Raw genomic sequence first — 171,216 nt, 5'->3', positions numbered from 1 at the left:
TCACTAGTGCACCCTCTTCCGTGCGGGCCCCTGGATGGGGCTTGTGGTAGGAACTAGGCGGAAGTCGGGGTGACGGCTTGGGCTGGTCGCCCTTTGTGGGCCTTCATGACACTGCCGCCCCCGGCTTCCCCGGAACCGTGAAGCGATGACAAAGGGACGCGCGATCGAGCGCCGGTTAGTGACCACTCTGCTGTCGGTTCCCTTGCCTCCGTCTGGCTCCTGCCCTGGACTACACGCAGGAAGGCGACCCGGTTGTCGCAGCAGGATGGGCCACTGTTCTTCGTGGGGATCGACTGGGCGGGGGCTGAGCATGCCGTGTGCGTGCTCGACCACACCGGCAAGAAGATCGCCGCGTTCACCATCGATCACACCGCCGCCGGTTTCGGCCGGCTGGCCGCCAGGCTGGGCAGCCTCGGCCCGGCCGAGCAGATCCCGGTGGCGATCGAGCGCCCGGACGGGCGCCTGGTGGACGCGCTGCTGGAGGCCGGTCACCCGGTGCTGCCGGTCAAACCGAACGCGATCAAGACCTGGCGCGAGGCCGAAGTCCTCTCCGGCGCCAAATCCGACCCCGGCGACGCACACGTGATCGCCGACTACCTGCGAGTGCGGATCCACCGGCTGCGCCCCGCCGCACCGTTGTCCAGTCACACCAAGGCACTGCGCACCGTTGTGCGTACCCGTAGTGATCTTGTCGAGGCCCGTATAGCGGCGACCAACCAGCTCGCCGCATTGCTGGACGCGCACTGGCCAGGCGCCAAGGCCATCTTCGCCAACATCGAGTCCGCGATCGCCCTGGCGTTCCTGACCCGCTATCCCACCGCCGTCTCGGCGGCCTCGTTGACCGAGAAGCAGCTGGCCGCGTTCTGCGCCAAACAAGGCTATTCGGGCAGGAAACCCGCCGCCGTCCTGCTGGCCCGGCTGCGCTCTGCCCCGGCCGGCACGCTCGATCCCGTGGTGTCCACAGGAGTCCAGGACGCCGTGCTCGCCCAGGTCGGCATGCTTACCGCGCTCAATACCGCGATCAAGGCCCTGGACCGCTCCATTGCCGAGAAGATGGACACCCACCCCGACGGCAAGGTCTTCCGATCCTTTCCCCGTGCGGGCACCATCAACGCCGCCCAGATCCTGGCCGAATGGGGCGATTCCCGCGCCGCGTTCGACCACCCCGACGCCATCGCCGCACTGGCCGGGATCACGCCCGTCACCAAAGTCTCCGGCAAACAACGCGGCGTGTCCTTCCGCTGGGCCTGCAACAAACGCCTGCGCCTGGCCATCACCACCTTCGCCGACAACAGCCGCCACTCCAGCCCCTGGGCCGCCGACATCTACAACCGAGCACGCGCCTCCGGCAAGGACCACCCCCACGCCACCCGCATCCTGGCCCGAGCCTGGATCCGTGTCCTCTGGCGCTGCTGGCAAAACCACACGCCCTACGACCCGGCCCTGCACGGCGGCGCCCAACACCGGATGAAACAGCCGACCGCAGCCTGACTTTGATCTTGAGGTTGACACAAGGGGTGTCATGACACCTCCTTCTGAGGGCGGCCTGGACGGAGGACCGTGCAACCGGCGAGTGGGTCCTGGCGGCTGGATCGCGCGCTCCCGGCGAGCGGCGAATTCATGGCCGGGTTGCTGTTTCTCGACGGCTGCGGAACCGCGCGAGCATGCGTCGGAACAGCTGGCGTTTCGGCCGTCGCCAGAGTCGAGCGTTTGGGTCGACGTACTCGTCGATGAGCCAGACGCCCAGTTCCCTGGCCTTGCGCAGACATGCCGCACGCTGGGCCGTGACGCTGTGGTCGGTCTCGGCCCGTCCGAGCGAGGCCACGCGCGTGTAGATCACCGCGCGGGTGGTGGGCGCAGGGGCATCCGACGGCTGGAGTTCGTTGTCCGAGTTGGCGTAGTCGGTGGTCATGACACCTCGTTACGAGTCGGTCTGGATGGGGATGTGCTGGTCGGCGCAGTGGGCCCCGGCGGGATTTGCAGTTACCCGGCGAGCGGTGACTCGTCGGCGGATTGCTGGTCGTGGCGACGACGGTCGCGACGATCTGCGAGTGCGCCGGTCTGCTCGATCTCCGCGACGGCACTCACCACGCGTACGAGGAAGAGGCCGTGCGCGGTCTCCGTGTCGAGGGCGGGATCAGCGGCCGAGACGACCCGCACGCCTCGGGACGTCAGCTCGTTGAGCACGAAGGCGAGGTGCTGCGTCTTGCGGGAAAGGCTGTACAGGTGGTTGACGACGAGCACGTCGATGACTCCGGATCGGGCTGCCGCCAATACCCGTTGCAGCCCAGGACGCTTCAGCGTGCCGCCTGATGCGTAGTCGCTGCTGCGGAGAGCGATGTGCCAACCGGGTTGGGCCGCGACGTAGGTCTGCAGGTGATCGCTTTCGCGGAGCGTGGGCCACCGCGGGTAGAGGCCGACGCGTACCAGCCGTCGAGTCCGTGGGTGTGCGGCCCGACGGCTGCGGGGATCGCAAGTGGCAGGCGGCATTGTGGTGAACCTTCCTTTCGAGTCATTGGCGAGTGGCTTCGATCCGCTGGGTTCGTTGCGCGAACGCGAACGCGCGACGTCATGCCGCGTCGCGGCGGTGATCGGGGTGGCTGGCGTCTGAGGTGCCTGGCTCGGCGGGCAGTGTTTGCTCGCTGGCTTCGGCCTGCGCCAGGTCTGCCGCGAGGCTGGCGACCACCCGCGCGAGCTTGCGCATGTCGGGGGGATCGCGGCGGACACCGCGCACCACCACGTTGCGCACAGCTCTGCTCGCGCCAACGCGCCGTCGGGGTTGCCTGCTCGGCGCGTTGACGGGGCTTCCCTGCTGCTCCTGGTCGGCCGGAGCAGGAACGTCGGCGCAGTTGTTGTCGGCCTGATCGGGGTTGCGAGGTTGAGCGCACATGAGCGCCCCCTTCGTGCCCGTGAAGCCCGCGGCTGGCGGAGGTTCACAGGGCTGCTGGTCGGCGACAGGAACCGTCGACACAGCGGGCACTCCCAGCTGCCGACACCTGCGGTCGCCGATCCGCGCGAAGCGGGTTTCGCGGCGATGCGGGCACGCACCATGACGTGCGTTGAATGAGCTGGGACCGCCAAAGCTGTCACGACCAACGGGCCTCTACTCCCCGCATGCGTCTGTGTGGGGCCGGCGCTCGTGGCCGTGTTGGACTCTTGCCGTTCGGTAGGACTGTGTGCCTTGCCGAACTGGTGCTGGGTCACCTCGTCAGCACGAGGTGGGCGGTCGACGCGAGTCCAGAAGATCGCTACCGGCGCTGACCGCGAACGGCGGCGCGTCGGCATGGCGATGAACGTGATGGGTGCCGAAGCACCTCCTCTCTGTTGAACCGGGGACAGGTGCGCCATTCAACTAAGGTAACACCTGAATAGATCTAGTGCAGCCTGTGTATCTCAAGTGTCATCTGTGCATGGGTGTGTGTCTGCTGAACACGCCGAACGTGCGGCGGCCGGCTTCGGTCGCCATCGGGGACACTGAGCGTCGGTTGGCGACGGCGCGAAGCGCCTCGGAGCGACGGGGACGGGACGGCAGCGGGTGCAGATCGAGTGGCGGCTGCGGAAAGTCATGGCCTCCCGCGACGTCTGGACGGCGACCCAGCTGCGCGAACTCCTCATCCAACGCGCCGGGTTCGAACTGTCCCTCCAGTCGGTTGACGTGCTGATCAAGAAGCAGCCGGTCCAGGTGAAAGTGGCGACCTTGCAGGCGCTGTGCACGACGCTGCGGTGCACGCCCAACGAGCTGTTCGGAATCGACACGCCACGCGATGTCTCGCTCGTCGAACCGGACACCACGGAGTCCCGCGGCGAGCAGTGAGCCCGCGGCGGCGAATGCGGCGACGGCCATCACGCGGCCCTCCCCAATACCTGCGGGGGACACGCTGTCCGCAAACAGTCCTGCCGAACCAACGTGGTTCGAATCAGCCGATACCAGCTGAGCGCGAAGCGCAGACAGTCCGCCGGGGACTCCGAAGATGAGGAAGTGGTGTGCGTGCGCGGCTGGCTGGATGCCAGCATGGTGGCCATGACGAAGCGTGCGATGTCCAAGGAGGGCGAGGAAGAAGCTCGACGGCTGGTGGAGTCGGTGCGCGGCGTGCCGGTAACCCCTTGGGACGAAGGTGGTGGTCGCGGCTCCAGGTACGACTTCAACATCGGCAAGGACGGCGCGCTGGAGGTAACCAGCCTGGCTGATGAAGGCGCGGAGGTCGTGTTGAGGCGTGCCAGCCGCGCAACGACATCGAGGCCCTCGTCTCGGTTGACCAGGACCTGGCTGGTGATGGTCGACATGCCGAACAACTTCGGACTGACGAGCGGAACACCGAGTTCCGCGGGCTGGCTGACCGGATCGAAGACCAACTCGTGGAGATGGAGCGCCGGGGCGAGTCGGAGATGAGTCGTTGGTCTTCTCGTGTCCAGGGCCTCTGTGATGATCCGTCGTGCCCGTTTCACGGCCTGGCGCGGTTGAGGGTGGTCTCGGCAACCGCGTTCGACGTGAAGGGCCTGCGTCCGCCGGAGATCTTCATGTCTCTGGCTCACGGGCAGGTGTGCCATGGCCCCAACGATCTGCCGGAAGCGATCGAGCAATGCCTGGCGGACAAGCCGGACAACTGGCGAAAGCTCCAAGTACCCGGCAAGGCTGATCGGCAGGTCTTCTTCTGGGCCCGGCAGAGTCGGTGGAGTGCGCTGCGCGCGTTGCGGATGGACGAGTTGCCCAGCCGTGCCCCGGACGTGGAGAAGTACGGGATCACCGGTGTGTGGGCGGGCATCCTCGGGCGGTGGGACAAGGCACTGTTTTGGTCGGTGACCACCGACTGGGTTCGCGTGCAGATAGATGAGAACGCTGAGTCGGCGTAAGGCGACGGCGAGGGTCCACCGACGGGAGGTCATGCCGCGCTCGGCGGGGAGTCGGCCGAGTCCGCCGCGCCGGACGGACCTTCAGCAGCGCCGGGCTGGGCGCGGTGGAAGGTGCGCTCGTCGACGAGTGGCTCGTGCACCTTCGGCGCCGAGGTGACCCATTGCTCGATGGGCGCCGGGCGGCCGGCGACGGTGCGAGCCCAGACCTGGCGCCCGGTGTACTTGACGTTGGTGACAACCCGCCGGACCCCCTTGGCGGTCCAGCGCCCGTTGGGCACAGGGGCGGGGTACTGGTGGGGGTCGCTGTTGAGTCGTGCGGCGATGACGGCGAACGTCATGCCGTGGTCGGCGCGCCAGGTGAAGATCTGTTTGACGACGGCGGCGGTCTGCCAGTCCGGGACGAGGACCGCGCGTAGTTTGCTGTGTCCGCTGGGGTCGGTGACCCGGATGCGCAGGGCTCGGTAGCCGTAGGGCGGCGGCCCGATTTGGTAGCCGGCGCGGACGAGTTCGACCATCGCCTGACGGGCGCGGCGGGTGGTCTCGGCGTGGTGCGCGGCGAGTGGGGCCCACTGGATTCGGTTGCCGCGGGCATCGACCAATACGTCGTCATCGGACTGGTCATCCGCTCGTGCTTCGGGGTCGACGGCGGTTGCACCCGACTGACTTGTCCACAGGTTTGTCCACAGGTGGGCCCACCATGGTGGACGGGTCTCGGCCACCGGTGTGCCGGTGCAATGGTGGTATGCGGCGGCGCGAAGCGCGGTGCGCTTGCGGCGGAACTCGGGGTGCCAGCCGCACTCGCGGCAGTACAGGCGGGTGGTCATGCCGCTCGCCTCCAGCCGGGGTACTCGGCGCCGTTGACGGCGGGCCGGATGACCTCGTCCTCGGTCGGCCACGGGGTGCCGGCTGCCGCGGCGGCGGCGAGTTCGGCGTCGTGGGCGAGTTGGAAGACGAGCACCTCGTGGTGCGCGGTGAGCGCGGCCAGCGTACCGGCGGCGCGGGTTCGGGCGGCGGCGCGGCGCTCGGCCAGTGAGGCGCGGGTGACCAGTCGGTTGCCGCGCAGTCCGGCGGTTAGTGCGATGCACCGCTCGACCGGGGACAGCCCGGCCGAGGTCGCGGCGGCGATGAGCGGGGTGGTCAGGTCGACCAGCGCGCCGTCCGGGTTCCGCAGGGGTCGCGTCACGATGGCGACGTGTCCGCCGGAGCGCAGCAGCGGCTCGCAGTAGAGCAGTGTCGTGGCGAGGTCGGCGAGGGCGGACTCGACCGGGTCGCGGTCCGGACCGTTCGCGCGGTCCGGCGCGGTGCGCAGGGTGGTCAGGACGAGTCCGACTCGCCCGATCAACCCGGCGGCCCGGACGGTCGCGAGCACCTTCGGTCGGGCGTCGAGGACCGAGCCGTCGCGCCACGCGCCCGCGGTCTTAGCGGCGGTGACGTTGGCGCGAGCGAGCGTCCACCACCGGGTGCGGGAGGTGAGTCCGAGCGCGTGACGGCCGGCGCGCAGTGCCTCAACGAGGACGGTGCCGGCGCCGCAGTCCGGGTCGAGAACGAGGTCGCCGGGACGGGTGTAGGTGGCGATCGCGTGGGCGGCGACGGCGGGCGGAATCCGGTCGATGTCGGTCTCGGTGCCGGACACACAGCCGGCGTCGCGCAGCTGCGCGAGCGGGTCGCGCTGGCCGGTGGGCCAGACCGACAGCGGCGGCATCGGCGGCTCCTCCCCCGGCGGCAGGGGGAGCGGCCAAGGCGACGTGGGGCGGTCAGTCATCGGAGGTCTCCTCCCCGTCGGCGGCGTCGGTCAGGGCCGGCTGGCGGGTGAACACCAAGAGGTCGTCATGCACCTGGGTGTGCCGAGCGGGCGTCGCGAGCGGGCGCGCTGGCCCCTGCGGTCGGGGGTGCGGGGCCGGGGTCGCGACCGCGAGGGCGCCGTCGCGGACGGGGACGCGCAGCAGGGCGATGCGATCGAGGTAGTGCAGTCCGGCGTGCTGCGCGGCGCGCACCAACGAGCCGGCGGGGTCGGTGAGCCGATCACGGGACCGGTCACTGTGAGTGATGACGGCGAGGGTGCCGGTCGGGGTGAGCAGACCGGCCCAGTCGGCCGGACGGAACCAGTCGAGGGTGCGCGGGTCGGCCGCGGTGATGACGAGGTCGTAGCGGTCCGGACCCGCGCCGGTCGCGGTCGAGTCCGGTCCGGGACGGCGGTGTGTCGACGGCCCGGCGGGCTGGTCGGTGGTCGGACTGTCGGTGCGCGGTCGGGGTCCGGACTCGGACTCGACCGACGCGTCAGCGGAGTGTTCGTCTACCGGGTCGGGGTGCGCGACTGCGGTCTGGGTTTGGACGCCGCGGCCGAGTCGGACCACCGTCCAGCCCGCTTCGTGTAGTCCGGCGTACGGGCCGGGCCGGGACTGGTTGCGGCCCCCGGTTGGCGACCACGACGAGGGTGGGGCGAGGTAGGGCGCGGGGTCGAGCAGGAGCACCCGCTGGCCGGGCTGGGTGTAGGTGGTGACGAGCTTGATGACCGCGGTCAGCAGCCAGTTGGCGAGCAGTCCGGTGCCCTCGCGGAGGTCGTCTTGCGCGCACGGCCAGACGGTGCTCGGCCGAGCGGGACGCCGGTGGCGCAGGTTGAGGCGCAGGGTGCGCAGGCGCGGTGTTCGCCGCCTGTGCGGTAGCGGGATCGGGACGGTCGGGGGGTCGGTCGGGCTGTGCTCCTGGGAGCCGTCTCCCGGTGAGTCGTGGCCGTGTGTCGGGGTCATCGCGGGTCTCCTCCGACGGATGGGTGCCGTGCGTTCTGACGCCCCTTAACTCCGTATTTCGACCCCGTTTTGGACACGTCCCGCCAAATTTCTTTGCACCGCCCACTCGGGCTAAGCGCGACTCGACGCGATTCGGACAGTTCTGCCAAAGCCGTGACTGAGGAACCGCTTGTCCGGTCATCCCGCGCCGCCGCGAACCGCTTCCTGGACCAGTCGCGGCCAGATTTTTCAAGATCTTTCCGGCGGTGCGATGTGGATCTCGCCGCTGGTCCGCATCGGAGCCCTTCGTGACTACTAGCGCCGTACTAGCGAGCGACTATAACCCCAGCTCAACGGCTACTAGAGTTGATCAACGATCGTAGTTGACCAAGCCCATTTTTGATCTTGGATCGACGCGTTCGCGAGGCGAAATAGTAGTTCGCTAGTAGCCCCGGAACGGTTTGCTAGTTGGCGCCTAGTAATGGCGTGGTATTTCCGTGGTATCGGTCGTGGCTTCCTGACGGCGTTGTTGTTCGCATCGACGCCGTGGGAGTCACGACATGGCAGCACAATCCGTTTTTCGTCGCCGTGGCGACGAGGCTGTCCCGAACTCGTTGGATATCGCGCGGGACACGTTTACCTGGCTGGTGACCGGGCCGCACCCGGTGTCGCTGAACGGCCGGCTCTTCCCCGGCCTGCCCGACCGGCACATCCCGCTGGACGAGGTCCGCGACCGGCTGCTGGCGCGCCGGTGCCCGCAGGCGACGCGGGACGCGGTGTGGGCGCATCTGGTGCTGCGCTCCCGTACTGAAGGAGCGACCTGGACGGTCGCCGCGGTCGGGGTCGCACTGCCCGCGCTGACCTCGGTCGCGGCCACCCTGTCCGATCGGTTCGCCGGCGATCCGGCCGATGTTCACGCCGAGGTGTTGCGCGGCTTCCTGACCGCGTTGTCGACCATCGATCTGCGTCCGCCGCGGATCATGCTGCGACTGCGGTGGGCCGCCTACCGGTCCGGCTACGACGCGCTCGCCGAGGCGCTGGCGGGTCCGACTCCAGTCGCGCCGGGCTTCCGATCCACCCCGCCACACACGCCGTGGGGACACCCGGATCTAGTCCTCGCTCGCGCGGTCGCGGACGGAGTCCTGACCCAGACCGAGGCCGCACTCATCGGGGCGACCCGGTTGGAAGAGGTGTCCGTCGCGGACTGGGCTGCGGCGCACCAGACCGGCGAGTGGGCGGTCTACAAGACGCGCAAACGCGCCGAGCTCCGGCTCGCCGCGTACCTGCGCGACGGTGCCGCCGAGACCGATCCGACCGACCCGCTGACCGACCAGGTAGCCACCGCGTTGGCCCTCGCGCGCCCGGTCTCGCCGGTCCGCGACTTGCCGCTGTCGTCACTGTCCGTGTCCGTCGCTGACGCGGAATCGGGGCAGAAAGTTCAGGGTCGCGTGTCCAAAACGGACGCGAAATCCGGAGTTCAGGGCTGCGGGACACACCCGCGCTCAGCCCGACCTTCGGAGGTGCCCCAATGCGCCTGATCGATCGATTCTTCCCCGCCGCGAGCGGACCGCGCAGCGCCCGCCTCGACGGCAATCCGCAGCCGCCAGCCGAGGCCCCAGCGTCGAGCACGCCGGACCATGTCACCGGCAGCGAGTCGACCAGTGCTCCGATCATTACGCCGGAGGACTGGACCCCGGTCCGCCCCCGCCGCTGGTCGCACGTGGTGCTGATCGTCGAGCTGGCGATCCTCGCGCTGTTGGCGTCGGCGTCGGCGGCGCACGCCGACACGATGGTCGTCGCCCTCGCGGACTCGGTGACCACGGTCCTGAACAACGTCCGCAACTGGATCATGGGCATCTTGGCCGGTCTGGCCACGGTGTTCCTGTCCATCGGCGGCGTCCGCTACGTGATGGGCGGCGGCGACCCCGGCGAGGTCGAGAAGGCCAAGACCGCGTTCAAGTCCGCCGGGTGGGGCTACGGCCTTGCGGCGCTCGCGCCGCTGGTCGTGGAGATCCTCAAAGGGATCGTGGGGGCCTGACCGATGGCCGTCAGCACCCCGCCCACGGTTCGCCCGTACCGCCGGTCCGGCGGCCCGGTCGCGACCGCTGCCGCCGGACGAATCGACGGGGACCGAGCGATGCTCTCCCCGGTCTCCGACGCCAGCGCCGACCGGCCGCCGGCTGGTCGGCCGCGGCGCTGGCGCGCGGGCTGGATGCTGGCGCTGAGCATCGTCGTGCTCCTGGTCGGCGTCCTCGCGGTCAGCGCGTGGGCCTCGCCCACTGCGCCGCAGCAGCCCCCGCCGCAACCACCGTTGCCGATCCCGACGGTGGATCCGTGCACGCCGGGTTCGCCGCTGCCGGTCTGCCAACTGCCCGCGCCGACCACTACCAAGCCGCTGCCCACCGCGCCGCTGCCACTCCCGACCGGGGTGCCCGCGCCGACGACATGCAGCTTCCCCGGCCAGGTCGGCTGCACCTCGTCCACGCCGACCACGACGCCGAGCCAGCCGTGCACGGGTGAGGACTGCATCCCGCAGCCGACCACGCCACCACCGAGCACTGGTCCGCAGCAGCCGGGCACGGGCAGCGGCGAGGGCGACTCGGACTGTGGGATCACGGACATCGGGGCCTGCATCACCGAGGCCATCAACGGCGCGTTCCGCAGCATCGTCGACGCCGCGCTCTCGCCGATCCTGGAGCTGATCGGGCACACCGCGCTGTCCACGCCGACGATCAGCGACCTGCCCGGCATCGGCGAGTTGTGGAACAACTCCTGGGAGCTCGTGGTCGCCGCCTACGGCCTGCTCATCCTCCTCGGCGGCATCCTCGTGATGGGCCACGAGAGCGTCCAGGCGCGCTACTCGATCAAGGAGATCGGGCCGAGGATCCCGATCGCGTTCATCGCCTCGGCGCTGTCGCTGTTCTTCACCGACAAGCTCATCCGACTGGCCAACGGCCTGACCCTGGGCATCCTCGGCGACGGAGTCAACGCGCCCTCACTGGGCAACACCCTCAAGGACGCCGTCGCCGGCATCCAGACCGGCGGACTGTTCATCATCCTGGTCGGCCTGGTGCTCGTCGTGGTCGGCCTGGGCCTGCTGGTCGTCTACGTGGTCCGGATCGTCATCACCCTCGTCTTGATCATCTCTGGCCCCCTGTTCCTGATGTTCCACGCGCTGCCACACACCGACCCGCTGGCTCGCTGGTGGTGGAAGGCGATCACCGCGACGCTGGCGATCCAGGTCGCTCAGGCCCTGGTGCTGATCACCGCGGTACGTACGTTCCTGTCCGGCGGCGTGAATCTGTTCGGCTCGACGCTGTCCGCGCTCGGCACGCTGGTCGCCGCGATCGCCCTGTTCTTCATCCTGTTCAAGATCCCGTTCTGGCTGTTGAAGGCGGTCAAGGTCAGCAACGGCCGCTCGTTCCTCGGCGGTCTGGCCCGCGCCTACATCGCGGCGAAGACCTTCGGCATGGTCGCCGGGAAGACCGGCGCGCTCGGCAAGGTCGGCGGCGCCGTCGGTGCGAAGAGCGGCGGGGGCGGTGGCGGCGGTGGGGGCCGCGGTGGCGGTGGGTCGGCGGACCCGCCGTGGCCCGCGCAGCCACGCCTCGCGCCCACCCCGGAGATGGTCAACAAGCGGCTCAAGGCGGCCCATGACGCCGAGCGCGCCCGCGCGGCCCGCCGGTCGCGGCTGCCGTCGCAGGCGCCGCAGTTCCTGCAGCCCTCACCTCAAGACACCACTCACGACCCCGCCGTCACCCCGGCGAACCAGGGACCAGCCATGCCTCCTGAGTTCAGTTCCGCACCCACGCCCGCCACGCCGATCTCACCGCCGCGGCGGGGACCTCGGCCCGGATCGGCGCCGCAGTTCCAAGCCGCTGGAGGGCCACGTCGACGCGGCGCCACCCCACCGCCGGCCCGCCCGATCCGCACCGCGTCGGTGCCCCCGCAGTTGCAGTTCCGGCCCGCCACGCCACCCGCGCCGGAGCCGTCGTCGCCACCCAGGTCGGCGTCCGCTCCTGCCGCGCCGGTGTTCCGGCAAGCCCAGCCCAAGCCGCGCATCGGGGACGCCTACCGGCGTACCCAATCGGTTCCGCCGCCGGTGTTCCGCGCACCGAAACCCGCCCCAGGAGGTGAAGGGAAATGAGTCAGCCGGTAAGGATTCCCGCCGACGTCGATCGCGAGGACCGCGTCATCGGTCCGCTGACCGCGCGGCAGCTGCTCATCCTCGCCGTCACCGGGATCGTGCTGTACGGGGCGTACACGCTCACCCGCGAGTTCGTGCCGCTGGTGGCGTTCCTCATCGTCGCCATCCCGATCGGGGTGACCGCCGCGTTCCTCGCGCTCGGGCAGCGCGACGGCATTCCCCTCGACCGGTTGGTGCTGGCCGCGCTGCGGCAGCGGTTGAGCCCGCAGCACCGGGTGGCCGCGCCGGAAGGCATCCGGCCCGTCCCCGAGTGGCTGGGCAGCCAGGTCGCGAACACCAGCAGCACGGGCCGCGCCAAGCGGAAGGACAGCGCGGGCGGCGCGGATGCCGCGGCATCGACGGTCTCGCCGGCCGCGCTGCGGCTACCCGCCGAAGCGGTCACCGACACCGGTGTCATCGACCTCGGCAAGGACGGCGTCGCCGTGGTCGCGGTCTGCTCCACGATCAACTTCGGGCTGCGCACTCCGGCCGAGCAGGAGTCCCTCGTCGCCTCCTTCGGGCGCTACCTGCACAGCTTGACGGCACCGGTGCAGGTGCTGGTGCGGGCGGAACGGCTGGACCTATCCGGGCAGATCGCCGAGCTCCGCGACCAGGCCGGCGGTCTGCCGCACCCGGCGCTGGAACGGGCGGCGCGCGAGCACGCCGAGTACCTCGACCAGCTCGGCCGCGCCACCGATCTGTTGCGCCGTCAGGTGCTGCTGATCCTGCGTGAGCCGCTGCTGACCACGGGGCCAGCCGACGGGCTCGGCGGCGCCTCACCGCTGGCCGCGTTGACGGCGAAACGCCGGGCCGCCAAGCAGGCCGCCTTGGTCGACGACGCCACCCGGCGCGCGGCCGAAGCCCGGCTGGTCCGCCGGCTCGGCGAGGCGGTCGAGCTGCTCTCCCCGTCGGGGATCGTGGTCACCCCGCTGGACGCCGGACAGGCCACCGCGGTGCTCGCCGCAGCCTGCAACCCCGACAGCGTGATCCCGCCGAACTCCGGTCTCGCCGGCTCGGACGAAGTCATCACCACCGCCCCAGACGAGGGCTGGGACGCAGGTGCGTTCGGCCGCGCAGCGTTCCCTGCCGACGGCGAGTTCGGCGAGGCCGAGGACGCCTGGGACGACGGCCCTGACGACGGCTTCGACGACACCGCCGAGGACCCCGACGACTACGCCAACTCCGCGGGGAGGTACCGCCGATGAAGACCACAGCCAAGCGCCACGGCCGGAAGGCCCAGGCCATGCAGCCGCCGCTCGGGCGGGCCAGCGCGTTCACCCCGGACGCCATCTCCGTGCGCCCCCGCGCGCTGGAAGTCGGCGGCGAATGGGTCGCCAGCTTCGCCGTCGTCGGCTACCCGCGCGAGGTCCACCCCGGTTGGTTGCAGCCGCTGCTGACCTACCCCGGACGGGTCGACGTCTCGCTGCACATCGAGCCGATCGACCCGGTCACCGCCGCGAACAGGCTCAAGAAGCAGCTGTCGAAACTGGAGTCCGGCAGGCGGCACACGAGCGAGAAAGGACGGTTGATCGACCCGCACGTCGAAGCCGCCACCGAGGACGCCTACGACCTGTCCGCCCGAGTCGCTCGCGGCGAAGGCAAGCTCTACCGGCTCGGGCTGTACCTGACCGTGCACGCCCCCACCGAGGAAGCCCTCGGCGATGAGGTCGCGGCGATCCGGTCGCTGGCGGCGTCGCTGCTGCTGGACTGCAAACCGACCACGTACCGCAGCCTGCAGGGCTGGATCACCAGCCTGCCCATGGGCCTCGATCTGGTCGGCATGCGCAGGACGTTCGACACCAGTGCGCTGTCCGCGGCGTTCCCGTTCACCTCGCCCGACCTGCCGCCTCCGGACCCGACCTCGGTCGGTGCACCCAGCGGTGTGCTCTACGGCTTCAACGTCGGCAGCCAGGGCCTCGTGCATCACGACCGGTTCGCTCTGGACAACCACAACAGCGTGATCCTCGGCCGCTCCGGCGCGGGCAAGAGCTACCTGGTGAAGCTGGAGTTGCTGCGGTCGCTGTACCGCGGGATCGAGATCCACGTCATCGACCCCGAGGACGAATACGCCCGGCTGGCCGCCGCGGTCGGCGGGACGTACGTGCACCTCGGCGCCGAGCAGGTCCGGCTCAACCCGATGGACCTGCCGATCCACACCCGCCCGGACGGCCGGCGCACCGCGCCGCGCGACGCGCTCATCCGACGCAGTCTGTTCCTGCACACCGTGATCGCGGTACTGCTCGGCGCTGAGCTCGAAGCGACCGAACGGGCGGCGCTGGACCGGGCGATCACCGCGACCTATCAGCGCGCCGGGATCACCTCGGATCCGCGGACCTGGACCCGCCCGGCTCCGCTGCTGGCCGACCTCGCCGAGGTCCTTGCCGACGCCGGAGATCCCGCCGGGGTGGAGCTCGCGGCGCGGCTGCACCCGTACGTCACCGGCGCGTTCTCCGGCCTGTTCTCCGGCCCGACCTCGACACGCCCCGAAGGGCACCTGGTGGTGTTCTCGCTCCGCGATCTCGCCGACGAACTCAAGCCCATCGGCACGCTGCTCACCCTGGATGCGGTGTGGCGGCAGGTCTCCAACCCGGCCATCCGCAAGCCCAGGCTGGTCGTGGTCGATGAGGCGTGGTTGCTGATGAAGGAGCCCGCCGGTGCCGAGTTCTTGTTCCGGATGGCCAAGGCGAGCCGCAAGCAGTGGGCCGGCCTCACGGTCGCCACCCAGGACACCGCGGACGTGCTGGGTTCGGACCTCGGCAAAGCCGTCGTCGCGAACGCAGCCACGCAGATCCTGCTGCGGCAAGCCTCCCAGGCGATCGACGAGATCACCCGCACCTTCGACCTCTCGCTCGGCGAGCGCCAGTTCCTGCTCTCCGCCGACCGCGGCCAAGGTCTGCTCAGCACCGGGACGCAGCGGGTGGCGTTCCAGTCCATCGCCTCGCCGGTCGAGCACGAGTTGGTCACGTCCAACCCCGCGGAAATCGCCGGGTATTCCGACGCCTCGTCGGGAATCGAGAACTCCTTCGTCGAACTCGGCGCGGACGATACCGCAGGAATTGCGGACTCGTTCGACGACGGCGACGCGTCGCAGATCGAACTCGACGCCGCCTGACCGCCTCGCTCGCAAGCGCTAATCCGTTCACATCGAATCGCACCTAGGGGATACCCATGTCTACGTCATTGCCCATTTCCGCCACTGTTCGCCGGCCCGCTCGGCTGCTGACGCAAAACAGCGAGATGCGTCAGATCGGCGTGTGGAACTGGTCGCTGCCGGCCTGGGCCGGGCGACTGCCCGATGGTCGTACCTATAACACCTGTCTCAGCGCTGGAATCTGCGCTCAGGCGTGCTACGCGCGGCACGGCACCTACACCTGGCCGGTCGTCCGCGCCAAGCACCAGGCGAACCTGATGTACGTCCTCGACGATCTGGCCGGCTGGCAGGCCGCGATGGTCGCCGAACTCGGCGCGGCCAAGTTCTGCGGCGCGTGGATCAGAATTCACGACAGCGGTGATTTCTTTTCCGACTCCTATCTTCAGGCATGGCTGGATATTTGCCGGGTTCGACCTGACACGAATTTCTACGCCTACACCAAAGAGGTGTCCCGGTTCCGGACGCTGGTCGAGCCTGACCCGCCGCCGAATTTCCTGTGGGTCTACTCGTATGGCGGGACACAGGATGTCGCGCTGAATCCTGCCGTCGATCGGGTCGCGGATGTGTTTCCCGACGAGTCCGCGATCGCCGAGGCGGGCTGGGCCTCGCAGGAAGCCAGCGACCTGCTCGCGGTCCTGGGCCCGCGGCTGGTCGGTGTGCCGGCCAACCGCATTCCCACCTATCTCAAGCGGCTGGCCGGGCGCCGGTTCTCCGAGTGGCAAGCCGAGGTCGACGCCGACCGCGCCGCCCGCCGAGGCCGCCGGCACCTGCGGCTCGTCGTCGACAACACCCGTCCCGACCAGAGCCAGCAGCCCACGGCCGAGGCCAGCACGACGCAGGCCGACCAGCCACGCGCTGCGTGACCGCAGCTCGCGCCCGTCCCGTCGACCGCTTTGCGTGGGGAGGTTCCCGATGTCCTGGCCAACCACTGCCACACCCCTGTCCGCCCTCGTCCCTCCGCGGGTCGAGCAGGCCGCGGACGGGCTCGCGTCACCGGTCGGCGACTACCTGCGTGACCCGCTCGGCGCCTTCGAGAACGTGCTGGCGCACCTGCGCGACCTTGCCCTCACGTGGGGCCCGATCGTCGGGCCGGTGCTCGCGGTCGTCGTCACCGCCGCGGTCGTCGCGCGGCGCCGGTGGCGCCGCCGCTACCACCAGCGCCTGGCCACCGATGCCCGCCTGGTCACCGTGCTCGCGCCACCGACGGTCGACCCCACGGGCGCGATCACCGTGTGGTCCAACCTCGTCGGCTTGCTGCGTCCCGGTTGGCTGCGCCGCTTCGGCGGGCAGCCGCACCTGGCCTTCGAGCTGACGTTCACCGACGACGGTGTGCAGATCCGCCTGTGGGTGCCCGGCCTGGTGCCGCCCGGCATGGTCGAGCGCGCGATCGAGGCCGCCTGGCCCGGCGCGCACACCCGCACCACCCTCGCCAAGCCGCCGATCCCGACCACGGCGGCAGCGGGCCGGCGCGTCGAAGCGGCCGGCGGTGAACTGCGGTTGGCCCGCTCGGAGGCGCTGCCGATCCGCACCGAGCACCCGGCCGACCCGATCCGGGCGATGCTCGGCGCGCCGGTCGGGCTCGGCCCGCACGAGCGGGCTTGCGTGCAGATCCTCGCCCGCCCCGTCGCCGGCCACCGGGTGACCAAAGCCCGGCGCGCGGCGCGGCGGGTGCACGCGGGCGGGTCGGTCCACCTGGTCGGCCGGCTGCTCGACGCCATCACGCCGGGCAAGACCCCGAAGCGGTCGACCAGCACGCGGACACCGGGCCTGGATCGGCAGACCAGCCTGGAGTACGCCGCCCAGGACCGCGCGGTCGTGGAGAAGCTGCGGGCGAACCAGTTCGAGACCCGCATCCGCTACGCCGTGGCCACCACCGTGCCCGAGGACGTCACCTCGGGCGAGGTCCAGGCGGTGCGGGAGGTGCTGCGGGGCCGCGGGCACGCGATCGCCTCGGCGTTCGCCGCCTACTCCGAGCACAACTACTACCGCCGGGTTCGGATCCGCCGCGACCCGGTTGCCGTGTTGGCCGAACGCCGCCTGGGCAAGGGCGACCTGCTGTCGATCCCGGAGCTGGCCGCGATCGCGCACCTGCCGATCGACGAGTCCACACCCGGCCTGCAGCGGGCCGGCGCGAAAGCTGTGCCGCCCCCGCCGGGCATCGCCACGATCGGCGAGCAGATCAAGCCCCTGGGGCTGTCGGACTCCGGGCACTCTCGCCCGGTCGGCCTGCACGTCGCCGACGCCCGCCACCACCTGCACATCCTCGGCGCCACCGGCTCAGGCAAGTCCGAGCTGATGGCCCGGATGATCCTGGCCGACGCCGAGGCCGGCCGCGGTGTCGTCGTGGTCGACCCGAAGGGCGACCTGGTCAGCGACATCCTCATGCGCCTGCCCGAGGAACTGGGCGAGAAAGTCGTGCTGTTCGACGCCGACTCCCGAGCCCGCCCGCCGGTGCTCAACCCGTTGGAGGGAGCTGACAAGGCCCGCGCGGTCGACAACCTCGTCAGCATCTTCTCCCGGATCTACGCCTCCTCGTGGGGGCCGCGCACTGACGACATCCTCCGCGCCGGGCTGCTCACGCTGACCGCGATGCCCGGCACGCCGACCCTGGTCGACCTGCCCAAGCTGCTCACCGTGCCGGCGTTCCGGCAACGAGCCTGCGACCAGATCGACGACGAGGTCCTCAAGGGCTTCTGGTCCTGGTACGACGACCTGTCCGAAGCCAGCCGCGCACAAGTGATCGCGCCGCTGATGAACAAAATCCGCGGCTTCCTGCTGCGCCCGTTCGTCCGCGCCGCCATCGCCGGTGGAACGTCCACTATGGACATGGACGAGGTGCTCAACACCGGCGGGATCTGCCTGGTGCGCATCGCTCGCGACGCGCTGGGGATGGAAACCGCGCGATTGGTCGGCTCCATCGTCGTGGCCCGCACTTGGCAAGCGGCCACCCGCCGGGCCCGCGTCCCGCAGCGTCAACGCCGCGACTGTGGGCTGTACGTGGACGAGTGCCACAACTTCTTGAACTTGGCCTATCCGTTGGAGGACATGCTCGCCGAAGCCCGTGGTTACCGGCTCTCCATGGCGTTGGCGCACCAGTACCTCGGGCAGCTACCGAAGGAGCTCGAAGAGGGCATCAGCACCAACGCCCGCAGCAAGATCTTCTTCAACGCCAGCCCCGAGGACGCGAAACGACTCTCGCGGCACACCATGCCGCGGCTTTCTGATCACGACCTGTCCAACCTCGGCGTTTACCACGTCGCCGCCCGGCTCGTCCTGGGTGGCGAGGAAGCACCGCCGTTCACCGCGGTGACCGAGAAGCTTCCGCCCGCGATTCCCGGACGCGCCAAGGCGATCCGCAAAGCTGCCAGGGTCAACACGCGCCCGCCCGTCACCGACGCCGACGCCGCAACGCGCCACGCGGATCAGCCCACTGTGGACCCGCGCCGCGCGGCCTGACTCGCCGAATCCCGTTTTCCCGCAACGCATGCGGGCTCACTGACTGCGCACGTCCGCTCCGGTGATGCCCGCATGCGTTGCCCTTCGCCTTCCCCATTCCGGCCAACGCCTGGGAGGTGCCTACCCATGATCTCGAATCCCACGCCTCAGAGGGCATTGCGCGGGCACATGCCCCAGCGCCCCACACCACGGGCGGCCACCACCGGGGAGCACCATGCCCAGCTCGCCGGGCGGCTCACCCTCCGGGACCGGTGGCTGGCCCGGATGCTGAACGAACACAAGGTCTTCACCACCCAGCAGATCGTCGAGCTCTGCTACCCGACCATGCGCGCGGCCAACCACCGCCTGCTCGACCTGTTCAAGTGGCGCGTCGTCGACCGCTTCCAGCCGTTCGTCAGCTCCGGCACCGCCCCGATGCACTACGTGCTCGACATCGCCGGCTCCGTGGCGCTCGCCTACGAGGACGGTCTCGACCCCAAACAACTCGGCTATCGCCACGAAGACGCCATCGGCATCGCCCACTCCCTGCGACTCGCGCACACCGTGGGCGTCAACGGCTTCTTCACGAGCCTCGTCGCACTGAGCCGGGAGCCCGGTGCCCGCGGACGCCTGACCGCGTGGTGGTCCGAACTGCGCTGCGGCCGGCTCTTCGGCGACATGGTCCGCCCCGACGCCTACGGCCGCTGGCGCGAAGACGGCCACCAAATCGAGTTCTTCCTCGAATTCGACTTCGGCACCGAGGACCTCGGCAAGCTCGGCCGCAAGCTGCACGGCTACGAAAAGCTCGCCACCGCAACAGGAATCACCACACCCGTCCTGGTGTGGCTGCCCACCAACCGCCGCGAAACCACCGCGCGCAGGGCGCTCGCCGACGCACTGTCCCAGTTGGACCGGCCCGCGCTCGTGCCTGTAGCCACCAGCGCTGCAGATGTCGCGGGTGTGGCCAGCGAGAACGACCCCGCCGTCGCCCGGTGGCTGCCGATTACCGGCCCGGCGTCACGACGGCCGGGCCGGCTGCGGCTCGCCGAACTCGCCCAGCTCTGGCCCCACACAGACCCGCCCACCACGGCGCCGTCCTCGACCGCGGCCAAGGCCCAGCAGGCGTCCACGGAACTGGCCGCACCGGACCCACTTCCACCACCGCTCCCCACCAGCCGCTTCCGGAGGTGACCCATGAAGATCGCCGTTGCCGCTGTCGCGGCCATCATCGCCATCCCCATCCTCATCGGAGGTGTCGGCAAAGCCATCGTCAGTGCCCTGTTCGGCACCGGTGGCACCGAGCCGAGCCAGGCCGCGATCGCCGAGATCCCCAACGACTACCTGTCGCTCTACCGAGCCGCAGCCACCGTGTGCCCAGGGCTGGACTGGACAATCCTCGCCGCCATCGGCGACGCCGAATCCAAACACGGCCGCGGCTCCGGCGACGGCATCAAGGAAGGCGAGAACCACATGGGAGCCGGCGGCCCCATGCAGTTCCTGAAACCGACCTTCGACGGCGTCATCACACGCCACACGATCCCGCCCGGAGGCGCCAACCCACCGTCACGCTACAACCCACACGACGCCATCTACGCCGCCGCGTTCTACCTGTGCGATTCCGGAGCACAGAAAGACATCCGCAAGGCACTGTTCGCCTACAACCACTCCGAGGAGTACGTCAACGGCGTTCTGGCACAAGCAAAACGCTACGGCACCGCCACCGTCGGAACCGGCGACTGCAACAAGATCCAGGCACCCAACCCGGCCGCGATCATGGCGATCAACTTCGCCTGCGGCCAACTCGGCCTGCCCTACGTCTGGGGTGGCAACGGACCAGCCGGCGGACACGCCGGCTTCGACTGCTCCGGCCTCACCAAAGCCGCCTACAACGCCGCCGGCATCAACCTGCCCCGCACCGCGCAAACCCAGTACAACGCCGGTCCACTGGTGCCCGCCGGCCAACCGCTGCTCCCCGGCGACCTGGTCTTCTACGGAACACCCGGCAACGTCCACCACGTCGGCTTGTACATCGGCGCCGACAAGATGGTGCACGCCCCGACCTTCGGCCAGCCGGTCCAGGTCAGCAACTACCGCTGGAACGGGGACGACTATCTCGCGGCGAGCCGTCCTGCGGTCGATCCTTGGCTCTAGTGCGCCGGTACGGTGAGTTCGAGCGGAGCCGAGGGAGCCATGGAGCAGGAAACCGACCTGTCGTCAGAGGAGCTGGAAGCGCTAGGCGACTGGCGCGCCTTGCTGGAAGAAGTGGTCCGGCTTGACCACGAGTACCACCTCAGCGCAAACCTTCACCCAGACGACACACGGTCAGAGCGGGAAGCAGCACTGTTGGAACTGCTGCAGGCTCGTTTTCGTGGCTACCCGATCATCCAGCGCGCAACCGTCCAGAACTTGGATGGTACGTCGCACAAACAGCACGACATTGTGTTCGCAGATTCATAGGTGCCGCCGCATCGCGTCCTGCGAAACGGCAGAGCACTGATCGTCCCACGCAGCGTGCACGCAGCCATCGAGGTCAAGAGCACCTTGGATTCGAAGAGCCTGGTTGCCTCCCTGGATCACCTCGCCCAGCTCAAACGCGCTGCGCGGTGTGATGTCGAAGGCACGTTCCAGGTGATCATCGGGGATCGTGAGTTTCCGTATGTGCCGATCAGTGGTGGCGTTTTCGCCTACCACAGTGATCTGCGCTTGAGTCTCATTGCTGAGCGGATTCGTGACTGGGCCGGGCGAAACCCTCACGAACTGTGGCCCAACTTCGTCACGATCTTGAACCGAGGTCACCTTGGGTGGGTAGACCCTTCGAGTGGTGAGGTCCGCACAACGCCGCACCGGGACGACGTGCCGATGTGGTACGAGCCGACTGATCCCTGCGGTCCGCTCGTCGGACTCGTGTACACACTTGAAGGACTCAGCCGTTGGTGGCGCGCACCCGGTACGCCGTGGCTGCCTCTTCCAAGGCCGATCCCACGACGCACTGTGGGAATGAAGATTGGCCGCCCCGTCCGACCCGTCGGTGTGCCTGAACCCGAAGATTGCGACTGCCTGTGCGTTAACTGCCACCCTTACGGCCGCATGAGCTTCGAGCAGCAACGGCAGACTTGATCCGATCAGAGCGGCAGGGTGCTGTCGTATCAACTATTGCTGAAGACCAGACGAGGTTATTGGGCCTCGACGCTCTCTGCGGTCTGCAGAGATTGGTTTCTCGTTCTTTGAACTTGAAGTACATCGAGAAGCTGATTGCGGCAGCAACGAAACCGCTAAGTGCGGCAGCGCACCAAAGTAGCGGCGAGGAACCCGCCTGAGGGTCTGTCAAGAAGCTGGTGTAACTGATCTTGTCGGTTCTACTTCTTGTTCGTGGTCAGGCGTCCGGGGAAGGTGAGCTCGAAAGCGTTCAACGGCGCCTTCCAACGGGCGACCCAGCGTTTGCGCCCAGTGCCGGTGGGATCGAGGCTCATCAACGCTAGGTAGACGCACTTGAGCGCGGCGGCCTCGGTCGGGAAGTGGCCACGGGCCTTGACCGCCCGTCGGATCCGCGCGTTGATCGACTCGATGGCGTTCGTGGTACACACCACGGTGCGGATCTCGGCGTCGAACTGCAAAAACGGCACGAACTCCGCCCAGCTGTTCTCCCATAGCTTGATGATCGCCGGGTAGCGGGCCTCCCACTTGTCACCGAAGGCAGCCAGCGCGTCCAGTGCCGCCGACTCGCTGGGCGCGGTGTAGAGGGGCTTGAGGTCCTTCGCGATCGCCGCCCAGTCCCGCTTGGAGGCGTAGCGGAAGCTGTTGCGCAGGAGGTGGACGACGCAGGTCTGGGTGATCGCTTGCGGCCACACGGTTTCGATGGCCTCGGGCAGGCCCTTGAGTCCGTCGCACACGACGATACACACGTCGGCTGTGCCGCGGTTCTTGATCTCCGAGAGGACCCGCAGCCAGTACTTGGCTCCCTCGCCGTCGCCGTGTTCGCCAGCCCACAGCCCGAGGATGTCGCGGGTGCCCTCCACGGTGACGCCGAGCGCCAGATAGATCGGCCGGTTCGCGACGTTGCCCTCACGGATCTTGACATTCACACAGTCAATGAACACCACCGGATACACCGCATCCAGCGGCCGGTTCTGCCACTCGGCCATGCCGTCCATCACGCGGTCGGTGATGGTGGTGATGGTCTGCTTGGACACCTCGGCGTCGTACACCTCGGCCAGGTGCGCGGCGATCTCACCATGCGTGAGCCCCTTGGCGGACAACGAGATCACCAGATCATCCAGCCCGGTCAGCCGGCGCTGGCCCTTGCCCACCAGTTGCGGCTCGAAACTGCCGTCGCGATCCCGCGGGGTAGCGATCTCCACCGGGCCGGCCTCGGTCAGCACCTTCTTGCCGCGCCGGCCGTTGCGAGAGTTCCCGCCGTTGCGGCCGGCCGGGTCATGCTTGGAATAGCCGAGATGGTCGTCCATCTCGCCTTCCAACGCCGACTCCACCACCTTCTTGGTCAGCATCGCCAGCAGGCCGCCCTCACCGGTCAACTGCAGACCCTCGGCCCGCGCCCGATCCGCCAGCTGCTGCACCAGCTGATCGTCCACTCCATCCGCCATCGCCGGAGCCTTCGCCTCGCCGCCGTTGCCCGTCCCATCAGTCACAGATGTCTCCTTCACCTCAGGAGTTACACCAACGAAATTACAGTCCCCCGCCTAGTGCCGATGAGGCTGAGTCTGACGATGGAACTGGCGAGTGTGCTTAGCTGAATAGCAGTGTGGATCCGACGGTTCCGCCTGGCCGCGGATCTAAGGGTGTGGCTTTCGCCGGCCAAGCGGCGCACGTAGTCAGGCGTGGTATCGCCAAGTACACGGTCGAGTACGAGTCTCAGTTGTGCTGCCGCAACTTGCTCTTCCGCTGTACCGGGTGGCATGTCAGGTTCGGTTTCGCCTAGCACGCGCGCCGGAAAGGCGTCGAGGACCAAGTGCTCATCCCGCTGCGAGAGTTCAGAGAGGGCTAGGAGCTGTTTAAGAAGGGGCCCTGGTGTGTGGGTGTAGCGAGGTCTCCGGTAGATGGATCAACGACGAAGAAGATCAGCATCTATCCGGAGACCTCGGTGGGAAGCGTATCGGTGGGCGCGCGTAAAGACTTGACGGACCGGCAGTGGCAGGCGTTGCAGCGTGTGTTGCCGCCTCGACCCGTGGCAGGTCGTCGGCCGAAGTGGACGTGGCGTCAGTTGCTGGACGGGATCCGGTGGCGGGTACGAGTCGGTGCTCCCTGGCGGGACGTGCCGGAACGGTACGGGCACTGGCAGTCGATCTATCAGTTGTTCCGTCGCTGGCAACGGGAGGGCGTGTGGCCCTGGATTCTCACGATGCTGTGGGCATGGGCCGACCGGGCAGGGCTGATCGACTGGCAGGTGTCGGTGGATTCCACGATCAATCGGGCCCACCAGCACGCGTCCGGGGCCCGCCGCCGACCCGATGAGCAGGTCGAACCGCCCGGCGACGAGCCGGGCGACCACGCGCTCGGTCGGTCCCGGGGCGGGTTCACCACGAAGATCCACCTGGCCTGCGAACAAGGACGCAAACCGTTGTCACTGGTGATCACCGCCGGTCAACGCGGTGACAGCCCTCAGATGACCAGCGTGCTGGACGCGATCCGGGTGCCCCGGCCCGGACCTGGACGAGCGCGCACACGCCCACGGCGCGTGCTGGCCGACAAGGCCTACTCCTCCCGCTCGAACCGGGCCTACCTGCGCACACGCGGGATCGCGGCCACGATCCCGACCCCCAAAGATCAAACTGCCCACCGCCGCGCCCGCGGATCAGCCGGTGGCCGCCCACCCGCCTTCAACCCCCACCACTACCGGCAACGCCACGCCGTCGAATGCGGCATCAACCAGCTCAAACACCACCGCGCCATCGCCAGCCGCTACGACAAACTCGCCGTCCGCTACGAAGCCACCCTCCACGTCGCCACCATCGACATCTGGCTACGCAACCTCACCAAGACCAATTCCTAAACAGCTCCTAGCTGAGTGAGCACTCGGAGTCCAGCTGCGCGCTTGACCGCCGCCTCGTCGAGGGTCAACTCGGCCGCCCATGTGAAGCGACGCCACCACTCCTCGCGACGTGCGGGCGATCTCCCGCTGGATCGTCGCACGGTCGTTGCCTCGAACCGACAGCTTCACGCCGACGAACGCACCGATCGCCGCGACCAACGCTGTTGCGGTTTGCAGCCACAGATTCAAGGATGGCCTCCTTATCGGTCGCTGAACTTCGCCAGCTGTCGCAAGCCTCCTCGCGCTCAACGACGCCAGTCGACCGAGCAAGTGGCATGGCTACGCATGAAGGCGGGTGCCTCGATCCTGACCTGCGCGAGCCAGCATTGCGCAGACGATTATGCGACGCGGTCACGCGTCGGCGTTGTCGTCCTTGCCTTCAAGCAGCTTGTAGAGGTTGGTGCGGTCCATGCCGAGTTCGCGGGCGACCTGCGCCTTCGGGACGTTGTCTTCGATCGCCGCAGTCATGCGTTCGAACCGCGCGTCACGGGCCTTCTTGAGCTCTTCGAGCGTTGTGACTCGCTGGGCTTGTAGCGCCGCCTCTTGATCACGAATGCTCTGGAGCCGATCCTGGAGCTCCTTGACCTTGGCCGCACTCTCCCGGAGCAGCTCGAAGTGCTGTTCCTTGTCCACTTCCTTGCCTCTTTTCCGGGTCGTGTTGCCAAGCTGACCTAGCGACATGTTGTATCACACTGTAGACGGCAACAGTGATCTGTGACGCCACTTTGGCGACCGGCCTGCCCGGTGTGTATGCGGCGGGCGATGTGGCGCAAGGCGCGGCCGCCGCCCGCCACGCCCTCGACCCAGCGGCCGCACGCCCGCTGGTACCGGTGCCGTACTTCTGGTCCGACTGGTACGGCCACCGCATCCAGTTCGTCGGCACCCCACGCGCTGAGGAGGTCGTGGTCGCCGTGCCCGCTGAGGCGGGGTTCACCGCGCTGTACCGGCGCGGTGACCGGATCGTCGGCGCGTTCACCGTGGACCGGCCACGCGAGATCATGAAGTACCGGCGACGCGTCGCGGCCCGGGGCTCGTGGGCGGAAGCGGTCGCGTTCGCGGCCACCACGACCACAGCCGCCTAACATGGCGGCCATGGGCAGAACCCTCTCCACCTAACCGACGGTCGGCGGCCAGTACCGCCAGCCGATCATCGCTGCGGCGATCGAGCTGACGGCTCGCAGCGGCTGGTCAGCGGTTACCATGGCGCGGCTGGCCGACCACGTCGGTGTCAGCCGCCAGACCGTCTACAACGAGATCGGCTCCAAGGCCGCGCTGGCCGACGCCATGGTGGACCACCACCTCGACCAGTTCCTCGCCGTTGTCCGGGACGCCTTCGACCGCCACCCCACCGACCTCGTCGAAGCGATCCACGACGCAGTGCGCGACGTGCTGGACCTCGCCGCCGGCAACCTCCTGCTCCGTGCGATCGCCTCCGCCACCTACGGCGCGGACACCGAACTGCTCCCGCTGCTCACCACCCAGGCGAACACCTTGATCACCCGGACCACAGCGATGCTCACGCAGCGTGTGACGACCTACCAGCCCGACCTCACACACGAGCAGGTCAGCGTGGTGATCGATGTGATCGTCCGGACAGTCCTCAGCCACGTCATGCAACCCGCACAGTCCCCGGCCCATACTGCCGACCGCCTCGCCTGGCTGGCCGCCCGAGTGCTCGGCGGCCAACCCTCCCGGACCCGCACACCCCTACGCTACCGCTGACGACGGACCAGAGCCGGGGGCCAGACGCCGCGGTTAACCCGGCCAGTCGCGTTGTGTGCCATCGCACCAGCCGGTCACGGAGCATTCGGAGCTCGGGTGCGCTGTCGCGCTGAGCCGAAACGGGTTGGCGAGCGTGCGGGCGGGTCGTCGCTCACGTGTCCGCAGGACGCCGACCACTGGCCGCCGAAGCCCTGGCGGCTGCGGCTTCAGCGCACCTGGTCCCGGGGAACGTCGAGTTACAGCGTGCGGGCGATGATCTCCTTCATGATCTCGTTGGTGCCGCCGTAGATCTTCTGGACTCGCTGGTCGGTCCAGGCGCGGGCGATGCGGTACTCGCTCATGTACCCGTAGCCGCCGTGGAGTTGGAGACAGTTGTCGATCACCCGCATCGCTCGGTCGCTGCACCACCACTTGAGCATGGCTGCGGTGGCCACGTCCAGGCCGCCGTCGAGGTGCCGGCTGATGCAGTCGTCGAGGAACACCCGGCACACTCGGGCCTCGGTTGCGGCCTCGGCAAGGGTGAACTTGGTGTTCTGGAAGGAGAAGATCTGCCGGCCGAAGGCCTGCCGGGTTTTGGTGTAAGACAGTGTGTCTTCCAGCGCGGCTTCCAGGGCGGCGACCGAGGTGATGCCGATGAGCAGCCGTTCCTGCGGGAGTTGCTGCATCAGCTGGAGGAAGCCCTGACCCTCGGTGGTGCCGAGGAGGTTGGTGGCCGGGACGCGGACGTCGTCGAAGAACAACTCCGCGGTGTCCTGGCCGTGCAGGCCGACCTTGTCCAGTACCCGTCCGCGCCGGAATCCCGCGCGGTCGGTTTCCACCACGACCAGCGAAATGCCCTCCGCACCCAGGGTTGGATCGGTCTTGGCGACCACGATCACCACGTCGGCCTGGCCGCCGTTGGTGATGAAGGTCTTGGCGCCGTTGACCACATAGCCATCGCCGTCACGGATCGCTTTCGTCGCCACGTTTTGCAGGTCGGAGCCGGTTCCCGGTTCGGTCATGGCGATGGCGCCCACCCATTCGCCGGTGGCGAGTTTAGGCAGCCACGCCCGCTTCTGGTCCTCGGTGCCGTAGGCGAGCAGGTAGTGCGCCACGATCGCGTTGTGCAGCCCCACACCCCAGCAACTGTCGCCGCTGGCGGCCTGCTCTTCCAGCAGCACGGCCTCGTGCGCGAACGAACCACCACCTCCGCCGTACTCCTCCGGGATGGACAGGCACAGCAGCCCAATCTCTCCAGCCTTGGTCCACAGCTCCCGGTCGACGCTTTTCTGCTCGGCCCAGCGCTGCTGGTTCGGGGCCAGTTCTTTCCGGCAGAACTGACGGGCCAGATCACGGAACTCGTCAAGATCAGCGGTCGTCCACCGGCTGCGGTACTCGCTCATGGCATGCTCCTTCGCTGTTGCTCATTCCCCAACGGGTGCGGGCACGTGTGCTTGTCAGCGGTGTTCGGGCGGTCGGTTGAACATGGCCAGAACATCGGCGTCGGCGCCGTGTGGCGTGAAGTGTTCGCGGTCGACGACGAGAAACAGGGCTTCGGCGGTGAACCGGGTCACGTCGTCGTGGCCGGTACCGGTGGCTTCCAGGTGGAGCCGTCGGCCCTGGCGGCGCTGCAGGCGTGCGGTGATGCGGTGTGGCTGACCTAGCGGCACCGGTGCCAGATAGTTGACCGTCAACGTGCGGGTGACGGCGATCTCCTGCACAAGATAGAGCACGAAGCCGAACAGGTCGTCGCAGGCCGCGGAGATCGCGCCACCGTGTGCCAGGCCAGGGGCACCCCGGTGCCGGGCGTCGAAGGCCACGTCGGTGGCCACGGTGTCCCCGTCACGGTAGACCTTCAGATGCAGGCCGGCCGGGTTGTCCGGACCGCATCCCAGGCACTGGGAGTGGTGCGGCGGCAGCGAGATGAGGGAGGGGTCAGCCATCGCGTGTCGGTCCTTCGGAACTAGAGGCCAGCAAGGCAGTCGTGTGAGGGGTTGAGGTTGGGTTTCGCCGGGTGGCGGCGGCGAACTGGGTGGCGGCGACCTCGATGATGTCCTGGCGACTGACCGGCAACTCCCCGGCCAGCCAGGCCATGAGCAGTTCGGCGAGGCCACCGGTGAGCAAGAGGCCGGCGATCTGGTCATGGGGTGCCGAGAGCGCGTCGGCGCCGTGCAGGGCGTGGGCCTGCCTGGCGATCAGCTGGGCGAACTCCCGCAGCAGTTCGTGCCGCCGGGTGCGCAACGGGTCGGCGGCGGCGGATTCCAGCATGGCCACGCGGCCGATACGCGGATCACTTGTGAGCAGGTCGACGAACGCGCTGATCGCCGCTGTGGCTTTTCTGTGGGGATCACCATCGGTGGTAGCCAAAGCGTGCAGCGCGACGTCACGGATCTGAGACGCGATCCGATCCAGTACCGCCAGCAACAGCGCGTCACGGTCGGAGAAGCTCTCGTAGAAGTAGCGCTCGGTCAGACCCGCCCGCGAACAGACGGCCGTCATCGTGGTCTGCCGCCACCCCTGGGTGCCCAGCAGATCCAACCCGGCCTCCAACAACTGCTGGCGTCGATCGTCACGGCGCTGCTGGGCGCTGATCCCTCGATAGCTTCGCTTCGGCACCGACATAGCTGTCATCTTGACATAGCCTCCAGTCAGAATCATTCTGACTGTGACCTATGTCAGAAGTTCGAGCGGCGGCGGAGGCGATGCCGGTGCGACAGTCGAAGGATGGCCAGCTGGCCGCGGATGGCTCTGGTCACGTCGTGCGGTCCATGGCAGCTGACCGCTCGTCCGTGGCTGGGCCTGCGGACATCCCGGGGTTCGGCAAGGGACTATCCCTGGTGTGCACCGGCCGAGATGTGCACGAAGTGGCGGCGATGGCCGCGGACGCCGAACGAGCGGGGTTCGAGTCGGCGTGGGCGGCGGAGTTCTACGACCGCTCGGCCGTGGTCGCGGTGGCGGCGATGGCCGCGGTGACCGAGTCGATCACCCTGGGTACCGGGATCGCCTACGCGTTCGGGCGCAGCCCGCTGGTGCTGGCCACCGAGGCGCGGGATCTGGACGCGCTCTGCGGCGGCCGGCTGATCCTCGGACTGGGCACGGGCACGCGTCGCATGCAGCAGGACTGGCACAGCTTGTCCGGGGAACATTCCGCACCCCGGATTGAGGAGCTGGTGCCGTTGCTGCGCAGGTTGTCGCGGCTGGACGAGGGCCCGGTGCGGCACGAGGGCCGGTTCTACCGCTCACACGTGATCCCCACCGCGCCCGTGGCAACCCCCACGCGGCCGACGATGCCGGTGTATGTGGCCGGGGTGAACACGCGCATGGTGCGCGCCGCCGGGGCAGTGGCCGACGGACTGGTGGGCCATCCGCTGTTCACCCCGGAATACCTGCGCTACATCGTGCGGCCCGCGCTGCAGGCGGGCGTCGATCGCGCCGGACGCGCCGGGCCAGTGCCTGTGGCCGGGTATGTGATCTGCGCGGTGCATCCCGACGAACACCACGCCCGGCGGATGGCCGCCGCGCAGATCGCGTTCTACGCCTCGGTGAAAACCTACGACCCCATCCTCACCCTGCACGGCTTCACCGACGAGGCGCGCGCCATCCGGGCGGCGCGTCGCGCCGGTGACCTGGAGGCGATGGTGGACGCGGTGTCGGACGGGATGATCGACACGATCGCCGTGTCCGGCACACCTGAGCAGGTCCGCAGCCAATTCACCGCGCGATGGGCGGGACTGTACGAACGGACGCTGCTGTATCCGCCTTCCTTCGCCGGCCCGTCGGCCACCACCGCCGTGCTCGACGCCTTCGCCCCACTCGCCAGCACACCTACCAGATAAGGGAGAGCCGTCATGGTCCCCGTCATTGAACGTACCACCCAGGCGGCGCGGCAGCGCCTGTCCTCGGTACTGCTGGCACCCGCACCCCAGCCGTCGACCAGGCGTGGCGTCGGTTCAGCCGCCGCTGGCCCACCACTGACCTGGCCACCCCGCCCGCGGGCAGCGGACTGCGGCCGGTCCGCGGTGACTACGGCACCCCGGTGGTCGGGCATCTGCTCGACTACATCCGCTTCGGCACCGAGTTCGGCCGTGAACGCTACGACCGCTACGGCCCGGTCACCTGGATGGGCGCGTTCGGCACCCGCATCGCCGTGATCGCCGGTCCCGAGGCCACCCAGCGCGTGTTCACCAACGCCGACAAGGCCTTCTCCCAAGCCGGCTGGCGATTCCTCATCGACCGGTTCTTCCACCGCGGGCTGATGCTGCTCGACATCGACGAGCACAAGATGCACCGCCGCATCATGCAGCACGCCTTTACTCGCGACCGCCTCGCCGGCTGACACTCACCAGGTCAGCCCCTGCGTGCGCGCCACCATCCCCACCTGGCCGACCCAACGGCCGGTGCGGCTGTACTGGCTGCTCAAGCGCCTCACGCTGGACATCGCAACCCAGGTGTTCATGGGCGGCCGCGGCGGCACCACCGACACCGAACGGATCAACCAGGCGTTCGTCGCCACGGTCCGCGCCGCCAGCGCGCTGGTGCGCGCCCCGCTGCCCGGCACCCGCTGGCGCGCCGGCGTACGCGGCCGCAGGGTTCTCGAAGCCTACTTCGCCCAGCAGCTGCCCGCCGCCCGTGCCAGCAGCGGGGAGGACCTCCTCGCCGCGCTGTGCCAGGCCACCACCCCCGAAGGAGAGCACTTCAGCGATGACGACGTCATCAACCACATGATCTTTCTGATGATGGCGGCCCACGACACCGCCACCATCACCACCACCGCCTACTACCTCGCCACCCACCCCGACTGACAAGACCGAGCCCGGCAGGAATCCCTCGCCCTCGGCGACGCCCCCCTCGACATCGACGCCCTGGACACCCTCGACACCCTCGACCGGATCATCAACGAATCCCTCCGCTACTGGCTCCCGTGCCCCTCGTGATGCGCAAAACGGTCACCGACACCGACATCCTCGGCCACTACCTGCCCGCCGACACCCTCGTCGCCCTCGCCCCCGCCTCAACCACTTCGTGCCGGAATGCTGGACCGACCCGGACACCTTCGACCCCGATCGCTTCGCCCCCCACCGCCGCGAAAACCACAGTCATCGCTTCGCCTGGGTCCCCTTCGGCGGCGGCGTGCACAAATGCATCGGCATGCACTTCGGCACCCTCGTAGTCAAAACCATCCTGCACGAGATGCTCCGCACCACCCGCTGGACCATCTCCCACGGCTACCAGGCCCGCTGGGATAACACCTCACTTCCCGTACCCGCCGACGGGCTCCCCGTCCGCCTGCACCCCGTTGACCTGCCCGGGAAACACCAAGCCGACCCGGCCAAAGGCCTCGCCGCGGGCGTGTCCTACCGGCTGTGTAAGTGACGTGGCTCGACTCTGAACTGCGGAAGCGGTTCGGGAAGGGACCACGTGATGACGAATTCCGATTCAGCGCCGGCGGGCAGGGCTGCTCGACCGGCTGCGGAAGAGTCGTTGATCGACGGTGCGCTGGCTGATCAGCTGCTGGCGAAGGCCGAAGCCGAAGGGGTCGAATTGCTCGGCCCGGACGGCCTGCTGTCCCAGGTGACCAAGGCCGTGCTGGAGCGGGCCCTGGGCGAGGAGCTCACCGAGCACCTGGGCTACGAGAAGCACGACCCGGCCGGTCGCGGGTCTGGCAACTCCCGCAACGGCGCCACGGGGAAGAGGCTGCTGACCGAGGCCGGCGCGGTCGACCTGCAGGTGCCGCGAGACTGGCGGGGCAGCTTCGAACCGAAGATCGTGCGCAAGGGCCAGACCCGCCTGGACGGGTTCAACGACCTGGCCATCGGGATCGACTGCGAGGGCGCCAAGCAGGTGCTGGGCATGTGGGTGGGTGCCTCCACCGGTGAGTCGGCGAAGTTCTGGATGTCGGTGCTCGCGGAGTTGCGTAACCGCGGGGTGCGGGACGTGTGCATCCTGTGCTGCGACGGGCTATCCGGGCTGCCGGAAGCGGCGACCACCGTGTGGCCCCAGGTGACCGTGCAGTTGTGCGTGGTGCACCTGATCCGCGCCTCGCTGCGCTACGCGTCTCGCAAGTACTGGCCGGCGTTGGCCAAGGACCTCAAGGCGATCTACACCGCCAGCGACGAGGCCGCGGCCGCCGCCGCGCTGGAGGCCTTCGCCGAGCAGTGGGAGGCCCGCTACCCGGCGATCGTGCGGCTCTGGCGAACCCACTGGCAGGAGTTCACGCCATTCCTGGCGTTCCCGCCCGAGGTCAGGCGGGCGATCTATACGACGAATCTGATCGAGTCGCTCAATGCCCGACTGCGGAAGGTCACCCGCAACCGTGGCCAGTTCCCGTCCGAGCAGGCCGCGCTGAAGGTGCTCTACCTCGCCGTCCGCAACCTCGAGGACTACCGCACGCCGAACATCGGCATCCGAACATCGGGCTGGAAACAAGTACTGCAAGCGTTCACCATCTATTTCGAAGGGCGGATCCCCGCCCCATGACCGCCACGATCACTTACACAGGCGGCCGGACGCTCCCCGCCGAACCCAGGGCTCGAGGGTGTCGCGTGTACTTCCACCCACCGCAGCACTCCCGAGCCCTGTGGGGATGAGGTTTACGCTCGGCGGGTGAATTACATTACTTAAGGAGGTGGACATCACGACCGGCGACGCGAATCTGGTCACGGAGCGGGTCGCCGCGGTGGGTGCGGCACTCAACCGCCGGCTGAGCTCGCTTACGCTCGAGATCCGCAGCAGGCTGGCCAGCGACATCGAACCGCTGCGCGGAGACGAGCGTCTCGTGCAGCTACTCGGCGCCAGTGTCGAGGGCAACGTCGACAGTGCCCTGCACGTGCTGCAGCACGGCATCGACCTCGATCTGGTCGAGGCGCCGCCTGCGGCGACGGAGTATGCTCGGCGGCTTGCCCAGCACGGAGTAGCGGTGAACGCCTTGGCGCGTGCCTACCGTCTAGGTCACGACACATTCCTCCGGCATGGCCTGCAGGAACTCGACCGGCAGGGCGGCGAAGCGTCGCTACTCAGCGCGGCCGCGCGGCATCTTGTGGCGCTCACGTTCGGGTATATCGACCGGGTGACCGAGCAGGTGCTCGCGGTCTATGAGGACGAGCGCGAGCGCTGGCTGCAGGATCGCAACACTGTGCGGGCGGCGCGCATCCGGGAGCTGCTCGACGGGGAGCGCGTGGACATCGCCGCCGCCGAGGCGGCGCTCGGCTACCGGCTGGTGGGCTCGCGCCACCTCGCCGTCGTCGTGTGGGCGACCGGGTCGGTGCCGCCTGACGGCGCCATGTCGACTTTCGAGCGGTTCGCCCGGGAGCTGGCCGAGTGCCTCGGTTGCCGGGCGCTGCCGTTGTTCCTGCCGCACGATCAAGTCACCGCATGGGCGTGGCTGCAACTCGGTCGGGAGGCTCCGGACGTGGATACCATCCGCTCGACCATGTGCCCGAGCCATCCGGGGATCTCGGTCGCCGTTGGCGAACCCGGCACCGACGTGTGGGGCTTCCGCCGCACACACCTGCAGGCGCGCCAGGCACAGGCGGTTGCCGTGGCGGCGGGGGAGAGTGCACCGGTCGTCACGGCCTTCCGCGAGGTCGGCCCGATCGCGCTGATGTGCGCGGACCTACGCGCGACAAGGCACTGGGTCCAGGACACGCTCGGCAGGCTGGCCTTCGACGACGACCAGCACGCGCGGCTGCGCGAGACCCTGCGCGTCTTCCTCGCCACTGGGGGCAGTTACCAGTCTGCGGCAGCCATGCTGGCCCTGCATCGGAACTCGGTGTACTACCGGGTGCGCAAGGCCGAGGAGGAGCTCGGCAGGCCGATCGACGCCGACCAGCTGGACATCGAGATCGCCCTGAAGGCCTGCCACTGGCTCGGCACGAGCGTGCTCACCGAACAGGCTTGACAAGCCGCCACTCGTCCGGTGGCCGCCGGGCGGCCCGCCTCGTCGCGTTCGTGCGGTCCGCACGAACGTCCTGGGAAGATTCGTATGCCGTGCCCATGTGCGGCCAGGGGAAACGCTTCTACGGTTGCCCTCTACAGGATCACAACGTTGTGACTGAGGAGCGAAATGCATCTTGCGGTGCTGCCCGACTCGCGCGCAGCGCGGTCGCCCGAGGCCCTGTGTGTGTCCGACGATGACCTCTCGCTGAACAATTCGCAGTTCCTGGCGCACGTGCGGGCAGCCGCCGCGCTCCTGCGCGGGCGTGGCGTCGCTGCCGGTGACGTCGTTGCCGCCATGCTCCCGAACCGGGTCGAGTTCGTCATCGCATTGTTTTCCGCATGGCGGCTCGGAGCCACCGTGACGCCGATCAATCCGAACCTGACGCTCACCGAGGCGGAGTACCAGCTCGCTGACTCTGGAGCGAAGTTGCTGATCAGTGACATCCCAGGGATGCGAGTCGACACGATCGGCGCACGCGAGCTGTGTGCCGCCGCGGAACCCCGGGACGAGCCACCCGTGAGGCAGGAGAGCGAGGCGCTCGCGCTGCTGATCTACACGAGCGGAACTACCGGTAAGCCGAAAGGTGTCATGCTCGACCACGCCAATCTACAGGCGATGTGCGACATGGCGATCAAGGCCGTCGAGCTTTCGGAGGACGACCACAGCCTACTGATCCTACCGCTGTTCCACGTTAACGGGATCGTCGTGAGCATTCTGTCCCCGTTGCTGGTAGACGGCCGGTCGACCATCGCGGGGCGGTTCGACCCGGAGACCTTCTTCAGCCGGGTGGAACGGGTCCGGCCGACGTACTTCTCTGCGGTCCCGGCGATCTACGCGATGCTGTTGGCACGGCCGGAGGAGGAGCGACCAGACCTGTCTTCGATGCGGCTGGCGGTGTGCGGTGCCGCGCCGATGCCCGCGGCGCTCATCGAGCGGTTCGAGAACCGATTCGGCATCCCAGTCGTCGAGGGTTACGGCCTGTCCGAGGGCACATGTGCATCGACCATCAACCCGGTCGGCGGTATCCGCAAGCCTGGAACCGTTGGACTTCCTATTGAGGGCCAGGATGTCGCGATCATGGACCGCTCCGGGAACGTCCTCCCCAAGGGGGAGACGGGCGAGGTCGTGGTTCGCGGACCCAACGTCATGCGTGGCTACGTCAACCGACCGGATGACACCTCGAAGGCTATTGTGGACGGCTGGCTGCACACCGGGGACGTGGGCCGCTTCGACGAGGACGGGTACCTCGTGCTCGTCGACCGCATCAAGGACATGATCATCCGCGGTGGCGAGAACATCTACCCCAAAGAGATCGAGTCCGTCCTCTACGGGCACACCCAGGTCCTGGAGGCCGCCGTCGTGGGAACTCCACACCCGGTGCTCGGCGAGGTGCCGACAGCTTTCGTCGCTACCCGTCCGAACGCGACGGTCGACGTAGCCGAGCTGCACGAACACTGCCGTGCCGGGCTGTCCAAGTACAAGCTGCCCACCGAGATTCATCTGATCGACGCCTTGCCCAAGAACCCGGTCGGCAAGATCGACAAACCGCAACTGCGCGAGCGGCTCGCTGCCATGGCCAGCCGGCCCGCCTGACCGCGAGGAGGACCGACATGGGATTCATCAATCCAGTCCTGCCTGACGTCGACTACGGCGAGTGGCGCACGAAGACCCGCGCCGAGCGGATTAAGCCGATGGTGCAGCATTGGGGGGTCGCGGGGTTCGGTGCACCAGACGGCGTGTATCTGCTGTATATCGCGAAGATAATCGGCTACATCGCGGGCGGGTTGTTCTTCGCCTCGCTCACTCCGGGCATTGGGGCCTTTTGGGACTTCCCGGACTGGTGGGACGAGCCCGTGGTGTTCCAGAAGGTCGTCGTGTGGACACTCCTGTTCGAAGTGCTCGGCTTCGGCTGCGGGTTCGGGCCGCTGACCTTGCGATTCCTGCCACCGCTCGGCGCGTTTCTGCACTGGTTGCGACCGGGCACGATCCGGATGCCGCCGTGGCCGGGCAAGGTCCCGTTCACCAGCGGGTCCCGGCGTTCGGTTGTCGACGTGTTGCTCTATGCCGTAGTGCTGGCCGCCACGCTCTGGATCCTGTTGGCCCCGGCGAATCGCTCCGCGGGCGGGCTCGATGCGCAGGTCGGAATGATCGAGCCGAGCCGGTTTGTGCCGCTGCTGGTGCTGCTGCCGCTGCTCGGGTTGCGGGACAAGATGATCTTCCTCGCGGCGCGGTCCGAGGTTTACTTGTCCGCCGTCGTCGTGTTCCTGCTGCCTGGGATCGACATGATCGTGGCCGCGAAGCTCGTGCTGGTCGCGATCTGGTGGGGTGCGGCGACGTCCAAGCTCAACCGGCACTTCCCAAACGTCGTCGCTGTGATGCTGAGCAACACGCCGTTGGTGCGCAGTAAGGCGATCAAGCGCAGGCTGCACCGGGGATACCCGGAAGACCTCCGACCCGGTGCCGTCAGCCGATTCCTCGCGCACTTCGGTACCGCAGTCGAGTACCTGGTGCCGCTCGTCCTGTTCGTCTCCGACGGCGGTACGGTCACGCTGGTTGCAGCCGCGATCATGGTCGCGTTCCACCTGCTTATCCTCACCAGCATTCCGATGGGTGTGCCACTCGAGTGGAACGTATACATGATGTTCGGAATCGCGTTCCTGTTCGTGGACAAGGCGCAATACGGGCTCGCCGACATCAGCAACCCACTTCCGGTGGCGCTGGTGATATGCGCGCTGGCGGCCGGGGTCGTCCTCGGTAACCTTTTTCCGAACAAGATCTCCTTCCTGATCGGAATGCGCTACTACGCGGGCAACTGGGACACCTCGATGTGGTTGCTCAAGCCGAGCGCGGTGGCGAAGCTGGACACGCACGTCAAGAAGGCCGCGACGCTCCCGCGGAGGCAACTCGTAAAGCTCTACGGCGAGCGAGTGGCCGACCTGCTCGCACACAAGGGCTATACGTTCCGTGCCATGCACACGCACGGCAGGGCTCTGTTTGGGTTGATCCCGCGGGCGGCAGGACCTGAGCACGAGACGGGCTACGTTGTGATCGACGGGGAGTTCATCGCGGGGCCGATCCTGGGCTGGAACTTCGGCGATGGGCATCTGCACAACGAGCAGCTGGTCGCCGCGCTGCAGGAGCGATGCCACTTCGAGGAGGGCGAGGTGCGCGTCGTTGTCCTGGACGCGCAGCCGATCCAGCGGCAGCGGCAGCGCTACCGACTTGTCGACGCGGCTATCGGTGAGTTCGAGCGCGGCTATGTCGCCGTCTCCGATATGCTGGCCCGCCAGCCCTGGGACTGTGACATCCCAGCGCACATCACATGGTCGCGCGCGGCCGCGAATGCGGGATCGAACCCGCCCGCAAGCCAGGCGGCACGCCAAGATCCGAGGGCGGTATGACCGAGGCGATCGTGGTGGGGGCCGGCCCGAACGGTCTGGCCGCCGCGCTCGCCCTGGCTGGTGAGGGCATCGACGTGACCGTGCTGGAGGCCGCGGACCGGATTGGCGGCGGCACTCGCACGAGCGAGCTGACGGTGCCCGGCGTGCTGCACGACCACTGCTCCGCATTCCATCCCATGGGGCTGGGGTCGCCGTTTCTGCGCGGACTCAGCCTCGACCGGTACGGCGTCGCTTGGAGGTGGCCGGAGATCGAGGTAGCGCACCCACTGGATGGTGGCCGTGCCGGAGTGTTGCTGCGGTCGTTGGACGACACGGCGGCGCGCCTCGGCACCGACGGCGGGGCGTGGCGGCGGCTGTTCGGCCCGCTGGCCGAAGGGTTCGACGAGCTGGTCGAGGACGTCATGCGCCCGGTTGTCCATGTGCCCCGGCACCCGATTCGGCTCGCCCGGTTCGGGACGCGCGCACTGCTGCCCGCGGCTTGGACCGCTGGCCGCTGGGACGGTGCCGAGGCCAGGGCGCTGTTCGGCGGGGTCGCGGCACACGGTTTCCACCCGCTCGGCAGGCCGACTACGTCGGCGATCGGGTTGATGCTGATCGCGGCAGGGCACCGGTTCGGCTGGCCGGTCGCCGAGGGCGGCTCACGAGTGATTACCGATGCCATGGCGATGCTGCTAACGGACCTCGGTGGCAAGATCGAGACTGGGGTGCGCGTGGCCTCCCTGGCCGAGTTGCCGCGAGCGGATGCCGTTCTCCTCGACCTGGCGCCGAGGGGCGTCGTCGAGGTCGCGGGCGACCAGCTGCCCGCACGAGTGCGGCGGGCCTACGAGCGGTACCGCCACGGGCCCGGGGCGTTCAAGATCGATCTTGCGGTCGAGGGGGGGATCCCATGGGCGAACCCGGACTGCCGCCGGGCTGGGACCGTCCACGTCGGAGGGTCTTTCGAGGAGATGGCCGACGCCGAGAGCGACGTCGGCCGCGGGCGGATGCCGGTCCGCCCGTTCGTGCTCGTGGGGCAGCAATACCTCGCCGATCCAACCAGATCGGCCGGGGACGTGCATCCGGTCTGGGCGTACGCGCACGTACCGCACGGCTATTCGGGCGACGCGACCGAGTCGATCCTCGCTCAGATCGAACGGTTCGCACCAGGCCTGGGCGACCGGATCGTCGGCCGGTCGGTGACGGCCACGACCGCGTGGCCGACCTACAACGCCAACTACGTCGGTGGCGACATCATCACCGGTGAGAACACACCGCTGCAGGTCGCCTTTCGTCCCACAGTGGCGCTCGATCCTTACTACACCGGGATACCCGGCGTGTACATCTGCTCGGCGGCGACCCCGCCGGGTGGCGGCGTGCACGGGATGTGCGGCTATAACGCCGCACGCTCGGCGCTGCGGCGACTCAGTTGAGGCGGTTCGCGATACGTGCGAGCAACAAGATTTTGGAACAGTCCCCAGGCCAGTGACGGGGCCTTTGGTCTGGCACCCCAGGCGGGCTCTCCGTTTCGTTCGTTGGCCCGTTCGGACCAGTGTTGGCCCACACGTGCCGTGTGATCCACGGCATACTCTCACCGCGTTCGGGTCGTGCCTGCGGCGTCGAACGGGAACTGCGCAGCGCCGCGCGACAGAGAGGTTTGATCACATGGGTGTGACGTCGGTTCGCCGCCAGCATGCGGAGCGGACCCGCCGAAGCGGCTCCGGTCAAGGAGGAGCCGGGCAGCGAGCGCCTGGGGACGTCATCGACATGCCGCTCGCGGTACGTGGCGCGTCTACGGGATTCACCGTCCTGCTGCTGGGAAGTCTTGCGCATCCGCTCGTCGCCGCTTGGACTCCAGCATTGTCTCAGCTGTGGCTTCCACTCGTGGCATTGGTTGCTTTCGTGGTGGCGGCGCGCCGCGTCGGCAGGGCGCGCATTCCCATCGTGCACGGCGCGGTGGCCGCGATGAGCAGCTATTTACTGATGTTGCCGCTGGTGTTGCTCGGCCCCGCCGGCGGTGATCCGGCGCAGATCGCTCTGACGGTGGCGGCCTCGCTGATCACCGGAGCTGCCGTCGGCTTTCTGCAGGGCAGCCGAAGGTAGTCGGCTACCTCATGTGAGCCTCGCGTTCGTCGATCCTGTACGGGTTGACGGCCTGGCAAGCCCCCCGCCGCCGGGCAGCTCCGGCCATGTCTGCTGCCCAAGTCGTCAGCATCGGCACACGTCTGAATCATAGGAGCGGCTTTGACTTCCACCGACATCTCGGTGTCATCGCGGCGGCCGTCGCGCGAGCCCGAAGCCAAAACGCGCACACTTGGTGGTCTGGGTTCGTCGGTAGCGAAGCCGTTCGAGCAGGCCGGCGAGATGGTGCGGCTACTCGGTGTCGTTCTGTACTCGGCGATTCGCCACCCGATGGGCTACTGGGGCGAGGTCCGGGACCAGATGTTCCTCACGCTGAGGTTGTGCTCAATTCCGATGATCATTTCCACGATCGCATTCGGACTTGGCGCACCTGGCCTCCAAGGTGGCAACATCTTCTATCTGTTCGGCATTCCCGAGCGTCTGGGTTCGTTCTTCATCATGGCGAGCGTGCGCGAGTTCGCGCCGTGGATCAACGCGATGATCATCGCCGGAGTCATGGGCACCGCCATCACCGCCGACCTCGGTGCGCGCCGTATTCGGGAAGAGATCGACGCCATGGAAGTGCTCGGCGTCGATCCGATCCGGACGCTTGTGGTGCCTCGAGTTGTCGCGCTGACGCTCATCACGGGATTGATGGACATCGTGGCGTTGGTATTCGGCGTCGTCGGTGGATACATCGCGGCCGTCCCTATTCTCGAGGCGAATCCGAGCGCCTTCGTGGCGAGCTTTTTCGACAATGCGACAACGACCGATATCTGGGCGAGCGTGGTCAAGACGTCGCTGTTCGGCATGATCATAGGCGTCGTCTGCTGCTACAAGGGGATGAACCCGGGGAGCGGCCCCATCGGTGTCGGCAAGGCGGTGAACCAGGCGGTCGTCATCGCATTCGCGACCATCTGGATCGTCAATGCCGTGTTCACCGCGATCATCCTCGGTGTGAACCCGGACATGATTGTCTTCAAGTGATGAGGCGGTGGACCCTGTGAGTAGCGGAATGCCACGACCGACAGAGACCGGCACGCAGGCTGGCCGTTCACGAGCCCGTCCTCCGAAGCCGGCCGATGTCATCGTCTCCCCGGGCAGTATCGTCAAGTCCATCAAGGAGGCGGTGACGACCGGTGGTGACATCGCGCGGTTCTCCTGGCAGGTGGTTCGCGCGTTACCTGACTTGCGTCATTACCCGACCGAGGTGTTCCACCAATGTGGCGTGCTCATCCTGTCAAGCGGATTGATCATCTGGATGATGCAGTTCGTCATGGGATACGAGTGCGGCTTGGAGGGCAACTACACGCTGAAACAAATCGGCGCGCCGTTATACTCTGGTATTTTCAACGCCTGGTGTGGCATCCGCGAGATGGCGCCCTACATGTGGGGATACATCATCTCCGCGAAGGTCGGATGCGGCCTTGTAGCCGAAATCGGGTCCATGCGTATCTCGGACGAGATCGATGCGATGGAAGTCATGGGCGTGAAATCGCGCAGTTACCTGGTCGGAGCCAGGGTGGTCGCGGCGTGGCTCGCGCTTCCGTTTCTCTACATCGTCGGACTCGGCATCATGTACATCGGTGAGTATCTCACGACGGTGAAGATGCTGGGCGGGGTGTCCGAAGGCGGATACAGCTTCATTTTCTGGCTCTATCAAAATCCCGCCGATCTGCTGTATTCCCTTGTCAAAGTGATGGCGATGGGAACAGCCGTCGTGTTCGTGGGATGCTACTACGGCTACACGGCCAGTGGCGGGTCCGTCGGTGTGGGCCGAAGTACGGCGAAGTCCATGATGCTGAACATGGTGCTGGTGCATGTGATCGGAGTGCTGGGCACCCAACTGTTCTGGGGCCTCAGTCCCAACGCGCCGATCGCGAACTGATCTTGAGCCAGGTCCCTCTACGGCAAGGAGTTGACGATGTCCTTTGTGTCACCCTCGACGGCGACAGAGCCGACGACGCAACTTCCCCATGCGGGGAACCTGCCTGCCGGCGATCAGGTGCGTCGAGACGGCAACGGACAGCTGCGGCACTCGATGGAAGTGCGGAATGTCGTCAAGTCGTTCGGCAGCTTCCGGGTGATGAACGGAATGAGCATCGACTTCGTCGATGACGCGATCACGACCGTCCTGGGACCTTCAGGGACCGGCAAAAGCGTACTTTTGAAGCACCTCGTAGGACTGCTGGAGCCGGATGACGGAGAGATCGTCGTGTTCGGCAAGAACATCTGGCAAATCAGCGAGAAGGAACGCTACGACCTGCGCAAGAAGTTTGGCGTCCTGTTTCAGGACGGTGCACTTTTCGGATCGATGAATATTTATGACAACACCGCCTTCCCGCTGCGTAAGCACACCGATCTCGACGAGTCGGATATCGAGGAAATTGTGGTGAGTCGGCTCCAGGAGGTCGGGCTGGAGAAGGCAATGGCGAAACTACCCAGTGAGGTTTCGGGTGGGATGCGCAAGCGGGCCGGATTCGCGAGGGCGCTCGTGCTGGATCCCGAGGTCGTGCTGTTCGACGAACCGGATTCCGGTCTCGATCCGGTGCGTACCAGCCTGCTCAACGACCTCATCCTCAAAATGCACAACGAGCACAAGGGGACCTACCTTCTCGTCACGCATGACATTAGGACCGCGCGGAAGGTCAGTGACTATGTTGGCCTGATCTGGCAGGGACAGGTGGTGCATTACGGCGAGGCCGAGGAGGCATTCGCGTCCGAGGACCCGTTTGTCCGGCAGTTTCTCTCCGGAGATTCCGCTGGACCGTTGGGAATGGACTGACTCGATGCGACGCATCTTGGCTTTCGGCGTCGTCGCCGTCGTCGTTCTCGGAGTTGCTGGCTTCGTGCTGGGGAGGGACGACGGTTATCGAGTCGACGTCGTGCTCGCATCAGCCACCAACGTCGTCGAAGGCGGCTCAGTTCACGTCAAGGGTTTCGAGGCGGGCAGGGTAGAGAACATCGCGGTGCAGGACGGCAAGGCCCGGGTCACGTTGGCGATGAACAACGACCACGCTCCGCTGCACGACGGTGCGGTCGTGACCATCGAGTGGAAGGCGGCGCTGGGTGAACGTATCGTCGCCGTCGCGGACGGGCCCGCCGGGAACGCCGTCATCCCGGACGGAGGAATGATTCGAGGGGAAATGCCTACGCCGATGGAGGTCGACCAGGTCCTCGCGGCACTGGATGAGCCCACGCGAGAGCACCTGTCCTCCCTGATCCGGCGGCTTGACAAGTCCGTGGACGGCAACGAAGAGGACCTCCGTGACACGTTGCGGTCGGCGGGGCCGGCGCTGGAGGCCCTGGGTGAGGTTCTGCGGGCGGTCGGCAGTGACGGTCCGGCGATCAAGCAACTGATCACCCAACTGGATGGCATCGTGTCCACGCTCGTCAACCGCGAGCAGGCCATCCGCAATATCATCGAGCAGGTTTCGACCACGACCCGTCTCACCGCACAGCAAAAGCACGCGGTGGCGGAGGCGTTGGACAAACTTCCGGGCACGTTGGACACGGCGAAGACGACACTGGACCGGGTCCCTTCCGTCGCGGACAAGGCGGTTCCGCTGCTCGAGGATCTGAAACCCGCTACCGACAAGTTGCCGTCGGTGGCCCGGAACCTGAGGCCGGTGCTGGCTGACCTGCGCCCGCTCGTCGCGGAACTGCGGCCAACACTGGCGGTGGCGCGGGATCTGCTTCGCTACACCCCGGGGTTGCTGGACAGCGCTCATGGGGTACTGCCGGGCGCCAACTCACTAGTCGGGGACCTCACTCCCGCGTTGAGTTTTCTCCGGCCCTACACCCCGGAGATCGCCGGATGGGCCGCGAACTGGGGCTCCGCGAACGCCAACTATGACACCAACGGCCATTACGCCCGGATCTACGTTCAGGCCGGGCTCGGCAGCGTCAACGTCAATCCGGGCATCGTCCCCCCCGGCTACAAGAAGGACCTGACACCGGCGCCCGGTTCGCTGGTCGACCAGCCCTGGGTGGATGCCGCCGGAGGTGGAGTGCGATGAGCAAGCAGCCCAACCAGGTGCCTCGTCGGCTACCGCGTGGCCGGATTCTCGCCGTCGTCGCGGTGGCCGTGCTCGGGGTGACAGCGGGAACAGTCGGCATTGACCAGGAGAGCGAGCCGGGCCAGACCACGATCGTCGCGCGCTTCGCCGATGCGAGTCCTCTGCTGGTCGGCAACGAGGTGAAGGTCAGTGGCGTGAAGGTCGGCCAGGTGGCGGCGATGGATGTGCGGGGCGGCAAGGCCTCCGTGGTGCTGAGCCTGGAGAGCGAGGCCCTTCCCGTGCACACGGACGCCAGGGCCACCATCCGTCCAGTGAGCCTGCTCGGCGAGCGCTACGTCGAGCTGGATCGGGGAAGCCCCGACGCGCCGGTACTCGGCGATGGCGATGTCCTCCCGATGCGGCAAACCGGCGCGCAGGCCGACCTCGATGAGGTGCTCAACACGGTCGACGACCCCACCGGACGGTCGCTGGCCGCGCTGGTGACCATGCTCGGGGAAGGTATCCGTGGCAACGGCGGAAATGTCGACGCCACCATCCGGGCCCTCGAGTCGTCGATGAACGACACCACGGCCCTGTCCGGTGTCCTGCGGGACCAGAACCAGCTGCTCGGCAGCCTGGTGGACAAGCTGCAGCCTGTCGCGAGCGCTCTCGCCGCCGACCAGGGAGCCAACCTCGACCGGCTGGTCGCCTCGGCGCGAAAGCTCACCGCGGCCACCGCCACGAAACGGCGGGAACTGACCGAGACGTTGCGGCGTCTGCCAGAGACCCTCGCGACGGCCCGCGCGACGCTCGCCCAGCTCACCGGCACCGCCGCCGAGACCACGCCGACCCTCGCGGCGATCCGGCCCACCACCGACGACCTCGCCGCGATCAGCGCCGAAATCCAGCGCTTCGCCGACGCCGCCGATCCCGCCCTGGCGCACGCCAACCCCGTCCTCGAGCACGCTCAGCGCCTGCTGGACGAGGCCAGGCCGGTGGTGGACCAGCTTCGGCAGGCCGGTCCGGACCTGCGGTCGGCGGTGGGCGACCTGCGTCCGGTCGTCGGTGAACTGACCGCCAACCTCGGCAACGTGCTCGGCTTCATCCGTAACTGGGCACTGACCACCAACGGCCGGGATGGCATCTCACACTACTTCCGCGCGATGCTGGTCGTCAGTCCGGATCTGCTCGGCGCGGCCGTGCCCACGCCCAACGGCGCGCCACCCGCGCAGCAGCAAGGTCCGCCCTCCGAACGACCGCCGGAAACACCACCCCAGCCTGACCGTGCGCCGTTGCCCCTGCCGCAGGTACCCGGCCTTACCGGGGACGGCGGCATCCTCGGTGGGCTGCTCTCCACCGAACAGGACCCCAAGGCAGGTGTGACCGGGCTCGACCCACAGCAGGAGCAGGGACTCGTCCAGTTCCTCATCGGGGGAGGAAGTCGATGATGGCAAGCAACAGCAAGCGCCGCCGGCGTTCGGTGCTCACCGGAATCGTGGTGCTCGTGGTGTTCGTGGCCTCCGTTGGCGTCGCGATCACTGCGAACAAGGGCATACCCGGTCTGCCGCGCACCGTGGTGCGCGCCGAGTTCGTTGAGGTCGGAGGCTTGCGCAGCGGGGATGACGTGCGGATCAACGACGTGCGCGTCGGGCAGGTCGGCGAGATCACCCTGGTGGACGGCAAGCCAGTCGTCGAGCTGAGGTTCGATGGCCACCGGTCCATCTACCGCAACGCGACGGCCGTCACCGCATCGGTGGGGGCGCGCTCCGCGCTCGGCCAGAAGTACGTCGCCTTCAACCCCGGTTCACCACAAGCCGGCGCGGTCGACCCCGGGGAGGTCATCCCGGCCTCGGAAACGACCGGAGCCCAGGAACTGTCGGACCTGCTCGCCGTGCTGGACGAGCCCACCCGCAAGGCGCTGGGCTCGACGCTCCGGGAAACAGGCGGCGGTGTCGCAGGCCATACGCAGGACCTGCGAGACACGCTGGCCGCTCTGCCGACCGAGCTGCCCGACCTGGCGACCGTGTCGCGCGCGCTGACCACGGAGGGGGGTGCCGACCTTGTCCAGACACTGCAGGCCGTGGATCGCTTCAGCGGCCGCTTCCAGGGCCGGGAGCAGCAACTCAGCAACCTTGTGCGCCAGCTCGACACCACCCTACGCTCGGTCGCCGTCGACAACGCCAGGCCGGTGTCCGACGCGCTGACCAAGGCGCCGGACACGCTGACCAAGGTCCGCGGCAGCCTCGAGGCCCTGCGGCGGCCGCTGGCCGACACCGAGGCCGCCGCGGCGGCATTGCGGCCCGGAGCACAGGCGCTCGGCCAGGCAACCCCCGATGTGCGCGGCGTGCTGCGAGAAGGGATTCCGCCGTTGAACAAGGTGCCCGGTGTCGCGGGGCAGGCGATGCCCGCGGTGGACGGCCTGACCCGGACGTTCACCGATGCGCGCCCGGTGGCGCCGCGTATCCGGGAGGCGGTCGGCTCGGCGCAGCAACCCCTGGCCGTTCTGGCGCCCTACGCCCCGGAGATCTCGCTGTGGTTCACCCACGCCACCGACGCCCTGCATCAGGGTGACGCGGCTGGCCACTGGCTGCGCTTCTCACCGCCGGTCGGGACGAGCACCGCGACCGGCATCGTGCGGGGCCTGCGTGACCCGCTGACTGCGCGCAACCCGTACCCGGCACCCGGCGAGGCCGCACGAGACAAGAGCACACTGCTGGGACCGAGGTGACACAGATGGAATCGAATCCGCGGAAGAGGCTCGCACGGGCCCGGCGCTCCCCGTTCCGACTCGGCCTGGTCTTCATCGTCGTAGCGTTGGTGGTCGGCGTCGGCCTGTTCAACAAGGACCCCATTCTCACCACGTTGAAGCCGGGCACGACATTCGCGATCCACTTCGCCCGGGACTACCATCTTCGTCCCTACGTCACGGAGGTCAAGGTCGCCGGGGTCCCGGTCGGCAAGGTCACCGCCGTCGAACCGGGGTCCGACGGCTCCGCGCGAGTCGAGGTCAAGGTCGACGGCGACATTCCGGGCAAGCTCCGCTCCGCGCCGTCCGCGGTGATCCGCCCCGCCACACTCCTGGGTGGCAAGTACTACCTCGATCTCGTACCCGGAGGGCAGCCCGGGGACTTCGGCGGCACCATCCCGGTCGCGCGAACGGAGGTCCCAGTGGAGCTCGACAAGGTCACCCGGGCGTTGCCACCCGACACGCTGGAGTCCGCGACGTCGGCCGTTGATTCGCTGGATCGCACGTTGGACGAACGTGGCCGCGCCGCGCTGGACCGGCTCCTCGCCGATGCCCCAGGCACGTTGGACCCGGCGGCCACCGTACTCGACGCCGCCCGGGGCACGCGCCCGGCAACGGACCTCACTCACGTCGTGGGGGGCTTGGAGTCGACGGCGCGGACGCTGACCGAGCAGCCAGGGCAACTGGACGCCATCGTGCGTGACCTGGACACCCTGGGCACCGTGCTGGGGCGGCGCTCGGCCGACCTGGCGGACGCGCTCGCGACGTTGCCCCGGACCCTGGACTCGACGAACGCTGGGCTGCGCCGCCTGGACGGCACGCTGATCCGGCTGCGGGACACCGCTGACCCGGCGCGCCCCGTCGCGGCGGAACTCGACACCGCGCTGGCGCATGCCGATCCCGTACTGGCGAAGGCCCGCCCGTTGGTGACCGACCTGAAGAACCTGCTGGTCGATGCCAGGCCCGTCGTGGAGCGGCTGGTGCCCACCGCCCGCGACGCCACGCCCGTGCTCGACGACGTGCGTGGCCCGGTGCTGGACCGCCTCAACGGTCCGGTCAAAGCCACGGTCCTTTCGCCCTACCACGGCACCGGGCCCTACTCGGACACCGGCGGAGACAGGCCGCTGTACCAGGAGCTGGCGTACATGTTCGCCAATGTCGACCGGGCCTCCTCCATGACCGACGCCAACGGCGCCTCGATCGCGTTCCATCCTGGAGTCGCCCCAGGCACGCTCGCCGGCCTGCCGATCAGCCTGGAACAGCTGTTCCGCAACCTCACCGGCATCGGGAAGGGAGAGCCACGATGAGCGGCACACGGCACCGCCTGCGCAAGACGTGGCAGCGGGTGCGCAACGAGCCGCGCCTGGGACGCAACGTGCTCACGCTGGCCGTTCTGGTGGCCCTCGGCCTCGGCGCCGGCGGATACATCCTGAGTCAGCAGGGATCGGGGACCACGACCTGGCCGTGGCAGGATCAGTTCGTCTTCACAGCCGAGTTCGACAACGCGCCCGCCGTGAGCCCCGGCAACGGACAGGAGGTCCGCATCGCCGGTGTGCAGGTCGGGCAGATCGAGTCCGCTTCGGTCTCCGACGACGGCAAGGCGGAGCTGACACTCTCGATCGAACCCGGTCACACCGTCTACGACAACGCCCGGACGGTGCTGCGGCCCAAGAGCCCGATGAACGAGATGTACGTGGAGATCGATCCCGGTGGCCCGCCCGGCAAGCCGCTCGCCGAAGGGGACATGATCCCGGCAACGCAGTCGCAGCGGCCCATCCAAGCGGACGAGGTCCTCGCGCACCTCGACACGAATACCCGCAGCGCCCTGACCGCGCTGCTCACCGAGTCCGACACGGCACTGGCCCACGCGCCGGAGGCACTGCCGGGCGGGCTGTCCGCCACCGACCGCGTCGTGCGTGACCTCAAACCCGTCGTCGTCGAGCTGCAGACCCGCAAGGACAAGCTCGCGCAACTGGTCACCGCACTCGCTCAGGTGTCCAGCGCCGTCGGTGAGAACGACCAGCGCCTGGCCGAGCTCGCGAGGAACCTGCAGCACACGCTGGCCGCGGCCGGAGAGCAGAGTGACGCCATCGACGAGGCGCTCGCCCAGCTGCCCGACGTGACCGACGAGCTAGGCCGCGCCACCGGCAGCGTGCAGGCCCTGAGCGACCAGCTCGATCCGGTCCTGGACAGCCTGCGGCAGGCCTCCGGCACGCTCCCGGATTCCTTGCGCAGGCTGACCGCCACCGTCGATCGCGTCGGCGAGACCGTGGACGTGGCCAACCCGGTGGTGACCAAGGCCAGGCCCGTCGTCAACGACCTGCGGCCCCTGGTGACTGACGTCAACGCCCTCCTGCCCGACCTGCGGCACACCACCAGCCGGCTGGAGCCGATCACCGCCTCCCTGCTCCCCTATCTCAACGACCTGGGAGCCTTCGTGTACCAGACCAACTCGGTGACCAGCCTCCACGACGCCAATGGCGGCATCCTGCGTGGCCTGCTCCAGGTGACGCCCAGCACGTTGCCGCTCCCGGGCGCCGAGATCCTGTCCAGCCCGACACCACGCTAGGCGGTCGACCACCATGAGAATCTCGCATTCCGTGCTGCCGGCCATCCGGCTCACCGTCCTGATCGTCTTCGTCGCCGTGTGCGCCGTGATCTTCGGCTATCTCTGGGACAACTCGGGCGGGCGGCTTCCCTTCCAACGCTCGGCCTACCAGTTGTCGGCGAGCTTTCCCCGGGTGGCGAACCTGGTGCCCGGCGCGGACGTGATGGTCGCCGGCGTCCGGGTCGGCGAAGTCGCCGAGGTTCGCCCTGCCGGGGAGCGGGCACGCGTGACGATGGAACTGGACAACCAGTATCCGGTGCACGAAGGTGCCACGGTGCGGGTCCGGAACAAGACCCTGGTCGAGGAGACCTTCCTGGAGATCAGCGACGGTGACGGCGCGCCGGTGCCCAGCGGCGCCACCCTGCCGGACTCAGCCGGCCAGCCGCCGGTGCAGCTCAACGATGTTCTGGCCAGCCTCGACCAGCCCACCCGTGAGGCGCTGGCAAGCGCGGTGCGTTCCCTCGGCGGGGCGACGGAAGGCAGCCGCGAGAACATCTCCCGTGCGCTCACCGGCCTCGGCTACCTCGGCCGGGAGGGACAGGGCGCCCTGGCCGCGCTGTCCGCCCAGAGCGACGATCTGTCGAAACTCACGGGGAAGACGGCGACCCTGCTGGCCGCGCTCGACACCAGCCAAGGACAGATTGCCCGGCTGGTCGCCGACGCCGACACCCTGACTCGTACCACCGCCGACGGCGCCGGCCAGATCGAGGCGGTGCTCCGTCGACTACCACCGGTCCTGGACAGCGCGAGCGCCGCCACCGACGACCTGGACCGGCTCTCCACCAGCCTGGCACCCATCGCCCAGAACCTGCGTACGGCCGCCCCCGACCTCAGTGCCGCACTGCGGGAACTGCCGCGGACCTCCGCCGACCTGCGCGGCCTGCTGCCCTCCCTGGACGGCGTGCTGAACACCGCGCCGGACACCCTCACGAGGGTCCCCGCGGTGGCGGCCGACGCGCAGCGCCTGCTGCCGACCCTCGACGTGGCGCTCGCCGACGTCAACCCCATGCTGGCCTACTTGCGGCCCTACGGCCCCGATGTCGCCAGCATGTTCGCCAACATGGCACAGTCGATGGCACGGGGGGACACCAACGGCCGCTGGCTGCGGACGTTCCCGCCGGTCAACGAGCAGAGCGTCCGGGGCAACCCGCTCAACCTCAACCAGATCCCCCTGCTGGACAAGTACAACCCGTACCCCGCACCGGGGGAGGCGGCCAACCCGGGCCCGTTCGACGGCGAGTACCCCCGCGTGCAGCGTGATAACAAATGAGAAGGCCGCGTCCTCCACGCCTCCGGCTCCGACTGCCCATGCCTTGGGGTCGGCACTCCCATGCGCCAGCGGAGAAGCGGCGCCCCCGGTGGTCGCGGTACCGGACCAAACGCGGCGCCGTGACCATCCTGGGCGCCCTGCTCGTGGTCGCCTTCCTGATCGGCGGGCTGGCACAGGTGCGCCTGGAGACCAGTGTCGAGTCCTTCCTGCCACACGACGACCCCGCGCTGCAGGAGCTGCAGGCGGCGGCGTCCGACTTCGGCGGGGACCCCGTCGTGGTCCTGCTCGAGTCACGCCAGCCGGGTGAGCTGCTCGACCAGCAACATTTGCTGCCGCTGCTGCAGCTGGAGGGCCAGCTGTCACGCCTACCCGACGTCGCCGCCACCTACGGCCCCGCGACCACGCTCAACCAGATCGCCGGCCGGGTGCAGGACCTGCTCGCCGAGCTCGCGGGACGACGCGACGCCCTCCGCGCCCGAGGCGGAGACGCGACGGCGGCCGAGTTCGACGCCCGGTACGGGGCACTCCTGGTGCAAGGGCTTCCGGCTGGGCTGCCCACGTTGCGCAACCCCGGCTTCGTTGAGACGGTCCTCCACACACCGGACGGGCAACCCAAACCACAGTGGCGGTTCATGGTCCCGTCCGACCGGGCCGTCGCCGTGCTGATCCGGCCACGCGAGGGGCTGGACCAGGACGGCACCGACCGGCTCGTGCAGAGCGTCCGGAATGCCGTCTCGGCGGCCCGCGACACCGTGGGTGCCGAGCGTGCCATCGTTTCCGGCGTTCCCACGGTGACCTCGGATCTGGCCAGTCAGGTGCGCTGGGAAATCCCTGTGATCGGGGGGATCGCGGTGGTGGCGGTCGCCGCGTGCTTTCTGCTCATCCCCTGGACCCGGGGTGTGCGACGACGGCTCCTGCCCGTGGTGACGACCACCGTGGCGGTGGCGCTCACGGTCGCCACGTTCGGGTGGCTAGACCGGCCCCTGTCCCTGGGCGTGGTCGCCTTCCTTCCCGTGCTCTTGGGCATCGGCAGCTACTATCCAACCTACTTCGCGCAGCACGCCCGGCGTCGCGTCGTGCTGGTGGTCGCCAGCGCGACCGCGGCGGCATTCGCCACCCTGGCGCTGTCCCCGTTACCCCTCGTCCGGGACCTCGGCCTGACGCTGGCCTTCGGCGTTCTGCTCGCCGCCGCGCTGGGTATGGTGCTGGTGCGCGCGGTGTCACGGGCTGACGCTGAGCCTCGCGGCGACCGTCGGCCCGCTACCCGCACCGCTGCGTCCTGGCCGATCCGGGCTGCTGCCGCGCTGCTCGCCGTCGCGGTCGCGGCGACGGGCTGGGTCATGCTGCCGCAGTTGAGACTCGACAGCGACTTCCGCAACTTCGCCGCAGGGCTGGAAACCCTCGAGGACGCGCGTAAGGTGGAATCGGTCATCGGCTCCTCCGGTGAGGTGGCGGTGGTGTTGCGCGGCCCCGACGTGCTCGCACCCCAGGCCGTCAGCTGGTCCCACAGCGCTCAGAGCATGATCGTCGAACGGCACGGAGACCAGCTCCGGCCGGTCATCTCGCCCGCCACCCTGCTTCCCTTCCTCGGGTCGTCGCCGTCCGCCGCGCAGATCGAGGCCGCGACCCGGCTGCTGCCGCCGTACCTCACCGGCTCGGTGTTCCGCGACGACCGGCGGGCAGCTGTGCTCAGCTTCGGTGTGCGCATGGACGACCTCGACCAGCTGCGGACGCTGCGCGACGACGTCGCCAGGAACCTGCCACCGCCCCCGACGGGGTACCGGGTGGAGTTGACCGGCTTGCCGATGGCTGCGGTCCGCGGGCATGAACTTGTCTCCTCCGACCGTGTCATCACCAATGTGGCGGGGATCCTCGCCGCTGGGGGCGTGCTCCTGATCGGCCTGCGCCGCAGGAGCGACGCCGCGCGCGCCGTCGCCGCCGCCACCCTCGCAACCGGGGTCGGCCTCGCCGCCCTGTGGGTGGCACGGGTTCCGCTGACCCCGATCACCGCCGCGCTGGGTTCCCTGACAGCGGCCGTCGGGTGCGAGTTCACCGTGCTGCTCGCCGAAGCGGTGCGACGGGGCAACGCCGCGCTGCGCACCTCCGTGTTGCTGGCCACGGCGACATCGGCCGTCGGGTACGCGGTGCTCGCCGTGTCCCAGCTCGAGGCGGTCCGGGAGTTCGGTCTGCTGCTCGCCGCATCGGTGCTGCTCGCCCTCGGAGCCGCGGCGTGCGTCGTCTGGCTTACCGTGAAGCCCCTCCGGCGGAGCGATCGTCGCCCAGCGACCGCGACCACTCCGCCCGTATCCGTCACCACGCCAGGAGGTGGATCATGAAGCAGCGGCAGACATCCGACGTGACGGATGCCAAGGAACAGGATGCTGATACGCGTGAGAACGACGCAGAGCGTTCGGGCACGGACCGGGACACCCACGTCGCCGAGGATTGCTCGCCGGACCAGCGGCGAGAGCAAGGAACCCAGGGCACGGGTGGCCAAGACCGCGACATCGCCAACAACGACGACAGCGGTGCGGACGGCGTAGATGCCGAGCGGAACGCCGACGGTGAGCCGGGCGGCCTGCGCGGCCTCCTCAGGCGAATCAGGCTCCCGCGGACCCGGAAGGCGCGGACAGTCGCGGCCGTGACGCTGCTGCTCGCGGGCGGTGGCGCGGGCGGCTACCTCTGGTGGGTTGGTGAGCAACTGCCGGACGATGCCGCCTTCCGGATCGACGATCGTGTCGTCACCGTTGACGACCTAGGCGAAGTCACCGACACATGGCGTGCACTCTACGGTATCGAGCCACCGCAGGAGCCCGGCAGGCTGGACCGTTTCCGGCGCGACGCCGCCAAGGCCTATGCGGTGAGCCTGCTCCTCGACAGGGCGGCGCGGGACCACGGCATCGTGGTGGCGGACAAGGCGGCCCGGGACACGTTGAGCCGGTTCGTCACCCAGCAGTTCGGCGAAGGCACCCAAGGTCGCGACCAGTTCGTCCAGGCGCTGGGCAACGCGGGCACGTCGGAACGAGCCGTCCTGGACGAGGTGAAGAAGCAGTTGGCCATGGACCAGCTGTTCAACACGGTCACCAAGGACACACCGGAGGTCGGCGACCAGGAAATCCGTGAGGCATTCAGCAAACGAAAAGATCAGCTGGGGACTCCTGAGCGCCGGGAACTGGCCAACATCGTCGTTCGGACCAAAGACGAGGCAGACCGGATCGTTGCCGAACTCCGCAGCGGGGCATCGTTCGACACGCTTGCCCGACAGCGTAGTCTTGACAGCGCGACCCGAAGCGACGGTGGAAACCTTGGCACCGTGACCCGGGACCAGCTTCAGCCCGGCTACGCCAAGGCAGCCTTCGCCGCTGGGCGGGGTGAGCACTTCGGCCCTGTGCAGAACAAGTTCGGCTGGAACGTCGGTATGGTCACCGGAATCACCCCGGCCGAGCCCGCGAGGTTCGACCAGGTGCGCGACCCGCTGAAGCAGCAACTCGAACTGGAACGAAAGCTCCAAACCTGGCGCGACTGGCTGGCCGAGCGAATCCGCGACGCGGACATCCAGTACGCCGATGCCTACCTGCCCGCATCCCCGGACGCTCCGCCGAGCGTGCAGCCGGGTGAGCTCGGGGTTCCCCAAGGGCAGGAGCCAGCCGAACCCGGTCAGCCGCCCCGGCAAGGGGGTCCCCGGTGAGCACGGCGGGTCCCCTGCTCGTGCTGGCGGTACTACTCGTGTTGCTCGGCCGGTGGGGCTTGCGGAATGCCGACACGGCGGTACCTGCGGCGCTCGGTGCCCGGGAACGCGCCCGCCGCGCGCGGGTGCTGCGCCGGGGTGCGGTCGCCGCACAGGTGGTGGCGGCTGCCTTCGTCGTCCTGTCCGTTCTGGCCTTGTGGGGACCTTGATGCCGGCATGTCTCAGACGCCCGTATCCTTGGGCCGGTCGATCAGCCCATAGTATCCAGCCAGTCCCGCGGCTTCCGCGCGGCTCCCGACGTCGAGCTTGTGTAACAGGGCCGCGATCATGCGTTTGGCCGTACGCTCGGAGACCAGCATCCGTTCGGCGATTTCGATGGTCTCGGCGCCCCGCGCGAGCAAGCCCCACAGGCGCATCTCCTCGGTATCCAATCTCTGGAGAATCGTTTCCGGCGGGCGGCGGATGCCATCCAGCAGCGCGGTGAACAGATCTGGTTCGACGACTCGGAAACCGGCCGCGACGCTTAGTAATGGGGCGACGAGCGTGTCGGGGTCCGCGGACTTCGACAGGTAACCGTCGGCGCCCGCCAACAATGCCTCCTCCGCCAAACCCCGATCGGTGGTGCCCGACAGCGCCAAGATCCTGGTGTCCGGATGGCGCGACTTGATGTGCCGGACTGCCGCCACGCCGCCGATCGGCGGCATGGCGAGATCGACGATCGCCAGACCGGCGCCAGTCGAACCGACCAGCGCGGCCGCTTCCTCCGGCCGGCTGGTCGACCCTGCGACCGAGATACGATCGCCGACCCGGCTCTCCAGCAACAGAGCCAAGCCCTGTGTGAACAGATCGTGGTCGTCGACGATGACCACCACCAGCTTATCACCATCCATGGCCTAACCTTAATACGACTGTAACCAGTGGGGTTCAGATGCCAGACGACCACGTGGGCGCGACGCAGGTGCCCGCTACCGCGATGAGCTGGTGGCGAGCGCCTCGGTCACGCCGGTACCTGGCGGGGCAGCCGGATCCTGGCGACACGCTGCGTCCGGTCGGTTTGATCACCGTCTGGGTCCGGGTCGGCGTCGTGCTCTCAGCGGCGGTGCTCCTGCTGGTGGGGTCCAGCCCGTTCGTCCAGCACACGGCGGCGGCATGGTATCTCGTCGGCATCGCGACGGTCTACTCGACCGTCATGTTGGGACATCCCACCTGGGAGGTCGAGGGTCGAGTGCCGGCTGCGATCATCACCGTCCTGGACGCGGGGCTGGCGTCGGGGATCGTGGCGTCATCCGGCGGCGCGCAAAGCCCAGCGGTGTCTATCCTGTTTCTGGTCATCGTCGCCGCGGCTGCCCGACTGTCCTTTATCAGCACGCTGGGAGTGGCCCTGCTGCTCGGCGGCTGCTTCGTCACAATCGCGCTGACGGTGAACCCCACGAGCGGCCCAACCCACGATCGCCTCCTAGCCGGGGTGTGGTGGGCGCTGTACCTGCTCTTCACCGGTGCGCTCGCCTCGGGGCTCGTCTTGCTGAACGAGCACGCCGAACGCGCCCGCGGCCTAGCTCAGGCGGAGACCGCCGCCGCGCGCATCGTGGCCGACGAAGAGCGCGATCTCCGGACTCGCCTGACGGCCTCCTACGACGCGCAGCAGACTGGGCTGCGCGTGATCCTCCACGAGTTCCGCACACCTGTAACATCCTTGGATGCGCTGGTCCGTGATCTGTCGCGGGAGACCGGTGGCACGGCGCAGTCCGCCGACCCCCGCCTCGCTTTGTTGACCGCGCACGTCGAGCACCTGTCGGCCATGCTCAACGCGCTGGCCGACGTCGCAGCCAGCCGGCGACCAGCCTTCAGCACAGGGCACCTTCGGGTGGTGAACGTGCACGAATTCATACTCATGGCTGCTGACGCTGCTGGCCTGCCGCGTGAACGACTTCGATTGATCGTCTCGCCATCGAACGCCCACGCCCAACTTGATGCCCAGCTCGTCCGCAGGGTCGTCACAAACCTGCTGGAGAACGCATCCCGCCACGGCCGTGACCAGCCGGTCAGTGTCATCGCGAACCTTGACCAAGGCTCGCTGTCACTGGAGATCGCCGACCGAGGGCCGGGAATGCCCCTTGACCGCGCCGTCGAGCTCACCGCCAAGTTCGCGCAGGCCGGGCAGGAACGAGGCACCGCAGGTCTCGGCCTGTGGATCGTCGACCAGATCATCCAGGCGCTGAACGGCACGATCGACTTTCAGGAGGCCGCCGGAGGCGGGTTGGCCGTGCGCGTGACATTGCCCGTGCGGACGCTGGCTGGTCGCCCACCCACCCAGTCGCCTCACCCATAGGTCCGCACCACGAGCGCCAGGGGGTGGCGATGGTGCGCCCAGACCAACTGGGCCTCGACCGATCTTGCGCGGCCCACACTGTCCGTGGCCTTCATGGGCCACTCGCGGCACGGATGGCCCGTATTGCCGGGTGCGCATTCCCCATACGCTGGGGGAAGAAGCCCTTCAGAGTCGAAGGAGACGATGTCGATGAAGACCAAGGCCGCCGTCTTGTGGGGCCTCAACGAGAAGTGGCAGGTCGAAGAGATCGACCTCGACCCGCCGAACGAGGGTGAGGTCCAGGTCAAACTGGCCGCCAGCGGATTGTGTCATTCCGACGAGCACCTCGTCACCGGCGACATCCCGATCCCGTTCCCGGTCGTGGGTGGACATGAAGGCGCCGGCATCGTTGAGGCGGTGGGCGCGAACGTGACCGAGGTGGCCGAAGGCGATCCTGTTGTCTTGAGCTTTCTCCCGGCATGCGGCAAGTGCTCCTACTGCGCCCGTGGCATGACGAACCTCTGCGATCTGGGTGGCGCGGTGATCCTCGGGCCGCAGCTGGACGGCACCTACCGGTTCCATACTCGCGGCGAGGACGCGGGCCAGATGTGCCTGCTGGGTACCTTTTCCGAGCGCACGGTGGTGCCCGCCGCCTCGGTGGTGAAGATCGACGAAGGGTTTCCGCTGGAGAAGGCCGCCCTTGTCGGGTGTGGGGTCACGACCGGATTCGGTAGCGCCACCCGGGCCGGCGAAGTGCGTGCCGGCGACGTGGTCGTCGTGGTCGGGGCCGGTGGCATCGGTGTCAATGCCATCCAAGGAGCACGGGCCGCCGGCGCGCGTGCCATCGTCGCCGTTGATCCGGTCGAGTACAAACGTGCCAAGGCGGGCGAGTTCGGGGCCACGCACACGGCCGAGTCGATGGACGAAGCGTGGAACGTGGTCAGCGAGTTGACCCGCGGGCAGCTCGCTGACGTATGCGTGCTCACCACCGACGTCGCCGAGGGCTCCTACATCGAGCCCGCTTTGAGTCTGGTGGGCAAGCGTGGGCGTGTGATCGTCACCGCGATCGGCCATCCGGACGAGCACACGATGAGCGGCAACCTCTTCGAACTCACGCTCTACGAGAAGCAGATCCGGGGCGCGCTGTTCGGATCCTCGAATCCGCAGCATGACATTCCGCGACTGCTTGAGTTGTACAACCTCGGCCAACTCAAGCTCGACGAACTGGTGACCGCTGAGTATCAGCTGGAGGACATCAACCAGGGATACCAGGACATGCGTGACGGAAAGAACATCCGCGGAATGATCCGCTTCTGAAACTCCTAAGTCGACAGAAACAGTTATCGTCGCCAAGTTATTCCCGCCCTATCCGGCGTGTATTCGAATCGAGGATGTGACATGGCAATCGACCGCGTCATCCAGCACGGTAAGCGGAATGGGTATGGCAGCCTCTGTGAGGGCGGCCTACGCATGGAATCCTTCCCTATGCGGCTGTTCCGGAAGGGAAACAAGAAATTCTGGGACCCGGAAACGATCGACTTTTCGCAGGACGCCGCGGACTTCGCCGCGATGTCGCCGGACGAGAAGAAGTTGACCTGCATCCTTGCCTCACAGTTCATGGCCGGGGAGGAGTCGGTCGCTCAGGACCTCCAGCCGTTCATGGCGGCCATGGCGGCAGAGGGACGGCTGGCCGACGAGGCCTACCTCACCCAGTTCACCTTCGAAGAGGCCAAGCACATGCAGTCTTTCCGACTGTGGTTCGACGCCGTCGGGCTCGGCACGGACCTGCATGAGTACGTGGAGTACAGCCAGCCATACCAGACAATCTTCGCCGAGGAACTGCCCAAGTCCCTGTACGCCTTGGAGAAGGACCCGTCGCCCGCGGCGCAGGTGCGTGCCTCGATTACCTACAACCACGTCGTCGAGGGTTGTCTCGCCCTCACCGGCTACTTCGGATGGGCGAAGGTATGCGCGAGCAGGAACATCCTGCCGGGCATGCAGCAGCTCATCAAGTACATCGGCGACGACGAGCGCAGGCACATGGCGTGGGGTACCTTCACGTGCCGCCGTCACGTCGCCGCGGACGAGCGGACCTGGGAGGTCGTTGAGGAGCGGATGCAGGAACTAATCGAGCCAGCGATGAGTTTGATCGTGAAGCTGTTCGACCAGTTCGAAGCTGCGCGGGCCCCGTTCGGTATCGATCTCGACGAGATGACCGACTATGGCATGGACAAGATCAACCGTCGGCTGGAGTCGATCGAGGGGGCACGGGGCCGCCCCGTCGAGGAGATCGACGAGGACTACTCGCCTATGCAGCTTGAGGACACCTTCGCCGAGGAGGACGAGAAGGCCGTGGCGAAGTCGCTTGCGGCCGTGTCCTGAGCCGACGCGCTCCGAGCACTGTTCCGTGGAACTGTTCGTCCGGGGGCGGAGACCCGACCCGGGCGAACAGTTCGCGTCGGCAAGGTCACCAGAATCGAGGCAGCAAGAGATGGGCACAACAACCGCGCCAGCTGGCGAGGTCACCGTTGACGTGTTGTTCGTCGGCGCCGGGCCCGTGGGCTTGTTCGGTGCCTACTACGCGGGTTTTCGTGGGCTTACCACGGCGTTGGTGGATCCGCTACCGGAGGCCGGTGGTCAGGTACAGGCGATCTACCCCGAGAAGAACATCTACGACATCGCAGGCCTGCCCGCTGTTCAGGGGCAGCAGCTGATCCGCAACCTCCTCGAGCAGGCGAAACCGTTCGGCCCCCGATTCCTGTTGTCTCAGCAGGCGAGCGACATCCGGGAAGTTGCCGATGGCTGGCGGGTGACGACCTCCTCGGGTGTCGTCGTCAACACGAGAGCCGTGATCGTCACCTCCGGAGTGGGTTCGGTGACCCCGCGTCCGCTACCAGCAGGTGAGGAGCTTCTCGGGCGCGGGCTCTGCTACTTCGTCCCGCAGCTGGAGGTGTTCGACGGCAAGGATGTCGTCGTGGTGGGCGGTGGCGACTCGGCGCTGGACTGGGCACTGGCCGCGGTTCCGCGTGCCCGGTCGGTCACCCTCGTGCACCGTCGCAAGCAGTTCCGGGCGCACGAACATTCGGTCGCGCAGGTGAAGGACAGTCCGTGCCACCTGGTGCTCGACGCCACCGTTACCGCGGTTCGTGGTAACGACAGCGTGGAGAGCGTGGACGTCACTGTGCGCGGGGAGGACGGCGCGCGGGAGCTGAAGGCTCAGGTCGTGGTCGCCGCACTGGGTTTTCTGATGGACCTCGGCCCGATCGCCGGGTGGGGCCTTGAGATGGAGGGGCGGGCCATCCGCGTCGACACCCGGATGCGTACGAATCTGCCGCGCGTCTATGCCGCTGGGGACGCGGCGACCTTTCCGGGCAAGGTGAAATTGATCGCCGTCGGTTTCGGCGAGGTGGCGCTCGCCGTGAACAACGCTGCCGTCGAGTTGAATCCGGACGCGACTCTTGCTCCCGGGCATTCGAGTGATCTCGTGCCCGCGTCGGAACCGTTGGCGCCCGAGGGAAATTCTGCACAGCCGCGAAGCAAGGAGGTCGCAGGATGGCGTTCGTGATCGGCGAGCCGTGTGTCGACGTCAAGGACATGACGTGCATCGAGGAATGCCCGGTCGATTGCATCTACGAGGGCGAACGGATGCTGTACATCCACCCGACGGAATGCATCGACTGCGCGGCCTGCGAGCCGGTATGCCCAGTAGAGGCCATCCGTCCCGCACAACACGTTGACGAGGAATGGAAACCATTCCAGGAGTCGGCGCAGCAGGCGTTTACGGGGATCGGGTCACCGGGAGGATCGACCAAAGTGGATACCCCGATACCCGACACCGAGTTCGTGAAAACGCTCCCTCCCAAGGAGGACTAGTCAAGGTCGAAGGTGCGTCGCGATCGCGATGCCGCATCACGAGGAGTGAGTGTGGGCTCAACCGCTGTGGCTCAACGAGGAGCACGCAGCGCCGCCGATGACGGACAGGCCGGCGGTGATGTCGTGGACCTGTCCGCTGACAACTGGGTGCTTGTTCGTGCGGCTCAACGAGGAGACGCGTCGGCGTATGCCGTGCTGTACGACAGATTCGCGACCAGCGTTCACCGCTTTGCCCTATCCCGTGTCCGCGATCGGCACCTAGCCGAGGACGTCACCAGCGAGACGTTCGCGCGGGCGCTGCGGGCAATCAACTCGCTGGAGTACCGGGGACGAGATGCGGGCGCGTGGTTCCTCACCATCGCCCGCAATATCATCTTCGACCACACGAAGTCCGGGTCCGTGCGGCATGAGGTCACGGTCGACGAGCTTCCGGACGCCTCCGGTCACGAGACGCCGGAGGAGCTCGTCATTCTCGGGATCGCGCGAGCGGAACTGATCCGGTGCCTGGGATTACTCGCCGATGACCAGCGGACGTGTCTTGTGCTGCGGTTCTTCTGCGATCTTTCGGTCAACGAGACCGCGAGAATACTGGACCGCGAACCCGGTGCGGCGCGTGCTCTGCAGTATCGGGCGATTCGTCGTCTTGGCGAGTTGATTGGCGGATCTGCGGATGGGCGGCGTCGCGTGCAGCCGGCACCGTCCGGAGGAGAGAAAGGCAGTTGACGATGACAACAATGACCGTTGACGTTCCGGAATCCGTCCAGCGATTTCTCGGCAGGGCTTCGGACAGCATCGTGGTCGGTGCGGAGCAGCGAAGTGCGACCGGGAACGGCCAGATCACGACTCAGGACCCCGCGACCGGTGCGACGTTGACCAGCATTGCGGCCGGCGGGAAGCCCGACGTCGACGAGGCGGTCGCCTCGGCGCAGTCGGCCTTCGGAGAATGGCGAGCGATGAGCGCGGCAGCCCGCGGGCATGTTCTGCTCGACATCGCGACGATACTGGACGCCCATGCCGAGGAATTGGCGACGCTCGAAACCCTGGACAACGGAAAGCCGTTCACCGAGTCGATGTACGTCGACGTCGCGCTCGCGGCGCAGGTCTGGCGCTACTACGGTGGCTGGACGACGAAACTGACCGGGCAAACCGTGCCGGTCTCTCCTCCGGTCGGAGAGGCACTGGTTTATACTCGGCGGGAACCCCTCGGCGTCGTCGGCGCGATCGTGCCCTGGAATTTCCCGTTGCTCATCGCATCGTGGAAGGTGGCACCGGCGCTGGCGGCCGGAAACACCGTCGTCCTCAAGCCGTCCGAGTTCACCTCGTTGAGCGCCCTGCGGATGGTGGAGTTGGCACTCGAGGCTGGGCTGCCTCCCGGCGCGATGAACCTGGTCACCGGCTACGGGCCCGAGGCGGGACAGGCGCTGATCGATCACCCCGGCGTGGCCAAGATCTCGTTCACTGGTTCGACGGACACCGGCAGGCGCATCGTCACCGCGAGCGCGCCACACCTGAAGAAGCTGACGCTGGAACTGGGTGGGAAGTCGGCGAACATCGTCTTTCCGGACGCCGACCTTGCCGCCGCGGCACAAGGCGCGCTGACCGGGATCTTCATGAACCAAGGGCAGGTGTGCTGCGCCGGATCACGGCTGTTCGTGCATCGCGACGTTCACGACGAGCTGGTACAGGAGCTGGCTTCGGCGGCGAAAGCGATCCAACTGGGTCATGGACTGGCCGACGACACCGAGATGGGCCCGCTCATCTCGCCGAAACAGCTGGAGCGCGTGCAGGGGTATGTCGAGTCGGGGCTGCGCGAAGGCGCGACGCTGGTGTGCGGTGGTGACCGCCCGAATGGTGTACTGGCTAACGGCAATTTCCTGAGCCCGACCGTGTTCACCCAGGTCCGCGACGACATGTCCATCGCGGCTGAGGAAATCTTCGGGCCGGTGCTGTCGGTGCTGTCGTTTGACGACGAGAACGAGGCGGTTCGGCGTGCCAACGCGAGCGCCTACGGATTGGCCGCGGGCGTGTGGACCAACGACGTGAGGCGGGCCCACCGCGTCGCAGCGGAATTGGATGCGGGCACGGTATGGGTGAACATGTACAACATGATCGACCCCGCCGCGCCCTTCGGCGGTTTCAAGGCGTCCGGCTACGGACGCGATCTCGGCGAGGAAGCGTTGCTCGGCTACACACAGACGAAGTCTGTGTGGCTGAACCTCGACTGATCCCAAGAGCCAAGCAGAGGCTCACACCACAAGAAAGGAAATCGCAATGGGCGTGTTCAAGGACGAGGCGGAAGTTCACAAGTACATCGGAGGGGTCTTCGAGAAGGGGCTCGCCGATCCCAAGATCGGCCCAAAACTGTCGGGCTCAGGGGTGATCCTGCAGATCACGTACACCGATCCCGACGCGGTCGTCACGGTCGACATGCCGAACGGCAAAGTGTACGCGGGCGCCACCGATCTCAAGCCCGTTGTGGAACTGTTCATGACAGCCGACGACGGAAACCGGTTCTGGCTCGGCGAACTCAACCTCGCGACCGCGTTGGCGAAGGGCAAGGTCCGCGCTAAGGGACCGACTTCGAAGGTCCTGAAACTTGTGCCCGCCGCGAAGTCCCTGTTCCCGGCATATCGTGAGATGCTGGAAGCGGACGGTCGACAGGACCTGCTTTCGGCGTAACGGAGGTCACCATGCTCAGCACCATGCAGACAACACCGCTGACGGTGTCCTCGATCCTGCGGCACGTGGTGCAGAACCACGGCGATCGTGGAGTCCTCACGGCTACCGGTGACGGCGTCAGGCGGGTTTCCTACCGCGAACTGGGCGAGCGGTGTGGCAAGCTGGCGAACGCGTTGCGTCGCCTCGGTGTCGCCGACGACGACCGGGTCGCGACGTTCCAATGGAACAACCAGGAGCACCTGGAGGCCTATGCGGCGATCCCATCAATGGGCGCCGTGCTACACACCCTCAACATCCGGCTGTCGCCCGAACAGATTCGGTTCATCGCCACACACGCCGAAGACCGGGCGGTCATCGTTGACTCGTCGCTCATCCCACTGATGGCCAAGGTTCTCCCCAGCCTCGACACCGTGCGGTTCGTGCTCGTGACCGGAGAAGGTGACATCACCTCCTTGGCGGGATGCGGCAAGGAGGTGCTGCGTTACGAGGATGTGCTGGCTGGCGAGTCGTCCGAGTTTCCCTGGCTGGACGGTGACGAGAACGCGGCGGCGGCGATGTGCTACACCAGTGGCACGACCGGCGATCCCAAAGGCGTCGTGTACAGCCACCGGTCGATGTACCTACACTCGATGGCCGCGTGTTCCGGGAACGCATTCGGCATCGCGGAACCCGATCGAGTGCTTCCGGTGGTTCCGATGTTCCACGCCAACGCATGGGGCCTGCCTTACGCGGCGTTGATGGCTGGCGCGGACCTGCTGCTACCTGACCGATTCCTGCAAGCAGAACCTCTGGCGGACATCATCCAGGCGCAGCGCCCGACGCTTGCCGGCGCTGTGCCCACCATCTGGAATGACCTCTTGCATCATGTCGATCGAAACCCGGACATCGACCTCTCCTCGTTGCGCCTGGTCGCTTGCGGTGGTTCGGCGGTGCCGAGAGCGTTGATGGAGTCGTTCGAGCAGAGGTTCGGCGTCACGATCGTGCAGGCATGGGGCATGACCGAGACTTCGCCGCTTGGCGCAATCGCGACGCCCCCGGCCGCCGCCGAAGGGGAAGACCGAATGCGGTACCGGGCCACTCAAGGACGGCCAGTTTGCGGCGTCGAACTCAGGCTGGTGGACGACGACGACAGGGTGCTCCCGCGCGACGGCAAGGCGGTCGGCGAGTTGGAGGTGCGTGGTCCGTGGGTTACCGGGTCGTACTATCGTGTCGAAGCCGAGGACAGGTTCCACGACGGCTGGCTGCGAACCGGCGATGTCGGGAACATCAGCCCGGACGGGTTCCTCACCCTAACCGACCGGGCCAAGGACGTCATCAAGTCCGGTGGCGAGTGGATCTCCTCGGTTGAGCTGGAAAATCTGCTTATGGGCCATCCCGACGTCGTCGAGGCAGCGGTCATCGCCGTATCCGACCCCAAGTGGCAGGAGCGACCCCTTGCCGCCGTGGTGCTTCGAGACGGCACTGAGACGACTGCCGACCAGCTGCGGTCGTGGTTGGCCGACAAGGTTCCGAAGTGGTGGCTGCCGGAACGATGGGCATTCGTTGACCAGGTCCCGCGCACGAGCGTCGGCAAGTTCGACAAGAAGGCTCTACGCCGTATCCACTCGGATGGCAGGCTGGCGGTGAACGAAGTATACGAATAGCTTCGTTCGTCATCAGGAGCAGTGTCGATGGTTCCGGCTGCGGCTGGCGGAGCTCACCAACGATGAGGTGTGAGCTACCTGTCGGCATGTCACCGGGCATCGACCATGAGACCCCGACCGTGGCGCGAAGTAGCACCGAGGATTGATATCCAGTAGCGTCAACCCAAGCAGAGAGCCGAGTTACAGCCGCTCGCCCCGCACTGCCCGGGTGCGCCGCGCCGACATACGGAGGCGCGGCGCACGACCCTGGACCGCCCAGGTGTCCCCCACGACTGCGACACGTAACCCGACCTGAAGTATGACACGCGACAGCTCCTTCAGCGGGAACGGGGGCACAGCCACCGCTTGCTGGCTGCACCGCGATCTGCCAGGAGTGGCGCTCGACGTGGTGCGCGGTGTGGTCGCGTGGTGGTTGATCCGTCGAGCCGGTCCCGAGCGGACCAATAGTCATCGAACCAGTTCGCGACGTACCGGATGCCTTCGCTAATCCGTTCCTGGTTCCTGGCAACGCGGAATCCACATCAGACTCCCTTCCACGTCGGCGCGGAGTTCCGTAGCTGTCCCATGGCTTCACCGTCGCGTCGTACCGGGAACACGACGTGCCGTTCTCCGTCCAACGTCCGCACCCAGGTCGCTGTTCTCGGCCACCTCGGTGAGCGCGCGGACCGGGCTGACCGGTGCGTCGGTTCCGGCGAACAGCACGAGCCGGGTGTCCGGTCGCGGGTGGCGAATGTGCGGTGCAGCAGCGCGTGTAGCTCGTCGCCATGTCGCAGCTGGTTCCCCAGGCCTGGGAACCGCGTGTCGGCGAACGCAGGCTCGATGGTCGCGAGCACCGCGCGGGTCGGCGCCCAGAACCGCTCGTCGACGGCGCCGAGGGCGAGCCAGCGCCCCGTCGGCGGTCGCGGAGACATCGTTGGTGGGGTAGAGGTGGCGCCGGTCGTCCGCGCCGCGCTCCAGCGGTGGGCCGCCGCGCGCGGCGGCCCACGCGGTCATCACGTCGGTCATGCTCACGTCGAGGTGGCAGCCTAGGCTGGTATGGGGCCCGTTCGTACAGGGCCGACAAGATCGCGATGAGGCGAAGCACGACGAGCCGAGGTCGGCCATCGGCACGCCTCGGCGTGGTTCCTGGCTCCAGCGCCCGCTGAACGACAGTGTGCCGGATGCAGCGAGGTAGTTGATGTCGTGGCCGGGCAGTTGCTCGCCGCGGCTGCCGTAGCCGGAGATGGAGCGGTACACGATGCCGGGATTGATCTCGGCGACGCGTTCGTGCCGACGCCGAGCTCGTTCATCACGCCCGGTCGGAAGCCCTCGACGAGCACGTCGTGCTCCCGCGCCAAGTCGAGGAACTCGGCCTGGCCTGCCAGGGTCTTGAGGTCGATGACCACGCCGTGTTTGTTGCGGTTTGCCGCGGCGAATAGCTCACCGCGGATCAGCCGGCCGCCGTCCCTGCCCGGCGGCTCCACCTTGGTCACCTCGGCACCGAGGTCGCCGAGCACCTGCGCCGCCCACGGTCCCGGCAGCAGTTGGGATGCGCGTCGAACACTCGCACCCCGTCCAGTACGCCGCGCTTACCCATGCTTCTCCATAAGCACCACGCGGTTGACCAGTCCGGCCGCGGCCGCGGTAGGAGCCGGGAACCGTTCACCGAGCATCAGTAGTTCAGCCGCGCGGGTTGGGCCCAGACTGCGGGTGAGAAACCAGGCCAACCCGCCGTCGGGCGCCATCCCGCGTTGGGGGAACGGGGCCGCGGAGAAGGCGTCTTCGGCGGTGACGACGAGGTCACAGCAGCGCACCAGGCTCCAGGCGACGCCGACCGCGAAGCCCTCCACCGCGGCGATCGTGGGCATCGACAGGCGCGCCAGCCTGGTGAGGGCGCGGTCCCCGACAGACAACCTGGCGGATGGGGCGCCGATGCCTTCGCCTCGGGACGGGGAGGTTTCACGTCCCCGCCCGCCGAGAAACAGCCTGCGGCTCCGGTGAGCACCAGTGCGCGGATCGTGCTGTCCTCACTGACCTCCGACAGGGCCGCGTCCAGCTCCGCCCAGGTCTGCCAGCCGATCGCATGTTCCGCCGGCACCATTTGATCGACTAGCCCGAGACGCAACCCCTCTTCGGGGGTGACCGCCCTACCGGTGTAGAGCAACTCTAGCGTCGGGCCCTTACCGACGGCCTCTACCAGTCGCTGCGTGCCGCCCGCCCCGGGAAGCAGCCTCAACCGCACCTCGGGCAGGCCCAGCCGGGTCCCTTCGGCCACGAACCGCGGGTCGCAGGCCAGGGCCAGCTCCAGCCCGCCACCCACGGCCGGACCGTTGACCGCCGCGATCCTCGGCATCGGCAGCCGCTGCAAGTCGTCGAAACCGCGCTGGATCGCGCTGACGAACCTCGGAAACAATGAGTCATCGAGCCCGCGCAACATCTTGATGTCGGCGCCGGCGATGAACCTGGACCGGGTGCTGGTGATCACGACGGCACCGACGTCTCCCCGCCGCACAAGTGAGGTGGCCGCCCGGCTGAGCTGGTCCACGAGTTGCCGGTCGAGCGCGTTGGCGGGTGGCCGGTCGACAGTCAGGACCGCGACCGCCCGTTCGACCTTGACCCGAACGTAGCCGTTCTCCGTGGGCGTTCCCATCGTACTCACCGCCACGGGGAGAAGCCGGGGGCGCGCTTCTCCAGGAACGCCGATGCGCCCTCGGTCTGCTCACCCCAAGTCCAGAAGCCGGGGTTGACCTGGTCGAGGATCTTGAACCGGTCCTGCGCCTTGCGAACCGGTGCCAGGGAGTCGTCGAACGACTTCTTCACCAGCTTCAGTACCGTGGGGCTCAACGCCAGCAGTTCGTCGCACCAGCGCCGGACCTCGGTGTCGAGTTCATCCGCCGGTACGACCGAGTTGACCAAGCTCCACTGGAGAGCTTGCTGAGCGTCGTGGCGCCGACACAACATCCAGATCTCCTTGGCCCGTTTCATGCCGACGACGGACCAGAGGTGGCTGACGATCCATCCCTCGGCCGTGCTGGCCACGCGCGGCCCGTTCTGCCCGAACACTGACCGGTCCGAGGAGATCGTGAAGTCGCACATGTACGCCATGTAGTGTCCGCCCTGATCGCGTATCCGTCCACCCGGGCGATCACCGGTTTCAGGCAATCTCGCAACGCCTGGTACAGCCGTTCGCACCTCTCGTCGAAGGCGTCGGCTCCTGCCGCGGCGGAGATCGTCCGCGCGCTCTCGGTGGCGACGTCACCGCCGGCGGAGAAGGCTCGCTCTCCTGCGCCGGTCAACACGATCACGCCCACCTGGCCGTCCTCGGCGGCACGGGCGACCGCACGGTTCCACTGCGCATCTGCGTCCAGGGCGACGTCACGTTCGAGGGCTGACACACCGATCGCGCGAGCGTCGGCCGGCGCTCGCGCCATTCGCGCACCGCCGAACGACTCCACTGATCGTCCACTAAGGATCGCCATCGCGTCACGTTGATGAAGAGGTGACTCATGCACGCGTCAACCACCGAAATGCCGAATCTCGCCGCCTATGACGTCATCCTCGTCAACAGCAGCGGCGGCAAGGACTCACAAGCAATGCTCGACGAGGTCTGTACCCTCGCCGAGGCCGTGGGAGTCCTCGATCGCATCACCGTCCTGCACTGCGCGCTCGGTCACGTCGAGTGGCCCGGCACCAGCGAACTCGCCCGCAAACGAGCAAGGACTGCTCCTCGACCAAGTTCGTCGCCGCGGTCGCTGGCCTTCGGCCTCGGCTCGCTACTGCACTTCGGGCCAGAAGCGAGGCCCAGCAAGGAAACTCATTACGCAACTGGTCGCCGAGCTCGGCGATCTGGGCCGTCCGGGACTGTCCGAACAACGGTGGATCTGATCTTGGTCTGACACGCCGGGCGTGAGCTTGGCGGGAAGGATCGATCATGACCGAAACACTGGACCTCGTGACCGATGATGTGGATCAGCAGCGGCTGGCGGAGCAGCTGCTCGCGCAGGCCAAGGAACAGGGCGTCGACCTGGTGGGGCCGGACGGGCTGCTGAACCAACTGACGAAGAATGTGCTCGAAACCGCGCTGGACGCGGAGATGACCGAGCACCTGGGATACGACAAGCACGACCCGGCCGGCCGCGACAGCGGGAACTCCCGCAACGGCACCAGATCGAAAACGGTACTGACCGAGATCGGGCCGGTGGAGATCGAGGTGCCGCGCGACACCGACTCCTCGTTCGATCCGCAGATCGTGCGCAAGCGGCAACGCCGGTTGACCGGTGTCGATGAGATCGTGCTGTCGCTATCGGCGAAGGGCCTGACCACCGGTGAGATCGCCGCACACTTCGACGATGTCTACGGCGCGAAGGTTTCCAAAGACACCATCTCGCGGATCACCGACAAGGTCGTCGCGGAGATGACCGAGTGGGCAAACCGGCCACTGGACCGCGTGTATCCGGTGCTGTTCATCGACGCGATCCACGTCAAGATCCGCGACGGGCAGGTCACCAACCGGCCCATCTATGTCGCCATCGGCGTTACCGTCAACGGCGAACGTGACATCCTCGGCCTGTGGGCCGGAGACGGCGGCGAGGGCGCCAAGTTCTGGCTCAGCGTGTTGACCGAGATCAAGAACCGCGGCGTTGCCGATGTGTGCATCGCGGTCTGCGACGGGCTGAAAGGGCTGCCGGAGACCATCATCACGGTGTGGGAGCGGGCGGTCGTGCAGACGTGCGTCATCCACCTGATCCGCAACGTGCGCCGTGAGGCGCCTGTTATTTCGATCGGAGGTGAGAGACCTTCGACGCCGGGCCGTCGCAGCGGTTTGGTGAAGCTGAGGGCAGCCTGATCCGCGGAGTGGCGGGGAAGGGTGGAAGCGGCCCTGACAAAGCCGGGACGTGCCAGTACCGCCAGATGGTGCGGGCCCGGCGAGCGAGACGAGAAGGTGCACGTGAGAAACCAGCGGTGAAGCCTCGTTAGCAGGAACCGGCTCGAGCCTGGTGGATCTGGGCCGGGGCGTGGTGCGTGGTCCCCACTGTTTCGATGGGGCCTCCCGTCATGATCGAAGCCGTCGGTCGTGACAGTTCGGGATGAAGGTCTGCGGCGTAGTCCCGAGGGCCGCCGGGTATAGCTGGGCGCCTAACTCGTTGATCGGTAACAGGTGAACACGGGAACCGTCCCGGTCCTGCCTTGCGCGACCGTGTGTCCGATGCGGTGACGTGAGGCTGGGTCCGCTGCCGGCCGATCGGGCCGGGACGGGGCGGAGCCACCGTAGTAGTCCGAGGCCGGGAGAGCCGGTCACATGGCGAAGGGCGGCAGCGATGTGAGCGGGAAGGATGCTGTCATGCCGGAAGACGCACCGGTGAATATTGGTGCTCTGCTCGACCGCCCACTGGTGGTCCGGGAGCGGGTACTGGGGATTCAGACCAAACTGCACCGTTGGGCGACGGCCGACCGGGGCCGTCGCTTTGATGATCTGTTCAACCTCGTGGTGGACCCGGCGTTCCTCGTCATGGCGTGGACCCGAGTCCGGGAGAACAAGGGCGCCAAGACGGCCGGGATCGACGGGGCAACCGCGTGGTCGATCGAGAACAGCGAACGCGGCGTGGCCGGTTTCCTGACCGAACTGCGGTCCTCGGTGAAGAATCGTTCGTTCCGGCCAGCCCCGGTGCGCACCGCGCAGATCCCCAAGACGGGCGGCAAAATCCGCCGCCTGGGGATCCCAACGGTGCGCGACCGCGTCGTGCAGGCGTCCTTGAAACTGGTGTTGGAACCTATCCTGGAGGCCGATTTCGACCCGTGCAGCTACGGGTTCCGCCCGCAATGCCGATGCCAGGACGCCATCGAGGAGATCCGCTTTCACGCCGCACGCGGCTACGAGCAGGTCTTCGAGGTCGATATCGCCGCCTGCTTCGACGAAATCTCGCACCCGGCCCTGATGGACCGGCTGCGGACTCGTGTCGGAGACCGGCGTGTCCTGGCGCTGATCAAGGCGTTCCTGAAGGCGGGCCTGCTGGACGAGTTGCGTGACTTCCGGGACACCACCACCGGAACTCCTCAGGGCGGCATCCTCTCGCCGCTGCTGGCCAATCTCGCTTTGAGTGTTCTCGACGAGCATTTCCGCGCCCGGTGGGAGGCGATGGGCACCCAGATCCAACGCTGGCGAGCCACCCGGCGCGGGGCCGCGACCTACTGCCTGATCCGCTATGCGGACGACTTCGTGGTGATGGTCTTCGGCACCCGGCAGCACGCCGAGAACCTCTACGGGGAGATCGAAACGGTCCTGGACCAGGTCGGGTTGCGGCTGGCGCCCGACAAGACCCGGGTGACCGGCATCGACGAGGGCGTCGACTTTCTCGGGTTTCAAATCCAGCGACACCGGCAGAAAGGAAGCGACCGGCGGCTGATCTACACCTATCCGTCGAAGACGTCCCTGGCGACGATTCGACGCAAGGTCAGCGCAGCCACCGGCAGACAGACCACCAGCCTCCCCGCGGACAAGCTGTTCGTTCGTTTAGGACAGATAACCCGCGGCTGGGCCTTCTACTTCCGGCACGGCGCGTCCAGCCGGGCGTTCGGCGCTCTCGACCACCATCTGTGGTGGAGGGTCTGGCGCTGGCTGCGCAACAAGCATCCGAACCGGAACGCGCGGTGGATCATCCGCCGCTACTACGGCCCCGGCCAGTGGTGGCCCACCAGCAACGGCGTCCGGCTCTTCCAACCCGCAACGGTGAGCATCCAGCGTTACCGATTCCGGGGCGCGAAGATCCCGAACCTGTGGACGGCCCAGAAGGCATAACGGCACTCGCGGAGAGCCCGGTGCACGGAAACGGGCACGCCGGGTTCGGCGGGCGGCCCGCAAACGGACCGGTGGCAACACCGGCACCGCGCTGCGGGCCGACCCCACTCGTTCCGCTATGCCGGACGCCAACACCGGGATGCGATCGTGCGAGGTCTGAAGCCGATCTACACGGCGCCATCGGAGCAGGCGGCCACCGACCGGTTCGACGAGTTCGCGAAGCAGTGGCAGGACAAGTACCCGGCGATCGTGGCGTTGTGGCGCAACGCCTGGGCCGAGTTCGTGCCGTTCCTCGAATACGACGTCGAGATTCGCAAGGTCATCTGCACCACGAACGCGATCGAGTCGATCAACGCCCGCTACCGGCGGGCATCAAGGCCCGCGGTCATTTCCCCTCCGACGCCGCGGCGCTGAAGTGCCTGTACCTCGTCACCCGATCTCTAGACCCCACCGGCCGTGGCAAGGCACGATGGACGATGCGCTGGAAAGCGCCGTTAAACGCGTTCGCGATCACCTTCCCCGGACGCCTCGACCCGACCACCAACGAGAACCAAGATCAGATCCACCGTTCATCTGACAGACCCCTGATCTGCGCCGTGGTTCGCTGACCTGCTGGTTTGTCGCGTTGTCGGGTGGAATCTGTGCACTAAATCGCGGCTCTAGGGTTGCCGGGTGGCTTATGTCCGGACCGTGAAGACCGCCTCGGGGGCGCGTGCGGTGCAGATTGTGCACTCCTCCCATAAGGGCTCTCGCGACATCGAGCACATCAGCTCCGCCCACGACGATGTGGAGTTGGAGCTGTTGCGGACGGTCGCTCGCCAGCGGCTCGTCGCCGGGCAGGGCGAGCTCGACCTGGGGCTCGATGCGCCGCCGGAGGCGGGTGGTCCGTTGCCGATCACAGCCTCGCGGATGGGGCACTTGTGGGACGCGCTCTCGCTGGCCTACGAGGTCCTCGGGTTCGATGCCGCCGCCGACGGGGACGAGGTGTTCCGGCAACTGGTGCTGGCGCGCATTATCGAGCCGACCAGCAAGCTGGACTCGCTGCGGGTGCTGGAGGAGACGGGCATCGCGCCGGTGTCGTATCGGACCCTCAAGCGGCGCCTGCACGCCTATGCCGGCGAAGCGTGGCGGGAGCGGCTGGCGGCGCTGTGCGCCCATCATGTTGGTCTGGGGCCTGCGACGTTGCTGCTCTACGACGTGGCGACCCTGTACTTCGAGACCGACGCCGGGGACGGGTTCCGCGAGTCCGGGTTCTCCAAGGAACGCCGCCTGGAACCTCAAATCACCGTCGGGCTGCTGACCGACGCGACGGGGTTTCCGTTGATGGTCAACGCGTTCGAGGGTAACACGGCCGAGACCACCACCATGCTGCCTACGATCACGGCGTTCCTGGCCGCCCACCGCCTGACAGATGTGGTCATCGTCGCTGACGCCGGGATGATCTCCGAGAAGAACATGAAGGACATCGAGGCCGCAGGCCTGTCGTTCATCCTCGGGATGAAGATCCCCGAGATCCCCTACATCGTCGCCGAGTGGCGCAAGGCCCACCCGGACACCGAGATCGCCGACGGGCAAGTGTTCACCCAGCCGTGGCCGGCCGGGCCGACTGATAAGCGCAAGGACCAGGTGCGCTACTACCAGTACAAGCACGATCGAGCTCGGCGCACGCTCAAAGGCATCGACGAACAGGTCCGCAAAGCCGAGCAGGCCGTGGCCGGCAAGACCGCGATCAAGCGCAACCGATTCGTCAAGCTCACCGACGCCACCAAGACCGTCAACCGCGACCTCGACCTGGAGGCCAAGGCCCGGGCACTGGCCGGGATCAAAGGCTACGTCACCAACATCGAAGACCCCACGCCCGAGCAGGTCATCGGCGCCTACCACCAACCGTTTCAGATCGAGAAAAGCTTTCGCATGGCCAAATCGGACCTGGCCGCACGCCCGATCTTCCATCGCACCAGGGACTCGATCGAGGCGCACCTGACGATCGTGTTCGCCGCCCTGGCCGTCTCCCGCTGGATCGAGGACACAACCGGCTGGTCCATCAAGAAGTTCGTCAAGACCATCCGCCGCTACCGCACGCTCCATATCCAGGCCGGCGACTACGTGATCACGGCAGCCGACCCACTACCCGACAACATCCAGCACGTTCTCGAAGCGATCAAAGCCCGAGCCGCTACGCACTAAATTGGCCCAACTCGGGAAGCACTGCAACCCTCGCTGGCGAAGAGCTTTGGTCGCCGTTGCAACCTGTTTCGCAGACGTTTGGCCAGGGTTTCTGGTCAGCGGACCACGACGCCGTCTGTCACACCGGCGTACTTCTCCCGCAGCACGGTCTTGAGTAGTTTGCCGGTGGCGTTGCGCGGCAGGGCATCGACGAAGTGCACCTCGCGCGGGCACTTGAAGTGCGCCAGTCGTTCGCGGCACCAGGTGACGAGTTCTTCCGGGGCCGGGTCCCGCCCGGCCGCGGGGTCGGGTACGACGACGGCCACCACTCGCTCGCCCCATCGCGGATCGGGACCGCCGACCACTGCGGCGTCGGCGACCTTGGGGTGCTTGAACAACACCTGCTCGACCTCGATAGGATAGACGTTCTCACCACCGGAGATGATCATGTCTTTCTTCCGGTCGACCAGGGTGATGTAGCCTTCCTCGTCCATTCGCCCGAGATCACCGGTGTGGAACCAGCCGTTGCGGAAGGCCTCGGCGGTGGCCTCGGGGCGCATCCAGTAGCCAGCGAAGATGTTAGGACCGCGAAGGACCAGTTCGCCGACGGTGTTCGTCGGGACGTCCCGGTCGCCGTCATCGACGATGCGGGCTTCGACGTGCATCGCGACCCGCCCGATCGACCCGGCCTTGCTCCTCGCGTGGGCCGAGTCGAGTATGGAGACCAGCGGCGCGGTCTCGGTCATGCCGAAGCCCTCGATGAACGGGACGCCTCGCTCGTTGAGGAACTCGATCATGGGCAGTGGACATGGAGCTCCGCCTCCCATGGCCAGTTCCAGGGACGACAGGTCGTAGGAGCCGAAGTTCGGTACCTGAGTGATCGCGACCCACATCGCCGGCACCATGAACTGGACCGTTGCGCGGTGCTCGGCCATGGCCGTGAGCGTGCCGACCGGGTCGAAGTTGGGCAGGATCACGTTCGTGCCACCGACGTAGAGCAGCGGCAGTGAGTGCACGCCGAGTCCGCCGATGTGGAACATCGGGGCCACCGTGACCGTCACGTCGCGCGAGGAAAGCGGGTGCTCGGTGCCGAGCACGTTGATCGCGTTCCAGAGCAAGTTGTCGTGGGTGAGCATGGCCCCCTTGGGGCGTCCGGTGGTCCCGGAGGTGTACATCAACATGGCGGTGTCAGTTCCGGCGACGTCCGCCGCGGCGAAGTCCGCCGGCCCGCTGGCCAGCAGCTCGTCGTAGGCCAGGCCGTCTTCGTACCCGCCGTCGCCCACCTGGACCGTGTGGCGTACCCGCACGCCGGGTTCGGTCAGGGCGCCGCGCACGATGTCGGTGAACTGGCCGTTGAACACGAGCACGTCCGCGCCGGAATCGCCGAGAATGAAACCGACCTCCATGGCGGCCAACCGCACGTTGATCGGCACCATGATCGCGCCGAGTTTCGCGCAGGCCAGCAGCGTCTCGAGGAACTCCACCGAGTTGACCATCAACGCGGCGACCCGGTCGCCCCTGCGCACGCCGAGTCCGGCGAGCGCCGAGGCCAGCTGATCGGTCCGCCGGTCGGCGTCCGCGTAGGTGAAAGTGCGCTCGCCCGCAACGAAGGCTTTCGAGTCGCCTTGCAGAAAGGCGCGTTTGGTGACCCAGGCGCCGATTCCTCGGTTCATCGTGTGTCTCCGGTTGGTAGTCGCCCCGCGCGGTACCACGGCGCGGGGGCGAGATCGTGGGCAGGTCTGTTCATCGGTCATGTCTGGGCTGCCGGAACGGTTCGCGTCGGTCGGCGGGTCGCCACGATTTCGGAACGCCACACTCGGGGACCGACTCGTCGCCGCCGAAGGTCTGGATCGAGCATGGTCACCGGCCGGGCGGAGACCGCTGCCGGTTGGGCGCGGGCTTGCTGTCTCGGTCACGTCGAACACGACCCCGCACTAGTCGTTGCGGAAGTGGTCCCGGTACTGATCGCGCAGGACGTTCTTCTGGATCTTTCCGGTGGCGGTGCGGGGCATCTCGTCCACGAACACGACGGCCTTGGGCACCTTGAACCCGGGCAGTCGACTGCGGGCGGCGGCGAGCACGTCCTCCTCGCTTAGATCACTGCCTGGCTTGCGGGTCACGACCGCCGTGATCGCCTCCGACCACCGTTCGTGCGGCAGTCCGACCGCGACGACCTCCTGGATGCGGGGTTCGGCCTCGTAGAGTGCCTTCTCCACCTCGATGGAGGCGACGTTCTCCCCGCCGGTTTTGATGACGTCCTTCTTGCGGTCGGCGAACCACAGCAGTCCGTCCGCGTCGAACCGGCCGACGTCGCCGGAGTGGAACCAACCGTGGGCGAACGCCGCGGCCGTGGCTTCGGGGTTGCGCAGGTAGCCCTCCATGGCGTGTGGGCCACGGTAGACGATCTCGCCCGTTTCGCCCTGGGGGAGCAGGTGGCCGTCGTCGTCCATGATGCCGACCTGCACGTTGGGAACCGGTAGTCCGACCGAACCGGCGTGGGACAGCTGGTATTCGGGGGGAAAGACCGTGGTGATCGGGTTCATCTCGGTCTGGCCGAAGCCGAGGGCGAACTCACATCCGAACACCTCGATCGCCCGGCGAAGGTCGGTGTCGGGCATCGGTGCCATGGCGTAGATCGCCAAGCGCAGGCTGGAGAGATCGCGTTTGTCGATGTCGTCGTGGTCCATCATCGCCCGGTACATCATGGGCAGCGCGAAGATTTCGGTGAGGCGTTCGGACTCGATGGTGGCCAGCAACGCCGCCGGATCGAAGGTGCGCAGCAGTACCGCGGTTCCCCCCATGTAGAACAGGCCGGTGGTGAAGCCGTTGAGTTGCGCGGTGTGGAACAGCGGCATCATCACCCCGGCGCGCTCCCGTTCGCTGATGCCCAGAACCAGCGGGGCGTTCAGTGATTCGAGATAGACCGCGAGGTGGCTGCTCACCACACCCTTGGGGGCCGAGGTGGTGCCGCTGGTGTAGAGGTAGCTGACCGGGTCGCGATCCTCGACGAAACACTCCGGCTCCGCGTCGCCTTCCGCGCCAACGAAGTCGTCGAACTCGCGCCAGGACGCCGAGCCCGAGGCTTCCCACGCCGCACCGGTGCCGTGGGCAACGACCACGTCGGTCACGGCGCTGTCGTCGAGCTGGTCCAGCGCGGCCGACACCAGGCCGGCAAGCTGGCTTTCCACGACGACGCCCCGGGACCGGGAGTGATCGAGCACGTAGGCGGTCTCCCGTGGGCCCCAAGCAAGATTGACCGGCACACAGACGACACCGGTCTTGGCGCACGCGTAGTAGGTCAGCAGGAACTCCGTGCTGTTTCCGCTGACCAGGGCCAGCACCTCGCCGCGCCGGTATCCGTTCCGCAGCAGCGCGTTCGCCAGCCGGTTCACCGCCGCGTTGAACTCGCGATAGGACAGCCGTCGTGGCCCGTCCACGACCGCCTCGTGGTCGGGGCGCCGCCAGGCGGTGCGGGTGAGCATGTCGCCGACATTCACCCGGGTCACCAGATTCCGCTGGAGATCTTGCTCGGTCATCGATTGGCTCTCCTTCTCGACACGCTCCGCGACGCGGCGGACCGGATGGCTTGGCCGAGGTGGCGACTGACGTCCGCCAGTTGTGAATCGTTCGTTGGGTGAGGCCCGCGGCATCGTGGCCGCTCGTCGCGTGCCCACGAACTGTTCACCACACGCGTGCCGAGGTCGTCGGCTCGCCGGTGGTTCAGCCGCCCGGGCCCAGGGTGCGTGTGAGCGCCAGGACCGTCGACGGACGGCTGGTCGTGTGGGAGGCTCCAGGTCGCGCGCACGACGAGGCCGCCGGCGGTGACGGGTTCCCGTCGGTGCGCGGCGGGCGGGTGGTGCTGCCCGACCGTGACGTCCAGGTCGAGGTCCACGTTACCCATCGTTGCCCTCGTTTCGCCGTTGATAACCGGGCTGACATAGTTAAAGCTGAATTACTAGGATCCTACTGTTCGAGTGCCGCGTTGTGAAGCTGGTCGCATCGAGGCAGGCCTGGCCGAGATGGCCGGGCCGCGCGCACGGAGTGCTTCGCACCGTTGTTCAAGCTAGTGAATCGCGAGCGACGCTCAGCAAACGGATGTGGAGGCGAGAGGGACATGCAGACGCCGAGAGGGGCGGATGCCTCGAGCGAGAGGCGTCGGCGGTACACGACCGGGCGCCCCCGCACCCACGATGTCGCCGCGGCCGCCGATCGGCCTCACCGTCGAGGTCGGCCGCTGGCACGGGCGAGGCATGAGACGCCGCTGGATCTGACGTCCGGTCCCAGGGCAGTCGCCCGTCGCCGCGTATCCGTACCGGGACGGCCTGCGGTCGACCCGGCGGAGTCCGACAACGCGGGCGTGTCGGTCCGCCTGCACGCCGGCATGAATCCTCCGCGACCTCGCCGCCCGCTCCGCGACCCGTCACACGATCGACACAGTGATGGGGCATCGGCGATCGAGGTGAGCTACCCACAAAGTGGGCCAGTGGCTTGGTTGACCATCAACCGCCGGAAACCCCGCATCGTGTTGAACGAGGCAGGGCGCGGTTGGCCGTGTGCGGGCGTGTACAGGTTCGACGGTGATGCGAACGTGCTGGTGCTGGCCGGCGTGGGCGGCCGGGCAGTCCGCGCCGGTAGCAGCCGGAAGGAACTGGCCGATACCGCGCTTACCGTGCTACCACTTGACTTCGTGTCCCAGTACGGCGGCGACATCGAGGTGGCCACGCCGACGATCGCCGCCGGGCAACGTCGTCGCGAACCCTGGTGGGTTCGTGCTCGCGCAGTGCTGCGACCTGTGCGTGGCCGCCGACACCGCACGGTTCGCGGTCACCGGGGTCAAGGTGGTCAGGGGTACAAACCGTGGGTCGTGCCGCTGCCCCGCCTTGTTTCGCCGCGCATAGCCATGCGGCTTCTGCTCATCTGCGACCCAATTGACGCTGGCCGGGCATACCAGGTTGGACTGCTGAACGCGGTAGCGCCGTCACCCCGACTCGCGGAGAGCGGTGCAACGACCGGCCGAGCGCATCCTCGCGAACGCACCGCCGTCCGTGCTGGCCGCCAGGAGGAACTATGCGTCTGATGGCCGAGTCCCCGCTGGGACGCCTGCGCCACGGCGAGGCAGAGCTGGGAAGCCCGAGGCATCGCTGCCGGGACGCCCAGGAAGAACTCGTGGCCGTCGCGGCCAAGCCCGCTTCAAGAGGAGCGGGGCGCTGATGGGTGCCGCACCCTCGCCTGGGATGCGCGCTGTCGCATTCTCCTGTCTGGCCGCGTGGCGGGAACAAGTTCCCATCGCGACGGCGGCCAAGCAACGGGATGAAGGAAGGGGCTCCAAGTGAGCAGCGAGGCCGAGGCACCACTGCGGACCCGTGATCCCGCGCGCAAGGAACGCATCCTCGCCGCCGCCGCCGACCTGGTAGCCCGCCACGGCTACCACGCCGTGTCCATGGCCGACATCGGCGCCGTGGCCGGCATCACCGGCGCCGGCATCTACCGGCACTTCGACAGCAAGTCTGCCGTGCTGGTGGCGCTGTTCGACCGGGTGATCGACGGGCTGGTGCGTGAAGAGCAGGGCATCGTAGCTGGCACCGCCGACCTTCGGGAAACCCTGGACAAGTTGATTGCCGGCCAGGTCGAATTCGTGGTGCGCGATCGGGAACTGGCCCAGGTCTACCACAACGAGATCCATAATCTTCCCGAGGAAGACCGCCGCCGGCTACGCCGCAAGCAGCGGCTCTACCTCGAAGAGTGGGTACACGTCCTGATGGAGCTGCGCCCGGAACTCACCGATACCGAGGCCCGCACCATCGTGCACGCGGCCATCGGTGCTATCCAGTCGACGCTGTTCCACCGCGTCGGTCTCCCCGAACCGAGGCTGCGCGAACTGCTCGCCGAATGCGCCCGCTCGGTGCTCAACGGCGGCTGACCCCCGGACACAGGCCGTCCTGCGGCAAGCCTCCAGCACAACCAAACCATGGGTCCGGTTCGCCGTGGCCAGTGCGTGGCGCGGCCGCGGGTCGTGCGGTGGCCATGTCGGTCGGTGTCGCCCTCGGCTGGGAACCGGCGCTGGGCCTCCGGTGGCGAATTCGACGACGTACGCGGAGATGTCCACTCCGGACTCGATGCGGCTGGACGCTTGATTCCGTGAAGTTGGTGTTGACGGTCGAACGCAGTGCGGTCGCGTCGGTGGCGTTGGCCTGGCAGCGGGAGGTTTCCGCGGACCTGGACCGGGCCAACGCCGATGGTGGGGTCACCGCCATGGGGCCACGCCTAGAAGTGACTTGGCTGGTGCGTGGTTCCCGGACGGGCGAGCAGGTCGCGTCACGCGGTTTGAGACTACCGCGACCGTTGGCGCGGTAGCGGCAAGCAGGGAGTCGGAGACGAGGTGTGTCATCGGCTGGTCGTGACGTGACCGGGTAGCTGGTCGAGGTTGAAGACGAGGGTGGATCGGGCGGCCAGGCCGTGCTCGGTGTGGCAGTCGATCGCTAGCGTCGCCTGGCGGGGCTGCGCTGTGTCGTCGATGGAGAGCACGCGGCCGTCGGTGCGCAGGGTGTCGCCGGCGCAGACCGGCGCGATCATCTGCAGCCGCCTGCGCGCTAGCCAGGCGTCCGGGCCCGCCCAGGCCTTGCCGACGCGGTCGACGAAGCCGTGGAGAAACATGGTGTTGAGGTAGACGTCGCGGGCGCCCTGTTCTCGCGCGTAGGCGTGGTCGTGGTGGCCGCGGAAGAAGTCGCGGGTGGCCGCGGCGTCGAGCACGCACCGGGTGACTGTCACCGGCATCCGCACCTCGGGGAGAACCTCGACCGCGTCCGCCGGGTCAGCCGCGGCCGGGGCAGCCTGCCGCGTGGGCGGCTTGGCGTCGGAGGCGCGGTAGCGGAAGAGCACGTTGTCGTTGGTGGCGACCAGCGTGCCTTCCTGGTTCCGGCATGCGGACCGTGTGGTGACAAAGTGGCCCACGCCCAGCGCGGTGTGCTTCTCCGCGGAGACGGACTCCACGCGCTCGCTGAAGGTGAGCCGGTCGCCGACTCGCATCGGGGCGAGGAACCGGGTGTCGGTGGAGACGTTGATCAGCGTGGTGCCGGGCAGCGGCACGTCGAGGGCGAGGATCGGCGCGTGCTCCGGTCTGCCCCACGGGTTCCACGGCAGCGGGAACGCCCAGACCATGAGCATTCCGGGCGGCGAGATCAGCGCCCCGTACCGCCTCCCCGCGGCGTCGGCGTCCCAGTGGTTCTCGTCGGCGTCCTCGACGAGGGCGCAGAAGTACGCGATCTGCGCTTCGTTGACCGGAAACGGCGCCTCGGTGGTGACCTCGTGGCCGATCCAGGCCTGCGCTTCGGCGTGCGACCCGGTGACCACGTAGTTGAGCGCGTCGGCGTAGTTGACGGTCATGAGGGTGTCTCCTCCCGCGGCCGGAACTGCGGGATCGCGACGTCTCCGCGTGGTTCGAACGTGACCTGGACCGGGGTGCCAACGCGGACCGTGTCCGGGGCGCAGTCGACGACGTTGGCCATCATCCGAGGTCCTTCCGCCAGTTCGATCACGGCCAGCACGTAGGGTGCGGTGAACGCGGGGGACGGTGGCTGGTGCACGGTCGTGTAGGTCAGCACGATGCCGCGGCCGGAGGGCTCCGCCCATTCGAGGTCGGTGCACCAGCAGTAGGGACACCATGCTCGCGGGTGGTGGTGGAACCTGCGGCACGCGCGGCACCGAGGTAGTGCGAACCGGCCCTCGACGGCCGCACGCCAGTAGGGTGCGGTGTCCTCGTACAGGGTGGGAACGGGTGCGGTGGTGGTCATCGTGCGGTCCTTCCCAGGAGCACGGTGGAGTGGTCGGCCATCATTCCGCCGTAGGTGTGGACCAGGGCGATGTCCGCCTCGACCTGCCGGTCTCCCGCCTGGCCCATCACCTGGCGGGCGCCCTCGATCAGCATCGACATACCGGAGGCGTCTCCAGTGTGTCCGAAGGACAGCAGTCCGCCGTAGGTGTTGACCGGAAGGACCCCGTCCGGCGCGGCCGCACCGTTCAGGTAGAAGTGGCCACCCTTGCCGGGCTCGGCGAGGCCGGTCTCCTCCAACAGCAGGATCGGGTTGATGCTGAAGGCGTCGTAGAGCTGGGCGATGTCCACGTCCGACGGGGCGAGGCCAGCCATGGCGAACGCGGTGCGGGCCGAGACGCCCGCGCCCATGGTGGCGAAGTCGCTGGCGTGGCTGATGTTGCCGTGGTCGTGGTGCTCCCCGAAGCCGAGTAGGTAGGCGGGCTGCTGGGTGAGCTCACGTGCCAGCTCGCCGCGCATCACCAGGAACGCCGCGCCCCCTTCGCACGGCACCGAGCAGTCCAGGAGGTGAAACGGCGAGGCGATCGGCCGTGAGTCGAGAACCTGCTCGATGGTCAGCGGGCCCGCCGGTCGCATCAGCGCGTCAGGGTGGCGCAGCGCCCACTCCCGGCTGGTGACCGCGACCGCGGCCAGCGCTTCCCGCGGGGTGCCCCGCTCAGCCATGTGCCGGGTGGCGGCCAGGGCGTAGAGGGCGGGGATGAAGCTGCCGTAGGGGTACTCGAAGTCCGGGTGGCTGATCATGCGGGCCATCAGGTCGGCACCGCCGGCGCCGACCTTGGGGAACTTGCCCGCGCCCACGCACAACACTGCGTCCGCCAGCCCCGCCCTGATGGCCGTCGCCGCGCGGGTGAGCATGACGGTGTAGGTGGCGCCGCCCACGTTGATCGTTTCGCAGAACCGCGGTCGGATGCCCAGCGCGTCGTTGATCCGCTCGTGGTTGAAGACGTCGGCGCCCTGTCCGCCCGCCATGCCGGCAGGGCAGACCAGCAGCCCGTCCACGGCGTTCGGCCCGATCCCGGAGTTGGTCACGAAGTGGCGCAGGACGAGTTCCTGCATCGCCGCTCCGTCGTAGTCAGGATAGCGCCCGGGCGGAAGCTCTTCGACCGCCGCGATAGCGGGGCTGCCGGACAGTGCTGGTGACCTCATGGTGCGCCTCGCATGTCACCGGTTCGGCCAGGACCCAGTGATCGCCAGGACCACCTTGGATCGTCAACAACAAGAGAACTCGGAGTGCCCGTGTCCGGGTCACGGTGGCGGTCAGGATTGGCCCTTCGCGCCCGGCTCCTTGGCCGGTCCTTGGGTTCGGATTCGTCCACAGTGGCACCAGGGGGCGCCTGGGGACGGGGTTCCCTTCGTCTGGTGATTGGTTCTCGCTGTTCGACGCGCACGCCTCTCCTTCTGTCAATCCCTGTCAACCGGCGCGTTCGGGGATCCCGGCTGGTGTTAGACATCTCAGCCCACTGCCACCGGCGCGCGGCACGCGTGCCGGCGGGGGTTGTGGTTGGCGCCTCTCTCCAAGTATGTTAACCATGATTAACGGAGCGTGGGAAGGCTCAGAGGTGATGGCGCACACTCGGCGGATGTGTCACAGCCGCCGGGTGTGGCCGGAACGTCATGAGGTGCCACGAGATTTGGTCAAGCGTCCGGACGGTGGGTGAGTCCGCCGACAGGTTGTCGGTGCGATTCGACTTGCGGGAGCGCTGAAGAGGTGCTTCGTGCGGCGAAGGGCATCGGAGTGGAGGAGAGCCAAGGTGGACTTTCGGGAGACCGACGAGCAGCGCGCACTTCGCGAGGCGGTGTCCAAGCTCGCCGCCTCGTTCGGCCACGAGTACTTCGTGGAGCGGGCGAAGTCGGGCCAGAAGAGCACCGAACTCTGGCAGGCCGTGGGACGGCAGGGCTTTCTCGGGGTGAACATCGATGAGGCCCATGGCGGCGGCGGGGGTGGCGTCTACGAGCTGCAACTGGTGAGCGAGGAACTCGCCGCTGCGGGCTGTCCGCTGTTGATGATGGTGGTCTCGCCGGCGATCTGCGGCACGATCATTCAGGCGCATGGCACGGACGAGCAGCGCAAGCGGTGGCTGCCCGGCATCGCCAGCGGTGAGACGATCATGGCGTTCGCGATCACCGAGCCGGACGCCGGGTCGAATTCACACAACATTTCTACAGCGGCGACCCGGGACGGCGGCGACTACGTGCTGCGCGGAACCAAGTACTACATCTCGGGGGTGGACGAGGCGGAGGCCGTCCTGGTGGTGACCCGCACGGGTACCGACGCGTCCGGACGTGGCAGGCTCAGTCTGCTGATCGTGCCGACCGACGCGCCGGGGCTGGAGCGAACCGCGATCCCGGTGGAGGTCACCGCGCCGGAGACGCAGTTCACGTTGTTCTTCGACGATGTGCGGGTGCCTGCGGAGAACCTGATCGGCGTTGAGGGGGAAGGCCTCAAGCAGGTGTTCATGGGGCTGAACCCGGAGCGGATCATGGGTGCGGCGCTGGCGAACGGGATCGCGCGCTATGGCCTGACCAAGGCGTCCGAGTACGCCCGCGAGCGGAATGTGTGGGGGGTGCCGATCGGGTCGCACCAGGGCGTTGCCCACCCGCTGGCGAACGCCAAGATCCAGGTCGAGCTGGCTCGGCTGATGACCCGGCAGGCCGCCTGGTTGCACGACGAGGGCGACCCCGCGTCTGGTGAGGCGGCGAACATGGCGAAGTACGCCGCCGCTGAGGCCGGATTGACGGCGCTGGACCAGGCGATTCAGACCCACGGCGGCAACGGGATGTCCACCGAGTACGGGCTGGCCACGTTGTGGGGGCCGTTGCGGTTGATGCGGACCGCGCCGATCAGCCGGGAGATGATCCTCAACTACGTGGCCCAGCACGGTCTGGGCCTGCCGAAGTCGTACTGACCGGCGCGGACGCGATCGAAAGCGGGAAGAAGCATGCCGGTGCTGAAATCAACGCTCGACACGGCCAGCGAGACCTACCTGCTCAACCGGAAGGCCAATCTCGCCGCGCTGGCCGAACTCGACGAGCAGCTGGAGATCGTTCGTGCGGGAGGCGGCCCGAAGTACCTCGAGCGGCATCGCAAGCGGGGACGGTTGCCGGTGCGGGAGCGGATCGAGCTACTGGTTGACCGCGACGCGCCGTTTCTCGAGTTGTCGCCGCTGGCCGCGTGGGGCACCGACTTCCTGGTGGGCGCCAGCGTGGTCACCGGCGTCGGCGTCGTCTCGGACGTCGAATGTATGATCATCGCCCACGACCCGACGGTGCGCGGCGGGGCGATGAACCCGTACTCGCTGCGCAAGACGCTCCGAGCGCTGGAGATCGCGCGCCGCAACCGGTTGCCGGTGATCAATCTGGTCGAGTCCGGGGGTGCCGACCTGCCGACGCAGGCCGAGCTGTTCGTCCCCGCAGGCAAGATCTTCCACGACCTCACCGAGCTGTCCGCGATGGGGGTGCCGACCGTCGCGCTGGTGTTCGGCAACTCCACCGCCGGTGGGGCGTACGTGCCGGGCATGTGTGACTATGCTGTGCTGGTCGATCGCCAGGCGAAGGTGTTTCTCGGTGGGCCGCCGCTGGTGAAGATGGCCACCGGGGAGGAGGCCGACGACGAGGAGCTCGGTGGGGCGGACATGCACGCGCGGGTGTCCGGGCTGGCGGATCATTTCGCCGTGGACGAGCTGGACTGTATCCGGATCGGCAGGCAGATAGTGGCCGAGACCAACTGGCGCAAGTTGGGGCCGCCGCCGACGGAGCTGCCTGATGAGCCGCGCTACGACCCGGAGGAGCTGCTTGGTGTCGCCTCGGCCGACTTCCGGGTGCCGTTCGACCCTCGGGAGGTCCTGGCCAGGGTTGTGGATGGTTCCCGGTTCGGGGAGTACAAGGCGCGCTATGGCACCAGCCTGGTCACCGGGTGGGCCTCGATCCACGGTTATCCGGTCGGGGTCCTGGCCAACGCGCGCGGCGTGCTGTTCTCCGAGGAGTCCGAGAAGGCCAGCGAGTTCATCCTGCTGGCGAACCAGTCCAGCACTCCGTTGATCTTCCTGCAGAACACCACTGGCTACATGGTCGGCACCCGGTACGAGCAGGGGGGGATCATCAAGGACGGCGCCAAGATGATCAACGCGGTGACCAACAGCACGGTCCCGCACATCACGATTAACATCGGGGCGTCGTTCGGAGCGGGCAACTACGGCATGTCGGGCCGTGCCTACGATCCCCGCTTCGTCTTCAGCTGGGTCAACGCCAAGTGCGCGGTGATGGGGCCGCAGCAACTGGCGGGCGTGCTCTCGATCGTGGGCCGTCAGGCCGCCGAAGCCGCGGGCAAGCCGTTCGACGTCGAGGCCGACGAGAAGCAGCGGCGCGCCATCGAGGCGCAGATCGAGCGCGAGTCGCATGCCTTCTTCATGTCCGCCCGGCTCTACGACGACGGGGTGATCGACCCGCGGCAGACCCGCACGGTGCTGGGTATCGCGTTGTCCGCGGCGCATTCCCAGGAGGTGGCGGGACGGCGCGGTTTCGGCGTGTTCCGGATGTGATGGAGTCGACGGTGTCCAGGATCAACAAGCTGCTGGTGGCCAACCGGGGTGAGATCGCCTCCCGGGTGATGCGCACGGCCCGTGAGCTCGACATCGGCACGGTGGCGGTGTTCTCCGACGCGGACGCGCACGCCCCCTTCGTCGCGGAGGCCGATCAGTCCGTGCATCTGCCGGGCGTGGCGCCGGCCGACACGTATCTGCGTGCCGACCTGCTGCTGGACGCGGCCCGGCGGACCGGGGCGGACGCCGTTCATCCCGGCTATGGCTTCCTGTCGGAGAACGCGGGGTTCGCCAGAGCGTGCGAGGACGCGGGACTGGTGTTCGTCGGGCCGCCGCCGGCCGCGATCGAGGCGATGGGCTCGAAGACCGCGGCCAAGGAACTCATGGCCCACGCGGGTGTGCCGGTGCTGCCCGGAATCGTGATCGACGACGAGGAGGTCGACCCGCGCTCGCTCGAGGCTCAGGTGGCCGCCGAGATCGGCTACCCCGTCCTGGTCAAGGCCGCCTACGGCGGTGGCGGCCGCGGCATGCGGGTGGTCGAGGCCAAAGCCGGGCTGGCCGACGCGGTCACCTCCGCCAGGCGCGAGGCCGCCTCGGCGTTCGGCAACGCGACCGTGTTCCTCGAACGCTACGTCGACTCTCCCCGCCACATCGAGGTGCAGATCTTCGGCGACCGGCACGGCACCGTGGTGGACCTGTTCGAGCGCGAATGCTCCATCCAGCGGCGCTACCAGAAGATCCTCGAAGAGGCGCCGTCCCCCGCGGTCGACGATCGGCTGCGCGCCGAACTGGGCCAGGCCGCCGTCGCCGCCGGCAAGGCGATCGGCTACGTCGGCGCCGGCACCGTCGAGTTCGTCCTCGATTCCAGCGGCCAGTTCTACTTCCTCGAGGTCAACACCCGGCTGCAGGTGGAGCATCCGGTGACCGAGCTGGTGACCGGACTGGACCTGGTGCGGCTGCAGCTCCTTGTCGCTGAGGGCGCGCCGTTGCCGCAGGAGGCGCTGGAGGCGACCATCTCCGGACACGCCGTGGAGGCCCGGCTGTACGCCGAGGACACCGCCGCCGGTTTCCTACCCGCCACCGGCACGCTGCACCGCTTCGACATTCCCCGCCTGCCCGGTGTCCGGGTCGACGCGGGCGTGGCGGACGGTTCCGTGGTGAGCCCGCACTACGACCCCATGCTGGCGAAAGTGATCGCGCACGGCCGCACCCGAGACGAAGCGATCCGGACACTGGCCCGGACCCTCGCGGACAGCAGATTGCACGGTGTCGTCACCAACCGGGACTTGCTCATCGGCATCCTGCGCGAGGACGAGTTCCGCTCGGGCGCGATCGACACTGGCTACCTGAGCAGGCACGACCCGGTCGAGGTGGAACGCTGCTGGCGTGACCCGCAGGCAGTGTCGACGCATGCGCTCGCGGCGGCGCTGGCCGGACAGGCCGAACGCAGGGCGAGGGCACGGGCGCTGGCCACCGTCCCATCCGGCTGGCGCAACGTGGACAACGGCCCGCAGCGGGTGGCCTTCGTCGCCGACGGCGAGGACATCGACGTGACGTACCGGATCCGGGACGGTGAGGTGACCGGGAGCGTGGCCGGGCAGGCGCTGGGCGCCGTCCACGCCTTCACGCTGGCGCCGGACCGAGTGGACATCGCCGTCGGCGGTACTCGGTGCGCGATGTCGGTGAGCCGCTACGGCGACGAAGCCTACGTCGACAGCGCGCTGGAAAGCACCCGGCTCACCGAGAAGGCCCGGTTTCCCGACCCCACCGCGGTCCGGGAACCGGGGTCGCTGCTCGCGCCGATGCCGGGGACGGTCGTGCGCGTGGCGGTCGAGCTCGGGCAGGAGGTCACGGCCGGTACCCCGATCCTCGTGCTGGAGGCCATGAAGATGGAGCACACGGTGGCGGCCCCCCATGACGGCACGGTCGCCTCGGTGAACGTCGCGATGGGACAGGCCGTCGATACGGGCTCGGTGCTCGCGGTCGTCGAGGAACGGATGGATTGATGGTCGCCTTCGCCGAGTTGCTCGCCGACCTCCAGGCCGAAACCCGAGTGGTCGAGGACATGCTGACCGGGCTGAGCCACGCCACCTGGGACGCGCCGACCCCCGCGCCGGGGTGGGCGATCCGCGACCAGGTCAGCCATCTGGCCTACTTCGACGAGGCGGCCACTCGGGCCGCAGTCGATCCCGACCGCTTCCGCGCGGTGGAGGCCAAGCAGGTGTCGCGAAACCCGGCGTTCGCCGACGAGGTAGCCCAGCGGCATCGGGGGCTGCCGCCGGCGGAGCTGTCGACCTGGTTCCGCGACGCGCGCCGGCGCCTGGTCGACACGGCGTCCGGACTGGACCCGAAGCTCCGGGTGCCGTGGTATGGGCCGGAGATGAGCCTCGCGTCCTCGATCACAGCCCGGCTGATGGAGACGTGGGCGCACGGCCAGGACATCGCCGACGCCCTCGGTGTCGAGCGCACTCCGACCGCGCGGTTGCGGCACATCGCACATCTGGGGGTGCGCACCTTTGGGTTCGCGTTCGGGCGGCACGGGAAGCCGGTTCCCGCCGACCCGGTCCGCGTCGACCTGTCGAGTCCCGATGGTGCGACCTGGACGTGGGGGCCGCCGCGAGCGCGGGACATCGTGTCCGGGCCCGCGTTGGACTTCTGCCTCGTCGTGACCCAGCGGCGGCACGTCGCCGACACCGCGCTGAAGATCAGCGGGCCGGTGGCGGCCGAGTGGATGTCCATCGCCCAGGCCTTCGCCGGCCCACCGGGGCCGGGGCGTGCGCCAGGTGAGTTCGCCAGGAAGGAGAAGACGGTCCGATGAATTCCCGTGCCGTGCGGATCGGCAACTGTTCCGGCTTCTACGGCGACCGCGTCGCCGCGGCCAGGGAGATGGTCGACGGCGGCCCGGTCGACGTGCTCACCGGCGACTACCTGGCCGAGCTCACCATGTTGATCCTGTGGAAAGCCAAGCAGAAGGATCCCGGCGCCGGGTATGCCCAGACGTTTGTCACGCAGATGGAGCAGGTGCTGGGCACCTGCCTCGACCGCGGGATCCGGGTAGTGACCAACGCGGGCGGATTGAACCCGGCCGGCCTCGCCGAGCGGCTCACCGAGCTGGCCGAGCGCCTCGGACTGTCACCGCGGATCGCCTATATCGAGGGCGACGACCTCACGAACAGGATCGACGACCTCCTCGACCAGGGGCACTCGCTGGCGCACCTGGACACCGGCAAGCCCCTCGCCGACGCCGGCGTCAAACCCGTCACGGCCAACGCCTACCTGGGCGGCTGGGGTATCACCGAAGCCCTGGCCGCTGGCGCCGACATCGTCGTGTGCCCCCGGGTCACCGACGCCTCCCTGGTCACCGGCCCGGCCGCGTGGTGGCACGGCTGGGCCCGGACCGACTACGATGTCCTGGCTGGCGCGGTCGTCGCCGGGCACATCATCGAGTGCGGCCCCCAGGCGACCGGCGGCAACTACTCCTGGCCGCACGAGGTGACCGACCGCCGCTATCCCGGCTTCCCCATCGCCGAAATCGCCGCCGACGGGTCCAGCGTCATCACCAAGCATCCGAATACCGGAGGCATGGTGTCGGTGGGCACGGTCACCGCCCAGCTGCTATACGAGATCGCCGAACCCGCCTACCCCAACCCCGACGTGGTAGCGCACTTCGACACCATCACCCTGACCCAACAGCGGCCCGACCGCATCAGCGTGTCGGACGTGCGAGGCAGCGCGCCGCCGGACAGGGCGAAGGTCGCCATGAACTACGTCGGCGGCTACCGCAACACCATGACGTTCGTCCTGACCGGCCTCGACATCGAGGACAAGGCCGCCTGGACCGAAGGACTGCTGTTCGACATCCTCGGCGGCAAGGACACCTTCGCCGAAACCGACGTGCGCCTGATGCGGTTCGACACCGACGATGCCCCGACCAACGAGGAAGCCACCGCCCACCTGCGGATCACCGTCAAAGACCCGGACGCGCGCAAGGTCGGGCGGGCCTTCTCCGGCGCGGCCATGGAGGTCATCCTCGCCGGGCCCGCCGGGCTGCATACCACGACCCCGCCCACCGCCGAGAGCGCCTACGGCGTGTACTGGCCCACCCTCATCCCCGCCGACCTGATCGAACAACGGGTTGTGCTCCCCGACGGCACGACCCGAACGATCGTCCGCGGCGAGCACGCCCCAGCCACCGGCCAGCGCGTCCCCCCGCCCGATCCATCCACGGTGACAGTGCAGGCACCCACCCGGATAGTCCCACTGGGGCGGGTCTGCGCGGCGCGGTCGGGTGACAAGGGCGGCAACGCCAACGTCGGCGTATGGGTCCGCACCGACACCGCGTACGCCTGGCTACGCGACTACCTCACCGTCGACCGGCTGCGGACCCTGATCCCCGAGGCTTCGCCGCTGACCATCCACCGCCACGAGCTGCCGAACCTGCGGGCGCTGAACTTCGTGCTGGTCGGCCTGCTCGGCGAGGGCGTGGCCGCCTCGGTACGGCCCGACCCACAGGCGAAGGGGCTCGGCGAGTACCTGCGCTCCCGCCACGTGCCGATCCCCATCACCGTACTCGAGGAGGACGCACCGCCGTGCTGACAGGAGGATGACCATGTTGTCAGGTCCCATCGACGTGACCAGTCTTCGCGGCCGCCACGAAACCCAACGCTGGAACCGGGTCAGCGTCGGCGATCTGTGCGAGCGGCTGATCTGGAGCCGCCCCGACAAGGCGGCGGTGGTGGGCCGCGACGGAGCCTACGCCTATCCCGAGCACCGCAGGCTGACCTACCGCGATGTCGACGAGCTGGCCAACCGGGTGGCGAACGCGCTCGCCGCGCAGGGCCTGCACGCGGGCGAGCGGGTGTCGCTGTTCTGCGAGAACTCGGTCGAGGCGCTGGTCACCAAGCTGGGCATCGCCAAGGCGGGCCTGGTGTGCGCGCCGGTCAACCCGTCGCTCGCACCAGACGTCGTCAGTTACCTCATCGAGCACGTCGAGGCCCGGTTCGCCTTCGTCGATGCCGAGTTCTGGCCGGTCGCCGAGGGCCCCGTCACCGCCGCCGGGCTGACCCCGATCGTTCTCCCGATCGGCGGGAACGTGCCCGAGGGTGTGCTGAGCTGGACCTCCTTCCTCGACGGCGCGCCGGCCGACGAGCCCGACGTCGCGATCCACGGTGACGACATCTGGCAGATCCTGTCCACCTCGGGCACCACGTCCATGCCCAAGGGCGTGATGCTGTCACACCACTACAGCTACCTCGCCGCGTACAGCTTCGCGTTACCGTTCAGCCGCGGCCTGCGATTCGAGTCCGACCTGGTACTGGGCACGTTCCTGCCCATCGTCTACCACATCGGCGACCAACTGATGCTCTCGACGTTCCTGACCGGTGGGACAATGGTGCTCGGCCGGCGTCCCGACGCCCAGCAGATCGCCGAAGCGATCACCCGCGAGTCCGTCACAGCTCTGTGGGCTGGCTCGCCCGCGATGGTCAACGCACTGGTCGACGCGCTGTCGACCGACCCGGTCCGCTACGACGCTCGATCGCTGCGCGTGCTGGTCTACGGCTGGGCCGCGCTGCCGCCGGGCACTGTGGCCCAGCTCAAGCGGCTGTGCGGCGAGGAACTGCAGCCCATGGAGATCCTGGGGCAGACGGAGGCGATCGCGTGTCACCGCTTCTGGGTGGACCAGTGGCGGGACACCTTCCTGCGGACCGCGCCCGAACAGAACTACGTCGGACTCCCCAGCCCGCTGCTGGCCGCGAAGATCGTAGACGAACAGGGCCACGACTTGACGGACAAGCCAGGTACGCCCGGCGAGGTGGTCTACCGCTCGCCCGTAGTGACCGCCGGCTACTACCGCAACGAGGCGGCGACCAAGGAAGCGTTCCAGGACGGCTGGTTCCACTCCGGGGACAGTTGCCGCGACGACGCCGACGGCCTGCGCGTCATGCTCGACCGGTACAAGGACATCGTCAAGACCGGCGGGGAGAACGTCTCCAGCCTGCGCGTCGAGTCGGTACTGCACCAACACCCCGCGGTGGCCAAGGCCGCAGTAGTCGGCCTGCCCCACGAGCGGTGGGGTGAGGCGGTGACCGCGTTCGTGGTGCCCACCGACGGCCAGACGGTCACCGAGGAGGAGGTCACCGAGTTCTGCCGCTCCCGTCTGGCCGGGTTCGAAACACCCAAACGAATCGTGGTCACCGACGCGTTGCCCGAAACCGTCGGCGGCAAGGTGCTCAAGTACAAGATCCGGGCCGAGCACCAGACCCTGTACCACGGATGACCTACCGGCGGGTACTAGTGAGTTGACATTAACCTAGAGGTATGGCGCACATCATCGCGGCGCGCCGCGGCGCGTGGCAGAAGGGCGACTCCCGCCGGCGCAACGAGGTTGGCGAGCCAACGGCGTGTGATGTTGGCGATGCCGAGCCGGCGGGTTGTAAATGGCTGATAACGTCTTGCTTGTTCGGAGTCGAAACGGGCGTGCAGGGGAACGAGCGAATGACCGGTGAAAGGGAAGATGGGCAGCGTTCGGGATCGGGCATTCCCACGGGGCCGCTGAGTGGCTTTCCCGCGGTGGGCGGCGGTTCGGCGTCACTGTGCGCTGGTTGTCGGCAGGCGGGGCGCTGCCGACTGGGAATCGAGGCGGTCGAAACGCGGGACGACGGTAGCGTGGTCGGGCGGTTTCGGCTGGGCGCCGAGCATGAGGGTGCCGGTGGCGTCGCGCATGGCGGGTCGGTCATGGCGGCCTTCGACGAGGTGTGCGGTGTGGTGCCGTGGTCCGCCTCCGTGCTCGCGGTCACGGCGGACATGCAGGTGTCGTTTCGCCGCCCGGTCCCCATCGAGCACGACCTCGACATCCGAGCGTGGTCGGAGAACCGAGACGAGCGCGGATGGTGGACCATTGCCGCGGAGCTGCTCCTGCCTGGGCCGAACATGGTCCTCGCGACCGCGCGGGGTCGTTTCGTCGAGCGCGATCCGGAACGTCACTACGCCCGCTTCCACCAGTGGCTGAGTGAGCGGACAGGTCGGACCAGCGATGCCCACGCCTGAGCGCGTCCGGACCGTGACCGTCGGTTTCCCGAACTAGGAGGGTGAACGGAGATGACAACGCGGGCGCTCGCCTATGAGCTCGTCGACGAGGTGGCCTGGGTGACGATCAACCGGCCGGAGGCGCGCAACGCGCTCAATTCGAAGGTTCGGTCCGCGCTGTTCGAGGCGTTCGACGCCTTCAACGCCGATCGCGACGCGAAGGTGCTGGTGCTCACCGGCGCCGGTGACGCTGCTTTCTGCGCCGGGGGAGACCTCAAGGAGATGGCCGACACGGAGTTGACTGTGCCGCCAGCGGACTTCGTTCCGCACCTCGGCCGCAACGTCAAGGTCGACAAGCCCACCATCGCGGCGGTCAACGGGGTGGCCTACGCCGGTGGTTTCCTGCTTGCCCAGATGTGCGACCTGGTCGTGGCCGCCGAGCACGCCCGGTTCGCGGTCACGGAGGTCAAGGTGGGCCGGGGTGCTCCGTGGGCCGCGCCGCTGCCGTGGCTCATTCCGCCGCGCGTGGCACTGCAGATCCTGCTGACCGGGGAGCCCATCGATGCCGCGCGGGCCCACCAGATCGGTCTGGTCAACGAGGTGGTCCCGGCCGGGGAGCTCCGGAAGGCGACGCAGCGCCTGGCGAAACGCATCGCGGCGAACGCGCCGCTGTCCGTGCTCGCCGCGAAGGCGATGGTGTACGCGGCCGCCGACCGCGGGTGGCACGACGCGCTGGACGAGGCTGACCGGATATGGGAGCCCGTCTACCTGAGTGAGGACGCGCAAGAGGGACCGCGCGCCTTCCGCGAGAAGCGCAAGCCGGTGTGGCGCGGCAGGTAGCCGATTGCGCCCGCGCAGACCCGGCGACTGGCACCACGGGATCCGACCCACACCGGGTAGGTCGGACAGCGTGCGTCGTCAACTAGCGGGGCGGGCGGCCCCACACCGGATTGCGGCCACGGCCTGTCCTTGTCTTCCCGCTGTGGGGCCACCCGGACGGTGTGCTCAAGCGCGCGGGCCACACCAGAGCCTTGATCGAAGCGTGCCCGGCTCGCCGGCCGCGCGCTCAGGCCGGTGCGATCCACGGCACGGGGGAGGGCGTGCTGAGGCTGTGGGGGCACTCCAACCGTTGTCGGTGTCAGAGCGAGGGCGGGGGTGCGCCTCAGCTGAGCCTGTGCTCAGTGGTGGCGGGTCGTCAGCGGTCGCCCGTGTGGGTTGGCGGCGTGTGGCTGGTGAGGAAGTTGTCGACAAGGTGTGCGCAGAACTGTTCGTCGTTGGGGGTGCCGGTGACGAGGCGGTTGAAGATGAGGGGGCCGATGAGTTGGGCGAGGGCGGTGGTGGTGTCGGTGCCGGGGCGGAGTGTGTTGTGGGCGGCGTCGCTGGTGAGGACGGCGTCGAAGGGTTGGCGGTATTGCTCGATGATGCGGCGGCGCAGGGTGTGCAGGTGTGGCCGGTCGCTCTGGGTGGGGGTCGAGGGTGTTGGTGCGATGCTCATGCCGAGCCAGGACAGCACGGTCAGTTGCAGGGGGGCGTGGTCAATGAGGTGGGCTTGGTTGGTCAGCAGCGTGAGCAGCCGTTCGCGTAGGGGGCCGTGGGCGGGTGCGGGTGCGACGGGGGGCAGCAGGCGTTCGAAGGCGGCGGCGAGCAGTTCGGTGCCGGTGCCGAAGTGGCGGTAGAGGGTGGCGCGGGCGATGCCGGCGGTGCGGGTGACCGCGTCGATGGTGACCGCGTCGATGCCGCCTTCGGCCAGTAGGTGGGTGGCGGCGTCGAGCAGCCGTGCGCGGGAGCGTGCCAGCCGCGGGTCTTCGTCCGGGGTGCTGGGTGTGGGGGCGGCGGTGGACATCGATCTCCTGCGTATCCGGAGGGCGGCGCGGGCGCGAGCAAGCCTAACGACAGCCGGACTTGTGAAACCGTCAGTCTAGGTCCGATACTGTCGGTTCACAAATGTTCGAGTCTTGCGGGTGATGCGTGTGGCGGAGTCGGCCGGGGAAGCGGGCGGGGCGCGCCGTGGCTGGACGCTGGCGGTGTCGTGTCTGGCCGTGGCGTTGGTGATGGCCGGGGTGGCGTCGCTGACCACGGCGTTGCCGGAGCTGGCTGCGGATATCGGGGCGAGTCAGACGCAGGCGACGTGGATTGTGGATGCCTACACGTTGGTGTTGGCGGGCGTTCTGTTGCCGGCGGGCGCGGTGGGGGACCGTCTCGGGCGGCGCGGTGTGCTATTGGCTGGACTGGTCGTGTTCGCGGTGGGTTCGGCGCTGCCGCTGGTGATGGACACGCCGACAGGGGTGATTGTGTGCCGGGCGGTCGCGGGGTTGGGGGCGGCGCTGGTGATGCCGGCGACGTTGTCCCTGCTGACCGCGGAGTTCCCTGCCCGGCAGGCCGCGCGTGCGGTGGGAGTGTGGGCGGGTTTTGCCGGGGCGGGTGCGGTGCTGGGCATTCTCGGGGCCGGCGCGTTGTTGGCGGTCTGGTCGTGGCAGGCGGTGTTCGTGGCCACAGCGGTGTTGGCGCTGCTGCTGGTGGTGGGTGGCTGGTTCGTGCCGTCGTCGCGTGAGCCCGCGGCGCCCGGGCTGGATGTGCCGGGGGCGGTGCTGTCGGCGGCGGCGGTGGGGTTGGTGGTGTTCGGGGTGATCGAGGCTCCCGATCACGGCTGGGACAGTGCGCTGGTGGTCGCCTCGCTCGGTGGTGGGGTGCTGGCGGGGGCCGGGTTCGTGCTCGTCGAACGACGACGGGCGGCACCGTTGCTGCAGGTCGGGTTGTTCGGCGACCGCGGGTTCGGTGCTGGCGCGGTGTCGCTGGTGGTGCAGTTCCTGGCCGCGTTCGGGGTGTTCTTCCTGCTGATGCAGCATCTGCAGCTGGTGTGGGGCTACTCGCCGCTGCGGGCGGGGCTGGCGTTGGCGCCGGTGGCCGTTCCGCTGGTCGTGGCCGCGGTGCTCGCACCGTGGGTGAGCGAGCGGGTGGGGTTGCGGGTGATGACCGGCGCCGGCCTGGCGCTGGTGGCTGGTGCGCTGGTCGGGATCGGCGGGCTGGGGGTGGACGAGGACTATCCGCGGCTGGTGGTGTTCCTCGGTGTGTTCGGGCTCGGTCTGGGCATCTGCGCGACACCGGCCACCGCCGCCATCGTGCGCGGGGTTCCCCGCGCCAAACAGGGCGTGGCCTCCGCGGTCAACGACGTCACCCGGGAACTCGGTGCCGCGGTGGGGATCGCGCTGGCCGGCAGCCTGCTCGCCAGCAGCTACCGCACCCATCTCGCCCCGCAGATCACCCACCTCCCCGCCGCAACTCGCGCCCAGGCCAGTGATTCGCTGGCCGCCGCGCTGCGGCTGGCCGGCGACACGCCCGCCGGACCTGATCTTGCCGCCGCGGCGCGGCGCGCCTTCGTCGACGGGTTCCACGACACCCTCAGCGCCCTTGCCGTGCTCACCGCGGTCACGGCCGTGGCGCTCACGGCGTGGGCTCCCGGACGCCACCGCGTGGACGGGCCGTCGCAGCCTGCGGAAACCTGCGGCAGTGACGCTACCGACTCTGCATTTGTCGCCGAACAGGACAGGAGTACTTCGTGACCGGACGACGCGTTATCAGCGACTACCCGCACCAGCTGGCCGGGCATTGCGGGTCAGGAGCGCTGCGCGACCTGATGCAGTGGGCCCGGCTGTCCTACGACGAGACGCCACTGGATGAAGGCACCGTGTTCGGGCTCGGCGGCGAACTCGGGTTCAGCTACCTGCGCCATCCCGCCATGAGCCCGCCGATCTACCTCGTGGGTCGGGGCCCCGACCTCACCGGTGGGTTCACCCGCCGTCTCGGGATCACCGCCACCCAGCATGCCACCGATGATCCCGACGAAGGCTGGGCCTGGGTCCGCGAGGAACTCGACCACGGGTATCCGGTGCTGTGCTGGGCCGACATCGCCCATCTCCCGTATCTGCGGGTGCGGCTGAGCATGAGCCGCCACGACATCGTGATCACCGGCTACGACGACCACACCCGTACCGCTACCGTCGTCGACAACGACCGCGCCGACCCCCAACCCGTCCCCTACGACGCGCTGGCCCGCGCCCGCAGCTCCACCGGATTCCCCGTACCCACCCGGCACACCACCTACCGGCTGCGCTACCCCACCCAGCTGCCGCCCCTGGCCGACACCGCCGCCGACGCCTGCCACGCTGCCGCTCGAGCTCTGCGAAATGCCCAGTCACTGCTGCCTGCCGGTCAACTCGACGGGGTGGCCGACCTCGTGCATGGCGCCGGCCTGGACGGCATCAGCGTCTTCGTCGACGACCTGCGGCGCTGGCCCGACGTGTTCACCCCCACGCAACTGGATACCGTGCTCACCGCGCTGGCCGCGTTCATCGACAAGGCCGGCACCGGCGGCAGCCTGTTCCGCCGGCTGCAAGCCGACTACCTGCACTACCTCAACCAGCGCGCCGGCCTGCCCATAGCAGGACAAGCCGCCGACCTCTACGCCCAGCTCACCCAGCTCTGGCACGGCCTCGCCCGCATCGCCACCGCCGACATCTCCACCACCACCCGCGTCACCGCGCTCGCCGACACCGCGGAACATCTCCCCGAACTCGAACAGCAAGGCGCCGATCTGCTCGACCTCCTCGCCCGCGAACTCAGCTCTTGACGCCCCGGAGACGCCGTGACCACTCCCACACCCCTCACCTACCGCCGCGCGGGCCTCACCCTGGCTGGTGACCACTGGACCGCACCACCAGCCACCCCATCGCGCGGCACCGCCGTCCTGCTCCACGGCGTCGGGCAAACCCGCCACTCCTGGCACCACACCGCCGCCCGGCTCGCCGGGCACGGCTGGACCGCGCTCACCCTCGACGCCCGCGGACACGGTGACAGCGACTGGGCACACCCCCACGACTACACCGTCGATCACCTCGTGGACGACCTCGTCCACATCGCCGGCACCCTCAACGACACCCCCGTGCTCATCGGCGCCTCCATGGGCGGTATCACCGCACTGCTCGCCCACGCCGACCACACCATCGCCCGCGCCCTCGTACTCGTCGACATCGCGCCCCAGATCAATCCCGCCGGCGCCGCCCGCATCCTCGATTTTATGACCCGCCACCGCGACGGCTTCGCCACCCTGGACGAGGCCGCCGCCGCGATCGCCGCCTACAACCCCCACCGAACCCGCCCCGCCACCACCCACGGACTCCGCAAGAACCTCCGCCAACACCGCGACGGCCGCTGGCGCTGGCACTGGGACCCGCAACTGCTCCAGTTCATCAGCGACACCTCCGCCCTCACCGACCTCACCACCCGCATGGACACCGCCGCCCAACAGATCACCATCCCCACCCTGCTCATCCGCGGCGAACTATCCGACATCGTCAACCACGACTCCGTCGACCACCTTCTCCACCACATCCCCACCGCCCACACCGCCACCGTCACCAACACCGCACACATGGTCGCCGGCGACGACAACGACATCTTCACCAACCACCTGATCGACTTCCTCAACCACCTCCTCCCCCTTCCACGCGCCGAATCGAGAAAGCGGAGCGGGCCAGGGACATGAATACCGGGACAGCGGCCGACACCGTTCCTCCGGCCTTGATCACCTGGCCTTCTGCCGCTACCGGATTGACCTGTTCCGCAGCTCCCGTGAGGGGAACGTCGGCTGGCCGACGAACGCCATCGCCCCGCCATCGCCACCCAGCTCGGTTACTCGGGCCCGGTGGTGCGTTGTCGGGTCTGTCAGATGAACGGTGGATCTGATCTTGGTTCTCGTTGGTGGTCGGGTCGAGGCGTCCGGGGAAGGTGATCGCGAACGCGTTTAACGGCGCTTTCCAGGCACTTCAGCGCCGCGGCGTCGGAGGGGAAATGACCGCGGGCCTTGATTGCCCGCCGGTAGCGGGCGTTGATCGACTCGATCGCGTTCGTGGTGCAGATGACCTTGCGAATCTCGACGTCGTATTCGAGGAACGGCACGAACTCGGCCCAGGCGTTGCGCCACAACGCCACGATCGCCGGGTACTTGTCCTGCCACTGCTTCGCGAACTCGTCGAACCGGTCGGTGGCCGCCTGCTCCGATGGCGCCGTGTAGATCGGCTTCAGACCTCGCACGATCGCATCCCGGTGTTGGCGTCCGGCATAGCGGAACGAGTTACGGATCAGGTGGATCACGCATTGCTGCACGATGGTGTGTTCCCAGGTCGTGGTGATCGCTTCGGGTAGGCCCTTGAGCCCGTCGCAGACCGCGATCAGCACATCGGTCACGCCGCGGTTCTTGAGCTCGGAGAAGACCTGCAGCCAGAACCGTGCCCCTTCACCACCATCGTCGCCGGCCCAGATACCGAGGATGTCTCGTTCACCGCTGGTGGTCACCCCGACGACGACATAGAACGGCTTGTTCACGACCTGGCCGCCACGAACCTTGATCACCAGGGCGTCGACGAAGATCACCGGATAGATCGAATCGAGCGGCCGTGACGACCACTCGGCCATCTGGTCGACGACCTTGTCGGTGATCTTGGAGATCGTCTCCTTGGAGACCTTGGCCCCATAGACCTCGTCGAAGTGCGCGGCGACCTCGCCGGTGGTGAGCCCGCGGGCGGTCAACGACAGCACGATCTCGTCGATACCGTCCAACCGCCGCTGCCGCTTACGCACGATCTTCGGGTCGAAAGACGCGTCAGTGTCGCGGGGCACGTCGATCTCGACCGGGCCGATCTCGGTCAGCACCGTCTTCGACCTGGTCCCGTTGCGGGAGTTCCCGCTGTTGCGACCCATCGGGTCATGGCGTTCATAGCCGAGATGGTCATCCATCTCGGCCTCTAACGCCGTCTCCAGCACGTTCTTCGTCAGCCGGTTCAACAGCCCGTCCGGGCAGACCAGATCGACGCCCTGTTCCTTGGCCTGCGCCAACAGCTGCTCAGCCAACTGCCGCTGATCGATGCTCTCTCCGCTCACAGGATCGAGCATCTCTTCCGAGCCAACCTCACGATCGCTCGGATCAGTCATGGTCATTGGTCATGTCCTCTCGGTCAGACCAAGACCAGATCCACCGTTACCCGGACAGTCCCCAGATCAGACCCGATTCGTGGCCCAAGTCAGGTCCCCGGTGTGCTGGAGCGCTATCAGCGGCGCACGGTGCGATTGATCGAGCAACTACGCGGCGTCGTCAGAGAGCTTGCGGGCCGCGCGTCGGCTCGGTTGCTACCCGTGATGGGAATCGCTGCGGGCAAGGACACTGCGGTGCGTGCGTTGTTGGGTATCGCCTTGCCCGAGCGGACGGTGCCGCGGGTGCTGGGGATCGATGACTTCGCTCTGCGTCGCGGCCGCCAGTACGCCACGGTGTTGATCGACGCCGACAGCGGCGTCCGCATCGACGTGCTGCCCGGCCGTGGCGCGAGCGTGGTCGCCGACTGGCTACGTGGCCATCCCGGCGTCGAGATCGTGTGCCGCGACGGGTCGAACACCTACGCCCAAGCCGTCCGCGATGCCGACCCGGCCGTGCAGCAGGTCGCGGACCGGTGGCATCTGTGGCACGGCCTGGCTGAAGCAGCGGCCAAAGAGGTGGCGGCCCACTCTGCCTGCTGGGCCGGGGCAACCGGCGTCCAGGACGGGCCGCTGGCTCGCACCAACATCGAGCGCTGGCATCAGGTGCATGACCTACTCAAGCAAGGTCACGGACTGTTGGAGTGCACCCGGCGGCTGAATCTGTCTCTGAACACTGTCAAGCGCTATGCCTGTGCGACTGCGGTAGACCGGCTTCGCCCGGGCGCTTCGGCTTGGGTCTTCTGTCGGAGTCTTCCATAGGGTGTCTGTCCGTTGAGGCTGCCGTGGGGGCGGTCGTAGTTGTAGTAGTCCTGCCATTCTTTGAGGCGGGCGTTGAAGACGTTGACGTCGTCGATGACGATGCCGTCGAGCAGGCGGTAGAACTCGTCGGCGTCGATCCGGTGAGACCGCTCCACTTTGCCGTTCAGTCGTGGCGTGCGGGGCTTGATGTAGACGTGCCCGATGCCCTTGTCGAGCACGTGCCAGTGGAACTGGGTGCCGAACTCGGTGCCGAACTCGGTGCCGTTGTCCGTCTGGATCTTCTCTACAGCGAACGGCAGCTGGGACAGCACGTAGTCCAGGAACTGGATCGCGGTCTTCTGGTTGAGCGTGGGGTAGATCTTCAGGATCCGCAGCCGGGTGCAGTCGTCGATCGCGGTGAACTAGTAGAACTTGCCGCGCCGCCCGACCGGCTTGAGCGAGACGCCGGTCTTGCTGACCTTGGGCAGGGGTTCGACGAACTTGACGTCGATCTGCACCTGATGTCCCGGGCGTTGCTTCTCGTAGCGCTTCCATCGGCGATCGTGGCGCTGATATCGCTGCGATGTGGGCAGCCGGCCCATGCCCAAGTGGCACAGGATTCGCCACACGGTCGAGCGGCTGATGGTGACGTCGTGGTAACGCTGCAGGTACATCGCGATCTTCTCCGGCCCGAAGTGGTAGTTGCGCCGCAGGTGGATGATCTTGTCCACCACGTCGGCGCGGGTGGCGTTCGGGCTGGTCCGCGGCCGCTTCGACCGATCTCGTAGCCCGTCGACGCCGTCGGCCTCGTACCGGCGCAGCCACTTGTAGTACGTCGGCAGGCTGATGCCGTAGTAGCGGCACGTCATCGCGACGTTGCCGGACACTTCCTCCGCATGACGAAGGACCGCGAGGCGCCGACGCACCTCGCGGTCCAACACGGGCTCACTCACCCGGATCCCTATGATCAACAAGCCCAGGTGTCAACCATCTCCCGCAGTTTAGACCGACACGCCCGTTCGTGGTCAAAGCCATCGCCGTCGGTCCATCCACAGTGGATCTGTCTGCAGCGCTGGATGGTGGGTTGTGCCTCGTGCGCATCCCCAAGGGCAGCTTGGGTGAAGACACCACTCGGCTGTTGGGCTCGCTGATCGTGGCGCGCGTGTGGCAGGCCACCACCGCGCGGGCCGCGTTGGCGCAGCGGCAGCGCAGGGACGCCTCGTTGTATGTGGATGAGGCGCACAACTTCCTCAATCTGCCCTACGCCATGGAAGACATGTTGGCCGAGGCGCGGGGCTGCCGGCTGTCGATGACGCTGGCGCACCAGCACCTCGGGCAGCTCGGGAAAGACTTGAAGGAAGGGATCTCCACCAACGCGCGCAGCAAGATCCTCTTCAATGCCTCGCCCGAGGATGCCCGCGAGCTGGCGCGGCACACCGCGCCCCGAATCGGCGAACACGATCTGGCGCACCTCGGTGTGTTCCATGCGGCAGTCCGCCTCGTGGTGGGCGGCGAGGAAACCCAGCCGTTCACCGTGACCACCGAACCGTTGCCCCCTGCGATCCGCGGTCGAGCCCGGCTCGTGCGCAAGACCGCTGCGCGCCATACCCGGCCGTTGTCCGCCTCGGCCGAGGGCCGCGACGCGTCCGGGCCGGACGACACCGGGACCGATCCCCGCCGCGCCACCTGATTCCCGCTACCCCAGCGGAGCGGGCCGCACCGACCAGATGGGTACAGCCCGCCCCGCTGCTCTCGTTTTCCTGCACACGGTCCGCAAAGGAGATTGCGTGTTCGACCCCACGTCTGCCCAGAGGGACTTGCGTGCCCGGGTGCCCGCCCGTACGAGCGCGCGGGTCGCGGCCACGGCCGATCACCTGGCCACCGTTGCCGCGCACCTCACCGCGCGGGATCGGTGGCTGGCGCGGATGCTCGCCGAACACCGCACGCTGACCTCCACCCAGATCACCCAAATCGCCTTCCCGAGCCGGCGCGCAGCCAACCAGCGGCTGCACAAACTGCACCAGTGGCGGGTGCTCGACCGGTTCCAGCCCTACATCGGGCGCGGCCGGGCACCGATGTTCTACGTCCTAGACACCGCTGGCGCTCACCTGCTGGCGCACGAGGACGGCCTTGATCCCCGCGACCTGGGGTCCCGCCCGCAACGCCAAACAGCCGGCGCGCAGGATGTCCTCGGTGCGCGGCCCCACGCTGAGGAGAACACCCGGGAGAACACGGACACGAGGTTATCGACCGCCGCTTCCTTCGACCCCTCCAAGGGATTCAGGCAGGGTGTCGGTCCGGGCGAGTCGGCGTCGAAGAGCACCACCTTCTCGGCGGCGTGCTCCGGCAGGCGCTGCAGCACATCGGTGATCAGGTCGCCCTTGGGGTCGATGACCACCCCACCCCGGCCGTGCTCGGCATCGGCCAGGATCATCCGCGTCAGCATGGTGGATTTCCCGCTGCCGGTGGCGCCGAGCACGTGCACGTGGTGCCGGGCGTCGGAGACCTGGAGCCCGACCGGGCGGGTGTGCCCGGTATCGGAAACCCCGATGGGCCGGATCAGCTCACCCTCGGTGGGCGTATTCGGCGGGGTGGCACGGCCTTTGCTCTCGCTCGCGCGAGGCCGGGCAGAGCCTCGTCGGTGGGCAGGTGCGCCAGCGCGGCCAGCTCCGGCACCGACAGCAGGTCGCCGCGCCGCAACCGCCGCCGCGCCATGGCCGTCAGCGGGTTGCGCAGCCGGCGGCGCTGGTAGTGGTTGTGCTCGGTGTAGCCGGAAAACGCACTCGCGATCGCATGTGCCCGGCCCCGCAACTGGTCGCGCACCCGTGTGATCTGTTCGGGCGGCGTCTCGGCGGGCACGGTCGTGGCAACTGCGTACCGAATCACGGTCTCCCACTGCGAGCCGCGCTGCTTGCCGACGATGGCGCGGTTCTGCGCCTGGTACTCCAACGACGTTTGCGGGTCGAGCTTCGGCTCACCGGCGCGGCTCACCGCCGTCGGCGTGGGACCCGGCGTGATCGCGTCCAGGAGTCGGCCCACCGGCCGGGTGGAGCGCCCGGCGTGCAGGTGCCGCGCGGCGCGCCTGCTTGACCCGCCGACCAGTCACTGGTCGCGCGAGCACCTGCACACACGCCCCGTCATACACGCCCAGACCGACCGGAGCACCGAGCAGCGCCCGGATAGGGTCCACGTCGAAATCGCTGCGGATCGGCAGGGCTTCCGAGCGAGCCAGCCGCAGTACACCCCCGGTGACCAGTCGGCGCCGGCCACCGTCGGCCCTGGTGGGCAGCGGAGCCGCTGCCGGCTCGGTGGTGGTGTGCGATCCGGGCCAGGCCGCTTCGACGGCACGCTCGACCATGCCCGGCGGTACTGTGCCCGGCACCCACAGCCGGATCTGTACGCCGTCGTGGCCGAACACGTACTCCCATGCCAGATGGGGCTGCCCCTGCGCGAGCCGAGTCCACATGGGACGCAGAAGTCCGACGAGGTTCGACCATACTGCTGGCGCGCCCTCCGGGTCGACCGTGGGCGGGGCCAGGATCGTCACGATGCGAGCGTTGTCGTGCAGGGCGTCCTGGCAACGGTTGGACCACCAGCGTCGCAGCGCCCACAGCGCCGTAATGGTGATCAGCAGTGCGAGTGCGGCGATCGGACCCCAGGCCTGCATCCAAGACCAGGCCGTAGTGAGCAGCGCACGGATCGTGCCCCAGGGATCGGTGAGCAGCCCGCCGAGCGGGCTGTCCACGGGCGAACTGAGCGGAAACACAAGTAATAACCTCCCGATATGAGGAACTGAAGGCGGGACAGCGAGCCGCGAGCTAGGCGGCGTGCGTGTCGGTCCGGCGGCCGTCGCGGCGGCGCAATGACGGCGCGCTGGTGATCGAACGGACGCGGCCGGTGCCCCGGCGGGCCTCGCGCTCGGCGTCGACTTCGGCCTGCCACTGCGAGAACCGACGACCCTGCAAGCGCCGCAGGAAATGGGGAATGCGGTTTGATGGCACGCCCACCAAGCGAGGACCTAGCACCGCCAGCAGGTCGGACGCTTCTTGCGAGGACCATCCGGCTTCGGCGATGGCCTGCTCGTCCGCGAACACATCGGCCACCCGGTCCGTCGCGGCGTCGATCCGGCCGTCTTGCGTGCCGCCGTAGGAGTAGACCCATAAGAAGTTCTCGGGCGGGTCCGGCTCGACGAGTCGCCGGAAGCGGTGGATCTCCTTGGTATAGGCGTAAAAGGTCACGTCAGGAGCAGAGCGCATGATGCGCAGCCAGCTGCGGGTGTAGTCGTCGGAAAAGAAGTCGCCCGAGTCGTGCACCCGCACGAACCGGCCGCGGAACTTCGGTGCGGCCAGTTCGGCGAGCATCGCCTGCTCCCACCCGGCCGGATCGTCCAGCACGAATATCAGGTTCGCCTGGTGCTTGGCGCGCACAGTCGGCCACAAGTAGGTTCCGTGTCGGGCGTAGCAGACGTGGCGGCAGATTCCTGCTGACGGGCAGGTGTTGTAGGTGCGGCCGTCAGGCAACCGGCCAGCCCAGGCGGGCAACGTCGTCACAGCGCGGCCACCGCAATGCTGACCGCAGGCGCTTCGCTGGCCGAGATCGGCCAGGTGCTGCGTCATCGTGATCCGATCACGACCACGCTCTACACGAAGGTCGACGTGGCGGCCCTGCGTCCGGTCGCCCGTCACTGGCCTGCTTCGGACGGTACGGCATGAGCGCATTGCGTCCAGCCCTCGCCGACTATCTGGGTGTCCGCCGCGGACTCGGTTTCCGGCTAGATCGGGCGGAGAAGCTGCTCGGCCAGTTCGTCGCCCGCTTCGCGGCTCGTTTGACAGACCCGCTCCGAGGTAGTGGCGCTGGCCGGCCGCACGGCTCCCCCTTTTCCTCCTGAGTATTTCAGCGTACGGTGAACTCTACCGCTGGGTACAGGGTGATCGTGATGCTCGGTTCGGCCACCAGGGTGGAGGTGGGTGAAATTGAGGTACCGGGATCCGTACGGGCTGGCATGGCAACAGCTGGGCAACGCGCTGTGGGATGTGTTGGCAGTCGCGTGGTGGATGCTGGTGGCTGCCAGCGTCGCGTTCGGTGCATGCTGGTGCATGGGGCAGTTCATGTATATGGAGTGGGTTCGCGAACATCCTCCGCCCCGCCTCCGGTTCTTTGCCGAACGCAGGCTGCGTCAGGACATCGCCCGCGGGTTGGGCGATCTTGAGGACTACCTGCGCAAATGCGATCCAGTACACCTTGACGACCGGCCAGCTCGGGCCGGACGGTCCCGAACTTGGAGGGGGTGGTGCCGACCTTGAAACAGACTCCGATGGCCCGGACGCCTCCTGAGTCTACGGTTCGCAGTTCGATCTCTGACTGCAGCCCCAACACCGGCCGCTGGGGGCCGACGAGTTCGAACCTGTGCCCGGCGGGACGTCGGTGCCAACCACGGCTCGGTGGCGGCCAAACGGATCGGGGGCGGCTGGAGCGTCCGGGCTGTGAGGCGACATCGACGCCGGGCCGAGTCCTGTGAGGAACGTGTCAGTGGCCCGCAGGCTGCAGCGGCTGCGGGCAGCATCCCCGCAGGTCGTACCGGGTGGGCCTGGCTGGATGGGTGATGGTGAGCAGATGATGGCGAGCCGCTGGCAGGACGAGGGCGAGGGGCTGCTCCGGGTGGTGGAGCGCATCGCCCTGATCCTGAACGAGGCGGGGTCCCACGGATGTCGGCCAGGGTGTTCGCCTACATGCTCGCCGACGACGCCGAACGCTACACCTCCGCCGCGCTCGCGGAAGGGCTTCGGGTCAGTCCGGCCGCGATCTCGGGGGCGGTGCGCCATCTCACCGCGACGCGGATGGTGGTCAAGGAACGCCAACCCGGGAAGAGGGCGGAGCTCTACCGGGTCTGTGACGGCAACGTCTGGGGCATGGTCGTGGCCCCTGGATCCCGGTTCTCAAGCAGTGGCAGTCCACGCTGGAGAGCGCCACGGTCGAGCTCGGCGCTCCCGGCGGTGAAGGCCACCGATTAGCCGAGGCGACGACGTTCATCGCGTTCCTGCGCAACGAGCTGGAGGGAATGCTGGAGCGCTGGTCTGATCACCGGCTGGATCCTCGGTGACCGAGACACCGGCGGTGATGGTCGACCGCGTTCGGCCGTGCGGGCAGACGGGGTCGACGTGGTGGGGCTGCTGAACGTGCCCCCGGTGGTTCGGCTCCGGATGCTTCCGGGGGGCTCGTTCAGTCGCGGACCTCGATGTGGTGTCGGTCGGTGGCCTCGGCCTGCTGGTTGAGCATGGTCAGCAGCTTGTCGCCCTCGACGTCAAGGTCCGGCAGCAGGCGGTCGAGCCAGCGGGGCAGCCACCATGCTCGTTCGCCGAAGAGGGCCATGAGCGCCGGGACGAGGGTCAGCCGGACGACGAAAGCGTCGATGAGGATGCCAGCGGCGAGAGCGAAGCCGATCTGCTTGATCATGATGTCGTGGCTGAAGATGAAGCCGGAGAACACCGCGACCATGATGATGGCGGCCGCGACGACGACCCGGCTGGCCTGGTCGAACCCATGGACGACGCTGTGTCGGGCCGGCTGGCCGTGGATGTGTGCCTCGCGCATCGAGGAGACCAGGAAGACCTCGTAGTCCATGGCGAGTCCGTAGAGGATGCCGGTCACGATGATCGGCATGAAGCTCATGAGTGGGCCGCCGGTGTCGAACCCGAAGAGGCCGCTGAGCCAGCCCCACTGGAAGACGGCGGTGGTGGCACCGAAGGTGGCCAGGATGCTGAGCAGGAAGCCGGCTGTGGCCTTGATCGGGACGACCACGGAGCGGAAGACGAGCATCAGGATCAGGACGGAGAGGACGATGATGATGCCGAGGTAGAGCGGAAGGACATCGGCGAGTTTGTCGGACATGTCGATGCCGATGGCGGTGAACCCGGTCACGCCCAGCCGCACCTGGTTGCTCTGGGCGATCGCGTTGCTGGGCTCGCGCAGCGACTTCACAAGATCGCTGGTGGCCTCGTCGCTGGGGCCGGAGGTGGGGATGACGCTGAACACGGCCAGGTCGCCGGCCTCGTTGACGCCGACGGGTGCGGCCAGCACGATGTCGTCTCGGTGTTGGAACTCGTCGGCCAGTTTCGCGGTCAGCTCGGGTGTGACGCGGCCTGCGGTGCCGGTGGGCTCCGCGGTGACCAGGAGCGGGCCGTTGAATCCCTCACCGAAGCCTTGGGAGACCGCCTCGTAGCTCTGTCGGGCGGCGGTGTCCTGGTTCGCGGTCGCACCAGTTGGGATGCCCAGGTTCATGCTGGCCGCGGGGATCGCCATCACGCCCAGGATCGCGACCACGCCGCCGATGACGGGCCACCGGAACCTGATGACACCCTTGACCCAGTGGTCAGCGACGCTGTGGGACTCCGCGTCCGCCTTGGCGTAGCGTCGGGCTCGGGCCTTGTCCGAGCAGATCCGCTCCCCGACCAGCCCTAACAGCGCGGGCAGCAGGGTCAGGGCGATGAGCACGGCCAGGGCCACCGTGGACGCCGCGACCAGGGCCATCGTGGAGAGCATCGCGATGTCGATGACGGTCAGCGCGGTCAGCGCGATGAGGACGGTCAGGCCGGCGAAGAAGACCGCGCTGCCTGCGGTGCCGACAGCTCTGCCTGCTGCCTCCTGTGCGGTGAGTCCCTGATCGAGAATCAGCCGTCGCTGCCGGTTGACAACGAATAGGGCGTAGTCGATGCCGACGGCGAGGCCGACCATGAGACCGAGCACGGGCGTGGCGGAGTTCATCTCGACGGCCGTGGAGAGCGCGTACGCGCCGCCCACGCCGATGCCGATGCCGACCAGCGCGGTGATCAGGGGCAGGCCGGCCGCGATCAGCGAGCCCAGGGTGAGCACCAGCACCAGGGCGGCGACGGCGAGACCGATCACTTCGCCAACACCGACCGGGATCTCGATGGCCTTGAGCGAGTCGCTCGGGAGAACGGTGATCCCCGTACCCTGCTCGGCACGCTCCACCACCTCGACCACCGAGCTGACGTCCTCAGGTGTCAATGAGGTGGAGGCGACCGTAAACTGGAACTGGAACAGCGCGACCTGCCCGTCCGAGGACACGAGCACGCCGGGCACCGGTGCCCCGTCCACCAGCAGCGGCTGGTAGGGAGGCGCCTGCCCGTGGTCCGGCCCGGCTGGCGGAGTGCCCGGTGCCTTCTCCTCGGGCGTGCCTGGGGTGCCCTCCTCCGAGGTACCCGTGGCGAGGTCAAGGGGATTGACGACCTTGTCGAGGTCATAGACGTCGCTGACGGTGCCGCTGATCACCGCGAGTCGCTCCGCCGTGTCGAGGCGCTCACCGTCGGGCGCGGTGAAGACCACACTGGCCTGCCCTCCCGAGGCGGCGGGGAGCTCATCGGCTACGCGGTCGAGCACAGTCTGGGCCTCGGTGCCCTCGATCTTCATCTCCGAGCTGACGCTCACCCCGTTGATGGCGACCGCACCGACGACCACTGCGAGGGCGGCGAGCCAGCCCGCAATGAACAGCCACGGCCTGCCGAACGCCGTTCGTCCGAGCCGGTACAAGAAAGTGGACATGAGGGACTGGTGCTCCTTGAGGGCAAAGAGGGGCGGTGTCTAGAAGGTCTAGAAGCCGTGGCGCAGGTAGTCGAAAGTGATGTCGAGGAACGAGCTGTAGTCCATCGACGCGGGGCTGGGGTCGTACTCGCCGCCGAGGTCCACATCAAGGGTTCCCTCTAGAGCGGCCATCACGGCGCCGTACACGGCACCGAACAACAGCGGCACGTAGACGGTGGGGTACCGGTCCCCCGCCACCGAGCCCAAGAGTTCCTGCGCGGTATGGCGCATGCGTTGCTGAACGCCCAGCACGTGGGGCTCCAGGGTCGGGTACCGCCGCGCCATCGCCATCAGCTCGCGCATCCTCACCAACGCGTCCGTGGTGAACTGCGTCTTCATCACAGCCAACAGGACGTCGAGCAGCGGCAGGTCAGCGGGAAGGCCGGCCAGGATCGCGCTGGCGTCGTCGACACCACCGAACGCGACCGAAGCGACCGCCTCCTCCTTGCAGGAGAAGTGGTTGCCGAAGGTCCGCCGCGAGTACCCCGCCCGCTCCACCACGTCCGCGGTGACAAACCCCGACAAGCCGCGCTCACGGGTCAGCTCGAACGCCGCCTTGGCCAGCGCCTCTCTCGTCGCCTCGCGCTTGAGGTCCCGCAACCCACGATCCACGCCCTCAGTATGCCCACCTCTGCCCAATGAGCAAAATTGCCCAATGTGCACATCGATGCTGGCCTCGGCGCAGTTGCTCCCAGGCAGCCGTCCGGCGACGGCGGGCCGCTGGCGTGACGGCACGACGGGCTTCGCAGCGGACGGCGAGGTCGGAGGCCCCCTGAGAATCGGAGGTGCCACTCGTCGCGGCATCCGGCTCAAGCAAGCCGCTGAGGCGCGTGGGGTTGAGGTGCTCGTTTCCTGCGCCTGCAGGATCCGTGGACGAGGCGGGTTTGAGTGCCGTCCGGCCTGCTGGGTTTCCCGTGGTGGACGAGGTAGTCGCTTGAACGCCCTGCGGGTGACAGGCAGCCACCATCGTTGCCATTCGTGTGCGGAATGTGGCCCGACTTGGGCCACGAAACCGGTCTGATAGTTGGCACGGTCTTCGACCTGGTCGGCGCCGGGCACACACCAGCGCGCCGCGCTCGCGATATCGCAGATTCCGGGCCCCGCCCTGGCTCGCCACGCTGTCGGCCTCGACAATCTGACCTCGGCAAGCCAGGACGATCTGGTGGCCGTGCTTCTCCCGGCCTCGCCCCGGCTCTGGCCACGCGAGAATGGCGGGCTGGTGCGCTCGCTGTCCCTCCACCGGTTATGGTTGGTACATGCAACCGCTTGGGTCGAAGGCCGACCTGGTCTCGGTGGAGTCCATCGAGCAGGAGCTGACTTTGTTGGTGCGGCGCGCCCAGAAGGTGCATCTGCGCGGGGGCCCGACCGAGCAGGTCGTGGAGAGGGCCGCCTACGGCATCCTTGCGTGGCTCCATGACACCGGCCCACTGCGGCCCAGTGCGCTGGCAGCACACTTCCACCTGGACGCCTCGACGATCAGCCGGCAGGTCGCCTCCCTGGAGCAGGCCGGCCTGATCACGCGGGAAGCCGACACCGAGGACCGACGCGCCTTCCGACTGCGACTCACCGAGCGCGGCCGAGACGTCCTGACCACGACCCGGGCGGAACGACGCGGTGTCGTCCGGAAGCTGCTGCAGTCGTGGTCGCCCGAGGACCTGGCGAACTTCGCTTCCCTGCTCGCCGCGTTCAACGCCGGCCTCGACAAGCATCTGGCCTCGGACCCGAACAGCACAGAACGGAGCCAGCGATGAGCACGCCGTCTTCCCCCGAAGCCGGTGCCCCTGGGGCACCCGGCGAACAGGTGATGCCGGGGCTGACGCACCGGCAGATCCTCACCGTCCTGGTGGGGCTCATGATGGGGATGCTGGTCGCCGCCCTGTCCCAGACGATCGTGGCCACGGCGCTGCCCACCATCGTCGGTGAGCTCGGCGGCCAGGACCAGCTGGCCTGGGTCGTCTCGGCCACCTTGTTGACCTCGACCGCCTCCACACCGATCTGGGGCAAGCTGTCGGACCTGTACGGCCGCAAGATCATGTTCCAGTCCGCGATCGGGATCTTCCTGGTCTCCTCCCTGGCCTCGGGGTTCGCCCAGAACATGGGGCAACTCGTCGGATTCCGGGCCGTGATGGGAATCGGCGTTGGTGGGCTGATGGCACTGTCCCAGGCGATCATCGGCGACGTCGTCAGCCCCCGCGAACGCGGCCGCTACCAGGGCTACATCGGCTCGGTCTTCGGCCTGGCCACCGTCGCCGGGCCACTGCTCGGTGGCTTCCTGGTCGAGCACCTCTCGTGGCGGTGGACCTTCTGGGTCGGAATCCCCATCGGCATCGCGGCCCTGGCGGTGACCGAACGTGTGCTGAAGCTGCCGTTCCCGCGCCGCAGGCATGCCATCGACTGGTTGGGGGCCTTCTTCATCGTCGCCGGGATCAGCGCCCTGCTGTTGATGCTCTCGCTCGGCGGCAAGGAGTTCGCCTGGAACTCGGGCTGGACCTACGGGCTGACCGCGGTGGCGGTGCTCATGCTCGCGCTCACCGTCTGGCAGGAGCGCCGGGCGGTCGAACCGATCATGCCCCCGCGACTGTTCGCCAACCACACCTTCGTCATCACCAGCCTGGCCGGTTTCGCGGTCGGGGTCGCCATGTTCGGCGCCATCATCTTCCTCCCGCAGTACCTGCAGATCGTCAAAGGCGAGTCACCCACCGCATCCGGCCTGCTGACGCTTCCCCTGATGGTCGGCCTGCTGGCCACGTCCATCGCCTCCGGACGCATGATCACCCACACCGGCCGCTACAAGATCTACCCCGTCGTCGGCCTGTTGGTCGCCGTCCTGGGGCTGACGCTGATGAGCCGGATGTCGGTGGACACCTCGCTGTGGCTGGCCGGGGTGTTCATGTTCATCACCGGCGCAGGCATCGGCATGGTGATGCAGGTCCTCGTGCTGGCGACCCAGAACGCCGTGCCCCACGCCGACCTCGGCGTCGCGACCTCCGGAGCCACCTTCTTCCGCTCCCTCGGCGGCGCGATGGGAGTCGCAGTCTTCGGCGCACTGCTCACCCACCGCCTCCGCGACACCATCCCCGCGCAGCTCAAGGCGGCCGGGGTCACCGCCGACCAGATGCCCGCCGGGACTGCCACCCAGGGCAGCCCCGAACAGATCGCGGCGCTGCCCGAGCCCATCCATCTCGCAGTCACCACCGGGTTCGCCGAGGCGCTGCAAACCACCTTCCTCGCCGCCGTACCGTTCGCGCTGCTCGGGTTCGTCACCCTGCTCTTCCTACGCGAAACCCCGCTGCGACAGACCCACGGACACACCTCCGCCGAGGACCTCGCCACCGCATTCGAAACCTCGGTCGACCCCGACGCGCATCTCACCGACCACGAGAACCGGCCCGGATCGGGCGAAGTCTCCAGGAAGGTTGGTCAGCCGGGTGACTGATGGACGGCCTCCGAGGGTCTGTCAAACAAATTTCGGACGGCGCCCCAGCCGCGGTCCTGCCGAGAGGCTGCGCTGGGAGCCGTGCTCAAGGGTGCTGGTGGGCGCGTCGGAAGTGGCTCGGTGAGGAGCCGGTCCATGCTTTGAAGGCGTGCGAGAAGTTGGTGACGTCGCTGTAGCCGAGTTCGGCGGCGACCTCACTGACCGACGTGGATCGGTCGAGCAGCCGTATCCGGGCACGGTCGAGCAGGGACTTCTGGAGGAGTTCGCGGAAGCTGGTTCCCTCCGCGGCGAGGCGGCGTTTCAGGGTGCTCGAGGAGATCGAGAACTCATCCGCGACTGACTGGATCGTCTTCACCCCTGGCCTGTCGTCCAACAGCTCCCGCACTCTGCGGGTGAAGTCCTGGGGGCCAGCCCGACGTTCGAGCGCCTGCTGGAGGTCAGTTATGGCGACTTCGTAGGCGAGTGGGTCGGGGAAGCGGCAGGCCGTGTGCAGCGTCCGTGCAGGGATATGCAGGTAGGACAAGGGGGCGTCGAAGACGAGCCGACCCCCTGGCCATGCCTCTCGAGACAGGACGCTCGGCTCCGGCCAGCGACTATGCATGGTCACCTCCGACGTGTCGCCGACCAGCAGGTCGATCAACCGCATGAGGGCCAGGCCGCAGTAGGTGACGACTAGACAGTCCAGGTCGGGTTCTCCTGCGTTCCCGGACAGCCGAATCGTCAGGTCCTCCGGCTGGCGATCGAACTGGGTGGTGACGGCCTTGGTGATAACCGGAAGATAGGTCAGCAGCTGCACGACCTCGGCGACGGTTCCTGCGCTGACCAGCGGCACGCTCATCGGCCCGAAGGACGTGAGCTGGGCCTGTTCCGCGCAGGCGATCCCCAGCCGGGTCGCCTGCTCGGCGTCGAGTTCGGGATAGACCTCGCGAAACCACCGCAGCGGTGCTTGCGCTTGGGTCTGAATCAGAGTCAGCTCGCCGGTTCCCTCGCGCGCCATGATGGCGCGGAACTCCTCCACGGCGTTCTGATCGATCGCTGAACTGCTCAGCAGTTGCACGAACACAAGAGATGGGACGCCTGGCTCGTCTCTCCACATGGCGATCCTCACGTGATCCGAACTCACAACAGGATGGCGCGGCTTCGACATGGCCTTGTCGGACGCCGACGACAATCATGAAGGAAGTGTCCGTCTTGTGGTCAAGAGTGGGGTAGTTGTCGATGGCAGTCGTTACTTTCGTGTCGCACGACGGGGAGAAGCACGAGGCGCCCCTCGAGGAGGGCTGCTCGCTGATGCAAGTCGCGACGAACAACGCCATTCCGGGCATCGATGGCGACTGCGGCGGAGAGGCCGCCTGCGGCACCTGCCACGTGATCGTGGATCCTGCCTGGGCCGACAAGGTCGGCCCGTCCGGTCCGGTGGAAGAGGAGATGCTGTCGATGAACCCCGAGCGACAGGCGACGTCTCGGCTGTCCTGCCAGATCAAGGCCTCCGAGTCATGGGATGGCCTGACCGTGCAACTGCCCGAATTCCAGATGTAGCAGGAGGTGTCGACGAGATGAAGATCCCTGAAGCAGTCAAGAGGAAGGTCGAGGCCGCCATCCCGCTGGATCGACAGGTCCAGGCCGCACACCTCTACGACAAGGGCCGACGCTGGCTGACCCGCACGAACGGGCAGAAGATGTTCGTCGAACGCCCGATCCCGCCGGTCGAAGAAGTCGCGCTCGAAGACATCGACCTCAGCAACCCGTTCCTCTACCGGCAGGGGCGCTGGGCCTCCTACTTCAAGCGCCTACGCGACGAGGCCCCGGTCCACTACCAGCCTCACAGTCCCTTCGGACCGTTCTGGTCGGTCACGCGTCACGCCGACATCATTGCGGTGGACAAGAACCACGAGGTCTTCTCCGCGGAACCTCTCATTGTCATCGGGGCGCCGCCGCGGTTCATGGACATCGCGATGTTTATTGCCATGGACCCGCCCAAGCACGACGTTCAGCGCCGCGCCGTCCAAGGGGTGGTGGCTCCGAAGAACCTCCGCGAGATGGAGGGCCTCATTCGCGAGCGCGTCAGGGACGTCCTGGACAACCTGCCCGTCAACGAACCCTTCGACTGGGTGAGCACCGTGTCGATCGAGCTCACCGCCCGCATGTTGGCGACGCTACTGGACTTCCCCTTCGAGCAGCGGCACAAGCTCGTCGAGTGGTCAAACCTGGCCACCTCGATGGAGCAGGCCAACGGAGGCCCCTCCGACAACGACGAGCTGTTCCGCGGCATGGTGGGCATGGCGCGTGGACTCAGCACATTGTGGCATGACAAGGCCGCCCGCCTCGCGGCCGGTGAAGAGCCCGGGTTCGACCTCATCACCATGCTGCAGAGTAATGAGAGCACCAAGGATCTGATCAAGCGTCCCATGGAGTTCGCCGGCAACCTGATCCTGCTCATCGTCGGGGGCAACGACACAACGCGCAACTCGATGAGTGGTGGCGTTCTCGCGCTGAACCAGTTCCCCGACCAGTTCGAGAAGCTCAAGGCCAATCCGGACCTGATCCCGAACATGGTCTCAGAGATCATCCGCTGGCAGACTCCGCTTGCCTACATGCGCCGGATCGCCAAGACCGACACCGTGCTCAACGGCCAGTTCATCCGTAAGGGTGATAAGGTGGTGATGTGGTATGCGTCCGGCAACCGCGATGAGACTGTGTTCGAGCGACCGGACGAGTTGATCATCGACCGGCCCAACGCCCGCAACCACATCGCTTTCGGGTTCGGCGTGCACCGGTGCATGGGCAACCGGTTGGCCGAGCTGCAGCTGCGGATCCTCTGGGAGGAGATCCTCCCGCGCTTCGAGAGGATCGATGTAGTCGGGGAGCCGGAATACGTCCAGTCCAACTTCGTTCGGGGCATCAGCAAGCTGATGGTCGAGCTCACCCCCAAGGGCGCCGGATGAGCTCAGCGCGCGCGGTGGTGGTGGGTGCCAGTCATGCCGGGGCGCAGCTGGTCACCAGCCTCCGCCAGGAGGGCTGGTCCGGTGAGATCGTGCTGGTCGGTGACGAGTCGGTGCTGCCCTACCAGCGACCTCCTCTGTCGAAGGCTTACCTCGCTGGCAAGTGCTCGCTGACGGAGTTGGCCATTCGCTCCCAGGACTTCTACCTCAAGCAGGGCATCGAGTGCCTGGACGCCTGCGTGGAGGAGATCGATCGTTCGGCTCGCCAGGTCCTGCTCAGCACGGGGGACAGACTGTCCTATGACGCCCTGGCTCTCTGCACCGGCGCACGCCCACGACGCCTGCGCGCCGCCGGCACCCAGCTCGATGGGGTGCACTACCTACGTCGGTCATCTGATGTGCAGCGGATCCGCGAGGACGCCATCCCCGGACGGCGTGCCGTCATCGTCGGTGGTGGCTACATCGGCCTGGAGACCGCCGCGTCGTTGCGCGCGCTGGGTCTTGACGTCACCGTGCTGGAGGCCGCAGACCGTGTCCTCGAGCGGGTGACCGCTCCTGAGGTGTCGGCATTCTTCACGCGCGTCCACCAACATGAGGGAGTCGACGTGCGGACGAGCGCATCGGTCGAGGCGCTGGTCGGTGACCACCGCGTCCGCGAGGCGGTCCTGGCGAGCGGCGAGCTTATGGCAGCCGATCTCGTGATCATCGGGGTCGGTATCGAGCCGACCACGGAACTGGCCGAGGCAGCCGGCCTGGCGGTGGACGACGGGATCTTGATCGACGCGCACGCGCGCAGCAATGATCCCACCATTGTGGCCGCCGGGGACTGCGCCTCGCAGGACATGCCACGCTACGGCCGACGGATCCGCCTGGAGTCGGTGCCGAGCGCGGTGGAGCAGGCGAAGGTGGCAGCGGCGACCATCTGTGGAACGGACAAGGAGGTCACGGCGCTCCCGTGGTTCTGGTCGGATCAGTATGACCTCAAGCTCCAGATCGCGGGACTCAACACGGGCTATGACGACATCGTCCTGAGCGGTGACCCGACCGCCGACCGCGATTTCACCTGCTACTACCTCCGGAAGGGCGAGCTGATAGCCGCTGACTGTGTCAACCGTCCCCGGGACTTCATGACCACCAAGCGCATGCTCGGCCAGGGGACCGCAGTCGATATGGCCGCCCTGACAGCAGAGGTTGCGGTGTGACGAAGGGGGCCGACCGCTGACCGTGGTCACCACCGAGGCACCGCCCAGTGCGGCGAACAAGGATGACTTGGATGTCGACAGCGTGGACGGCGATGGGGCTTCTGTCTAACATCCTGGGCGTCCGTGAATCGCGTCGGTTGCAGACGTGAGGCACGTCCCCAGAGACGCACGCGGTCCTGCATGGTGGCTGGTGTTGCTCGTTCGCAAACCGCTGCTGCTGGTGGCCAGGAGAGTGGACTGGCGCGGCACGGGACGCCTCGCCGAGACGGGAGGTGCGGTGCCGGCGGTCAGCCCTGTCTCCCGAACCGATCCGTTGTTCCCGGCGGAGATGATCCTGGACCAGAGGGCCGGACCCCCGGTCATAGCAAAGACGAGCCCGTTTCAGAGCAGAGCTGTCGGCTGGTGGTTTCGGCCGGCCGGCCACGTCGAGGTCGATCGTTCCAACAGCCGAGCTGGGCTCCGCGCTGCGGTCGAAGCCGTGGATCGCGCGCCCTCGTCGTCTACCCGAAAGGATCGATCACGAAGCGGCCGGAGGGAAGTCTGATGCCGCTCAAGGATCGGGTACTGTTCGCATCGCGCTGGAGACGAGACGTCAGCTCCATTGACTCCTGTTGCACAGTGGGGCGTGCAGACGATCGTGCCAGCCTACGAACGGAGGGTGGTGTTGGGCCGTCGTCGTCCGATCACGCTACTGGTCGGGGACCCGGTGCCATTCGAGTCGAGGACCTCCGAGAGTTGCCGACGACCACGGCAGTTGGTGCGGGATACTCGCGGGGCCTTGTCCAGTCGTACAGCGTCACGACCAGGGTTGCAGACGACCACGCACGGTAGCTTGATCTTGTCCAGATCGGTGACGGGAGTCGGTAGCGAGACAGAGATCGCTACCCTGTCTTTCATGCGGGCACACTCCATGCGTGAACGGTTCAGGGAGCACATGCGCTCGGCTGTCCTCGAGGCTGCCCACGACTTGATCATCGACCGCGGCTGGGACCGGGTGCGCATGGGGGAGGTGGCGGACCGAGCCGGGGTGTCGCGGGCAGCTCTCTACAAGGAGTTCGGTGACAAGGCCGGCCTCGGAGAAGCCGTCGTGCTTCGGGAAGCCTCACGCTTCCTGGAGGGCATCCAGGGGGCGCTGGAGGCGCACGTCGGCGATGCGAAGCGCGGCATCGCTGCAGCCGTCGACTACACCTTGGACGAGGCGGGGCGTAGCCCCCTGCTCAAGGCGGTGCTCATCTCCAACCGCGACCTGAATGGGGGGAGCCAAGCGTCCACGGGGATGCTCCCACTGCTCACAACTTCCGCGCGACTCCTCGACCTCGCCTCCGACACCCTGGCCGGATGGGTCGCGGAGAGTTACCCGAGTCTTCCCGAAAACGACGTCATCGACGCGGCCGACACCATGGTCCGCCTGACAGTCAGTCACCTGGCCCTGCCCAGATGGGACCGAACCGCGACAGCACGCAAGATCTCAGAGGTCGCGGTCCGGTTCCTCTCCCTCGAATCGTGACCTGCGCCGGATTGGCACGACGGGAGCAGTCTGAACTGAGCTCAGCGGCGTACTGCGTGTTCGTCTGCGCCCTGCTGCTGACGTAGCACCGTCTAGAGAACCTTGCCGGCGCTGTGCGGTGCAACTCGGCCACGAACTCGACCCGGGTAGGGCACTTGAAGTGGGCAAGCCGCTCCCGGGCGTACGCGATGAGCTCCTCGGCCGTCGTCTCGGCGGCGTTCTGGAGCGCCACGGTGGCCACTGGCGTCTCGCCCCAGTGGACGTCGGGGACGCCGACGACGGCCACTTCACGGACGGCCGGGTGCCGGTAGAGCTCCTGCTCGACGGTGTCTCCGACGGGCCCCAGCCAGGGTGCCGATCCGGGCGCCGTGTCCTTGAGCGTCTTCGGAGCCAGCACCGTCGCTGGCCTCAGCGCGGCCGTCCGCCGATCCATCCGTCGACGCAGCGCGCTTCTCCGCCGCGATCAGCGAGCTGGTCCTCGACGGTCTCGCGACACCTGGCAGTGGGACTGTCCGATAAGTTGATCAGATAGCCCCATCTGGAGTTCCTGGGCGGTGGAGACGCCGAGGGTACGGATCTTGCGGTACAGGGTGGCGCGGCCGATGCCCAAGATTCTCGCCGCTTGTGTCCGGTTGTTCCCGACGCTGGCTAGTGTTTCGATGATCAGTTCGCGCTCCGACTGCTCCATTACGGATAATTGTCGTTGGTGTGCACGTTTGAGCACCCAGGTCGGTAGGTGGTGCGGTTGGATCTCCTGGCCATGGCTGGCGTTGAGTGCGGCGGCAAGGGCGTCTCGTAACTCGGCGATGTTGCCCGGCCATGGGCTACGCATCAGGGCTTGTAGCGTTGGCAGGCTGCAGTGTGCGGTGGGTTGGCCGGCGAGTTCCGTGAGCAGGACCGACGTCAGGTCGGCGATGTCCTCGATGTGCTGGGCCAGCGGCGGCACCCACAGGTGGTGCGGGTAGGATGCGAGGGCTTGTTCGAGCCGCTCATGGGTGTGGGTCGTGGTTTGGGCGGTGACGATGAGTCGTCCGGTTGTCGATGCGGAGGCGGGATGGGGGCTCGTCGCCGCGAGGGCCCGCAGCTGCGCCTGCGCCTGTGTCGGAAGGTATTCGATTCGCCGTACGATGACGTTGTCGCCTTGCCCAAGGGTATCGTTGGTCCGGATGATCAGGTCCTTGGGTGCGGTCTCGGTGGGGTCGGCGGCGTTGAAAACGCGCAGTCCCCGGGCGGGGCTGGACAGTTCGTGCAGGTACTTGGCCAGGTAGAGCTTGCCTGTGCCCGGTTCGCCGGTGATCGCTACCGGATCGGGGAGCTGAGCCAGTTCCTGGATTCGCGTGGTGACGCGGCGCCACTGTGGGCTGCGTCCCGCTGGAGGTGTGCAGCCGGTGCCGGTGGGCGTCGCGGATGGGCGGTAGCCCGTGCTGAGGTGGCGAGGCCGGATCGGATCGAGGTACACCACGACCCCAGCGGGGTCGTGGGAGGCGGTCGTGACGGATTGGCACCGGACACGGTACCGCCCGTGCGTGAGGTCCACGCTTACTTCGGAGCGCTGGGTACGAGCCAACTGTGTGGACGCGTCCCAGAGTACCGCCTGGTCTTGGGGTGTGAGATTGCCGCTGGCGATGGGGTTGGTGAGGATCATGTTCGGGTTGAGGCCGAGTATGGCGCCTCGATGCAGACGGCGGGCACGGGTGAACGCCTCGACGAGGGCGACGTCGGCGGGGGACGACAGGTGGCTCAACCGGGTTTCGATGTGCTGTACCGATTCGGAGAGCAGAGCGGGGATGAGCGGGTTGTAGTCGTCAGCGAGGCAGGTGATGTCGAGAACTCCCTCGACGGCTCGGGTGACCGGGTTGTGGATGGGGACCCCAACGCACGACAGGTGGCGTAGGAAGTCCGCGTAGTGTTCTTCGCCGCGAACCGCGACCGTTCGAGCTTCCTCCAGGACTGTGCCTAACCCGTTAGTGCCGGCGTACTCCTCCGCGAAGGCGAACCCGGGGGCCGCGTATGCGTTGTCCAATGCACTGTACAGCGGCTTCTCGCCAACCCAGCGCCGCACGATCCTCGCCTGCCGGTCGGCGAGCAGGATGCTGGTGGAGGTGTCGGCCAGGGAACTGGCGAGACGTTCTACCACCGGCGTGGCCGCCTTCAGCAGTCGGCTGTCACTGTCGAAGTCCGGATCGTAGGGTAGTTCAGCCTTCTTGTCAGGGGCTATTCCGCAGGCTGCGGACCGGCGCCATGACAGCGCGATCTCGGCACGTACGGACAGCTGTGGGGACTCGCGGCGTGCCTCAGGTGTGGCCGTCCCGCCTGAGGCACGGCCACCGAGTGTGACTGAGGTGGGCTCCATTGCCTGCACTCCATCGTCCACGGGGGTGTGACGTGATGGTCCAACCAGAGTAGCGCGGAATCCCGTTGGCCCGATTGTCTCACTTTGAGACACAGGTCACCTTTGCTTGACGCGGCTTGAGTGGGCTCCGCCCAGAAGTCGTTGACCTGAACCTTCGGCCATCATGTGCCCGACACGCTGCGAAAACGCGCGGTCGATCCCTCGGCCAGACGCGAGGCAGGGTCGTCGTCTCACATTGATACGGCGTGCTCGTCCGCGTGGCGGGTAACAATCTGTTTCCACAGGTGAAACCTCGGCCAAACTCGCGAGATCGGACGAATGGAGTGTTTGTGGCTGATTCGAAGTGTGATTTGCGGTCTATCCTGCTCCCCGCGTCCGATTTGGAAAGTTCATTGGCCTTTTATCGAGATGGGTTGGGGCTCGGTGTCCGGATGCGGGATCGGGACGACTATGCCGAACTCTCCGCCGGGTCGATAAAGCTCGCCTTGGCGACTCCGGCTGACCATCCGGTGCCGGAGTCGGCGTTGCCGGTGTTCCGGAGCGACGACGTCTCGGTTGCGGTGTCCCGACTGCTGGCGGCCGGTGCGACGGTGTTGTCCGGGCCGGTTGAGGGGGCGCACGAGATTCGGGCGGTATTGCGGGACCCCAGCGGGAACCCTTTCGTGGTCTACCGAAGCCGGGCTTGACCAGTTAACCGATGTGAGGAGTAAGTCTTATGAAGGAGATTTTGTTCTACCTGCCGGCCGTGGGCAGTTATGACCAGATGAAGAAGGGCTTCGCTGGGGTCAACGACAAGAACTACCAGAACATGCTCTTCCAGATCACCAAGCAGGCGCAACTGGCTGACGATCTCGGGTACTGGGGCGTCGCGTTTACGGAGCACCATTTCCACATCGAAGGCTTCGAGGAGTCGAACAACCCGATCCTGCTCGATCTGTACATCGCGATGCAGACACAGCGGATCAAGGTCGGGCAGATGGCGAACGTGCTGCCGTTCCAGAATCCGATTCGGCTGGCCGAGGACCTCGCGATGCTCGACCAGATGACGCGCGGACGCTCCTTCGTCGGGATCGCCAGGGGGTATCAGAAGCGGTGGGCGGACGTGCTCGGGCAGACGTACCACGTCGGCGCCACGTCCTCCGACAAGTCGGAACGCGATGTGGCCAACCGCAAGCGGTTCAACGAGCACTGGGAGATCATGAAGGCGCTGTGGAGCGAGCGCACGACGTCTCTGAAAACCGAGAACTGGCAGGTTCCGCCGCCGGGAATCGATTTCAATCACGAAGCGGTGAATAATTTTGGCGGTGGCCAGGACGATCAGGGCGTGATCACCGAGGTCGGTATCGCCCCGAAGCCGTACCAGAAGCCGTGGCCGCAGGTGTTCCAGCCGTTCAGCTTCAGCGAGGAGTCCTTCCGGTTCTGCGCCCGCGAGGGCATCGTCCCGATCGTGATGAACACCAATGACGAGGTCATTTCTCGGTTGCTGGACGTGTATCAGGAGGAGGCCGAGGCGGCGGGTCGCGGAGCGCTCAAGCGCGGGGAGGGGGTGGGCATCTTCCGCGACGTGCTGGTGTCACGAGACGCCGATGAGGCCCATTACTGGGCCCGACGCGGTAATGGTTTCATCTTCCCAAACTGGTTCGGGCCGATGGGCTTTGCCGAGGTGATGCGGAATCCCGGCGAGACCGGCCAGATCGGGGCCGACTACGACACCCTGTGTGAGCGTGGTTTCGAGTTCGTCGGTACGCCTGACGACATCAACCGCCAGATCGAGAAGTTGGTGTCGCAGCACGACCCCGAGTATCTGCTGCAGTGGCAATACCCCGGCCCGGTGCCGCACGACGTGCAGATGCGCAGCATCGAGCTGTGGGCCTCCGAGATCGCTCCGAACTGGCTGTGAGGCACGTGACCGCCGCGGCCGGACCATTCCCCTCGCCGACCGGCCGCGGCGGCGGATCCCTCTGTCACAACAGGAGGCACTGATGAGCAGCCGCGTTCTACCGATAGATGTGGTGCGGGTTCCGCCCGGTCTGGAACCGCTCCGGGCCGAAGTACGTACGTTTCTCGATTCCGAGATCCGGCGAGGTGCGTTCACCCCACAATGTGACTCCTGGTTGACCGGCTGGGACGAGCCGTTCTCCCGGCGGCTGGCCGAGCACGGGTGGATTGGCATGACCATTCCGCGCCGGTACGGCGGGCAGGGACGGACGGTGCTGGATCGGCAGGTGGTACTTGAAGAGCTCCTCGCCGTGGGGGCCCCGGTGGCGGCGCACTGGATCGCTGACCGCCAGACAGCGCCCTCGCTGCTGCGCTACGGCAGCGAACAGCAGCGGGCGGAGTTCCTGCCTGAGATCGCGGCGGGACGCTGTTACTTCGCCATCGGCATGAGCGAACCTGACAGCGGCTCCGACCTGGCTTCCGTGCGGACACGAGCGGTCCGAGTGGCTGGCGGTTGGCGGCTGACCGGGACGAAGGTGTGGACCAGCGGAGCACATCGGGCGCAGTGGTTCTTCGTGCTCGCCAGAAGCGCACCGGATACCGGAGATCGGCACGCCGGGCTGAGCCAGTTCATCGTGAACCTGCGTGCCGAGGGTGTCACCGTACGGCCGGTCCGGCTGCTCACCGGTGAGCACGAGTTCAACGAGGTACAGCTGGACGGAGTGTTCGTCCCGGATCGGTACGTGCTGGGTGAGATCGGCAGCGGTTGGGGCCAGGTCACCTCTGAGCTGGGTTATGAACGCAGCGGACCGGAACGCCTGCTCACCACCTTCCCCCTGCTCGCCGCGCTCGTCTCCGAGGTACGCCGACGCGCGGACCGAGACCCGGCGGCGGTCGCCGAGATCGGCGCGCTCACGTCCCGCCTGCTCACCCTGCGGCAGTTGTCGTTGTCTGTCGCCGGAATGCTCGCGGCGGGCAAACCCGCCGACGTGGCCGCCGCGCTGGTCAAGGATCTGGGCACCCGGTTCGAACAGGAGGTGGCCGAGCGGGCGCGGATGCTCGCCGACGAGATGCCGGATCCGGACGCGGCGCTGGGCACGTTCACCGGCCACCTTGTTCGCGGTCTGCTTCATTCCCCCGGATACACCCTGCGCGGTGGCACCAACGAGGTGCTGCGCGGGGTCGTCGCCAAGGCGTTGGAGCGCGCATGAACGAGGAGTTGCACGCGATCGCGGCGACCGCGGCTCAGATCTGCTCGGAGTGGACGCCGGAGGCCGCGGCCCGGTACTCAGGCGGGTGGGCTGACGAGGTATGGGACTCCTTGACAAAGGCGGAGTTCACCGTGCTGCCGGTGCCCGAGTCCTCTGGTGGGGCCGGGGCGGGGCTGGCCGAGGCCGCCGTCGTGGTGCACGAGATCGGACGCGCCGCGGTGCCGGTGCCATTGGCGGAGACGGCGCTGTTGGCAGGGTGGCTACTGGCCGCGGCCAGCCGGACGGTTCCGACCGGTCCGCTGACCGCGTCGGCGACCACGGACATGGCAGTCGACCGATGCCCCGGGGGGTACCGGTTGACGGGGAAACTGTCCAGGGTTCCCTACGGCCACCTGGCCGAGCGGGTCGCGGTGCTGCTTGACCGTGCCGAGCCGCTGGTGGCGATCCTGGACTCGCCGAGGGAAGCGTGGGAACGTGGCCGTAACCTGGCCGGAGAGCCCCGGGATACTTTGCTGCTGCAGGACACTTTCGTGCCGGGCGAGGACGTCACCGAAGTGGACGCCACGATCTCCGGCAGGGCATTTCGGGTTCGCGGTGCGCTTGGCCGGGCACTGCTGCTCAGCGGGGCCATGGAAGCCGCACTCGATTCGACGATCACCTACGCCGGGCAGCGGGAGCAGTTCGGCCGCCCGATTTCCCGGTTCCAGGCCGTCAGCCATCACCTCGCGGCGATGGCTGAGGAGGCGGCGGCCAGCACCACGGTCGCGATGTCGGCCGCCACAGCTGGTCAGCAACCGGACTGGATCCTCACGGCAGCGGCCAAGGCGCAGGCCGGTCGTGCCGCGGGCGTGGTGGCGCGACTGGCCCATCAGGTACACGGCGCGCTTGGCTTCACCGACGAGCATCCGTTGCGGCTGATCACCACCCGCTTGTGGTCATGGCGCGACGAGTTCGGCAATGAGCGGTTCTGGGAGCGGGAACTCGGCGCGGCTGCCTGCGCCGCACCAGATCTGTGGACGCTTGTGACCGACCCGGCGGAGGTGCGCGCAAATGGCTGACCTGGAGTACTCCCGGGCTGACGCGGTCGCCACCATTCTGCTCAACCGCCCCGAGCGGAAGAACGCCTTCACCCTTCAGATGGTGCGTCACTGGGCGGACGCGCTGCACGAGGCGGCCAAGGACGATCAGGTGCGGGCGGTCGTGGTGCGCGGTGCAGGCGGCGCGTTCTGCTCCGGTATCGACCTCGACGAGTTGACCTCCGTGGATCCGGCGCCGCTGTCGCGTCGGCGGATGCTCACCGACGAGGTACACCGGGTGGCACGCGCCCTGGAGGACCTGGACAAACCGGTGATCGCGGCGGTACAGGGGACCGCGGTGGGCGCCGGTCTGGACATGGCGCTGATGTGCGACATCCGTCTGGTCGGCGAGTCGGCCCGGTTGAGCGAAGGCTACATTCACGCGGGCCTCATCCCAGGCGATGGTGGCTGCCTGTGGCTTCCCCGGCTGGTCGGCGTTGCCCGCGCACTCGAACTCCTGCTCACCGGCGACGTGGTAGACGGCCCGAGGGCGGAGCGAATCGGACTCGCCAACCACTGCTACCCCGACGGCGAATTGCTCACCCGCACCTACGAGCTGGCCGCCCGCCTCGCGGCACTGCCCCCGGTGGCGGTCGGCTTCATCAAGCGTGCGACATACGAGTCGTTGCACCTGGACGCGCGAACGCACTTGAACATGATCGCCTCACACATGGCCGTCGTGCAATCCACGGAGGACTCGGCCGCGACGTTGGCGGCGCTGCGCGCCAAGCGGAAAACAGGTGTCAAACGATCCGAGCCCAAACTCCCAGAGTGAAACGGTGTCGACGAATGCGACAGATGCAATGTCACGAGCGGTCCGCGCGGCCGATCCAGGTGTCCGGCTCCCAGAACACCGACGAGGCCGACACGGCGGTGCGCGCGGCGGTGGCCGCCTTCGCCCGGGGCGAGTTCGTCGTCGTGATCGACGATGAGGATCGCGAGAACGAGGGTGATCTGATCATCGCGGCGGAAACCGTCACCAGTGCACAGATAGCCTTCCTGGTGCGCCACACGAGCGGCCTCGCCTGTGTGGCCATGGACGGGCAACGGCTGGACCAACTCCGCCTGGAACCGATGGTGGCCATGGGCGACGATCCCCGTGGCACCGCGTTCACCGTCTCGGTGGATCTGCGCGAGGGCACCACCACTGGCATTTCCGCCGCAGACCGAGCGTCGACAATCCGGGCACTGAGCGACCCGGCGGCCGGTCCGCACGACTTCACCCGGCCCGGCCATGTTTTCCCGCTTCGCGCTCGGCCCGGCGGCGTGCTCAAACGGGCTGGGCACACCGAGGCCGCAGTAGACTTGGCGCGGCTGGCCGGGAAGCGACCCGCCAGCGTGCTCGCTGAGATCGTCAACGACGACGGCACGGTGGCCCGCAGGCCACAGCTGGCCGCCTTCGCCCGACGTCACGGGCTCACCGTGCTCACCATCGCGGATCTGATCCGCTACCGTCAGCGCACCGAGCGCCTCGTCGAACGCACATCGCAGGCACCGTTGCCGACACCCTACGGCACCTTCGACGCGTTCTGCTACACCTCCCTGCTCGACGGCACCGAGCACCTCGCCCTCGTGGCGGGGGACGGCGCGAACCGCGACGAGGTCCTCGTCCGCGTGCACTCCGAGTGCCTCACTGGCGACGTCCTGGGTTCCGCGCGTTGCGACTGCGGGGAGCAACTACGCCAGGCGTTGCGCGAAATCGCCGAGGCAGGCAGCGGTGTCCTGGTGTACCTGCGAGGTCAGGAAGGCCGCGGCATCGGGCTCGGGCACAAGCTCCGTGCCTACACCCTGCAGGACCAGGGATTGGACACCGTCGACGCGAACCTGGCCCTTGGCCTGCCGGTGGACAGCCGCGAGTACGGTGTGGGGGCTCAGATCCTGGCCGACCTCGGCGTCCACTCGATTCGCCTGATGACCAACAATCCGGCCAAATACTCGGGGCTTTCGGGCTACGACATCACGATCGCGTCGCGCGTACCGCTCATCGTCACGGCCGGTGAGCACAACGCCGCCTATCTGATGACCAAACGAGACCGGCTGGGACACCGGCTGGATCCGGTCGGCGGCACGCCGACAACCGCCCGGGAGCAGTCGCAGCCATGACCGAGACCACCGCACGCGGCCAACAGGGCCCTCCGGCGCATGAGACGTTCGCGGCGCAGTTTCGCGATGCGATGTCCCGGTTCCCCAGCGGAGTCACCATCGTGACCACGACCGACCACTGCGGAGCGCGGTGGGGATTCACCGCGAGCGCCTTCTGCTCCGTATCCGCGGAACCGCCGCTGGTGCTGGCCTGTCTGGCCGTCTCCGCCGACAGCTACCGTGCCTTCCGCACCTCAAGCAAGTGGGTGGTCAATATCCTCGGCGAAGAGCATGCTCCCCTGGCGAAACGGTTTGCCACCAAGGGAGCGGACAAGTTCGCCGGTGGCGAATTCGACACGGACGCCGACGGTCTGCCGGTGTTGCCAGAGGCGGTGGCCTCCCTGGTGTGCCGGACGCAGGCCCGCCACCCGGCCGGTGATCACGTGATCCTCATCGGCGAAGCGGTCAACGTGCGGCTGCGCGATCACACCCCCCTTGTCTACTACGCCCGGGACTTCGCCCGGCTTTCCGCCTGACAGCGAGGCGGAAAGCCGGTACACCCGGCACCGAGTTCGAAGGGAGAGCAGCGTGGACAGTCTCATGATGGACCGGCCGCTGCAACTGAAGACGCTGTTGTGGCGCGCGGAACGGCTCTTCGGGCACAAACAGATCATCACGCGGCGCGACGACGGCTACCGCCGCTATACCTACGCCGAATTCGGGAAGCGAGTTCGGCGGCTGGCTGACGCGCTGAACCGGCTCGGCGTACGCACCGGTGACCGGGTGGGCACGTTGGGCTGGAACACCGACCAGCACTACGAAGCCTACTTCGCGGTGCCCTGCATGGGCGTGGTGCTGCACACCATCAACATCCGGCTATCCCCGGACCAGATCGGGTACGTCATCGAACACGCCGGGGACAGCGTGCTCCTGGTCAGTCCTGAACAGCTGCCGATGCTGGAACAGATCCGCGACCGGCTCACCAATGTGAAAGCAGTGGTCGTGTTCGGGGATGGCCCGCCGCCGACGACCGCGCTGGGACCGGTCTACGGGTACGAGGAGTTGCTCGCCGACGCCGACGAGGAGATCGAGTTCCCCGATGTTGACGAGGACAGCCCAGCCGGAATGTGCTACACGTCGGGCACCACCGGGGAACCCAAGGGCGTGGTGTACAGCCACCGCAGCACCGTGCTGCACGCCCTGATCCTGTGCCTGCAGGGATCGATCGGCGTCGCCGAGCGGGAGACCTATCTCCTGGTGACGCCTATGTCCCACGTCAACTCGTGGGGCATGCCGTACGCCTGCGCCCTGCAAGGAGCATCGCTGGCGTTGCCGGGAACGCAGCCACGACCGCACCACTACCTGGAGATCATCGAGCACGCCCGAGTCAGTGTCTGCGTCGCCGCGGTGACGGTCGGCATGCTCATGCGCCAGGAACTCGAATCCGGACGGCAATCCTACGTTCTCGACTCGCTGCACACCTTGTGGCTGGGCGGCCAGGCGCCCCCGATCGGCGAGATACGGTGGTGGCAGCAAGCACACGGCGTGCACGTGTGCCAGGGCTGGGGCATGACCGAGGCGTCGCCGCTGCTCACCTTCACCACCCTCACAAGCCAGTTCACCGACCTCGACGACGAGGGGAAGTTCCGCCTGCTCGGCACCCAAGGCCAGCCGATGCCGCTCGTGGAGATCAAGCTGGTCGACGACCACGGCGAAGAGCTGCCCTGGGATGGCAAACACGCCGGGGAGATCCTCGCGCGCTCCCCCTGGGTGGCCCGCGCCTACTACCACGACACACGTTCCCAGGACAGCTTCGCTGGTGGCTGGTTCCACACCGGCGACGTCGGCGTCATCGACCAGAACGGCTACCTGTCGCTGGTCGATCGCGTCAAAGACCTGATCAAAAGCGGTGGCGAATGGATCTCGTCAGTCGATTTGGAGAACGCACTCATGGGGCATCCGGAAGTCCGGGAAGCCGCGGTGGTAGCCGCACCGGATCCGGTCTGGCTGGAGCGACCGATCGCCATCGTCGCCACCAACTCGCCGGTGGCGTCCGACGATCTCACCGAATTCCTCCGTGAGAAGTTCCCCAAGTTCTGGTTGCCGGACCGCTTCGTGTTCGTCGACGAGGTACCCAAGACCGGAGTCGGAAAATTCGACAAGAAGCTGCTCCGTCAACAAATTGCCGCCGGAAACAACCACAGCACGGACAAGACCCCCTGACGCGAAACCAAGTCAAGACGACACCAAGGAGAAACGACATGAACACGGGAACAGCCAACCGGATGTGGGCTTTGCCGGGGGCGGAATTCACACTCGACACCGGCATCATGATCGTCAACGGGCAGGGGCAGGTCACCATTCCGGTACCGTCCTTTCTCATCGAACACGACCGGGGGCTGGTCCTGTTCGACACCGGCATCGCGTTTGAGGCGGCCAAGGACCCGCACGCCGTCTACGGCGACCTCGCGGACGTCGTCGGACTCGCCTACGGACCGGAGGACCGTGTGGACCGGAAACTCGAGGCGCTTGGCTACAAGCCCTCGGCCATCGATCACGTGATCGTCTCGCACGCGCATTTCGACCATGCCGGCGGCATCCGGCTCTTCCCCGACGCTCAGCTGTACATCGGTGAAGGCGACCTGCCCTACTCGTACTGGCCGTTGCCCGCGGCCAAACCCTTCTTCCGGACCGCGGATTTCGACACGACGCGTGACTGGAAATGGAACCAGCTCTCGACGGATCATGACCTGTTCGGCGACGGCAGCATCGTCATCCACCGCATGCCAGGTCACACCCCCGGCAACACTAGCGTGCTGGTGCGGCTGCCCAACCAGACGTTCCTGCTCACCGGTGACACCGTCCACCTCCGCCAGGCCCTCACCGAAGACCTTCCGATGCCGTCGGACTACAACACCTTGCAGGCGGTCCGCTCGATCCGTCGCCTCAAGCAGCTCGCGAGGGCGCACGATGCCACGGTGTGGATCTCCCACGATCCCGAGGACTGGGCGACGCTCAAGCACGCACCCGCTTGCTACGACTGACACCATGGCTGTTCTCGTCGAATACTCGTGCACGTCGTGCCGTGCACGACACGAAGCATGGGTGGAACACCCAATCCCCGCGGCCACCAGCTGCGTGCGGTGCGCGCGCCCAGCACGCCGCCGGTTCGGAGGTGCGCTGTTGCGCGGTACACCCTCAACCGACGTCGCCCGGCAGCCTGGCGGCACAAGCTGCCAGCACGGACCAAGCATCCCCGGTGCTTGCACGCTCCTCCCGACAGCGGCACGCTCACTGGCCGCACGCGCTCGCGGGGACAATCGAGCTCTGGAAGCGGAGATCGCCCACCAGGAAGCCGCCATCGCCGCGGGAACGCTCGACCCCACCGCGACGCCGGTCACGCCGTACCACGGCCACCAGCCGCCGCCGACTACCGCTCCCAGAAACGACTCCTCACCAGGACCCGGCGTGTAGCGAAACGGAACCCTTGCGACTCACCGCGGGACCGCGCCGCCAGTAGGCCTGTCGCCTGTTCCGCGGGCCCCGCAACAGGCCTGGCGAGAAAGGAAGAATACATGTTCGAGGGCCGGATCGCGCAATTCAACGCACCCGAGCAGCCATTTGAGCTGCGGCGCGTCGCGCTACCGTCGATTGGACCGGACGAAGTGCTGGTGAAGGTACACCGAGCCAACATCTGCGGCTCAGACCTGCACGCCTGGCACGGTTCGTTCGTCACCCGCGGGCTCGGCGGGACGCTACCAACCGTGCTCGGCCACGAGATGGTCGGTTCGGTGGCCGCAACCGGCGAACGAGTCACCGAGGACTCCAACGGCGCGCCGGTGCAGACGGGCACACGGGTGGTTTTCCCCTACTTCTTTCCCTGCCACCGGTGTCGGAGCTGCCTGGCGGGACGGCGCGTGTCCTGTCAGAAGCTGACGATGGCCATGCTCGGCGACGCCAGCAGACCACCCTACTTCGTTGGTGGCTACGGTGACTACTTTCTGCTCCCCGCCGGCGCGGTGCTCTACACCGTGCCGGACACGCTGCCTGACGAAGTGGTGTCGGGGGTCAACTGTGCGCTGTCGCAGATGATCTACGGACTGGAGCGAGCCGACCTGAGCTTTGGCGAACGCGTCATCATACAGGGGGCCGGCGGGCTCGGGCTGTTCGCGACGGCGGTTGCCCGCGCCCGCGGGGCCGCGCAGGTCATCGTGGTCGACGCGGTCCCCGAGCGGTTGGAACTGGCCCGCGCATTCGGAGCTGACGAGGTGATCAGCCTCGCTGATCATCCCGATCCGGCGGATCGTATCCGGCGGGCGCGCAAGTTGACCGACGGCGGCGCGGACGTGGTGGTAGAGGTGGTCGGCACCCCGGCCGTGGTGCCGGAAGGCCTGAAGATGCTCGCCCAGAGCGGCCGGTACCTGGAAGTCGGCAACATCAACATGGGACAAACCTACGCAGCCGACCCATCCCGGCTGGTCACCGCGAACAAGAGCATCATCGGCGTCTCGCTGTACGAACCCACAGCGCTGAGCCAAGCGCTCTCCTTTCTCGCGGCCAACCAGCACCGGCTCCCGCTGGACCAGTTCGCCACCACGACGTTTCCCCTGGAAGACATCAACGCGGCGTTCGCCGCAGCGGACAGCCGCAAGGTCGTGCGCGCCAGCATCGTGATGTGAGACCACAGCAACGACCATCGACCGGGAAGGCCGCAGCATTGGACCAGCACGACAGAACACAGCACTACATCGGCGGGCAATGGGTGCAACCCAGCGGGACAGACCGCATCGCCGTGGTCAACCCGGCCACCGAGCAGGTCATCGGACACGTGCCGGCCGGAACCGTCGACGACGTCGACCGTGCGGTGACAGCGGCGCGGAACGCGTTCGATCCCGGTGTGTCCATGGCCGAGTGCCGAGACCGGGTGGCCCGGCTGGTCGCGGCACTGGAGCCCCGACTGCCGGACATCGCCACCACCATCGGACAGGAGATCGGCGCGCCACTGAAGGTGCAGCGCGGTGTGCAGACCGCCGTGCCCATGGCGATCGCCAGCAGCTATCGGGACCTGCTCGAGGAAACGAACTTCGAAGAGCAGGTCGGCAACTCATTGGTGATCCGGGAGCCCTACGGGGTGGTCGGGGCCATCACACCGTGGAACTACCCGCTGTATCAGGTGGTCGCGAAAGTGCTGCCGGCTGTCGCGGCGGGATGCACCGTCGTCCTCAAGCCAAGCGAGGTGGCGCCCCTGTCGGTGTACCAGTTCGTGGAGGCGGCACACGAGGCTGGCCTACCGCCGGGAGTCCTGAACCTGGTGACGGGATATGGACCAGAGGTCGGCGAGGCGGTAGCCGGTCATCCCGGAGTCGACCTCGTCTCCTTCACCGGTTCGACGGCGACCGGCAGGCGCGTCGCCTCGATCGCCGCGGACACCATCAAGAAGGTATGCCTCGAACTCGGCGGAAAGTCCGCCAACATCATCCTCGACGACGCCGACCTCGACACCGCCGTCAAAGTCGGCGTGGGCAACGCATTCCTCAACTCCGGCCAGACCTGCGCGGCATGGACCCGGATGCTCGTGCCCGAATCACGCTACGACGAGGCGCTCCTGCTCGCCCGCCAGGCCGCACAACGCTACACCGTCGGAGACCCGTTCGACCCAGCGACCAGACTCGGCCCGCTGGCCTCACAGACCCAGCAAGCACGCGTCCGCGGGTACATCGAACGTGCCGTCGCGGACGGAGCCCGACTCGTCACCGGCGGCCCCGAGCCCGCACGCGAGCGCGGCTACTTCATCGCCCCCACCGTGCTCGCCGACGTGCACAGCGCCTCCGAACTAGCACAACAGGAAGTCTTCGGACCAGTACTGGCCGTCATGAGCTACCGCGATGACGACGAGGCACTCCGGATCGCCAACGACACGATGTACGGGCTCTCCGGCGCCATCTGGTCGGCGGACCACCGGCGCGCGATCGCCCTCGCCCGCCAGATACAGACCGGGCAGCTCGACATCAACGGCGCCCCCTACAACCCACGCGCACCATTCGGTGGCTACAAGAAGTCCGGCATCGGCCGCGAACTCGGTCCCGCCGGCCTCGAGGAATATCTCCAGACAAAATCAGTCCAGCTGCCGGACTCGGTCATCAGCCAGCAAGAGTAGTAGGGAAATCTCAGGTTTTCTGGCGCAGCCCAAAATAGAGACATTCCAGAGTTTGTCGCACCGTGGCCATGAAGGCAGGCCGCAGTGTCTGCGCCGAGTACCGTGCGCGTCACGAGCTGCCGTCGCTTCCTCGTGTCACACCGGGGCGTCGAAAATCTCCTCCGCGCGTAGACCACTGGTGTCTCGGGCCGAGTGAGTGTGTTGGATGGATGCGGCCGACCAGGATCGTATGGTCGCCGCCCCGGGTAACGCGCCTCGACCCGCACTCAACCGTCGCCACCGCATTCTGAAGGCGGGGCGTTCCAAGTACGCCCTCCTTTCGTCGCAACCGAACGGCGAAGCCGGTATGGCGCGGGCCTAGGATGCTGACGGCGAACCGGTGGGTGCGCCCGAAGGCGGAGTGACAGTCGGCCGACCTGTCGAGGCATACCAGAACAAGCGGGGACTGACGGACGGGGCCCGCGAACGCGCTCGCGGTGAAACCCAGCGACGGCCGGCCGCGTCGACGGTGGTGACTATCGTGACCCGCTGGGGAACTGGCTCGTGGCTTCCCGGAACAGCCCTTCGTCCACAAGCAGACCGCACTCACTCATGTCGCTTCTCCGGCGGCGACGAGGGTGAGGCCGAGCAGGTCCCCATCTTTCCTGCTTCGTTCGCGGGTACCGAATGTTGTGCGACGTGTGCTCGCACACCACGGGCACCCCTTCGACGATCCCTATTCCATATCCCGCGCCCTGCGCATTTGGCAGGGTCGTTGGTGAGCCGAGCCGGGGTCTGTCAAGAAGCTGGTGTAACTGATCTTGTCGGTTCTACTTCTTGTTCGTGGTCAGGCGTCCGGGGAAGGTGAGCTCGAAAGCGTTCAACGGCGCCTTCCAACGGGCGACCCAGCGTTTGCGCCCAGTGCCGGTGGGATCGAGGCTCATCAACGCTAGGTAGACGCACTTGAGCGCGGCGGCCTCGGTCGGGAAGTGGCCACGGGCCTTGACCGCCCGTCGGATCCGCGCGTTGATCGACTCGATGGCGTTCGTGGTACACACCACGGTGCGGATCTCGGCGTCGAACTGCAAAAACGGCACGAACTCCGCCCAGCTGTTCTCCCATAGCTTGATGATCGCCGGGTAGCGGGCCTCCCACTTGTCACCGAAGGCAGCCAGCGCGTCCAGTGCCGCCGACTCGCTGGGCGCGGTGTAGAGGGGCTTGAGGTCCTTCGCGATCGCCGCCCAGTCCCGCTTGGAGGCGTAGCGGAAGCTGTTGCGCAGGAGGTGGACGACGCAGGTCTGGGTGATCGCTTGCGGCCACACGGTTTCGATGGCCTCGGGCAGGCCCTTGAGTCCGTCGCACACGACGATACACACGTCGGCTGTGCCGCGGTTCTTGATCTCCGAGAGGACCCGCAGCCAGTACTTGGCTCCCTCGCCGTCGCCGTGTTCGCCAGCCCACAGCCCGAGGATGTCGCGGGTGCCCTCCACGGTGACGCCGAGCGCCAGATAGATCGGCCGGTTCGCGACGTTGCCCTCACGGATCTTGACATTCACACAGTCAATGAACACCACCGGATACACCGCATCCAGCGGCCGGTTCTGCCACTCGGCCATGCCGTCCATCACGCGGTCGGTGATGGTGGTGATGGTCTGCTTGGACACCTCGGCGTCGTACACCTCGGCCAGGTGCGCGGCGATCTCACCATGCGTGAGCCCCTTGGCGGACAACGAGATCACCAGATCATCCAGCCCGGTCAGCCGGCGCTGGCCCTTGCCCACCAGTTGCGGCTCGAAACTGCCGTCGCGATCCCGCGGGGTAGCGATCTCCACCGGGCCGGCCTCGGTCAGCACCTTCTTGCCGCGCCGGCCGTTGCGAGAGTTCCCGCCGTTGCGGCCGGCCGGGTCATGCTTGGAATAGCCGAGATGGTCGTCCATCTCGCCTTCCAACGCCGACTCCACCACCTTCTTGGTCAGCATCGCCAGCAGGCCGCCCTCACCGGTCAACTGCAGACCCTCGGCCCGCGCCCGATCCGCCAGCTGCTGCACCAGCTGATCGTCCACTCCATCCGCCATCGCCGGAGCCTTCGCCTCGCCGCCGTTGCCCGTCCCATCAGTCACAGATGTCTCCTTCACCTCAGGAGTTACACCAACGAAATTACAGTCCCGTGAGCCGCCACATCCGCTTGTCGGCTGGCCGGGTCGACGTAGAGCGCGACGTGGACTCCGGCGACGGTGATCGTCGGCCGTTCGTCCTCGTTCGTCATCGGCTCGAAGGTGGCTTTACGGTTGGCCGTATCGGCGATGGTGGGCAGATCGGTGTTGTCGGTGCTGTTCATGATGATCTCCTCGGAAGGCGGGCGGCCGTCATCGCCGGCCCGCGCGGACGCGGGTCGGTGTGGCGTGGGTGCGGGTGGGTAGTCCGGCCGCGTGGCCGGGGAACTGCGGTGCCTGGTGCTAGCGGGCGGCGTCTGGGCCGCGCTGCGCCGTGGTGATGTCGCGGTGGTCCGTGCTGCGGTAGCTGGTGTCGCGGTCGGTCGTGGGCGTCCAGCCCAGTGCGGCCAGCAGCGGCCGGACACCGGCCCACCAGCCACCAGGAAACCGCCGGAAGACCCATTCCTCTGCGGTGTAACGGTCTAAGTCGGCATTGGGCCGCGGGATCACGATCGAGGTGGGACTCAAGCTGAACAGTTCGATCGTGATCACGAGAGCGCGGAAGGTGCCACCCGACGCGGTGCCGACCGTGGTGGCGCTGGGTGCTGCGTTTATCAGCGTGGCGTGGTACCGGGTGGCGTCACCGGGGCCCACCAAGCCCAGCGCGGGCGTTCCGCGGGGACGTTGATCTCGGCGATGAGTTGCCGGGCATCGTGAATGTCGTTGGTAGTCATGGCGGTTCGAGCTCCTTCGGATGTGTGTCAGCCCATGCAGCGCGATGCCCTCCCCGTGGCGAGTTGGTGCTGAGGAGGGCATCTCGCTGAGTTGCGTAGCTGGTTGCCGGAGTGGCCAGGAGTGGCGGTGTCTCCGGATGGCATGCTCGACAGCGTTGGTGATCGTGTCGCCATTGGTCTGCGCGTTCGCGTGCTGGTAGAGTGGCCAGGACCAGACGCAGTCGCGGCCGTCGCAGTAGATGCGGACGTGCCCGTCGTCGTTTTCCTGGAGTACCAAGGGAAGTCGGTGCCGCTCGGACTCCGGCCACCGGGGCGCGCTGCCCGGCAGGGTAAGGCGTGAGCCGTCTTGAAATCCCACGTCGACCCCGCGCTCGGCGAGGTGCTGCACGACGTGGCTGACCAGGTCTTGCGCGTTGACCTTGCCGACGGCCGAGCCGGGCCGAGCGGGATTTTCGAGGTAGTTGTGCACCAGGTCTTCCAGCGTTTCGACCAGAAACATCGGATGAGTCCTTTCGCGAGAACGGGTTGCCTGACGGGAGCGATTAGCCCCAGTTGCGGTGTTCGCGGTTCCACTTGGCTTCGACCTTCGGCGCCAGTTCGGCGCGCAGGTCGTCCACGGTCCGGCCGTGTTTGGCGGCCAGCGCGGCCAGGATGAGCTGCGCATCCTCGCGGTACTCGGCGATGGTGTCTCGGTGGTGGGCGATGCTTGCCCTGGTCAGATACCGGGCGTAGGCCAAGGCGTCCGCGTAGGAGCGCCGCGCGGTGAACTCGGTGTCGATCTGCCCATACCCCTTGGTGCGCAAGGGCGTTCCGTCGGGTGCGGTGATCGCTTTGGCGGCTTTGGCCTTCGCCCGTTCGGCCTTCTCCGCTTCCCGCGCGAGTTGCTCGGGGGTCTTGATCCGGCTGGGCCGGTTGCGGACGTCGACCGGCGCGCTCGGGTAGCACTCGGTGCACGCGGCCTTGCCAGCCTGCTCGACGATCTCGGTCTCGTCGTGCCCGGAGAGCTGGGTGAGCCAGGCGAACCGGGTGGACGGGAAGCAGGTGCGGCACGCCATGGTGCGGTGCACGTGGCGACCGCTGTTGTCGACCAGCCAGGCGCGGGTCCAGCCGCCCCGACGCTCGAACTCCGCATCGAGGGGCCGCGCGGCGGCCTCGCACCCGGCGATCGTCTGGCGGGCCTGCTCGATCCGGGGCCGCAACTCAGTCGCGTACTCGGCCATGCCGTCGTTCACCAGACGCTGGACGCGGGCGGTGAGCCCGTTGAGGGTGTCGGTGGCCTTGGCATGCTCGATACCGAGCCGGGCGAGCTCTTCGTCGATCTCGGACGGGGTTGCGGTCGTGGGGTCGTCGATAGGCATGGTGTTCACCTCGGAACGGGTTCGGGCCAGGCCGTGTCGGCCAGGCGCGGGCGTGGGAAGGCGTCGCCGGTACGCCAGGCACGGACGGCAGGCGCGAGTTCACTGGTGACGGCGCGGTCGAGGTCGCGGATGTCGATCGCGGGCCGGCCGTTGCGGCGGGCGTCGGCCCACAGGTCGAGGACCTTGGTGAGGCTGTCGGCCAGCAGCGCGGTCAGCGCGGTGGGCGGGTAGTCCTCGGCGACCGCGGCCAGCAGCCCGGCCATCTCGGTCAACGGCATGCCGGGGGTGGTGTAGTGGTCGAGCTGGCGGACCGGCAGCGTGACCACGTGCTCGGGTCCGGGCTCGGCGCCGGCCAGGGTGACCGTGCCGAGCTGGACATCGGCGCCGAGTTGGAAGACGTAGACCCAGAAGCCCATGCGGGTGGTCGCGCGGGTGAGCGACTGGCGCGGCAAGTGGCGCTCCCGCGCCACGTCGAGCGCCTTGGCGCGGTTCGCGGGCACCGTGAGCACGTCGTCCAGGCGCGCCCGTGACAGATCGAGGCGGTCGTAGAACTTCACGAACACGAGGGACTCCTTTCCTTGTGGTGGCGCGGTTTCACGCGCCGGTCTGGGCGAGCGCGCGGGGTGACAGGGCGGTGGTGGTCCAGCCGTAGAGGTCGAAGACCTGGCGGGCGTGGGTGCGGCAGTAGAGGTCGAAGGCGCCGCCCTGGCCGGCGTGGGTGGCGCGGCGGTGGCAGTAGCGCGGGGGCCGGCCGTTGCCGAACTCGGTTTGCCAGGTGCACACGCGCAGCCGGTGGACGCGGATGACGAGGCCACGGCCGCCGTTGACGCCGGTCCAGCGGCCTCCGTCGACGTCGGTGGCGTGCCACACGTAGCGGGTCCACCGTCCGCCGAATGGGGTGTAGGTGCGCCGGCCGACCTGGTGGGCGTCGGCGGGGTCGATCGTGGCCAGGTGCCCGCCGGGCCAGGTGGTCAGCGCGTCGCCAGCCGAGGACACGTAGGCGACGAACGTGTTCGCGCGGGTCATCGCGTGGCGTTCGCGTTCGTTCGAGCACGGGTAGCAGCTCGTGGCGCCGGTGGTCGGGTCGATCGCACGGCCGGTGCCGATCCCGCTGGGGTCCGGGGTGGGCGGGTGGCCGCAGTCGAGAACGTCCGCCACGGGGGCGATGGTGGAGGAGGTGGTCATGGCGGTATCGGTCCCTTCGGGCCGGAGGTGAGCGGAATCGGCAAGGCACAGTCCGGCCGTTCGGCCACAGGAGGGGGTGGACCGAACGGCCGGAGGTGATCAAGGAAGGTGTCCGAACGTGGCCAGCAATCGGGCGAACTCGGCCACCCGGTCGTGCGGGACGCGGACGGTGAACACCGAGTCGGACGCGCCAGGCCGCACGCAGACGCGTCCGTGGACGCCTGCGTCGACCGTGCCAAAGTGGAAGTCGGTGTCCTGGTCTTGGCGCTGCACGCCCAGGCGTGCCGCGACGGTCGCCGCGAGTTGCTCACGGGCGGCGGCGATGCCGTCGCTGGCGTGCTTCTCGTCCCAGGCCGCGTGCAGCGCGGCCTCATAGTTCGGCAGCAGCCGGCGCCGGATCTCGTGGGCAATCACGTCGGGCGGTTTGCGCTGGTCCACGGTGATCTTGTGGTCCTGCTCGTGGTCCTGCGGGACGTGGTTGCGCAGGAAGCCGAGGTGACCGGCGATGATCAATCGGCCCTGGTCGGTCTTGCGGCCGGTGGTGGTGCCGTCGAACAGGTCGAGGACCTGATCGTTCGGTCCGGCGAGATGGGCTTCCGAGCCGTCGGCGGCCTTGCCGGTGTAGGCGCGCCACCCCGTGCCGAGGTGCTCGGCGACGGTGTGTGCGAGGTCGAGGGTGGTCATGGGGTTCTCCCGTGGTTGCTGGTTGACGGCCAGCCCGAGTCGAGCTGGCCGACCTAGTGGTGAGGTGTGGCGGTAACCGGCGCACGACGAGGCGCCGGCCGACCGTCGACGGGGACGGCCGACCGGCGGGAAAGGAGAGACGGAGGTCAGCGGCAGTGGCCGGTGATCTGGACCAGGTGGGCCATGTCGACCACGGGCCCGGCCCAGTAGCGGACGTGGGCCGGTTTGTTGCCGATGCCCCAGACGTAGAGCCGGAAATCGGGGTCGCTCGGGCAGGCCCACACGGAGCGCTTACCGGGCCCATCGGGCGCGGGGGCGCCGTGTTCGTCGCACCGATCATCGACAACCAGGCCCCCACCCCAGGACGACCGCAGGTGCGCGAACACCCGGACGTACGAGGCATCGAACGGCACCGTGTGCGCCTGCTGCCGGGCCGCGACCCACTTCATCAGCGCCTCCGCGGACAACGGCCGGCGGGAGGTGATCACGGCGCGCACGGCGTCGACGTCGGTGAGCCGGCCGTGGTCGCTGATGTCCGCGTAGGCCAGTGCACACGGTCCGGTGAACCACAACGTGATCCACTGCGGGCCGCGATGCCAGCCGCGCGCATAGCCGCGCCGGTCGCCCAGCTCGGTGATCGGGATCGGCGGCAACACGCCGTCCAGGCCCCGGTCAGGTCGGGGCGTCCACCCGTGTGCGCGGAGGTCATCGTCCACGGACGGGTAGATCATGTCCGTGGTCCGGGCGCCGGAGTAGCCGCGCGCCGCGCGGCTCAAGGTCTCCGCCAAACCGTCCATGCGGCCGGTGACGTTGCGCAAGCCCTGCACCGGCATCGGGCGCGAGCTCAGCGCATCGTCGTGCAGGTCGGCAACCTGGCAGCGGAGTTCCTCCGCGAGCCTGGCCAGGCCGGTGAGGCTGCCGGCCTGCACACGGTTCACCGTCTCCAGAGAATCGGCCCGTGCGCGCTCCCGGTCGAGCTCCGCGCGCAGCGCGTCCAGAGTGGTCGAATGGTCGTTGGTCATCGTGGTGCTCGCTTTCGTCGGTCGAATTGCGTGAATGTGCGGAGGTGCTGGGAAAAGGGAGTCACTGTTCGGCGAGCACGCGGTCGAGCTGATCAAGGAAGTAGTCGACGTCCGTGTTCGGGCGCATCGCGTCGCCCGACGGCATCCAGTCGGAGTCGTCGACGTAACCGGTGCCGGCGACCTGGTCGAAGGTGTCGACGTAGTCGGTGTGGTCGCACTCGCAGCAATCCGGCGCGGTCACCGGGTACAACTGACTTCCGACATTCAGGCAGGCGGTGGCCAGAGCGCGTTCCCGGAACGTGGCCGCGGTGTAGGTGGCGACCGCCGTAACCACACGGGCGGCCGGAAATCGGGCGAACAACTCAGCCAGCACGTCGTAGTGGGCGTGCCAACACGCGGAAATCGTGCGGCGCCTGCCGTTCGGACCGGTGCCCTTACCGAACGCGGACGCGCTTCCCTTCGCGCCGGAACCCGCTGTGTCGGTGGCGCGAAGGGTGAACGTGGCGCGGGGGCCTGCGCGGTTGCTGCGATCCTCGCCCGTGCGCACGGTGATGTTTCCGTCGTAGAGCGCGCTGGACACGTCGCGTACGACGCTGTGAATATCGGTGAGGGACACGCCGTACACGAACATGGTTGAACTCCTTTACTGATTCGGGAAACGGAGGTGATGACGTACGCGCGGATGAGTCGAACAATCCGCAACGGAAAGCCGAGCCGTTGCAACCGTTGCGCGCGGGTGAGAGCTGCGCGGCGCCCGTATGAACGGGCGCCGAGACACGCGGCTGACTATCAGTGAAATTTCCGGGGATGCGCTGGACGATTGCGCTAGATCCAGGAATCGACTCGGCGGACCGTGGCGCCGCACTTCTTGGCGACGTACTCCGCAGCGTCCGCCAGGCCCGAAAATCGGTACCGGTAGGCGGACAGCGGCACCGGACCAGCCGCGCCGTCGGTGGACTCGATACGCCAACGTCCGCGCGGTGCGCGCTCGCAGGCGACAAACGCACACCCGTCACGAGTGAACGCGACCGCGCTATCGGCGTCCTGTTCGCCGTACGTGTCGTCTGTCATGACGTAGCCGTTTTGGGCGTACTGAAAGTGAAGCTCTACGACGTTGTCCGTGTCGGTGGACATGTGATCTCCCTTGACGTTGGCCGATCGGGTCGGTTACGTGCGCGGGTTTCAGGCCCAGCGCGGTTGAAATTCGTCGCGCAGTCCGTCAAAGGTCCACGCGCCGAAGATGCGGAACTGTCCGCAACGCACGCGGACGTGTGCGCGCGGGACACAGCCACTCGGGGCGAATGTGGTGTGTTCGCCACGGCGGTAGGCGCCGCGCGTGGCGGTCACCAATACGGCGATTTCGCCGCGCGGGGTGTACCCGGTCACCTTGGCCGGTACGAGTCCGGAGAAACTGTCCAGAAAGATAAGGTCACCGACCCGAATAACAGTTGTCGGAATCGAACGGTTCTGCGTGTCAGTCATCGTGAGACCTCACTTAGGCAGCCGACTGGTAACCCGTACCGGGGCACGTGGCCAGATCAGGCAGGTAGACGGTCCGGAATTCGTTCCACGCGCGTTCGGAATTCGCGCGGGCATGGTTGCGTCCCCTGTCCAGCCGGTTGGGGCCGCGCCGTTGCTCGGCTTCCTGATTGAGCCGTTGACGGACCAACCAGGTCACGGCCTGCACCTGGTGCGCCGAGACCCGTTCTCCCCCGCGTGCGGAGATCAGCTCCGCGGCACGGCGGTACAGGCTCACCACGTGGTCGTACTGCCGACGGGAAACCGATCCGTCCTTACGGCGGAACCCGTTGACCGGCGCCGAGTCGTACTCCTCGGAGGTGAGCGCGCGACCGTGCGCCACCGACAGCGCGTGCCGATCGATCACCACGCGCGGGTCATCCGGATCTTGATCTCCGCCGAACTCGATCAGGTGGGCAAAGTCGCGGATTTTCGGACCGTTGAGGATGTCCTCATACCGCTCACCGACGAGCAGCCGATCCGCAGCGCGTTTCTGGCCGGTCGTGGCGAACATTCCGGAACCGGGCCCGCCGATTCCCCTACCCTCGCGCAATACGCGAGCGGCATTAAGGACGTTGCCGATCCATCCCTGTTGTGGTGAGTAAATCGCGAGCATTCCGGCGCCGAGATGGGCGTCACCGTTCGCGATGGCGGTTGCCACGTGGTGCGCGTCGGCATACCAGCGCATTCCTTGCGCGATTTCGTCGGGTGTGGCCTGTTCCCAGTGCCACACGATGTTTTCGTGACTCACAGGGTGCGCCCGGAACCATGGGTGATCGCTGGGGGCAGGCATGACAATTCAGTCCTCTTAGGTGTGATTCACGGTCACCGGCGAGTCGTCCCACAAGCGGGACCATCCCGATTGCGCGGGACGCGCGCCGGCCGTTCGTACGTACTTGTCCAGGGCGAGCAATTCGCGTCGCACTTCTCCGACGTCCAATTGCCACAGCTCGCGGGAGATCTCGTCCCGTACGCGGTCAAGGTCAATCGCACCCGATGACGCGAAGGAATACAGAGCGGACGACATACCGTCGTGCCAATCGGACGCAATCCGTCGCGCTTGCCCGTCGCTGATCATGACAATGACTGCACTCATCGGTTTTCACTCCTTGATTCACGCCGCGACCGTGACCGGAATGGATTCCATGGCGGAAAAATCGAAAACGGCGAGCTGTGCGGTTTCCCGCGCGAGGGTCATTGCGTCGGACAGGTCCGCGGTCACGACGGAAACGTCCAGGTAGACGCGACCGGTCGCAGGGTCGCGCTACCCACCGAGAACGCGACCGGGTAGCGAAAGAGCGTCTTTTGCTTGCGCGATGTACTCGTGAAGATCGTTACTGGTCACGGAACCGTCGAAAACGCGTTCGTGTTCCGGATGTACGGCAACCGCATAGCCCGTGCTGATGTCGGAACCGTCGCTCGGGTTGACGGAAAATCCGCCATCCGGAACGGACAGAGCGTCCGCCATGGCGCTAATCCGGGCGGACCAATCGATCAGAGTCGTAGTCATGGCGGTACTCCATTTCGTGTGCGAAAGTGGTTGACTGGCAGCGATTCAGGCCAGTTGTGAACTGGCACCGAAACGCGCAACCCTCGCCGTTGTGAGATCTCCGCAAAGGGGACAGATCCTGTATCCGGGCAATACGGCACTACTCACGGGTGAGGGTTGCGCGTTTCGATGGCACATTCCCTGAATCTCTAAAACACTGTTGGGATAAGCCGTTATGTCTAGCGCGCAACGCAAGGAACCATGCCCGTAAGGGTTTGGCGTGCTATGGGCAGGCGAGAGTGACGCTCTCAAGCCAGAGAAACCCAATGTCGGCAACCGCCTAAAACAACCTCGAACGCCTACACGTTGCGACGTTTTTCGGTGCTGGACCACCATTGACTTATCTTGGGGACACACCTGTGGCAGGCATGCCATTTATGCGCGCTTCTCCGCTTTATAGCAAGAACTTTACGTCGCGAAGCTGCAAGCGCAGTTACTACGCATTCCAGACTAGAAATGCGCGTTTGGCTACGCGTCGTTCTTCACGCTGCTCTGCACGGTTTCGCTGCTGTCCGCACGGCCCAAGCCGTTGCCCGCGCTTTACGGGACTACTGTCATCTCGACACCCGGAAGGAGGTACTGACCGAATCGGAGAGCTCGCAGGGACGCCGTGCCCTGGTCCTCACCCTCTCGGTTCGATCCGTTTACTTCCTGGTGTGGAGTCGACATGTAGAAGTACACACCTTGGGTCCACACTTTGCAAGCCCAAGAGGCCCCGTCGTTACCGTTCCGTGACCTTGCGGTGCAAAACGGCTGGTCAGAGTTGCGCAGCGTCAGCCGGGCCTCTCGGTCTCCACTGCCCAAACCGGGGCATAGAAGAGCCACAGCAGCCGGCACGGCGGAGCCCAGCGGAGCGGACAGCAGCCGGCACGGCGGAGCCCAGCGGAGCGGACAGCAGCCGGCACGGCGGAGCCCAGCGGAGCGGACAGCTCATCTCTTGCTTTTCTGGGTTTATGAATGGCGAAGTGCCGAGAAATGGTGAATCGCGAGCATGTTTAATCCAGCTTTCGGCTCATGCGATTCACCCCGAGAGAACTCAAACAAAGTTTGAGTATTGACACGCCGTCGAAATTGTGATTGTCAAGCGCAAGTGGCAATCCGATGCAAATTGATACAGCGTCGAATTCGAGTCAAGTTGATCAGCGGCGACTGCACAGCAGGAGGCTGCCACCGTAACGAACAGAGCAGCGAGATGCGGGCAATGCATGACGATCAGACAGCGGGAAGTGGGGTACGGATGGATGGTGACCAGCGCAACCAGGGGGACCACGGGGTCACGAGTAACGGCAGGTGACCACCCACCCAAGTCGACTGTTCATGTGCCTGCCGGCCACCGAGTCGGGCGTTACATCGGTAGCCCCTGCGGGGCCGGTGACCAGGCAGTTCGCGGACTCGGAGGGCTACCGCTCTAGTAGGCAGTTGAATCGGACCGTCGTCCGGTAGGTGACCAGGACACTACGAGGTGATCACTGATCGTACTGTTGATCTACTAGTTGGTCACTCGGTGTGGTGACGCCGGTTCGTCCTAAGTAGAAATACGCTGCACCGGGTACCCCGTTTGACGTAGCGTTGACAACCTTGACACTGATCAACCGAGGTGGCCGATGACGGAGACGATTATACGCCCTCTGGCCAGAAAGGAGGCGATTCTCACTTTGAATTTCAGGGCTCGCCTGTGCCGCGGGGGCGGAGTGTAGGCGAGCCGTCACGAACGATTATGGGGGCGTACATGGTAACGGGGGACGCTAGGTACCTAGCGCGGTCGCGGGATCTCCGTCACGTGCTGAACGGGGAATGGATCACGCACATTCTGGTGGCGTTGAATGCTGGGCCGCTGCATTACAACGAGCTTCATGCCGCCATCCAGGAGATGACCACGTTCGATCCGTGGACCGGGTTGGTCCGCAAGATTCAGAGCCGGGCATTGGGCCGGACCTTGCGAAGGATGGAGACCGCCGGCCTGGTGGACCGGGTCGAGGAACGGACGTTTCCGCGGTCGGTGGTGTACTCGCTGACGCCCGCGGGCGCGGATTTGCTGGTCCGGGCGCGGCCTCTGATCGACTGGGCGGAAGAGAACCTCGATCTGATCGAGCGCCTGCAGAAGGCGCCGGACGACGGCGATCAGCCGCAGGACGACGAGGATCAGCCTGACTGAGCTACCGCTGCACTGGCGGACGCGGTTCAGCTGGCCGCGGCGTTGTCGGTGGAGACCGGCCGCCGAGTGCTGCCGCGGCGTTGGAGGAAGTCGGCGAGGTTGAGCGTGTCGGGGCTGGGATGTTGGCCGATCTCGTCGAGCGTGGTGGTCAGCAGCGCGAGGGTGCGGGGGATGGCGGCGTACTGGTCGAGGCGGGCTTGGGTGCGGATGATGTCGCGGTAGACGCCCTCGTTGTAGCGGTCGAGCTTCCGGGTGCGTTCCAGGAGCGTGAGCATGGTTTCTGGGGCGCTGTCGCCGTGCGCGCGGATCAGGGCGCCGAGCGCGTCCAGGACGTCGCGTCGGGTGGCCTCGCGGACCGGTTCGATCCAGGGCACGAGCAGGTCCTCGGCGAGGTCGCCCTGGTAGAGCTCGACGGCGTCGTGCAGCTGGGCCTGGGCCGCGGCGTCGGGTGGGCGGGGCGCCTGCAGGGCGTGCTGGAGCTGCCAGTAGTCGACGACGGCGAGTTCGTCGTTGAGCTGGTAGCGGCCGTCGTCGTTGACGACGAGGTTGTTGATCCTGCCGTCGGTGGCGTCGGTGAGCGCGCGGCGCAACATGGACAGGGTGTTGTGGAACGAGTTGTACGGCCGCGGTGGCCGGCTGTCGGGCCAGACGGCCTCGTTGAGGACTTCGCGGCGGACGCCGTGGGGGTGCAGCGCGAGGTAGACGAGCAGTTCCCGTTGCTTCGGTGTCAGCGCGCCACTGAGCTCGCGTTCTCCCTCGTCGCCGCGCAGGGCCAGGTGCAGGCGTCCCAGCACACGCACAACCAGCGGGGTTTGCGGTGCTGCCACGTCACCGTTGTCCGGTTTCCGGGGTTCCTCGGCGGCCGGTGCCTGCTCGGCGGCCGGCTTGACGTCCTCGGCGGCCGTGCGGCGCTCGTCGGTGTCGTCCGGGGTGGCTGCGGCCGGGGCCTTCGGCGGGACGTCCACGGGGATGGGGTGGACGTCCAGCAGTTGCAGGCTCGGGGCCGGTGGGGTCTGCTGGTTGTCTTCCTGTTCCGGCGGGCGGGTGGATTCGAGCTGGGTCATCTCGTCGACCGAGCGCTGCTCGGGGACGGGCGGCGTGGGTGCAACGTCGTGATCGTCTGCGGGCGGTGCGAGTTCGTCGCCGGTGAAGCCGCTGGTTGCGTGGTCGGGTGTGGCCAGGTCGGCGGGGCCTTCAGCATCGCGGAGCACGGCAAGCAGTTCGGTGGCATCGGTGGAGGGCAGGCTGAACAGGCGTGTGTCGGCGAGGGCGTCGCCGAGGCCAGGGCTGGTCGCGCTGACGGTGCCGTCGTGGCGGACGCGCACGGTCGCGCCGGGGCGCCATTGGCCGAGGAGCACGCCGGCCAGGCCGAGAGTCGAGCCGTTGTCGAGGACGGCTTGCAGGCGGCGTTCCGCGTGGGGCGTGGGGCTGGCGAGCAGCACGAGCGAGGCCGGAGTGAGTCGGGTTTCGGTCTGCTCGATGGCGTGGCGGGTCCGGGTGAGCAGGGCCGCTTCCATCTCGTCGAGGGCAGCGTCGAGCGTGGCGACGACGTGGACGGTGGACGGCAGGTTCTCGACGTCGGTGCCGTCGAAGACGAGGTGCAGGTCGTCGGCGGGGACGAGCACGCGGATGCCGTCGCCGGGCTGCTGTTCGGTGAGCAGGTGCAGCAGCAGCGCGCGGGCAGCGGCGGTGGCGCCAGGTCCGGCGAGACCGAGGCCGCGGGTGCTGGCCAGGTTCAGGGCGAGTTCGCGACCGCCCCGCACGCCGACCTTCGCCGGTACGGGGACTGGTTTGTCGTCGGGTTCCAGGTCCCCGGCGGCGGTGATGTGGATCCGCGGTGGGGCCGGCGCGAGGTCGACGAACTCCACGTCGTCTACGGGCCTGCGGTCGCCGTCGTCCTGGTCGTAGGCGGCCCGCAGGGCGCGGACCACGGGCGCGATCGGGCGCTGCAGGTCGGCGCGGTCGCCGCTGCCGATGCGGTAGCGGCGTCGGCGCCACATCCGGACCGACACCATGGCCGTCGTGATCGCTCCGGCCAGGCCAAGGCTGACGAACACGCCGGTCAGCAGGTCCAGCCCCGGTTCGGCCTGGTCGTCGTGGTGCTGGCCGGCCTCGTCCGCCGTGGCCGGCGCCGGGGTCGTGTTCGGCGCGGGCTGTGTTGACGGAGGCGTGGTCGGTGCAGTGCTCGTCGGAGGAGGTGGCGGCTGCGGCGGCGGCACCTGCGGCTGCTGCTCGCCGGGAGGATGTTGTTCGGGCGGGGCCGGGATGTAGGCGGTGATCTTCCAGCCGGGGCGCACGAGGTTGGGTTGGGTCAGCGCGCGGCCGTCGGGCTGCTCCACGCCGCGGTTGAGCTGGAACAACTCAGGCCACCGGGTTCCGCCGCCGGGACCGTAGATGCGTTCGGCGACCCGCCACAGGCTGTCGTAGATCCCGTCCTCGGGGAGCCGGACCTCCTCGGTGACCTGGACCATGCCCGGCGGGGCCGGCGCTGCCCGATCGACCACCAACGTGGCGGCCGGGACGACGGCCGCCTGCGGAGCCGCGGCCTGCGCGGTCGGGCCTGGGGTCAGCGGTGCGACGACGGCGACCGGCGTGAGATCGGCGGCCAAGACTGCGGTGGCCGGGGTGGGAGCCGTGTACGGGGTCCGGTTGCCGAGCAGGGTCAGCACGATGGTGCCGATCAGAGCCGCGGCGAGCCCGTGCAGCGGGCCAGGCGGGCGGACCTGCGGCCAGGTGATCCCGCGCGCCGCGTCGACGGTGCAGCGCAGGACGTCGAGCGCGAAGAAGAACCAGACGATCCAGCACAGCACCGCCAGGGTGTTGAGCAGGAACTGCGCGCTCATCGGGTTGAGCAGCGTCGCCTGGATCTCGTCCCACGTCGGCACGTCGTCAGGCAGGGGCCACCCCACGAAGTGCACGAGGGCCCAGGGCAGGCCCGCCACGAGCGCGAGCAGGACGACGAGGGCGAGCAGACCGCGCACGAACCGGAGCACCGCGGCCAGTGCCCACCACGCGGGGCGGCCTGTCCTCGGCCGTATCGGCTTTCGGTGAGGGGAGTGCGAGTGTGCGGTCATGGCGTGCTCGATTCCTTGGACGTACAGGTTTACGGCTCCGCGGTCGCCAGCGGAGCAAGCGGCGTCATGTCACCGGCGTGGGAATCCGGGTGGAGGTGTCCGCCGCGCCGTTGCGAGGTCCGGCGAGCTCGGGTGACGCGGACTGCTGGGTGGTCGGCGCCGGGTTCGATGTGGACGATGCTTGGCTCGCGTCCCGTTTCGCGGTGGCGGTGCCGGCGGTAGACCGCTTGCGCTTGGGGCGAGTCGTCTTGCGGCCGTTGAGCCACTGGGTGAGGTCGGTGGCCGGTACGTCGGTGAACTTGGCCAGCTCGTCAACGCTGATGACGTCGCTGGACTCAGCGAGGACGTCGCCGAGTTCTCGCTCGACGTCGCCGAGTTTCTCGGCCACCTCTGCCCGCAGCAGTGCGAGTTCACCGACGCGCTTGGCAGCAGCTGCCCGCTTCGCGCTGCGGGCCGCGTCGGCTTGCTCGACGCGGCGTTCGATCTCTTCAGTCGTCGCCATCCTGGTCTCCTTCCCCGGTGTGGCACTGAACTGGGTACGAGCATGTGAAGGTCGTCATGGGAGTACTCCGGAGATTCCGCGTTGCGGTTGGGCCTGCCCGGTTCCCGTGACGGTGATTGAGCCGATGCTGACCAGCCCGAGCAGCTGGGTCGGCTGGTCGATGCTGACGGTCACGTTCACGGTGGTGCCGGCGACCGAGACGGTGCCGGTGTGGCCGGCGGCGGCGAGGTAGCTGCGGGCCGCGGCGCTGGCTTGGTGTGGGACCAGGCGCAGGGTGCCGTCGGTGCGGTAGGCGGTCAGGTCGATTTCCTGGGCGCCGGCCCGCGCGGCTTCCTGCGCCTCGCCCATCGCACGGACCTTGGCGGCCAGGGCGAGCCCGCCGTCGAGCACGAGCCCGGCGAACAGCAGCGCGGCGAGGGCGATGATGACGACGAAGGCGGTCACCCGGCCGTCCTGGTCTTCGCGCAGCCGGCCGGTTCGGCGGCGCAGCGATGCGGCCACCCTCATGGCGCACCTCCCGCTTGGGCGTTGGGGGCGGTGCCGCGCCAGACATCGACCGGGGAGGAGAAGCTGGATTGGAACGTCCGGCTGCCGGGCACGCCGAGCGAGGTCAGGTCCCCGAGGCCGACGCTGCAGGACACGGTGACGGTCACCGTGGAGCCCGGCTTGAGTCCCTGAGTGTCGGTAGACACCGACAACGACTGGCAGGTGATCCCCGCGGACGCCAGGGCTGCGCTGGCGGTGGCTTGGGCGTTGGCGGTGGCCTGCGATGGGGTGCGGGCCAGGGTGGCGGCGCGGGCCGCTTGGTGCGCGACGTCGTTGATCCGCAGCTTGGTGTCGGCCAGCCGACCGCAGAACACCACGAACAACAGCAGCAGGATCAGCAGCGGGGTCAGTAGAGTGAGCTCGGCCGCAGCGGAGCCTCGTTCGTCCCGGCGCAGCGCGCGAATACTCGCGCGCATCGAGCGCGCGAACGCGGGAAGACGGCGGGCCGCAGTCATGGTGCCACCGCCCCTGCACCGGTCGGCGGGGTGAATTTCTCAACGGGCCCAACGGCTTCGGCGTGCACCGTGAAGGTCGCGAACGGAATCACGTTGATCACGGTTCCGGTGACCGTCACGGATGCTTGGTTCGGTCCTCGCTGGACGTTGACCGATGTTCCTTGCAGCGGGCCACTTCCGAGTTGGGTGAGGACTCGTTGTCCTTCGGCATTGCCCGCGGCAGTGCTGCCGCCGTACACGCGTGCTGCGGACAGGGCTTCGGAGGCGGCGGCTTGGGCTATGTGGGTGGCGTGCATGTAGAGCGCGAACTGCGCGATCAACAGGATCAGCAGCAACAGCAGGGGCGTGGCGATGACGAGTTCGACCGTGCCGGCGCCACGCTGATCCGTCCGCAGCCGGCGCAGCGCCGCCCGCACACGTGTCCGGTGTGGACGCTCGCGTGTGTTCGGCGTGCGGGGTCGGCTGGGGCGTCGAGGCATTGTGGTCACCGGCCTACAGGTTGATGCCGTTGGCTTTCTGGGTGACCTTAATGACGATGATCGCGATGACCGCGATGGCCAGCGCCGCCAACAGGGCCGTGACCACGACCGCCTCGGTCGAGTAGCCACGCTCGTCGTCACGAAGCCGCTCCAGCACGGCACGGACTCGGGCGATGAGGATCTGGACTTCGGTGAACATCAGCTTCTCCCCCGTGGTTCGGGGTCCGGTATGGACTGTTCTGGTGAAACTCAGAGACCTCCCAGCACCTGTGCGAGTGCGGGAAACCCAATAAAGACAAGGAATCCACCGAACAGCATCACCACGGGCAGGCTCATGCGTTCGGTGGCTGCTTGGGCTTCGCCTTCGGCGTCGGTGAGTTCGCGGGTACGTAGCGCCGCCGCCTTGGCGGCGAGGCTGGCGCGCACGCGGGCGCCTTCGGTGCCGGCGAGGCTGACCGAGGCGGCCAGCTCGGACAGTTGGTGCACGTCGAGCTCGGTGCCGAGCTGACCGAGGGTCGACCACGGTGTGGTGCGGGTCAGCTTGGCGGTGACCAGCGCGCGGCGCAGCTGTTGGAAGGCCCAGCCCTTGCCGATGCCGACCGCGTCCGACAGCGCGCCGTCGACTCCGGCGCCGCCGGCCAGCAGGACCCGGATCAGGTTCAGGTAGGCCGACAGCGCGTGCCGGAAGGTCGAGCGCCGCCGCTCGGCTTCCTGCCGCACGCTGATATCCGGCAACAGGAATCCACCGAGCGCGAAGAGCAGGCTCGCGACCGCGGGGACTTCCCAGCCGAGACCAACGTCGGCTACGACGAGCAGCAGTTGCATCAGGATCGGCAGCAACAGCCCGGTCAGCGCCAGCGTGGCCTTCTCGGCCAGGTGGTGCTCGATGCTCTTGCCGGTGACCGCGAGGTCGTTGCGCAGCTTGCGGTTGGGCAACCCGAGTGCGGCCAACGGCTTGATGAACGGCCGGCCCACGCGCAACGCCCAGCCGTCGGAGTCCGCGGTGAGGATCGGTGGCGGCGCGGGCGTCGCGTGCAACCGGTCGACCAGAGCGCGCAGCGGCGGCCTCGGCGGGAACACGTAGATCACGAGCGCCCACAAGCCGACGCCGAGCCCGGCGCCCCACAACAACGCGCTGATCATGACGACGCCCCCTTCCCGGTGAGCAAGTCATCGACGTCCACGTCGGCGTCGTGGGGCCGGATCGTGGCCAGCTCCGTGAGGAAGCGCTCCGGCTCACGCATCCGCGCAATCCTTGCCAGCCAAGCAAAAGCTGCCGCGAACAGCGCGCCGACGAACAGCAACATGATTTGCCCGAACGCGGAGTCGTAGGGGGCGAGGTAGCCGCGGTTGAGCAGCACCAGCCCGATCGCGAAGGACAGCGTGGTGATCACGATGACGCGCACGCTGGTCCGGGTACGGGCGCGGCCGGCCTCGACGCGCATCCGCATGGACGCCTGCTCGCGTGCCTCGCTGGCGAGTTCGCCGAGCAGGTCGGCCAGCTGCCGGGCCTGGTGCTCCGCGGCCAGCACGAGCGCGGAGATCACCAGGTCCGCGGTGGGGTCGCGCAGCTGGTCGGCGAGGTGGCGCAGCGACGGTGCGAGGCGTTCGCCGCGCTCCAGCCGGACGGCGAGCTCGGTGATCTCCTCGCGGATCGCCTCGGGGCAGGCCGGGGCGGTGGCGAGGATGGCCTGTTCCAGACCGGCCGCGGCCACCAGGGTGTCGCGCAGCATCTCGGTCCACCCGGCGATCGCCTCGATGCGTTCGAGGTGGCGCTTGTGGTCGACGTTCGAGCCGAGGATTCGCGGCAGGCCGACGACGGCGAGCGCGGTCAGGATGGCGGCGACCACCCAGCCGGTGACCGCGCCGACGGCCAAGCCGGCGAGCACGGCCACGACGAGCCAGCCAACCCGCTTGCGGTCATGCCGGGCGGCCAGCCAGGCGCTCAGCCGCGACGGCGTCGCCGGACGGGCGGGTCGGCCGCGCAGTCCGGCGGCGATGAGCAGGACACCGACGGCCACACCGGCACCGAGTAGGCCGAACAGGGCGGCGGTCGTGGTCATGGCGTCCACCACCCTTCGCGCCGCTCGAACAGGTCCGGGTCGTAGCCGGCCTCGACGAGCAGGCCGACGGTGTCGGTGCGCAGCGGCGCGCCCGGTACGGCGCGCAGGTCCGGGCCGGGGCGCCAGACCTCGTTGCTGATGATCTGTGCGCCGTCGGCGCCGACGACTTCCCGGATCGAGGACACCACGCGCTTGCTCGGGTCGTCGCGGGGCTTTTCCAGGTGCACCACGAAGTGCAGCGCCGCGGCGACGAGCAGGTTGGTCGCTTCCATCGGCAACCGCTCGGGGCCTTGCACGGCGTAGGCAGCCAGCTTGGTGAACGCACCCTGACTGCTGGAGGAGTGCAGGGTGCCCATGCTGCCGTCGTTGCCCATGGACATCGCGTTGGTCAGCGGGATGACCTCCGGGCCGCGAACCTCGCCGACGATGACCCGGTCCGGGCTCATCCGAAGGGACTGCCACACCAGGTCCGACAGCGAGATCTCGCCCTGCCCTTCGATGTTCGGTTCGCGGGCCTGCAGCGCCACCACATCCGGGTGCGCCTCGGCGTCCTCGCCGAGGCCGAGCTCGAAGACGTCCTCGATGGTGATCAGCCGCTCCCACGACGGGATGGCCGAGGCCAGGCCGCGCAGCAGGGTGGTCTTGCCGATCGCCGTGCCGCCGGTGACCAGGACGTTGCGCTTGGCCCGCACCAGGGCCTTCAGGAAGCTCTCCAGCGCGACGTCGATGGTGCCGTTCTCGCGCAGCTCGGCCAGCGTGACCTTGGCGAACCGGTGCCGGCGGATCGACACCGACGGGCGCGCGGTGACCGCCATGACCGCCGAGACACGCTCGCCACCGGGCAGCTGGAAGTTCACGATCGGGCTGCCGCGGTCGAAGCGGCGCTCCTCCACCCCGGAGCGGGTCGCCAGGTCGCGGATGAGGTCGATCAGCTCGGTGTCCGAGCCGACCACCGGGGGCAACCGCTTGCGGCGGCCGTCGGCGTACTTGACGAAGACACGGTCGCCGTTGATGTTGATGTTCTCGATGTCGGTGTCGGCCAGCAGCGGTTCCAGACCGGCCAGGCCGAAGACCTCGTCGAGGACCTGGCGGATCAGGCGCTGCTCGACCTCGGGCGCCACGAGCATCCCGCCGGTGGCGGAGTTGCGCAGCTCGGCTTGGGCGTGCGCCTCGGCCGCGTCGGTCAGGATCGCCTCGGCCAGCCGGCGGCGTGCTGGGGCGTCCATCGGCGGGCGGCCGGCAGTCTCATCAGCCCGGATGCGCCTGCTGAGTTGGGTGGACAACTCCTCGCGCAGGTGCTGCCGCAGCCGTTCCACCGCGGCGGCTTCCCCGGCGGGCCGGTGTGGCAGATCCGCCGGTCCAGGCGTGTGCTGGGCAGCCAGGTTCGGGCCGGCGCCGTTGGTCGACGCCGCCAGGCGCGGATCACCGACGTCAGGCCGCGTCATGGCGTCGCCCCGTTACGGGTTTGCGGCCCGAGCGGTTGCAGCGCCGCACCCGAGACCGGCTCACCCGGAACTGCCAGCCGCAGGTGCGGGGCACGGGCGCCGTTGCCGGTCGGCTGGTGCCCGTGCGCATAAAGGTTGAGCGCGATCCTGGCGGCAGCCCGCCCCAGCGCGGACTTGTCGGGCCCACGTCGGCCGGTGCCCTGGCCACCGAGCACCGCGGCGCCCTTGTCGTCGCGCGGCACGCGACCCATCACCGGGATGCGCAGCGCCTGGGAGACCTCCGCGGTCGGGTAGCCGTCGCCGACCAGGACGAAGCACGGGCGTCGTGACCACTGTTGGGCGGCCTGCAGCTTGAGCGCGACGTGCGCGAGCTCGTCGTCATGTGGGCGGGCGACCAGCAGCATCGCGTCCGCGCTGCGGATGATCGGGAAAGCGGGTGAGTCCGGATCGACCCGGCCGCAGTCGGCGATGACCGTGGTCTCCGGCTGGTCTGTGGCCCGACGCAGCGGCGAGGACGGGCCCGAGGCCAGCACCGTCAGGGCGGCGCGAGCTTGTTCGGCACCGACCGGGCCGAGCACCACCCGCAGGCCACCGGGGAGACGCTGCGTGTGCTGGACGAGCAGATTCGGATCGGCACCGCTGCGGCCTCGTGCCGCCGCGGCCAAGCTGACCAGACCCGGTGTGTCGGGCAACCGGAAGCGGGCCATCAGGTCACCGCCGGCAGGGTCGACCTCGACCACGATCGGGTTCTCCTGGCCCGGCCAACGGGCCCCGAGCGCGGTCGCCAGGGTGGTCACACCCGGCGACCCTTTCAGCGAGCAGACGGCGATGAGCATCAGCGGCCTCCTCCCGCGATCGCGACCAGACTGAGTTGCCCCGCCGGAGCCGAGGCCAATGCGCGAGCGTCCGATTCGGACAGTTGCAGCGACACCACCGTGGTCTGCTCGGTCTCGCGCGTGGCAATGCTCGTCACCACCGCGGTCCACGACGACGTCTGCCCGGAACCGGTCGACGTTCCGGTCGTTGTGCCCTGCCCTGGAGTCGTGAGCACCGCGACGGTGGTACCCGGCGACAGGTCGGGCGGGAACTGTCCCGGCTTCAGCCCCACCGCAGCGATTGCCTTGCCCTGCAACGGAATCTGCGGTGCGCCGAGCACCGAACGGGTCACCAGCGAGCCAGCGGGCAGGCTGAACGCAACCGGCTGACCCACCACTGTGGACGCAGCCGATGCGGGCATCACGTCCATGCCGGAGTCCGCGGCCATGCTAACCTGCTTGAGATCCTGCGCCGTCAGAACTTGGCCCACGGCAACAGGACGGGCCAGTGCGAGCACACTTTCCCGGTCACCCAGCTGTATTCCGGCGAACACACCGCCGGCCGCGCACACCAGGACCAGCAGAACACCGAGCAACAGGTAGGGCACGCTGCGTCGCCGGCCGCTGCCGCTCAAACGCGAAGGAGTCTTGCCGTCACGACCGGCCCACGCGTTCGGCGACGCCGGTTTCTGCGCCGTCGTGTCCGTGCTGGTCGAACCTGCGGTAGTGGTCACCACCGACCTCCTTCAGGCATGACGCCATCGCGACGCGTCGACTCGGGTGTTCGACGTGCCTTGTTCGCAACAGGGTGTTTCGTTGTGCACGCCCGCCCTCATGAGGCGGGAGGCTTCGCTCAGCCGGTCGCGATTCCCTGGCTCTCCGCCACGCGGAACGCCACCGAGGCCGAGGTCGTCATGTTCGGGAACGTGCCGCCCTGGCCCGCGCCCGACCACGTCACGGTCCAATTCACCGTGGCGGTCACCGGGAACGCGTCCGCGCGCTGCCCGGCTGAAGACGTCTTGTAGGTGTAGCCGCAATCCGGCGAGGCGCTCTTCGGATCACCACCGGCAGGGAACGGCGAGCCAGGGCCGGTACAGGTCACCGAGCCGCCATCACCCATCGACCACGTCACCGAGGTCGGCCTCGCGACCGCAGTCACCGACACGCCCGGCACCGACGCGGTGGCCGAAACGTCACCCCAACTGCTGCGGTCCAGCCACAACCACGTCGGCAGGCTGACCAACTGGTCGCCAGCCGGGTTCGCCTTGATCTTCGGAGTAGGAAGCCGCAGCTGGTTCCGCGCCTGCGCCGCGAGCTCAGCCGGCGACGGCAACGGCACCGGGCCGGGCTGGCCGTCCGTGATCCACACCGGCGGCCGGTACAGCGCATCCGCGAAGCCGGGCCCGGTGCACTTGTAGACGTACCAAGCGCCGGACGGCGGTTGGGCCTGCGCGAACCGCGGCTGCGCGACCGCGAACTGCGCGGTGGCCGGCGCGCTCTGCGGCCGGTACACCGCGGGCACCGCGGTGACCGCACCCGACTTGGGCGGCACGTGGAAGGCCGCCGGCTGCGCGCCTCCCGGTGGCGGGCCCTGATAGTCACTGCGTTCATAGCCGCACTGGGCCAGATTGTTGTTGCCGCCGATGATCGTGTCGCCGTTGGCGTTGGCCTGCCCCGTGCCGGGATTGGTCTGGCCAGGGTTGCTGGGCTTGCCGTTTCCGTTGCCCTGGTTTCCGGTTCCAGGCCGAGGGTTCTTGCCTGCGCCGAGCTCGCAACCAGGGTTGGGGTACTGGCTGCAGTCGGTGAATCCCCAGCCGCCGTCCGCGAACGCGGGTACCGCGGTCGCCACGAGCACGGCCGCAGACAGGCCGGCAACGACTCCTAAACGTTTCAACACGAGCCCACCGCCTCTACTGCGAAGCGGGTGACCCTCCACGTGCCGTCCTGCTGCTTCTTGACTTCCGCGGTGATCGAGCGTCGCCCGCCCGGTGTGTCGTTGACCAACTGGCCGTTCTTGTACTTCAGCCAGCCGCTGTCATCTCCGCAGTCCGAGATCATGACCGTGGTCGGGTTGTCCGGCGGATCCACCTTGGACACCTGGGGGTTCGTCTTCGGCTCGCCCTTCGTCACGACACCGTTGAGATGGTCCGTGTACAGGCTGCGGTTGATCACCCCGAGCGCGTCGCCGGTCGCGTACTTCGCGAGCTCAGGCGACTGCCAGTCGGCGGTTTCACCGGCCTTGGCCATCTGCCGCCACATGCCCGTGTAGGCAGCCGTCGCCTGCTGACGTGCCGTGTCCGCCGGAGAAGCCGACGACGGCGGAGCGCTGGTCGTCGATGGCGGCGTTGCCGCCCCAGTCGTGCCCCCAGGCGTCGAAGACGAGTTCGAACTACAGGCCGCGAACGTCAGCGCCGCGAGTCCAACTACTGCCAGTCCCACCCTGCGCCGGCCGTTGCGGCCGTGTACGTTGCCCCCGACCACGTGCACCCCCTCGGATCTGCGAAAATTCCTTTCGATCTAGTGTGGTACTCCTCACGTCTACCTGGCGCCCCCTAGGAGACCGCAATGTCCCTATGAAGGGACACAAGTGTCGGAACAGCAAAAACAGGGCAAAATTCACCCGAATGGGCTAATGACAGCGTGTCCAAATGGCGCTGAGTAGTAGGTTCGCTACACCGGAAGGCCGTAATCAGGGGGCTACAGGGGGTAGATCGTTGGCAAACTCCGTCACTCGTGCGAACCGGCGAGCGGCACGAGATCCACGGTGACGCCGGTCAGCATCGCCGGCTGGGGCCTGGTCGGGCTCGCACTTGCCAGCGTCCTGCGTATGGCCGTCCAACGGAGCTCGATCCTCCCAGCGAAGGGCGAGCGGCTGGCGCCACCAACCCTGCTGGAAGTGGTCACCGCCGCCCTGTTCTCGGTCCTCGCCTGGCGCATCGGCGCGGAACCTGACCTGTTCGCCTACTCCTGGCTTGCCGCTGCCGGTGTTCTGCTCGCCGCGGTGGACTGGAACTCCCGCACGCTGCCCACCAAGCTGATCTGGCCCAGCGGAATCATCCTGGCCGCGCTGTTCAGCCTGGCCGCCGTCCTCAACCGCGACGCGTACCCGCTCATCCGCTCCGCGGCCGGCATGCTCGCGCTCCTCGCGTTCTACGGAGCGCTCTATTTCCTTCAGCCTGGCCAACTCGGCGGAGGAGACCTCCGGCTCGGTGCCCTTCTGGGCCTTGCCCTCGGGTGGGCTGGCTGGTCGACGGTTCTGGGCGGCACGCTGTTCGGATGGTTCAGCGCTGCCGTCGCTCTGCTCGTGCTGCGTATCGCTCGGCGATCGGAGCCTGGCCGTGACGTGCCGCTAGGTCCGTTCCTGATCATCGGTGCCTTCGCCGCCTTGCTCATCCAACCGACGAATTGACGTCGTCCACGGTCGGTCTGTCGACCGCCTCTTGGCAACGCCTCTCCCGCGCTGGAGCCGGGCGTGTCACTCGGAATAGTCTGTGGCGCCTGTGGCGAGGGCATCGTGAGCACGGGCCAGTCGTTGCGCCATGTCGGGCCGCAGCATGGCCTTCGCCTCGGCAAGTTCGACGAACGCGAAGTCGCTGATCTCTGGATCGGAGATGCTGATGGTCTCCACCTGCGTGGCAGACAGCGTGCCTCCGTCGAAGATGAACACCAATTGGTCGTCCCACGGCCCGTGAGGTCCGATCCAGTCCAGAACGAGGACGCGGCCAGCGACCACGGTGAGCCCGAGTTCCTCGGTCAGCTCGCGCTCGCCTGCTGCCCTCGGCGGTTCATTGCTTTCCGCCATACCGCCAGGCAGGTCCCAATTCTCCTTGTAGGTCGGATTTACCACCAGGATGCGTCCGGCTTCGTCACGGATCAGCAGGTCGGCGGCCACACGCTTGCGTGCCTGCTTGGCGTTCCCTTCCGCCAGGTAGGCGAAGCGTGCCTCGTCGTCGGTCATACCGGCCACGACGAGACCGCGCCGTTGTGTTCACCCGAGGTGGCGGATAGGCCGGCCAACGCGGCGAGAAACGACGAGACCTGCCTCGACCGCGGCGCGAGGCTGAGCACGCCGCCGAGGGCACGGAGCTGGTGGACAACCCTGGCTGAGCTCAATGAGACGGTCGTGCTGCAAGCTTCGTGGCCGATCGCCGCTGCCTCGTCAACCCGGCCCGCATGCACCAGAACGTTGGCCAGGGTGAGCTGGGCAAAGGTCCGGCTTCGGACCCGATCGCCTGACCGCAGTCGGATGACCTCGCGGGCACGGCGCTCGGCTTCATCGAGTTCCGCCAGTTGCAGGAAGCACAGCGCGGCTTCGCTTGCGAGTGACGCTTCGTCGAACGCGGCGATCCATTGGGCGGGTTGCTCCGCCGTCGCTTCGTCCAGGATGCTCTCGGCGTCCTCCAACGCCTTACTGCACCCGGCGCGGTCACCGATGAGGGCGAGACCACGGGCGCGCATTGTGTGCAGTCGGGCGACGAGACGCGAGGTGCCGTAGGCAGCTGTGGCTTGCCCGAGCCCTTCGACGGCGATGCGGACAGCGTCGTGGGGCTGCCGCAACTCGATGGCCAGATGCGCCATCGAGGCGCAGCTGTTCGCTGCCAGAGCCCGGTCGTCTCCTGCCATTGCCAACCGGAAAGCGCGATCGAAGTACCTTCGCGCGTTTGCGTCGTTCCCGCTGTCATGTGCCATCCATCCGGCAATCTCGGTGACTGACGCGGCGGCTGCGAACAACCGAGGAACCGACACTCCGTGGGAGGGTGACATCAACTGCGGCCCGATCTGCTGCGTTAGGTAGTGCGCAACTGACGGATACAGTGCGCCCCCACCGATTCGGCGGTCGGCGATTTGCAGATCTTGAGCTGTCGTGAAGATGCTGTCGACGACTTCCGCGCCGTCGAGATCGCTCAACCGCGCCGCGTCTCCCGGAGCAACTGCCGAAGCGAGTGCGCGGTCCGGGGCGCTTCCACCCAGCATTGCGGCCAGGCTGGCAGGTGTCAGCTGAAGAGCCTTCGCCAGGGTAGGCCGCATCCACGGCTGAGGTGATTGGACGCCGCGCTCCCAGCGGGCAACCGTAGATCGGTCGACCCCCATCTCTTGTGCGAGCGTCTCCTGTGTGTATCCCAGGGCTTCGCGACGTTCCGCGAGGCTTTGTCGCCGCACAGCCATACCGTCTCCGTCCGCACCGATAGCCCCAGGATCGTCCCGCTGCCGTTTGCCCAGGTCAAGCCCGGGCTTACCTAGCGAGGCCATTGCACCCTAGTCGATCTTCATTGCCCGCGGAGCACCGCGCGATGACCACTGGTCGACCACCCAAAAGGGGCGCCAACTATCACAGGCCGCCCTGTGGTGTCTCGCATTTCTGCGGCCAGTACCCAGAGTATTGCGCGGTTTCACCCGTTCGGCACAACCACGCCCGATCGAGATTTCCGCAGGTCACGACACCTGCCGCCCCGTGCACGCCCCATCGCCGCCGCGCTCGCGCTCTGGTTCGTGTCGGGCGGCGGACGTTTAGCTGCATTGGCGGGTTCGCAGCGGTCCTACCAGCACCGTTGCTGTTAGAGCCCACCGTTCGCCCGGCTTCGCCGAGCGAACGACTAAACGCTCGACGCTATGGGAGTAGCAGAAGTTCGGGACATAAGTAAATCGGGACTCGCTGAGTATCGGAGTAGATGATGAAACTCTCCCAGCGATTCGCGGAGCTTTCGGTTCCGCGATGCCCACAAACAAAGCTCGCTGTGCCGCGTTTCCTCGTGCAGCCGGTGTGGGTACGGAGTTGGGCCACCGCACGAGGCGGTGACGCACGATGAACGACCGCGGACCTTGGGCGGTGACGTGCCGCGATGTCGCCGGCCGCCCTCGGAGCCTGACGGTGCTCGTGCGCGGCTCGGAGGTCGTAGTGGTGGCGCCTGCGGGTGAGGCCGCCTCGCTCGACGCTGCCGAGGCCGAGCAGTTCCGCTCCGCCTTCACCAAGGCCAAGGAGGTGGCCGCCACCCCGGCCCCCGGTGGACTTGGCGCCTCCGAGGGAACCGGCACGGCGAGCACGGTGAAGCAGTACAGCGGCGGTCATCCCCCAGCCGTCGTGGGGCGCCCTGCTTCACCGCCATGTCGCGGCGGAATCACGACCCCGATACCTGGTTCCGCTGCGATCCCCGCCCTGCGAGGTGAGATTGCATGATCCCGCTGGCCCCGGTGATCACCGCGGTCGCCGCCGTGGTGTTGGTCAGTTGCCTGCTGTGCCGCGCCTTCCGGCAGCGCCGCCGTTCCGATGTGACTTCTACTGGCAGGCACCGACTTGCCAAGTTGCCGCCCGTTGGAAGGCACTGGCGCGAACCGCACCAACATCCGTCGCCGGTACTCGTGCACGCGCTGAAGACCGTTGGCACACACGGCCTGGGTTTCATTCGAGAAAGCGAAGCCGTATGAGGTGGCCGACATCAAGGCGTCGCGTTCACTCGGCACTTCCCAGGCAGTTCCGAGCATTGCCTGACGTTGCCTGACCTGAACTGCCTCGCGCCGCCTGTCGTCCAGCGCGATCTCGCGCGGTGTCACCACCGCCTCCTCGATCACGGCGGAGCTGGAGTTTTCCCGTTGAGGCGCTCTGGCTCCGCCGCACCATCCCTTGCATTAAGGAGCACACCATGTCCACCGCCACAGCAGCTGACGTTCAGCAGCGTGAAGCGGCTCACGAAAGTTCGCAGTCGAAGTACACCAAGTTTCTCAGCTGGCCGACCACCATCGAGCCGTCGACCGGCGAAGTCCGGCTGCGTCTGGGTGACACCGTGGACGCGCTGGTCATGCGGGCCGGGCTCGGTGGCCAGGTAAACCATCAACTCGTCCAGGCGATTCTCACGGCCCCGGTCATCGTCGTGCCCGGCATTCCAGGCACAAAGCCCGACGACTGGATCTTCCTGACCCAGCCACGTACGCGCATGCGGGAGTCCACCATCGCCGACCTGATGTCCATACAGGTCGGTTGGTATGAGTCCGATACGACGATCCCGTTGCCCGCCTTCGGTTGCACTGAAGGTGGGCTGCGCTGGCTGGCGTGGCCCGAGGCCGGCCTGGAGTTGCCGACCTGGGGAGTCGTCGTCGGTGCTGTCCGGCGCACCTTGTCGCGGGCATGGTGAGCATGTCGACTACCCAGGCCGAGCACAGGCACCCCGAACACGTCGTCGTGATCGCCTCCGGCGGACTGGATTCGACGGTCCTGGCCTACTGGCTGGCGGCCCGACACTCCCGCCTGACGCTGCTGTCGTTCGACTACGGACAGCGGCATCGCATCGAACTCGATCACGCCGCCGAGATCGCGCGGCTGCTCGACAGTCCACATCGCATCATCGATTTGACCAGCCTTGGCACGTTGTTGACCGGATGCGCGCTGACTGACACCTCTGTGGCGGTACCGGACGGGCACTACACCGATGAGTCGATGGCGGCCACGGTGGTGCCCAACCGCAACGCGATCATGCTCGACATCGCCGTCTCGGTCGCGACCTCCGTCCGCGCCGACGCGGTGGCGTTCGGCGCACACGCCGGAGACCACGCCATCTACCCCGACTGCAGGCCCGAATTCGTCGAGCGGTTCGCCCGCAGCGTGCAGGCCGCCAACGAGGGCCTACTCGTGCCGGACTTCCAGGTGCTCGCACCTTTCCTGACGTTGTCCAAGACCGACGTCGTACGAGTCGGGGAAGCACTGGAGGTGCCGTTCGCGCGAACGTGGTCGTGTTACCGCGGTCAAGACGTCCACTGCGGCACTTGCGGAACCTGTACGGAACGGCGGGAAGCCTTCCGTGGCAACGACATCATCGACCCCACCGTGTACCGGGCCGCGTAGAGGGGCGTGACGACCGTGGACGTAGACGCCTCCGGGGCCGGGCCTGAGCGGGGCCGTCTTTCCTCGGGTCACAGCTCGCGCGTGTTGGGTTGCGAGCCTGACGTCAGTGACCGGGGGAGCGTGCCTGCCGCCCAAGCAGCGCCGACGCTAGCGCACCGCTGTGCCGCGCCGCCACCCCGCGGCCCGCAAGCGCACTCGCTGATGCCGATGCTGGATGAGAAGCACCTGCGAACGGCCTTGAGGCAGTGCGGTCGGCGCACCTCGGCGCCCGGCGTGGACCGGATGACCCTGGCGGAGTTGCGTCGGCGCTCCGGCGAACTGCTGCCTCGGCTGGCAGACCAACTGGCCGATGGCACCTGGCGACCAGGACCGCTGCGGGAGGTGCGGTTCCCGACCTACACGGGTAAATCGATGGTGGTCTGCGTCCCCACGCTGCTCGACCGGCTCGTACACCGCGCACTGCGCAACGCCATCGAACCGATCCTCGAAGCCCGTGTGCTGCGCGACTGGGTGTCGGGTTACCGACCTCGCCGCAACCGCATCACCGCGCTGCGGGCCGCCGCGGCCCACGCCGAGGCCGGTTTCCGCGCAGTGGCTGACGTGGACGTGGCCTCGGTGTCCGAGGGCGTCACAGTCGACCAGGTCGTGGACTGGTGTGCCCACCACGTCCATGACGGCACCTTCCTCGGCCGTATGCGCACCGCGTTGACCGCGATGCCGTATCCAATCGCTGCTGGGTCGGGACTCGCACCGATGCTGATCAACCTGCGGCTGTCGAGGCCGGATGCGCTGCTGGACGGATTGCGGGTGGTGCGGTTCGCCGACAACTACGCGGTCTTCTCCGCCGATGAGGCAGGAGCACGAGACGCCTTCGCGGTCATCAATGCCGCGCTCGCCGAGTTCGGGCTCCGTCCCAACGAGTCCAAGAGCCGAGTGCGGCTACGCGCGAACGTCGAAGACCTCTTTCTGATCGGGGGCTGACTGAGGTGAACGTCGAGTGGATCGAGGTGCCCGGTGGGACTTGCGCGTTCGGCGATGACGCCCGACCTGCCGAGATCGGCACCTTGCTGTGGACACGCACCCCGATCACCTACGCCCAACTGAGCGGCGGACGCACCAGTACACGCAGCCTGCACCCGGTCACCGGCCTCAAACACGACCAGGCCGTTCAGGTCGCGCACGCTCTGGGCGGCAGGCTGCCGACCTCGGCGGAATGGGAGTGGATGGCGGCCGGGCCCACGGGCCGACATTGGCCATGGGGCGATCAGGAGTGGACTCCGGAGCTGGCGAACCTGAATGGCTCAGGGCTGGACGCCACGAGTCCGGTCGACACCCACCCCGCCGGCGCGACCCCTGAAGGGCTGTTGGACGTAGCGGGCAACGTGTGGGAGTGGACCGCTCGCTCGACGATGGGCAACGGGGCGGTCCTGCGTGGCGGGTCCTACGCCTCGCTTCCGCTGTACGCGCGGTCAACGTTCCTCAACGCCGCGCCCGCCGAGCTGGCCTCGGAGGGCATCGGGCTTCGGGTGGTGCGCCGACCATGACGTTCGCCGCCGCCATCGAGCCTGAGCAGGGCCTGGTCATCGTCTCTTGCAGCCGCGAGAAGCTCGTTACCACCGATCCGACTCCGGCGCTGGAGCTGTACCAGGGCGCGCTGGTGCCTCACTTGCGCGAACACCTGGCCCCCAACTACCAGGTGCGGATCAGGATCCTGTCCGCGGAACACGGCCTGCTGCACCCCGAGGACCTGGTCGGCACGTACGACCACAAGCTTCGTAGCCGCGGCGAGGCCGAAGCCCTCCGGGCTCGGGTGACCTCGCGCCTCGCCAACGACCTGCGTGGCAAGACGCTGCGGCAGGTGCTCGTGGTGTTGGAGCCGCTCTACGTGATCGCCGCCGAATGCCTGTTCGATCACGTTCCGCCGCTGGAGTTGGCGGTGTTGCCGGAACCGACCGATTGGTTGGGCGCAAGGCGAGTGCTGTCCCGTTGGGGCTGGCTATGATCGACAACTCCGTACCGCTGCGGGAGGAGTTGCTGCGGCACGGCAACAACCACAGCTCCAGCACTCATGCTTGGGAGGCTCTCGCCGACGGGATCGGCTGGCACCAGCCCACTCCGTCGGACTGTTGGCTGGCGCGCTCGCGCACCGTCTCGGTGGTCATCCCCGCCCACGAGGTCGGTTACAGCCTGCCCACCGTGCTCGACGCTCTGGACGCCCAGCATCGCCAGGACGAGTTCGAGGTCATCGTCGTCGACGATGCCAGTGCTGACGACACCGCCCAGGTCGCCGCGCGGCACCGGGTGGTCGACCGGTTGGTGCGGCTGCCGGAGCGGATGGGCGCGGCCACCGCCCGCAATGTCGGTACCGCGCTCGCCCGAGGTCAGACGGTGCTCTACCTCGACGGCGACATGGTGGTTCCCCCACACGTGCTCACCGACATCGCTGCTCGCGCCACCGATACCAGCGTGCTGGTCGGGTTCCGCCACAACCTGCGCCACGAGGTCCACTCCCACGACGCGGCCATCCTGGCGCGCATCCCGAATCTCGCGGCCGATCACCGGGTCGTGTGGCGGCCACCGCCGAACACCACGCTGCCCTACAGCGGGATCACGCTGCCCGAGCCGCTCGACGGCCGCCCGCTCGACGACACCCACGACTTCATCGACCTCGGGTACGGGCAGTCCTACTACGACTGGGACCTGCCCCGCATGGTCGTCACCGCGCTGGTCGCCGTACCGCGCGCCGCCGTGCTGGACGTCGGCGGGTTCGACGCGGAGTTCGGCCGCCTTGGGTGGGGCATGGAGGACACCTACCTCGGCGCCTGCCTGATCGCCGCCGGGCTGCTGGTCATCCCGCTGCGCCAGGTCGTCGGCTTTCACCTCGATCCACCCGACGCAGCCGAGCAGTGGCAACACAAGCTCGCCGGCTGGCCGCGCACCCTCGCCCGCTACCGCGATCTGCTGGAGCTGCCCGCTCCGCGAGGACGCTCCGAAACCTTCATCGCCGCCATGTCCGAGCTGCTCACCCACTGCGAGGTACGCCCATGACTACGACAACGACGACCATCGGACGTGCCTCGGGGCGCCGGATGGTCGGCTGCGGCACGCGCGGCGGCAGCGGTGTCGCCTACGACCCGCTCACCGGCATGACCCACCGAACCGGCCAGCCGATCCTCACCGGACGCACCGCCCTGGCCCACGAGAGCATCACCGCACTACCGGAAGTCCACCCCGGCGAACTGGGCGACGTAATGCCGGTGAGCGTGTGCTGGTCGCCCATCGTGCGCTGCAACCTGGCCTGCCCGCAGTGCCTGGACGACAAGACCGTCGCGGAGCTCGGCCGCGGCGAACGTGCCGACGTCGCGGCCAGGATCGCTTCTTCCGGGGTGCTCGGCGTGGACGTCTCCGGCGGCGAACCGCTGTTGATCCGCGACCTGCCCACCCTGCTCGATGTGCTGGTCGACGGCGGCTGCGCGGTCAGCGTCACCACCAACGGCACCCACCTGCCTCGCCGCGCCGAAGCCCTCGCCCGCCGGGTCGACGCGATCCGGGTCAGCCTCGACGGCCCCAACCCCGAGCGTCACGATCGCTGGCGCGGCGAGGGCAGCTTCGCCAAGGCCGTCTCCGGCATCCGCGCCGCCCTCGCCCATGGCATCCCGACCCAGATCCAAGCCGTGCTCATGCGCTCCACCGCCGCCGGACTACCCGCGCTGGTCGAGCTGGCCGACCGGCTCGGCGTCCACGGCCTGACCGTCCTGCAGTACCTGCCCTTCGGCGAAGGCGCGTCGCTCGCCACCGCCGAACAAGTGCCGGACGAGGAGGCCCACGACCTGATCGGCGCGCTCGGCACGCCCCCGGTCCCGGTGCGATTGCGCACCCGCGCCGACGCCGCCGGGTTCACCGTCGTGCGCGCCGACGGGCAGGTCTGGCGCAACACGCCGGATACCACCGCCATCGCCGCCCTGCACCCGCTGACCGGGCCGGTCAGCCTGGCCGTGACCGGACGGGACGGTTCGGCATGACCCGCACCGCACTGCGCGTGTTCGAGCACCAGCGCATCTGGCGGGTCACCCCCGAGGCCCTGAGCGACGCCTGCCTGCTGCTGTTCGCCGCCATCAGCCGCGACCACCCGAAGGTCGACCACGTCATCGGTATCGCCAACGGCGGCGTCGCCCCCGCCCGCATCCTCGCCGGCCGCCTCGGTGCGAAACCCCGAACCGTGCAGGCCCAGCACAACGCCGACGACGGCCTGTACCGCCAGGCCACCGGCAAGGTCACCGTGGACGTCGACGCCTTTCGCCGGAGCATCGGCCGCAGCAAGCTCCACGGCGCCATCCTCGTTGTCGACGACATCTGCGGCAGCGGCGCCACTCTGCACAAAGTCCGCAACGTCCTCACCCCGGTCCTCGCGCCGGACGCTCACGTGATCACCGCGACGTTGTGCTTGAACACCGGGGCCGAGACCTGCCCGGACTACTCGGTGTGGACGGTGTCGGACTGGGTCAGCTTTCCCTGGGAGAAACGCCCCGCCCAGCCGACCACCGACATACCCATCCCCGCGCAGGTGACCAGCCATGCCTGACGCCACCAAGCCGGTCACCGTCGCATTCGTTCTGGCTTCCTACGCCCCCGACGCGCCGGCCGGGATGGAACGCGCGACCGCCGCCCTCGCCCGCGGACTGCGCCAGCTCGGACACCGGGCCCTGATCATCACCGCAATCGAGCCCGACTCGACCGAGGACGAGGTCGACGAGGACCTGGTCGTGCTCGGCTCGGTCGGGGTCACCTTCCCTGCCAGCGACGACGAACTGCGCGAGGCAATCAGCACCCACGGCCAAGACAAAATCATCGCCGCTGACCTCCGCGCTCTCTACCGCCGCCATCACGTGGACATCGCCGTGTACGTCGACGCCTTGTGGGGACTCGGACGCCTCGCCCCAGCTTGCGACGGAGTGCGCACAGTGCTGGCGATGCACGTCGTCGGCCACGACCAGGACCTCGTACCGGCCTTGGAACGCACCGACCTGGTGATCGTGCCGTCGACCACGGTCCTCGGCCATGCCCACGACCGGGACTACGACAGCACCTGCTGGCAGATCGTGCCCAACGCCCTGCTCGGCAACCACAGCGCACCCGATGCCAGCCAGCGCGAGGCGCTGCGGCGGAGCGGGCCAGTGCGGGTGCTGGCCCGGCTCGGGCCGGAGAAGAACGTCCGCGCTCTGCTCGACGCCGGCCGCCTCGTCGACCGCGGCGTCGAGGTCGTCCTCGCCGAGGCCGGGTTCGAGCACGCCGCCGGCGCACAGGCCGCCGAGTATCGTCGCTGCGCCCACTCGGCCGCCTACCTGTTCAGGGGCAGCGTCCGCGACGACGGCCTGCCCTGGGACCAGGTCCAGCCGTGGCTCGCCAACGCCGCCGTGGTCATCGTGCCCTCGACCAAGGAGACCTTCGGCCTCGTCGCCTTGGAGGCCATGAGCGTCGGCACCCCGGTCGTCGCCTTCGACGTGGACAACCTGCCCACCCTCATTGGCACCGGGGAAGGAGCGGGCGGGATCGTGGTGCCTCGCGCCCACGGCGAGTTCGGGCTGTGGGGTGCCGCCGAAGTCCTCCTCGACGATCCGGTACGCTACGCAGCGCTATCACGGGCTGCGTACTACCGCTCGCGGGACTATCTGCCCACCACAGTCGCCCATGACTTCCTCAAGGCGGTGCGGTGATGAATGACGTCCCTCTTCTGCTGGTCGACGGCCACAACCTGCTCTGGCGCGGAGCCTTCGGCTTCCCGGCCGCGATCTTCTCCCGCGACAAGACACGCGAGCTGACTGCCGAGTTCGCCTTCTTCGCACTACTGCGCGTAGCGATCCGCGAGGAGTTCACCTCCCCGCCGGAGGTGATCGTGGTGTTCGACGGCCAGAACGGCGCGGCCGAACGTCAAGCCACCGACAGCGACTACAAGGCGAACCGCGTCCTCGACGAAGCCGCACTCAAACCCATCCGCGCCATCCCACACGTCCAGGAAGCGCTGACCGCCTACGAGCTGGCCTGGATCGAGATCGACACGGCCGAGGCCGACGACGTGATCGCATCCCTCGTCGCTCGCGTCCGCCGCGACGACCCCGAGCGCCGAGTGTGGATCATGTCCGGCGACCGTGACTTCTACCAGCTCATCGACGAGCACGTCCGGGTGGTCAACACCGCCATGAAGCGAGGCCGCCGCCACATCGAGCCCGGCACTGTGTTCGACCGCTACCAGGTTCAGCCGACCCAGTGGGCGGACTTCCGGGCCCTCACGGGCGACCCGGCGGACAACATCCCCGGCGTGCGCGGGGTCGGCGCGGGCACTGCAGCCAAGCTTCTGGCCGGTGGCCTCACTCTCGACCAGCTGGCCGACGCGGGACGGCTCATCGGCACCAAGGGCAAGGCCGTCCTCGAAGCCTGGGACCAGGTCCTCGGCTGGCGCGACCTGATCAGAATGCGCACCGACGTCACCCTGCCCCTGCTACCCGCCGGCCGCAGCAGCCGGAGCCTGCCCAAGCCTGCCGACGTCATCGACAAGCTCGGGCTGTGGTGATTCCACTGGTCGCGTTCATCCCGCCCGCCTCGGTGTTGACCGTGATGGCCCATCCCGACGACGCCGAACTCTGGGCCGGCGGCACTCTCGCCCTCTGCGTCGCCGCCGGGGCCGACGTCACCATCGCCGTCCCACGTCACCCCGAGCCCCGCGCCAGCGAGGCCGCCGCCGGGGCCGCCGCACTCGGCGCCGGGCTTCATCAGATCAACCAGGCCACCGCGGGGACCGTGCGCGAGCTGCTGCTGGATACAGGCCCCGAGGTTGTCCTCACCCACCCGGTGCGCGATGTACACCCTGACCACCGGCGCATCGCCGAAGCAGTGTTGGAAGCCCTTCCCGAGGTCGTCATCGCCACGGGACACCCCCGCCGGGTCTACACCACCGACACCTACAACAGCCTCACCCTCGACGGCCCCGTTCCCGCGCACACCACCGTCGACATCACGACTACCTGGGTCACCAAGCAACGCGCCCTGGCCGCACACGCGTCCCAGCCCATCACCGAGCACTTCGGACCAATGGCCGAGATCCTGGCCCGGCTGTGGGGCGCACGCATCGGCGTCGACCACGCCGAGAACTTCGTCCCGCTTCCTGTCCTCGGACGTCTTCCCGCCGCGCTGACCCTGTGACGCCGTCGGACGATGGTGTCAGTCTGCACGTAAGGACGCCCTCGCTTAGAAACTACGAGAACAGCGCGCACACACGATCGAGTTGGGCGAGGAACTCGGGCTCACGTTCGTCGCGTCGTCGCCAGAGGACGGCCAGCCATCGCAGGGCGATTGTGCGTCGGGCGGCAGCGAACCTTGACCGGTTCTGCCGGTTCACGCCGAAGTCGTCCTCTAGGGTCCGCCAGGTGCTGTCGGGAACTTGCCGAGCGCTGATGTGCTCGATGTGGTCTGCAGCGTCCACCGCCCGATCGCTCCAGCCGCTGAACTCGAAGTCGACGACGTGGAGCCCTTCGTTCTCAGACAGCCAGTTCAGCAAGTTGGCGTCGCCGCGCGAGAACACGGCTGGCGTGGGGCGACGCAAAAGGCCGACATCCCCGCTAGCCTCCCAGCGGTCGAGCAAGGTCCGCATTTTCCCTGTATGTGCGTCGTCGGCGGCGGCCAACTGCTGTGGCCAGATGTCGGTCAACCGCGCGATGTAGTGGGTGATCGAATCGACTCGTGGCCAGGAGGCCAACGGCTCAGCCATCGGCAGTGCTTGCATGGCTCCGGTGGCGGCGGCAATCCACGGCAGCACCAGCTCGGGATTCGTCAGCTCGGGTATCGGTCGGCCGGGAACGAAGCTCATGCCGAGTGCGGGTTGGTCTGGATGATCGTCCCGCCATAGTGGCTGCGGAGCGAGACCAAGTCCAGCAACATGGTTCAATCCGTGCCATTCCCGAGCCACGCGGTTCTTGTCGGTCTTGCGGTAGAGCTTCAGGCAGACTTCGCCCCATTGGAAGACATCGCTGTTGCGACCGCCGCTCAAGGGGCACAGCCGCCACTCGTGGAGCACGGCTTCGAGTGGCAGCTGTCGACCGCGCGCCGCTCGGAGGTCGGCCAAGAGTTTGTGAGGCACGACGCGGCTGGCGGCCGAGAGTGATGTCAACGTGTACTCCGGTCTCAGAAGGCGGACCACGACCACGGCCGTTCGATCTCGCCTCTCAGGCACGCCACCCGATGGCGTACCTGTTCCGCGGCTTCTGGGCTGGTTGTGGCTTTGCCGAGGACGAAGGCAGTCCACCGGAGTTCTCTGATCGTCGCCAGGGTGCGGTAGCCGGGCCAGGCGGTCATGTCGTAATCGCCGTAAGCGTCCACAAAAGCCTGGTAGTCCACCTCCGTGATCCGGGCGAAGTCGGTGTAATCGACCGCCAAGGAGACCAGGTCCCACTCAGGAGGCCCGATCCCGACATGGTCGAGATCCAGCAGCACGGGGGCGCCGCCTGCCCTGGGGACAACAACGTTGCCCTGCCAGGCATCGCCATGGATGACGCGCCGAGGCAGTTCCGGAACCAGCACCAAGTACTCACTGTGCAGCTGCCCTGCGAGATCTCGAAGCCAGGCCCGGTCATCCTCGGGCAGGATGGTTCCGCCGTCGATTGACTCGCGTAGCCCTTCGAAGGGGTCAACAACGGGGAACGAAGGCGATTCCGGCACCTCTAGGGCGTGAAGGCG

At 67.8% G+C, this 171,216-nt stretch carries 155 protein-coding genes and 10 pseudogenes (1 of these 165 running past the window's edge); 99 read left to right on the top strand and 66 right to left on the bottom strand.

Features of this window, described 5'->3' with window-relative positions; all coding sequences use genetic code 11:
• Positions 1–252 precede the first annotated feature (252 nt).
• Positions 253–1,491, top strand: a complete 1,239-nt coding sequence (locus tag BA062_RS27275; protein ID WP_110341530.1) for an IS110 family RNA-guided transposase — start codon at positions 253–255, stop codon at positions 1,489–1,491.
• 127 nt (positions 1,492–1,618) lie between these two features.
• Here the strand turns inward: BA062_RS27275 and BA062_RS27270 are convergent, their stop codons facing one another.
• The 3 genes from BA062_RS27270 to BA062_RS27260 form a co-directional block, all read right to left on the bottom strand.
• On the bottom strand, positions 1,619–1,912 hold the full coding sequence (locus BA062_RS27270) for a recombinase family protein (protein WP_110341528.1): 294 nt from the start codon (positions 1,910–1,912) through the stop codon (positions 1,619–1,621).
• 71 nt (positions 1,913–1,983) lie between these two features.
• Positions 1,984–2,490, bottom strand: coding sequence for a recombinase family protein (locus BA062_RS27265; RefSeq protein WP_110341526.1), 507 nt, complete (start codon positions 2,488–2,490; stop codon positions 1,984–1,986).
• Positions 2,491–2,569: 79 nt separating this feature from the next.
• The gene (locus BA062_RS27260) at positions 2,570–2,749 is read right to left on the bottom strand and encodes a hypothetical protein (RefSeq protein WP_110341524.1); all 180 of its coding nucleotides are present in this window, start codon (positions 2,747–2,749) and stop codon (positions 2,570–2,572) included.
• Positions 2,750–3,535: 786 nt separating this feature from the next.
• Between BA062_RS27260 and BA062_RS27255 the strand changes: the two genes are divergently transcribed.
• From BA062_RS27255 to BA062_RS27245, 3 genes are all read left to right on the top strand, one after another.
• A complete protein-coding gene (locus BA062_RS27255; protein ID WP_110341522.1) occupies positions 3,536–3,814 on the top strand; it encodes a helix-turn-helix domain-containing protein in 279 nt (92 codons plus the stop codon).
• Positions 3,815–3,988: 174 nt separating this feature from the next.
• The gene (locus tag BA062_RS27250) at positions 3,989–4,390 is read left to right on the top strand and encodes a hypothetical protein (RefSeq protein ID WP_146240091.1); all 402 of its coding nucleotides are present in this window, start codon (positions 3,989–3,991) and stop codon (positions 4,388–4,390) included.
• Positions 4,357–4,851, top strand: coding sequence for a hypothetical protein (locus BA062_RS27245; protein ID WP_110341518.1), 495 nt, complete (start codon positions 4,357–4,359; stop codon positions 4,849–4,851). Before BA062_RS27250 ends, BA062_RS27245 begins: the two co-directional genes overlap by 34 nt.
• Before the next feature lie 29 nt (positions 4,852–4,880).
• Here the strand turns inward: BA062_RS27245 and BA062_RS27240 are convergent, their stop codons facing one another.
• Genes BA062_RS27240 through BA062_RS27230 form a run of 3 tightly spaced genes read right to left on the bottom strand, consistent with a single transcriptional unit; the run spans position 4,881 to position 7,598 of the window.
• Complete coding sequence (locus BA062_RS27240) at positions 4,881–5,675, bottom strand: recombinase family protein (RefSeq protein WP_110341516.1); 795 nt, start codon at positions 5,673–5,675, stop codon at positions 4,881–4,883.
• Positions 5,672–6,613, bottom strand: a complete 942-nt coding sequence (locus BA062_RS41070) for a DNA methyltransferase (RefSeq protein WP_110341514.1) — start codon at positions 6,611–6,613, stop codon at positions 5,672–5,674. Before BA062_RS41070 ends, BA062_RS27240 begins: the two co-directional genes overlap by 4 nt.
• Positions 6,606–7,598 (bottom strand): hypothetical protein, encoded by a 993-nt coding sequence (locus BA062_RS27230; RefSeq protein ID WP_110341512.1) that lies wholly within the window; start codon positions 7,596–7,598, stop codon positions 6,606–6,608. Before BA062_RS27230 ends, BA062_RS41070 begins: the two co-directional genes overlap by 8 nt.
• A 539-nt stretch (positions 7,599–8,137) precedes the next feature.
• On the opposite strand from BA062_RS27230, the gene BA062_RS27225 reads away from it, so the two are divergent.
• The 10 genes from BA062_RS27225 to BA062_RS27180 all read left to right on the top strand — a co-directional run bounded on the left by BA062_RS27225 (position 8,138) and on the right by BA062_RS27180 (position 20,803).
• Entirely contained in the window at positions 8,138–9,115 is a 978-nt protein-coding gene (locus BA062_RS27225; protein ID WP_110341510.1) for a hypothetical protein, read from the top strand.
• A gap of 182 nt (positions 9,116–9,297) precedes the next feature.
• Positions 9,298–9,615, top strand: coding sequence for a pilin (locus tag BA062_RS27220; RefSeq protein ID WP_110341604.1), 318 nt, complete (start codon positions 9,298–9,300; stop codon positions 9,613–9,615).
• 99 nt (positions 9,616–9,714) lie between these two features.
• Entirely contained in the window at positions 9,715–11,721 is a 2,007-nt protein-coding gene (locus tag BA062_RS27215; RefSeq protein ID WP_236808377.1) for a TrbL/VirB6 family protein, read from the top strand.
• Positions 11,718–12,965: a PrgI family protein gene (locus BA062_RS27210; protein WP_110341506.1), complete on the top strand. Its 1,248-nt coding sequence runs from the start codon at positions 11,718–11,720 to the stop codon at positions 12,963–12,965. The genes BA062_RS27215 and BA062_RS27210 overlap by 4 nt, the downstream gene beginning before the upstream one ends.
• A complete protein-coding gene (locus BA062_RS27205) occupies positions 12,962–14,872 on the top strand; it encodes a VirB4 family type IV secretion system protein (protein ID WP_110341504.1) in 1,911 nt (636 codons plus the stop codon). Before BA062_RS27210 ends, BA062_RS27205 begins: the two co-directional genes overlap by 4 nt.
• 56 nt (positions 14,873–14,928) lie before the next feature.
• Positions 14,929–15,774, top strand: a complete 846-nt coding sequence (locus BA062_RS27200; RefSeq protein ID WP_110341502.1) for a GP88 family protein — start codon at positions 14,929–14,931, stop codon at positions 15,772–15,774.
• A 49-nt stretch (positions 15,775–15,823) separates the two neighbouring features.
• On the top strand, positions 15,824–18,367 hold the full coding sequence (locus BA062_RS27195; protein ID WP_110341500.1) for a DUF8128 domain-containing protein: 2,544 nt from the start codon (positions 15,824–15,826) through the stop codon (positions 18,365–18,367).
• 126 nt (positions 18,368–18,493) lie between these two features.
• On the top strand, positions 18,494–19,537 hold the full coding sequence (locus BA062_RS27190; protein ID WP_110341498.1) for a replication-relaxation family protein: 1,044 nt from the start codon (positions 18,494–18,496) through the stop codon (positions 19,535–19,537).
• 3 nt (positions 19,538–19,540) lie between these two features.
• Positions 19,541–20,497, top strand: coding sequence for a C40 family peptidase (locus BA062_RS27185; protein ID WP_110341496.1), 957 nt, complete (start codon positions 19,541–19,543; stop codon positions 20,495–20,497).
• Positions 20,498–20,536: 39 nt separating this feature from the next.
• Positions 20,537–20,803 (top strand): hypothetical protein, encoded by a 267-nt coding sequence (locus tag BA062_RS27180; protein WP_110341494.1) that lies wholly within the window; start codon positions 20,537–20,539, stop codon positions 20,801–20,803.
• Here BA062_RS27180 and BA062_RS39595 read toward each other — a convergent pair.
• Positions 20,798–21,142, bottom strand: coding sequence for a hypothetical protein (locus BA062_RS39595; RefSeq protein ID WP_146240090.1), 345 nt, complete (start codon positions 21,140–21,142; stop codon positions 20,798–20,800). The genes BA062_RS27180 and BA062_RS39595 overlap by 6 nt on opposite strands.
• A gap of 560 nt (positions 21,143–21,702) precedes the next feature.
• Positions 21,703–22,947 carry an IS256 family transposase gene (locus BA062_RS27175; RefSeq protein ID WP_110341587.1) on the bottom strand — a complete coding sequence of 415 codons (1,245 nt, stop codon included), beginning with the start codon at positions 22,945–22,947 and terminating at the stop codon, positions 21,703–21,705.
• A gap of 497 nt (positions 22,948–23,444) precedes the next feature.
• Between BA062_RS27175 and BA062_RS27170 the strand changes: the two genes are divergently transcribed.
• The gene (locus BA062_RS27170; protein ID WP_110341492.1) at positions 23,445–24,353 is read left to right on the top strand and encodes an IS5 family transposase; all 909 of its coding nucleotides are present in this window, start codon (positions 23,445–23,447) and stop codon (positions 24,351–24,353) included.
• A gap of 390 nt (positions 24,354–24,743) precedes the next feature.
• Here BA062_RS27170 and BA062_RS27165 read toward each other — a convergent pair whose 3' ends face one another.
• Positions 24,744–25,025: a hypothetical protein gene (locus tag BA062_RS27165; RefSeq protein WP_110341490.1), complete on the bottom strand. Its 282-nt coding sequence runs from the start codon at positions 25,023–25,025 to the stop codon at positions 24,744–24,746.
• Between the two features lie 74 nt (positions 25,026–25,099).
• Between BA062_RS27165 and BA062_RS27160 the strand changes: the two genes are divergently transcribed.
• Together BA062_RS27160 and BA062_RS27155 are read left to right on the top strand one after the other, a co-directional pair.
• Entirely contained in the window at positions 25,100–25,474 is a 375-nt protein-coding gene (locus BA062_RS27160) for an oxidoreductase C-terminal domain-containing protein (RefSeq protein ID WP_369973573.1), read from the top strand.
• 64 nt (positions 25,475–25,538) lie between these two features.
• Positions 25,539–26,114 carry a TetR/AcrR family transcriptional regulator gene (locus BA062_RS27155; protein WP_110341488.1) on the top strand — a complete coding sequence of 192 codons (576 nt, stop codon included), beginning with the start codon at positions 25,539–25,541 and terminating at the stop codon, positions 26,112–26,114.
• 236 nt (positions 26,115–26,350) lie between these two features.
• Here the strand turns inward: BA062_RS27155 and BA062_RS27150 are convergent, their stop codons facing one another.
• The 3 genes from BA062_RS27150 to BA062_RS27140 form a co-directional block, all read right to left on the bottom strand.
• Positions 26,351–27,496, bottom strand: a complete 1,146-nt coding sequence (locus BA062_RS27150) for an acyl-CoA dehydrogenase family protein (RefSeq protein WP_110341486.1) — start codon at positions 27,494–27,496, stop codon at positions 26,351–26,353.
• Between the two features lie 54 nt (positions 27,497–27,550).
• Positions 27,551–27,925, bottom strand: coding sequence for a PaaI family thioesterase (locus BA062_RS27145; RefSeq protein WP_233520109.1), 375 nt, complete (start codon positions 27,923–27,925; stop codon positions 27,551–27,553).
• A gap of 103 nt (positions 27,926–28,028) precedes the next feature.
• The gene (locus tag BA062_RS27140; RefSeq protein WP_110341482.1) at positions 28,029–28,715 is read right to left on the bottom strand and encodes a TetR/AcrR family transcriptional regulator; all 687 of its coding nucleotides are present in this window, start codon (positions 28,713–28,715) and stop codon (positions 28,029–28,031) included.
• Between the two features lie 50 nt (positions 28,716–28,765).
• On the opposite strand from BA062_RS27140, the gene BA062_RS27135 reads away from it, so the two are divergent.
• The 20 genes and pseudogenes from BA062_RS27135 to BA062_RS27040 all read left to right on the top strand — a co-directional run bounded on the left by BA062_RS27135 (position 28,766) and on the right by BA062_RS27040 (position 54,046).
• The gene (locus tag BA062_RS27135) at positions 28,766–29,929 is read left to right on the top strand and encodes an LLM class flavin-dependent oxidoreductase (protein ID WP_110341480.1); all 1,164 of its coding nucleotides are present in this window, start codon (positions 28,766–28,768) and stop codon (positions 29,927–29,929) included.
• A 12-nt stretch (positions 29,930–29,941) separates the two neighbouring features.
• Positions 29,942–31,382 (top strand): annotated as a pseudogene (locus BA062_RS27130) (cytochrome P450); the annotation flags it as partial.
• Between the two features lie 132 nt (positions 31,383–31,514).
• Positions 31,515–32,570 (top strand): IS256 family transposase, encoded by a 1,056-nt coding sequence (locus BA062_RS27125; RefSeq protein ID WP_168214115.1) that lies wholly within the window; start codon positions 31,515–31,517, stop codon positions 32,568–32,570.
• Positions 32,571–32,718: 148 nt separating this feature from the next.
• Positions 32,719–33,990 (top strand): PucR family transcriptional regulator, encoded by a 1,272-nt coding sequence (locus tag BA062_RS27120; protein WP_233520110.1) that lies wholly within the window; start codon positions 32,719–32,721, stop codon positions 33,988–33,990.
• A 165-nt stretch (positions 33,991–34,155) separates the two neighbouring features.
• Complete coding sequence (locus BA062_RS27115; RefSeq protein WP_110341476.1) at positions 34,156–35,622, top strand: class I adenylate-forming enzyme family protein; 1,467 nt, start codon at positions 34,156–34,158, stop codon at positions 35,620–35,622.
• 17 nt (positions 35,623–35,639) lie between these two features.
• A complete protein-coding gene (locus BA062_RS27110) occupies positions 35,640–37,430 on the top strand; it encodes a DUF3556 domain-containing protein (RefSeq protein ID WP_110341474.1) in 1,791 nt (596 codons plus the stop codon).
• Complete coding sequence (locus tag BA062_RS27105; protein ID WP_110341472.1) at positions 37,427–38,839, top strand: phytoene desaturase family protein; 1,413 nt, start codon at positions 37,427–37,429, stop codon at positions 38,837–38,839. Before BA062_RS27110 ends, BA062_RS27105 begins: the two co-directional genes overlap by 4 nt.
• 334 nt (positions 38,840–39,173) lie before the next feature.
• A complete protein-coding gene (locus BA062_RS27100) occupies positions 39,174–39,509 on the top strand; it encodes a hypothetical protein (RefSeq protein ID WP_233520111.1) in 336 nt (111 codons plus the stop codon).
• Between the two features lie 141 nt (positions 39,510–39,650).
• Complete coding sequence (locus tag BA062_RS27095; RefSeq protein ID WP_009156926.1) at positions 39,651–40,514, top strand: MlaE family ABC transporter permease; 864 nt, start codon at positions 39,651–39,653, stop codon at positions 40,512–40,514.
• 16 nt (positions 40,515–40,530) lie between these two features.
• The gene (locus BA062_RS27090) at positions 40,531–41,415 is read left to right on the top strand and encodes an ABC transporter permease (RefSeq protein WP_232285490.1); all 885 of its coding nucleotides are present in this window, start codon (positions 40,531–40,533) and stop codon (positions 41,413–41,415) included.
• Between the two features lie 36 nt (positions 41,416–41,451).
• Positions 41,452–42,312, top strand: coding sequence for an ABC transporter ATP-binding protein (locus tag BA062_RS27085; protein ID WP_009156924.1), 861 nt, complete (start codon positions 41,452–41,454; stop codon positions 42,310–42,312).
• A gap of 4 nt (positions 42,313–42,316) precedes the next feature.
• Entirely contained in the window at positions 42,317–43,546 is a 1,230-nt protein-coding gene (locus tag BA062_RS27080) for an MlaD family protein (RefSeq protein WP_110341470.1), read from the top strand.
• Positions 43,543–44,973, top strand: a complete 1,431-nt coding sequence (locus BA062_RS27075) for an MlaD family protein (protein WP_110341468.1) — start codon at positions 43,543–43,545, stop codon at positions 44,971–44,973. Before BA062_RS27080 ends, BA062_RS27075 begins: the two co-directional genes overlap by 4 nt.
• Before the next feature lie 32 nt (positions 44,974–45,005).
• Positions 45,006–46,253, top strand: coding sequence for an MlaD family protein (locus BA062_RS27070; protein WP_245960023.1), 1,248 nt, complete (start codon positions 45,006–45,008; stop codon positions 46,251–46,253).
• A 5-nt stretch (positions 46,254–46,258) separates the two neighbouring features.
• Entirely contained in the window at positions 46,259–47,578 is a 1,320-nt protein-coding gene (locus tag BA062_RS27065) for an MlaD family protein (RefSeq protein ID WP_009156920.1), read from the top strand.
• The gene (locus tag BA062_RS27060; RefSeq protein ID WP_110341464.1) at positions 47,575–48,840 is read left to right on the top strand and encodes an MlaD family protein; all 1,266 of its coding nucleotides are present in this window, start codon (positions 47,575–47,577) and stop codon (positions 48,838–48,840) included. The genes BA062_RS27065 and BA062_RS27060 overlap by 4 nt, the downstream gene beginning before the upstream one ends.
• Positions 48,841–48,853: 13 nt before the next feature.
• Positions 48,854–50,149, top strand: a complete 1,296-nt coding sequence (locus BA062_RS27055; RefSeq protein ID WP_009156918.1) for an MlaD family protein — start codon at positions 48,854–48,856, stop codon at positions 50,147–50,149.
• A gap of 119 nt (positions 50,150–50,268) precedes the next feature.
• Positions 50,269–52,485, top strand: a complete 2,217-nt coding sequence (locus BA062_RS27050) for an MMPL family transporter (protein WP_233520112.1) — start codon at positions 50,269–50,271, stop codon at positions 52,483–52,485.
• Entirely contained in the window at positions 52,482–53,837 is a 1,356-nt protein-coding gene (locus BA062_RS27045) for a peptidylprolyl isomerase (protein WP_110341460.1), read from the top strand. Before BA062_RS27050 ends, BA062_RS27045 begins: the two co-directional genes overlap by 4 nt.
• Positions 53,834–54,046 carry a hypothetical protein gene (locus BA062_RS27040; protein ID WP_110341459.1) on the top strand — a complete coding sequence of 71 codons (213 nt, stop codon included), beginning with the start codon at positions 53,834–53,836 and terminating at the stop codon, positions 54,044–54,046. The genes BA062_RS27045 and BA062_RS27040 overlap by 4 nt, the downstream gene beginning before the upstream one ends.
• 12 nt (positions 54,047–54,058) lie before the next feature.
• On the opposite strand, the gene BA062_RS27035 is transcribed toward BA062_RS27040, so the two are convergent.
• Complete coding sequence (locus BA062_RS27035; RefSeq protein ID WP_110341457.1) at positions 54,059–54,727, bottom strand: response regulator transcription factor; 669 nt, start codon at positions 54,725–54,727, stop codon at positions 54,059–54,061.
• A 38-nt stretch (positions 54,728–54,765) separates the two neighbouring features.
• Here BA062_RS27035 and BA062_RS27030 point away from each other — a divergent pair, with 38 nt between their 5' ends.
• The 9 genes from BA062_RS27030 (at position 54,766) to BA062_RS26990 (ending at position 64,340) form a co-directional block, all read left to right on the top strand.
• Entirely contained in the window at positions 54,766–56,166 is a 1,401-nt protein-coding gene (locus tag BA062_RS27030) for a sensor histidine kinase (protein WP_199542760.1), read from the top strand.
• Between the two features lie 189 nt (positions 56,167–56,355).
• On the top strand, positions 56,356–57,462 hold the full coding sequence (locus BA062_RS27025) for an NDMA-dependent alcohol dehydrogenase (RefSeq protein ID WP_009156912.1): 1,107 nt from the start codon (positions 56,356–56,358) through the stop codon (positions 57,460–57,462).
• An 81-nt stretch (positions 57,463–57,543) separates the two neighbouring features.
• On the top strand, positions 57,544–58,527 hold the full coding sequence (locus BA062_RS27020) for a R2-like ligand-binding oxidase (protein WP_110341455.1): 984 nt from the start codon (positions 57,544–57,546) through the stop codon (positions 58,525–58,527).
• Between the two features lie 109 nt (positions 58,528–58,636).
• The gene (locus BA062_RS27015) at positions 58,637–59,710 is read left to right on the top strand and encodes an NAD(P)/FAD-dependent oxidoreductase (protein WP_110341453.1); all 1,074 of its coding nucleotides are present in this window, start codon (positions 58,637–58,639) and stop codon (positions 59,708–59,710) included.
• Positions 59,698–60,018 carry a ferredoxin gene (gene fdxA, locus BA062_RS27010; protein ID WP_110341451.1) on the top strand — a complete coding sequence of 107 codons (321 nt, stop codon included), beginning with the start codon at positions 59,698–59,700 and terminating at the stop codon, positions 60,016–60,018. The genes BA062_RS27015 and fdxA overlap by 13 nt, the downstream gene beginning before the upstream one ends.
• Before the next feature lie 51 nt (positions 60,019–60,069).
• Entirely contained in the window at positions 60,070–60,741 is a 672-nt protein-coding gene (locus tag BA062_RS27005; RefSeq protein WP_110341449.1) for a sigma-70 family RNA polymerase sigma factor, read from the top strand.
• Between the two features lie 11 nt (positions 60,742–60,752).
• Positions 60,753–62,243: an aldehyde dehydrogenase family protein gene (locus tag BA062_RS27000; RefSeq protein ID WP_308191222.1), complete on the top strand. Its 1,491-nt coding sequence runs from the start codon at positions 60,753–60,755 to the stop codon at positions 62,241–62,243.
• Positions 62,244–62,289: 46 nt separating this feature from the next.
• The gene (locus BA062_RS26995; protein ID WP_110341445.1) at positions 62,290–62,697 is read left to right on the top strand and encodes an SCP2 sterol-binding domain-containing protein; all 408 of its coding nucleotides are present in this window, start codon (positions 62,290–62,292) and stop codon (positions 62,695–62,697) included.
• An 11-nt stretch (positions 62,698–62,708) separates the two neighbouring features.
• Positions 62,709–64,340 carry a long-chain fatty acid--CoA ligase gene (locus tag BA062_RS26990; protein ID WP_110341443.1) on the top strand — a complete coding sequence of 544 codons (1,632 nt, stop codon included), beginning with the start codon at positions 62,709–62,711 and terminating at the stop codon, positions 64,338–64,340.
• Between the two features lie 570 nt (positions 64,341–64,910).
• Here the strand turns inward: BA062_RS26990 and BA062_RS41445 are convergent.
• The 5 genes and pseudogenes from BA062_RS41445 to BA062_RS41435 all read right to left on the bottom strand — a co-directional run.
• Positions 64,911–65,878: pseudogene (locus BA062_RS41445) on the bottom strand (CoA transferase); the annotation flags it as partial.
• Between the two features lie 30 nt (positions 65,879–65,908).
• On the bottom strand, positions 65,909–66,232 hold the full coding sequence (locus BA062_RS26980; protein ID WP_255565695.1) for an enoyl-CoA hydratase/isomerase family protein: 324 nt from the start codon (positions 66,230–66,232) through the stop codon (positions 65,909–65,911).
• A gap of 515 nt (positions 66,233–66,747) precedes the next feature.
• A pseudogene (locus tag BA062_RS41440) lies at positions 66,748–66,969 on the bottom strand (enoyl-CoA hydratase-related protein); the annotation flags it as partial.
• 5 nt (positions 66,970–66,974) lie between these two features.
• On the bottom strand, positions 66,975–67,424 hold the full coding sequence (locus tag BA062_RS41065; RefSeq protein ID WP_110341435.1) for an enoyl-CoA hydratase-related protein: 450 nt from the start codon (positions 67,422–67,424) through the stop codon (positions 66,975–66,977).
• Positions 67,425–67,450: 26 nt separating this feature from the next.
• Positions 67,451–67,750 (bottom strand): annotated as a pseudogene (locus BA062_RS41435) (enoyl-CoA hydratase-related protein); the annotation flags it as partial.
• A gap of 75 nt (positions 67,751–67,825) precedes the next feature.
• On the opposite strand from BA062_RS41435, the gene BA062_RS26960 reads away from it, so the two are divergent.
• From BA062_RS26960 to BA062_RS26940, 5 genes and pseudogenes are all read left to right on the top strand, one after another.
• Positions 67,826–68,215: a hypothetical protein gene (locus BA062_RS26960; RefSeq protein ID WP_199542763.1), complete on the top strand. Its 390-nt coding sequence runs from the start codon at positions 67,826–67,828 to the stop codon at positions 68,213–68,215.
• Between the two features lie 35 nt (positions 68,216–68,250).
• Positions 68,251–69,087, top strand: a pseudogene (locus tag BA062_RS26955) (IS256 family transposase); the annotation flags it as partial.
• Positions 69,088–69,660: 573 nt separating this feature from the next.
• Positions 69,661–71,115: a group II intron reverse transcriptase/maturase gene (ltrA, locus tag BA062_RS26950; protein WP_199542766.1), complete on the top strand. Its 1,455-nt coding sequence runs from the start codon at positions 69,661–69,663 to the stop codon at positions 71,113–71,115.
• Positions 71,116–71,220: 105 nt separating this feature from the next.
• Positions 71,221–71,723, top strand: a pseudogene (locus tag BA062_RS26945) (transposase); the annotation flags it as partial.
• A gap of 64 nt (positions 71,724–71,787) precedes the next feature.
• Positions 71,788–73,302, top strand: a complete 1,515-nt coding sequence (locus BA062_RS26940; RefSeq protein ID WP_418190756.1) for an IS1634 family transposase — start codon at positions 71,788–71,790, stop codon at positions 73,300–73,302.
• A 95-nt stretch (positions 73,303–73,397) separates the two neighbouring features.
• On the opposite strand, the gene BA062_RS26935 is transcribed toward BA062_RS26940, so the two are convergent.
• Complete coding sequence (locus tag BA062_RS26935; RefSeq protein ID WP_236808369.1) at positions 73,398–75,206, bottom strand: acyl-CoA synthetase; 1,809 nt, start codon at positions 75,204–75,206, stop codon at positions 73,398–73,400.
• Positions 75,207–75,215: 9 nt separating this feature from the next.
• On the bottom strand, positions 75,216–76,817 hold the full coding sequence (locus BA062_RS26930) for an AMP-binding protein (RefSeq protein WP_110341427.1): 1,602 nt from the start codon (positions 76,815–76,817) through the stop codon (positions 75,216–75,218).
• 1,793 nt (positions 76,818–78,610) lie between these two features.
• Between BA062_RS26930 and BA062_RS26925 the strand changes: the two genes are divergently transcribed.
• Complete coding sequence (locus tag BA062_RS26925) at positions 78,611–79,201, top strand: TetR/AcrR family transcriptional regulator (protein ID WP_009156892.1); 591 nt, start codon at positions 78,611–78,613, stop codon at positions 79,199–79,201.
• A 464-nt stretch (positions 79,202–79,665) separates the two neighbouring features.
• Here the strand turns inward: BA062_RS26925 and BA062_RS26920 are convergent, their stop codons facing one another.
• The 3 genes from BA062_RS26920 to BA062_RS26910 are packed head-to-tail and all read right to left on the bottom strand — an operon-like array spanning position 79,666 to position 82,165.
• Positions 79,666–80,664: an FAS1-like dehydratase domain-containing protein gene (locus BA062_RS26920; RefSeq protein ID WP_110341425.1), complete on the bottom strand. Its 999-nt coding sequence runs from the start codon at positions 80,662–80,664 to the stop codon at positions 79,666–79,668.
• Positions 80,661–81,071, bottom strand: a complete 411-nt coding sequence (locus BA062_RS26915; protein WP_009156890.1) for a Zn-ribbon domain-containing OB-fold protein — start codon at positions 81,069–81,071, stop codon at positions 80,661–80,663. Before BA062_RS26915 ends, BA062_RS26920 begins: the two co-directional genes overlap by 4 nt.
• Positions 81,068–82,165, bottom strand: a complete 1,098-nt coding sequence (locus BA062_RS26910; RefSeq protein ID WP_198285911.1) for a thiolase family protein — start codon at positions 82,163–82,165, stop codon at positions 81,068–81,070. The genes BA062_RS26915 and BA062_RS26910 overlap by 4 nt, the downstream gene beginning before the upstream one ends.
• 695 nt (positions 82,166–82,860) lie before the next feature.
• On the opposite strand from BA062_RS26910, the gene BA062_RS26905 reads away from it, so the two are divergent.
• The 8 genes from BA062_RS26905 to BA062_RS26870 are packed head-to-tail and all read left to right on the top strand — an operon-like array spanning position 82,861 to position 93,513.
• A complete protein-coding gene (locus tag BA062_RS26905) occupies positions 82,861–84,015 on the top strand; it encodes an acyl-CoA dehydrogenase family protein (RefSeq protein ID WP_110341423.1) in 1,155 nt (384 codons plus the stop codon).
• A gap of 33 nt (positions 84,016–84,048) precedes the next feature.
• Positions 84,049–85,647: an acyl-CoA carboxylase subunit beta gene (locus BA062_RS26900; RefSeq protein ID WP_009156887.1), complete on the top strand. Its 1,599-nt coding sequence runs from the start codon at positions 84,049–84,051 to the stop codon at positions 85,645–85,647.
• A complete protein-coding gene (locus BA062_RS26895) occupies positions 85,647–87,653 on the top strand; it encodes an ATP-binding protein (RefSeq protein ID WP_110341421.1) in 2,007 nt (668 codons plus the stop codon). The genes BA062_RS26900 and BA062_RS26895 overlap by 1 nt, the downstream gene beginning before the upstream one ends.
• Positions 87,653–88,465, top strand: a complete 813-nt coding sequence (locus BA062_RS26890; RefSeq protein WP_110341419.1) for a TIGR03084 family metal-binding protein — start codon at positions 87,653–87,655, stop codon at positions 88,463–88,465. Before BA062_RS26895 ends, BA062_RS26890 begins: the two co-directional genes overlap by 1 nt.
• Complete coding sequence (locus BA062_RS26885) at positions 88,462–90,243, top strand: acyclic terpene utilization AtuA family protein (RefSeq protein WP_110341417.1); 1,782 nt, start codon at positions 88,462–88,464, stop codon at positions 90,241–90,243. The genes BA062_RS26890 and BA062_RS26885 overlap by 4 nt, the downstream gene beginning before the upstream one ends.
• Before the next feature lie 13 nt (positions 90,244–90,256).
• Positions 90,257–91,924 (top strand): AMP-binding protein, encoded by a 1,668-nt coding sequence (locus BA062_RS26880; protein WP_233519924.1) that lies wholly within the window; start codon positions 90,257–90,259, stop codon positions 91,922–91,924.
• A 41-nt stretch (positions 91,925–91,965) separates the two neighbouring features.
• Complete coding sequence (locus BA062_RS26875; RefSeq protein ID WP_110341414.1) at positions 91,966–92,694, top strand: PaaI family thioesterase; 729 nt, start codon at positions 91,966–91,968, stop codon at positions 92,692–92,694.
• 51 nt (positions 92,695–92,745) lie between these two features.
• Complete coding sequence (locus BA062_RS26870; RefSeq protein ID WP_110341412.1) at positions 92,746–93,513, top strand: enoyl-CoA hydratase/isomerase family protein; 768 nt, start codon at positions 92,746–92,748, stop codon at positions 93,511–93,513.
• Positions 93,514–93,868: 355 nt separating this feature from the next.
• Here BA062_RS26870 and BA062_RS26865 read toward each other — a convergent pair whose 3' ends face one another.
• Positions 93,869–94,516 carry a TetR/AcrR family transcriptional regulator gene (locus BA062_RS26865; RefSeq protein WP_110341410.1) on the bottom strand — a complete coding sequence of 216 codons (648 nt, stop codon included), beginning with the start codon at positions 94,514–94,516 and terminating at the stop codon, positions 93,869–93,871.
• A 121-nt stretch (positions 94,517–94,637) separates the two neighbouring features.
• Here BA062_RS26865 and BA062_RS26860 point away from each other — a divergent pair, with 121 nt between their 5' ends.
• Genes BA062_RS26860 through BA062_RS26850 form a run of 3 tightly spaced genes read left to right on the top strand, consistent with a single transcriptional unit; the run spans position 94,638 to position 98,215 of the window.
• Positions 94,638–96,233 carry an MFS transporter gene (locus tag BA062_RS26860; protein ID WP_110341594.1) on the top strand — a complete coding sequence of 532 codons (1,596 nt, stop codon included), beginning with the start codon at positions 94,638–94,640 and terminating at the stop codon, positions 96,231–96,233.
• The gene (locus tag BA062_RS26855) at positions 96,230–97,300 is read left to right on the top strand and encodes a BtrH N-terminal domain-containing protein (protein ID WP_110341408.1); all 1,071 of its coding nucleotides are present in this window, start codon (positions 96,230–96,232) and stop codon (positions 97,298–97,300) included. Before BA062_RS26860 ends, BA062_RS26855 begins: the two co-directional genes overlap by 4 nt.
• A gap of 15 nt (positions 97,301–97,315) precedes the next feature.
• Positions 97,316–98,215: an alpha/beta fold hydrolase gene (locus BA062_RS26850; protein WP_110341406.1), complete on the top strand. Its 900-nt coding sequence runs from the start codon at positions 97,316–97,318 to the stop codon at positions 98,213–98,215.
• 179 nt (positions 98,216–98,394) lie between these two features.
• On the opposite strand, the gene BA062_RS26845 is transcribed toward BA062_RS26850, so the two are convergent.
• Positions 98,395–99,621, bottom strand: a complete 1,227-nt coding sequence (locus tag BA062_RS26845) for an IS256 family transposase (protein WP_377388630.1) — start codon at positions 99,619–99,621, stop codon at positions 98,395–98,397.
• Positions 99,622–99,750: 129 nt separating this feature from the next.
• On the opposite strand from BA062_RS26845, the pseudogene BA062_RS26840 reads away from it, so the two are divergent.
• Positions 99,751–100,413: pseudogene (locus BA062_RS26840) on the top strand (transposase); the annotation flags it as partial.
• Here BA062_RS26840 and BA062_RS40675 read toward each other — a convergent pair.
• Together BA062_RS40675 and BA062_RS40310 are read right to left on the bottom strand one after the other, a co-directional pair.
• Positions 100,383–100,676 (bottom strand): integrase core domain-containing protein, encoded by a 294-nt coding sequence (locus BA062_RS40675; protein ID WP_255565697.1) that lies wholly within the window; start codon positions 100,674–100,676, stop codon positions 100,383–100,385. The pseudogene BA062_RS26840 and the gene BA062_RS40675 sit on opposite strands and share 31 nt — an antisense overlap.
• A 183-nt stretch (positions 100,677–100,859) precedes the next feature.
• The gene (locus BA062_RS40310; protein ID WP_281271662.1) at positions 100,860–101,363 is read right to left on the bottom strand and encodes a helix-turn-helix domain-containing protein; all 504 of its coding nucleotides are present in this window, start codon (positions 101,361–101,363) and stop codon (positions 100,860–100,862) included.
• Positions 101,364–101,446: 83 nt separating this feature from the next.
• Between BA062_RS40310 and BA062_RS26830 the strand changes: the two are divergent.
• Both BA062_RS26830 and BA062_RS41215 read left to right on the top strand, forming a co-directional pair.
• Positions 101,447–102,127, top strand: a pseudogene (locus tag BA062_RS26830) (TraM recognition domain-containing protein); the annotation flags it as partial.
• 37 nt (positions 102,128–102,164) lie between these two features.
• Positions 102,165–102,518: pseudogene (locus tag BA062_RS41215) on the top strand (replication-relaxation family protein); the annotation flags it as partial.
• A 66-nt stretch (positions 102,519–102,584) separates the two neighbouring features.
• Here BA062_RS41215 and BA062_RS26820 read toward each other — a convergent pair.
• Together BA062_RS26820 and BA062_RS26815 are read right to left on the bottom strand one after the other, a co-directional pair.
• Positions 102,585–104,104, bottom strand: a pseudogene (locus tag BA062_RS26820) (DUF8128 domain-containing protein); the annotation flags it as partial.
• A gap of 151 nt (positions 104,105–104,255) precedes the next feature.
• On the bottom strand, positions 104,256–105,053 hold the full coding sequence (locus tag BA062_RS26815) for a GP88 family protein (RefSeq protein WP_158559813.1): 798 nt from the start codon (positions 105,051–105,053) through the stop codon (positions 104,256–104,258).
• A gap of 1,089 nt (positions 105,054–106,142) precedes the next feature.
• Between BA062_RS26815 and BA062_RS26800 the strand changes: the two genes are divergently transcribed.
• On the top strand, positions 106,143–106,448 hold the full coding sequence (locus tag BA062_RS26800; protein ID WP_110341397.1) for a MarR family transcriptional regulator: 306 nt from the start codon (positions 106,143–106,145) through the stop codon (positions 106,446–106,448).
• Positions 106,449–106,656: 208 nt separating this feature from the next.
• Here the strand turns inward: BA062_RS26800 and BA062_RS26795 are convergent, their stop codons facing one another.
• Positions 106,657–108,996 carry an MMPL family transporter gene (locus tag BA062_RS26795; protein ID WP_110341395.1) on the bottom strand — a complete coding sequence of 780 codons (2,340 nt, stop codon included), beginning with the start codon at positions 108,994–108,996 and terminating at the stop codon, positions 106,657–106,659.
• 48 nt (positions 108,997–109,044) lie between these two features.
• Positions 109,045–109,647, bottom strand: coding sequence for a TetR/AcrR family transcriptional regulator (locus BA062_RS26790; RefSeq protein WP_199542772.1), 603 nt, complete (start codon positions 109,645–109,647; stop codon positions 109,045–109,047).
• A 412-nt stretch (positions 109,648–110,059) separates the two neighbouring features.
• Here BA062_RS26790 and BA062_RS41430 point away from each other — a divergent pair, with 412 nt between their 5' ends.
• From BA062_RS41430 to BA062_RS26780, 3 genes are read left to right on the top strand one after another with little or no spacing between them, the layout of a single operon-like run.
• Entirely contained in the window at positions 110,060–110,452 is a 393-nt protein-coding gene (locus tag BA062_RS41430) for a TetR/AcrR family transcriptional regulator (RefSeq protein WP_158559812.1), read from the top strand.
• Positions 110,337–110,786 (top strand): MarR family winged helix-turn-helix transcriptional regulator, encoded by a 450-nt coding sequence (locus tag BA062_RS26785; protein WP_425452953.1) that lies wholly within the window; start codon positions 110,337–110,339, stop codon positions 110,784–110,786. The genes BA062_RS41430 and BA062_RS26785 overlap by 116 nt, the downstream gene beginning before the upstream one ends.
• Positions 110,783–112,471 carry an MDR family MFS transporter gene (locus BA062_RS26780; protein ID WP_110341391.1) on the top strand — a complete coding sequence of 563 codons (1,689 nt, stop codon included), beginning with the start codon at positions 110,783–110,785 and terminating at the stop codon, positions 112,469–112,471. The genes BA062_RS26785 and BA062_RS26780 overlap by 4 nt, the downstream gene beginning before the upstream one ends.
• An 85-nt stretch (positions 112,472–112,556) precedes the next feature.
• On the opposite strand, the gene BA062_RS26775 is transcribed toward BA062_RS26780, so the two are convergent.
• On the bottom strand, positions 112,557–113,528 hold the full coding sequence (locus BA062_RS26775) for an AraC family transcriptional regulator (protein WP_233520115.1): 972 nt from the start codon (positions 113,526–113,528) through the stop codon (positions 112,557–112,559).
• Positions 113,529–113,689: 161 nt separating this feature from the next.
• On the opposite strand from BA062_RS26775, the gene BA062_RS26770 reads away from it, so the two are divergent.
• The 4 genes from BA062_RS26770 to BA062_RS26755 all read left to right on the top strand — a co-directional run bounded on the left by BA062_RS26770 (position 113,690) and on the right by BA062_RS26755 (position 118,122).
• Positions 113,690–114,010, top strand: coding sequence for a 2Fe-2S iron-sulfur cluster-binding protein (locus BA062_RS26770; protein WP_110341590.1), 321 nt, complete (start codon positions 113,690–113,692; stop codon positions 114,008–114,010).
• A gap of 17 nt (positions 114,011–114,027) precedes the next feature.
• Positions 114,028–115,416, top strand: a complete 1,389-nt coding sequence (locus BA062_RS26765; protein WP_110341387.1) for a cytochrome P450 — start codon at positions 114,028–114,030, stop codon at positions 115,414–115,416.
• Positions 115,413–116,615, top strand: coding sequence for an NAD(P)/FAD-dependent oxidoreductase (locus BA062_RS26760; protein ID WP_110341385.1), 1,203 nt, complete (start codon positions 115,413–115,415; stop codon positions 116,613–116,615). Before BA062_RS26765 ends, BA062_RS26760 begins: the two co-directional genes overlap by 4 nt.
• An 895-nt stretch (positions 116,616–117,510) precedes the next feature.
• Positions 117,511–118,122 (top strand): TetR/AcrR family transcriptional regulator, encoded by a 612-nt coding sequence (locus BA062_RS26755; RefSeq protein WP_009156875.1) that lies wholly within the window; start codon positions 117,511–117,513, stop codon positions 118,120–118,122.
• Here the strand turns inward: BA062_RS26755 and BA062_RS26750 are convergent.
• On the bottom strand, positions 118,031–118,555 hold the full coding sequence (locus BA062_RS26750) for an AMP-binding enzyme (protein WP_110341383.1): 525 nt from the start codon (positions 118,553–118,555) through the stop codon (positions 118,031–118,033). The two genes, BA062_RS26755 and BA062_RS26750, sit on opposite strands and share 92 nt — an antisense overlap.
• Positions 118,556–118,585: 30 nt before the next feature.
• Complete coding sequence (locus tag BA062_RS26745) at positions 118,586–120,475, bottom strand: sigma-54-dependent Fis family transcriptional regulator (protein ID WP_110341381.1); 1,890 nt, start codon at positions 120,473–120,475, stop codon at positions 118,586–118,588.
• A 329-nt stretch (positions 120,476–120,804) separates the two neighbouring features.
• On the opposite strand from BA062_RS26745, the gene BA062_RS26740 reads away from it, so the two are divergent.
• From BA062_RS26740 to BA062_RS26690, 11 genes are all read left to right on the top strand, one after another.
• A complete protein-coding gene (locus tag BA062_RS26740; RefSeq protein ID WP_199542770.1) occupies positions 120,805–121,161 on the top strand; it encodes a VOC family protein in 357 nt (118 codons plus the stop codon).
• Between the two features lie 29 nt (positions 121,162–121,190).
• On the top strand, positions 121,191–122,375 hold the full coding sequence (locus BA062_RS26735; protein ID WP_110341379.1) for an LLM class flavin-dependent oxidoreductase: 1,185 nt from the start codon (positions 121,191–121,193) through the stop codon (positions 122,373–122,375).
• Positions 122,376–122,457: 82 nt separating this feature from the next.
• Entirely contained in the window at positions 122,458–123,624 is a 1,167-nt protein-coding gene (locus BA062_RS26730) for an acyl-CoA dehydrogenase family protein (RefSeq protein WP_110341377.1), read from the top strand.
• Entirely contained in the window at positions 123,621–124,682 is a 1,062-nt protein-coding gene (locus BA062_RS26725) for an acyl-CoA dehydrogenase family protein (protein ID WP_110341375.1), read from the top strand. The genes BA062_RS26730 and BA062_RS26725 overlap by 4 nt, the downstream gene beginning before the upstream one ends.
• Entirely contained in the window at positions 124,675–125,475 is an 801-nt protein-coding gene (locus tag BA062_RS26720; RefSeq protein ID WP_110341373.1) for an enoyl-CoA hydratase/isomerase family protein, read from the top strand. Before BA062_RS26725 ends, BA062_RS26720 begins: the two co-directional genes overlap by 8 nt.
• 14 nt (positions 125,476–125,489) lie before the next feature.
• A complete protein-coding gene (locus tag BA062_RS26715; protein WP_110341371.1) occupies positions 125,490–126,803 on the top strand; it encodes a bifunctional 3,4-dihydroxy-2-butanone-4-phosphate synthase/GTP cyclohydrolase II in 1,314 nt (437 codons plus the stop codon).
• Positions 126,800–127,318, top strand: a complete 519-nt coding sequence (locus BA062_RS26710) for a flavin reductase family protein (protein ID WP_110341369.1) — start codon at positions 126,800–126,802, stop codon at positions 127,316–127,318. Before BA062_RS26715 ends, BA062_RS26710 begins: the two co-directional genes overlap by 4 nt.
• Before the next feature lie 52 nt (positions 127,319–127,370).
• A complete protein-coding gene (locus BA062_RS26705; protein WP_233520114.1) occupies positions 127,371–129,005 on the top strand; it encodes a long-chain fatty acid--CoA ligase in 1,635 nt (544 codons plus the stop codon).
• 38 nt (positions 129,006–129,043) lie between these two features.
• Positions 129,044–129,826: an N-acyl homoserine lactonase family protein gene (locus BA062_RS26700; RefSeq protein WP_110341365.1), complete on the top strand. Its 783-nt coding sequence runs from the start codon at positions 129,044–129,046 to the stop codon at positions 129,824–129,826.
• 531 nt (positions 129,827–130,357) lie between these two features.
• Entirely contained in the window at positions 130,358–131,461 is a 1,104-nt protein-coding gene (locus BA062_RS26695; RefSeq protein ID WP_110341363.1) for a zinc-binding dehydrogenase, read from the top strand.
• Positions 131,462–131,499: 38 nt separating this feature from the next.
• Entirely contained in the window at positions 131,500–132,939 is a 1,440-nt protein-coding gene (locus BA062_RS26690; protein ID WP_110341362.1) for an aldehyde dehydrogenase family protein, read from the top strand.
• A gap of 109 nt (positions 132,940–133,048) precedes the next feature.
• Here the strand turns inward: BA062_RS26690 and BA062_RS41425 are convergent, their stop codons facing one another.
• The 15 genes from BA062_RS41425 to BA062_RS39580 all read right to left on the bottom strand — a co-directional run bounded on the left by BA062_RS41425 (position 133,049) and on the right by BA062_RS39580 (position 143,082).
• Entirely contained in the window at positions 133,049–133,528 is a 480-nt protein-coding gene (locus BA062_RS41425; RefSeq protein WP_110341361.1) for a flavin reductase, read from the bottom strand.
• Between the two features lie 220 nt (positions 133,529–133,748).
• Positions 133,749–134,993 (bottom strand): IS256 family transposase, encoded by a 1,245-nt coding sequence (locus BA062_RS26680; RefSeq protein WP_110341587.1) that lies wholly within the window; start codon positions 134,991–134,993, stop codon positions 133,749–133,751.
• A gap of 68 nt (positions 134,994–135,061) precedes the next feature.
• Positions 135,062–135,256 carry a hypothetical protein gene (locus BA062_RS26675; RefSeq protein ID WP_110341360.1) on the bottom strand — a complete coding sequence of 65 codons (195 nt, stop codon included), beginning with the start codon at positions 135,254–135,256 and terminating at the stop codon, positions 135,062–135,064.
• 118 nt (positions 135,257–135,374) lie between these two features.
• Positions 135,375–136,304, bottom strand: a complete 930-nt coding sequence (locus BA062_RS39590) for a hypothetical protein (protein WP_146240086.1) — start codon at positions 136,302–136,304, stop codon at positions 135,375–135,377.
• A gap of 43 nt (positions 136,305–136,347) precedes the next feature.
• On the bottom strand, positions 136,348–137,163 hold the full coding sequence (locus tag BA062_RS26665) for a hypothetical protein (RefSeq protein WP_110341358.1): 816 nt from the start codon (positions 137,161–137,163) through the stop codon (positions 136,348–136,350).
• Between the two features lie 5 nt (positions 137,164–137,168).
• Positions 137,169–137,726 (bottom strand): hypothetical protein, encoded by a 558-nt coding sequence (locus BA062_RS26660; protein WP_110341357.1) that lies wholly within the window; start codon positions 137,724–137,726, stop codon positions 137,169–137,171.
• A gap of 31 nt (positions 137,727–137,757) precedes the next feature.
• A complete protein-coding gene (locus BA062_RS26655) occupies positions 137,758–138,348 on the bottom strand; it encodes a hypothetical protein (protein WP_110341356.1) in 591 nt (196 codons plus the stop codon).
• A gap of 99 nt (positions 138,349–138,447) precedes the next feature.
• Positions 138,448–139,032, bottom strand: coding sequence for a hypothetical protein (locus tag BA062_RS26650; RefSeq protein ID WP_110341355.1), 585 nt, complete (start codon positions 139,030–139,032; stop codon positions 138,448–138,450).
• Between the two features lie 146 nt (positions 139,033–139,178).
• Positions 139,179–140,054: a hypothetical protein gene (locus BA062_RS26645; RefSeq protein WP_110341354.1), complete on the bottom strand. Its 876-nt coding sequence runs from the start codon at positions 140,052–140,054 to the stop codon at positions 139,179–139,181.
• Positions 140,055–140,115: 61 nt separating this feature from the next.
• Complete coding sequence (locus BA062_RS26640; protein WP_110341352.1) at positions 140,116–140,685, bottom strand: hypothetical protein; 570 nt, start codon at positions 140,683–140,685, stop codon at positions 140,116–140,118.
• 194 nt (positions 140,686–140,879) lie between these two features.
• Positions 140,880–141,188: a hypothetical protein gene (locus BA062_RS26635; RefSeq protein ID WP_110341350.1), complete on the bottom strand. Its 309-nt coding sequence runs from the start codon at positions 141,186–141,188 to the stop codon at positions 140,880–140,882.
• Between the two features lie 48 nt (positions 141,189–141,236).
• Positions 141,237–141,536 (bottom strand): hypothetical protein, encoded by a 300-nt coding sequence (locus tag BA062_RS39585; RefSeq protein WP_146240085.1) that lies wholly within the window; start codon positions 141,534–141,536, stop codon positions 141,237–141,239.
• A 13-nt stretch (positions 141,537–141,549) separates the two neighbouring features.
• Positions 141,550–142,305 carry a DUF7178 family protein gene (locus tag BA062_RS26630; protein ID WP_146240084.1) on the bottom strand — a complete coding sequence of 252 codons (756 nt, stop codon included), beginning with the start codon at positions 142,303–142,305 and terminating at the stop codon, positions 141,550–141,552.
• Positions 142,306–142,380: 75 nt separating this feature from the next.
• Complete coding sequence (locus BA062_RS26625) at positions 142,381–142,668, bottom strand: hypothetical protein (RefSeq protein ID WP_110341346.1); 288 nt, start codon at positions 142,666–142,668, stop codon at positions 142,381–142,383.
• Between the two features lie 168 nt (positions 142,669–142,836).
• Positions 142,837–143,082, bottom strand: coding sequence for a hypothetical protein (locus tag BA062_RS39580; RefSeq protein ID WP_146240083.1), 246 nt, complete (start codon positions 143,080–143,082; stop codon positions 142,837–142,839).
• 1,819 nt (positions 143,083–144,901) lie between these two features.
• Here BA062_RS39580 and BA062_RS26620 point away from each other — a divergent pair.
• Positions 144,902–145,276, top strand: a complete 375-nt coding sequence (locus tag BA062_RS26620; protein WP_158559785.1) for a winged helix-turn-helix transcriptional regulator — start codon at positions 144,902–144,904, stop codon at positions 145,274–145,276.
• A 26-nt stretch (positions 145,277–145,302) separates the two neighbouring features.
• Here the strand turns inward: BA062_RS26620 and BA062_RS26615 are convergent, their stop codons facing one another.
• The 13 genes from BA062_RS26615 to BA062_RS26555 form a co-directional block, all read right to left on the bottom strand.
• On the bottom strand, positions 145,303–148,350 hold the full coding sequence (locus BA062_RS26615; protein WP_146240082.1) for an AfsR/SARP family transcriptional regulator: 3,048 nt from the start codon (positions 148,348–148,350) through the stop codon (positions 145,303–145,305).
• A gap of 64 nt (positions 148,351–148,414) precedes the next feature.
• A complete protein-coding gene (locus tag BA062_RS26610; RefSeq protein WP_110341339.1) occupies positions 148,415–148,852 on the bottom strand; it encodes a hypothetical protein in 438 nt (145 codons plus the stop codon).
• Between the two features lie 54 nt (positions 148,853–148,906).
• Positions 148,907–149,353: a pilus assembly protein TadG-related protein gene (locus BA062_RS26605; RefSeq protein WP_233520035.1), complete on the bottom strand. Its 447-nt coding sequence runs from the start codon at positions 149,351–149,353 to the stop codon at positions 148,907–148,909.
• Positions 149,354–149,355: 2 nt separating this feature from the next.
• A complete protein-coding gene (locus tag BA062_RS26600; protein ID WP_233520034.1) occupies positions 149,356–149,853 on the bottom strand; it encodes a TadE/TadG family type IV pilus assembly protein in 498 nt (165 codons plus the stop codon).
• Positions 149,850–150,269, bottom strand: coding sequence for a TadE/TadG family type IV pilus assembly protein (locus BA062_RS26595; RefSeq protein WP_233520033.1), 420 nt, complete (start codon positions 150,267–150,269; stop codon positions 149,850–149,852). The genes BA062_RS26600 and BA062_RS26595 overlap by 4 nt, the downstream gene beginning before the upstream one ends.
• A 76-nt stretch (positions 150,270–150,345) precedes the next feature.
• Entirely contained in the window at positions 150,346–150,531 is a 186-nt protein-coding gene (locus tag BA062_RS26590; protein ID WP_110341335.1) for a hypothetical protein, read from the bottom strand.
• Positions 150,532–150,581: 50 nt separating this feature from the next.
• Positions 150,582–151,475, bottom strand: a complete 894-nt coding sequence (locus tag BA062_RS26585) for a type II secretion system F family protein (RefSeq protein WP_110341333.1) — start codon at positions 151,473–151,475, stop codon at positions 150,582–150,584.
• Positions 151,472–152,395 (bottom strand): type II secretion system F family protein, encoded by a 924-nt coding sequence (locus BA062_RS26580; RefSeq protein ID WP_110341582.1) that lies wholly within the window; start codon positions 152,393–152,395, stop codon positions 151,472–151,474. Before BA062_RS26580 ends, BA062_RS26585 begins: the two co-directional genes overlap by 4 nt.
• Positions 152,392–153,840: a TadA family conjugal transfer-associated ATPase gene (locus BA062_RS26575; RefSeq protein ID WP_110341331.1), complete on the bottom strand. Its 1,449-nt coding sequence runs from the start codon at positions 153,838–153,840 to the stop codon at positions 152,392–152,394. The genes BA062_RS26580 and BA062_RS26575 overlap by 4 nt, the downstream gene beginning before the upstream one ends.
• Positions 153,837–154,676, bottom strand: coding sequence for a CpaE/TadZ family protein (locus tag BA062_RS26570; protein WP_110341329.1), 840 nt, complete (start codon positions 154,674–154,676; stop codon positions 153,837–153,839). The genes BA062_RS26575 and BA062_RS26570 overlap by 4 nt, the downstream gene beginning before the upstream one ends.
• The gene (locus BA062_RS26565; protein WP_112277131.1) at positions 154,676–155,389 is read right to left on the bottom strand and encodes an SAF domain-containing protein; all 714 of its coding nucleotides are present in this window, start codon (positions 155,387–155,389) and stop codon (positions 154,676–154,678) included. The genes BA062_RS26570 and BA062_RS26565 overlap by 1 nt, the downstream gene beginning before the upstream one ends.
• Positions 155,390–155,508: 119 nt before the next feature.
• Positions 155,509–156,510, bottom strand: a complete 1,002-nt coding sequence (locus BA062_RS26560) for a hypothetical protein (protein WP_199542615.1) — start codon at positions 156,508–156,510, stop codon at positions 155,509–155,511.
• 35 nt (positions 156,511–156,545) lie between these two features.
• Entirely contained in the window at positions 156,546–156,902 is a 357-nt protein-coding gene (locus BA062_RS26555; RefSeq protein WP_233520032.1) for a hypothetical protein, read from the bottom strand.
• A 517-nt stretch (positions 156,903–157,419) separates the two neighbouring features.
• On the opposite strand from BA062_RS26555, the gene BA062_RS26550 reads away from it, so the two are divergent.
• Positions 157,420–158,064: a prepilin peptidase gene (locus tag BA062_RS26550; protein ID WP_110341324.1), complete on the top strand. Its 645-nt coding sequence runs from the start codon at positions 157,420–157,422 to the stop codon at positions 158,062–158,064.
• 66 nt (positions 158,065–158,130) lie between these two features.
• Here BA062_RS26550 and BA062_RS26545 read toward each other — a convergent pair whose 3' ends face one another.
• Together BA062_RS26545 and BA062_RS26540 are read right to left on the bottom strand one after the other, a co-directional pair.
• On the bottom strand, positions 158,131–158,613 hold the full coding sequence (locus BA062_RS26545) for an NUDIX domain-containing protein (RefSeq protein WP_110341322.1): 483 nt from the start codon (positions 158,611–158,613) through the stop codon (positions 158,131–158,133).
• Positions 158,610–159,821 (bottom strand): helix-turn-helix domain-containing protein, encoded by a 1,212-nt coding sequence (locus BA062_RS26540; protein ID WP_158559784.1) that lies wholly within the window; start codon positions 159,819–159,821, stop codon positions 158,610–158,612. The genes BA062_RS26545 and BA062_RS26540 overlap by 4 nt, the downstream gene beginning before the upstream one ends.
• Positions 159,822–160,826: 1,005 nt before the next feature.
• Between BA062_RS26540 and BA062_RS39575 the strand changes: the two genes are divergently transcribed.
• The 12 genes from BA062_RS39575 (at position 160,827) to BA062_RS26480 (ending at position 169,686) form a co-directional block, all read left to right on the top strand.
• Positions 160,827–161,078, top strand: a complete 252-nt coding sequence (locus BA062_RS39575; RefSeq protein ID WP_146240081.1) for a hypothetical protein — start codon at positions 160,827–160,829, stop codon at positions 161,076–161,078.
• A 215-nt stretch (positions 161,079–161,293) separates the two neighbouring features.
• Complete coding sequence (locus tag BA062_RS26530; RefSeq protein ID WP_110341316.1) at positions 161,294–161,782, top strand: hypothetical protein; 489 nt, start codon at positions 161,294–161,296, stop codon at positions 161,780–161,782.
• Positions 161,783–161,784: 2 nt separating this feature from the next.
• Positions 161,785–162,489, top strand: a complete 705-nt coding sequence (gene queC / locus BA062_RS26525; protein ID WP_110341314.1) for a 7-cyano-7-deazaguanine synthase QueC — start codon at positions 161,785–161,787, stop codon at positions 162,487–162,489.
• 6 nt (positions 162,490–162,495) lie between these two features.
• A complete protein-coding gene (locus BA062_RS26520; protein ID WP_245960022.1) occupies positions 162,496–163,470 on the top strand; it encodes a reverse transcriptase domain-containing protein in 975 nt (324 codons plus the stop codon).
• Positions 163,471–163,475: 5 nt separating this feature from the next.
• The gene (locus BA062_RS26515) at positions 163,476–164,033 is read left to right on the top strand and encodes a formylglycine-generating enzyme family protein (RefSeq protein WP_110341310.1); all 558 of its coding nucleotides are present in this window, start codon (positions 163,476–163,478) and stop codon (positions 164,031–164,033) included.
• Complete coding sequence (locus BA062_RS26510; protein WP_110341308.1) at positions 164,030–164,491, top strand: DUF6884 domain-containing protein; 462 nt, start codon at positions 164,030–164,032, stop codon at positions 164,489–164,491. The genes BA062_RS26515 and BA062_RS26510 overlap by 4 nt, the downstream gene beginning before the upstream one ends.
• On the top strand, positions 164,488–165,537 hold the full coding sequence (locus tag BA062_RS26505) for a glycosyltransferase family 2 protein (RefSeq protein WP_110341306.1): 1,050 nt from the start codon (positions 164,488–164,490) through the stop codon (positions 165,535–165,537). Before BA062_RS26510 ends, BA062_RS26505 begins: the two co-directional genes overlap by 4 nt.
• A complete protein-coding gene (locus BA062_RS26500; RefSeq protein WP_233520030.1) occupies positions 165,534–166,511 on the top strand; it encodes a radical SAM protein in 978 nt (325 codons plus the stop codon). Before BA062_RS26505 ends, BA062_RS26500 begins: the two co-directional genes overlap by 4 nt.
• Entirely contained in the window at positions 166,508–167,071 is a 564-nt protein-coding gene (locus tag BA062_RS26495) for a phosphoribosyltransferase (RefSeq protein ID WP_110341302.1), read from the top strand. The genes BA062_RS26500 and BA062_RS26495 overlap by 4 nt, the downstream gene beginning before the upstream one ends.
• Positions 167,064–168,203 carry a glycosyltransferase family 4 protein gene (locus BA062_RS26490; RefSeq protein WP_110341300.1) on the top strand — a complete coding sequence of 380 codons (1,140 nt, stop codon included), beginning with the start codon at positions 167,064–167,066 and terminating at the stop codon, positions 168,201–168,203. Before BA062_RS26495 ends, BA062_RS26490 begins: the two co-directional genes overlap by 8 nt.
• The gene (locus tag BA062_RS26485; RefSeq protein ID WP_110341298.1) at positions 168,203–169,057 is read left to right on the top strand and encodes a 5'-3' exonuclease; all 855 of its coding nucleotides are present in this window, start codon (positions 168,203–168,205) and stop codon (positions 169,055–169,057) included. The genes BA062_RS26490 and BA062_RS26485 overlap by 1 nt, the downstream gene beginning before the upstream one ends.
• On the top strand, positions 169,051–169,686 hold the full coding sequence (locus BA062_RS26480; protein WP_233520029.1) for a PIG-L deacetylase family protein: 636 nt from the start codon (positions 169,051–169,053) through the stop codon (positions 169,684–169,686). Before BA062_RS26485 ends, BA062_RS26480 begins: the two co-directional genes overlap by 7 nt.
• A 52-nt stretch (positions 169,687–169,738) precedes the next feature.
• Here BA062_RS26480 and BA062_RS26475 read toward each other — a convergent pair whose 3' ends face one another.
• Together BA062_RS26475 and BA062_RS26470 are read right to left on the bottom strand one after the other, a co-directional pair.
• Positions 169,739–170,557 (bottom strand): phosphotransferase, encoded by an 819-nt coding sequence (locus BA062_RS26475; RefSeq protein WP_168214097.1) that lies wholly within the window; start codon positions 170,555–170,557, stop codon positions 169,739–169,741.
• Between the two features lie 107 nt (positions 170,558–170,664).
• On the bottom strand, positions 170,665–171,216 hold the 3' portion of the coding sequence (locus tag BA062_RS26470) for a phosphotransferase enzyme family protein (RefSeq protein ID WP_237338361.1). The gene runs 348 nt beyond the window's last position; 552 of the gene's 900 nt are visible here — the last part of the coding sequence; the start codon falls outside the window, past its right edge — the gene reads right to left on this strand; it ends in the stop codon at positions 170,665–170,667.

This window comes from Prauserella flavalba (assembly GCF_003202235.1).
Classification (GTDB): domain Bacteria; phylum Actinomycetota; class Actinomycetes; order Mycobacteriales; family Pseudonocardiaceae; genus Prauserella_A; species Prauserella_A flavalba.
Note: the sequence above shows the minus strand (reverse complement) of the source record. Positions and strands in the feature narration are given on the sequence as shown.

Coding starts and splice junctions, on each gene's coding strand:
- BA062_RS26780 (WP_110341391.1), top strand. CDS start 110,783: ATGAGCACGCCGTCTTCCCCCGAAGCCGGTGCCCCTGGGGCACCCGGC.
- BA062_RS26960 (WP_199542763.1), top strand. CDS start 67,826: ATGCACGCGTCAACCACCGAAATGCCGAATCTCGCCGCCTATGACGTC.
- BA062_RS26995 (WP_110341445.1), top strand. CDS start 62,290: ATGGGCGTGTTCAAGGACGAGGCGGAAGTTCACAAGTACATCGGAGGG.
- BA062_RS27270 (WP_110341528.1), bottom strand. CDS start 1,912: ATGACCACCGACTACGCCAACTCGGACAACGAACTCCAGCCGTCGGAT.
- BA062_RS27150 (WP_110341486.1), bottom strand. CDS start 27,496: ATGAGCGAGTACCGCAGCCGGTGGACGACCGCTGATCTTGACGAGTTC.
- BA062_RS26545 (WP_110341322.1), bottom strand. CDS start 158,613: ATGACCGACGACGAGGCACGCTTCGCCTACCTGGCGGAAGGGAACGCC.
- BA062_RS27035 (WP_110341457.1), bottom strand. CDS start 54,727: ATGGATGGTGATAAGCTGGTGGTGGTCATCGTCGACGACCACGATCTG.
- BA062_RS27065 (WP_009156920.1), top strand. CDS start 46,259: ATGGAATCGAATCCGCGGAAGAGGCTCGCACGGGCCCGGCGCTCCCCG.
- BA062_RS27085 (WP_009156924.1), top strand. CDS start 41,452: ATGTCCTTTGTGTCACCCTCGACGGCGACAGAGCCGACGACGCAACTT.
- BA062_RS26635 (WP_110341350.1), bottom strand. CDS start 141,188: ATGTCCACCGACACGGACAACGTCGTAGAGCTTCACTTTCAGTACGCC.
- BA062_RS26655 (WP_110341356.1), bottom strand. CDS start 138,348: ATGACCACCTCCTCCACCATCGCCCCCGTGGCGGACGTTCTCGACTGC.
- BA062_RS26720 (WP_110341373.1), top strand. CDS start 124,675: ATGGCTGACCTGGAGTACTCCCGGGCTGACGCGGTCGCCACCATTCTG.
- BA062_RS27185 (WP_110341496.1), top strand. CDS start 19,541: ATGAAGATCGCCGTTGCCGCTGTCGCGGCCATCATCGCCATCCCCATC.
- BA062_RS26625 (WP_110341346.1), bottom strand. CDS start 142,668: ATGAGTGCAGTCATTGTCATGATCAGCGACGGGCAAGCGCGACGGATT.
- BA062_RS26920 (WP_110341425.1), bottom strand. CDS start 80,664: ATGACCGTCAACTACGCCGACGCGCTCAACTACGTGGTCACCGGGTCG.
- BA062_RS26745 (WP_110341381.1), bottom strand. CDS start 120,475: ATGGAGCCCACCTCAGTCACACTCGGTGGCCGTGCCTCAGGCGGGACG.
- BA062_RS26875 (WP_110341414.1), top strand. CDS start 91,966: ATGGCGCACATCATCGCGGCGCGCCGCGGCGCGTGGCAGAAGGGCGAC.
- BA062_RS26910 (WP_198285911.1), bottom strand. CDS start 82,165: ATGCAGGAACTCGTCCTGCGCCACTTCGTGACCAACTCCGGGATCGGG.
- BA062_RS27230 (WP_110341512.1), bottom strand. CDS start 7,598: ATGACCCCGACACACGGCCACGACTCACCGGGAGACGGCTCCCAGGAG.
- BA062_RS27105 (WP_110341472.1), top strand. CDS start 37,427: ATGACCGAGGCGATCGTGGTGGGGGCCGGCCCGAACGGTCTGGCCGCC.
- BA062_RS26990 (WP_110341443.1), top strand. CDS start 62,709: ATGCTCAGCACCATGCAGACAACACCGCTGACGGTGTCCTCGATCCTG.
- BA062_RS39580 (WP_146240083.1), bottom strand. CDS start 143,082: ATGACTACGACTCTGATCGATTGGTCCGCCCGGATTAGCGCCATGGCG.
- BA062_RS27025 (WP_009156912.1), top strand. CDS start 56,356: ATGAAGACCAAGGCCGCCGTCTTGTGGGGCCTCAACGAGAAGTGGCAG.
- BA062_RS26765 (WP_110341387.1), top strand. CDS start 114,028: ATGAAGATCCCTGAAGCAGTCAAGAGGAAGGTCGAGGCCGCCATCCCG.
- BA062_RS27125 (WP_168214115.1), top strand. CDS start 31,515: ATGACGAATTCCGATTCAGCGCCGGCGGGCAGGGCTGCTCGACCGGCT.
- BA062_RS26735 (WP_110341379.1), top strand. CDS start 121,191: ATGAAGGAGATTTTGTTCTACCTGCCGGCCGTGGGCAGTTATGACCAG.
- BA062_RS26640 (WP_110341352.1), bottom strand. CDS start 140,685: ATGTTCGTGTACGGCGTGTCCCTCACCGATATTCACAGCGTCGTACGC.
- BA062_RS26580 (WP_110341582.1), bottom strand. CDS start 152,395: ATGACCACGACCGCCGCCCTGTTCGGCCTACTCGGTGCCGGTGTGGCC.
- BA062_RS27195 (WP_110341500.1), top strand. CDS start 15,824: ATGTCCTGGCCAACCACTGCCACACCCCTGTCCGCCCTCGTCCCTCCG.
- BA062_RS26710 (WP_110341369.1), top strand. CDS start 126,800: ATGACCGAGACCACCGCACGCGGCCAACAGGGCCCTCCGGCGCATGAG.
- BA062_RS26860 (WP_110341594.1), top strand. CDS start 94,638: ATGCGTGTGGCGGAGTCGGCCGGGGAAGCGGGCGGGGCGCGCCGTGGC.
- BA062_RS26590 (WP_110341335.1), bottom strand. CDS start 150,531: ATGTTCACCGAAGTCCAGATCCTCATCGCCCGAGTCCGTGCCGTGCTG.
- BA062_RS26890 (WP_110341419.1), top strand. CDS start 87,653: ATGGTCGCCTTCGCCGAGTTGCTCGCCGACCTCCAGGCCGAAACCCGA.
- BA062_RS26725 (WP_110341375.1), top strand. CDS start 123,621: ATGAACGAGGAGTTGCACGCGATCGCGGCGACCGCGGCTCAGATCTGC.
- BA062_RS26555 (WP_233520032.1), bottom strand. CDS start 156,902: ATGGCCAAGGCCGGTGAAACCGCCGACTGGCAGTCGCCTGAGCTCGCG.
- BA062_RS26885 (WP_110341417.1), top strand. CDS start 88,462: ATGAATTCCCGTGCCGTGCGGATCGGCAACTGTTCCGGCTTCTACGGC.
- BA062_RS26530 (WP_110341316.1), top strand. CDS start 161,294: ATGTCCACCGCCACAGCAGCTGACGTTCAGCAGCGTGAAGCGGCTCAC.
- BA062_RS27020 (WP_110341455.1), top strand. CDS start 57,544: ATGGCAATCGACCGCGTCATCCAGCACGGTAAGCGGAATGGGTATGGC.
- BA062_RS26600 (WP_233520034.1), bottom strand. CDS start 149,853: ATGACTGCGGCCCGCCGTCTTCCCGCGTTCGCGCGCTCGATGCGCGCG.
- BA062_RS27115 (WP_110341476.1), top strand. CDS start 34,156: ATGCATCTTGCGGTGCTGCCCGACTCGCGCGCAGCGCGGTCGCCCGAG.
- ltrA (WP_199542766.1), top strand. CDS start 69,661: ATGCCGGAAGACGCACCGGTGAATATTGGTGCTCTGCTCGACCGCCCA.
- BA062_RS26500 (WP_233520030.1), top strand. CDS start 165,534: ATGACTACGACAACGACGACCATCGGACGTGCCTCGGGGCGCCGGATG.
- BA062_RS27205 (WP_110341504.1), top strand. CDS start 12,962: ATGAAGACCACAGCCAAGCGCCACGGCCGGAAGGCCCAGGCCATGCAG.
- BA062_RS27100 (WP_233520111.1), top strand. CDS start 39,174: ATGCCGCTCGCGGTACGTGGCGCGTCTACGGGATTCACCGTCCTGCTG.
- BA062_RS26870 (WP_110341412.1), top strand. CDS start 92,746: ATGACAACGCGGGCGCTCGCCTATGAGCTCGTCGACGAGGTGGCCTGG.
- BA062_RS26695 (WP_110341363.1), top strand. CDS start 130,358: ATGTTCGAGGGCCGGATCGCGCAATTCAACGCACCCGAGCAGCCATTT.
- BA062_RS39590 (WP_146240086.1), bottom strand. CDS start 136,304: ATGTTTCTGGTCGAAACGCTGGAAGACCTGGTGCACAACTACCTCGAA.
- BA062_RS26750 (WP_110341383.1), bottom strand. CDS start 118,555: ATGGATCGGCGGACGGCCGCGCTGAGGCCAGCGACGGTGCTGGCTCCG.
- BA062_RS26800 (WP_110341397.1), top strand. CDS start 106,143: ATGTCGGCCAGGGTGTTCGCCTACATGCTCGCCGACGACGCCGAACGC.
- BA062_RS26795 (WP_110341395.1), bottom strand. CDS start 108,996: ATGTCCACTTTCTTGTACCGGCTCGGACGAACGGCGTTCGGCAGGCCG.
- fdxA (WP_110341451.1), top strand. CDS start 59,698: ATGGCGTTCGTGATCGGCGAGCCGTGTGTCGACGTCAAGGACATGACG.
- BA062_RS26665 (WP_110341358.1), bottom strand. CDS start 137,163: ATGCCTATCGACGACCCCACGACCGCAACCCCGTCCGAGATCGACGAA.
- BA062_RS26895 (WP_110341421.1), top strand. CDS start 85,647: ATGGAGTCGACGGTGTCCAGGATCAACAAGCTGCTGGTGGCCAACCGG.
- BA062_RS26880 (WP_233519924.1), top strand. CDS start 90,257: ATGTTGTCAGGTCCCATCGACGTGACCAGTCTTCGCGGCCGCCACGAA.
- BA062_RS26845 (WP_377388630.1), bottom strand. CDS start 99,621: ATGCTCGATCCTGTGAGCGGAGAGAGCATCGATCAGCGGCAGTTGGCT.
- BA062_RS41065 (WP_110341435.1), bottom strand. CDS start 67,424: ATGGCGTACATGTGCGACTTCACGATCTCCTCGGACCGGTCAGTGTTC.
- BA062_RS26615 (WP_146240082.1), bottom strand. CDS start 148,350: ATGACCGCACACTCGCACTCCCCTCACCGAAAGCCGATACGGCCGAGG.
- BA062_RS26715 (WP_110341371.1), top strand. CDS start 125,490: ATGCGACAGATGCAATGTCACGAGCGGTCCGCGCGGCCGATCCAGGTG.
- BA062_RS27055 (WP_009156918.1), top strand. CDS start 48,854: ATGAGAATCTCGCATTCCGTGCTGCCGGCCATCCGGCTCACCGTCCTG.
- BA062_RS26610 (WP_110341339.1), bottom strand. CDS start 148,852: ATGGCGACGACTGAAGAGATCGAACGCCGCGTCGAGCAAGCCGACGCG.
- BA062_RS26575 (WP_110341331.1), bottom strand. CDS start 153,840: ATGACGCGGCCTGACGTCGGTGATCCGCGCCTGGCGGCGTCGACCAAC.
- BA062_RS26760 (WP_110341385.1), top strand. CDS start 115,413: ATGAGCTCAGCGCGCGCGGTGGTGGTGGGTGCCAGTCATGCCGGGGCG.
- BA062_RS39585 (WP_146240085.1), bottom strand. CDS start 141,536: ATGACTGACACGCAGAACCGTTCGATTCCGACAACTGTTATTCGGGTC.
- BA062_RS27265 (WP_110341526.1), bottom strand. CDS start 2,490: ATGCCGCCTGCCACTTGCGATCCCCGCAGCCGTCGGGCCGCACACCCA.
- BA062_RS41070 (WP_110341514.1), bottom strand. CDS start 6,613: ATGACTGACCGCCCCACGTCGCCTTGGCCGCTCCCCCTGCCGCCGGGG.
- BA062_RS27210 (WP_110341506.1), top strand. CDS start 11,718: ATGAGTCAGCCGGTAAGGATTCCCGCCGACGTCGATCGCGAGGACCGC.
- BA062_RS26540 (WP_158559784.1), bottom strand. CDS start 159,821: ATGGCTGTGCGGCGACAAAGCCTCGCGGAACGTCGCGAAGCCCTGGGA.
- BA062_RS26865 (WP_110341410.1), bottom strand. CDS start 94,516: ATGTCCACCGCCGCCCCCACACCCAGCACCCCGGACGAAGACCCGCGG.
- BA062_RS26505 (WP_110341306.1), top strand. CDS start 164,488: ATGATCGACAACTCCGTACCGCTGCGGGAGGAGTTGCTGCGGCACGGC.
- BA062_RS27030 (WP_199542760.1), top strand. CDS start 54,766: ATGCCAGACGACCACGTGGGCGCGACGCAGGTGCCCGCTACCGCGATG.
- BA062_RS26680 (WP_110341587.1), bottom strand. CDS start 134,993: ATGGCGGATGGAGTGGACGATCAGCTGGTGCAGCAGCTGGCGGATCGG.
- BA062_RS27110 (WP_110341474.1), top strand. CDS start 35,640: ATGGGATTCATCAATCCAGTCCTGCCTGACGTCGACTACGGCGAGTGG.
- BA062_RS27060 (WP_110341464.1), top strand. CDS start 47,575: ATGAGCGGCACACGGCACCGCCTGCGCAAGACGTGGCAGCGGGTGCGC.
- BA062_RS26650 (WP_110341355.1), bottom strand. CDS start 139,032: ATGACCACCCTCGACCTCGCACACACCGTCGCCGAGCACCTCGGCACG.
- BA062_RS26730 (WP_110341377.1), top strand. CDS start 122,458: ATGAGCAGCCGCGTTCTACCGATAGATGTGGTGCGGGTTCCGCCCGGT.
- BA062_RS26815 (WP_158559813.1), bottom strand. CDS start 105,053: ATGACGCAGCACCTGGCCGATCTCGGCCAGCGAAGCGCCTGCGGTCAG.
- BA062_RS27200 (WP_110341502.1), top strand. CDS start 14,929: ATGTCTACGTCATTGCCCATTTCCGCCACTGTTCGCCGGCCCGCTCGG.
- BA062_RS26770 (WP_110341590.1), top strand. CDS start 113,690: ATGGCAGTCGTTACTTTCGTGTCGCACGACGGGGAGAAGCACGAGGCG.
- BA062_RS27080 (WP_110341470.1), top strand. CDS start 42,317: ATGCGACGCATCTTGGCTTTCGGCGTCGTCGCCGTCGTCGTTCTCGGA.
- BA062_RS26485 (WP_110341298.1), top strand. CDS start 168,203: ATGAATGACGTCCCTCTTCTGCTGGTCGACGGCCACAACCTGCTCTGG.
- BA062_RS27000 (WP_308191222.1), top strand. CDS start 60,753: ATGACCGTTGACGTTCCGGAATCCGTCCAGCGATTTCTCGGCAGGGCT.
- BA062_RS27180 (WP_110341494.1), top strand. CDS start 20,537: ATGGAGCAGGAAACCGACCTGTCGTCAGAGGAGCTGGAAGCGCTAGGC.
- BA062_RS27240 (WP_110341516.1), bottom strand. CDS start 5,675: ATGACCACCCGCCTGTACTGCCGCGAGTGCGGCTGGCACCCCGAGTTC.
- BA062_RS26755 (WP_009156875.1), top strand. CDS start 117,511: ATGCGGGCACACTCCATGCGTGAACGGTTCAGGGAGCACATGCGCTCG.
- queC (WP_110341314.1), top strand. CDS start 161,785: ATGTCGACTACCCAGGCCGAGCACAGGCACCCCGAACACGTCGTCGTG.
- BA062_RS27015 (WP_110341453.1), top strand. CDS start 58,637: ATGGGCACAACAACCGCGCCAGCTGGCGAGGTCACCGTTGACGTGTTG.
- BA062_RS26645 (WP_110341354.1), bottom strand. CDS start 140,054: ATGACCAACGACCATTCGACCACTCTGGACGCGCTGCGCGCGGAGCTC.
- BA062_RS39575 (WP_146240081.1), top strand. CDS start 160,827: ATGATCCCGCTGGCCCCGGTGATCACCGCGGTCGCCGCCGTGGTGTTG.
- BA062_RS27045 (WP_110341460.1), top strand. CDS start 52,482: ATGAAGCAGCGGCAGACATCCGACGTGACGGATGCCAAGGAACAGGAT.
- BA062_RS26490 (WP_110341300.1), top strand. CDS start 167,064: ATGCCTGACGCCACCAAGCCGGTCACCGTCGCATTCGTTCTGGCTTCC.
- BA062_RS26930 (WP_110341427.1), bottom strand. CDS start 76,817: ATGACCGAGCAAGATCTCCAGCGGAATCTGGTGACCCGGGTGAATGTC.
- BA062_RS27190 (WP_110341498.1), top strand. CDS start 18,494: ATGATCTCGAATCCCACGCCTCAGAGGGCATTGCGCGGGCACATGCCC.
- BA062_RS26495 (WP_110341302.1), top strand. CDS start 166,508: ATGACCCGCACCGCACTGCGCGTGTTCGAGCACCAGCGCATCTGGCGG.
- BA062_RS27175 (WP_110341587.1), bottom strand. CDS start 22,947: ATGGCGGATGGAGTGGACGATCAGCTGGTGCAGCAGCTGGCGGATCGG.
- BA062_RS26900 (WP_009156887.1), top strand. CDS start 84,049: ATGCCGGTGCTGAAATCAACGCTCGACACGGCCAGCGAGACCTACCTG.
- BA062_RS27140 (WP_110341482.1), bottom strand. CDS start 28,715: ATGTCGGTGCCGAAGCGAAGCTATCGAGGGATCAGCGCCCAGCAGCGC.
- BA062_RS26675 (WP_110341360.1), bottom strand. CDS start 135,256: ATGAACAGCACCGACAACACCGATCTGCCCACCATCGCCGATACGGCC.
- BA062_RS26510 (WP_110341308.1), top strand. CDS start 164,030: ATGACGTTCGCCGCCGCCATCGAGCCTGAGCAGGGCCTGGTCATCGTC.
- BA062_RS27075 (WP_110341468.1), top strand. CDS start 43,543: ATGAGCAAGCAGCCCAACCAGGTGCCTCGTCGGCTACCGCGTGGCCGG.
- BA062_RS26570 (WP_110341329.1), bottom strand. CDS start 154,676: ATGCTCATCGCCGTCTGCTCGCTGAAAGGGTCGCCGGGTGTGACCACC.
- BA062_RS27135 (WP_110341480.1), top strand. CDS start 28,766: ATGTCAGAAGTTCGAGCGGCGGCGGAGGCGATGCCGGTGCGACAGTCG.
- BA062_RS27225 (WP_110341510.1), top strand. CDS start 8,138: ATGGCAGCACAATCCGTTTTTCGTCGCCGTGGCGACGAGGCTGTCCCG.
- BA062_RS27215 (WP_236808377.1), top strand. CDS start 9,715: ATGCTCTCCCCGGTCTCCGACGCCAGCGCCGACCGGCCGCCGGCTGGT.
- BA062_RS26700 (WP_110341365.1), top strand. CDS start 129,044: ATGAACACGGGAACAGCCAACCGGATGTGGGCTTTGCCGGGGGCGGAA.
- BA062_RS26585 (WP_110341333.1), bottom strand. CDS start 151,475: ATGATCAGCGCGTTGTTGTGGGGCGCCGGGCTCGGCGTCGGCTTGTGG.
- BA062_RS26915 (WP_009156890.1), bottom strand. CDS start 81,071: ATGACCACCACCGCACCCGTTCCCACCCTGTACGAGGACACCGCACCC.